Raw genomic sequence first — 201,567 nt, 5'->3', positions numbered from 1 at the left:
CGGCAAGGTCCGAGCCAGCATGGGGCTCCGAATAACCCTGGCACCAGAAGTCTTCTCCCGAAAGGATGCGCGGCAGGTAAAAATCCTTCTGCGCCTTCGAGCCATGGCCGATCAGGGCGGGGCCACACATGCCGATGCCCATGGGGGAAAGCGGCGGGGCGCCCGCGCGGGCCATTTCCACGTCAAAGATGTAGCGCTGGGCGGGCGTCCAGTCCGTGCCGCCATATTCCACCGGCCAGGAGGGTGCCGCCCAGCCCTGCTTGACCAGGATTGCCTGCCATTCCAGCGCCACTTCCTTCGTCGCATACACACTCGTCATGCGCCGCGCATAGGCGCGCAGCGACGGGGTGAGATGATCGGCAAGGAAATCCCGCACCTGCTCGCGGAAGGCTTCTTCTTCTTGGGTGAAGGACAGGTTCATGGCCTCTGCTCCTGTGCGGGTTTTTGTCAGGATCCCCTCGCCGGAGAACTGCTTCCCGCCGCATATAAGGGGATTGCCTGAGCCGCCGCAATCATTAAACTATTGCCAATAGGTTTTGACGGGCGCCCCCAAACGCCTGCCGGGAGGATAAAGTGCAGACAATCAATGACGCCATTCACTGGTGGGCCCGGGTCATGCCCGATGCGGTGGCGCTGGATTTCGGCGACGACCGCGTGACCTATCTGGAATATCGGGACTGGTCGGAGCGCATCGCCGCCGACCTTATCAAGCGCGGCCTCCAGCCAGGCGACCGGGTCGGTATCTGCGCCGCCAACAGCCTTGAATACTGTGTGCTGATCCTGGGAATTCTGCGGGCAGGCGGCATCGTCCTGCCCATGAACATGCGCTACACCCCACATGAACTTGCCGAGATTGCAGAAGACACGGGCCCCCGTTTCATCTTTGCCGACGCAGACCGCCTCGCCAAAATCGAGGGGCTCTCATCAGCTTCCCTCGAGATCAGTCATATCGGCCAATTGAGACACGGCCAGCGCCCGATCATAGCTCATCAGCCGAAGCCCGATGACAGGGTGGTGATCATTTCCACAAGTGGCTCAACCGCCAAACCCAAAGGGGTCGTATTCTCCCATCGCAGCATGACCGGCTATGTGGCCACCCATGCCATCGAAGAACAGAGCCTTGGCCGGGGCTCGCGCGTGATCATTCCCGCACCTCTCAATACATCGGCGGGGTTTGTTCAGCTTACACACTACACGATCCTCGGATGTACCCTCCACTTCCTCAGCGCCTTTGAACCGGCGCTATTCCTCAAGACGCTGGTAGAGAAGAAGATCAATGGCTTCGGCGCCGTGCCAGTCTTCTTCGAGGCCGTCTCGAAACTCCCCGAATTCGAAAATGCGGACCTCTCAAGCATCACCATGGCGACCTGCGGCGGCGCGCCGGTGACGCAGGCCCTGCAGGACACGTGGATGAAGAAAGGCATCGTGCTGCGCCAGATCTACGGTCAGACCGAATGCGGCGGCAATGGCACTATCATGCCCGAGCATCTTGCCCGCGTGCAGCCGCAGAAATGCGGAATGGGCGGGCTCTTCAACGAGATCGGCATCATTGACGAAAACGGTAACCGGGTTCCTCCCGGCACGGTCGGTCAGATTATCCTGCGCGGCCCCGGCAACATGCTCGAGTACTGGAACAATCCGGAGGAAACTGCCAAGGTCCTGAAAGGCGAATGGCTCCATACCGGCGATCTGGGTGTCCTGGATGAAGACGGCCTCCTGACCTTCATCGACCGGATGAAGGATCTCATCATCTCCGGGGGTCTCAACATCTCCGCAGCCGAAGTTGAACGCGCGGTCCTGACATTCCCAGGTATCGAAGAATGCATGGTCATTGCGGCAAAGGATGCCAAATTCGGGGAAACGCCGCTGGCCGTGGTCTACACGCGGCAGGACATTGATGTCCCTGCCCTGATCTCGCATTGCAACAGCCGGCTCGCCGATTACAAGGTTCCGAGATATGTGGCACTTGAACACGAGCCGCTGCCCCGAACGCCGACAGGAAAATTATCGAAGCCGGCCATGAGGGAGAAATATCGCAACGCGGCCGAGGCACTGCCGCGCGTGCGATAGACCTGAAGTGATCCTGCTTCATCTGCTTACGGAATGATCGATCGGGGTTGCCGGGAGTCAATACGGAGCCCCCGCGTGTTGCGGTCAGCTGGCTGTTTCACTCTTGAAGTCCGCAATGGGTGCACCAGCGGGCTGAGAGGATGGAATGCCTTTTCTGTCCCATGGATCTGGTGTCCTGGCACCCCGTATCGCGAGGGGCACCCTACCAACAGGTGGGGCGTGCGCAAACCTGACCATCTCTTTCTGGACATCGGCGCAGATTTTGGCACCAAAGGCGATGATGAAGGCACTTGGGCGACTTTCCCTCACTCGCGCAAAAAATGGCGAACCGGGCGTCATCGGCTCTAGGCCAACACCACTCCCCATTGGTCACGCACTCTCGGCGGGCGCCAATACTCCGCCACACACCGCCCGGCTTCAGATGAAGTGGATGTGCAGCAAAATGTGTAGCGAAATGACACCAGCGCAAGAAGTAAGCATCAAAATATCAAAAAATATTTAATTATTTCAAGGAGTTACAAGAAAAATCTGGCGGAGAGGAAGGGATTCGAACCCTCGATACGCGTTAACGTATACGCCCTTAGCAGGGGCGCGCCTTCAGCCACTCGGCCACCTCTCCAGCGCTCGGAATTCCCTATAGATGAGGGGGAATTGGGGCAAGTCTGAATTGCGGTGATTGGGCGCCATCGGGCCGGAAAAGTCGCCAGACGCCCCAATAAGGCAGCAGAAAACGGCATGTCCCCTCCGGAGCCCCGGCCGCCAGCCTGGAATTCCACAGGCCTGCCCGGCGCCTCAAAAGGCCCGCCAACCCCCCATTCGCTGATTACCGGCACGTGCCCGGCCAGATTTCAACCGGTTCATGACGATCCCGATCACATTCCCCCCCGCCGCTTCAACGGCGGCGCGCAGGTCCTCCACCTCGTCTGCGCCCACCGTTTCGGCCTGCACCACCAGCACCACCCCATCGGTCAAAGGCGCATAGATCAGCCCCGCCGCAGAACGCGAAAGCGATGGCGCATCGATGATGGCCCAGTCCGCACTGCGCCGCAGCGCCTCCCACCAGCCGGGCGCCGCCAGCATGCGCACACTGTGCCCCGGCGACAGCCGCTCATTCCGAAAGCGCGTCACCAGAAGGCGCAGACCATCAATCTGATGTGCTGTCAGCAGCTTTGTCAGGGCTGGCACCTTTTCTGATCCGGAGACAGAGTAAATCTGCTCCACTCCAAGGGAGGCATCCAGCGGATGCCCCGGCCGGCCCACGCCACTCAGAACTCCTTTTGAAAAGGCCGTATAAAGAGGGTTCTCGCGCAGATCGAGATCAATCAGCCACGTCATGCGGGCAGCCCGGGCGGCGGCCATCAGGGCAAAGGAAGCCGCAACACTGCTCGTGCCTTCCCCTTCCCGGGCCGACATGAACATCAGCACGCGGCCACCCGCGCGCGGGGTGATCCGCGTTGCGGCCTGCCAGAGGCCGGAAAGATCCTGCCGCAGATCGCGCATGACTTGCCTTCGCTTCTTCTCGCAGGAGCGCTAGCATGCGATGGTTAATGCGTCTTTAGGAAAATCGCTCGCCGGCGCTCAGCGCGGACGGACGGTGGCAAGCACGGGCAGTCCCACTGTCCGCTCCAGGGCGGCAGCCGTGGCAAAGCCCCGGCGGCTGAACGCATGCGCCAGGCCGGCGCCAAGCGCGGCCAGCGCCGCCAGGAGAAACGCAGCGAAAGAAGCGGGAATCCGCAGACTTTCCCCCTGCATTGGCACCGCCGCGCTCTCTACAAGGCGGACATCTCCAGCGCCCTCCCGGGCAAGATCACTGCGCGCCCGCGCTTCGGCGGCCCGGGCGCCAAACTGGCGCGCCGCATCGGCCGCCACATCCCGCCGGCGAACCAATTCTGCCAACCTTGGTGCCAGTTCCCGCAAGTGTTGATCCCGCGCCTCAAGGCTGGCGATCTGCGCATGCAGCTCCGCCTGCTGACGGGCTGCCGCCTGGACTTCTGCCTCAAGCCGCGCAATGGCCAACCGAACCTCCTGATACAGCGGATCGGGCCCGCGGCGCGCAGCACTCGCCGTATCCCCCTGCGCCGCCACCAGTCCCTCGATCCTCTCGATACGGTTGTCCAGATCGCGCAGCGCCAGGGCATTGGGCGCCAGCCGGGCCCGCAACTCTTCGCGCTGAACGTAAAGTTCCTGCAGGCGCTGTTGGGCGGTGTCTTCCGTATACATCACCTGGTCGGCCGGCAGCCCGGCAAGTTTCCGCCGATAGCTTGCCAGCTCTGCCTCAAGCTGCGCTTTCTGGGCCCCCGCCATCATCAACTCGAGGCTCGCAGCCTCATACAGGCGCTGCTGTGTGCTCCGTTCGGTTTCGAGCCCGGTCAGACCGTTCTGCGCAAGATAGGTCCGGATCGCCGTTTCGGCGTCGGCTACCTCGCGTTCAAACCGTTCACGTTGGGCGCCAAAACTGAGGGCAGGCTCTTCCCCCAGCACCGCCGGGCGATAATCGAGATAAGCGCGCGTCAGGGCGTTGAGCAGGACCGCGGCCATTTCAGGATCAGCATGGCCAAATTGCAGCCTGACGGCCCTTCCCCCCGGTAAAACTTCCGTCTGAAGATTATCCGCCAGAAGGTCCGCGCCGATACGGGCGCAGTCCTTCCGGCCGCATTGGGCGGCAAGTGCCGGATAAGCCCGCGCCAGGGTCACCTTCTCAAGTGCCCCGCGCGCCACCACCGGGCTGCGCATCAGCTCGATTTCGGACCGGGCGGCGCTCTCCGCGTCCGCGCGCTCGGTTGGCGGAAAAACCAATACCCGCGCCTGCGCCACATAGCGTTCGGGCAGCATCAGCGCCGCAAACAGGCCAAGCGCGAACAGCGGCAGAAACACCAGCAGCATCAGCCATTTCGCCCTCCACAGATGCACCAACACATCCCCTGCGCCCAGGCGTGGCCGCAAGCGCGGCTGCGCTGCCCGCGCTTCAGGTTGGCCGGCATCGGCTGGGGACATGGGTTCGCGCCGCTCCCTGCGGGTACTCAACCTGTCACAGATGCCATGGCGCGTTTGAGATTTCGTTAAGCATCAAGGAGCTGTAGAGGGAGGCTGGAATCCCCCGCGTCAGGCCGCCATCTATCGGCGCGGCGCTACTTCTGGCAGACTTTCTCCATGACCCAATATTTCGAACCCATCCCCTACCCCCTGTGGCACACCGACAAGGCCGCCTTCGCGGACAAGCTCGGAAAATCCTTCCGGGAAACAGGCTTTGCCGTCATCACCGGCCACCCCGTGGCCCAGCCCGTGATTGATGCAAACCTTGCCGCCACCAAGGCGTTTTTCGCCCTCTCCGAGGATGTGAAGGAAAAATATCACGATGCTCCCGGCGGGCGCCAGCGCGGCTACACCCCCTTCGGCACGGAAAACGCCAAAGGCCAGGCACAGGCCGACCTGAAAGAGTTCTGGCATACCGGCCGCGACCTTCCCCCCGGCTCGCCCTACCGGACCACCATGAAGGATACCCCCAGCGTCGCCGAAGTGGCAGACTTCGACCGGGCGACCCGCGCCCTTTATGCCGCCCTGGATGATTTTGGCGCTGATCTCCTCAAAGGTGTCGCGCTGCATCTGAACCTTCCGGAAACCTGGTTTGACGACAAGGTTAACTTCGGTAACTCCATTTTGCGTCTGCTGCATTATCCCCCGCAGATGAACCCGCCGCCGGAAGGTTCGGTCCGCGCTGGCGCACATGAAGACATCAACGTCATCACCCTGCTCCTCGGCGCTGAGGAAGCCGGTCTCGAAGTGAAACACCGCTCTGGTGCCTGGCTGGCGGTCAACCCGCCCCCCGGCGCGCTCGTGATCAATTGCGGCGACATGCTTCAGCGCTACACTGGCGGCATCCTGCCATCCACCACACACCGGGTGGTCAATCCGGCCCCCGAACGCTCCCGGTTCCCGCGTTACTCCACGCCCTTCTTCCTTCATTTCAATCAGGATTTTCTGATTGAAGCCCTCCCCGGCTGTCTCGCCGAAGGGGGCAAGGCACAACCTCCCATCACCGCTCAGGACTTCCTGATGGAGCGCCTGCGCGAGATCGGCCTGGTCAAGGAACGCAGCTGAAGACCGGGCCTCCCCGGGGGGCCCAATCCACCCGACGTTCCCAGACTTGCCCTCTGGCACATAAATTGAGTGTCCCCTGGATGGCCTGAGCCAATCTGGGAGGCGCCGAAATGCCAGCTATGGGTATCTGCGAATGGATCGCCGCCGGCCGCGCGATCGCGGAGGGGCAACTCACGCGCTATTCCGAGAAGGCTCACTTCACCGACGAGTTCGAGCAGGACCTCTGCCGGCTGACAGGCGCCCGCCACAGCCTGGCCGTCACGTCCGGCACCGGCGCGCTGATCGCTGCCCTCGCTGCTGCCGGCATCGGCCCAGGCGATGAAGTCCTGGTGCCGGCCTATACTTGGATGGCAACGGCGGCTGCGCCCGTCATGGTCGGCGCGGTTCCGATCCTGGTGGACATCGACGAGTCCCTCACCATCGATCCGGAAGACATCGAGCGGAAGATCACCCCCTACACCCGCGCCATCATCCCCGTGCATATGGGCAACGCCCCCTGCGACATGGACGCGATTATGGCGATTGCGAAGAAGCACGGCCTGATCGTCATCGAAGACGCCTGCCAGTCCGTCGGCATCACCTATAAAGGCCGCGCCCTGGGCACCATCGGTCATCTCGGCGCCTTCAGCTTCAACAAGATGAAGAACGTCAACATTGGCGAGGGCGGCGCCGTCCTCACCAATGACGACCAATATTACGCCCGCGCCCGTTCCTATCACGATCTCGGCGCGATGATCCGCGGCCATGAGGAGCGCTACAACGAGCCTGCCTTCGTGGGCGTCAACATGAAGGTCAACGAGATCCAGAGCGCGATGGCGCGTGTGCAGCTGCGCAAGGTGGTCCCCATGCTGGAGCGCAAGCGCAAACGCCGCGCCGCCATGGCGGAAATCCTCGCCACAGGCACGGATTATCAGCTCACGCCCCACAACGACGCAGACAGCGCCGTCAGCCTCACCCTGGTTGCGCCCACCGTCGAGGCCGCTGTCGCGCTGCAGGAACGCAAAGGCATCTGGAACCGCCTGCGCGACAGCTCCAAGCACATCTATACCAACTGGGAACCCATTCTCTCCAAACGCACCTTCCATCCGAAGATGAGCCCCTGGGCCTGGGCCAAGCGTGAAATCATCTATACCCCGGATATGTGCGCCCGCACGCTGGATATTCTGGACCGCACCTGCGTCGTCAATATGGGGCTGGAGTATCCCACCTTCCTGATGCGCCGCATCGCCAAAGGCATCGCCGCCTGAACCCTGCCCCCCCCTAAAGCGAAGCCCCGGCCGGATATTCGTCCAGCCGGGGCTCACCATTTTATTCCGCCAGTGGATTACTTGGTTTCGTAGGTGCGCGACAGCTCGTCGAACAGGCGCACGCCATAGCCAACCGCGCCCTTCGGGTCGACAGCATTGCCCGAGTTCTGCCAGGCCATCGACGCAATATCGAGGTGAACGAAGGGCGTCTCTTCCTTCACCCACTCCATGATGAACGCCGCGCCCACCGAGGCGCCCGGCGCGCCCTCGCCGCCATTCTTCACGTCTGCCACATCGCTGCGGATCGCCTTGAACGTATTGGGATGCACCGGCAGGCGCCAAAGCCCCTCACCCGACGCATCCGCCGCCGCCAGGAACCTCTGGGCAAGCGCATCGTCGTTCGTGAACAGGCCCGCATAATCAGACCCCAGAGCACCGCCGACAGCGCCGGTCAGCGTCGCAATCGTCACGGCCAGCTTCGGCTTGTACTGCTCCTGCGTCCACCAGAGGCCATCGGCCAGCACCAGGCGGCCCTCGGCATCTGTGCTCATGATCTCGATGGTCTTGCCGCTCATCGAGGTCAGCACATCACCGGGCCGAATCGCATTACCATCCGGCATGTTCTCCGCCAGCGGAAGAACCGCCACCACGTTCACCTTTGCCTCGCGCTTGGCCAGCGTCAGGACCGCGCCAGCCGATGCCGCCGCCCCGGCCATGTCCATCCGCATACGCCACATATTGGCGCTCGGCTTGATCGAGATCCCGCCCGTATCAAAGGTGATGCCCTTGCCGACGAACGCAATCGGCGCCTCGCCTGCCGTGCCGCCCTTGTATTCCACGGCCACCAGGCGCGGCGGGCGCACAGAGCCCTGCCCCGTGCCGTAAAGCGCGCCCATGCCGAGGGCCTCGATCTGCGCCTCGTCCAGCATTGTCACCGTCACATTCGGCAAGCCCTGGAACTTTTCCACCACCTGATCGGCAAACCAGGCCGGCGTCTTGATGTTCGACGGCGTGGAGACGAGATCGCGCGCAAAGAACACGCCTTCCGCCACAGCGCGGGCATCGGTTTCCCAGGCGCGCCGCGCGGCATTGGCGTCGGGCGCCAGAAAGGTGAGTGTCACTTTGGGCTCGCTGGCCGGCGCAGCCTTGCCCCATTTGCCGAAATCATAGGCGCCCAGCATCGCGCCCTGCGCAGCAATGGCCGCGTCATTGGCCACATCCTTTGCGTCCGGAACGGCCACATTCACTGTCGCCGTCCAGCCTGCGGTCCCCTTGGCCACTGTGGCGCCATAGGTCTGCAGGTCGGTGGCGGATTTCAGTCCCTCACCTGTGCCCACCAGCAGCACCGCCCCGTAGGGGCCAACGCCGTACAGTGTGAGCGTCTGCCCGGCAGCGCCCTTGAAACCGGCCGTCTTGATGGCCTCGGCAATCGCCCCCTTCGCAGCCCGGTCGGCGTCGCGGGAAATCCCCTCCAGCGCGCCATCCTTGCCCACAGGGAGCGCCACAGCGCCTCTGGCGGGACGTTCCGCCTTGGCAAAATCGATGCCCGGCACTTCGGCAAGCGCCGGCATCGCCAGCGCCATCGCGGAAACAGCGGCGGTGATCCATATTTTCATGGGCGGTGTCCTTCTCTGTTCTAATATTACATTTGCCTCGGAAAAATCTGGCCGCCTGTCCAGCCCTTTTGGGGCATGGACGCAACAGATTCCGCACGCGGGCAACTAAGCGCTGCCTCAGCCGGCCAGAAAAGCCTTGAGGTCTTCCCCGCAGTCAAAGGCATGGTCTGGCCGCGCGGCCGTCAGCGCCTCGCGCGGCGCAAATCCCCAGCTCACGGCCACGCAGCGGATGCCCACTTCCCGCGCCGCATCAATATCGCGGATCTCGTCGCCCACTGCCAGCGTCCGCGCCGGGTCTGCCTTCAGGCGCTTCATCACATCGCGGAAATGCTTGGCCTTGCCGAACATGCCCGCCCCGCAGCTCCAGGCAGAAATCCGTGAACTGATTTCCGGCCCCAGTGCCCGGCGCACAACGGCTTCGGAATTGGATGATACCACCGCCACAGGAATGCCCCGCGCCATCAGTGTATCCAAGAGGTCCCGCGTGCCCTCAAACAGCGGAAACGTCTCCGCCGCCTTTGCCCGCTTGCGCGCATGCACGGCGATCAGCGGCAACTTCCATCCCGGAATGCCCAGAGACTGCATTACCTCCCGTGGCGGATGCCCCCGCATCGCCTCCTGCTCCTCAAAGCTCGGCAACCGGAACCGGAACTTCTGCGACAGCTCCGGCAAAAGCTCACGGAAAAACCCCACGCTATCGGCCAGCGTGCCATCAAAATCAAAGATGATGAGGTCAGGTTTTGTGGCCATGTGCTCCCCCCTCACACTCCCCTCAGATCAGCCCCGCCAGCGGCGAACTCGGATCAGCATACCGCTTCTTCGGCATCCGGCCAGCCAGATAGGCTTCGCGTCCCGCAATCACGGCATGCTTCATCGCCCGCGCCATGCGGATCGGGTCTTTGGCCTGCGCGATGGCTGTATTCATCAGCACACCGTCACATCCCAGCTCCATCGCAATCGCGGCGTCAGATGCCGTCCCCACGCCCGCGTCGACAATCACCGGCACGCGCGCGGCCTCAATGATCAGGCGGATGTTCACCGGGTTCATGATGCCGAGGCCCGAGCCGATCAGGCTGCCCAGCGGCATGATCGCCACACAGCCCGCCTCTTCCAGCAGCCGCGCATAAACCGGATCGTCCGAACAATAGACCATCACCTCGAAGCCATCCTTGATGAGGGCCTCAGCCGCCTTCAGCGTCTCCGGCATGTTCGGATAAAGCGTCTTCTGATCAGCCAGCACTTCCAGCTTCACGAGGCTCCAGCCCCCCGCCTCGCGCGCCAGGCGCAGCGTGCGCACCGCCTCGTCGGCCGTGTAACAGCCCGCGGTGTTGGGCAGATAGGTGAACTCGTCGGGCTTCACATGATCGGTCAGGCGCGGCTCATTCGGGTTCGACAGGTTCACCCGGCGCAGCGCCACGGTGACGATCTCGGCCCCCGCCGCGCGCGCGGCGTCGGCATTCTGCTCATAGGAGGCATATTTGCCCGTGCCGACGATCAGGCGCGAGGCATAGGTCTTGCCGGCGATCACCAGCGGGTCGTTGATGGGGCTCTGGGCCGCGGTGTCGGGCACGGGGCGTGTCTCCTGACTGAACTTCAAAATGGGGCGCGTAGGGGCGCTGCGGTTGGCGTTTTGTTGGAGGAATCCGGGCGTTCGTTGGAGGAACCGTTGGAGTTTTTTTCGCCCCTTATCCACCCCCTACGAACTGCACGATCTCCAGCCTGTCCCCCTCGGTGAGGACGGTCATGGCATGTTCGGACTTGGGCACAATCTCGCGATTGCGCTCCACGGCAACCCCGCGCGGATCACGGCCGGTCTCGCCGGATATCCGGTGGACAAGCTGCGCAACCGTCGTGCCGGGGGCGATCTCGAGCGCCTCACCGTTCAGCGTGATCTGCATCCGTAAAATTCCCTGACTGTTGCCCTCTTGCCACGCTGGCCGTTACAGCGCAAACGAAGGCGCATGTCGAAACCGGTATATGTCCTCGGCGGGCCGAACCTCAACCTTTTGGGTACGCGCGAGCCGGAAATCTACGGGCGGGATACGCTCGAAGATATCCACGCCCGACTCAGGGCGCTTGCAGGCGACGTGGCAATTGTCGCGCGTCAGACGAATTCTGAAGGTGAGCTCGTGTCCTGGGTGCAGGAGGCCGCCCGTGAGGGCCGGGCTCTGATCCTTAATGCAGCCGCTTACACGCACACGTCGATCGCTCTGCATGACGCCTTGAAAACGCTGAAGATTCCGCTGATCGAAGTACACCTGTCGAACCCCGCCGCGCGCGAGGCTTTCCGGCATGTCAACTACGTGGCGCCTGTTGCAGTTGGTACAATTGCCGGGCTAGGTGCCTATGGATATGAACTCGCGCTGAGCGCGGCCCTGAGGCTATCGGGAGAGGCGAGGAGCTAAAAAACATGAGTACTGCCAAGAACAAGCTGGACACCGGCCTGATCCGGGAACTGGCTGCAATCCTGCGCGAAGCCGACCTGGGCGAGCTGGAAGTCGAGCATGAAGGCCTGCGTGTGCGGGTCTCCAAACCGGCTGCACCAACCGTGGTTCAGGCCGTGGCTCCGGCTGCGCCGGCGGCCATGCAGGCCCCCGCGGCGCTTGCCGCGCCAGCCCCCGCCGCCGCTCCAGCGGCGGCTGCGGCTTCAGACAATGCCGTAAAATCTCCAATGGTCGGAACGGTTTACCTGTCTCCCGACCCGAACTCCAAGGCTTATATCGCCATTGGCGACAAGGTGAAAAAGGGCGACACGCTCATGCTCATCGAAGCCATGAAGACGTTCAACCCCGTCGAGGCAGACCGCGCAGGCACCGTGAAGGCAATCTATGTCGAGAACGCCCAGCCGGTCGAATTTGGCGAAGCCCTGGTCCTGATCGAGTAGCATGTCGGCTCCCCGTCCCATCCAGAAGGTCCTGATCGCCAATCGCGGTGAAATCGCCCTGCGAATCCACCGCGCCTGCAAGGAAATGGGCCTTTCCACCGTCGTCGTTCACTCCGAGGCAGACCGCGATGCCATGGCCGTGCGCCTGGCTGACGAAAGCGTCTGCATCGGGCCTGCCCCGTCTTCGGAAAGCTATCTGAAGAAGTCGCGCATTCTCGCCGCTGCCGAAATCACCGGCGCTGACGCGATCCATCCCGGCTATGGCTTCCTGTCGGAAAACGCCCAGTTTGCCGAAATGGTCGAAGCCCACGGCATCGCTTTCATCGGCCCGACGGCAGAACATATCCGCGTCATGGGCGACAAGATCGCCGCCAAACAGGCCATGATCGAGGCTGGCGTGCCCTGCGTGCCGGGCTCCGATGGCGCGGTGGAAACCATCGCCGAAGCCAAAAAGGCTGCCAAGAAAATCGGTTTCCCGGTGCTCGTGAAGGCGTCTGCCGGCGGCGGTGGCCGCGGCATGAAGCTGGCGATGACCGAGGCGGACCTCGAAAACGCTGTGAAAACAGCGAAGACCGAGGCCAAGGCCGCCTTCGGTGACGACGCTGTCTATCTGGAAAAATACCTCCAGGGCCCGCGCCACATCGAAATCCAGGTGATTGCCGACACGCACGGAAACGTAGCTCATCTCTGGGAACGCGACTGTTCCCTCCAGCGCCGCAACCAGAAAGTCTTCGAAGAAGCCCCCTCGCCAGCACTCAATCAGGTGCAGCGCGAGGAAATCGGCGGCATCGTAGCCCGCGCCATGCAGAAGCTCGGTTATCGCGGCGCCGGCACCATCGAATTCCTCTACGAAGATGGCCGGTTCTATTTCATCGAAATGAACACCCGCCTTCAGGTCGAACACCCTGTCACCGAGATGATCACGGGCATCGACCTTGTGCGCGAGCAGATCCGCATTGCCGACGGCAAGGCGCTTTCTTTCCGCCAGGAAGATGTGATGCTCGTCGGCCACGCCATCGAGTGCCGCATCAACGCCGAACATCCGGAAACCTTCGTGCCATCGCCGGGCCTCATCACCGAGTTCCATGCGCCGGGAGGCCCGGATGTGCGCCTCGATAGCGCCGCCTATGCCGGATACCGCATCCCGCCGCATTACGACTCGCTGATCGGCAAGCTGATCGTCCACGGCCGCACCCGCCGCGAATGCCTGATGCGTCTCAAGCGCGCCCTGCAGGAAATGGTGGTGGGCGGTGTCCACACCACGCTCGACCTGCACCGCCGCCTTGTGGAAAACGACGATGTTCAGGCCGGGGATTACAACATCCACTGGCTCGAGAAATTCCTGGCCGAGAACAAGATCCAACCGGGCGAATAAGGGCCCGTCATTGCGCCGCGTTTACAGTCAACGCGGCGCAACCCATATCTTGATCTGATGTCCGCCCGCTTCGGCCCTGAAGACCTGCATGCCTGCTACCGCCGGGGCGTTTTTCCCATGGCCGACTCGCGGGATGACCCGCGGCTGTTCCTTGTCGACCCGGACTTCAGGGGCATCCTGCCCCTGGACGCGTTCCACATTCCCAAACGCCTGAAGCGCCGGGTCTGCCAGGACCCGTTCCGGGTCAGCTTTGACACTGCCTTCACGCGCGTCGTCGAAGCCTGCGGGGAGCCGCATGACAATCGCCCGAACACCTGGATCAACTCGCCCATCGTGAACCTCTACAGCACGCTGCACCGGCAGGGCTTTGCCCATTCGGTGGAATGCTGGGACGGCGACGAGCTTGTGGGCGGTCTCTATGGTGTGGCCCTTGGCGGCGCTTTCTTTGGCGAGAGCATGTTCTCCCGCGCGACGGACGCGTCAAAGATTGCGCTGGTGCATCTGGTCGCCCGGCTCATTGACCGGGGTTATGTGCTGCTGGACGCGCAATTCCACAACCCGCACCTCGTGCAGTTCGGCCTGATCGAGATCAGCCGCGACGCGTTCAAGGCGCGCCTGAAGGCTGCGCTGAAGGTCGATGCAGATTTTCATGGAAGCCTGCCGGAGGCGCCCTCCGATCAGTCGATCGGGATGTCCTCGTCCGGCGGGGTTTCAGTTTCGGTCACGCCGGCCGGCATGTCATCATACAGCGGCTCAACACTTTCCGGGATGGTTACTCGTTCCGGCAGTTTTACCGGCTCCGGCGCCGTGCAACGGATCACCCAGATATCATAAACCGGATGTTCCAGCGCGTTGAGACCCGGCGAAGAGGCATACATCCAGCCTGAAAACAGGGTGGGGTTCTGAGCGGCCGCAGCGGGCGCGTCCTTGGCGGCGACAGCCTCCATGGTTTCCACTGCCACAGGCTGGGTCGAAGCGATCCGCAGGAAGGCAGCGCTTTCGGGAACTTCTTCAGGCGGCGCCTGATAACAGGTTTTCAGCTCCACCCGCAGCGACCCGAAGGTCACCGGCTCGCCCACCTTTACGACGATGTCCGTCGAGCGCCCGGTAATCTTGTCCAGAGCGCGCAGCGTCGCCTGGTTCTTCTGCGCCATCGTACTCGCCGAAGCGGTCAGAGCCACCACTACGGCAAAGCCGGTAGCTGCCAGAAGGCGCGAAGCAATTTTCATTCACCAGCTCCATCAGAGGGAACTTCCGGGGGATCCACAGGGCCGAAATCATCTGCGGCCGAAGAAGAAGACGTGCCGCTATTGCTGCTGCCACCACCGCCGCCTGATGCGAAGGATGCAAACAGGGTCAGCAGATCAACGCTGCCGCGCGTGAACTGGATTTCGCCCGTGCCGTCCTGCGCAATGTTGTCGAAACCGGCGCCGGGCTCGAGCGCGATATAGGCGCCGCCGAGCAGACCATCCGTGGAAATCCGCGCGTCGGTATCGTCGGGCAGCTCCCACTTCGAATCGAGCGCGAGCTTGAGCACCGCTTCAAAGGTCTGCGGGTCGCCATCAATGGATTTCACAACCCCGGCCTTCACGCCCGCAATGCGCACGTCTGATCCGCGCGAGATGCCCGATACGCTGTTGAAGCGTGCGGTCACTTCGTACTGGTTGGCGCCCATGCCGCTCGAATCGCCGCCTCGTGCCAGGGCAAACCAGAGGAAGAAGCCAGCGACACCAACGACCACGGCCCCGATCAGGGTTTCAAAAAACGATTCACGCATCCGGGGTCCACGCCTCGTAATCGGAGTCGGAGCGCTGACGCTCACGCTGGTTGGACAGAGAGCCCTTGGGCTTCACCGCATAGGGCGTGCCGGTCATATTCGGCATGTGGTCGGTCTCCCACTCGCGGCGCTCCAGTGGCATCTTGGTCGGCGGCGCGTCCAGCGTGTGGTGCAGCCAGCCATGCCAGTCAGCGGGCACCTTGGAGGGTTCTGCCAACCCGTTATACATCACATACCGGCGGCGGCGGCCTTCGATCGAGGGTTTCTTCTCCTCGAAATAGCGGTTGCCGTATTCATCGGTGCCGACAAAGGCCGAACGCCGCTTGATGTCGAAGGCGGCTCCGACGGTGTTTCCGCTCCACCAGGTGAATATCTGCTTCAGCATCTGAGGCTTTCCTGACCGTGTTTGATGGCCGCAATATGGCGATGCCCCGGCGATTAATCCATCCATGGCAGGCAGGCAATGCGCCCTGGGCGCGCGGGGCGCGTCATTACAGGCAATCCACTGCTTTGAGCGCCTGAAAAGCGGTTGCCGCAAAGAGGGCGAGCAGGCACCCTGACCAGGACTGATTCGGCAGGAGCACGGGACAGATGGCGGCAAAATCGCATTCGGAAATCCTCGAAGCAGCAGAAGCCGATGGGCTGATCTCCCGAGAGGTAAGGATGCGGGACATTTCCCGCTCGGCCGGACGCGCCCTTCAGCCGCTGACGCCCGCCGCTCTGGAACAGGTGCGGGCCGCCTGGTCGGCTGCCAATCTCCTCGGGGTCTCCCAATTGGCCACCGCCGAAATGCTTGAGCGCCTCGGGGATGCGCCGCGTAATGCCGAGCTTGCCGAAGCCATTGCCGCCGGCCTGCCGCAGGATGTCCTGGAAGAGGCCCTCCGCCAGCCGGGCGGTATCCAGAAAACCGCGGCTGCCCTGCGTGCGGCAGCCGTCAGCACGCCCTCGCCCCGCCCCGGCATGTTCGAAACCGGCCATCTCGACGCGCCCGTCCGCGCCGCCCTCGATGCGGTGCTGGACGAAGGCGCCGAGATCCATCTTGCCCGCGCGCCCCTGCCCGACGCGGCCACCCGCTGCCGCGTGATTGATGTGGCCGCTGCCATCGGCCCTGGCGGGCTTGAGGCGGACTATCTCGTGAGCGCTGCCGACGCAGCTGCCCGCTCGCTGCCAGATGGCGTGCTGGTCATCGCCGGGCTTGGCGCGGCGGTCATGTCCCTCGGGCTCGACTATGCTTCCGAAGCCGGCATCGCTGCTGGCGCCGCCCTCACTGCGCTCGTCCGCACCGCCGCGACCGGCGCTGCCCTGCCGGCCGCCCATGCCCGGGTGCTGGGCCTTGAAGCCATCAAGGCTGCCGGACGGCGGGGCTGCCAGGTGGCTATCCTGCCGCTGAGCGATCTTGGCGGCGTCCTGCCAGATTGTGAAAGCGAAGGCGCCGCTCCGGTCCGCACCGTGCTCGCCTATGGCGAGGAATCTCCCTCCCTCGGCCGGGCCGCCCGCCTCGGCCTTGCCCGCCGCGCGCCCGAACAACTCCCGGTCCTGCTGGGCCGGCTAGCCAGTGCCGGTGAGCAGGATCTGGACGCCGCCCTTGGCCGCTCAAAGCTGCGGGATCGCGGCTTCAGTGACGATGCCCTTGAGCGCGTCACCCGCGCCATTGGCGATGGCCTGCCGTTGAATGCGGCCTTCTCCCGCTGGGTGCTGGGCGACGAGATCATCACCAATGACCTGCGCCTGTCGCCGGAGCGTTTCGACTCCGATGGCCGCGCGCTGCTGTCCGCCGTCGGCTTCTCCAAAAAAGACATTGCCTCGGCAGAAGCCGCCATCGACGGCGCGGTGGAAGACATTGCCGGCAAAGGCCTCGCCACTGCCGGCTTCTCGTTGAACGTTTCGATGGATGCCGAGCTGCGCTTCACCTCCGCAGCCGCCCGGGCCCTCAATGGCATGGCCATGCTCCGCGTGCCTGCCCAGGAAGGGCTGGCCATGGCCGAGGCGGCGATGGCGGCTGGCCTCGCCGTATTGCTTACCGGCCACCGCACCCCGCCCTCGGAAGACGTGCGGGAGCGCATGGAACAGATCCTCTCGCTCGCCGAAGAGCTTGCCGAGGACGCTGAAGCCCTGCCCGCCTTGCCGGTGCTCACAGAGCAGGGCCCACCCGTGCGCCGCACACGCCTGCCGGATCGCCGCAAAGGCTATATCCAGAAAGCCACCGTCGGCGGCCACAAGGTCTATCTCCACACCGGCGAATTCGATGATGGCAGCCTGGGCGAAATCTTCATCGACATGCACAAGGAAGGCGCCGCCTTCCGCAGCCTGATGAACAATTTCGCCATCTCCGTCTCGCTGGGCCTGCAATACGGCGTGCCGCTGGAAGAGTATGCAGACGCCTTCGTATTCACCCGGTTTGAACCGGCCGGGGAAGTGACCGGCAATGACCGGATCACCAAGGCCACCTCGATTCTCGACTATATCTTCCGCGAGCTTGCCCTCTCCTATCTGGGCCGCGATGATCTTGCCGAAGCCGATGTCACCCATGATGGCCTCGGCCGGGGCGCGGGCGACGCCACACGCGGCGCGCAGACTGCCGCGTTCACCACAGAAGCAGCCCAGATTATCTCCCGCGGTTTTTCCCGTGGCCAGCTGCCGGACAACATCGTGATTCTGAACAAGCGGCGGGCCGAGAAGGCTGCGGAGGAGCCAGATGCAGATGATGACGGCACGATTGACCTGACGCCGGCCTATCTCGCCCAGGCCTGCCCGGCCTGCGGAAGCTTTACCCTTTTTGAAGCAGGCCCGGACGGACACCACGCCTGCGACACCTGCGGTGAAGAAAGCAGAGCCACCCAATAATCCCCACACGCGAGTGACCAGCCGTAAATTGCCCCTCGGGGCAGGCAATTAACCATGCGGCAAGTGCAAGAGTTATTGCACGCATGCAACAGTTACGCGGCTTTTACACTTCTTACTGTTTGTTCAGTTTAGAGTTTTCAGAATTGCCATTATCCAAGTCATATGTTCGCGCCACAAATGCGTCTCATCTCACTGGCCGGTCTCATGACGGCTGCGTTTGCCAACACGGCTCTGGCTCAAAGCCAGCCCGTTGCATGGTCTCCCAGCTATATTGGTGCATGTGCTGATTGTGATCTCTCCGGGCGCAACCTCGCCGGATGGACACTGAACGGCGCCAATTATTCCGGTGCTCGCTTCGATTACGCCTTCATGCGCGGCGTGCGAGCCACTGCGGTCAATATGCAGAACGCCAATGTTACCGGCGCCGACCTGCGCGGGGCAGATCTGACCAGCGGGCGCCTGGCCGATGCCGTGTTCAACAACGCCCGTATGCAGGACGTACTCGCCTCAGGCGCTGATTTCCGCCGCGCGCGCATGCAGGGCGCAAACCTTGAAAAAGCCCGCCTGATCGGCGTGAATTTCGAAGGCGCCACGCTCCTCTTTGCACGGCTTGAAACCGCAGATCTCTCCGGCGCCAACTGCACCGACACTGTGATGGACCGGGCCAATCTGCGCGGCACCATTTTCAATGGCGCCAACCTGACAGATGCCAGCTTTGCCGGGGCAGACGTGTCCAACGCCTCCTTCCGGGACGCCCGCCTGCCGGGCGCAGACCTGACCGGTATCACCGGCGCATCCACGGCAGACTTTGCCGGCGCCTGCGGTTCACTCACCACCCGCCTGCCGGCAAATATGAGCCTGCCCATGTGCGATGTGTCTCTCATAAAAACTGAGGACTGATCCCGCCCGATCACAGCCACGAATCAAAACCGCCGGGCTCGTCGCCCGGCGGTTCGTTTTCAGGCCCAAGGCTCAGGGGTGAGGCTTACGCCTTCACCACCGGCGCGAGGCGGATGTTGAGTTCCTTCAGCTGGCGCTCGTCTACCGGGCTCGGCGCGCCCATCAGCAGGTCGCGGGCCTGCTGGTTCATCGGGAACAGGATCACATCGCGCAGTGAGTCGGTTTCGGCCAGCAACATGACAATCCGGTCAACGCCGGGCGCAATGCCGCCATGGGGCGGGGCGCCATAGCGGAACGCGTTCAGCATGCCGCCGAACTTCGCCTCGACCACTTCAGGGCCATAGCCGGCCAACTCGAACGCTTTCAGCATCACATCCGGGCGGTGGTTCCGGATCGCGCCCGAAGACAGCTCCACACCGTTACACACGATGTCGTACTGGAACGCCTTGAGGTCCAGCTGCTTCTCGACCGTATCGGCCGCCAGCAGGGCCTCCATGCCGCCCTGGGGCATCGAGAACGGGTTGTGGCTGAAGTCCACCTTCTTGTTGTCTTCATCCCATTCATACATCGGGAAATCGACAATCCAGCAGAAGCGGAACACGCCGGGTTCAATGATGCCGAGTTCCTCGCCGATGCGAATACGGGCCTGTCCCTGCAGCTTCACGGCGGCGGTCTTGTCGCCGGCAGAGAAGAACAGCGCGTCGCCTGCCTTGATGCCGGCGCGCTCAGCCAGCGCCGCCAGGGCAGCCGGCTCGAAGAACTTGGCAATCGGGCCGGTCGCGGCCAGCTGGCCGTTCTCTTCCACGAATCGCATGTAGCCGAGGCCCGGCGCCTGCATTTCCTTCTTCGCCCAGGCGTCCATCTTGTCGAAGAAGCTGCGGGGCTGCTCAGCGGAATTCGGTGCCGGAATGGCGCGCACGATGCCGCCACCCGCCACAATCTTCTTGAACACGGCGAGGGTCACGTCATCGCGCGTTACGATGTCGGAAACATCCGAGCAAATGATCGGGTTACGCAGGTCCGGCTTGTCGACGCCGTATTTCAGCATCGCTTCAGCGTAGGGAATGTGCGGGAACGGGCCGGCGGGCACAGTGCGCCCCTTGCCTTCCCAGTCCGCAAACTCCTCGAACACGCCGCGCATGACCGGCTCAATCGCGCCGAACACGTCCTCCTGCGTCACGAAGCTCATCTCGATATCGAGCTGGTAGAACTCACCGGGCGAGCGGTCGGCGCGCGCGTCTTCATCGCGGAAGCAGGGCGCAATCTGGAAGTAACGGTCGAAACCCGACACCATCAGCAGCTGCTTGAACTGCTGGGGCGCCTGCGGCAGGGCGTAGAATTCACCCGGATGCAGGCGGCTCGGCACGAGGAAGTCGCGGGCGCCTTCAGGGCTGGAGGCCGTCAGGATCGGCGTCTGGTATTCGGTGAAGCCTTCGGCCACCATGCGGCGGCGAAGGCTGGCGATCACCTGGCTGCGCAGGATCATGTTCTTGTGCAGCTGCTCGCGGCGCAGGTCCAGATAGCGGTGCTTGAGGCGGATTTCTTCCGGATAGGAGTGGTCGCCAAACACGGGCATCGGCAGCTCGGCGGCTTCGGACTGGACGGAGACTTCCCCGCCCACCACTTCGATCTCGCCGGTGGCAAGGTTTGCGTTCACCAGTTCAGCGTCGCGGGCAACCACCTTGCCCTCAACCGTGATGACGCTTTCCGCGCGCAGGCGCTCAACCGTGGCGAAGCCCGGCGAGCCCGGATTGAAGACAATCTGGGTGAGACCGTAATGATCGCGCAGGTCGATGAACATGACCCCGCCATGATCCCGGCGGCGGTGCAGCCAGCCTGAAATCTTTACGGTTTCTCCCACATGGGATTTGCGCAGCTCGCCGCAGGTATGGGTGCGATAGGCATGCATCGGGCGAAATCTCCGGAAAATCGCTGAATCAGAAAGAAGCGGCGTAGGGCACAGACCCCCTCGCCTTTGTCAAGTTGGTGCGATAAGCGCTCAAGGGATGACTGACAACACCCTGACCCCCATCACAGAGCAGTCCGCACTGGAAGATCTGTGCGGCGCGCTCGCCGAATCCGACTTTGTCTGCGTGGACACCGAGTTCCACCGGGAGACGACATATTGGCCGGAACTCTGCCTGATCCAGGCCTCCGCCCCCGGCGTTGAGGGCCTGATCGACCCCAGGGCAGAAGACCTTGATATCCGGCCCTTCCTGGATCTGATCGCCTCAGACCGCCAGACTAAGGTATTCCACGCGGCCCGTCAGGACATTGAAATCTTCAACCGGCTGATCGGCCATCCCCCCGGCCCGGTGTTCGATACCCAGGTTGCCGCCATGGCGCTCGGCTTTGGCGATTCGATTTCCTACGACAACCTGATCCAGCGCGTCCTGCGCAAGCATATCGACAAGTCCAGCCAGTTTACCGACTGGATGCGCCGCCCGCTCAGCCAGAAACAGCTGGTCTACGCGCTGGGCGACGTGACCCACCTGCGCGACGCCTATCAGAAGATGCGCGACGAGCTGGAGAAGACTGACCGCCTCAACTGGGTGCGCGAAGAGATGGCCGAGCTTGAAGACCCGGCCACCTATGACACCGACCCGATGAATGCCTGGCAGCGCCTGAAACTGCGCATGCCCAAGAAAGACTATGCCGCCATCGTCGTCGCCGTCGCCGCTTGGCGCGAACGCACGGCGCAGGAGCTGGACAAACCCCGCCGCCGTATCCTGAAGGATGACGCCATCCAGGAGATCGCCGCCCAGAAGCCGCGCACCGAAGAAGACTTCAACCAGCTGCGCGCGGTGCCCAACGGCTTCATCCGCTCCAAACATGGCCAGGGCCTGATCGAGGCCATCAAGGAAGCGCTCGCCAACCCGGACGCCTTTGCGCCCGAGCTGACACGCCCGGTGCAGAACCCGCAGATCCCGGCAGGTGCGCCGGAGCTGCTGAAAGTGCTGCTCAAGCACATCTCCGACGAACACGATGTCGTGCCGCGCCTGATTGCCAACTCCAGCGACATCGACCGGATCGCCCGCGGCGAGACCAGCGAAGACATCCCGGCCATGACCGGCTGGCGCTATGACATGTTCGGCAAGAAGGCCATCGCCCTCCTGTCAGGCAAGCTCGCTGTGTCCTTCGCCGGCGGCCAGGTTCGTCTGTTCGACGTCTAACGCTTTATCGTTGATTTAAGGCGCAGGACGCTGGCCGCCTGCGCAAGGCGCCGCTCGACCGTTTCTGAAATGAGATTCGCGTCCTTGCGGTGAACCTCCAGCGCCAGAACATCCCCCTCGCGGCGCAGCGAAGCGCGCTGCAGAATGGGGCCAGAGCGGCCGGAGAAAACCGCGCCCAGGCGCATCAGCAGGCCGATCTGCTTTGCCCGTTCCGCCTGCTGCTCCGTGGTCAGGGCCACATGTTCGACCGGGCGTTTGAAATCCTTCTCATAGCGGCAGCCGATGGCATGGGCGATCATCGCGCGCTCAGGATGCGTCACACCCAGATAGGGCGCGCGCAGCGCCTGATCATAGGCCATCTCGGCGCGGTGATCAGGATGGAACCGTCCCGCGCTGTCCGCCATCATGCACGCAGCCATCTCTATACGGATGTCTGCGGCGGGCGACCCGAACAGGTCAGGCTGCGGGATGAGCGCAGGCGAAATGAAATCGTGCAGCGCGCGCCCGAAGGCAATCTGGTTATGATCCAACCGCGCATAGGCGATGATTCCATCCGCCAGCGGATCATCCAGGCTCATGCTCAGAAGGTCGTGCAGGACACCCTCACGAACACCCGCCGCAGAAATAGTCACCCCTTCCAGCGCGCTGACAGAAAGGATCTCTTCGATCAGCACCGCCGCCATCGGGAAATGTTTCGCGCGCTTCTTGTCGATCGTCTCGATCTGCTGGCGGGCCGCTGGGTTGGTCAATGAATCGAGGCAGAGTTTTGCCGCCCGCGCCACCTGCCCTTCATTGATCTGAAAACCCTGCAGCACATGCAGCGGATACTTGTCCATTTCCATCACGAGCCGGCCGAACGCGCGCCATGCGCCGCCCACGGCATAAAATCGTCCCTTGGCTCCCTTGATCACTTCGCTGGCCTTGAGTGCCTCGCGCACCCGTTTGCGCAGCTCCTTGGGATCGTTGACGATATCGCCCAGCGCCAAGGGTCCCAGCATCAGGCTCTCGCCCGCGTCCAGCCCCTTCTCCAGACCGATGCGCTTCAGCTCCAGGCTGGAGCCCCCCAGATCCCCGATCAGTCCCATGGGGTTGTGGATGCTGAGATCAACACCGCGCGCAGAAAGCCGCGCCTCGTCCTCCCCGCTCAGCAGGCGGACAGGCCGGCCAAGCACCTTGGCGGCCTGTTTGAGAAATACCTCGCCATCGCCCGCCATCCGAACGGCAGCCGTCGCGACAGCCTGATACGTCTCCACATTCAGCGCGCGCAGGATCGCGCGGTAACGGCTCAAGGCCTGTAGCGCCGCTTCAACGCCCTTGGGGGAGAGATGGCCCGTCTTCGGCATCCCTTCACCTAGGCCCGCCATGACCTTTTCATTGAAGGTCTGCAGGATCGAGGCCCCCATGACCTCGCAAATCACCAGGCGCACCGAGTTCGACCCGATATCGATAACGCCCGCCAGCCTGGACTTGGGAAAACTCATTTAGGCTGGATCTCGCGATAGGAGAGGCGCGGCGGAAGGCTGACTTCCAGCGCGCTGCCGCGTCCAGATAGGCTGGGATTGTCCATGAAGTATCCGTGCGCTGTGAAGGCTGTTTCAGGCGAAGACACAGGAAACCGCTCATAGGTGCCGTCCGAGTGCATCAGCCACGTCTGGCGCTCATCGTTGAGATTGGCAACCATGATCTGATTGAGCACCTGCCGATGAACGGTAGGATTCGTCAGAGGCACCAGCACTTCCACGCGGCGCATCAGGTTGCGCGGCATCCAGTCCGCCGAGGACATGAACACCTTCGCATTCGCCGAGGGGAGCGCTTCGCCATTGGCAAAGCAGAGGATGCGCGAATGCTCCAGGAAACGGCCAACGATGCTCTTGACCGTGATATTCTCCGACACGCCGGGAATGCCCGGCCGCAGACAGCAGATGCCCCGCACCACCAGAACAATCGGAACGCCCGCCTGGCTGGCCTTGTAAAGCGCGTCGATCACATCTGGATCAACCAGGCTGTTCATCTTGGCCCAGACGCCGCTCGGCTTGCCCTTCCGGGCGGCCATGGCTTCCACCTCGATCATTTCGATCAACTGCTTCTTGAGCGTAACGGGTGACATGCCGATCACCTCAAAGGGCGGCGCCACTTCGGGCGGCTCTCGATACGCCGTCACATAGTTGAAGAGGCGGTTGGCATCCCGCCCTAGCCCCTGATCCGCCGTGAACAGGGAAAGATCAGTATAGATCCGCGCATTGATCGGGTGGTAGTTCCCGGTTCCATAGTGCGTGTACGTGCGAAGTTCATTGCCCTCGCGGCGCACCACGAGCGACACCTTCGCATGCGTCTTGTACTCGATGAAGCCGTAAACCACCTGCACACCGGCGCGTTCCAGGTCGCGCGCCAGCCGCAGGTTCGCCTCCTCATCAAAGCGCGCCTTGATCTCCACCAGCGCCGTCACCGTCTTGCCGGATTCCGCCGCCTCGATCAGCGCGCCCACAATGGGGGAATTCACGGTCGTGCGATAAAGCGTTTGCTTGATCGCGACCACCAGCGGGTCTGCCGCCGCCTGGCGCACAAATTCCACCACCACGTCAAAGCTCTCGAAGGGGTGGTGAACCAGAATGTCCTTCGCCCGGACGGCCGCAAATATATCCCCGCCCATCTCACGGATGCGCTCGGGATACCGCGGCTCATAGGCCGGGAACAACAATTCAGGCCGGTCATCCACGATCAGCTCAGACAGGCGCGCCATGCCGAGAATGCCATCATAAAGCACGATATCTGAGGGCTCCGCCCCCATCTCGCGCATGATGAACTCGCGCAGCTTCTCCGGCGCGCTCGCCTGCATCCGCAGACGGACAATCCGGCCCCGGCGGCGCTGCTTCAGCAACACCTCGAATTCGCGGATAAGGTCTTCAGACTCTTCCTCGATCTCGATATCACTGTCGCGTACGATACGGAAAAGACAGCGCCCCACCTCTTTGAATCCTGGAAATAGGTTTCCCAGGAACATCCCGATCACATCCTCCAGCGGAATAAACCGGATGCCCGGCTTGGTACCCGTCTGTAGGCGGATGAACCGGCGCACGAAAGTCGGCATCGGCACAATGCCGACCTGCCCCTCCCCGCCGGTCTCGGACTCGAGGTCGAAGGCAATGGTGAAGCCGAGATTGGGAATGAACGGGAAGGGATGTGCCGGGTCCACTGCCAGCGGCGTCAGGATCGGGAAGATATTGGTATTGAAATATTCCTGCAGCTCCGCCCGCTCCTTGCGGGTCAGCTCACTCGGCTCCAGCACGAAAATGCCCTGCTCGGCCATCTCGGCCTTGAGCTTTCGCCACTGGTCAAGCTGCGCCGCGATCAGGCGCAGCGACGCGGTCTCGATTTCGGCTACCTGCTGGGCCGGGGTCAGGCCGTCCTGGCTGGGCCTGGTCACGCCGGCGCGCACCTGCTCGCGCAGGCCCGCATAGCGCACCATATCGAATTCATCGAGGTTGCTGGCCGAGATCGACAGGAACCGCAGCCGTTCCAGTAGTGGATGGGCGGGGTTATCCGCCTCGTCCAGCACACGCTGGTTGAACTGAAGCCAGGAAAGCTCCCGGTTCAGGAATCTCTGCGGCGACGCCATGAGCTGTCTGATTGCGCGCTGCTGTTGCCCGTCCGGCATCGGTCACCCCTGCTCCGGCGCCCGGCATTCAGCCTGCGCCCTCGTCTTCTTCGCCGTCTTCATCCAAACCTTCAAGCACCGCGCGGGCAAGTGCCAGCCCCGGCGCCTTCCCGGCCATGCTCACTGCCCCGCTGAGCCTGTCCATCAGGGTCTCAATCGCCTCATAGGAAAGGTCAATACGGGGCACGAGGTAATTGACCGTCTCCGGCGACAGTTTCATGAAACGCTGCGCCGCTGCGGCTCGAAGCCGCGCCCGGAGGTGATCCTCGTCCGGCTGGCTGATTTCAGCCAGCGGCATGGCGTTGAGCCGCGAGCGCAGATCGGCAATGCCCGTGCGCCAGGCCGCCGGCCCGGAATGGGCCACCAACAGCAACCGCCCGCCCTTGGCGCCGACCATGTTGTAGAAGGACAGAAACTGCTCATCCCGCTTGGCCACGATCAGATCAGCATCATCAAGCGACACGTGCCCGGCCGCCAGCGCATCGAGCGCGCCGAGTTTCAGCGTATTGAACTCTGCCGCGGTCAAATACTGCCCGCCAAACCGGTCTGCCCACGCCCGCGCCAGATAGCTGAGCCCGCAGAAGGCCGGGCCCGTCACGCAGAGGGCATGGGTCGCCCACGCCTCCGGCCGGCTTGCCAGCCCGGCGGCCACATCATTGGCCGCGCCGCGCACCAGCCCATCCCAGTGCGCCTCGGGTGCCGGGAAGGAAAGCAGGGGCTGCGCCGGACTGTCCTGCGGTCCGTTAGGATCAGATGTCACTGGATACCGGTCGTTGAAACGGCCGAACGAAGCGTCAGCCTGCCGTCTTCGCGGCCGATACTCACACCGCGCTGAACCAGATCGCTGCGCAGGCGGTTCTCATCACCGGCATAGGCAAACGATACCAGCGCGCCTTCGCGGGCCACAGCCTTGGTACGGAAATCCGACACCAGCGGCGAGCGTGCCAGCGCCCCGCGCAGCGTGTTCCACTCGGCCAGCGAGGTGTAGCGCACCGAGGCTTCCACGCTGGTGCGGCTGCCATCGCGCACGATGGAGGCTTCTTTCCAGCTTTCGCCCAGCAGGGTCGAGACGGCCTTCGCGGCGTCTGCCAGCGTTGCCACCGGCGGCGTTGCGCCGACCGGCTCGTTGCCCACAGCCGTTACCGAGGAGACCACAACCCGCCAGGCGCCTTCGCGGCCCTGAAGATCAGCGATCAAGGCGCGGCGGGCATTCACCGGCACAGCCTCAGCCGAGATTTCCGGCCAGGCACTGTAGGCCGTGTAGAAATTGCCCACGGCGGTCACATAGGGGACCAGCGCGCCATTGTTGCGTTCCCCGAAGGCCTGGCGCCAGAGATCTGCCGAAGCCGCGTTGGAGGTGACCGGCACCATCAGCGCCAGCGGAGCTTGGGCATCCAGATAGGGCACTTTCAGGGAGTCCAGATGCGCCCGCACGATCTGCGGGTTCAGCACAACGGCCAGCTTGCCGCGATACCGGCCTGCGCCTGCGGTCTCTTCCTGAACATCGACAGCCGCCGTCATGCGGGCCGCCAGCGCGCCATCAATCGGGATGCCACCGGCGGCATTCCGGTCGGACGCCAGCGTGATCTTGTTGATGAGGGCGCGCGCCGCAGCAGAACGGGCCGAGGCCATCGCCGCTTCGCGCGCTTCAATCACCGTGGCGGCCTGCTGATCCACCTCAATATCGCGGATCGTGTAAACATCGCGGATGTCAGCGAAAGCCAGCGGCGTTGCGGCAAAAATCAGGAACGCGGCGGCAAGTACCCATCGAATCATCGTGGTTAAACTCCTTGTCGGTGCCCCTTCTAACAAGCCATCCGGGCTGCGGGAACCTGCTGCTTCACTTCCGAAGCTTCACTGGAACTTGGCCCCTGCTCATGCTAACGCGCCGATTCAGGCAAACCGAGGGGCTAGAATCCGATGAACACTCCATCCAAGACGCCTCTCTCTTACCGTGACGCTGGTGTTGATATTGAGGCGGGCGAACGCCTCGTCGATGCAATCTCACCGATGGCGAAAGCGACCGCCCGCGCCGGTGTTATGGGCGGCCTCGGCGGCTTTGGCGCCCTCTTCGATCTGAAGGCTGCCGGCTATGACGATCCCATCCTCGTCTCGGGCACAGACGGCGTCGGCACCAAGCTGATGCTGGCCTTCGAGACCGGCATCCACAACACCGTCGGCATCGACCTTGTGGCCATGTGCGCCAATGATGTGCTCGCCCAAGGCGCTGAGCCGCTGTTTTTCCTCGACTATTTCGCCACCGGAAAGCTCGAAGGCGGCATCGCTGAAGCCGTCATCTCCGGCATCGCTGAAGGCTGCCGCCGCTCTGGCTGCGCCCTCGTGGGCGGGGAAACCGCCGAAATGCCCGGTATGTATCCCCCCGGCCATTACGACCTCGCCGGTTTCGTCGTCGGCGCTGTGGACCGCGCCAAAGTGCTGCCCCGCATGGGCGACATGAAACCGGGCGATGTGCTGATCGGGATCGCTTCCTCCGGCCCGCATTCCAACGGCTATTCGCTGGTCCGCCGCATCGTGGAGCGCGAAGGCCTGTTCTATGGCGGCCCTTCGCCCTTCTCCAATTCGGAAACCCTTGGCGAAGCGCTGCTGACACCGACACGCCTCTACGCGCCCATCGTCATGCCGCTGATCCGCGCCGGAAAGCTGAAAGGCCTCGCCCATATCACAGGCGGCGGCCTCACCGAGAACACCCCCCGCATGTGCCCGGACGAGTTGGTCCCGCGCATCGACCGCGCCGCCTGGACGCCGCCTCCGGTGTTCCAGTGGCTGCAGGATGCCGGTCAGGTCGACCTGGAGGAGATGCACCGCACCTTCAACATGGGCATCGGCCTCGTGCTGGCCGTTGCGCCTGAAGAGGCAGACGCCGTTATGGCCGAGCTGACAGCCGCCGGTGAAGACCCCCGCGTGGTCGGCGAGCTCGCCAGCGCATGAACCACCTGAAACTGGCGATCCTGATTTCAGGGCGCGGCTCCAATATGGAAGCCCTGCTGAAGGCTGCCGAAGATCCGGCCTTTCCGGCAAAGCCCGCGCTGGTCCTCTCCAACCGCCCGGATGCCAAAGGTCTCGAAACCGCCGCCCGCGCCGGCGTCCCCACCCTCGCCATCGACCACAAACTCTACGGCAAAGACCGCGAAGCCTTCGAACGCGAACTGGACAAGGCACTGAGCGATGCTGGCATCGAGATCATCGCGCTGGCAGGCTTCATGCGCGTGCTGACGCCCTGGTTCGTCACCCGCTGGGAAGGCCGGATGATCAACATCCACCCCTCGCTGCTGCCCAAATACAAAGGCCTCGATACCCATCAGCGCGCGATTGATGCGGGCGACCGCGAAGCCGGTTGCACCGTGCATTGGGTCAGCGCGGGCGTGGATGAGGGCGAGATCATCGCGCAGGCCGCCATCCCCATCCTGCCGGGCGATACCGCCGACAGCCTCGCCGCGCGCCTGCTGCCGGAAGAGCACCGCCTCTACCCCCGCGCCCTGGCGATTGCGTGCGCGCGCCTGCGGGGCTGAACCCAAGGCCACCGAAGGGAACGCTCATCCTGAGCGAAGTCGAAGGATGGGCCAAGCCGAGCTGCCCTGCGCCCCGGCTCGTCCTTCGACTTCGCTCAGGATGAGCCGTTCGGGAGCTGAGCGCGCTGAGCCAAGGCGCGCGGTGGACACTTCCCTGCCGAGCCGATACCCCTGACATGAAAGATCAGGGAGAAACCGTTGAGCGACATCGTGATCACACGCGAGGACGGCGAGCGCAAAGGCCGCTATGCCGCCCGCATCGACGGCATCGACGCCGTCGGCGAAATCGAGTTCACCTATCCCGGCCCCGGCGTCATCAGCGCCAATCATACCCGCGTTCCGGAAACCATGGGCGGGCGCGGCGTTGCCCGTGCGCTGCTGGATTTCATGCTGGAAGATGCCCGCACCAAGGGATTCAAGATCGTGCCGGTTTGCCCCTATGTGCGCGGGCAATATGCCAAGCATCCTGAATGGTCCGATCTGTTCACAACCAAGCCGGGTGAAGATCCTTGAGGAGCGACCAATCCATGCAGCAGATCGTGCTGGCCCAGTATTGCGAGGGCGCGCCCAAACCATCTGATTTCCGCCTCGAAACCCTGCCCCTGCCAGAGCCGAAGGACGGCCAGTTTCGCGTCGCCCATGCCTGGTGCTCGGTCGATCCCGGCACCCGTTCGCGCCTTTCTGGCGGAGACAGCTACGCCGCCGCACTGCCGCTCGGCAAACCCATTGATGGCTTCAGCGTGGGTGTGGTTGATGCCTCCAACCATTCCGATTGGCCGGTGGGCACGAAAGTGTTCTGCGCTGGCGGCTGGAAAACCCATTCGCTCCAATCCGGCAAAGGTTTCATTGGCAAGGTGGCCGATGTGCCGGGCGTTCCGCTTTCGGCCTGGATCGGCGTCCTGGGTGTGCCGGGGCTGACGGCCTGGTTCGGCATGAAGGATGTGGCCCGCTTCAAGGAAGGCGACGCGGTGCTTATCACTTCCGCCGCTGGTCCGGTGGGCGCCACGGCGGGCCAGCTCGCCAAAGGCTGGGGCGCCTCGAAAGTCGTCGGCGTGGCGGGATCGGATGAGAAATGCCGCTGGCTGACGGAGGTCGCCGGCTTCGACGCGGCGATCAATTACAAGTCCGCCGACGACCTCACCGCCGCCATCGCCGCCGAATTTCCCAAAGGCGTCGACATCCTGTTCGACAATGTCGGCAATGCGATGGTCAACCGTGTGCTGCCGCTGATGGCGCTGAACGGACGCATCTGCATCTCCGGGCAGGTCGCCGACTATAACCTGACACCCGAGGAGACCCCCGGCATCGTCAATACCAAGCCCTTCATCACCCACCGGGTAAACATGCAGGGCCTCGTCGTGTTCGACTTTGCGCGCGGCTTCCCCGAAGCACTCGGCAGCATGGCGAAGATGATCGCGGGCGACACGCTGAAGACGCAGGAAGAACGCTTCGAGGGCATCGCCGCGATGCCGGAAGCCTTCTGCGGGCTTTTCAGAGGCGAGAATACCGGCCGCCGCGTGGTCAGGGTCGGCGCGGATTAGTCGTCGTCGCCATCGCCCTTGCCGAGCAGGCTGGAAAGCACGATGCCGGCAATCGCGGCGATCACCATCGCCTGCTTGCCGCCGCCTTCTCCGCCCGTGAGGGCCGAAAGCATCTGTTGCTGCGCGTCCTGACGGGCTTTGGCAGCGGCCTCTTCGGCGCGGTTCTCCGCGTTATTCTTCATCGACATGACCAGCAGGATCGCCCCTGCCATCAGGGAAAAGCCGAGCGCGATGAAGGCAGCGGCGGCCCAGGGGCTCATCCGTTCCGCCAGGAACAATGCCAGCGCCGCCACAGCCGCGATGTAAGCCGTGAGCAGCATGACACCGACGACGGCAAGCGTGCCAAGGCCCTTGATGCCCCGGTTCACCTGCTCGCCTACCTGGCCCTGCAGCAACGACGACAAGAAAGACAACATCAGCGGCGCGTCATCAGCAGCGAAACAACGAAGCCGGCGCCAAAGGCGATCAGCAGTGTCTGCAGCGGGTTGGCGCGGGTCTGCACGCCCAGCGTCTTCTCCAGCGAATTGGCCTGCTTGTGGATCTGTTTCAGGGCACGGCGGGCTTCCTTGAGAACTTCCTCGCCAATGTCTTCTGCAGTATCTGCAGCAGATTGCGTTGCTTCTTCAGCCTCAGCCTGTGCCTTTTCCGCGAGAGCCGCCATGATCTCATCAATCTCCGCACGCAGCGATACCAGCCGGGCTTCCAGGTCTTCTGAGCCTTGTTTTGCTTCGGTATTTTTGGGCGCTTTGGACATGGGACATACTACCTGAAAATTTACTTCCAGCATTTGCAATATCAGATTTTTATTGTTTTTGGATGAAGGTTAACCGGCCAATTTTACTCTGAATGGGAAAAGCTGATGGCTGCGGATACTGGCGACGTTACCTGCGCGGTATGTCACAAGACCTTCTCTCTCGCGGAAGTCCGGCGAGTGTGCGACTCAACGCCGGGCACGCAGGCGGCCCTGCGCGCGCAATTGCCTGACATCCAGCCGGACCAGCATGTCTGCCTGCCTGATATTGCGAGGATGCGGCGGCTGTATCTTGAGCAGTTGCTGGAAAAGGAGCGCGGCGAGCTGACAGCGCTCGACGAACAGGTTCTGCAGAGCCTGGAGACGGGCACCCTGGTGGCCGATGAGCCAGATGCCGGCTGGGACGATGCGCGCAGCTTTGGCGAGCGGGCCGCTGACGCTGTGGCGCGGTTTGGCGGTTCCTGGACGTTCATCCTGCTGTTCTGCTTCATCCTGATAGTCTGGATGCTGGTAAACGCCACGGGATTCATCCTGGGCAGGTTTGACCCTTACCCCTTCATTTTATTGAATTTGGTCCTCTCCTGTATTGCGGCCTTGCAGGCGCCTATCATCATGATGAGCCAGCGCCGCCAGGAGGCAAAGGACAGGCTACGTTCGGAGAACGACTATAAGGTGAACCTCAAGGCGGAGCTGGAAATTCGGCACCTGCACGAGAAACTGGACCTTCACCTGCACCGCCAGTGGGAAAGGCTTGCCTCGATCCAGAGGCTTCAGATCGAGCTTCTCGAAGAAGCCGCGCGGGGCGACGGCGCCCGCAATTAGGCCTCAAAACCGGGTCAGCGGGCGTCATTCCCGTGACAACGCCAGCCCTCTCATGGACAAATCCGGACAGTTTCGGACAGCGATGGGACAATTCCGGACACAAAAAACCGGAGGCGGGCGGGCCCAGCCTCCGGCTTGATGTTTCGCCCTGGGGCGCGCCGCTTAGGCGGTGATGTCAGCTTCGGAGAAGAACTGAGCGATCTCGATGGCGGCGTTTTCAGCCGAGTCCGAACCGTGGACCGAGTTCTCGCCGATCGACTTGGCAAACAGCTTGCGGATGGTGCCTTCAGCGGCGTCGGCCGGATTGGTGGCGCCCATCACTTCGCGGTATTTCGCGATGGCGTCTTCAGCTTCCAGAACCTGGACGACGACCGGGCCGGAGATCATGAAATCCACCAGCTCGCCGAAGAAGGGGCGGGCCGAGTGAACCGAATAGAAACGCTCAGCCTGGGCGCGCGTCATCTGGATGCGGCGCTGGCCGACGATGCGCAGGCCGGCTTTCTCGATCACGGCGTTGATGGCGCCGGTGAGGTTACGCTCGGTGGCGTCGGGCTTGATGATGGAAAAGGTGCGCTGCACGGCCATGAGGGGCTTCCTGTAGTTCTGGTTGTTTCCGGGGATTTGCCGGGCCTATAGCGGCGCCTGCCCGCCGGGGCAAGCGGGGACATACCGGGGGTTGCAGTGGTGCCCGCCGGGGATTAGGGGCGTTGAGGCCCCGCCATTCGAAAGACCCCTGCCCATGTCCGACCTTCCCTCCTGCCCCAAATGCGGCTCCACCCTCACCTATGAAGACGGCGCCCTGCTGGTGTGCCCCGAATGCGCGCATGAATGGGCGCCGGGCGAGGCCGCCGCTGAAGACGGGCCGAAGGTGGTGAAGGACTCGGTCGGCAATGTGCTGGCCGATGGCGACACGGTGACGGTGATCAAGGACCTGAAGGTGAAGGGTTCGTCCCTGGTCGTGAAACGCGGCACCAAGGTGAAGAACATCCGCCTCGTGGACGGCGACCATGACATCGACTGCAAGATCGACGGCGTGGGCGCGATGGGGCTGAAATCGGAGTTTGTGAAGAAGGGGTGAGTCTAGGACAAGTTGGACCAAATCTGTTCGTCTGACTGAATTGCCTTCACAACCGCCTCCGCCCTCTCTCGAGCGTCCGGCGATAGAGAAAGACCCATATTCTCTATCTCCGCCCAGATTAAGTAATCTACGACAACGCTTGCAGCTTCACCATCTCGAACCATCGTTGCAGCACGCATCAGATAGCCATCGTACTCGTCTTCAAATCCGCAAGTTTCCCAGCTCGCGGCATTTGCCAACAAGCCGATTGGGTCCCAGAGCCTCCAGCCGATGTCTCTAAGACGCGACAGACGCACTTTGGGACGTTTCATGTTGATTAAACCCCCGCCTCTTTCCAGCCGCCACGATCCGTCTGCTGAAAATAGCGTGTGACCAATCCCGCATCCTTCGCCGCCTTGAACTGGGCGCGGGCCTTGTTGCGGGTGCCGGTGTCGGCGTCCTCGAACATCACCATGCAGCGCTTGAAGGCGGCGTCCACCGGCGCTTCCACGCCGTCCATCAGCATCAGGGCTTCGGCGTTGTTGGCGTTGGCGAGCTTGGCTGAGAGCAGCACCGGCTGGCGGGCGACATCCAGCCCCGGCGCATCGGCCTGGCCATGCGGCAGGAAGGAGGCGTCATCAAACGTCCAGAGCACGGCGTCGAGCTTGGCGAGGCGCTCCGCCCGCGGAGAAACAGCCAGCACGCGCCAGCCAACCTCGAGGCATTTCTGCAGAAGCGGCGCGGCCGCCTCTTCCAGCGCGCTGCGCGAGAGATGGTAGAACCACCATTCGGGGGCTGCTGGCTGCATGCTCAATTCCGTCTCCGCTTAGTTGTGCAGTCAAACCACTTCAAACTGCTCCGGCGACAAGGTTAATTGCGCCACCGTGGCGCCGTTCCTATCGCAGAACTCCACCTCGTAGGCTTCTGGAGGACGATCAAATACCTCCACTATTACACCCGTCGCGCCCGCCGTTAATCCGTGATCGAGCGCAGCATCGAGCAGGCGAACCGTATCCAGCAGTTTTGGCTTATTGGGCGTCATAGCTGAAGAGTGGCAACTTTATTCCGGAGTGCGCGACTTTGCTCAGGATGAGCGGGGGTTGCAAGCGGCGCGCGACGGATAAAGAAACCCATCCATTCGTCACGCCCGACGGCTGAAAGCCATCTGAGCGCCCATCTCCTGCCCCTTCCGCTTTCGCAGACGGTGAGGTTTGGAGATGGGCCCTCAGACGGGCGTTGCCCGTCGAGGGTGACGAGCGATGAGAGCGGGGCAATTACGCCTCGTAGTTATCCACAATCCAGCGGCTGAGCAGGCGCGGGCCGTAGCCGGAGGCCCAGCTCGGATCGGTTGGCGACTTCTCGCCTTCGACCCAGGCAACGCCAGCGATGTCGATATGCGCCCAGCGCACGCCGTCTTTGACGAAACGCTTGAGGAACTGCGCTGCCGTGATCGAGCCGGCTGCGCGCCCGCCGATGTTACGCATGTCTGCGAACTTCGACTTGAGCAGCGAGTCGTATTCCGAGCCCATCGGCAGGCGCCACACGCGCTCACCTTCGGCGAGACCCGCCTTGGTCAGCTCGTCGGCCAGGTCATCACTGTTGGTGAAGAGGCCGGCATGATGGTGGCCGAGGGAGATGACGATGGCACCGGTCAGCGTGGCAAGGTCCACAATGGCTTTCGGCTTGAAATGCTCCTGCGCGTACCAGAGCACGTCACACAGAACGAGACGGCCTTCGGCGTCGGTGTTCTGCACTTCGATGGTCTGGCCGGAGGCCGAGCGGAGAATATCGCCGGGGCGGATGGCGTTGCCATCGGGCATGTTTTCCACAAGGCCGATGAGGCCGACGACGCTCACCTTGGCTTTGGCCTGGGCGAGCGCGCGCATCGTGCCGGTGACTGCCGCCGCGCCGCCCATGTCGCCGCGCATCTCTTCCATGCCGGGGCCAGGCTTCAGCGAGACGCCGCCCGTATCAAAGCAGACGCCCTTGCCGACGAGGATGACCGGATCCTCACCCGGCTTGCCGCCATTCCATTTCATGATGCCAAGCTGGCTTTCCTTCACCGAACCCTGGCCGACGCCGAGCAGCGCGCCCATGCCGAGCTTGGCCATCTGCTTCTCGCCGAGGACTTCCACTTCCACGCCCAGATCGGCGAGTTCCTTGATCTTCTCGGCAAAGCTTTCCGGGTGAAGGTCGTTGGGCGGCATGTTGACGAGGTCGCGCGCCAGATAGGTACCGTCCGTGGCAGCATCCAGCAGGACGAAAGCAGCCTTGGCGGCCTTGGGATCGTCACACACGATGGTCAGGCCCGAAAGGCTGGGCTTCTGGTCGGATTTGAGTTTGGTGAAATAGGTGTCGAAGCGGTAGGCGGCGAGCTTGGCGCCGGCGGCGATACGCGCAGCTTCCTCGGCGGTGTGAACGGTAATCGAGGCCGACTTGAAGCCGGAGGAAGCAAACGCCTTGATGAAATGGGCGCCGATATTCTCCAGGGCGCGAGCGTCGCGCTTCTTCGGCTTGCCACCGCCCAGAACGACAGCGCGGCGCGCGTCCGAACCCTTGGGCAGCACAACCGCCACCTGCTGGCCAACCTTGCCGTCGAATCGCCCCCCCTCGATGGCTTCAGCGATCAGACCGCCCGCGGCCTTGTCGAGCGCTTCTGCGCTGCCCGGCAGACCAGCCCCTTCATCGGCGATGAAAGCGGCGATGTCGGCCTTTGCGGCTTCTGCAAATGTAATCTTCATGTGTGGAAACTCCGTTTGAAGCGGAAACTAAGCATCGACGCGCCAAGCGCAACTCGTTAGCTAGAGAAATGCTGCCAATTCCGGTTCGATTTCTGGACGCTAGAGTGCCCGCGCCCCGCTTATGACCAAGATCCAGCTGCACCTATTCCGGCAGGTCCTGCAGGCCGTGCTGATCATCGTGGGCAGCCTCGTGATGGTCGCACTGTTGGCGCAGGGATTGTCCCGCACGGATGTAATCCTGGAAAACCGGCAGTCGGCGCTCACATATTTCTATATCGTCATGCTCGGCTCGCCACAGGTGATTGCCCTGCTGTTGCCGCTGGCGCTGTTCGTCGCCGGGGTCTGGTCGCTGAACCGTATCCACAAGGATTCGGAAATCGTGGTGGCGCAGGCTGCCGGGATGACGCGTTGGCAGGTTGCCTCGCCCGTCATGCGGTTGGCGGTGGTGTGCATGCTGGCGCATATGTCGGTGAACCTGTGGGTTCAGCCGATGTCCCAGCGGGCGATGCGCGAGGCGGTGGCCGACGCGCGGGCAGACCTTGCCGCAGCCCTTTTCCGGGCCGGTCAGTTCACCTCCAATGGCGAACGGCTCACATTCTATGCGCGCGACCAGGTGGGTGGGGAACTGCGCGGCGTGTTGATTTCGGACATGACCGATCCGGACTATCCGACCGATATTCTCGCCCGGTCGGCGGCGCTGGTGACGGTCGACGGGCACCCCACCCTTCTCTTGCGCGACGCGCTCAGCCAGCAGCTGGATGCCAACCAGCAGCTGTCGGTCCTGGAATTTGACCAGTACATGTTCGACCTGACGGACTTCATGAAGGAAGATTCCGAACTGGTACTCAAGGCGTCCGACAAATTCCTGTTTGAGCTGCTGTTCGTGGACCGGAGGAACTATTTCGAGAACAAGGAGGCCGACAGCTTCCTGGCCGAAGCGAATGCGCGCCTCACCTCGCCTCTGCTCAACATCGTCATGGCGTTGCTGGCAATCTTTGCCGTTCTGGGCGGGGATTTCAGCCGGCAGGGCTACAGCAAGCGGATCGGCATCGCGACAGGCGGAGCGATCTTCGTGCTGGTGGTGCATCTGGCGCTGCAATCGGCAGCGGCAGATGACCCGCAGCTCAATATCGCCCTCTGGGCCGTGCCTGTGCTGACCAGCCTGATGCTGGGCTGGATCTATTTCGGACGCGGCGCCCGGATCGGGCGGAAACAAAGGATTGCCCCGCCCCCACCGGGATACATACCCGGAGCGCGCGCCTGATGCCCCTGTTTTCCCGCATCCAGCGCTATATCCTGCGCGAGTGTCTTTCGGGCCTCGCGCTGGTGCTGGCTATCCTGCTGCTGGCGATCATGATGATCGACGTGGTGGAGCAGATGCGCACCGTTGGCAGCGACGTGGAGATCACGCTGCTGGACGCGTTGCGCCTGTCGGCCATGAAACTGCCGATGATTGTCGAACAGACCCTGCCTTTCGCCCTTCTGGCAGCGACGATGATGGCGTTTACCCGGCTGAACCGGCGTTCCGAACTCTCGATCATCCGCGCAAGCGGCCTGTCGGCCTGGCGGTTCCTCACGCCGGTGATCGTGCTGGGCATCATGTTGGGCCTGTTCTCATCCATGGTGCTGAACCCGTTTACCGCCAGCCTTGCCCAGTCTTACGAGGCCGAACGCGCCCGGTTGCTGAACATTGGCCGGGGCACGGTTGCGGTGGGCGAAACCGGCATCTGGCTGCGCCAGGGCGACGATACCAGCCAGTATGTGATCCATGCGCGCCGGGTTGAAGATGGCGGCCGGACGCTGACCGGCGTGAAGATCATCGAGGAGCAACGTCTTTATAATGGGCGTCAGCCGACCAATGACTTTGCCTTTGTGCGCCGGATCGACGCTCAGCGAGCCGTTTTGAACGATGGTTTCTGGCAGCTCGAGAACCTGGTCGAGAACCTGCCCAATCAGGTGCCGGAACGGCGTGCCACGCTGGCGATCCCAACCTCGCTGGACGCAGTCCGCCTGCTGGACGAGTTTGCCACGCCCAACACCATCGGTTTCTGGGATTTGCCGCGCTTCATTTTTGAAACGCGCGCCGCAGGACTGGACACTTCGCGTTATACGATGCGTTGGTTCACCCTTACGGCGACACCCGTGCTATTTACCGCAATGGCCCTTATCGGGGCGCTGGCCTGCCTGCGCCTGCAGCGTCTGGGGGGTACTTCCAGACTGCTGGCCACCGGCGTCATGGCGGCCATTGGGCTTTATTTTTTCACGCAATTTTCCTCCAGCCTGGGGGCAACCGGGGCGGCGCCCGCGGCGGTGGCCGCATGGTCTCCGCCGCTGTTCTTCCTGTTCGTCAGCCTGGCCTTCATTGCCTACCGCGAAGACGGCTGACGCTGTCCCGGCCTTGACAGCCCCTGCCGTGGCAGACCATCTCTGCCGCCCTTGAAGAGGTGGACCCCCCGCATGAAACTTGTCGTCGTCGAGTCTCCGGCAAAGGCCAAAACGATCAACAAGTACCTGGGCAAGGACTATAAAGTCCTCGCGTCCTACGGGCATATCCGGGATCTGCCGTCGAAAAACGGCTCGGTTGACCCCGAAAACGACTTCGAAATGGTCTGGGAGGCCGATGCCAAATCCGCCAAGCGGATCTCCGACATCGCCAATGCCCTGAAGGATGCAGATACGCTCATCCTCGCGACTGACCCTGATCGCGAGGGCGAAGCCATCTCCTGGCACCTGATCGAGGCGTTGAAAAAGCGCCGGGCGCTGAAAAAGGACATGGCGGTCGAGCGGGTGGTGTTCAACGCCATCACCAAGAGTGCCGTAACCCAGGCCATGGAACAGCCGCGCAAGATCGACGAGGAACTGGTCGACGCCTACCTCGCCCGCCGGGCGCTGGACTATCTCGTCGGCTTCAACCTCTCTCCCGTCCTCTGGCGCAAGCTGCCGGGCTCCCGCTCGGCCGGCCGGGTGCAATCGGTCGCGCTTCGCATCGTGTGCGACCGCGAGAACGAGATCGAGATGTTCCGGCCTCAGGAATACTGGAACATCGCCGCCGAGCTGCGCGCGCCCGATGGGTCGCATTTCGAGGCCCGGCTCCATTCGCTGGATGGCGAGACGCTGAAGAAGTTCACCCTTGGCAACAAGGGCGACGCAGACCGGGCGCTGGAAATCGTCAAGGCCGGCGGCTATTCGGTCAGCACGGTTGAGGCAAAGCCGGTCAAGCGCAACCCGCCCCCGCCCTTCATCACCTCCACGCTGCAGCAGGAAGCCAGCCGCAAACTCGGCTTCTCGGCCAAGCGCACCATGCAGGCCGCCCAGAAACTCTACGAAGAAGGCCGCATCACCTATATGCGGACAGATGGCGTCAACATGGCCGAGGAGGCCTATGCCGCCGCCCGCGCCATGATCCAGTCAAACTATGGCGCGCGCTACCTGCCGGAAAACACCCGCCGCTATTCCTCCAAGGCGAAGAACGCGCAGGAGGCCCACGAGGCCGTCCGCCCGACCGACTTCAATCTGCGCCCCGAAGACTATCACGGCGACGGAGACCTGAAGAAACTCTACACGCTGGTCTGGCGCCGCGCTGTGGCGTCCCAGATGGAAGCGGCCGTGTTCGAGCGCACCACCATCGACCTGATCTCGAAGGACAAGCGCGCAGGCCTGCGCGCCACCGGCCAGGTCGTCGTGTTTGACGGCTACATCAAGCTCTACACCGAAGGCCATGACGCCGGCGATGATGATGACGATGCCGAAGGGCGCCTGCCGAAGATGGCGGAAGGTCAGCATGCAGACCTTCTGAAGGCAGAAGCCAACCAGTCCTTCACCCAGCCGCCCCCGCGCTATACCGAAGCCTCCTTGGTCAAGCGCCTGGAAGAACTCGGCATCGGCCGCCCGTCGACCTATGCCTCCACCCTCTCGACGCTGGAAGACCGCGGCTATGTCCGCATCGAAGGCAAGGCGCTCGTGCCCGAAGACAAGGGCCGCCTTGTCACCGCCTTCCTCGAAAACTTCTTCAGCCGTTATGTGGAGTATGACTTCACCGCCGGGCTGGAAGAAAAGCTCGACGTGATTTCTGACGGCAAGCTCGACTGGAAAGCCTTCCTGCGCGAATTCTGGCAGCAATTTGCCGCTGATATTGACGGCACCAAGGAACTGCGCGTCTCCGCCGTGCTGGACGCGCTGAACGAGGCGCTGGGCGCCTATGTGTTCCCGCGCCAGGACGCCGAAGGCAACCCGATTGAAAATCCGCGTCAGTGCCCCCTCTGCAAGGAGGGCGAACTGTCGATGAAGCTCGGCAAATTCGGCGCCTTTGTCGGCTGCTCGCGCCATCCCGAATGCAAATACACGCGCCAGTTTTCCTCCGAAGGCGGAGAGAGCGCAGCCATCAGCCCGGACGGCAATGAGCTTGGCGTTCATCCGGATACGGGCGAAACCATCTTCCTCAAATCCGGCCGCTTCGGCCCCTATGTTGAGATGGCGAATGGCGAAAAACCCAAGCGCGCCTCGCTGACCAAGGCGGACAAGGACAATCTGGACGGCTTCACCTTGGCGCGCGCCGTCGAGCTTCTGATGCTGCCGCGCGAAGTTGGTCCCCACCCGGAAGATGGCGAGATGATCCTCGCCAATTTCGGCCGGTTCGGGCCGTATGTTCAGCATGGCAAGACCTATGCGAACCTGAAAGATCCGCGCGATGTGTTCACCATCGGCGTCAACCACGCCGTCGCGCTGATCGAGGACAAGAAAGCCCGCGGCTCTGCCCGCGCCGGCGCAGCCGCGCTCAAAACCCTCGGCGACCATCCCGATGGCGGCGCCATCGAAGTGTTCGAAGGCCGCTATGGCCCTTACGTGAAATGGGGCAAGGTCAACGCCACGCTTCCCAAGGACGTCACGCCGGATGTGGTGACGCTCGAGCAAGCCATCGAACTGGTAAACGCCAAAGGCGGCAGCGCGAAGAAAAAAGCGCCCGCCAAGAAAGCCGCCGCGAAGAAACCAGCTGCGAAGAAAGCCGCTCCGAAGAAGAAGGCGGCGGCGAAGAAGGACGAGGCGTAATCTCCCATTCACCCTCCCTTCAGATTCCGTCTGTCCCTATGCGGAGGAAGCTGACCGGAGGCCCCCGACCATGCCTTTGCCTGCCCTTTTCTCCGCCCTTGCCCTGATGGCTTCGCCCGCCAGCGGGGCGAGTGCCTATGAGATGGAAATCTACGTCCGTGACAAGACGAGCGAGACCGTCTTCCTCGCTCCGCCGGAAATGGCCGCAGCGGGCACCCTGCCCGTCTTCCGCATCTGCTATCGCAGCGCCGCCTCCACCCCGGCCCCGGAAACCCTCAGCGTACATATCGGCGCGCGGGTCCAGCTGCTCTCCCCCGGCAAGTGCAGCTTCTTTGCGGGCGACCAGATCGACCTCGCCGTCTGGAAGGGCGAGGGCACCCTGCGCGCCACAGTCACCCTGCTGCGCTGAGATTGACACCGCCGCTGCTGCAAGCAACCTCCCGTCAGAATGAGTCGTGGGGACATCAATCATCATGATCCGGAAAATCCTGCTGGCAACATTTGCCGCCATCCTGGCCCTGCCGCTGGCCGCCCGCGCCGATGTGCCCCCGCCCATCCGGGTCACCGCCAAAGGCAAGGAGGTGGTGCCCGTGCTGGTGAGCCAGCCGCTGCCCCAGGGCGCGCAGGTGCTGTCCACGCCGGTGCTGCAGGTTTGCCATGGCGGCGGCGGGGCGGCCAATGCGGTCATCCTCTCGGGCGATCCGGATTTTGACGAGGACGACACGATCGAGACAGTGATCGTGCCCGGCCAGTGCGTGTTCATCTCCGCCCGGCTGGTCCGGCTGACGACAAACACAGCAGGCGGCAGCACCGCGATCCTGGTGCAACTGGTGCGCTGAAAAGGCGTTCCGCATAAATTCCCGCGCAATTGCGCCCGAATTACACTATATGCGGCCTCATGAGTTTTCCAGATAGACAGACTGTCCTTGATTTCCTGAGGGAAAATCCAGGCGCAACCAGCAAAGCCGATATTGCCCGTGGCCTGAAAGTGAAGGGCCGCGAGCGCGCCGTGTTGCGCGACGTGCTCAAGGAGCTTGAAGAAGAAGGCAAGCTGGAGCGTACCGGCAAGCGCAGCTTCGCCCAGGCAGACCGGCCCCCGCCCTCCGGCCTCGTCGAATTCACCCGCCTCACCAAGGACGGCGACCTCCTCGGCCAGTGCGTCGGCGATAGCGGCCTCTTCGGCCCCGAACTCGTCTATGGCGGCCCCTCCGGCAAAAGCCGTGGCCGCGCTCCGGCGAAGGGCGACCGGGCCGTGTGCAAGATTGCCCAGCGCGACAATGGCGAATGGCGCGCTTACGTCATCACGCTGCTGGAGAAACGCCTCAGCGACCGCATCGTCGGCCTCTATGAGCACGCCCCGCGTGGCGGCCGCGTCATCCCCGCCAGCCGGAAGGAACGCCGTGAACTGCTGATTCAGGAAGGCGACCGCAAGGGCGCCAAGGATGGCGATCTCGTCGTGGCCGAGCCAAAGCCGCAAGGCCGCCGCCAGATGGGTCCGCCGCTGGGCGTGATCAAAGAGGTCATCGGCCACATTACCGATGCCCGATCAGCCAGCCTCATCGCCATCTATGCGCATGACATTCCGGTGGACTTCCCCGAAGCCGCCCTGAAGGAAGCGCGCGAGAAAGAACCCGCCGACGTTCCGAGAACGGACCTTCGTAATACGCCGCTGATCACCATCGACCCGCATGACGCGCGCGACCATGACGACGCCGTCTGGGCCGAAGAGATGGAAGATGGCGGCTGGAAGGTGATCGTCGCGATTGCCGATGTCGCCGCCTACGTCACCGAAGGCTCGGCGCTGGACCGGGAAGCGGAGAAGCGCGGCAACTCGACCTACTTCCCGGACCGGGTCGTCCCCATGCTGCCATTCGAGCTTTCGGCAGATGCCTGCTCGCTGCGCGAGGGCGAAGACCGGCCGTGCCTCGCCGTGGAGATGATCTTCTCCAGGGATGGCCACAAGAAGCGCCACCGCTTCCTGCGCGCCACCATGCGTTCTGCCGCCAAGCTCTCCTATGAGGAGGCGCAGACCGCCATTGATGGTAATCCGTCAGGCAAGGCGGGCGAGCTTCTGGAAACGGTGCTGAAGCCGCTCTGGGGCGCCTATGCGGCCGTCTCCAAGGCGCGCGACATCCGCAGCCCGCTCGACCTCGACATGCCCGAGCGGCGCATCATGTTCACGCCCGAAGGCCAGGTTGACGGCATCACCACCAAGGTGCGCCTCGATGCCCACCGGCTGATCGAAGAGTTCATGATCCAGGCAAACGTGGCCGCTGCCGAAACACTGGAGCAGAAGAACAGCCCCGTCATGTACCGCGTGCATGATACGCCATCTGACGCGAAAGTGGCGGCGTTCGCAGAGTTCCTGCAAACGCTGGACATGAAATGGAACATTGGCGAACGTCCGCAGACGCACAAGTTCAATCGCCTGCTCGCAGAGATACGCGGCGGGGATTGTGAAGGCATGATCTCCCAGATGGTGCTGCGCACGCAGGCCCAGGCGATCTATTCGGAAGAAAACCTGGGCCACTTTGGCCTGAACCTTCCCAAATATGCCCACTTCACCTCGCCCATCCGCCGGTATGCCGACCTTGTCGTCCACCGCGCGCTGATCCGGGCGCATGATTTCGGCCCCGATGGCCTCTCCGAGCGCGCGGCCGTGCGCCTTGAGGAAATCGCCGAGCACATCTCGATGACAGAGCGACGCTCGATGGCCGCCGAGCGCGACGCGACCGACCGGTATCTGGCAATCTTCCTGTCAGACCGCGTGGGCGCAGAGTTTGAAGGCCGCATCACCGGCGTCACACCGGCGGGCCTCTTTGTGTCGCTCGCCGGGTCTGGCGCCGATGGCTTCGTGCCGATCTCGTCGCTCTCGGATGAATACTGGATCCATGACGAAGCCGCTGTCGCCGTCTATGCGCGCGGCTCGGGAAAAACTTTCTCCATTGGCCAGATCGTCCGGGTACGGCTTCTGGAAGTCACGCCTCTGCAGGGCGGCCTGCTGCTGGAAATGATCTCCGATCCCCTGCCCGCGCCGGCCGGCCGCAAGGCCGCCCGTCAGGCCATCACCCGCGAACGCGGCGCCCCCCGCGGGCGCACCGGCGGGGGTGGCGGCGCCGGCCGCAGCAGCGGCGGTGGTCCCCCGCGCCGCGGCAAACCAAAGTTCGACAAGCGCACCCTGCCCAAAGGCAGCAAGGGCAAAGGCAAGCGCCGGTAGGAATATTGGTTTCTCACCCTTCCCTGCAAAGCGGGGGTGAGGCGGAACAGGCATCGCACTGCGATGACCCGCCGAACGACGCGCCACAGCAGCGAGACGGAGGGGCGCTGGAGGCTAACCCAGCGTCACTGTTTTCAAAGGCTGCGGTCCGCCTGTAGGATTGCCATATGTCAGGCATGCTCAAAACCGCGTTCGACAAGGAAGAAGACGGCGACGTCGTCATCAAGGGTAAACCGAGCCCACGCCCCAAGGATGCGGCCACGCTGATCCTCGTGCGCCGCGATCAAACCCAGCCCCGCGTGCTGATGGGCAAACGGGCGGGCACCAACGCCTTCATGCCGGACAAATACGTGTTCCCCGGTGGCCGCGTTGACCCGCATGACGGCAAGGCCCTTGCCTGGGAGGAGCTGCACCCCGAGGTCGAGGCAAAGCTGCGCCTGCAATCGCGCCGCCTGCCCCGGTCCATGGCGCTGACGGCCATCCGTGAGCTGTTTGAGGAAACCGGCCTGATCATGGGCCGCTCCGCCGAGATGCCGGATGCCTGCCCCATCGGCTGGGAGGATTTCCACAGGCTGGATGTGGTGCCCAATCTGGCCCCGCTGACCTTCATCGGCCGCGCCGTCACCCCGCCCTACCGGCCCCGGCGCTTCGATGCCCGCTTCTTCATGGCCGAGGCCGAAGAGGCCCTGATCGACGAGCGCCCCCCGGTCGACGGGGCAGAACTCTCCGACCTTCAATGGGTGACGCTGGCTGATGCCATGAAGCTCGACCTGCCCTCGGTCACCCGCTTCATGCTGGGAGAGATTGCCGAGCGTCTGGCCAAGCCCCAGGATGCGCATCGCCCGCCCTTCCTGCGATGGACCCGTACCGGTCACCAGACTGACCGCCTGTGACGCCGGAAGTGCCCGGATTTGTCACGAATTGTCCGGATTTGTCCGAAACTGTCCGCGAATTGGCACAGGACTGACCGTGTCTGCCGCTTGACTTCACCTGGAACCCTCGCCATTAAGCGCGTTTTCCGGATTCAACCCTGACTCAGAAGGGCCGCGACATGGCCAAACCCGCAACCATCAAGATCCGCCTCAACTCGACGGCTGATACCGGCTTTTTCTATGTGACGAAGAAGAACCCGCGCACGATGACCGAGAAAATGGTCCAGCGGAAGTATGACCCGATCGCGAAGAAGCACGTCGAGTTCAAAGAAGGCAAGATCAAGTAAGGTCTTGTTCCTTTTGGAGCTTTTCAAAGAACCCGCGCTTTCCGGCGCGGGTTTTTTCTTTTGGGCTCAGGTGTCTGGTCGCCCGTCATGCAGCTTGCGCGCGTCCCGCAGCTTCGGGAACAGGAAGGCTGAAAGCCAAGCAATCCCCGCCGCCGCAATGCCGCCTGCCACCACGGTAAACACCGGCCCCAGAAAGAACGCCATGAACCCCGCCCGCGTCTCCCCAAGCTCATTGGAAGCCCCGACAAAGATCGAGTTCACCGCATTCACCCGCCCCCGAACCTGGTCAGGGGTCCATATCTGCACCAGGATGTCGCGGATATAGACCGACACCATGTCGAAAGCGCCCACCAGCACCAGCGCCAGGATCGACAGCCATGCGAGCGTGGAGGCCCCGAAAACCGCTGTGGCAAGCCCGAACAGCGCCACAGCAACCAGCAGGATCCAGCCGGCATAGTCGCGGATGGGAAACGCCGTGATCAGCACAATCGCGATGATCGCCCCCACCCCCGGCGCCGCCCGTAACAGGCCCAGACCGGCTTCCCCCACATCCAGAATATCCCGCGCATAAACCGGCAGCAGCGCCACAGCCCCGCCCAGCAACACCGCGAACAGGTCCAGCGTGATCGCGCCCAGCACGATCTTCTCCTTCCAGATATAGCTGAAGCCGCCCAGCAGGTTTGAAAGTGTCGTAGGTGTCCGCTCGATCCTCTGATCAGGCTTGGGAAGCGTCAGGATGAGCAGCGCGCCAACGGTCAGCAGGCTCATGGCCGTTCCGTAAGCAAAAGGTGGGGAGATGCCCGCCAACAGGCCGCCCGCGACCGGCCCGGCAATGGACGCCAGCTGCCAGGAGGACGACATCCACCCCACCGCGTTCGGGAACGCCTCTCTCGTCACCAGATTGGCCACGAGGCTGGACGAGGCGGGCCCATAGAAGGCGCGCGCAACACCAAACACCGTCAGCACACTCAGCACAGGCACCGGCTGGAACTGGCCAGTCAGGGCGAGGTAAAGGATGGCGCCCGCGCACGCCATCATCAGCAGCATCGAACTCGCCATCACAAGGCGCCGGCCCACCCGGTCGGCCACGTTGCCGGTCACCACCACAAGGCCCAGCGCCGGCAGGAACTGCACCAGACCGATCCAGCCAAGCCAGATGGGATTACGCGTCTCGTCATAGATCTGCCAGCCGATGGCAACCGAGAGAACCTGCGTGGAAAAGGACGTGAAGAAGCGCGAAATGAAGTACCGGGTGTAGGACGGGTACCGGAACGCTTCGAAACGATCTGACATGAGCGCGAATAGGCTCCCTCACGGCTGGTCAGCCGCTGTGGGCCTCCGGTGCCGCAAAGTCAATCAGGCGGCGATACTCTCGACCCGGTTCCGCCCGCCGGTCTTGGCCTGGTAGAGCGCGGTGTCGGCCCGGTGCATCAGGTCGTCGATGGTATCCCCAGCGCCCTGGAGCGTGGAGACGCCCGCGCTGACGGTGATGCGAAGCTCCTTCGTGCCGCCCAGCACCGGAAACTCCGCCGCGGCCACCGCCTTGCGGATACGCTCGGCTGCCGCGCAGGCCAGATCGCCCGGTGTGTTGGGCATCAGCACAACAAACTCTTCCCCGCCTGTGCGGCAGACAACATCGGTGGGCCGGACATTCGCGCGCAGGCGTTTGCCGATCTCGCGCAACACATCATCGCCGGCCTGGTGGCCGTGCGTATCGTTGACGGCCTTGAAATGGTCGATGTCAGTCATCATCAGCGACAAGGGCTGGTTGCCACGCACAGCCCGCTGCATGAACTGCTCAAGCTGGCCGTTCATGTAGCGCCGGTTATGCAGGCCGGTGAGCTGATCGATGACTGACAGCTCGAGGCCCCGGTCCACACGCTGGCGCAGGATATCGATATAGCGTGTGCGGCGCGTCTGGGTGCGGATGCGCGCAGCCAGTTCCTGACGGTCAATCGGGATGGTGATCATGTCACTGGCGCCGATCTCAAGCCCGCGCAGGGCCTTCGCCTTGTCATGCGGATCACAGATCAAAATGACCGAAATGGACCGCGTCACCGGGTTCATCTTGAAATGGGCGATCAGTTTCAGCGGATCGAAGCTGCGGGCAAACAGGGACAGGATCAGCACATCGACGCGCTCGGTCGCCAGCTCGCCCATGTCGCCGGCTTCCATGAGGGTCGTGGCTTTGTGCCCCTGCGCGCGCAGGGTGTTGGCAAGGCGGCCGGAGGAGCGGGCATCGTCATCCACGATAAAGATGCGGGAGGGCCGGTCTATCTCTTCGCGGCTGAGTTCTTCCATCGCGCCGGAGCGCAAGCCGCTCGCCTCCCGCTGGCGCAGCTCGGACGCCACGGTGTTGTAACGCATCAGCGCAGTGATGCGGGAGTTCAGCAGGAAATCATCGACAGGCTTGGTCAGGAAATCTTCCGCCCCGGCATCCAGCCCCTTCACCCGGTCTTCCAGCTCGCTGAGCGCGGTGACCATGACGACCGGAATATAGGACGTTGCCGGGTCAGCCTTGAGCCGGCGGCAGACTTCATAGCCATCCATGCCGGGCATCATCACGTCCAGCAGGATGATCTCGGGATGCTCCAGGCGGGCGACTTCCAGCGCCTGTGGGCCGTTCTCGGCGAGAAGTACGGTATGGTACTGCGCCTCCAGCTTTGCCTGCAGCAGACGCCGGTTCGCCTCGATATCATCGACAACGAGGATGCGGGCTGTCATGCCGCCGGTTCTTTCGGCATCAGCGCCTCAACGGCGCGAATGAAAGAAGCGATCTGGATCGGCTTGGAGAGATAGCCCTCGCACCCGGCTTCGCGCACCCGCTGCTCATCAGCGCGCATGGCAAAGGCAGTGACGGCGAGAACGGGGATGTGGGCGACCTTCTTGTCGTCCTTCAGCCAGCGCGTGATGTCGAGACCCGACACTTCCGGCAGCTGGATATCCATGATGATGAGGTCTGGAAGCTCTTTGCGCGCGATCTCAACGGCCTTGGCGCCGTCACGGCATTGGAAGGTCGTGAAACCGTATGCGCCCAACAGGTCGCAAAAGAGGCGCATGTTGAGTTCATTGTCCTCAACAACAAGCACCTTTCCGGATCGCTTCTTGACCATCGGTTTCCGATTAGTTGACGATTCGCACGGGCGCGGGTGCGCCAGCTTCAGCTATACTGCAAATTATTAACGTGCCTTTACGCCTGCGGCAGGGCGTGTTTGCGGCAGGCCCCGGAACATGGCAGGAACACAACTGTCATGTCGAGTCTTTGCCGCGATTGCCAGCACCGGAGCGAGGTCGAACTCGCCGCCTGCCCCGCCTGTGGCAGCCGCAGGATCGTGACCCATCCGGCCCTTTTCAGCCTCTCGATTGCGCATGTGGACTGTGATGCCTTCTACGCCACGGTGGAAAAGCGAGACAATCCAACGCTCAAGGACAAGCCGCTGATTGTTGGCGGTGGCCAGCGGGGCGTGGTGACCACCTGCTGCTATATCGCGCGCCTCTACGGCGTGCGCTCGGCCATGCCGATGTTCAAGGCGCTGAAACTCTGCCCGGACGCGGTCGTCCTGCCGCCGGACTTCCGGAAATACCGGGAAGCGGCCAAAGCGATTCGGGCCGAGATGGACCATCTGACACCTCTGGTGCAGCAGGTTTCCATTGATGAGGCCTATCTGGATCTCTCCGGAACCGAGCGCCTGCACGGCGCCCCGCCCGCCGCCAGCCTTGCCCGGCTGGCGAAGACTGTGGAGCGGGAAGTGGGCGTGACGATCTCCGTCGGCCTGTCAGCCAACAAGTTTCTCGCCAAGACGGCCAGCGAGCTCGACAAGCCGCGCGGCTTTGCCATCATCGCGCCGGAGGAGGCCGAGGCATTTCTGGCGCCCCACCCCGTCAACTTCCTGCATGGCGTCGGCCCGAAATTCGCCGAGTCGCTGAACAAGGACGGATTCTACACCATCGAAGACATTCAGCATGCAGACCTCAAGAGCCTGATCCGGCGCTATGGCGAGACGGGCGACTGGCTGAAACGCTGCGCCCATGGGCGGGACAACCGGAAAGTAAATCCGCATGAGGACCGCAAGTCGGTCTCCAGCGAGACGACCTTCTTCGAGGACACTGCCGACTTGAATATCCTGGAGGACCATCTCTGGCGCCTCAGCGTAAAGACCGCGGACAGGGCCAAGGCCGAAGGCGTCTCCGGCCGCGTGGTGACGCTGAAACTCAAGACCTCTGACTTCCACCCGCTGACCCGGCGCCTCTCGCTGGCCGAGCCGACCCAACTGGCTCAGGAAGTGTTCCGGGCCTCCCGGCCGCTGCTGATCAAGGAGGCGACCGGCCGGGTGAAATACCGGTTGATCGGCGTCGGCCTTTCCGAGCTTTCCGACTACCGGGCAGATGCCGTGGACCTGATCGACCCCAGGATTGCCAAGCGCGCCGCCGCCGAGCGCGCCTCAGACAAGGCCCGCGCCAAATTCGGATCCGGCGCGGTCGTGACCGGACGGGCGGCGAAACATGGGAAGAAACCTGAGGGCTGACTCTGCCGCCACGGCAGGTTAGGACGGGCGCGAACGCTTACAGGAGTAACCCCATGTCCACACCCGAAGCCCGCCTTGATGCCCTTGGCATTGCCCTGCCGACGCCGATGAAGCCGGTCGCCACCTACGTGCCCTTCGTGATCACCGGCAACATGCTGTTCGTTTCGGGGCAGGTTTCGGCAACGGCCGAGGGCCGCATCATGGGCCGCCTGGGCGAGAATATGGAACTCTCCGCCGGCCAGCAGGCCGCGCGCATCTGCGGCATCAATCTGATCGCGCAGGCCAAGGCGGCCGTGGGCGACCTTTCGCGCATCAAGCGCGTTGTGAAGCTGGGCGGCTTCGTCAATGCGGCGCCATCCTTTGTGGACATTCCGCAGGTGGTGAACGGCTGCTCGGACCTGATGGTCGACGTGTTCGGCCCGGAAGTAGGCGCCCATGCCCGCTCGGCCGTGGCGTGCCCCACCCTGCCGCTTGGCGTGGCCGTTGAGGTCGACGCCATCTTCGAGATCGCCTGATCCCGATGGCCCGCCGCTTTGCCCTGAAGGATTTTGCCTATGCCCATCGCGGGCTGTGGACGAAGGACGGCCTGCCGGAGAATTCCCTCGGCAGCTTCAGGGCAGCGGCGGAAGCCGGCCTTGGCATCGAGTTTGACCTGCGCCCCTCGGCCGATGGCGAGGTGATGGTGTTCCATGATCCGGATCTGCAGCGGATGACCGGCGCAGCAGGCGCGTTTGAAACCCTGCCGGCCAGCACCCTCAAGACCCGCAGCCTGAATGGCGGGGATGAGCCTCTGCCTTCCTTCCAGGATCTGCTCTCCCTCTGGCCGCATCGCCTGCCGATGCTGGCGGAGATGAAGATCGACGGCAGCACAGACCCCGCCGCCTTTGCCCGCAGGGTGGGCGAGCGGTTGATGGACTGGCCCGGCCTTGCTGCGGCCATGAGCTTTTCCGACATCGCCGTGCGCGCGTTGCCAGAAGGCCTGATGCGCGGCCAGCTGATCGCGCCCAGCGCGCAGTACGGCGAGGCCTATTTCGATGCCTTCGCGGAAGCGGCCATCGCCGATGGGATCGACTATCTGGCCGTCCATTACACTGACGCTGCCCGCGCCGCCGCTGCGCTGGAGGGGCGGGATATCCCGTTTGTGGTGTGGACCGTGCGCACGGAGGCAGACCTTGCCGCCCTCAAGCCGCATCAACCTGCCGTGATCTTCGAACACTTCAGTCCGGCGCTGGCGCTTGGCGTGATCGCGCCCTAGATTTGAGGGCCATGGACGCCGCCCTCCCCCAGATCAGCTCTGTTTCCTCCCTCGCCGGTATTGATCCGGCCGAATGGAACGCCGTCGCCAATCCGCCCGGCGTTCCCTATGACCCGTTCCTGACCTGGGAATTCCTGGAAGCGATGGAAAGCTCCGGCGCGGCCTCGCCCCGCACCGGCTGGCGCGGCGCGCATATCCTGGTTCGCGATGCTAATGGGCGCCTGCGGGCAGCCATGCCGACGTGGTTCAAATACCATTCGCGCGGCGAGTTCGTGTTCGACCAGAGCTGGGCCGAAGCCTGGGAGCGGGCCGGCGGGGCATATTACCCCAAACTGTTGTGCGCGGTACCGTTCACGCCGGTGACCGGGCGCCGCCTGCTGGTGGGGCCGGGGCCGGACGCCAACGCCTATCATGCCGCGCTGCTGGACGGCGCGCTGCAACTGGCCGAGCAGACGGGCGTTTCCTCGATGCACATCAACTTTATCGATGAGGCCGAGGCGCCCTTCCTTGAGGCGGCCGGCCTTCTGATCCGCACCGACCAGCAGTTTCACTGGCAGAATGACGGATACGGATCATTTGACGATTTCCTCGCCACCCTTTCCTCCGCGAAGCGCAAGAACCTGCGCAAGGAGCGGGCGAAGGCGCAAGCCGGGCTTTCCTTCCAGCATGTGCGCGGGGCGGAGATCACCGAGGAACACCTCGACATCTTCTTCGAGTTCTACATGGACACCGGCAGCCGCAAATGGGGCTCGCCCTACCTCACGCGAAAATCCTTCTCGATGCTCCGCGAACGGATGGCTGACGATCTTCTCTTCATCTTTGCCTGCGAGGAAGACCGCATCATTGCCGGCGCGATGAACCTAGTCGGCTCCGACACGCTCTATGGCCGCTATTGGGGCACGCTGGACGGACGGCCGATGCTGCATTTCGAGACCTGCTATTATCAGGCGATTGACTACGCTATCGCGCACGGCCTCAAAACGGTGGAAGCGGGCGCGCAGGGCGGCCACAAGCTTGCCCGCGGCTATGGCCCCGTCCTCACCCGCTCCGCCCACTGGATCGCCCATCCCGGCTTCCGCGACGCAGTGGCAGATTATCTGAAGCGCGAGCGCGCGGCGGTTGACGAGGATTTCGGCTACCTGAAGGAGAGAACTCCGTTTAAGAAAGGGGAATGAGCGGGGCAGTCACTATCAGGAGATGCGCAAGCGCAGAGGAAGCGGCGATTGTCTGCGCCCTCCTGAATGATGCGGGCATTCCAGCGAGTCTTGAAAACTGGCATCATGCAATGATCGACTGGGGCGCCCTTCAGGCATTGGGCGGTGTCGGCGTTCTGGTGCCCTCCGGTCAGGTCGATGCTGCCAGGCGGGCGATCATCGAATACGCCGAGAGTGCCGACGATCGCCTGTCTGCCGAGTTTCCAACACTGGAAGACTACCCGTTGAAACCAAAACGGCTTCGCTACTACATCCTTCTCAGCTACTATACCGGTCTGGCCGCTCTGCCGCTGATCGTCATCCCTGCGTTGATCATAGGGGTCCTCAAAGCCCTCGCCGACGCAAGAATCTACGGTTTTGACTGGTCGCTCATACCCTTGCACTTTGACTGGAGAAATTGGCTGGTGCTGGCCCTCGCGCAAATAGCCACCGCAGCTTACTTCCTTGTCCCTCTATCGGTTTTCGTGTTTCTTGCACGCCGGTTCCTGAATCAGAGAGCAAGGCAGAAGCAGAGCGCATGACCCTTCACGCAGCCTACGATCCCGACAATATCTTTGCCAAAATCCTGCGCGGCGACATGCCGAGCTTGAAAGTGTTCGAGGATGATGTCGCCCTCGCTTTCATGGATGTGTTCCCGCAGAGCGAAGGGCATACGCTGGTCATCCCCAAGGGCATCCAGGCCCGCAATTTTCTCGATATGCCGCCAGATTATCTTGGCAGCTACATGCTCCGCGTGCAGCGGGTCACAAAGGCGGTCGAGTGGGGCCTGAAGCCGGACGGGCTGCGCGTGATGCAGTTCAACGGCGCGCCCGCAGGGCAAACCGTGTTCCATCTGCACTTTCACATCATCCCGATCTGGGAAGGCCGCGAGCTAGGCCGCCATGGCGGCGGCACGATGGCCACACCGGAGGAACTGGAGCCAGTGGCAGCGAAGATCCGCGCGGCGATTTGATAGCCCCTCACCTCCCATCGCTTTGCGATGGGCCTCTCCTCTCCCGCAACGCGGGAGGGATCAATCACATCCAGATTATTTGTTGCGTGAGACGGCGCGGTGAAAACCCCTCTCCCATGAAGTGGGAGAGGAGGGGCCCACGCCCGAAGGGCGTGGGAGGTGAGGGTCTGCTTTGAAGTTCAGGTTGAGCTGATTGTGCTCAGAGACGGGGATCAAATCCCCAGCTTCGCCTTCAGGATGTCGTTCACAGCCTTGGGGTTGGCCTTGCCACCCGAAGCTTTCATCACCTGGCCAACGAACCAGCCGAGCGTCTGCGGCTTATCTTTCACCTTGGCGACCTGATCAGGGTTTGCGGCGATGATCTCGTCAACAACCTTTTCAATCGCGCCCGTATCGGTGACCTGTTTCAGACCATGCTTCTCGACGATGGCGGCCGCTTCGCCCTCACCCGCAATCATCCGGGCAAAGACATCCTTGGCAATCTTCCCACTGATCGTGTCGTTCGAGATCAGCTCGATCAGCCCACCAAGCGAACCGGCAGAAACCGGGCTCTGCGACAGCTCCAGCCCTTCCTTGTTGAGATAGCCGAACAGTTCCTGCGTTACCCAGTTAGCGGTGAGCTTCGCATCCCGTCCCTTGGCGGCTTCCTCGAAGAAGGCGGCCTTGTCGGCATCAGAGGTCAACACGCCCGCATCATAGCGGGAGAGGCCGTAGTCCTTTTCGAAGCGCGCGCGCTTCTGGTCGGGCAGCTCCGGCAGAGACGCGCGGATTTCCTCGATCCAGGCCTGTTCGACTTCCAGCGGCAGAAGGTCCGGGTCCGGAAAATAGCGATAGTCATGCGCATCTTCCTTGGAGCGCATGGAGCGGGTTTCGCCTTTCACCGGATCGAACAGGCGGGTTTCCTGATCGACCTTGCCACCGCTTTCGATGATCTCGATCTGGCGGCGGGCTTCATATTCGATGGCCTGCTGGATGAAGCGGTAGGAGTTCATGTTCTTGAGCTCGCAGCGCGTGCCCAGATGGCTGAAATCGCCCGTCTCGCGGAACTTCTCATACTGGCCGGGGCGGCAGACGGAGACGTTCACGTCCGCCCGCAGGTTGCCCTTCTCCATGTCGCCGTCGCAGGTGCCCAGCGCGATGACAATGGCGCGCAGCTTTTTCACATAGGCAGCGGCCTCGGCGGGTGAGCGTACGTCCGGCTTGGAGACGATCTCCATCAGCGCGACGCCCGAGCGGTTGAGGTCCACATAGGTCGAGTTCGGGTCCATGTCATGGATCGACTTGCCGGCGTCCTGCTCCAGGTGCAGGCGCTCGATGCGGCAGGGGAAGGAATAGTCCTCCTTGCCCGGCACTTCGACATCCACCTCTATCTCGCCCTCGCCCACGATGGGGTGTGCGAACTGGCTGATCTGATAGCCTTGCGGCAGATCGGGGTAGAAATAGTTCTTCCGGTCAAAGCGGCTGTAGGTGTTGATCTGCGCCTTCAGGCCGAGGCCGGTGCGGATCGCCTGCTCAACGCAGAAACGGTTGATCACCGGCAGCATGCCCGGCATCGCCGCGTCCACCAGGGAGACGTTGCAGTTGGGGGCAGCGCCAAAGGTGGTGGAGGCGCCGGAGAAGAGCTTGGCGTTAGAGGCCACCTGCGCATGGATTTCGAGCCCCATGACGACTTCCCAGTCGCCGGTTTCGCCTTTGATGCGGTAGGGGGTGCGCTCGGTCATCGCTTCTCTCAATCAATACCTGCAATTAGGGCGCCCTTCTAACCCCCGCTGGCGGGCCCTGTCGAGACACGCTGACACCGCACCGCGCCCGCCTTTCCAACGCGGCCAAAAAAGGGCTTCAAATTATCCCCGGATGGCGCAAAATCAGCCCGGCCGCACAAGGAGCCGGCCCGGCCATGCTGTTCAAGATGATTCTCGATGGCGCGAAGGCAGAGGAACGGTCGATCGCGCGCGGTTTCCTCAAACATATTGTGGCGGGGTTTGCCTGCGGCCTTGCGCTTGGCACGGCGCTGGTGGCGGGCATTTTCCTGAGTTTCAGCCACCTGGAACTCCACGTGCCGTTCGTTTTCGTGGCCGCCATGCTGCTGCAGTTCGGGCCGATTGGCGGGCTGATCGGGGCGGGTGTCTATCTCTCGCGGATCACGGATCGCAGCCGGGACGCGGCAGAAGCCTCGCAAGGTGATGACGATGATGAAGACCGCCCCGGCGGCGGCACGAAGGCTCCGGTCACGCCAGCGAAGGCCGCGCCCTCGCCCCGCGCGCCTAGATCTTCCCCTCTTCCCGCGCCCGCCTGACACGCTCGGCGCGCGCGGCCATCTTTTCTTTCATGGTGGCGGTAGAAGCCGCCCGTGTGGGCGCTTCCGCCTGAGGGGCCGGTTCGGAGACAAGCTGGGGCTCCGGGGCGGCGGGTTCTTCTTCCTGCAGCTTGCCTTCCTGGATGAGGCGGCGCCGTCTGGCCGCCACGCGGGCTTCCCGCTCACGCAGCGCGCGGCTCTTTCCGCCGGTCAGCGAGCCCAGACCGAAAGCAACGGGCTTTTTGCTGCCGCCCTCGCTGGGGATCGCGTCCTCCTGGCGGCGGCGCAGGACATTGGAAATCCGCCACGCGACATACAGCGCCACGGCGATACAGACGGCGATCATCGTCTGCATTTCAGGGGCAAACATGCTGTAGCCGTTCTGGGTAAGCACGCTGGCCATCAAGGTGAACGCAATGCCCAGCGTGATGGCGAAAATGATAAGAAATCGGGTCATAAGCCCAATATTACCACCAGCGCTCCGGCTTGGCCACAAAGCCCGCTGCATCTTCCAGGGCGCCACCCACGCGGAAGCAGGCGCTTTCGTCCAGCGCCTTGCCGATTACCTGCAGACCAAGCGGCAGGCCATTGGCCGAAAGGCCAGCAGGCACCGCAATGCCCGGCAGGCCGGCAAGGTTTGCCGTCACCGTGAACACATCCATGAGATACATCTCGATCGGATCGCCGGACTTCTCGCCAAAGGCAAAGGCGGTCGACGGACAGGCAGGGGTCAGGATCGCGTCGCACGTTTCGAAAGCGTCCACGAAATCCTGCAAAATCTTTGCACGAACCTTCTGTGCCCGGAGATAATAGGCATCATAATAGCCCGAAGAGAGCACATAGGTGCCGATCATCAGGCGGCGCTGCACTTCCTTGCCGAAGCCGCTGGCGCGAGACGCTTCATACGTCTGCGTCAGGTTGTTGCCTTCAACGCGCGCGCCATAGCGCATGCCATCATAGCGGGCGAGGTTTGACGAAGCCTCGGCAGGCGCCACGATATAATACGCCGGCAGGGCGTATTTCGTGTGCGGCAGGGAGATGTCGACGATCTCCGCGCCCGCCGCTTTCAGCCAGGCGATCCCCTGCTGCCAGAGGGCGTCGATCTCTTCGGAGAGGCCCTCAATGCGGTATTCCTTCGGAATGCCGATCTTCATGCCCTTGACGCCCTTGCGCACATCGCTGCGCCAGTCGGGCGTTTCGATGTTCAGAGAGGTGGAATCCTTTGGATCATGGCTGCACATGATCTCGAGCAGCAGCGCGCTGTCTTCCACGGTCTTGGCGATCGGGCCGGCCTGATCCAGCGAGGAGGCGAATGCCACCATGCCATAGCGGCTGGCCCGGCCATAGGTCGGCTTGATGCCGACCGTGCCGGTGAAGGAAGCAGGCTGGCGGATGGAGCCGCCCGTATCAGACGCGGTGGCGGCAAGGCAGAGATTGCCCGAAACGGCCGCCGCCGAACCACCCGATGAGCCGCCCGGCGTCAGCCCGGCATTGTCGCCCTTGCGGCGCCAGGGGTTGATCGGCGGGCCAAAGCGCGAGGTCTCGTTGGACGAGCCCATGGCGAACTCGTCCATGTTGAGCTTGCCCAGCATGACGGCGCCTTCGTCCCAGAGGTTCTGGGTGACGGTCGACTCATAGGTGGGGGTAAACTCGCCCAGGATGTTGGAGCAGGCAGTCGTGCGCACGCCCTTGGTGCAGTAAAGATCCTTGATGCCCAGCGGCGCGCCTTCCAGCTTGCCACCCTCGCCTTTGGCAATCCGGGCATCAGAGGCTTTCGCCATTTCCAGCGCCTTTTCCGGCGTCTCGACCACATAGGCGTTGAGGATGCGGGCCTTTTCCATGGCCGACAGGAATGCCTGCGTGATCTCCACCGAGGAAAACTGCTTGGATTTCAGCCCATCCAGCGCGGCGGCGAGGGTCAGGTCGGTCAGGTCGGTCATCGGGAAATCCCATGGATAATAACCCCCGCCTGCTAGGCCCCAATGCCCAAAAGTTCAAGTGTCCGTGAGGCCGCTTGCTGCGGTTCCGGGCCAGGTGCAGAGTAGGGCTTGAGCCTGCCCTGCCCCTGGAGTTCCCCATGCTGAGATCTGCGGCCCTTATTTTCACCACGGCCCTTCTGGCTGCCTGCCAATCGGCGCCCGGCACAGGAACGCCCCAGGGAATTGCCGCCTACGCCGATGACCCGCGCCTCGGCGCGCCGGTAGACCGCATCTGTTTTGCCTCCAGCATCGACGGTTTCAGCGATAACAAGCGCAACACGGTCATTCTGCGCGAAGGGCGCGATGAGTATATGGTCGAGGTGTTCGGCGCCTGCCCGGATCTGGAATATGCCCAGAGCATAGGCATCGATTCCACCACGGGATGCCTGACCCGGAGCGATGCCCTTATTGTCGGCCACACCCCTGGCGGCACCGGCATGGGTCCGCAGCGCTGCCTTATCAAAGAAATCCGCAAATGGGACCGGAAAGCCGAAAAGCCCGCTGAAGCTGCCCCCGAAACCCCGGCCGAATAATTTTCCTTGGCCCCCGGATGGCGACAGCCTCCGGGCGTGCTAGACACCCCGCTCATGACCACATCATCTGGGGGCGCGCGCGTCGAGGTCAAAACCTCGCCCCTTCACGGACGCGGATTGTTTGCTTCAACCGACATACCGGCCGGCGCGCTGCTTGGCGTCTATCCGCTGCTCATCCTGTCGCATGAAGACACAGAGCGGCTGAAGACCACGCGGGTCTATCATTACGTCTTCTATGTTGACGAGCGTGAGGAAGACGGCGCCGTGCGGGCCGCTGTCGCCTTCGGCAAGATCTCGATGTGCAATCACAGCCCCGATGCAAACGCAGACTTCTACGTTGACGGCGAAGCAGAAACCGTCACCCTGACATCGCGTGTCGCCCTGAAAGCGGGCGATGAAATTCTTATTGATTACGAAGACTTTGCTGACGAGGCGATCTGAAATTTAGCTGCACTTCAGGTCAGCCTGCCCGAGCGCCAGTCATCGTAAAAACGCAGCAGATCTTCTGGAATTCCGCTCTCAAAAACCTCATTTAACGGGTAATGGGGCATCATCGCCTGAACAGCGTTTAACAAAGCAATACCTTGCCGCCTGTCTTTTGGGCGCTTTAACGGGTTGCGCTTTGCCTGCTCCGACATCCAAAGCTTCTGAAGTGCAAACCATCGGGGATCAGGAGCAACAATCCTGACCGGTGTGCCGTCGCGGCAGACAGCAACCTGATCTACCGGACTTCCCAGCAGCAACCATTCCTGCTCCGGCAGGGGCACTGGCTTTGGCTGGTCATTGCGTCCCATGGTGGCATGTCTTGAGGGCGCGACGAGAATCTCGACCTCATAAGCCTTTGCGTTGCGCGCCTGAAACGTACGCTCCGTATTCACCGTAAATGTAGGGTCAACAGCTTTCAGCATTGTCCAGACAGGAAGCTCTCCTTCCTGAACTTCCGTCGCAGACCAGGCGAGATCAAAGTCATCCGTCTCATCCGGCGCGCCTGTTAGAAAGCCTGCCGCTTCGATCGAATACGCCGCAAGCGCATTTGTACCCACAACAAGCAAATGGCTGCCAAGAAGCGCTCTTCGGTCGCACTCCTGAAGGATCGGGCCAGCGCCACTGGAAAGCATTGGCAAACGCAGCGCCCGGTACAGGCGCGCGCTTTCATTCAACATCGACCGAGCAGCATCCCGCTGGGTCTGCGCGCCCTGCTTTGCTTCCCGATATGCACTGAAACGCTCCTCGAGCGCATCATTCATGCGGCCAAGGCTACGCCCATTGCCTCTATGATCAAAGATTTCATAGAGATAGGTCTTGCCATCGACCGTCTTGCGCCTCAGGTCATACGACATATCCGCCAACCGGCGTTCAGCTTCCATCCACACATCATAGCGCTGGCGCAGATTAATGAGGGTTCGAAGCTGCTCATCAGAAAAGGGTTTGACTGCCACCGATTTATCCCATGATTTTGATTTTTTTATTATTATGGGATAAATTTATAAAAATCAATATATTGGATTGACCGGCATCATCGTTTCCCGATGGTACAGCCCTACACCAAAATGGAGGAAAGAATGTCCCACACTGTGCCCGCAACCGGCCTGCAACTGCGCAGCCTTGTCACCAAAGACGGCAAGCTGGAGCTGTCACTGGCTGAAGTGGCCGTGCCGGAGCCCGGCCCGGATGATGTGGTGATCCAGATCGAGGCGACCCCGATCAACCCATCAGACCTTGGCCTTCTGGTCGGCGGCGCCGACATGCGCACGGCCAAAGCCTCCGGCACGAAAGAGCGCCCCGTCATCACTGCCGATGTCCCCCAGGCTGCCCTGCGCGCCATGGCTGCCCGGCTCGACCAGTCGATGCCGGTCGGCAATGAAGGCGCCGGTGTCGTCGTCAAAGCTGGTTCATCCCCCGCGGCCCAGGCCCTGCTCGGCAAACGCGTCACCGGTCTTGGCGGCGAGATGTACGCTCAGTACCGGATGCTGAACGTCGCCCAGGTGATGGAGTTGCCTGCCGGGGCCACCTCGCGCGATGGCGCCTCCTGCTTCGTCAATCCGCTGACGGCGCTCTCCTTCGTGGAAACGATGCGCATGGAAGGCCGCAAGGGCATCGTTCACACGGCCGCCGCCTCAAACCTCGGCCAGATGCTGGTGAAGATCTGCCAGAAGGACAATGTCCCGCTGGTCAACATCGTCCGCAAGAAGGAGCAGGCCGACCTCCTGAAAGGCCTCGGCGCGAAATACATCGTCGATTCGACCTCTCCCAACTTCATGGAAGAGCTGATCACCGCCCTTGCTGAAACCGACACCACGCTCGGTTTTGACGCGATCGGCGGAGGCCCGCTCGCCGGCCAGCTGCTGATCGCCATGGAAGCGGCTGCCAGCCGCAAGATGAAAGAGTTCAGCCGCTATGGCTCTGGCCAGGAAACGCAGGTCTACATCTACGGCCGGCTCGACATGTCGCCGACCACCGTGCCGCCGGGCGTGGGCTTTGCGTGGAACCTCTCCGGCTACCTGCTGACCCCGTTCCTGCAGAAGGCGGGCGCCGAAGTGCGCGCCAAGATGCGCCAGCGCGTGATGGACGAGCTGACAACCACCTTCGCCAGCCACTACACCGCCGAAATCTCGCTCGCCGAAGCGCTCGATCTCGACACGCTCCACGCCTACAACGCCAAAGCGACGGGCACGAAGTATCTGATCAATCCGGCGAAATAATGAATAGTCAGCGGGAGGCGGTGGTTATTCCACCGCCTTCGGCACAACAAAAAACCCGTGCTCGCTGCGCGGCGCATTCGCCAGCACCTGGTCCTGGATGTTGCCATCCGTTACCACGTCTTCGCGCATCGGCAGCTTCGTCTCGACCACGGAGGTCAGCGGCTCCACGCCCTCGACATCCACCTCATTGAGCTGGTCGATCCAGCCAAGGATGCCGTTGAGTTCCCCGGCAAGCTCGTCCAGCCGCTCTTCCGGCACCGCAATGCGGGACAGGCGGGCAACTTTGCGGACATCGTCGCGGGTAACGCTCATGGGTGCAGGCTCCTGAAACTCCCTGCCCCATACGCCATAGGCAGAGGCCCATCAAGGCTGTAAGGGACGCGGGAATATGGCTGTGGTGGATCTCTTCGACCTGCCCCGCGAGGGCGTCCTGCTGGGCATAGACCCCGGCACCGCAACCATTGGCGTCGCCGCGACAGACCGTATCCGCATGATGGCCTCGCCCGTAGAGACGATCCTCAAGAAGAAGCTCGCCCCGGCGCTCGAGCGCCTGTTCCAGGTCTACGATCAGCGCGAGGCCGTGGGCCTGATCGTCGGCCTTCCGCTGAATGTTGATGGCAGCATGGGCCCGCGCGCCCAGTCCGTCCGCACGCTGGTGTCCAGCCTCCTGAAGGTGCGCGACCTGCCGGTCGCCTTCCAGGATGAGCGCTATTCCTCCGCCGAGGCGGGCGATGTGCTGCGTGCCGCCGGGGCCTCCCGCCGCCACCGCGAGGCAGGAATCGACGCCGCCGCCGCCGCCATCATCCTGCAGGACGCCCTCTCTCGGCTGGAGCAGCGCCCGTGAACGCCTTTCTCATCGCGCTGCTGCCGGTCATTCTCATCGTTGCCCTCGGCCAGCTGCTATCGACGCGCCGCTGGATACAGCCCGAAGCCTTCCGGGCCATCGACCGGCTCTCTTTCCTGGTCCTTCTGCCCGCCCTTATCGTCCGGGCGCTGGCGAATGCAGAGTTTGACACCGCCCCCTGGCAGATGGTGGCCACGCTGGTGGCTGCCCAATGCGCAATGGGCGTGGTCGGCCTGGCCGCCTATGGCTGGCCCGGCATCGACCGGCCCGCGATTGGCACGATCATCCAGTCAAACGTACGCTGGAATACGATTATCGCCCTCTCCCTCGGCGCGGCGCTGTTTGGCGACGAGGGCGTCGCCCTAGTGGGTTTGGCCGCAGCTGTCATGATCCCGGCAGCGAACGTCATCTCCGTCTACGCCCTCACTGCGCATGCAGACCGCCCACCGGGCGTCAAACCCCGGCCCTTCCTGGCTATGACGCGCAACCCGCTGGTTATCGCCTGCGTCATCGGTATTGGCCTGGCTGCGGCCCACATCGAAATTCCTGCCGCAATAGATGAAACCCTGCGCATCCTCGCCAACGCCGCCATTGCCACCGGCCTGCTCAGCGCCGGGGCGGGGGTTGACCTCAAGGCGCTCACCCGCGCGGGCCTGCGCACGTTCACCTGGTCTTTCATCCGCCTGTTCGGGATGCCGGCGCTGGTTCTAGCGATCGGCTTGCCGCTCGGGCTCTCCGGATTGCCGCTGGCCATTGCCCTCCTCTGCGCAGCCACCTCCACCGCCCCGAACTCCTACGTCCTCGCCCGCGAACTCGGCGGTGACACAACGCTCGCCGCAAACCTCATCGCGGTTCAAACCGTGCTGGCCAGCCTCACCCTGCCGCTGACCTGGGCCCTGATCCTGTGGCTGGAGGCGGTTTGAACCCGCCCCCAATCGTCATCATCAGCGAAGTCGAGGAATCGGGCGGCTCAACCCCGCAGCTCAAAATCTACCACCACCCCGAAGTGATCCGAGCGCACCAGCCCCTGCGGGCTGACCGCAGATCGCCCTGCCACACCGGTCACCCGCACCGCGCCCACCACTGCCACATGATCCACGGTCTGCGCTTCAATGCCAGGAAGCTTTCCGCGCGTTGCGATCTCGTATCCTTCAAAGGCCTGCTCCAGCATCTCGTATGACCGAAGAGAGCCATAAGTGCGCGGCATCCGGCGATTGAAATCGCCCATCACGATCACCGGCCCATCCTGCCGCCATCGGTGAAGATAAGGCATCAATACTTCCAGAAACCGCTCATGCTGTTCCCATACGCGCGCTTTCGGCACCTGCCCCAGCGGACTCGCCATATGGTAGGGAATGCAGATGCCGACGATCCGCACATTGCGCCCGCCAATCTGTGTGCAGGCCGAAACAGAGCCTCCGAATGCGGCTGCTTGCTCCATCGGGTCAATATCCGCCCAGGGGTGGGGCGACCAAAGTACAACCTTGCGCTCCCCCGTTGCTTGGCGGCTCCACGCCACGCCCTGTGCCGCCAGCACATACCCCCCAAACGCTTCGAGCGATCCTTCCCAAGCCTCTGTCAGGCAGATGATATCCGGCGAGAGCGCGCCAATCTCCGCGATCAATGACGCAGCTTTGGGCGAGGCCGGGTCATTGCGCTCGATATTCCAGTTAACCAGCCGCATTGTACGCCACTCCCTACCAACACTTGCCCCGCCGGAGAATCCCGCCTACACCGCCGCAAATCTGAGGTATTCCGATGGCGCCGCGTAGGCCAGACTACACCTTCACGCACGAGCATCTGCTCGGAATCGAAGGCCTTCATCCCCTCGATATCGCCCATATTCTCGACCTTGCAGACAGCTATGCCGAGAAGACCCGCGGGGGCATCCGGCCTGATCCGGTGCTGACCGGCAAGACGGTGGTGAACCTCTTCTTCGAGAATTCCACCCGCACGATGTCGAGCTTCGAGATCGCCGCCCGCCGCCTTGGCGCCGATGTGGTGTCGATGCCGGTGGCCAATTCCTCGGTGAAGAAGGGCGAAACGCTGATCGACACGGCGATGACGCTCAACGCCATGAAGCCGGACGCGCTCGTTGTTCGCCACTCGGCCTCGGGCGGGGCAAAGCTGCTCTCCCGGAAGGTCGACTGCGCCGTGATCAATGCCGGCGACGGCACGCATGAACACCCCACCCAGGCGCTGCTGGACCTGCTGACCATACGCCGTGTCAAGGGCCGCATTGAGGGGCTCAAAGTGGTCATCTGCGGAGACATCGCCCATAGCCGCGTTGCCCGCTCCACCACGATGGCGCTCCACCTGATGGGCGCGCGCGTGCATCTCTGCGGACCCAGAACGCTGATCCCTCCGGGTACGGACACATGGGGCGCCGAAAGCGCCGGCACAGATTTCGACGCTGTGCTGAAGGGCGCTGATGTCGTGATGATGCTGCGCCTGCAGCTGGAGCGGATGAACGGCTCCTTCCTGCCCAGCCGCCGGGAATATTTCCGCTATTTCGGCCTCACCGCCGAGCGCCTCGCCCTTGCCAAGCCCAATGCCACCGTGATGCATCCCGGCCCGATGAACCGCGGCGTCGAGATCGAAAGCAAGATCGCCGATGGGCCGAGCTCGGTCATCACCCAGCAGGTCGAAATGGGGGTCGCCGTGCGCGAGGCCGTCCTCCACCTTCTTGCCGGAGGAAAATCATGAGCCTGCAGATCGTCAACGCCCGCCTGCTTGATCCGGCCACGGAGCTTGATGCCCCCGGCGCAATCCTGATCGAAGAAGGCAGGATCAAGGACATCCGCGAAGGCGCTGAAGCGACGTTCACCGGCGTAAAAACAACCCTCGATGCCGGCGGCCTCTGCCTGGCGCCGGGTTTGATCGACATGCGGGTCAAAACCGGCGAACCTGGCGACGAGCAGAAGGAAACCTTGGAAACGGCTTCGCGCGCGGCCCTGTCCGGCGGCATCACCAGCTTCGTCGTGATGCCGGATACGCGCCCCGTCATCGACGATGTCGCCCTCGTCCAGTTCATCGCCGAGCGCGCGCGTGAAACTTCCAAAGCCCGCATCTATCCTGCTGGCGGCCTCACCGTAGGGCTGACCGGCGAAGCGATGGCGGAGCTTGGCCTGATGGCAGACGCCGGCGCAATCCTCTTCACCAATGGCGATATTCCTATCGCCAATGCGCAGGTTATGAAGCGCGCGATGGCATATGCTGCCAGCCGCGGCGCCATCGTCATGTCCCGCCCCGACGAGCGCGCTCTGACCGGCAGCGGCGTGATGAATGCCGGCGCCTTTGCCGCGCGCGCAGGCCTCTCCGGCATTCCGGCAGACGCCGAATGGATCGGCGCCATGCGCGATGTGACGCTGGCCGAGCAGACCGGCTGCACGCTGATCCTCGATCAGGTGTCCACCGCCCGCACGCTGGAAATCGCCACCGCCGCCCGCAAGCGCGGCGCGAAGGTTTACACCACGGCGGCCGCCCATTCCCTCTTCTTCAACGAACGCGATGTCGGCGACTACCTGACTTATTGCAAGGTGAACCCGCCCTTCCGGGATGAGACCACCCGCCAAGGCCTGATCGCCGCACTGAAAGCCGGCGAAATCGACGCTGTCGTCTCCGCCCATGATCCTCAGCCCCCGGAAGAAAAGCGCCTGCCCTTCGGCGAGGCGGCCTTCGGCGCGGCCGGCCTTGAAACCGTGCTCTCGGCCCTGCTGAACCTGCACCATGATGGCCCGCTCACACTGCTTGAAGCCATCGCCCCGGTCACCCTCGGCCCGGCCACCATACTCGGCCTCCCGCAAGGCCGCCTCGCCAAGGATGCCCCGGCAGATATGATCCTCTTCAATCCCGGCAAGCCCTGGCTTTGTGAGCGCGAAGACCTTCTCTCCCGCTCAACCAACTCCCCCTTCGATGGCCGCCGCCTTCAGGGCCGCGTGATGCAGACCTTCGTGGGCGGAGAACGGGTGTTCAAGCGGTAAGGGAATGCAGAAGGGCAACAACCTTACTACGGGCCCCATCGGCCCGGCGCTGATCTCCTTCACGCTGCCCACACTCGCCTCCTCCATTCTGCAATCGGCCAATGGCTCGATTGACACGATCTGGGTCGGCCGCCTCCTCGGCGAAGATGCCGTCGCCGCGACGACCAACGGAAACCTGGTCGTCTTCCTGCTGACGGCATTTGTCTTCGGCTTCGGCATGGCTTCCACCATTCTGATCGGTCAGTCGATGGGACGCAGCGATGTCACGGCTGCCCGCCGCGTGGTCGGCACGGTGATCGGCACATTCCTGCCTGTCTCCGCCGCGCTCGCCATTGCCAGCTGGTTCCTGGCGCCCGCGCTGCTCGGTGTTCTGGAGACGCCGGCTGAGGTCGTGCCCCTGGCCATTCAGTTTCTCCAGATCATCTTCCTCGCCCTGCCGGCCATCCTTATCATGACGATGTTGATGATGGCCCTGCGCGGGGCGGGCGACGCGATGACACCGCTGATTTTCATGGCGGTGGCGGTTGTTATCTGTGCAACGCTGAACCCGTTTCTTATTCTCGGCATAGGCCCTTTTCCGCGCCTCGGCATCGGCGGCTCGGCCCTGGCGCTGACACTGGCGAACTATATCAGCCTCATCGCCATGCTGGTCTACATCTACCGCCGCGACCTGCCACTGCGTCTGCGCGGGCTGGAGCTGTCATACCTGAAGCCGGACCTTTCCATCCTGCGTCTGATGGTCGTGAAGGGCTTGCCCATGGGCCTGCAGATGATCGTTATCTCCGGCTCGCTGCTGGCCATGATGTCCCTCGTCAACCGGCAGGGCGTCGACACCACCGCCGCCTTCGGCGCCACCCAGCAGCTCTGGACCTATGTGCAGATGCCGGCGATGGCCATCGGCGCCGCCGTCAGCGCCATGGCCGCTCAGAATATCGGCGCAGGCAGGTGGGACCGGGTGGACCAGATCACCCGCACCGGCATCCTGTTCAACCTTGCCCTCACCGGCGCGCTGGTCGTTCTGCTCCTGCTGACCGACCGGGCAGCGATGACGATCTTCCTTGGCGGCGCCAGTGACGCGGTGGCCATCGGCCAGAACATCGCGCGTCTCGCCACCTGGGGCTTCATACCCTTTGCCGTCACCATGGTGCTGTTCGCCACGGTGCGCGCCAATGGGCAGGTCATCTGGCCGCTGATCATCCTCTTCATCTCCATGTTCCCGGTACGCCTCGGCTTTGCGTATGGCCTGCAAGACTGGCTTGGTTCGGATGCCATCTGGTACAGCTTCCCGGCGGGCATGGTGGTCACCATGCTGCTCGCCATCGTACTCTACCGGTTCGGCAACTGGCGCAGCGAGCGCGACATGCGCGTGCCGGATGCCGATACCGCCGAAGCGTCTGCCTTGGCGGCCACCGTTTCAGGCGAAACCACCTCTTCCATCGGCGCCGCGGCCAATCCGCCGCGTCCGCCGCGCCGGAAGAGTGAAGACTAGGCTGCGCATAGTGTTGGCGCGCCGGATTCGCGGGATATAATCGGCTCAAATTCTTTTACGCCGCTAAGCAGGAATGCCCGAATGACCCCCACGCCCGAGCTCATCAGCCGCTATTACGCCGCCTTCAACGCCAAGGACTGGAACGCCATGGCGGGCTGTGTTTCGGAAAACATCAATCACTTCGTCAATGAGGGCGACAAGCGTGGCGGGCGCGCAGCCTTTGCAGACTTCATCGCGCATATGGATGACTGCTATGACGAGACCCTGACCGACATCGTGGTGATGGCCTCCCCGGATGGCACCCGCGCCTCGGCGGAGTTCATCGTCAACGGTGTCTACAAGAAGACAGATGCCGGCCTGCCCGAAGCCAACGGCCAGACATACCGCCTGCCCGCCGGCGCCTTCTTTGATGTGAAGGATGGTGAAATTCAGCGCGTCACCACCTATTACAATCTCAAGGAATGGATCCGGCAGGTCTCATGATCGTCCGCCCTCTGACGGGAGAAGATCTGGAGCGCGCCCTCCCCGCGCTGGCGCGCCTGCGCATCGAAGTGTTTGCGACCTTCCCCTATCTCTATGCAGGCACGGAAGAATACGAGCAGAAATACCTGCGCACCTTTGCAAAAGCGCGCGATGCCTTCATCTTTGCCGCCGAAGAAGAGGGCGAGATTATTGGCTGCGCCACCGGATCGGCCATCGATGATCATCACGGCGAGTTTGCAGCGCCGTTGAGAGACGCCGGCTTTGATCTTGCCTCCACCTTCTATTTCGGGGAGTCGGTTTTGAAATCCGGCTATCGCGGGCGGGGCCTCGGCCATGCTTTCTTCGATGCCCGTGAAACACACGCGCAGGAACGGGGCTATGCCCGCGCCTGTTTCTGCGCTGTAGACCGCCCGGCAGACCATCCCCAGAGACCGGCGGACTACAGCCCGCTCGACAGTTTCTGGCAGAAGCGCGGCTATCGCAAACTGCCAGGCCTTGTTACGGAATTTGCCTGGCCCACAATGCCCGGCGGACCAGACTTCACCCACCCCATGAATTACTGGCTACGCGAGTTCTGATCCCGCCGCCTATCCCGAAGAAAGACTGCTGAATGTCCCGATCCCTGCCCAGCCTTGTGCTCGCCGCCGCTCTGATGCTCGGCGCCTGCGTGCCCGCGGCACCTCCGCCACCGCCCGCCCCGGCAGAGCTGCCCGAGGCCAACGCGGAAAACATCCGCGCCGATATGGAATTCCTGGCCTCTGACGATCTGGAAGGCCGTGAAGCGGGCACGCCAGGCTTTGACCTGGCCGCAGACTATGTTGCCGCCGAGTTTTCCGAGATCGGCCTCAAGCCTGCCGGAGACGCTGGCAGCTATATGCAGACGATCACCTTCCTGCGCTCTGTCCGCGCGCCCGAAGGCCGGCTGATGGAAGTTACCAACACTGCTACCGGCGCGCCCGTTCCGTTTACGGAGAATGTGGACTATGCCATGGGCAATTCCCTCTCCGCACCCTCAACCGATGTGACCGGTGAAGCCGTATTCGTCGGCTTCGGTATCGTCGCGCCTGATCTTGGCCGGGACGATTATGCAGGACTCGACCTCAACGGCAAGATTGCCGTCATGCTCTCGGGCACGCCGAAAGGCATCCAGAGCGAAGAGCGCGCCTTTTACGGTAGCCGCAAGTTCGTGAACGCCTCCGAGCGCGGGGCAATCGGTATCGTCACGCTGGAAACGGCGACCTCACGCGGTGTTTATCCTTTCGAGCGCCTGATCCGTGAAGGCCGCCTCGATGGCGCCAGCCTCACCTGGATCAGCGCAGACGGCGCGCCATTCGACAGGGCGCCCAACATCAAGGCCGGCGCTTCGGTCTCGCTCGACAGCGCCGCGAAGCTGTTCGAAGGCACCGGCGAAAGCTGGCCAGCCATCTTGGAAACCGCCGAGGCTGAAGGCGGCACTGTAAAGAGCTTCGCGCTTCCCTACACCATCCACCTCACCCAGACGTCCACGCACGATCAGGTTCAATCCGCCAACGTCATCGGCATGATCGAAGGCACGGACCCGGTGCTCAAGAATGAGGTCATCGTGCTGACCGCGCACCTCGATCATATCGGCATCACACGCGGCATCGAAGGCGACCAGATCAACAATGGCGCGCTCGACAATGCCAGCGGCATCGCCACCCTGCTGGAGGCCGCCCGCATGCTGAAGGCCGGCCCCGCGATGAAACGCTCCGTCATGTTCATCGCCCTGACCGCTGAAGAGAAAGGCCTCCTGGGCGCGCAATATTTCGCGCTGAACCCGACCGTGCCGAAAGGCAACATTGTCGCCAATGTCAATCTCGACATGCCGATCCTGACCTACCCCTTCACCGATCTGGTGGTGTTCGGTGGCGCCCGCTCCACCATCATCGAGGAAGTCGAGAAGGCGGCCGCCGAGATGGACATCACCCTCAGCCCGGACCCGGTGCCCGATCAGGGCCTCTTCACCCGGTCAGACCATTTCCGCTTCGTCGAAGCGGGCATTCCGTCGGTCTATCTCATCCCCGGCTGGGAGAATGGCGGCGCTGAAGAGTTCGCCCGCCACATGACGACGAACTACCACCGCCCGTCCGACGACATGGCCAACTCCATCGACTTTGACGCTGCCGCCCGCTTTGCCGCCATCAAGGCGCGCATCGCGCTTGCCCTCGCCAATGCGGACCAGCGCCCCCTCTGGCGGAAGGACGACTTCTTCGCCCGCCAGTTCAACGGCCCGATGGAGCCCTGACCCCTCTGCTGCCCGGCCTCGCAAGGGGCCGGGCACGCCCCTCCGACCCTAAGACACTGGAATCGCAGGCCCTCTCGTTAGGTCAGTCGTGGACAGTCCCTTAAGGGTCGTTAAAGTCCGCCGCGAGACTGAAGCTGGCCCCCTGGCGCCGAGGCTTCACACCCGGAGGAGATACGTCATGCACCCCTGTCATCACGCGCGGACCCACCCCGACAAACCCGCCATCATCATGGCCGGATCGGGCGAAACGATCACGTTCCGCCAACTGGACGAGCGCTCCAACCAGATCGCCCACGCCCTGCGCGCGGCTGGCTGCCAGCCGGGCGACACCATCGCCATTTTTGCGGAAAACTCCCCGCGCTATTTTGAAATCTGCTGGGGCGCCCAGCGGGCCGGTCTTTACTATGTCTGTATCTCCTCGCGCCTGACCGCGCCGGAAGTTCAGTACATCATCGAAGACTCTGGCTCGAAACTGCTCATTGCGGGCGCCAACAAGGCAGGCGTTGCCTTGGAAGCGGCCAAGGCCGCCGGCCTGACAGACCTCTGGTCCATCGATGGCGAGGTTGCCGGCTTCACCGCTCTGGAGGCGCACGCCGCTCCCTTCCCCAAGACACCGGTTGCTGACGAGATGGCGGGCACCGACATGCTCTACTCCTCCGGCACCACGGGCCGCCCGAAAGGCATCCGTCCGCCGCTGGAACGGAACCTGCCCATCGACGCTGACAACATCCTCGTCCAGATTGCCCGCGCCATGTCCGGCGCCAACCCGGACTCGGTCTATCTCTCGCCCGCCCCGCTTTACCACGCCGCGCCGCTGCGCTGGTGCATGACCTTCACGCGCATCGGCTCGACCGTCATCGTGATGGAGAAATTCGATCCGGAAGACTTCCTGAAGGCGGTCGAGAAATACAAGGTCACGCACACGCAGGTCGTGCCGACCATGTTTGTGAAGATGCTGAAACTGCCCGAAGACGTCCGCAAGAAGTATGACGTTTCCAGCATGACCTTCGCCATCCACGCCGCCGCGCCCTGCCCGGTCCCGGTCAAGGAACAGATGATTGCCTGGTGGGGCCCGGTCATCGACGAGTACTATGCCGGCTCTGAGGGCAACGGCATGACTTATGTGAAAAGCCCTGACTGGCTGACCCACAAAGGCACGGTCGGCCGCGCCATCCACGGCAAGGTCCACATCTGCGACGAGGAAGGCAACGAGCTTCCGATCGGCGAGGAAGGCCAAGTCTACTTCTCCGGCACCACGCCGCCGAACTATCACAACGACCCGGAAAAGAACAAAGCCGCCCTCAACCCCAAACATCCCGACTGGTCGTCCCTTGGCGATGTCGGCAAGCTGGATGAAGAGGGTTTCCTCTATCTGACAGACCGCAAGGCTTTCATGATCATCTCCGGCGGCGTGAACATCTATCCGCAGGAAACCGAAAACGTTCTGATCACCCACCCGAAAGTGGCCGATGTCGCCGTGATCGGCGTGCCGGATGAAGACTTCGGCGAGGCCGTGAAAGCCGTCGTCCAGCCAATGCCCGGCATTGCGCCGTCCGAGGAACTGGCCGCCGAGCTGATGGCCTTCGCGCAGGCAAACCTCTCGAAGCTCAAATGCCCCAAGAGCATCGACTTCGACCCCGAACTGCCCCGCCACCCGACCGGCAAGCTCTACAAGCGCCTCATCCGCGACCGCTACTGGGGCAACAAGAACAGCCGCATCGTCTGATCGCGCGGCGGATTCATCAGAAACCAGAATTCAAGGGCCGCAGCCATGCGGCCCTTTTTTTACGTCACAGCAGCCAGCTATCCGGATTTTCCACCATCTCGCCGGCGGCCAGCGCCTGCATGCCCTTCACGATCCGCACGATGTACCAGACCAGCGCCGCCAGGAAGAGCAGGAGCCCGATCAGCAGGAAAGTCAGCAGGCCCGAGATCACGCAATACAGCAGCATCTTCCAGAAGATGTTGATCTGGTTGCGGTAGTGGTTCTCGATCATGGCATCTCCCTTGCCCTTGCCGAGATAGGCCATCACCCCGCCAACCAGCGCCAGTATCTGAAAGAAGACGGGTGCCACAATGTAGAGAAAATAGATAAGGTTGGCATTGCCCCGGCTACCGGGTTCAATCGAAATCGTTGGCGACTCGGCCATTTCTGCCTCCCTCGTCAGCCCTGCTACGCCCATGGCGGCAGCCCGCATTAGGCTGTTTGGGGTTGACGCTCAGTTAACCTTGCAGATTGGCCCGCGCCGCGCCACAAGAAGTCTTATACATTCAAGGAGGAATCCCATGGCCAATCCGCGCAAAATTGCCTACGCCGATCTCGAATCCCTGGCTGGACAGGAAGTCGGCGTGTCCGACTGGCACCTCATCGACCAGGCCCGAATCAACCTTTTCGCTGACGCGACCGGCGACCATCAATGGATCCACGTCGACGAGGAAAAAGCCAAGCAGATGATGGGCTCCACCATCGCCCACGGCTTCCTCACCCTGTCGCTGCTCCCCATGCTCGGCGCCGAAGTGCTCCGCGTGGAAGGCGTCACCCGCGGCATCAACTATGGCTCCGATAAAGTGCGCTTCACCAATATGGTGCCTGTAAACTCCAAGGTTCGCCTGCGTCAGAAATGCCTGTCGGTCGAAGCCAAATCGGGCGGCAAGCAGATGAAGATGGAAGCCACCGTCGAGATCGAAGGCCAGGACCGCCCGGCCCTCGTCGCTGAGTCGATCACGGTGCTCTACGGCTGATTTGCCCCACAGGCTCCATGGCCAGATAAACAAAGGGAGGCGTTTCGCCTCCCTTTTTCTTTGCTCTCAGATTTCGCCGCGATTGAGCGTGAGCGCCCGCCGCAAAGCGCGCGCATCCCACAGGGCATTATGCTGGATCGCGCCCTCCAGGTCGCTCGGCCAGGAAGACACCTGCATCAGCTTCAGCGTCAGATCCGGTATCCGCACCATCTGTCCCGGTGACAGGATCAGGCATTGCATCAGATGCGTCAGATCTTCGGGCCAGTCCGCAATCACGCAAGGGGCAGTGTCATTCTTAAGGAAGGCCTGTATGGCGCGCCCGAACGCCTCCTGGGGCAAAACCACGGGCCGTGCCCCGTTCACATCCAGAAGCGGCAGAACATTCTCCTCCACCCACGGATGCAGGTCCAGCGCGTCAAGCTCAGCATGCGGACGGCAAAGGTAGAGCTCACCGGCCTCACCCGAAAGGGCTAAGCTGATGAGCTCTCCGCCGAAACCGTTGAACTCACAGTCGAGGCTGTAGAGCAACCGGCTCTACTCCCCGCGCTGAATCTTCAGGTTCTCTACCTTGCCGACTGCCGCCAGTGCGAAGGCATACTCTGTGGCCACTTCCTTGAGCCCCTCAAACCGGCCCGAAGCGCCGCCATGCCCGGAATCCATATTGATGCGCAGGAAATAGGGGCCAGCTTCCGGCGCCTCGTGACGCAGCTTGGCAGCCCATTTCGCCGGTTCCCAATAGGTCACCCGCGGATCGGTCACGCCGCCCGTGATCAGCATGGCCGGATAGGGCTTGTTGCTCACCTGGTCATAGGGGCTGTAGGCGAGGATAGTGTCATAGGCAGATTCATCCGTCAGCGGATTGCCCCATTCCGGCCACTCCGGCGGCGTCAGCGGCAGGCTTTCGTCCGACATCGTGTTCAGCACGTCCACGAACGGAACAGCCGCAATGATGCCACCGAACAGCTCCGGATCCATGTTCGCCGCAGCGCCCATCAGCAGACCTCCGGCCGACCCGCCATGCGCCACCACGCGACCCTTGGCGCTATAGCCCTGGGCAACGAGATATTCCCCGGCAGCCACGAAGTCCTTGAAGGTATTGGTCTTCTTCTCCAGCTTACCGTCCAGATACCATTGATAGCCCTTCTCCATGCCGCCCCGGATATGGGCGATGGCATAGATGAAGCCGCGGTCGACAAGGCTGAGACGCCCCGTGCGGAAATCCGCCGGCATCGACATGCCATAAGAGCCGTAGCCGTAAAGCAGCAGCGGCGCCGTGCCATCCACAGGCGTATCCTTGTGGCGCAGGATAGTGACCGGCACCTCCGCCCCATCCCAAGACGGCGCCATGATCCGCTCAACCACATAGTCGGCGGGGTTATGGCCCGAGGGCACTTCCCGCGTCTTGCGCAGGGTCTTTTCCCGCGTGTTCAGATCATAGTCGTACACCTGATCCGGCGTTGTGGGCGAGGCATAATCAAAACGCAGGATTGGCGTCTTGTAGTCATACCCTCCATCCAGCTGCAATTCATAAGCGGCTTCGTCAAAGCTGATCGAATGGGTCGAGCCATCGGCGCGCGCCTGGATCACGATGCGCGGAAGGCCATTCTCGCGCTCCATGATCGTCAGATAATCCTGCTGCGCCGTGATACCCATAAGCAGCGTACCCGGACGATGCGGGATAACCTCTTCCCACTCTGCCGGCGACGTGGCGCTGAGCGGCGCCTTCATCAGCTTGTAGTCCACCGCCCCATCCATATTGGTGATGATGTAGAACTCACCATCCCATTGGGTCACGGAATATTCGTGGTCCGTCACGCGCGGCGCAACCGTGCGCAGCTTCGGGTTCAGTTCATCAGAGGGGAACCAGTGGATTTCCGACGTCGTATGGCCGGACGCATTGATAAGGATCAGCTCCTCGCTCTCGGTTGTGGAGATACTGACGAAGAAAGCCGGATCCTGCTCCTCATAGATCAGCATATCCTCTCCGCTTTCCAGGCTGCGCTGGTAAACCGCGTTCGGGCGGCCATTGGAATCGCGCGCTACCCAGAAGATGGCCTTGCCGGTCTTGCTCCACTCCATCGGCCCGTAAGCATTATCGATCAGGACGCCGGTATCTTCGCCCGTCTCGATATTCTTTACACGGATCTGGTAGAATTCGCTGCCTTTCAGGTCCGTGCCATACGCAATGAAGTTATGGTCCGGGGAAACCTCGATGTCGCCAAAGGCAAAATAGTCCTGCCCATCGCCCAGCGCATCACCGTCCAGCAGCAACGTCTCTGGCGCTGCCGCATTGAATGCATCCGCCGCCGGCCGGCGTGCAAACACGGCATACTCGCCCCCTTCACGGAAGCGCGTATAATACGCCCACGGACCATCAATATCCGGAACCGAGCTGTCATCTTCCTTGATGCGCCCACGCATCTCGGCAAACAGCTCCTCGCGCAGCGCCGCCGTCGGATCTTCCAGAACAGTCTTGGTGAAGGCATTCTCTGCCAGCAGGTAATCGCGGATGTCGGCGCGCAGCAGCGACGGCTCGCGCATCACTTCCTGCCAGTTCTCGTCCTTCAGCCAGTTATAGGGGTCGTTCCGCGTGCGGCCGACCTGCGTGATCTCGTGATCAATGCGCTGGGCCACCGGCGGGGCCGGCCATGATGCCGCCGGCGTGTCTGCCACCAGCGCCGCAGACGTGTCCGTCTCTTCGTTCACTGTCATACATCCAGTCAAAAGGGTTGTGGCGGCCATCAGGCCGGCGAGATTTGCAGCAAGGCGCATGGGGGGCTCCGCTTATCGATATTCGAAATATCTGAAGCGAGCCGCCCCCAATTGTCCAGCCCTTCCTTACTCGGCAGGCCGGAAATCCAGCACGATCCCGTTGATGCACCAGCGCATACCCGTCGGCGGCGGCCCGTCATTGAAGACGTGGCCCATATGCATGCCGCAGGTGGCGCAATGGCATTCGGTGCGCGCCACGCCGATCTTGTAGTCGGTCTTGGTGCCCATCAGGCCCTCGCCAATCGGCCGCCAGAAGCTGGGCCAGCCCGTACCGGAGTCAAACTTGTGCTCGGAAGACCAGAGCGGCGTATCGCAACCCTTGCAGTGATAGATACCCTTGCGCTTCTCGCTCTCAAAGTTGCCAGGCGTGAAGGCGCGCTCTGTGCCTTCGCCAAAGCCCACGGCAAATTCCTGCTCTGTCAGCAGTTCACGCCATTCGCGCTCGGTGCGGGTCACCCGCCGGGGCATGTTGTCGGGCATCGCAGGCTCCTCATGTGAAGTTTCGCCCCCCGATATAAGGCACCCCGGCCCCGGTAAAAAGGCGCTAGGCCCTATTGTGTGCAGGCAGACGCCCGCCCGAGCGAACACGCCTTGGCCAGCGCCGCCGCTGCGCCCGCCGCATCCGACGCCCCGCCTTCCCCATCGCGCAGCGCCCAGCCATAGCGTTCACAACCACCGGCTTCGCCCAGCTCGCAGGCCTGCCGGTAATAGTCCCGCCCCTTGGCCTTATCGATGGCCCCCGCCTGCCCGAAATAGGCCATCAGACCCAGATTGTAGCAGGACGCTCCCACTTTCAGGTCGCAGCCTTTGCCATAAGCCACCAGCGCCGCCTGCGGATCGCTGACCACGCCCGCGCCGGTATAGAGGCTGAAGCCCTGCTTGTGACATCCATTCGGGCTGCCGAGGGTGCAGGCCTTCTGGAAGGCCTGATACGCTTTCACAGGATCGGGCGTCTGCCCCATGCCATTCTCATGGGCGAGCCCCAGGCTGCGGCAGCCCTCGGCATAATTCAGGTCGCAGGATTTGGTGTAGTAGGACAGCGCTGCCGGATAATTCACCGGATTGCCTTCCAGCCCGGAATAGTTGACGGCGCCCAGGTTGGAGCAGGCAATGCCTTCATTCTTCCCGCACGCAAACTCGTAATTCACAAGCGCCGAAGCGACATCCTTGGGGCCACCCTCGCCATTGAGCTGCATGACCCCGGCAAGATTGCACGCCGCCACATGCTCCGTCCGGCAAGCCTTCTCTGCTGCCTGGCGCGCGGCGGGAAGGTCTGTCTTGCTGTTCCAGCTCATCAGCGCCTGATTGTAGCAGCCTTCGGCATAGTCCAGCTCACAGCTCTTGCGATAGTTGGCTTCAGCCTTCGCAAGGTCTACCGGCCCGCCCTTGCCGTAGTGCGCAAAGATGCCGGCATTGTTGCAGGCGTTTTTGTTTCCGCCCTCGCAGGCCTTGGCATAGCTGGCGAGCGCGCCTGCCAGATCTGCAGGCCGGCTGACACCATGTTCCTGCATCACGCCGAGATTGTTGCAGGCCGATGCGTTGCCCAGGTCACAGCCCTTCACATAGTCCTGCCACGCGCCCGCATTGTCCTCCGGGCCGCCCCTGCCCAGGCGCTTGTAAAAGCCCGAATAGAAGCAAGCCTCCGCCGCATCGAGACGGCAGCCTTTCTCATAAACGCCGCGCGCCGCCGTAAAGTCCTGCGCGGCGCCGCTGCCTTCGCGATACGACCAGCCCGCATGCTGGCAGGCCGGGCCGTTGTTGAGCTCACACCCCTTCAGAAACCCCGCCAGCGCCTTCTGCGGCTGGGGCGCGTTCCCGGCATATCCGTCAAGTTCCAGGATCGCCCGCTCGCTGCACCCCTCGCCCTCGCCCAGGCCGCAAGCCTTGTCGAAATAGTTATAAGCAGAGGCATCGTAAGCCTCTCCCAGGCTGATGAAACTATGCCCCACCTGCAGGCAGGACGGCCCATACTGGTCGTCGTTGCACAGGCCCACCAGCGCAAATCCCGCCGCGCGTTGCTCCTCCGCCGTTCCCAGCTGGCCACTGGCATATTGCATTACCTTCGCATGGCGCTCCTTCAGAGGAAGCGTCGAAGGAAAAAGCTGCGCCGCGCGGGCAATGTCTGCCTCGTTTGCCTGTGCCATCGCGGGCGCGCCGGCCAGCACCCCAAACACCAGACCAGCCACCAGGGCACGAAACATGACTGAAACCTCCACATGCGTCTCCGCCATGCAGGCTTAGTCAAATGGCGAACCGCGCCTATCCCCTGACCAGGGGGGCGCGCGCCTCCAAACTCCATGTGGCATTGACCGCAATAAGGCGTTGCGGCGCAGGAACGCTTTGCATATACAGCGCCTCTCGGTCGGAGCGTGGCGCAGCCCGGTTAGCGCACTAGTCTGGGGGACTAGGGGTCGGAGGTTCGAATCCTCTCGCTCCGACCATGAAATTTTCCGGGAAAACCAAACCTGACGGACCTGCCGGTGTCATCCCGGCCAAGGCCGCCCTGCGGCCGCTGGGCCGGGACCTTCATTCAGCAAGTCAGTCACCCTGCCGCCTCAGCGGCACCCCTCCCAGAGGTGCTTGTAGATCGCCGCTTGTACTGCATAGCTCACAGGGCGGTTGCCCTTCTCCCAAGTGCTGATCTCGCTGGGGGCATAGGGGCGGTCCTGCCCCAAACGCGCAGCCAGCCAGGCGCCGAAGTCCGCCTGCTTCAGGCCAAGCGATTTGCGAAAATCTCTCAGAAATTCCGGTGTCATCATAATGGTCAGACCAAGGAAGTGGGATAACGGGGGCACCGGGAAGCCGACACCCCCAACGTCCGGGAGTATGGAGAGGATAGCTCAGATGCAAGCCCCGGCCCATTGCTCGGCCATTCTCGGCGTCATCAGTGGAATCGTGGCGCCTGCCAGGACGTTGAAAGTCTTGGCTATCCCAAACACAAAAAAGCTGGCTACGCGCGCCGCGCCCGCAGCGCGTCGAGTTTCGCCTTCAGCTCCGACAGCTCATTCAGCGTATCGTTCAGCCGCTCGCGGCGGGCCTCCGGGGTTGCCGGCACATCGCCATAGGCACGCGCCAGCGTTTCCTGCAAGGCGCGGGCATGGCCGGCGGCGGGGGCGGCGTCCGGCGTGATCGCGGCAGTGCCTTCCAGAACAGCGCCAACGCCCTGCTGGGTCAGCACGGCCTTGGCGCCCTTCAGCGTCATGCCTCGCTCATGAACCAGAATGCGGATGGCCCGCAGCGCGTCGAGATCCTGCGGACGGAAGAGGCGGCGGCCATCGGGCCGCTTCACGGGGCTTACCTGTTTCGGAAAGCGCGTTTCCCAGTACCGCAGCACATGGGTTTCCAGGCCGAGTTCAGCTGCGGCTTCACCGATGGACCTGTAGGCATCTGCTGATTTTTCGATCCGGGCCTTGAGTGCCGGCATGCAGGTGCCTCCTTGGTTGCCTAGTCTCCGCCGACTTGCGATTTCAGCATCGGCGAGGGACGGAACGTCACGACCCGGCGGGCGGCAATGGGTGCCTCTTCGCCGGTTTTCGGGTTGCGTCCTTCACGGGCCGCCTTGGAGCGAACCACGAAGTTCCCGAACCGTGCCAGCTTCACTTCCTGTTCCTGCTCCAGCGCCGCCCCGATCAGGTCCAGCGTTCTGTCCAGCAGGTCAGCGGATTCCTGACGCGTCACGCCCACTTCTCGGACAATGGCATCAGTCACTTCAGCGCGGGTAAGTGTACGGTCGCTCATTCTGTCAGCCCGTTTCTCTCAATGAAGCCTAAGCCCGCAATCTTAACGAATTCCTAGCAGAGGCGTTAGCTAAATTTGTGTCAGATTTCTTCCGAATCAAAGCCGGAAGAGGCTGGCGCCCCAGGAGAACCCGCCGCCCATCGCTTCTGACAGAACCAGATCGCCCGGTTTTGCACGGCCCGAACGCACAACATGGTCCAGCGCCAGCGGGATAGACGCCGCCGACGTATTGGCGTGTTCGGTGACCGTAACGACCACCTTCTCCTCCGGAATGCTCATCTTTTTGGCAACCCCGTCGAGGATACGCTTGTTGGCCTGGTGGGGCACGAACCAGTCGATGTCATCAGAGGTCAGCCCGGTCTCCGACAGAACGGCCTCAATGGCAGCGGAGATGTTGGTCACCGCATGCTTGAACACCTTGTTCCCCTCCATCCGCACATGGCCGATGGTGCCCGTGGAGCTGACGCCCCCGTCAACATAGAGCAGGTCCGATTTCGTCCCGTCGGTGCGGATATGGTGGGTGATGATGCCGGCATCATCTGCCCCGTCCCACTCCACTGCTTCCAGCACCACGGCGCCGCCGCCATCGCCAAACAGCACGCAGGTGCCCCGGTCAGACCAGTCGAGGATGCGGGTAAATGTTTCCGCGCCGATCACCAGCGCCTTGTTGAACAGGCCCTGCTTCATCAGCGAGTCTGCCGTTGCCAGCGCGAACAGGAAGCCCGAGCACACCGCCTGCACGTCAAACGCCGCGCCGGGGCCGGTGCCCAGCTTCGCCTGCACGGCCGTCGCCGTCGCCGGGAAGGTCTGGTCCGGCGTTGTCGTCGCCAGCACGATCAGGTCGATCTCTTCAGGCTTCATGCCCGCGGCGTCCAGCGCCCGGCGCGCGGCCTGCACGGCAATGTCGGAGGTCAGCTCGCCATCAGCCGCAATATGCCGCTTCTTGATGCCGGTACGCTCCTGGATCCACGAATCGGTGGTCTCGACCATCGTGGAGAGTTCGTCATTCGTCAGAACACGTTCAGGCAGATAGCTGCCGGTTCCACGGATAAAGCTGCGCTTTCCCATTCTACGTATCCTCGTCTGGCGCGCTGCGCCGTTACTCTGCTGCCAGACCGCCGGTGCCGACACGCGCCATATTGGCCGCAATCTCGGTCCGGTAATCACTCAATGCCAGGTCAGCGGCCAGCACGCAGGCGCGCGCAAACCCACGGGCATCTGCCCCGCCATGGCTCTTCACCGAAACCCCGCCAAGCCCGATCAGCACGCCGCCGTTCACATTACTGGGGTCCATGAAATCCTTCAGGCGCTTCAGGCCATCCATGGCCAGTGCCGCGCCCATCTTTGATGCGAGGTTTGCCGTGAACGCTTCCCGCATCCGGCTCGCCAGCATCCGCGCCACGCCTTCGCCTGTCTTCAGCGCCACATTGCCCGTGAAGCCATCGGTCACCACGACATCCACCGCCCCTGCGGAGATGTCATCGCCCTCGACAAAGCCGCGATAATCCATCTTCAGCGGCGAGTTGCGCAGCAGCTCATGGGCCTCGCGCACCTCGTCATGGCCCTTCATTTCTTCAGAGCCGATATTCAGCAGACCCACGGATGGCCGCTCGATGCCCAGCGTTGCGCGGGCAAACGCCTCGCCCATGATCGCGAAGATCACCAGCTGCTCGGCATCGGCCTCAACATTGGCGCCCACATCCAGCACCACCGTGCGCCCGCGCAGCGTCGGCCACAGCGCTGTCATCGCCGGGCGGTGAACGCCCTCCATCTTGCGCAGCTGCAGCATCGAGATCGCCATCAGCGCGCCGGTATTTCCGGCGGAGACAGACGCATCGGCCCGCCCCTCCTTCACCGCTTCCACGGCATTCCACATCGACGTGCCCTTGCCCCGGCGCAGCGCCTGGCTGGGTTTCATGTCGCTGGTGATCTTTTCGGCCGCGTGAACAATGGTCACCTTCGCCGCCAGGCCCGGCTTTGCCGCCACCAGCGGCGCCAGCAGCGCCTCATCGCCGTGCAGCAGCACATGCGCGTCCGGCCGATCCGCGAGAAACTCGGCGGTACCGTCAATGGTGACACCCGGCGCGGCATCACCGCCCATGGCATCAATCGAGAGCGTCAGTTTGCGCTGCATGGAGAAAAGACCGCGGTTACGGCGTTGTGCGTATTTTTGCGTGGTTTAAGTGGCGCCGCCCCTCAAAGCAACGGGAGAGATGCGGTGGCCCACACCCGATTGTGGTTCAGACCGCCGGCGCGCTCCCGCCACAGGCGAACCCGCCCGACAGGATTTCGGTGTCATTCTGCCCCGCAAACAGCGCCTGATACGCGCGCATCGCTGTTGCAAGCGCCCCTGCCGTGTCGGCCCGCGTCACCCCGTTGCGCTGCAACACCTCGGCCAGCGCCTCGCGCGAATCATCTGCTTTCAGCGCCTCCACCAGCGCCCGGCCCAACCCCGAATGGGCTTCCGCCAATGTGCGCACCTTGCGGGCGATGGAGTGGTCGCCCACGCCTTTCTCCCGGAAGGCCGCATCGAATCCATCCAGCACCCGGGCGTTCAGCCGCTCCGTCAGCTCCGCCGCTAGCGGTCCGCCGACCTCGGCAAAACGTGCGCAGGCCAGCGCCGTCATCACCGTCACCATCTGCGCGCGACCCTCGAAAGTATCAGGCACACCGCGGGTCTCGTAGTGGACCGGCATCAGGGCTTCGCGCACAAGCCGGCCATGGGCTTCTGCCACAGCCTTTTTGAGCGCCCCGCGCCTGCGGAACCAGCTGCCTGAAAAAGCGATCAACCCTGTACTCCAATGCTTGCCAAGCCCGGTTACCTGTCGCTAGGTCTGCGGTCAAAGCCTATAGGAGCCATAAATGGCGCGTCTTTCCCTTGTAGCCGCTGGCCTTCTTGCCGCACTGCCGCTGACAGCCTGCCTCAGCCCGGCGCGGGATTTCCACGGCTATATCGCAGATGAAGTCCAGCCCATCGATATCAAGCCGGGCGAAGACACCCGTTCGACCGTCCTGGCCCAGCTCGGCTCCCCCTCCACAGAGGGCCTCTTCGATACGAACGTCTGGTTCTACTACTCCGACATTCAGGAGCGTTTCGCCTTCTATCGCCCGAAAGTCGTTGAGCGCAGCATCGTCGCCATCCGCTTCACCGAAGACGACGCCGTGGACGAAGTCGTGCGTTACAGCGTCAATGACGGCCAGATCGTCTCCTACGCCTCGCGTGAAACCCCAACCCGTGGCCGCGAACTCGGCTTCTGGGAACAGATCTTCGGCACCGTGGGCGCCATGCGCCTGCCAAATTCAGATGAGCGCACGCCCGACAACCCGACCGGGCGCCGCTGAGGCTGATGCCCCTGCAGAAATCCGAAGGCCGCAACCGGGAACCCGGCTGCGGCCTTCTTCGTTCAGAAAGGGCAAGCGGCGGCCGCCAGTGGCCACCGGGGCATCCTTTGACGCTTGGCGTGTCAACGGTGCCCCTACCGGGGCCTCGTTTGTCCTGCTGAACCTCCCTGCACCGCATTCTGACGTGCGGCGCTTCTGCGTCGGAAAAGAATAGTCGCCTAGGGGTCCACGCCCAATCGAAAGCGTCACACCCCGTCATAGAATTTGCCGATATGTGCGCCGCACAAAGAAAAACTCCCGGAGTTGCCCCCGGGAGTTTCCGTTGATTTTGCCACTGACAATCAGTGTCCGGCCAGAACCGCCAGCATCAGAAGCGCCACGATGTTCGTAATCTTGATCATCGGGTTCACGGCGGGGCCGGCCGTATCCTTGTAGGGATCACCGACCGTATCGCCCGTCACAGCAGCCTTGTGGGCTTCAGAGCCCTTGCCGCCATGATGGCCGTCTTCGATGTACTTCTTGGCATTGTCCCATGCGCCGCCGCCCGATGTCATCGAGATGGCAACGAATAGGCCCGTCACGATCACGCCCAGCAGCATGGCTCCCACAGAAGCCAGCGCCGCGCCCGATCCGCCAATCAGCAGGATCACGCCGAACAGTACGATCGGCGAGAGGACCGGCAACAGAGACGGCACGATCATTTCCTTGATCGCCGCCTGGGTCAGCATATCCACGGCGCGGCCATAATCGGGCTTCACTTCGCCCTTCATGATGCCCGGCATTTCGCGGAACTGGCGGCGCACTTCTTCCACCACGGCCTGGGCCGCGCGGCCCACAGCCATCATCGACATACCGCCGAAGAGGAATGGCAGAAGACCGCCGAACAGAAGGCCAACCACGACATAGGGATTGGCAATCGAGAAATCGACATTGATCCCGTAGAAGAAAGATCCCTCTGTCGCGCGGGCGGCAAAGTAATTCAGATCTTCTGCATACGCCGCAAACAGCACCAGTGCGCCAAGACCGGCAGAGCCGATCGCATAGCCCTTGGTGACAGCCTTGGTCGTGTTGCCCACTGCGTCCAGCGCATCCGTCGTTGTACGGACATCCGAAGGCAGCTCCGACATTTCGGCGATGCCGCCCGCATTGTCCGTCACCGGACCAAATGCGTCGAGCGCCACGATCATGCCGGCCAGCGCCAACATCGTCGTGGTGGCAATGGCAATGCCGTAAAGACCCGCCAGGTTGTAGGTCAGCAGGATGCCGCCAATGATGATCATGGCCGGCAGGGCGGTCGCTTCAAGCGAAACGGCAAGCCCCTGGATGACGTTGGTACCGTGGCCCGACTCCGACGCTTTCGCGATGGAGCGCACCGGGCGGTACTTCGTCTCGGTATAGTAAGCCGTGACAACCACGATCAGCAGCGTCACGAAGAGACCGGCCACACCGCAGGCAAACAGCTTCCAGCCCGTGATCTGGGCTGCTTCGCCGGTGACCGGGTCAACAAGGCCGAGCAGCGCGCCAGCGCCCTCCAGCGTGCCGCCAAGACCGCCCGGAAGAACGGTATGGATCGCAAGCGCCAGGCCGCCGATGGACAGCACGCCCGTCACGTTAAGCGCCTTGTAGAGCGCGCCCATGACATTGGTGGACCCCTTCGACAGGTTGGCAAAGAAGGTGCCGATGATGGACGTGACAATGCAGACCGCGCCGATGGCGAGAGGCAGCATCATGATTTCGGCGATGTAGGGCGTGGCCGCAAAATAGATCCCGCCCAGAACCATCGTGGCAACCAGGGTCACTGCATAGGTCTCGAACAGGTCAGCCGCCATGCCGGCGCAGTCGCCCACATTGTCGCCCACGTTGTCGGCAATGGTTGCCGGGTTGCGCGGATCGTCTTCGGGGATGCCGGCTTCCACCTTGCCCACCATGTCACCGCCGACATCTGCACCCTTGGTGAAGATGCCGCCGCCGAGACGGGCGAAGATCGAAATAAGCGAAGCGCCGAAGCCGAGCGCCACCAGCGAGTCGATGATCTCCCGCTTCTGGCCTTCATCGCTCAGGCTCAGCCCCATCGGGCCGGTCAGCAGGCCGTAATAGCCAACGATGCCGATCAGCGCGAGGCCAACCACAAGCATCCCGGTCACCGCGCCGGATTTGAACGCCATCTGCAGGCCCGCATTCAGGCCCTGACGCGAAGCTTCCGTCGTGCGCACGTTGGCGCGCACCGAAACCAGCATGCCGATATAACCGGCCGCGCCCGAAAGCACCGCGCCGATCACGAAACCAACCGCCGCCTTCCAGCTCAGCAGGATCACCAGCGCAATCGCGACGACCACGCCGACGATGCCGATGGTGCGGTATTGGCGCTTCAGATAGGCGTTGGCGCCTTCCTGAATGGCGGCCGCAATTTCCAGCATCCGGGCATTGCCCGCTGGGGCTTTCATGATCGACTGGATCTGAACCCAGCCGTACAGAACCGATAATATACCCGCACCAAGCGCGAGCGCGTACCATGTCATTAGGGTTTCCTCCTTGCGTTCCCCGAGAGTGAAACTCAGCCGGGTTATACCCCGGTCCGGTTTCCTTTTTCTTCTTAGACTGTCTTGCCTGCCAGCCGCGCCGGACGCGCGCAAGATGCATCGCGTCAGGAGCGAGCGGGAGGCTGTCCGACTCGGCCATGCTCGAAGGCGAGGGTTTCCGGTAAGTTAACAGGTTTTCCACAGACCGTGGCGCTCAGCCCCGCCCCTTCGGTCAATCGCCCGACCCGGGTCACCTTGAAACCGGAATTTCCAATAAATCCAGAGGATTGCGGGCTTGCCGCGAACAGCAGCTGATAGTCATCGCCCCAGGAGGCAAGGTCCAACATTTCCACAAGGCTTGTTGCCCTGCCGGCAAACGGAACCCGCTCAAGCTCGATTTGCGCCGCCAGCCCGCTCGCCGCCGCCAGGCTCGCCAGATCCCCCAGCAGCCCGTCAGAAACGTCCATCGCCGCGCTGGCATGGCTGGCGATGAGATTTCCTGCCTCCAGGGGTGGCAGGTCAGGTGCCTGCAGCGCGCTCAGCCAGCGCGCCTCGTCCCGGCCTTCCGTCTTCCAGAGATACCCGCGCCGCGCCGCGCCGATCTCGCCGGTCACCCAGACCTCATCCCCCGGCCTGCCCCCACCCCGGCGCACGGGCGCAGGGCCGAGGCACTCGCCCGTCAGGGTCAGCGACAGGAACAGGCCGCCCGGCGTGATAACGGTGTCGCCCCCGGCCAGAAGGATGCCCCATCTGTCCAGCTCTGTTCCCAAACTGTCCGAAAATGTCCGGATCTGTCCGGGATCGCGCCCCGCCTGGGGCCATCCCAGGGTCAGCAGCGCCTCCCGTGGCCGCGCGCCAGAGCCCAGAATATCCGACACATTCACGCGCACCAGCTTGCGCGCAACGGTCTCGATCGGGTCATCGGAAAAAAAGTGTACCCCCTCCACCATCGCATCGACAGTGGCGATCAGGGGGCCATAACCCTTTGAAAGTTCGGCGGTATCGTCAGTCAGTCCCGCCGCGCCCGGCGCCTTTGCCAGCGGCGCGAAATAACGGCGGATCCAGTCCTTCTCGGCCATCAGCGGCCCTTACAGGCCCTCGCGGCCGATGGCGTAAAACCGCTCCCGCCGCTGCGCCCTCAGCTCCGCCGGCGTCATGCCCTCCAGCTCCTGAAGCGCGGCATCAATCGCCTTTGCTGCAGCCGCCATGGCACGTTGCGGGTCACGGTGGGCCCCGCCGACCGGCTCCTTGACGATGCCATCGACAATCTTGTGCTTCAGCAGCTCCGGCGCCGTGATGCCCATGGCCTCAGCCGCATCCTTCGCCTTGGTCGCATCGCGGTAGAGGATTGAGGCGCAGCCTTCCGGCGAGATCACTGAATAGATGGCATATTCCATCATCAGAACGCGGTTTGCCGCCGCGATGCCGATGGCCCCGCCCGACATGCCCTCGCCGATAATCAGCGTCACAAATGGCACGCCCAGCGACAGGCCGCGCTGGGTGCCCCGCGCGATTGCCTCGGCCTGGCCGCGCTCTTCCCCGCCCTTGCCGGGATAAGCTCCGGCCGTATCCGGGAAGGACAGCACGGGCAGATTGAACTTCTCCGCCAGATCCATGAGGCGCACCGCCTTCCGGTAGCCTTCAGGATGCGCCATGCCGAAATTGTGCTTCAGGCGCTTCTCGGTGGTGCGGCCCTTTTCATGGCCCATCAGCACGACGGAGCGGCCCTTGAAGCGGGCGATGCCACCGATGATGGCTTCGTCGTTACCATACACCCGGTCACCCGCCAGCTCCTCGAAATCCTCGAAGACGGTGGTGATGAAATCGGAAAGGTGCGGCCGGTCCGGATGCCGCGCCACCTGCGTGATGCGCCAGGCGTTCAGCTCCGAATATATTTGTTTCAGCTGCCGGACCGACTTGGTCTTCAGCTTCGCCAGCTCATCGCTGATGGAAGGGCCATCCTTGCGGGCGGCCAGCGCCTCCAGCTCCGCGATTTTCGCGTCAAGCTCCGCAATCGGTTTTTCGAATTCAAGATAGGTTGCCATGGCCGCCTAACTAGCAACCCCATTCCGCTTCGCCTAGCGGCTTTTCAGCCAAGCGTCTTGGTCAGCATCACCACCGCCGGCAGGATAAGCACCCCCAGAAGAACCGGAAAAACAAATAAAATCAAAGGCAACGTCATCTTGGCGGGCAGCGCCATGGCTTTTTCTTCGGCCATCAAAATCCGCCGCTGGCGCATATCTGCCGAGAAAACCCGCAGGGTTTGCCCCAGGGACGTGCCCATTTCCTCCGCCTGGCGCAGCATTGTGGCCAGCGATCCGGCCTCTTCGATTCCCATCCGGTCGGCAAAGGCGCGCCATGCCATCTTGCGCGATTTGCCCGCCCGCAGCTCCAGAGACAGAGTCCGCATATGCCCCGCAATGATGGGATGGCGCAGCTCCAGCTCCTCCCCCACCCGCTGCACGGCAGCGTCCAGGCTGAGCCCCGCCTCCACACAGGCCACCATCAGGTCCATCATGTCCGGAAAGCCGCCCGAGCAAGCCTGCTTGCGCTGGGAAATGCGCGTGTCGAGAAACTTTCCCGGCGCCGCCAGCCCCGCCAGCACCAGCGTGATAGAGGCAAGGATCGGGGCGTATTTCGGAAAATCCTGCAGATAAGGCAGGGCGAAGAACAGGCCCACCTGGGGGATCACCACACACACGAAACGCGCAAAGAAATAGCGTGGCACGGCCTTCGGCCCGGTAAAGCCTGCCAGGTTCAACTTCGCGCGCGCTGCGCTGACTTCCGCCCCGTCCGTAGGCGCCGCATTGTCCGCCATGCCCATCACCGCCTTGCCCAGCCGGTTCTCGCCCCGCTTGGCTTCAACGGGAGCGGCTCCCGGCCGCTGGGTCAGCCGCCGCTCGATATCCCCGGCATCCTGACGGCTGCGCACGAAGGAGATCAGCCCCGGCAGAGCTAACACCAATGCCAGCAATCCAAGAACCACGGGAACCACCGGACCAGACGTGAGCAGCGCAGACATCATCCGTCTCCCTACATCTTGAAATTGATCATGCGGTTCATCACCAGATTGCCAATGCCCATCCACACCAGCAGCCCCGCAAAGCTGTACTGGATCATCGGTTCGTGGATGACGCTGCCATAGAATTCCGGGCGCAGCATATGGATCGCTGCCATCACGATGAACGGCGCAGATGTAAGTATCATTGCCGAAACCCGCCCTTCGGAAGAAGCCGCGCGCACTTTGAGACGCATGGTCTGCCGCTCACGGATGGTATTGGTGTTCGATTTCAGCAACTCTGTCAGATTGCCACCGGTCTTCTCCTGCAGGCGAACCGTTGCGGCAAACAGCTCCACATCCGGATCCCCCGCCCGCTCGGCCATGCGCTGCACGGCATTGGTCAGCGACATACCGTAAGACACCTCATCGGCTGTCATGCCGAATTCGGTACCGATCGGGTCTGGCATCTCCCGCGCCACCAGGCTCACGGCGGTGGCGACCGGGTGGCCTGCCTCCAGACTGCGGCAAACAATCTGCAGCGCATCCGGCAATTGCGTCGCCAGCTTCTTCGCCCGCGCGCCGGCAATGTGCCGTATCACCACAATCGGCGCGCCGATCAGAACAACCAGGAAAACGGGAATGGCCGCCACCAGGCCGCCAAGATAGATGAACGCCGCCACACCGGACGCCACCGCGCCCGCCAGCGACATGCCCGCCCAGCGCGCCGGCTGGAATTTCAGGCCAGAGCGCACGATCAGCCGGTTCAACCAATGCAGCGACATGGTGAGATTGCCGTCGCGGTCCAGACCCCGGCTCTTTCGCAGCTCCACCATCGCTTCATTGTGCGTAGCGAAACGCTCCTTGAACTGCAGGCGGCGGTTCACAATCTGCTGTGTACGCACATCCGAAATGAGGCTCAGCACGGATTGCGCCGCCAGCACCAGCGCGCCCACTGCCATGATCGCCGGGATCACCAGCCGCGTGTCGAGATTTGCAATATCCGGCAGGGAAAACACGGGCGGGGCCCCTTCAGAACTTGCTTGAGGGATCAAACAGGCCCGCAGGCATGAACACGCCCTTGCGCTCCATCTCATCCATGAATTTGGGACGCAGGCCCGTGGCAGCGAAATGACCGAGCACCTTGCCTTCTGGCGAGGTGCCGGTGCGCTCGAATTTGAAGATTTCCTGTAACTGCACAACAGAACCTTCCATACCGGTAATCTCGGCAATCGAGATCACCTTGCGCGAACCATCCGACAGCCGTGTTGCCTGAACAATGAAGTTCACCGCAGAGGCTATCTGCCCACGGATGGCCTCTTCGGAAATCTTCATGCCGCCCATCATCACCATCTGCTCCAGGCGGGTGATCGCGTCGCGCGGATTGTTGGCGTGGATCGTTGCCATCGAGCCTTCATGGCCGGTGTTCATCGCCTGCAGCATGTCGAACGCTTCTTCCGAGCGCACCTCGCCGAGGATCACCCGGTCCGGCCGCATCCGCAGGGCATTCTTCACCAGCTCCCGCTGGCGTATCTCGCCCTTGCCTTCGATATTCGGCGGGCGTGTTTCCATCCGCGCCACATGCGGCTGCTGCAGCTGCAGTTCGGCGGCGTCCTCAATGGTAATCAGGCGCTCGTCGGGGCTTATGGCAGAAGACAGCGCATTGAGCAGCGTTGTCTTGCCAGAGCCCGTGCCGCCGGAGATGACCGTGGACGCCCGGCATTTCACAGCGCCCAGAATGAACTCCGCCACCGGCTTTGGAATTGCGCCAAAATCCACCAGCTTGTCCATCGTCAGGGGAGACTTTGAAAACTTCCGGATAGAGACGAGCGGTCCATCAATGGCAATCGGCGCCACAGCGGCGTTCACCCGGCTTCCATCCAGTAGGCGCGCATCCACCAGCGGCTGGCTCTCATCCACGCGCCGCCCCACGGCGGCCACGATCCGCTGAACGATCCGCAGCAGGTGATCATTGTCCGCAAACCGCACCGGCGCCAGCTGCAGCTTGCCGCGCCGCTCGACATATACCTGATTGCAGCCATTGATCAGGATGTCCGCAATGGAATCGTCCTTGAGCAGAGGTTCAATCGGGCCAAGCCCTGTCATCTCGTCCATCACGGCATCGGCGAAAGACGCCTCCTCGGCCGCAGACAGCGCCATCTCTTCCTTGCGGATGATCTCGCTGATGATGCCACGCACGCGGCGGCGCATCGTTTCGTCGTCCAGCTTGTCGAGCGCGGAAAGATCAAGCTCGTCGATCAGCTTCGCATGCACGCGCAGCTTTGCGTCCAGAAGGTCAAACGCAGCCTGCTCCGGCTTACCGCGCTGCGCGGGCGATACCGGGGCAACGGCCACGGGCGCTGATTCCGGCAGCTTGGGCGCCGCGCTGGTAAATCCAAACCGGCTCATCGCTTCGCCCTCTTGGCTTTATGGTTTGCCGCCAGCGTGGCGAGCGCCTCCTCCGGCGCCAGCTTGCGCACCAGCCCCGCCACATCGGCCACCAGCGGACTTTTCGGCTTCACGTCGGCAATCGGCTTGCCGAGGTTCACGGCGGTGCGCGCTGCGTCCCAATCAGAGGTAATGGTCACATCAATCATCCGCTCGATGGACTTCTCGGCCTTCTCCACCGGAAATCCTGCCCGGAAATTCTTCTTCGGGAACATGCGGTTCAGCACAAGCCGCGCCTTGCTGCCATCCTTGCGCAACGCGTCAATATCCCGGCACATATCCGCCGCCGCATGCAGGCTCGGCACTGTCAGCTCACTGACCACAATAGCCTGATCCACTGCCGCCAGAACGGGCTTCGTCCAGGGCATCATGTGGCGCGGCATATCAAGCAGCACATATTCAAAGCTGCTGCACGCCACATCCAGAAGGCGCAGGATGGCGGCTTCGGTTGCCAGCGCGTCAGCATCGGGATCACGCGGCGAAGCAATGATCGACACGCCATCCTCATGCTGCCAGCACCAGGCGGCCATCAGCCGCGCGTCCAGCCGCTCGGGCGCAGCAGACAGCGCCTTGAGGTCCAGCTTCGGCACTGCTTCGAGGAAGGATGCCGTCATCCCGTCCGCGAGATTAAGATCAACCAGGCATACCTTGCCGGGCCCCACAATCCGCGCCAGCGCAAAGGCGCTTTCAATCGCCAGAGTGGAAACGCCCGCCCCGCCCACGGCGCCGCGAAATGCCCAGCAGACAGAGGCCTGAGGCGGCGCCTTTTCCCGCTCGGCCACCCGCGTCTCACAAAGACGCTCGAAAGCGCCCACTATATCGCCAGCGCCGGCAGAAGAGGGCAGAATGTCGGAGGCCTCGATCTTCATCAGGGCCCGCACCATATGCGCCGGCAGCTGATCAGACACCACGATCACGGCGCTGCCCGGCCGCTCCACCGCCAACAACAGCAATAGCTGGTCCCATCCCGGCATACCCTGCTCAATCAGGATCAGCCCGCCGCCATGCCGCAACACCGTCTCCGGCGGCGTCAGCGCGGAAACATCAAACAGCTCCGTACATATCGGCGCCAGCGACGCGGCGACGTCTCCCCGCGCCAGAACTGCCAGCGGCGGTAGGGGCGCTCGCCCGCCCTCTGCGCCCGGCATCTGCGCTGCTATCGCTCCGTGGGTCACTCCCCGCCCCCCGTTCCGCCGGCATCGGCGAGCTTTTTCGTCTTGCCCTCATTCAGCGCCTGGACGGCCTTGGCCGCGCGCACGCCGGAACTCGTCTCCACAGGGCGAGAATTGGGCAGGTTCACATCCCGCACAGCCTGCGCCGCAATGTTCGCCCGCGTCGCCTCGCCCAGCACATACTGATCCTGCCGGTCATAGGAGGCACAGGCTGCAACAGTGAACACAGCCCCAAGAATTGAAAGTCGCACGATTTTGATCATGGTCAGTTCCCTGAAAATACGGTGGGACTTGCGGTAGTCTGCCCCAGCAGGAAGAACTCCGCCTCTGTCGGCTCGGCCACAGCGTCCAGCGGCGAGGATACAGCCTCGGGATGCGAGAAAGGCTGAACGAGGCGCGGCGTCACGATGATGACAAGCTCGGTTTCGTTGCGCTGATACCGTTTGGAAGAAAACAGCGCCCCCAGCACCGGCACATTGCCCACCCATGGCGTCTGGCGCACGTCATTGCTGTAATTGTTCTGAAGCAGGCCCGCGATGGCAAAGGCCTGCCCGTCATGCAGTTCCACCGTCGTATCGGCCCGGCGCACGGAGACGCCTGGAATATCGATGTTGGACGCGCGAATGCCATTGCCCCGGTCCAGCGCCGACACTTCCGGCCGCACACGGAGGTTCACCAGACCATCGCCCAGAACAGTCGGCGTGAAATCAAGGCTCACGCCGAACTTCTTGAACTCAACGGTCACTTCATTGTCGCGGCTCGCCACCGGGATTGGAAACTCGCCCCCCGCCAGAAAGCTCGCCGTATCGCCAGACAGCGCCACCAGGTTCGGCTCCGCCAGTGTGCGGATAATGCCTTTTTCCTCCAGTGCCCGCAGGCGGATATCGATATTCTCGCCGCCCACATTGGTGAACACCGCCAGCGTCTTCTCCAGCAGGCCGGAAACCGTTCCGCTCTCCGTGCCGACCACCACATCATTGGCGTTGATCGTGTTGCCAAAGCCGATTTCACGCACCGCATTGCGGCTCGCTTCCAGGAAGCGCACCTCCAGCATCACCTGCTGGCTCTGCCCCACAGACAGCCCATTCGCCACCCCGCCGGGCACATGCCGCTCGGCCAGTTGCAGCGCCATTTCCGCGGCCGCTGCCGTCGTCACCTTGCCGTCGAGATACACGCCGTCATGCACCGCATACACATCAATGATCTCCCCCGGCAGAAGGCGGCGCAGATCCCCGCGCAGCTCGTCCAGGCCAAGCTTCACCTCAACTTCGATCAGCTCGGCAATCGCGCCCGCTTCATCATAGATCAGTACCGTCGTCCCGCCCGGCCGCTTGCCGCGCACGAAGAAAGAGCGGTTGGAAGTCGGCATCGCCTCGGCGATTTCCGGATCGGCCACCACGATGGTCGCAAAGGACGCATCCGCCTCCACCACTGCCGATTTCCCCCGGCGCAGTTCCAGCCGGTCAGCCCCCGCCGCAGCGGACCGCTGCGTCCAGGCCAGCACGGGCTGCGCGCAGAGCGCCGCCAACACTCCAGCCATCAGTATACGTTTCATGCTGCGCATCAGCCTGCCCCTCCCGTTGCCGCAGCAGGAACTGCCGGCGGCGCCACAGGTGTCGTCACCTGCGTATCCTCCGATCCATTGATCACGCGCACAGTGGCCGTCGTGGGCGCACGCGCCGTCCGCGCCGGGCGTGTCTGCGGTTTCTTCGCCGCCTTCGGCGCCTCGATCACCTCGGCGAGTTCTTCCTCCCGCCCGATCAGCGCAAGGCCCAGCGCCGCGCGCCGGCTCGCCGCGCCCAGCAGAAGCGCGTCCTGCGGCGTCACTTCCAGCGTCACGGTATTGGAAGGCCGCGCGCCCTCAAGGCCGGATTCAAACGTCTGGTCCACAGCCAGAACCTTCACGCCCCTGAGCACAGGTTGCGCCAGCACATTGGCCGAGCGCCGCGCATCTTCCGGCGCCGCACGCGCGTCCTTCTCCTCGACAAACTCGTTCACATCCACACGGTCGCCCGGCAGCACAAACCCTGCCACGCCGGTATCGTTGGAAACCACCACCGAAACGGCCCGCATCCCCGGCTGGATATTCGCCGCCAATGTCAGCACACTGCCGGTCATGTCGATCTTCTCCGCCAGCAGCGGCTCACCCGCCACCATCAACCCGCGGGAATAAGCTTTCTCGCCCAGATCGGAAACGGCGCGCAGCGCGCCCGCCGGAACGGCGTTCTCTGGCCAGTCCCGCAGCTCCACCATTGTAGGATCAATCAGCTTGCCGGGCTCGATCGCTGTCTTCGCCACGGCAATCTGCGTCATCTGGATTGCAGGCGCCGCCACCACGGTGGCATTCGCCTCCGGCCCACCGCCGCCCATGAACTCGCGCCCGAAAAAAATAGCGCCCGCGCCCAGCGCCAGAGACAAGCCAAGGCTTATCAGGGGTATCGCTTTCATTCTGAAGCCCTCTATCAACACAGCTTCTGCTGCGTTCCCGGCTACAGGTTTAAGCAATGCGTTATAAGGTCTCCTGAAAGAGACGCGGTTAATCTCATCCGGGGGCGGAAGGTGAATTTAACCATACTGGCAGCGCGCTTACGAATTATTATCCGTAAGCAGACAGGGTTAATTCACGTCAACCATGTTTCAGGCTGCCCCGCCAATGATCCCGGCATAAAGGGCGGCGTCCACATTCCCGCCTGAAAGGATGATGCCGATGCGTTTGCCCTTCATCCCTTCAGGCACCCCCTTCAGCGCCGCCGCCAGCGCAGCACATCCGCCCGGCTCGCCCACAACGCGCAGGTAACGGAAAGCCATCCGCATGGCCTCGCGCACCTCTGCGTCGGAAACCCGCAAACCGCCCGCCAGCTGGCGCTGGCCCAGCGCAAACGTCAGATAGCCCGGCTTTGGCGTAAGGATGGCGTCACAGATCGAGCGTGTGCCCGGCGCATTGGCGAGGATCTCGCCCGCTTCCAGAGACCGCGCCCAATCGTCATGCGCTTCCGGCTCCGCCGCCCAAATTTTTGTGGCTGGCGACAGCTGCCCGAAGGCCAGCGCCACGCCATTGATCAGTCCGCCGCCGCCAGCAGGGGAAATCAGATGGTCCAGCGGCTTGCCCATCGCCTCTGCCTGGCGCGCAAACTCAAGCCCCGCCGTGCCCTGCCCGGCGATGATGTCAAAATCATCATAGCTCGGAACAATCACGGCGCCGCGTTCAGCCGCCAGCCGCGCGCAGATTTCCTCGCGGTCTTCGGTGTTGCGATCATAAAGGTAAACCTCGCCGCCATCGGCGATCACGCCGTCTACCTTCACCTGCGGCGCATCGGCCGGCATTACGATCAGCGCCGGCATCCCCAGAAGGCGCGCGGCCCGCGCTACGCCCTGCGCATGGTTGCCGGAAGAAAACGCCACCACGCCGGCCGCCTTTCCTTCAGGGGGCACCTGCGCCAGCCGGTTCATCGCCCCGCGGATCTTGAAACTCCCGGTCACCTGCAGGCACTCAGCCTTGATCAGCAGTTCCGCCCCGGCCAGTTCATCCAGCGCCGGATGCGAAAGTACCGGCGTCTCGCGCACCACGCCGCGCTGGCGCTCGGCAGCAGCAAGAACATCTTCGAAAGCGGGGAGTTTCAGCGGTTTTGTCATGGCGCCGTGATAATCAGAAGAGCGACGCCGGGTAAAGCGGGTAAAAGACCCGCCTCTCCCACTTCATGTGACAGGATATTTCACCCCGTCAGCCTGAGTGCCCCTTATCCCCTGGAGGGAAGGCCCGCGCTGGCATAAGCCCGCGCCCCGGCAAAAATCAGATCAAAGCCCCTGCGCGGTCTTCTTCACCAGCGCCTTGGCAAATTCCGCCGTATCCGGATTATCCAGCGCATGGGCCAGAACGGCGTCGAAATAGCCGGTCTTGTTCCCGCAATCATGCACACTGCCTTCAAACTCATAGGCGTAGAAATCCTGGATCTCCATCAGCTTCGCCATGGAATCGGTCAGCTGGATTTCCCCGCCTGCGCCTGCGCCCTGCTTTTCCAGAAGGCCGAAGATTTCCGGCTGGAGAATGTAACGGCCGGTGATGGCGAGGTTTGACGGCGCGCTCTCGCGCGGCGGCTTCTCCACCATGCCGGACATCTTGATGAGGCGCCCGTCGCGCGACACCGGCGCGATCACGCCATAGGAAGACACCCGCTCCTCCGGAACCGGGTCTACCGCGATCACATTGCCGCCCACCTTGTCATAGGCGTCGATCATCTGTTTCAGGCTCGAAGGTTTGCCCTTCACGATCACGTCGGGCAGCAGCACGGCAAAGGGCTCGTTGCCGATCACATCGCGCGCGCACCACACCGCATGGCCAAGGCCGAGCGGCTGTTGCTGGCGCACGAAACTGGAGGACCCCGCCGGCAGGCGCGAAGCCTCCACCTGTTTCAGGATGTCGGTCTTGCTCTTGGCGGCCAGCTGGGTTTCCAGCTCATAGGCATGGTCGAAATAGTCCTCGATGGCGCCCTTGCTGCGGCCGGTCACAAACACGATGTGCTCAATGCCCGCTTCCAGCGCCTCGTCCACCACATACTGGATCACCGGCCGGTCAACGACCGGCAGCAGCTCCTTCGGGATGGCCTTGGTGGCCGGCAGCACACGCGTGCCGAGCCCGGCAACGGGAAGAACAGCTTTTCTGACGCGCATGCGCGTAAAACTCCTTGAAACCCGGCAGTGACCTAGCGTCCCATCCTGCCTGTGTCCAGCAAATCGCCCGTCAGGCGAGTGTCAGGTGAAAATCGCTCAGGCCCCGCCCAGCAGAACCTGCGCTGCCAGCCAGGTCGAAAGTGCAACCACAAGCAGCATGGTGAGAATGCGCATCAGCCGGCTTTCATTCTGCGGCGTAAAGGCGGCCTCGAGACGGGAATGCAGAATATGAACGGGGGAATGGTGGCCCGTGCGCGCCGGCGCCTCTGCCATTTCGTCGGCCGGCTTGGCGGCGGGCGTTTCCGGTTCCCGGTCATGGGGTTTCTTGACGGCGTTCATGGGGTCACCCTTGGGATCTGTTTGTCCCGAATTGTCCGGATTTGTCCCAAAACTGGCCTAACATCGCCCTAACGCGGCAGTGAAAATTCCAGATAACGCTCTGAAATGGCCGGCAATATCAGCGATTTGCACGCTCCAGCCGCCCGCTGTCGTTTTTCCGGACGCCAAAAACATCCGCCAGCGTCTGCGCCGAAAGCGCCGCCTCCGGCGCGCCATCGGCGACCAGCGCGCCCGCGTGCATCACAAGAATGCGCGGGCAAAACCGCGCCGCCAGTTCCAGATCGTGCAGCACGATCAGCAGCGTTCGCCCCGCCTTCGCCTCCGTCGTCAATGCCTGCATCAGGTCCAGCTGATGCGCCACATCCAGCGCTGCGCACGGCTCGTCCAGCAACAGCACCGGCGCCGGCGACGCCAGCAGCCGCGCCAGATGCACCCGCGCCTGCTCCCCGCCGGAAAGCGCCTGAAACGACCGTCCGGAAAGATGGGTCGCGTCGGCCTTGTCCAACGCCTCGCGCACCGCGGCCTGATCGGCCGGCCCCATGCGGTCGAACGGTGCCGGCGCCTGCGCAAACCGCCCCAGCGCCACTACATCCTCCACCCTCAGGTTCCAGGCCACTGGCCGGGTCTGAGGCAGCCAGGCCAGATGCTTTGCCCGCTCCCGCACGCTCAGCTTGTCCGCCGGGGCGCTGCTTATGCGAACCTCTCCCTGGCAAGGCACCACGCCCGCCAGCGCCTTCAGCACCGAACTCTTGCCCGCGCCGTTGGGGCCAACCAGCGTAGCCATCTCGCCATTGGTCAGCCAGAAGGAAACGTCCCGCGCCACATCCCGGCCATTCAGCGTCACGCTCAGATGCTCCGCCGAAATCATGACGACGCCCTCCCCAGCCGCGCCGCGATCCAGATGAAAACCGGCCCGCCCACCAGCGCCGCCGCCACGCCCAGCTTCAGCTCCTGCTGGAAGGGCAGCACGCGGATCGCAATATCCGCCGCCATCAGGATGATGCCCGCCAGCAGCGCCGACGGGATCAGCAGCCGTTGCGGGTCATACCGCACGAACGGCCGGATCACATGCGGCGCCACGATACCGACAAAGCCGATGGTGCCCGCTGTCGCCACGCTGGCGCCCGCCAGCAGCGACGTGCCGCCAATCACCAGCAGGCGAATGCGCCGGGGGTCTGCGCCCAGGCTGGTTGCCGTCTCGTCGCCAAAGCTCAGCGCCCGCAGCCCCGGCCCCGCCAGAAACACCAGCGCCGCCCCGATCACCCATCCCGGCGCGCCCAGCAGAATGTCGTGCCAGGACCGGTTGGCGACCGAGCCCATCATCCAGTTCACGAGGTCTGCCAGGCTGTAAGGGTTCGGCGCCATGTTGAGGGCCAGAGACATCAGCGCCCCGGCAAAACTGGAAAGCCCGATGCCGATCAACAGCAGCGTCACGCTGCCTGCCCCGCGCATCGCCGCAAACACCAGCAGCAGCGTGGCCACGCCCGCGCCCAGGATGGCCGCCACCGGCACAGCAAAACTGTTCACCGCCGCAAAGCCGAAGAATATCGCCACCACCGCGCCCAAAGCAGAGAAGGCAGACACACCCAGCACGCCCGGCTCGGCCAGCGGGTTCTGCAACAACCCCTGCAACCCCGCCCCCGCAAGCCCCAACGCTGCGCCTACCGCAAACGCCGCGACCGCGCGCGGCAGGCGCAGCTCCCAGACAATCGCCTGCACACGCGCGTCGCCCTGCCCGGCAAGCGCCGCCAGCGCGTCCCCCACCGGCACTGCGGCCGTGCCCAACAGCCCGGAGATCGCAAACAGAACCGCCGCCACCAGCGCCAGCCCGAGCGTCAGGCGGCTCATCGCGCCGCCTCCAGTGCGGCGGCAATATCGGCCGCCTCATCCGCCACGAACCAGGCGCCGCAGGACACGCGGGACTCGTCCATATCGATCACCTGCGCCTTCGCCATCAGCCGCCGCATCACCGGATGGCGCGAGACAGACCAGCTGTCGGTCGCATCATCATCAAACCCGAAAAACGCCGCCAGCATCAGCCCCGGCGGCTCCATCACCAGACTTTCCAGCGGCAGACTTGTCCAGCCCGTTCCGGCATTGGCGTTCTCAAGACCCGCATGCGTCATGATCGAGGCGATCATCGTATCCTTGCCCGCGCTCACCCCGCCCGGTGTCACATACAGCGCCGCCCGCCCGCTCGGCGCAGCCGGCTTGGGCGCTGCCGCCAGAATAGCCTCCGCCCGCGGCCCCTGCCCGATGGCGGAGGCTACCTCGCGCAGCAGGTCGCCCGTGCCGTCTACGTCATTTGCATAGCCGATCTGCACCGTGCGAATGCCGAAACGCTGGTAAAGCGCCAGCGCCCGCGCGTCCCCGCCCCAGCTGCGCACGACAACCTCCGGGGCGAGCGCGACGACATCCTCCGCCGCCGCGCGCACCTTGGGAATGCCTGCCGCCTTGTCTCTCAGATGGCTGAACTGTCGTTCGCTATCCTTTGAGAGCGCAAGGATCTGCTCCCGGTCTGCCAGCGCCAGCACGAACTGATCGGCGCAATAGTCCAACGACACGATTGTAGGGCGGGCCGGCTCTGCCGAAGCAAAGCCGGTCAGCCCCATCAGGAGCAAGGCGGCAAGCCTCAGTCTCACTTCAGTTTCAGCCCGATGAATACACCGGCACCGGGGCCATTATAGCCGTAGATGTCAGTGGCGGTTTCATCGAAGATGTTCTCGCCGCGCAAGGTCACCGCAATGCGATCCGTGAGCGGATATTCCGCCGTGACGGACGCCAGCGTGTAGGCACCCAGCGTCACCGGGCGGGCCGGAAACGGTCCGAAATCCGTGTCGCCCTGTTCGCCCACATAATCGAGCGCCGCGCCCAGCCGCAGGCCATCCGGCCTCACCGTCCAGTCAATCGCCAGCGAAGCGGTGGCATCCGGAATGCGGATTTCATCCACGCCGTTATTGTCCTGTGAGTCAAAGAAGGTCGCCTGGCCGGAGACCGCCAGATTTGCCAGCGCCTGCCAGCGCGCCGCCAGTTCAACGCCGCTGCGCTCGCTGTCTGTGGCGCGGTTCGCCGCCGTGGAGGTAAAATCCGGATTGAAGGCGGTGTAGATCTCGTTATCCAGATCGGCACTGAAATAGGCCGCCGAATAGCTGAACGTGCCGACCGTCTGTTCCCAACCGATTTCCCAGCTGGTGGACTCTTCCGGCTTCAGGTCCGGATTGCCGACGAAGCTGCCGGGGAAGAAGCCGAACAGTTCCGTGAACGTTGGATTTTTCACGCCCGTGCCAACAGAGCCGCGAATGCGCCCGTTCACCTGATCGAACGCATACCCCGCGCCCAGACGCCAGGTGGTGGCATCGTCAAACCGGCCCTTGTTGTCGTCATGACGCGCCGATGCGGAGAAGTCGAAAGCGCCGGCCGCAAGGCGGTATTCACCGGCAAACCCGACAGATTCAAACGCTTCGGACGCATCGGTCCCGCCACCATACTGAACGTCGCGGCGATCATAAGTTTCACGCTCATAGTCCACCAGACCGGTCAGCGTGTGGATACCGCTGGTATAGCTCGGCGACCAGGCAAGTTTCGTGCGCTTGCCCTTGGCGTCATCCGTCTTTGCCCCGCCACTGAAATTGTCCCGCTCCACTTGGTTGAAGCTGGCGCGGATCACGTGATCCAGTGGCCCGTAAGCGCCCGTCAGCGCGCCGCCGATCAACCACTGATCCGCCTCGGTGCGATTGTCAGTGTCGTTGAGAAGCCCGTCATAATCCGTATCCGAATCGAATTCAGACTCCGTCTGCCGCGCCAGGCCAACCAGAGACAGCGCCCAGTCCGCCCCCAGATCAAGCTTGCTGGTCAGCAGGCCGGAGAACGCTTCAGATCCATCCTTGCTGCCGCCCGTGCCAGAGGAGTCCACGCCATCTGTCGTAAAGCCGGTAACCGCTGCACCAAAATTTGGCCCACCAAACCCCGCAGCGCCGCGCACGGTGCCAAAGCTGCCCGCCTCCGCAGAAGCGTTGAACCCTGCTTCCCGCGCCGCCGAAAGCGACACCACGCCGCCAATCGCGTCTGATCCGTGGATAGAGGACGCCGCCCCGCGCAACACTTCGATCCGCCCAACCGGCAGCGCCGTCAGCAGGCCGAAATCTGTCTCACCATTCACCGGATCGGAAATCTCGATGCCTTCAAAGAGGACCAGCGTATGGTTGGCCTCAGCCCCGCGCATCCGCACCTGGGTCAAACCACCAACGCTTCCCGCACGGGAAACGGCCACCCCCGGAACAGCGCGCAACTGGTCTACGGGGTTGGGTGACAGGCGAACGGCCAGATCGTCCGCCGTCAGTACGGATACGGAAGATGTCACGCTGTCGAGTTCGACCGGGCGCAGGCCGGAAACTTCGATGGGATCGAGCACGCGGGCTTCTTCAGCCTGCGCGAGAGAAGCATTGAGAACAAGCGCAGACGCGCCCATGAGGGTAAGTCTGAGGAACATGGGTCCACAGGTCCTTCTTTGGCCGGAGGATGTGCGTTACCTCCCCGCGGCGGGTTCATGACATGTCGCATGAACGGAAGGGTGCCTTCCGCGGCCCTACGCCTGTTCCCGGACGGCGAGCCAACGACGGCAACAGGCAGGTCTCCTGACTTTGCGGATCATCGCCGGAGAGAGCTGCCTTCCCGGTTTCCCAGTGGCGTATGGCTCTCACGGCTCCCCGCTCACAGTTACGGGCATAGCGCCGGATTCCCACCGGCTTCCCTTTTCACCCGGACTTTACCGGGCACCTGTCGCGTGAAGGCGCTGTAATGCGGATTTTGCGGGGCGGCAAGCGGGGGCATCGATATGGCCGTTCTCCACTCCCTCACCTTTCGTCACGCTCGATGGCCTTCAGGCCATCTGAGCGCCCATCTCCAAACCTCGCCGATAAAGCCAATGGCAAGTTCAGGTGATGGGCACTCAGATGCGCTGCGCGCATCGAGTGTGACGAAGATCGGGATCTGGCTGGAAGCCGTCCTGTTAAAGACTGTTGAGCAGATGCCCGCCATCAACCACGAGCGTCGAGCCGGTCATGAAGCTGCCTGCGTCTGACGCCAGCAGCAGCAGCGGTCCGGCCAGTTCGTTGATGTCGCCAATGCGGCGCATGGCGATGCGGCGGATCATCTGCATGCCCTGCTCGCTGTCGAGGAAATCGTCATTGATCTCGGTCTTGAAATAGCCCGGCGCAATCGCGTTCACCCGCACGCCATAGCGGGCCATTTCCAGCGCCATCTGGCGGGTCATGTGGTCAACCCCGGCCTTGGAGACGCAATAGGCCGTCGTCATCGCCTGCGGATGGAGGCCGGTGATCGAGGCGATGTTGATGATCGAACCCTTGGCCTTGGCCGCAACCATGGCGTTTGCGCCATGCTTGGCCACCCGCCACACGCCGGTGAGGTTGGTGTCGATCACCGCGTTCCAGTCTTCCTCGCTCATGTCGCGGAACCAGCCCTCGCGGGACATGCCGGAATTGTTGACGATGATGTCGGCGGGCCGGCCGAGTGCTTCCTTGATCGAGTCGAAAGCGGCCACGATGCTGCCATCATCGGTCACGTCCATCGCCACCGAAAGCGCATTGCCGCCTTTGCGGTTGATCGCGGCGGCAACCTCTTCAAGACGGTCCATCCGGCGTGCCGCAAGGACAACGGTTGCCCCGGCATCGGACAGAACATGCGCAAAATGGCGCCCCAGACCGCTTGACGCTCCGGTAACCAAAGCCACGCGATTAGCCAGACTAAACATACTCATGCCCTAAACCCTCAAAATAACTATTGCACGGCGCAAAGTTTAACCTAATCCAGAGCGCCATGAAGATATCAGTGCTCAAAGAACGGCGACCCGGCGAGACCCGCGTGGCGGCAACTCCGGAGACAGTCAAGAAGCTAATTGGCCTGGGCCACACGGTCACGGTCGAGGGAGGAGCGGGAACCGTTGCCGGTTTCCTGGACGCAGCCTTTACCGAAGCAGGCGCCAGCATTGCTGGCTCGGCGGCTGAGGCGGCGAAGGGCGCAGACATTGTATTCAAGGTCCGCCGCCCGGAGCCTGGCGAGATCGGCGCCCTGCCCGATGGCGCCGCGCTGATCGCGCTGATGGAGCCCTTCGCCTACCCGGCCGAGGAGCTTGCGGCGCTGAACGCGAAGAAGATCGCGGCGCTCTCGATGGAGTTCACGCCCCGAATCACGCGCGCCCAGTCGATGGATGCGCTCTCGTCCCAGTCAAACCTGGCTGGCTACCGCGCCGTCATCGAAGGGGCGCAGATCTATGGCCGCGCCATGCCGATGATGATGACGGCGGCCGGCACGGTTGCCCCGGCGAAAGTCTTCATCATGGGCGCCGGTGTGGCCGGCCTCCAGGCCATCGCCACCGCCCGCCGCCTCGGCGCGGTCGTCACGGCAAACGATGTCCGCCCCGCCGCCAAGGAACAGGTCGCCTCGCTCGGCGCCAAGTTCATCGCGGTAGAGGATGACGAGTTCAAGGCGGCCGAAACCTCCGGCGGCTACGCCAAGGAAATGTCGCCGGAATACCAGGCGAAGCAGGCCGCACTGACCGCCAGCCACATCGCCAAGCAGGATATCGTCGTCACCACGGCGCTGATCCCCGGCCGCCCCGCGCCGGTGCTGATCACCGAAGAAATGGTGCGCTCGATGAAGCCCGGCTCGGTCATCGTCGACATGGCCGTCTCCCAGGGTGGCAACTGCCCGCTCTCGAAGGCCGATGAGATCGTCGATGTCGGCGGCGTGAAAGTGGCCGGTTTCTCAAACCTGCCCGCCCGCCTGCCGGCCGACGCCTCGTCTCTCTACGCCAAAAACCTGCTCGCCTTCCTTCCGCTGATCACAGCCGAAGGCGGCGCCCTCACCCTCGACACCGAGGATGAAGTCGTCGTCGCCATGCTGCTCACCCGGAACGGCGCAACCGTTAGCGAAAGGCTGAAGTGATGAAACGCGCTCTTGCCAGCTCCCTCGCCCTCGCCGCCTTCGCGCTCCCGGCCTTTGCCGATGCTGGCGGCATCAACTCCACCGTGTTCCTGGCGGCGATCTTCGCGCTCGCCTGTTTCGTCGGCTATTACGTCGTCTGGTCGGTTACCCCCGCGCTGCACACGCCGCTGATGGCCGTGACGAACGCGATTTCGTCCGTGATCGTCGTCGGCGCGCTCGTCGCTGCGGCCGCCCATGGCCTCTCCTCGGAAGGCTGGGTCGCCAAGATCCTCGGCGCCATCGCCGTCGCCCTTGCCAGCGTCAACATCTTCGGCGGCTTCCTGGTCACCCAGCGCATGCTCGCCATGTACAAGAAGAAGGGGAGCTGACCTATGGACCAGTTCCATTCCACCTGGGCGCCCCTGCTCTATCTCGTCTCGGGCATCCTTTTCATCCTCGCCCTGCGCGGCCTCTCCAGCCCGGCCACCAGCCAGAAGGGCAACCGCAACGGCATGATCGGCATGACCATTGCCGTTGCCACCACCATCATCCTGCTCTGGGATTCGCTGGATCCGGCCACCTGGGCCCTGATGATCGGCGCGGTCGCCATCGGCGGCACCATCGGCGCCATCATCGCGCGTAAAATTCCGATGACGGACATGCCCCAGCTCGTCGCGGCCTTCCACTCGCTCGTCGGCCTCGCCGCCGTGCTCGTGGCGTCCGCTGCGCTGTACGCCCCCGGCAGCTTCGGCATCCTCGGCGTTACCGGCATCAATCCCGTCTCGCTGATCGAACTCGGCCTCGGCTCGGCCATCGGCGCGCTGACCTTCACCGGCTCGGTCATCGCCTTCGCCAAACTCAACGGCAATATGAGCGGCGCGCCGATCCTGCTGCCCGCCCGCCACGTGCTGAACATCGCGCTCGCCGTCGGCATCATCGCCCTGACGGTGATACTCATCCAGTCCGGCGGCGCCGCCCATTGGGCCTTCTGGGGGCTGACGGCTCTGGCGCTGATCCTCGGCATCACGCTGATCATCCCGATTGGCGGGGCAGACATGCCCGTCGTCGTCTCGATGCTGAACTCCTATTCCGGCTGGGCCGCCGCCGCGCTGGGCTTCACGCTCGGCAACTTCGCGCTCATCATCACCGGCGCCCTCGTCGGCTCCTCCGGCGCGATCCTCTCTTACATCATGTGTAAGGGCATGAACCGCTCCTTCATCTCGGTCATCCTCGGCGGCTTCGGCGGCGAGGATGCGGCCGCTGCCGCAGGCGGCGCCCGTGTGGACCGTCCGTACAAGAAGGGCTCGGCAGACGACGCCGCCTTCATCATGAAGAACGCCTCCAAGGTCATCATCGTGCCGGGCTATGGCATGGCGGTCGCCCAGGCCCAGCACGCGCTGAAGGAAATGGCCGAAAAGCTGAAAGCCGAAGGCGTCGAAGTGAAATACGCCATCCACCCCGTCGCGGGCCGGATGCCGGGTCACATGAACGTGCTGCTGGCCGAAGCTCAGGTTCCGTATGATGAGGTTTTCGAACTCGAAGACATCAACTCGGAATTCTCCGCCTCGGACGTGGCCTTCGTCATCGGCGCGAACGACGTGACCAACCCGGCGGCAAAGACCGACAAGACCTCGCCGATCTATGGCATGCCCATCCTCGACGTGGAAAACGCCCGCACGGTGCTGTTCATCAAGCGCTCGATGGGCTCGGGCTATGCCGGCATCGAGAACGAGCTGTTCTTCCACGACAACACGATGATGCTCCTGGCCGACGCCAAGAAGATGGTCGAGGATATCGTCAAGGCGCTGTGATCCGGTTAATGCCGGTTGTTGCTTTCGTCACCCTCGATGCGCGCAAGCGCATCTGAGGGCCCATTTCCTGACCCGTCGAACCCGGCGATATCAGTGTGTCGTCATCCCGGAATTTGCGCAGCAAATGTCCGGGACCCAGCGCAAAGAAAGACTGGGTCCCGGTCTTCGCCTTTGGCGAAACCGGGATGACGACCCATAAATGTTACGCATGCGGAAAGTTGAGGAGATGGGCCCTCAGACCGGCTGCGCCGGTCGAGGGTGACGAAACGCAGAGAATTTCAAACGCTCGCCGAGCGTGCCCCAAACACCACGATCTTGTTCTCCACATCATGGCCAATATCCGCCCGGCCAAGATACGCAATGCCACTGCGCGCACACCAATGCCGCGCAATCTCTTCCTCGTCCTGCCCGAAATCGACATCGTTCACCGGAATAGGCCCGCACCGGCCCAGCCGGATGCCCGCCGCCGCGCGCACCGTCTCGCTGGAGGTCAGCGTGAACATCAGCCGGTCCAGCCGGTAATGATACTCGCCCACATCCTCGATCAGCAGCGTCACGCCCGAAAGGTCGGGCGCATGCACCGTCCCGATCAAACTTGCCAGCACACTGATATTATAGGCGGCATATTTCCCCGGCGCGCGCGTGCCCGGCTCCACGCCCGCCTCGCCGTCCGCCCCGCTCAGAAACCCGATCGCCCGGCGCACGGCCGCCTCGCCGCCCTCGCGCAGAATATCCGCCAGCATCGGCCCATGCGCCACCCGGCCAATCCCCTCCCGCGCCAGCCGCGCCAGCAGGAACCCAGTATCGCTATACCCCATATACGTCTTGCGCCGCGCCGCCTCCCCCAGCCGCTCAAATGCGGTCTCCAAGAGCCGGCAAGCCCCATACCCCCCCCGCGCAAACCAGATCGCATCAAGGCTGGGGTCGTTCGCAAACTCCACGAAGGCATCGGCGCGCGCGCTATCCGGCCCGGCGAAATGGCCGCCGCGGAGGAAACATTGGGGATGGAAGATGAGCTCCGCCGCGTCTCCCGCAAGAGCGGTCACGCGATCCGCAATGGACTGATCGAGAGCCCTCCCGGGGGCGACTATGCCGATGCGTATTTCTTTGCTTGTCATCTAATTCTCTTGGGTCAATCAGAACGCTCATATCGCAGGAATGCTATATCAGCATTTTCATGTGGCATGTGATTTCTGTGATAGGTGCGCACCTCAAGTGATAAGGCGAATTCGGAGACCTGCTTTCCAAGAGCCTCAGCAACTATCTCTAGCTTTTGACCTTCAATTTCATCTTGATCCGCCCACCCCCAATCAGCCATTCTTTTGAGGTAGATTTTGCAGTCGGGGACCACATCAACACGCCTCAATACTTCCAACATACACACGCCGGAAACAATTAAAGAGTCACTCGCTTTGTCTATCGCGGGCTGAAGCTGTTCGTACCGGATTGCTTCAACAAATACCCGCTGATCCGGAATCAAAAACGAGTCGAGGTCTAAGTGTTTAGCCCCAATTCTATTGGCCAAATTACTTGCCAATGTGGACTTACCAGAGCCATGCCATCCATCGATGGTGACAATGCACGTCCGTGCCACAACAGCTCGAAGGGTGCTTAAAAGCTCATCTATGTCTCGCACTTCAATCATATCGGACGTTCCCAATAGGCGCGCAACTCCCACAGTTCTGATGAATATACAAAGCTGCACAATCCACTACATTGAGTTTCAGATTTCATAGTTATGACTGAGCCTGCATGACTCACCCCACCTCCTACTTCTTCTGCGGCATTGGCGGCTCCGGCATGTTGCCTTTGGCCCTGATCCTGCTCGATCAGGGCCATATCATCGAGGGCTCTGACCGCTCGCTGGATCAGGGACGCACACCTGCGAAGTTTGACTATCTGCGGTCTCGCGGCATCCGCCTCTATCCGCAGGATGGCAGCGGGGTGACGCGGGCCGAGCAGGTCGTCGTCGCCTCGGCCGCCGTGGAAGACACCGTGCCCGATATTGCCGCCGCCCTGCGTGTCGGCGCGAAGCGGATGAGCCGGGCGCAGATGCTCTCGGCCCTCTTCAACGCCGCGCCCACAGCCATTGGCGTGGCGGGCACGAGCGGCAAATCCACCACCACCGGCATGATCGCCTGGATACTCCACACGCTGCGCAAAAGCCCCACCGTGATGAACGGCGCCGTGATGAAGAATTTCCAGACACCGGACGCCCTCTTCGCCAGCTCCCTCGTCGGCAACAGTGGCATCTTCGTTTCCGAGGTCGATGAAAGCGATGGCTCCATCGCCGGCTATAATCCGCGCGTCGCCGTCATCTCGAACATCTCGCTCGACCATAAATCGATGGACGAGCTGCGCGCGCTCTTTGGCGGCTTTGCATCCCGCGCCGAAACGGTCGTGCTGAACCTCGACAATGACGAAACCGCCCGCATGGCAGCGGATTTCCCCGAAGCGATCACCTACAGCCTCGAGAACCCCGCCGCCCGCCTCACGGCGCGCGACATTGCGCCCGCGCCCACCCATATCACTTTCTCCGTACACGACCAACAAAGCGGCGAGACCGCTTCCATCCGCCTCGCCACGCCGGGGCGCCACAACGCCTCCAATGCCCTCGCCGCCATTGCCGCCACCCTGGCCTGCGGCGTCACGCTGGCAGAGGCTGCCGAAGCGCTCGGCAGCTTCGCCGGCATCTCCCGCCGCTTCGATGTGATCGGCACGACAAGCGGCGTCACCGTGATTGATGATTTCGGCCACAACCCGGACAAGATCACCGCCACCCTGCGCACCGTGAACCAGTTCCCAGGCCGCGTCCTCGTGATGTTCCAGCCCCACGGCTTTGGCCCCCTGCGCAACATGCGCCGCGAATTTGCCGAATGCTTTGCGGAGAATCTGGACGCTGAAGACATCCTCCTGATGCCGGAGCCGGCTTACTTTGGCGGCACGGTAGACCGCTCGGTCGGCAGTCAGGATCTCGCCGCAGACATCCGCGCCCTTGGCCGCCAGGCCGAAGCACTGGGCGACCGCGCCGCCTGCGGCGCCCGCCTTCTGGAGCTGGCTGAACCCGGCGACCGTATCCTCGTCATGGGCGCGCGCGATGACACCCTCACCCTCTTCGCGCAGGAGCTTCTGGCCAGCCTCAAGGCGCGGCCGAAGGGGTGAAAAACTCCAACGCCGTTGGAGCTTTTGCCCCTCCGTTGGAGGAATGGTTGGAGTTTTTTTGGGGAGCTTTCGAGGGCGTTTTCAGCCCCCGCCGCCCTGCCCGATATAGCCGAGCGTCGTTGCCAGGCGGATGGTCTGCGAGCGCCCTGAAACGCCCAGCTTGCGGCTGGCATTGGTCATGTGGAAGCGCACCGTGGGGGCCGAAACGCCCATGATGGTGGCGATTTCAGCGTCCGTTTTCCCCGCCGCCGCCCATTTCAGGCACTGGGCTTCCCGGCGGGTAAACTCCACCAGTTCCGTCGCCGCCGCGGGCAACGCCGCGTCGCGATAAGCGGACAGGAAGCGCAGCGCCAGCAGGTAAAGCCTTGGCCCATGTGCCTTGAAAATACTGGGAATATCGGCTGATGCGTCATCCGTCGCCCAGACGACGGCGCCAATCACCCCCATCGGCGAATGGATCGGCGCAATGATCGCCCCCTGCACCCCGTAAGAGCCATAGGCCTCCGGATCGATGCGCTGGTTCACCCCCTCCAGCGCACGCACCTGCCGCCAGCTGTGCATCTTGCCCTGATGATAATAAAAGGGTTCTCCGCAGACGCGCACCACACGGATGATGCCCGCGCGCAGGGCAAAGGCCCGGTCTTTCCAATAGGCGAGGTTCGGGTCCACCCAGCGGAACACCGTCTCGGCCAGCGGCCGGCCATCATCGCCCACCACCGGCGAGGGGTCTGAAAGGTCGGCGCTGACAGCAATATAGGGCAGGCCGATGTCCCGCCCGGCCTGGTCGATCTCCCGCGCCAGGCGCATGACCTCGCCGAATGCCGGTTCGCGGCCGTCGCTGTCCATCAAAAGGGGCCCTATCAATTCCGTCAGCTTGCCTCGCGCTGACCCGCTTGCTCCAACTTCAGAAAGCCAGAGAAAAAGCCGGGAGGCGACGCAATGAACCTAGATCTGTCACCGCAGGATATCGAATTTCAGCAAGAAGTGCGAGCCTTCCTCAAGGACAAGCTGACCCCGGAACTGGCCGCTGCCGGGCGCTTGGCCACCAGCGTTTTCATCGAGCCGGAATTCACCCTGCCCTGGCAGCGCATTCTGCATGAACGCGGCTGGGTGGCGCCGCATTGGCCGAAGGAATATGGCGGCCCCGGCTGGAGCGAGATGCAGCGCTATATCTTCGCCAGCGAGTGCGCCCGCGCGGGCGCGCCGGGGCTGGCGCCGATGGGGCTGGGCATGGTGGGGCCGTGCATCATCGGTTACGGCACGCCGGAACAGAAAGCCCATTACCTGCCGCGGATTCTCTCGGGCGAGGACTATTGGTGCCAGGGCTATTCGGAGCCGGGCTCGGGCTCTGATCTGGCGTCGTTGCAGCTGCGGGCGGTGAGTGATGGCGACGATTACGTGCTGAATGGCACCAAGATCTGGACCACCCATGCCCATCACGCCAACAAGATGTTCTGTCTGGTGCGGACTGATCCTGAGGCCAAGCAACAGAAGGGCATCACCTTCCTGCTGCTGGACATGAACACGCCGGGAATCAAGGTCGCTCCGATCATCACGCTGGCGGGGGAGCATGAGCTGAACCAGGTGTTCTTCGATGATGTGCGGGTGCCCAAATCCGGCCGTCTGGGCGAGGAGAATGATGGCTGGTCGGTCGCAAAATATCTTTTGGAATTCGAGCGTTCGGGCGGCTCCTCCGCAGGGCTGGAGGCCGGGATCGCGCGGCTGCAACGCTATGTGACGGGGCTGGGCGAGGCAGACCTGATGCGGCGGGTGGCGGAGCTGTCCACCGGGCTGGAGGCGATCAAGGGCACAGAGCAGCGCATTCTCTCCGCCGTTTCCAGTGGCAAGCCGCCGGGGCCGGCCGCATCAATGCTTAAGATTCAACGCACTGAGCTGATGCAGGCAGTGGATGAGGTGGCCGTGATGGCCAATGGCCTCTATGCGGGCGTTCACCAGCTGGAGGCGGTCCACCCCCTTTCCAACACGCCGCCGGTTGGGCCTGCGGAGCTGGTGACGGCCATGCCCCGCTATCTCAATAACCGGGCCGGCTCGATCTATGGCGGGTCCAATGAGGTGCAGCGGGGGATCATCGCCAAGGGGGTGCTCGGACTTTAGGAGGGTGGCGTAATTTTTTTGCTGGAAGGCTACGAAGGGGCTGGTACGCCACAAAACCTTGTAAAAACAAGGAGTTTTTGCGACAATTCCGGTTATCCAGCGGACAGGACGCGGACACGGGCGGACACTTCCGGACATTTTCGGACAAATCCGGACAGCTTCGGCCACCCCCGTGACAGACAGGGCGCCTATTGATCGACGCGATACCCCCCGCGCCAGACTTCGGCGAGGGAGCGGGTGGCGCGGATGTCTACCGTTGGATCGGCCTCCAGCACCAGGAAGTCTGCCACGAAGCCAGGCGCAAGCTGGCCGCGATCAGAAAGCCCCATCAGGGCCGCGCCGTTTGCGGTGGCCGCCGCCAGCGCTTCTGTTGGTGTCATGCCGGCCAGTACGAGCAGCTCAAGCTCCCGGTGTTCGGCAAAGCCCGGGATGCGCAGCGCCGTAGCGCCGGAATCAGTGCCAAGGGCGACCTTCACCCCTGCAGCATGCAGACGCTGCAGATTGCGCAGATTGTTCATCACCGCCATCCGGGCGCTTCCGGCGCCGTCCAGCGCGCGCTGGCGCCAGGCCTCATCGCGCAGCTGGGCCTCCAGCTCTGGGCTGAGCGCGGCGAGGAAGAACGGATCTTCCAGCCATTCGGGGTGTTCGGCATAGATATAGTTGGCTTCGTCTATGTTGATCGTGGGGACGTACCAGACATCCTGTTCCAGCATCAGCGCGATGAGTTCCTGATCAACCGGTGCATCCCGCACACCATGGCCGACAATGTCCACACCGGCGCGGATGACGCCCTTGGCATCTTCCAGATCATGGATGTGGGCGGCGGCGCGCAGACCCTGGGCATGGGCCTCTGAAATGGCGGCGGCGTAGATCGCCTCCGGCATTTTCGGCACCTGGCCCCCCATCGGGTCTACCCAGATCTTGATGATGTCGACCCCGGCTTCCGCCGTTTCCCTGACGGCCGCGCGGGCCTCTTCCGGGGTGGCGGGCCGCATCGCCTGATCGGGCATCACGCCCATCCGGTCCATCGGCGGGGCGCCGTCCACCGCGCCGACACCGGCGCCGGCGCCGAAAAGGTCTGCGCCGTCATGACCCGGCCCGCGCAACTCCTTGCGCAGCTCATGGAACAGCGGGCGATTGAGCCCCAGGGCATTCACAGCCACCACGCCATAGCGCTGGAATTGCGCAAGATCGCGCTCCACGGTTTCGCGGCTATAGAAGCGCCCGCCATGTTCGGTGCCAGAAACGGTGCCAACATGGGAATGGGACGCAATCATGCCGGGCATGAGGAAGCGGTCACCATAGTCCAGTATCTCAGCCCCGGCCGGTGCCGCGATCTCCGACTGCGGACCAACCGCCTCGACGCGCCCTTCCCGCACCACGAGGCGGGCATCACGGATCACATCGCGACCATCAAATATGGCGCTGGCATCCACCACCAGCACATCGGTCTGCTGAGGCGCAACACAGGCGGCCAGCGCCGCCAGGGGCGCCATGACGGCAAGGACGGATTTCAGAACAAGCGAGCGGAGCATGTCGGGGCGATCCTTTCTCTGGGGCGACGCGACGGGCAAGGCCAGTTGAGACCGCGTCATCAGGGCGCCGGTTGGCGGCGGCGGGTGCGGTAAGGGAACAGGGATTCCCCTGGCTGACAACCGGCAGACCGGGATTAACCTCACTGCTCAACCCATTGTGAGGCGATCACGCGCAAGCTTGCTCACCGCAAGGGGAGATTTCCGGCGCGCGTCTTTGCGCCGATCAAAGCCTTGAATTTCTGGAGAAGATGGTGTGCCCAACAGGGTTCGAACCTGTGACCTACTGATTAAAAGTCAGTTGCTCTACCAGCTGAGCTATGGGCACGACCGACGGCCTCGAAAGACCGAAGCGGCCATTTAGGCCGGGAGTCGGGGCCGGTCAACACTTCCCTGCACGCAGAGGCTTGATGTGGCCATATTTTTCACATCTGATTGCCGGATGCGACACATTGCACTGCCTTTTCTGGCCGCCCTGATGCTCTCCGCCTGCGCGAGCGGGGCGCAAAATACCTCCGAAAGCGGCTCGATGAGCCGCACCCTCAGCACCGCCGCCGGGGATGCTGCCAGCCAGACCCGCGATGGTCTTGCGGGAGCCGCCTCCGCCCCGCTGGATGACTTCAACCTGCGCCGCCGCGAAATTCCACAGCTTCTGGCGGGCATGGCCTCACCCTATGGCCCGGAAGAAGAAATGACCTGCGCCGGAATCGCCATGGACATCATCGAACTGGACGCCGTGCTGGGCCGGGATTGGGACAGCGGCGCGCCGGACGCGCGGCTGAACAGCGAGATCCTGGCCGATGAGGCGGCCGATGCCGCACTGGATACGGTGCGCAATGTATCGACCGGGTGGATCCCCTTCCGGGGCCTGCTGCGCCAGGCAACCGGGGCGCAGAGCCATGAGAAGAAATACAATCAGGCCTTCAAGATCGGCGCGCAGCGGCGGGCCTATCTGAAGGGCTATGGCCAGGCGCTGGGCTGCCCGCCGCCAGCGCAGCCGGATTTCGGCGCGCTGCAGCTGCTCGAGAAAGACAGCAAGATTCAGTACAAGTAGGGGGCGCCAATGGGCTTCCCCTAACCCTCCGCTTTCGGTTTTGACTTTGTGCTTTCCCAGCGGGCGCTGAGCTCTGCGCGCAAGGCTTCGAAGCGGCCCTCGGCGATGGCCGCGCGCATCTCTGCCATCAGCGCCTGGAAGAAGGCGGTGTTGTGCCAGGAGAGCAGCATGGGGCCGAGATATTCGCCGGCCTTGAAGAGGTGGTGGAGATAGGCGCGGGTGTAATCGCGGCTCGCCGGGCAATCGACGGCTTCGTCGAGGGGCCCCATGTCTTCGGCGAATTTGGCGTTGTTGAGGTTGAGCGGGCCATCCCAGGTCCAGGCTTGGCCGTGGCGGCCGGAGCGGGTGGGCAGTACGCAGTCGAACATGTCGATGCCACGGGCAACGCTTTCCACGAGGTCGATGGGTTTGCCGACGCCCATGACATAGCGGGGCATGTGATCGGGAAGATGCGGCACGGTCATGTCGATGGTGGCGCACATCTGGGCGTGGCCTTCGCCGACGGCGAGGCCGCCCAGCGCGATGCCGCCGAAGCCCTGAGCCGCAACGCCTTTGGCAGAGCGTTCGCGCAGGTCCGGGAAGTTTGAGCCCTGGATGATGCCGAAGAGGGTTTGGCTGTCGCGGGCACCGAAGGCGTCGAGGCTGCGCTCGCCCCAGCGGAGGGAAAGCTCAAGGCTGCGAGCGGCTTCTTCATGCGTACACGGAAAATTCGTGCACTCATCAAGCTGCATGGAGATATCAGCGCCGAGGAGGTCTGCCTGGATCTCGATGGAGCGGGCGGGGGTGAGCCGGTGGGTGGAGCCGTCGATATGGCTCTGGAAGGTGACGCCGTCGCCGTCCATCTTGCGCAGCTGGGCGAGCGACCAGACCTGGAAGCCGCCAGAGTCGGTCAGCATCGGACCGCGCCAGCCGGAGAATTTGTGCAGGCCGCCGAGTTTCTTCACGCGCTCTGCGCCGGGGCGGAGCATCAGATGGTAAGTGTTGCCGAGGATGATGTCGGCCCCTGCGCCTTTGACCTGATCCATATAGAGCGCCTTGACCGTGCCAGCGGTGCCGACGGGCATGAAGGCGGGCGTGCGGATGTCGCCGCGCGGGGTTTTCAGGCGCCCGGTGCGCGCCTTGCCCTCGCGGACGCTGATTTCAAAGGGGAACGTGGTCATGGGCGGGCGTATAGGCGCGCGGGGGCGGGAAGCCAAGTGGGGAGGCTGCGCGGCAGGTTTGGGGGAGAGGGAGCAAGCCCGCTCTATCTTTCGACTTCGCTCAAGATGAGCTTCTGGAGGGTGCTGCCCTCACCTCCTATCGCTTTGCGATGGGCCCCTCCTCTCCCACTTCGCGGGAGAGGGGTTTGGCGTTGCGCTCCCCTTAACCCCTCTCCCTCTGGGAGAGGAGGGGCCCGCGCCCGAAGGGCGTGGGAGGTGAGGGCTGCGCGTTGGCGTTTGTTCCGGAAGTTCCAACCGCGCACCTCACCCCGTCATGAACACCTGCCAGGCGGCCATCAGCATGCCGAAGGCGCGCAGGTCGCCGGTGGTGGTGGGGGCCATCTTGTTCATCACGTAGGCGTAGGTGGCGTGTTGGTCCATGTCGATGACGGCGAGGGAGCCGCCATAGCCGCCCCAGAAGATGGTGTTGGGGTTGGGGAAATTCGCGACCCCGCCGGGCAGGCCAAAGCCGAGGCCGTAACGCACCGGGATGCCGAGGATCTTGTCATTGCCTTCGATCTGGAGTTCCAGCGCCTTGCGGCATCCGGCTTCGGACATGATCTGCTTGCCTCCCGCAAAGCCGCCATTGGCGAGGATGGTGTGGACGAGGGCGACCGAGCGGGCGTTGCCCGTGCCGCCGGCGGCGGGGATTTCGGCGGCGCGCCAGGCGCGGGTGCGCGTGTCCAGCGGGTTGATCGGCGGGTTGCTGGCCATGTTGGCGATGAGCGGATCTGCCGTGCCTTGCCCCAACGTGCCGGAGGCTGGCGGAGGCGTGAGATCGGCGACGCGGTGATCCTCCGTAGCCGGAAGGCCGATATGGAAGTCCGCGCCGAGAGGTTCGGCGATTTCCTTGCGGAAAACGGTGCCGACCGTTTCGCCCGCCACGCGGCGGATGACTTCGCCGACGAGATAGCCCTGCGTCATGGCGTGATAGCCGGGCGCGGTGCCGGGCGTCCAGTAAGGGGCCTGCGCAGCCAGGAGGCTGGTGGCCTTTTCCCAGTCGTAGAGGTCTTCGCGCACCAGCGGCTCTTTCCAGCCCGAGAGGCCGGCCGAGTGGCTCATCAGATGGGCGACGGTGACATCTGCCTTTCCGGCGGCGGCAAATTCGGGCCAGTATTTCGCGACGGGGTCTTCAAACTTCAGCGCGCCCTTGTCCGCCAGGTAAAGCGCGGTGAGCGCGGTCATCGTCTTGGTGGTCGAGTAGACGTTGACGATCGTGTCCTTCTGCCAGGGCCTGGTTTGGGCTTCGTCCGCATAGCCGCCGCAGATGTCTACCACAGGCTTGCCTTCCAGCGTCATGCAGAAGGCGGCGCCATTCTCGGCGCCATTTGCAAAGTTCTGCGCGAAAGCATCCCGGACGGCGGCGAAGCGCGGCTCCACATGCCCGTGGATTTCGGTCTGGCTCATTGGTTTCCCCCAAAAGGATTTGGCCCGGCCTTCTGGCGGGTCCGATTATTCCGGTTTGGGTAGGCCAGCTGTGGATAAGTGGCAAGCCTGACGCGGGGGCGATCAGAAGTCGATGCTGGCGCCGGCGAGTTCGGGCAGCTGCAGCACGATGACGAGATCGCGCAATTCCTGGCGGGCGGCCTTGTGGCTCATCGTGAAGGCGACGTTGGAGCCGGCTTCTGTGAGGTCCAAAAGCGTGAGACCGGCCGGGAAAAGCTCACGGTAGATCACGCGCTCGGAGAGGCCCGGCGCGAGACGGAAGCCGATGCGCTTGGAGAGGTTTTCCAGCGCGCCGCCGACGCGCTCCTTGTTCCGGGCCGCCAGCGGCGACATCCGGTTACGCATCACTACCCAATCAATCGGGCGGCGGCTGGTCTGGGCTTTGCGCTTGCGGCAGTCCCACACCATTTCGGAATAGAAGCTGGGGCGCAGGACCTCAAGCGTCTGCGGGTTCACGTCGCCCAGCAGGTCAAAATCGACGAAGCTGTCGTTGAGGGGCGTGATCAGCGTATCGGCGCTGCGATGGGCGATGCGGGAGAGGAAGGTGTCGCCGCCCGGCGCGTCGATCAGGATGAAGTCGCAGGTCTGTTTCAGGCGGGCGAGGCCGAATTCGAAGCGTTCGCGCTCCTCGGCCTCGGCGCGGTCAAGGTCGCGCTCCTGGCTGGCCTCGACGCGGACGATTTCCGGCATGACGAGTGTGGCGCCGGTGTTCTGGGCCCAGCGGACGCGGTTTTCGAGATAGCGGGTGAGCGAGCGCTGGCGGACATCAAGATCGATGACGCCGACCTTCTTGCCGGTGCGCAGCAGGGAGATGGACAGGTGGATGGAGACGGTGGACTTGCCCGCCCCGCCCTTTTCATTGCCGATCACAATGACACGCGCGTCCCGCGCAGGAGCCTCAAGACCCATACCCGGAACGCGACTGATATGAGCGACGCCGTCGGCGGGCATCCGGGGAACTCCACAATTCCTCCGGCGGATATCCGCCGGTCAAACGTACGTCAGGCGTGCTTAGGCTACGCGCTGCAGGACTTCGACGGGCAGCCCATGGCTGGCACCGGTCCGCGGCAGAGCGAATGTATGTTCGACAAAGAGGTCGTCGTCCTCGAAAGGAGCAACGTTGGTGAGCACCGGGATCGCCGCACGCTCTTCGTCGAAGAGCATTGGATCGATGGCGAGCGGAGCATCGGCCGGGGCGCTGTAAGCCATTTCGGCAGCTTCGGGAACGCGAGCGAGGCTGGACAGCACACCGCGAAGCGCCGAAAGAGCACCGGAGACGCGGGAATACTCCTGCTCCAGCATGTAGGCACCGGAGGCAAGGTTGGTCTCAGACCTCTCGAACATCCAGGCATCGTTCTCATCATCCGGGCGCAGGCTGCCCAGAATGGGTTCGGGGTGCCTTTCTGCGATGTTTCCCTTGCGAAGGCCAAGCGAAACAGCACCGAGAAGTGCGAGCGAGCGGAGAGTGGTTACGATGCGCTGGGTCATGTCTGTAAAATTCCCGCGTATGGGTTAACAACGCATTAACTTCATCTTGAAGCAGGGCATCTGGAAAGTGAATTCCACGAAAGAAAACTCGGTAGAGATCATCCGCACACGCAGCGAGCTGCAGGCGCGCGTCAGGGCATGGAAACAGGCGGGCGAAACCGTTGGTTTCGTGCCCACCATGGGCGCCCTGCATGAGGGGCATCTGTCGCTCATTGAAAAGGCTAAGGAAAAGGTGACGCGCACGGTAGCGAGCATTTTCGTCAACCCGGCGCAGTTCGCCCCAGGCGAGGATTTCGACACCTATCCGCGCCGCGAGGCCGAGGATATTGCCAAGCTGGCGAGCGTTAACTGCACGGCCGTTTATCTGCCTACTGTTGCAGAAATGTATCCCGAAGGATCGGTGACGAATGTGCGCGTCGAATCGATGTCGGACCTTCTGGACGGAATTTACCGGCCGCATTTCTTCTATGGCGTGGCCACGGTGGTGGCGCGCCTTTTCCTGCACGCGCAGCCGGATGTGGCCGTGTTCGGGGAGAAAGATTACCAGCAGCTGCAGGTGATCCGCCGGATGGTGCGCGATCTTGGCTTCCCCATCGAGATCATCGGCGGCGAGACGAAACGCGATGCCGATGGCCTCGCCCAGTCTTCCCGCAATCTGTACCTTTCCCCTGAGGAACGGCGCGCCGCTGGCGCGATCTTCGCCGCTATGCACCGGGCCTCCGTCCGCCTGGCGCTCGGCGCCCTGCCCTCAGAAGCCTTGAAGGAAGCCGAAGGCCATATTGTCACCGCCGGCTTCCGGAAGATCGACTATGTGACGCTGGTAGACCCGGCGACGCTTCAGGCGCTTCCTACCGATGAGCCGATGAAGGAAGGCGCGGCTGCACGCCTGCTGGCAGCGGCTTGGCTGGGCAAGACCCGCCTGATCGACAATATCAGCGTGACGCGGTGAAGGCGTTCATTGCGTCCAGGAAGCGCTGATTGTCCTCTGCGCTGCCGACGGAGATACGCAGCTTTGTCGGCAGGCCGTAGCCGCTGATGGCGCGAACGAGGATGTCGTTATCCTTGAGGTGCTGGTTGGCGGCGGCGGCACGCTCGGCAGAGCCAAACTCCGTAACGATGAAGTTGGCGTGCGAGGGCGGCGTGGGCAGGCCCATGGCATTGAGCGCATCGGTCATGATGGCACGCCATTTCGTGTTGTGGTCGCGGGACATCTTGAGGAAATCCTCGTCCCCCACGGAGGCGATGCCAGCCGCCGCCGCCATGGCGTTGACGTTGAACGGCCCCCGGATGCGCTGGTAGATCGCGGCGATGGCGGCGGGCATGTAGGCCCAGCCAAGACGCATGGCGGCCAGGCCATAGATCTTGGAGAAGGTGCGCATCATCACCGTGGTGTCGCGCCGGTCCACGAGGTCTCGCAGCTGCGCTTCATACTCGGGGCCGAGATATTCCGAATAGGCCCCGTCAATCACGAAGAGGACATGCGGGGGCAGCGCGTCCTGCAACGCTTTCAACTCGTCCACCGAGAGCATCGTGCCGGTCGGGTTATTTGGATTGGCGAGGAACAGGATTTTCGTGCGGGGGCTGACGGCGCCGAGGATGGCGTTGACGCCGGCGGTCATGTCCGTTTCCGGCACCGTGACGGAGGTGGCCCCGTGGGCGCCGGCAGAGACGCGGTACATCGAGAAAGCATGCTCGGTGAACAGAACTTCGTCCCCCGGCCCGGCATAGCACTGGGTCAGCAGGTGGATGATCTCGTCTGATCCGGCCGCCGTGACGACACGGGAGACATCGCCAATGCCCTTGGCCGCGGCGATCGCAGCACGCAGCGCGCCATAGTCAGGATCGGGGTAAACATGCGACCCGCCGACAACGGCCTTGGCCGCCTCGATGGCTTTCGGGCTTGGCCCGAAGGGATTTTCATTAGAGGCGAGCATCGCCACCGGCCCCTTGGCGCCATGCAGCTTGCCGCCCGGAACATAGGGTTTGGTGGCAGCAATGTGCGGGAGGGGCGCGATCTGGCTGATGGGCTTGTTCATGGGCACGGCGCTTACACGAAAGCCGGGGCCCGGGGAATGGGGGGCTCAGGCCCCGGGCGCTGCGGTGGTTTCGCGCACCACCAGCCGGTAAGGCAGGCACGCCCTTTGCGGCGCGTCGGACGCCCGTTTCTCCAGCAGCATCCCCACGGCGACCGAGGCCATTTCCCGGCTCGGCTGATAGATTGTGGTCAGCGCCGGATAGACGATGGAGGCGAGCGGGGTGTCGTCAAAGCCGACGACCGACAGCTGCTCGGGCACACGCAGGCCAGAGCGAAACGCCACCGCCAGCACGGCAGCGGCCATATCGTCGTTGCTGGCGAAGACGGCCGTAGGCCGGGGCGTGCGCGCGAGAATTTCTGCGGCGGCCCACAGGCCGGATTCGTAATCAAAGGTGCCGCGCGCGATGAGGGACTCGTCAACCGGAATGCCGGCTGTAGCAAGGCTGGCGCGGTAACCGGCTTCGCGTAGCTGGGCCTGGGGATGGCTCTGCGTGCCGGCAATGAAGCCAATGCGCCGGTGACCCAGCGCAAACAGATGCTCCATCACTTCGCGCGCGGCGGCCTCGTCATCCATGGTGATGTGGCCAACCTCCCCTTCCGCTTCGGTATGGGAGAGGCGCACAAAAGGTGTGTCAGAGGCAATCAGGCTGTCGATGAGCGCGCGGTCTTCGGTGAGGGGCGGCGTAAGGACCACACCGGCCAGCGCCGCACCGCCTCTTGGCGGGATGGTGCCATCCGGGCCTTCCTCCAGATGCTCGAAAGCAATGCTGAAGCCTTCGGCATTGCCGCGCTCCAGCGCGCCTATCTGGATTTCACCGATATAGTTCCGCGACGGGTTTGAATAGAACACGCCGATCAGGCGGCTCTGACCGGCGCGCAGGCTGCGGGCGTGCTGGTTGGTGCGATAGCCAAGCCTTGCCACCGCCTCCATGACCCGCGCGCGCGTTTCCCCGCGCACGTTCGGCTCACCATTCAGAACGCGGCTCACCGTCTTGAAGGAAACACCTGCTTCGCGGGCGACATCAACGATGGTCGCAGGGCGCCGGTCACTTGTGTCTATGGTATCCCCCTCGGCCCGATGCCGTTGCCAGATCAATGCTGCCGGGGATCATAGGACGCGAGCTGACCCTCGCGCAATGGCAGCAACGGCAGGCGCGACAATCACGGTTCGCGGCGGGCAGCCGCAGCCGGGAAAATATGCACATTCGAGAACACATCGCGCGGATGGACGAACTGTTCGCGGAACCACATCGCATCATCCTGCTCGAACCGTTTGCGGATCCAGTCGACGAACAGCTGGCCCTCCGGACGCCGGCGGAAGCGCTCAGTATAAGCTACCCAGAACTGGATGGGCGCGATCTCCGGCAGGTCGAGCGGAATGATCCGGTTGTCGATGGCGGCAACGAAGGACGGCAGGATGGCCACCCCGCCCCCGGCCGCGCAGGACTGGATCAGCGCGGTGCCGGAATTGGAGACGAAGGCATAATCGATCATCCGCCGCAGTTCGGACACCTTAGGCGCCCAGCGCTCCACCTGGTTCACATAGGAAGAGTGCATCAGGCAGCGATACTTGTAATATTCAAACAGGCTTTCTGGCGGTTTGCGCTCTCGGAAGTAATCGCGGGAGGCAAAGCCGATATAATGCTGCACGCCCAGCTTATGGTGGAGCAGTTCATGGCTTTTCGGCTCGGCAAAGTGCAGGGCGATGTCCGCCTCACCATTGGTGACGTCTGCCGGCTCGTCATTGACCAGCATCCGGATCTGGACCCGCGGGTTGTCGTTCTGGAACTCGTGGAGGCGCGGGGCCAGCCAGTAGGGCCCGATGCCGTCACCCGTTGACAGGACGATCCGCCCCTCGACCGGCGCGCGCTGGGCACCCGCCTGATCCTTGAGCGTGTTGGCCGCTTCGGCCATCTGGTGGGCGTAGCGCAGCACCACCTTCCCGGCCTCGGTCAGCTCCACCCCCCGCGTGGAGCGGATGAAAAGCTGCGTGCCGAGGGTGGTTTCCAGATCATCGATCTTGCGGCTGATGGTGGGCGGGGACTCCCCGAGCCGCGCCGCAGCACCGCTCATGCTGCAGAGTTCCGCCACGACGCGAAATACCCGCAAAGTATCCCAATCCAGCCGTTCAGTATTCATACGCAGCCACCTAGCCAATCGCAGAGCCCGAGAATAATCATAGCCGATAGCCTGCCTGTAATCTCCCTGCAATTGATTGAAGCAGCGCGCCCACATGACCTCTGGTTGATTAACGAGTACCGGAACTCGCCTCTTCCGAGGGCGTTGCAGGGCGGCCTCCCCAAAAAGATACTCTGCCCCTGGCGCAGGATAAGGCCTCTGGGCGCCGGCTTAGCCGAAGGCGTCATAGGGATGGTTGAGGGACAAGCTGATGCGATGAAGTAGCTGATCGATCCGGTCCAACGGTGCAATGATGCTGGCATGGATGTGATCATAGCCATACTGCGCCGATCCGGCCTCCGCCCCGCCCGCTTCAGTGACGGACGACAGGCGTGTCAGCTGGTCCTGCGAGGGGGGAAAGATACGCCCCAGCAGATCGACGCATTCGCCAATCCGCAGGCTGGTGACGAGGCGGATGATGTCGCGCAGGCTGGTGTCGTGACGCTCCGAGATACGCGGCAGGCGCCCGACGAGAGAAAACGCATGCATCATCAGCGCCTGACGGATGCCATGGACGACATGCAGATTGATACGGTCTTCATGGCGCGTGACCGTTGAGGGGGCTTCATCGAGGCGGGCGAGCAGACGATCAAACCGGTCAAGATCGATGGCGAGGAGGTTTGCGGTCCGGTTGACCGACAGGGCGGTCTCCCCGTCGCGCAGGGCATAATAGACGCCGCGATAGGCCGATGTGGTTTCCGGCGTGGAGGCGCGGGCATGGGCAATCCAGACATCGGGATTATAGACCGACGCATAGCCGCGCAGCACGGGCAGGCTGCTGAGCAGCCGGGCGCGCCATGCCAGCTGGACAAGGCTGCGCATCCGGGGGCTGGTATTGACGAGATCGACCAGCCGGTCTGTTTCCCGCTGCAGGGAGGAGCCGATACCGGAGGCTGTATTCACAGGGATGCCAAGCTGCTGGAGCTCTGCATTGTGAGAGATCGCACGCAGGGCGCGCGGCCCGGCAGCCCCTGAGGGACGCCGCGTCTGGCGCGAGCCTGCGGTGACGACAAAGCCGGGCGCAAAATCAGTCAGCAGACGGCCATAATCGGGATTGGCAAAGAAACGCTCATGCCAGGCACGCAGGGCGCGGTAAAAATCCCAGACCAGATCTGTCCGGGTATAGAACGGATCGGCTGCAGCACTTTCCGGCGGCGGCGCGAGCAGATGGGCGCACCAGTGCGCGAGCGTCGTTTCGGCAAGTTCGGGGGTTGCGAAATGGAGATATCCATCGCCGCCCTGGAAACTTGACTCGTGAATGATCCGCACACCCAGCATGTGCGCTCTGGTGCGTGTCCAGGGGGTGAGCAGGTGATCGAAGCGCTGCTCGAAGCTGCCCGGCCAGGCCCCGCGGCCCATGGACTCCCCATGCGTGTTGAAGATGAGAAGACCCGCGCCGGGCACACGCGGCGCCAGGGCGCGCAGGATCAGATTGTGGATACGCTCAATTGCCATATTGCCGGCAATCTGGCCGATGAAGCGCCCGGAATCGGAAAAGCCAAGCTGGATCGCAAGATGCCCCCGGCGGCGGACATAGGCGGCAAATTCAGGCTCATCGAGCAGCCGCTCAATGAAACGACCGCCGGTTTCCAGCGCTTCGGGCGTCTCAAACAGAGGTGAAATGTCGAGTTTTCCGTTCACGCCGTAATGACGGGCGAGATAGAGGGCCGCCATGACGGTGGCAGGGTTCTCGCTCTCCGCAATGAGGAAGCGGATCGGCGAACCCGCATCAATATGCTTGAGGATCTGCGCGCACATCATGAACTGGCGGCGCGCGGTGGACTGTTCAAGGAACAGATCTGCGAAGTTGACGTCCACCGGCCTGGGCGCAGCGGCGCGGCGCGAAAGCTCTGCCAGCGCCAGCCGGCCGAGGCTGCGTTCGTCCGCATCAAGATTGAGTTCGCGGCTGATGACCGTGGCAATCTGGGCAGCATTGACCCGCAGATGGATGCGGCCCGTCCCAAGCTGCTGGCTCTCGACCTGGGCTCGCAGGATCAGAAGGTCCCGGGCCAGATCGCCTGCCCCGTCCGATGCCGCCAGGGCGTCATCCAGCGCCGCGACGATCTCGGCCGCATCCGTGAGCCGGCCAGGGCCTTCGGCAGTCAGACGATTAGCCGCGGCAACCAGATGTTCCGGGTTCTGAAGGTCTCCGCTGAACATGGCCGCCTGAAGCGCGGTTTCACTTGCGGCAAGATCAAGCCGCTCCAGCAAGGCGGCGAGACCAGTGGCGGCGGGATGGGCCTCCAGGATCGCCTGCACGCGGGCGTGGTAGCGCCGGATCTGATCGGCCTTTTCGTTCAGACGAAAAGTAATCGAATGCGACCAATGGATATCGGTCCGGCCATCAAGATCATACCCGACCCAGCTTGCGATGGTTGGCAGGACCGGCCGGAGCTGTTTCCAGCTTTCGGGGAAATGCGCCCGCGCGACATCGTAGACGAGCGCGGCAAACCGCTGCTGAGCGTCCGCCGCGTTGAGAAGAGCCATCTGCGCCTCGTCATGCTCGCTGGCCAGGGTGATTGACCGGTTCCAGCCGCGCGCATCGGCCTGCAACGCCTTCTCCAGCGCCGCGCGCGCCCGCTTGCCAGGCTTGACCGCTTCTCCGGCAATCGCAGCGCGAAGCTCGGGCGAGAGCACGAAAGTCGGATGGGCGGTGAAGACAATGCCCCCGCGCGCCTGTTCGATCTCCGCCCGAAAAGCTTCAAAGCCCTGACCCGCAAGAGCGTCCAGTCTCGACCTGACCGGCGCCCAGGCTTTCTCGGGCCGGGCGCCCGCGTGACGTTCCCGCAGACGCTCGGCACGTTGGCTGACCAGGAGAAGATGCGTTTCATCAATCAGGCCGCCAACCTCGTCCAGGCTGGTTTCGCCCTGCTCGATGTTTTGAAACAGGGTCTGCGCAAGGGCGAAGACCGAATTGGTCATCGGATCTTCGGCAATCCGCTCTGCCTGCAGGCGCAGGTATTCTCCGGCGGCCGAGAGGGTCGGCTCGATACGTGTCGTCTTCATGTCTCTGGTCCAGCCTTCAGGGATTGACCTTGGGGAATATGCCCTTGTTAACGCCCCAGTCGCGCAGAAGCGAGGGCCAAGACCGCAGCGGCGTATCCTCGATGCCGCGCAGGCCGAAGCCGTGGCCACCTGCCTCGAAGATATGCAGGGCGACCGGCACGCCCGCCCGGCGGAGAGCGGCATGGAGGATCAGTGCGTTTTCCACAGGCACGGCGGCGTCATCGGCAGCATGCATCAGGAAGACCGGGGGCATGTCTGGCCGCGCCATCGTCTCGAGTGACCAGGCGGCGGCCGCGTCTTCGGGGGGATGCGGGCCCAACAGGTTCTGCCGCGACCCGGCATGAGCGAAAGGGTCTGCCATCGTCGCGACCGGATAGATCAGCGCGGCCGCATCCGGCCGCGCCGAGAGAGCGTCTGCGGCGTCCAGCGGGACGTAAACCGGGTCGAACTTCATCGCCAGCGTGCCGGCGAGATGTCCGCCCGCGGAGAATCCCATGACCATCTCGCGAGCCGGGGCGATACCGTCTGTGGCGGCGCGGGCGCGGATGAGGCGGATGGCGCGCTGGGCATCCTGAAGCGGCGCCTGCGGCCCGGCCTGCCAGCCCTGATGCGGGAGGCGGTATCGCAGAACATAGACGGTGGCGCCCTGCCCGGCGAAATGGCGTGCGCCCTCAAAGCCTTCCTTGTCGATCACCACCCATTTGTAGCCGCCTCCGGGGATGATGAGGATGGCCGAGCCATCCGCGCGAACCGGGCGGAACACAGAGAGGCTGGGCGCGGTGACATCATGGGCCGCGCGGTCTGTGAGGCCGAAGGGGTTGTCGCGGTGGACGATCTGCTCCTGCAGGCCTTCCGGCAGACCGCCCGGGGGACCTTCCGGCCACAGAAGGATGGTTTCGTCAGCTTCAATCGTGGCAGGGCGCGCGGCGGGCGCTGCAGAGACGCCGGCCGCGACAGCAAGCGCCGCAAAGGCCGCCAGCAGGATGCGCCGGGAAAGCATGGCTAGCCTCCCGGAGGATAGGCGATGATCAGAACGAGAGGCTCTGGCCCGGTCTGGCGGATGCCAACCTGCGCGCCGGTATAGAGATAAGCGGCCATGCCTGCCGTGAGTGTTTGTTCCTCGCCGTCGGAATGGACAACGCCCTCGCCGGAGAGGACGTAATAGATCTCGTCATGATTGATCGGGTGGATGCCGATCGCGCTGCCAGGGTGGAGCGCCCGTTTGCGGAACTCGAAGGCGCGGACGGGCACGGCGTCGGATATACGCCAGGCGGTGCTCATGCCGATGCGGCCATGCGGCGGGGGTTCGTCCACCTTCACATCTTCTTCCGAGATGATGACCATGGCCGGCGCTGGGGCGGGCTGCGGTGCCGGCGCGGGCGTTGCACAGGCAGACAGAAAGGCAAGGAGAGGCAATCCTGTCAGTAGCCGGATCATGCGCCTGACCTCCTATTTGAACATCTGTGGCAGGGAGAGCGACAGCGCCGGGATATAGGTGATGAGCACCAGCGACACGATGAGCGCCAGATAGAACGGCCATATCGTTTTGACCGCATCTTCCACCTTGATGCCGCCCACCGCAGCACCGACGAACAGCACCGAGCCGACCGGGGGCGTGACGAGCCCGATGCCGAGGTTCAGCATCATGATGATGCCGAAATGGACCGGATCGACCCCCACCTCCATCACCACAGGCAAGAGGATCGGCGTGGTGATGACGATCAGCGGTGACATATCCATGAACGTGCCCAGAACCAGCAGCGTTATGTTGATGATGAGCAGGATGGCGAGGGGATTGCGCGTGATCGAGGTGATGAGTTCTGCGAGCTGGGCAGGCGCCTCCAGCACGGCGAGCGCATAGCCGAAGGCGGTGGCCGCCCCGATGATGAGCAGCACCATGGCGGTGACCTTCACCGATTGCTGGGCCGCGTCCACGAAGCGGGACCAGCCCAGCGAGCGATAGACAAAAGCGCCGACGAGCACCGTGTAGATGACCGCAATGGCGGAAGATTCAGTGGCGGTGAAAATGCCCGAGAGGATGCCGCCCATGATGATGACAGCCGCCATCAGGCCCGGCACCGCAATCAGGATGGCGCGCACGAAGCTGGCCCAGCCGGGGAATTGCCCGCTGGGATAGCCCCGGCGGACAGCCACGAGCCAGGTGACCGCCATCAGGATTGCCGCTGTGACGATGCCCGGCACGACGCCGGCCAGGAACAGATCTCCGATCGGCACGCCGATACCGGAAGCGGCCGAGTAGATGATCATATTGTGCGACGGCGGAATAAGCAGGCCAACGATGGCGGCTGAAACGGTGACGTTGACGGCGTAGTCTGCGCCATAGCCCTTCTGCTTCATCAGCGGCATGAGCGTTGATCCCATCGCCGAGGCGCTGGCGATGGCCGAGCCGGATACCGCGCCGAACATGGTGGAGGCGCCGACATTGACGAGACCAAGGCCCCCGCGCGTGCGCCCGAGCATGGCCTCGGCGACTTCAACGAGGCGCTGGGCTATGCCGGAGCGATACATCAGATCCCCCGCAAAGATGAAAAAGGGAATGGCCATCAGGGAAAAGACGCTGACGCCGCCCGCCAGGCGCTGGAACACGACCACGAGCGGAATATCCATCACCAGGAATGTCGCGATCGACGCGCCCAGCAGCGAAAAGGCCACCGGCACGCCAAGGGCAAGCAGGAGGACGAGCACACCCATGAGAATGAGCAGTTCCATCAGGGGGCGTCCTTGTCCGAAATTGTTTCTGGCGCGCGAAATCCGAGGCGCTCGAGCACTTGCTCGAAAGCGAACAGGGCCATCAGCGCGCCGGAGATCGGGAGGGCGAGATAGGTGAGGCCGCGCGGGATACCGAGGGAGGGGACGACATGGCTCCAGGTGCGCAGGACAAGCTCTCCGCCCCAGACGAACATGGCCACGCCGCAGAGGCCGATAAGCGAGTTGGAGACGACCTGCATCCCCCTGCGCAGGCCGGGCGAGACGGCATCTTCGAGCGCCACGATGCGGATGTGAAAGCCCTGGCGGACGCCGGCTGCCGCAGCGAGGGAGACATACCAGATCATCAGGGTGAGCGCGGCCTGCTCTGACCAGGAAGGCGTGGAGTTGAGCACATAGCGGCCGAAAACCTGCCAGCCGACGATGACCGTCATCAGCACGAGGCCGAATGCGGCGGCCTTGAGGAGCATGTCTGCGGCGATGCGTGTGACGGTTGACAGTATGCGGATCATTCGCCCTCCCCCATCGCTTCGATCTGGGAGACGAGGCGCTGGGCCTGATCCGACACGATGTAGCGATCCCAGACCGGGCGCATGACCGCAGCAAAGGCGTCCTTGTCCTCGACCTCGTTGACCTCGATGCCCGAGGCCATCAGGCGCGCGCGGGACTCCTCCACGCGCTGATCCCACAGCGTGCGCATATAGGGCACGGACGCCTTGGCGGCTTGGCGCACAAGTGCGCGGTCTGCCTCGTCCAGCTTGTCCCAGCGGGATTTCGACATGACGAGAACTTCCGGCGCAATGACATGCTGGGTAAGGCTGTAATATCTGGCGGCCTCGAAATGGCGGCCGCTTTCATAGGAGGGCCAGTTGTTCTCCGCGCCATCGATGACGCCCTGCACGAGCGCCTGATAGACTTCGGCGATGCTCATCGGTGTCGCGTCAGCGCCGAGCGCGCGGATCATCGAGACGTAGAGGTCTGATCCTGGCACACGTATCTTCAGGCCGCGCATGTCTGCCGGTGTGCGAATGGGGCGGCGGGTGTTGTAGAAGTTGCGGTCGCCGCTGTCATAGAAGCAGAGGCCGATGAGGCCATGGGGCTCCAGCGAGGCAAGGATTTCGTCGCCGATGGCACTGTCGAGCGCGCGGCGCATATGGGCGTTGGACTTGAACAGGAAGGGCAGCGCAGGCAGCGTCGTCAGCGGCTCTATGGAGTTGAGCGGGGCAAGGTTCACGCGGTTAAGATCGAGGCCGCCGAAGACGGTGATCTCGAGCGTATCCTGCTCCGAACCAAGCTGGCCGCCGGCATAGATCTTGATGCCGAGCCGCCCGTCTGTGCCCACATTGAGAAGACGGCCCATTTCCTTGACCGCCTGAACAGTGGGATATTCTTCCGGGTGCGTATCAGTTGAAAGGAAATCCCGGCCCGACCGGACGCCGCAAGCGCTGAGACCGGCCCCAGCCGCGCCAGCCACCAGCACAAGCCGGCGGCTGATGCCTTTTGCAGCCGCCGAAGCTGGCACATCCGCTGAAGCTGGCTTCCTCATGCCTGTTTCCATGCCCCCGTTGGGCGCCGGGCTTTTGCAGCCGGCCTGTTTTGTTTGTGGCTCCATACTGGCGTTATGGTAACCGGTGTCAACACTGTTTCGACGCTGCTTCTCAGCGTTTTACATCAAGGTTTTCGCCCGCCATCGCGGCTTCGACTTCGGCGACCGTCATGCGGCCGAAATCGCCGGGGATAGAATGTTTCAGCGCCCCCGCCGCCACGGCAAAATCGATTGTGTACTGCCCGTCCCTGCCCTCGATCAGGCCGTGCAGTGCGCCAGCAGCAAAGGCGTCGCCGCCCCCGATCCGGTCAATGACGCCCGGCAGTTCATGCACAGGAGACGTCCAGCGGCCCGCCCGCGTGACGAGTTCACCGGCAATCGACTGATCGTCTACGGAGGATTGCTGGCGGGTGGTGGCCGCAATCGCCTGAAGGCGCGGGAATGCCTCGAAGGCCGCCTCAAATGCCGATTGGCGATCTTCGAAGCGTGATTTCAGGATCAGCGCGATGTCCCTCTCGTTGATGAAGGCGTAGGTGGCGCAGGAGAGAATCTCCCTGAGAATCGCTGGGCCGTCCCCATCCCACGCCTCCCAGAGCAGCGCGCGATAGTTGCCATCAAAGGAAACGGGCACCCCCGCAGCGGCGGCGGCCTTTACAGCGCGGACTGCCGCAGCGGCGCCATTCGCACCGATGGCCGGCGTGACGCCGGAGATATGTAACAGCGCCGCCCCCGGAAGAATGCCAGACCAATCCAGGCTTTCCGGCGCGGCGGCCGCAAAGGCTGACCCGGCCCGGTCATAGGTGATGCGGGAGGGGCGGCGCACGGCGCCCGGCTCCAGGAAATAAAGCCCCATCCGGCCCGGCGCGGAAAGAACAGTATCGGTGTGAACGCCGTGCCGGCGCAGTTCGCCCAGGGCCGCCGCGCCAAGCGGATTGTCCGCCACGACGCTGGCAAAGCGCACAACATGCCCGAACGCCGCGAGGGAGACGCCGACATTGGCCTCGGCTCCGCCGACACACACATCCAACGACCAGGACTGAAGCAGGCGCTCCGCCCCCGGCGCTGTCAGGCGCAGCAAAAGCTCACCGAAACAGACGATGCGCGCAGCCATGGCTGTTTTCCTCCCCGGCCCGGCCTAGCGCGCGAGCCAGCCGCCGTCCACGGCGACGATTGTTCCGTGCACATAATCAGATGCGCGCGAGGAAAGGAATACGGCCGCGCCGGCAAGATCCGATGGCTGACCCCAGCGGCCGGCCGGAATACGCCCGAGAATCTCGCTGTTGCGCTTTTCATCGGCGCGCAGGGCATCAGTGTTATTGGTGGCAAAATAGCCCGGCGCAATGCCATTCACGTTGATGCCGCGGCCTGCCCATTCATTCGCCAGAAGGCGCGTGAGCCCCAGCACACCGCTCTTGGAGGCGGTGTAGGAGGGCACGCGGACGCCGCCCTGATAAGACAGCATGGAGGCAATATTGATGATCTTGCCGCCCGTGCCCGCATCGATCATCGCGCGGGCGGCCTTCTGGCTGAGGAAGAAGAGGCTGCGCAGGTTGACGTTCATCACGCTGTCCCACTCCTCGACGGTAAAATCGAGGGCGTCATTGCGTTTGATGATGCCGGCATTGTTGACGAGAATATCAACGCCGCCAAACGTCTCTACGGTCTCGCGGACGATGGTATCGACCGGGTCGATGCTACCAAGGTCAGCCATGATGACATGCGTTTTGCCACCGGCCTTCTGCACCTGCTCGACCGTTTCATCCGGCGAGGAGCGGCCGACCAGGGCGAGGTTGGCACCCGCCTCCGCCAGCGCCACGGCAATGCCCTGACCGAGACCGGTATTGGCGCCGGTGACGATGGCGGTCTTGCCTTCAAGGCTGAACATGCTGAGGTTCACGAAAGCCTCCCCTAAAAGTTTCTTTGTTTATGTGCGCCGGAAGCCTGCGATCAGGACGCGAGCACACCCTTCAGATAGTCGGACATTGCCGCGTCCTGCGAGTTGGCGAAGAAGTATTCCTGGAATTTTTCGCCCGAGATGGCGGTTTTCAGGAGGTCCTGATCAATCGTCTTCAGCACGGTGAGCATATCGTGGCAGGAAGCCTTCTTCAGATCACTGAGGATGCCGCGATTCTTCGCCATTACGGCAGCGCGCTCCTTCGGATAGCCTTCGCCGCGCTTGACCTCGAACAGCTTGCGGTAACAATCCTGCAGGTTGAGTTCGGCGGCCCAGCCGAAGCCCTTGGCGTAGGGCATGGAGATGGCGTTGCCATCATTGATCTGGCCGAACAGGAAGGCGTCGGTCGGGTCAACGATCAGGCCACAGAAGATCCCCGGCATGGAATTGCAGGCGAGGTTGGAGCCCATACCCGTGCCGCAGCCGGTGACAATGAAGTCAGCCGCTTTCGAGTTGATCAGGATGCCGGCGAGGATGCCGATCATCGGATAGGTCAGGTGGGCTTTGTCTTCCGGCGTATACATGCCGTAGTGGAACACTTCATTGCCCAGCGGCTCTGCGACCGTTTTCAGAGCGTCGTGAACGATGCTGCTTTTTGCTGCCTGGCTGTTTTCAATGATGAGCGCGATTTTCATGAGGTGTTTCCTTAGCGGCGTATCATTTGGTAACCGGTGTCATAACCGGTGACACCCTTGGCTGCAAGCCGTTATCGTCTCGAAATTCCCGAAACGCCCTGTCAGCCCGCCCGGCGCGGCGGGGCCGCAGTGGAGTCGCGCACCACAATTTCCGGCGTGAAGCTGATCACCTCTTTCGGCTCGATCCCGGCTGCCTGGTTGAGCAGCAACCGCGCGGCGGCCTGCCCCATTTCGCGGATTGGCAGACGCACGGTCGTGAGCGCTGGCCAGAGGCGGCCGGCGATGGGGGTGTCATCGAAGCCGACGATGGAGACATCCTCGGGAATGCGAAGCCCGGCCTTGCGAACGGCCACATAGGCGCCGGTCGCCATTTCGTCATTGCCAGCGAACACAGCCGTGGGGCGGCGCTTTCCATAGAGCAGGCGCTCCATGGCCTGCAGGCCGGAGTCGAAGGTGTAGCCCGCCTCAATGGTGAGCTCCGGGTTGAGCGTGATGCCGGCTTCCGCCAGGCCGCGCTGAAAGCCGCCGCGACGTTCGTGGGCAGAACGGAAAGATTCCGGGCCATGGATATGCGCAATATCCGTATGCCCCAGCGCGCAGAGATGGCGCGCGGCCTGCGCGGCGCCCTCGCTGTCATGGGTCAGGATCATCCGTGATGGCTCATCCAGCATGCCCGATGCGATGCGCACATAGTCCACATCATTGTCTCGGAACATCTGCGCCAGATCTTCATCCTCTGACACCGACGGCGGCAGGATCAGACCGAAGGGCTTGTGCTGCTGGATGAACTGCTGAAGGCGGCCAGGATAATGCGCGTCTGCCCGGCTGACCGGGCGCAGGACCAGCTGGAAATCGGTTTCCTCCAGCGCATCGAGAATCCCGCGCTGCATGTTCACGACATATTGCGGGCTCGGATTGTCATAGACCAGACCGACCAGGAAAGACCGGCGCAGGGCCAGCGCGCGGGCCTGCGGGTCCGGCGTGTAGCCGAGCTCCGCAATGATGGCCTTGACCACCTCGCGGGTACGCGGCTTGACGAGCGGGCTGTCATTGATGACGCGCGACACGGTCTTCTTCGACACCTTCGCGATGCGCGCGATGTCGTTGATCGTCGCCCGTCCCTGCTGCTTGAATTCAGCGGCCTCCTGAACTGCGGCCGCAATTTCAGCATCGAGGTCAGGTCTTGATTTATCGCTCACCGGAAACCCTTGTTGGAGGATGGAATGTCCTCTTTTGCCCGGCAGGGGACATTTTGCAAGCGGCGCGCACCTCCGGCCGCTCAGGTGCCCCGGCTGCGGGCGCCCGAATCGAGGGTCTCCGGAGACTTGGGGAGCATGGTATCGAGATCCCAGAGGGCCGGATCGAAGGCCCGATAGCTCGGCTCAACAGATGGATAGCCGCCAACTTCCGACTGGCTGTCGATGATCTCGCCGCGCCCTTCGGCTGCGTTTGCAAACACGCGCACATCATGACCGTCGCGGTCCCAGGGACGCGCGCCCGCATTGGCCAGCACGAACCGCTCGACGGCCGCAGCGGGCATCACCGGCAATCCCGCTGGCAGGGGCATGGCCTCGGGCGCATCCACGAACTTTGCCGCACCTGTTGTGTAGCGTCCCCGCTCCGGCAACGGATTGCCCCAGCGGTCGACGGCAATGTTGTCGCGCGCGTGAAGCGCCAGATCGCCATCTCCGCCGATCATCACCAGCGGCAGCCCCTCTGCGGTAGACTGTCCTGCCCGCATCACATTGCCGATCAGATCCATCTTGCCGGTTTCGAAGGGCACCTTGCCCCATTCCAGCGCCTGCAGATTGTAATGCACGGCGCGCTGGCCGGGATCGTAGATGAAGTTGTTGACGATCTGTCCGTGTACGCCTCCTTTGAATAGCGGGCTTCGCTCATAATTGTGCGCATACAGATTTCCATAGATCAAGATGCCGTTGACATTGTCATGGATCAGAGACCCTTTCGAATGTTCGAACTTGGGATGGGTGGAATCGGCAAGGCCTTCGGCGATCAGGTTGTGGCTGTAGAGGATATTGCGGGAAGTTCCCGCCCGCCATTCATCTGGAGTTTCACCGGTGAAACGGGGCCCGGATGCGGAAAGGTTTTCATCGACTGCCCAGGTCAGCGAGCAATGGTCGACAATAAGATTATGCGCGCTGAGCGTGGAGATTGAGTCTTCGGCAAATCCTGAGCCGCGCGGCTCACCATTGTCGCCCGGCCGTATACGGAGGTGCTGAATAATGACATCATGCGTCTTAACATCAAACCCGCCCCGGATGAGGGTGATCCCCGGCGAGGGAGCTGTCTGGCCGGCAATGGTGATGTCCGGATTCGTGATGGCGATCGTTTCCTTTTCAAGGTCGATGACGCCGCCCACCTCAAACACAATGATACGTGCCCCTTGCCTTTCGATGGCCTCACGAAGACTGCCGGGGCCATCGCTGGCCAGCGTGGTGACTCGCACGATCTCCCCGCCGCGCCCGCCATCGGTATAAGCCGACCAGTCGATCTCAGGGAGGAACCAGGCCTGCGCCGGCGCGGTGGCGGCTGCCGTCTGCGTGGGGGCCGCGCTTACCGGCGACACGATGCCCAATCCGGCGCAGCCGCCCAGAACGACCGCGAAAAGCACTGCGCCGCGGCGCACAGACTTGCGAGAATGAAATGCCATGAAATCCTCCTCCAGACGGCGCTCTGAACCGGCGCCTTCCCAATATTGCCCACCAACCCGATTGAGAAACCAGTTGACAGAACGAACTTTAAAGCAAGTATGACACCGGTTTCCTTATCTGTCCAGCAAGCTGGGCGAGCAAGGATGAATAAACAAACCCGCAAGCGCGGAATGCGCCGCCGGAAATAATATGGGTCAAGGGAATGGCGCACGGAGATACAACCGAGGTGAGCAATCTAGCTGCGGCAGACACCCGCGCCATTTCCTTTGTGCGCGCCCGCCTGCAGGCGCAGCCGCTCGCTGACTATCCAGGCAACATGCCTGAAACATTGGCCGAGGCCTACGCAATTCAAAGCCGCGCCATCAGCCTCTGGCCCGACATTCTGGCTGGCTGGAAAGTGGGGCGTATCAATCCCCCTTGGGACAAAACCTATGGCATGGACCGGCTCGCCGGCCCGATCTTCAGCTCGCAGATTTCCCATGCCCAGGGCGCCCCGGTGGACTGCTATGTCTTTGAGGGCGGATTCGGCGCCGTGGAAAGCGAGATCATTATCACCATGGGGCACGACGCCCCGGCTGAAAAGCTCGACTGGACGCTCGAAGAAGCCTTTGAAATTGCGGGCCCTCTTCATCTGGGCGCCGAAATCGCCTCAAGCTGCTATGCCGGCATAAACGATCACGGCCCCCTGGTGACGATATCCGATTTCGGCAACAATAATGGCCTGGTGGTGGGTCAGGAAATCCCAGGATGGAAGAGCGCATCGCCTGCCGATTGGAAGATGCGGACACTGATCGATGGCAGGGAAGCTGGCAGGGCTGACGCCTCCTCTATCCCTGGAGGGCCGATCGAATCGCTCCGCCAGCTGCTGGAAATCTCCGCGGCCAGAGGACTTCCCCTTCGCAAGGGAATGTTTATTTCCACGGGGGCCGTGACCGGCGTTCACGCCGCAACCCCCGGGCAGGGCGCCTCTATAGAGGCCGACGGCATGGAAACAATCCATCTTAGATTGCTACCCTCCCGGCCCATGGCCACACTGCCGACGTCGCAACCAGTCAAGCGTTGAGTTTCCCGAAATCTCAGGAAAGCAGGCAAAAACATGGACTAAAGACCAATTTTTAAATTGCCACCGGTAGCAAAACATATAATGATACCGGTGGCATTATTTGTGAACCTCCCTCGAAGAAGGGAGAGCCAATCGAAACGACGATATCCTGGGGAGGAGACCAGACATGCGTTTCAAACAGAACAGTTTTAATTTCCGGCTGCTCATGGGGGCGGCGGCTGTCGGCTTTCTGGCAGGCAACGCCCCTGCCCTTGCGCAGGAACAGGACGCCGATGAGAGCGAGAGCCGGCAGGCAACCGTTGTCGTCACGGGTTTCCGCGACAGCCTTCAGAAGTCGCTTGCGGTCAAGAAGAATGAGACGAACATCGTCGACATCATTGCCGCTGAGGACATCGCCGACTTTCCGGATCTGAACCTTGCAGAATCCCTGCAACGCATTCCGGGCGTCTCGATCGACCGCGTGGGGGGCGAGGGCCGGCAGATCACGGTTCGTGGTCTCGGCGCCGATTTCACACGGATACGGATCAATGGAATGGAAGCGCTCGCGACCAGCGGCGCGTCCGACTCCTCGGGCGGCTCAAACCGTGGCCGGGGCTTTGACTTCAACACCTTCGCATCAGACCTGTTCAATGAGCTGCGGGTTACCAAGACGACCTCCGCCTCTATCGAAGAAGGCTCCCTGGGTGCCACAGTTGATCTGCGGACGGCACGCCCATTTGACTATGATGCAGGCCTGACTGCTGCTGCCTCCGCCCAGCTGGGCTTCAATGATCTGTCAGAAGAAACCAGCCCGCGCTATGCCGGCCTGCTTTCCTGGCAGAATGAAAGCGGCACGTTCGGCGCGCTTGTCTCTATGGCCTATTCGGATCGCACAATTCTGGAAGAAGGCTTCTCGACCGTTCGCTGGCAGGATGGCAACTTTGCCTCTGTCGGGGGCGCGGCCTGCCCGGCTGGGCCGGAATGCTCCCTGATCGACACAAACTCCGGCGTCTACTATCCCCGCATTCCGCGCTATGGACGCCTCACTCACGAACAGGAACGCCTCGGCCTTACTGGATCGGTTCAGTTCCGCCCCACGGATGCCACGACGGTATCTCTGGATGTGCTGCACTCAGACTTCGAGGGCACACGGGAGGAATCCTACCTCGAAACCTTCATGCGCAGCCAGGAGAAAAGGTTCCAGGTGATCGACTACTCGATCAACCCGGATAACAACACCATTGAATATGGCCTGTTCAATGTCAGCCCCCTGCCGAATGGAACACATCCGATCCGGTCGGAAAACCGTTTCGACGAACTGCAGACGACGCTTACGCAGTATACGGTTGATGTGGATCATGAATTCACAGACCGCCTGCGCGGCAATCTTTTGGCAGGCCGCGTGGTGTCGGAGTTCGACAACCCGGTGCAGACGACCATTTTGCTGGACGCGGTTGGGCCGGTGACGGGCTTCACCTATGACTTCAGGGGCAATGGAAACACACCCTTCATCGATTACGGATCTCTGGACGTTACCGACCCATCGCAATTTGCGTTCACGGAGTTCCGGGACCGGCCTCAATATGTCGACAACACTTTCCAGACGGTTGCCGGATCGCTCGCCTATGATCTCAACGACTCGCTGACGGTCAGCGGCGGTGCCAGCCTCAAGCAGTTTGAATTCCGGACTACGGAATACAGACGGGAGTCCACGTTCGGATCCCTCGTCTGCACCCTTCCAGGCGTTAGCTGCCCGGCTGGGGCAACAGGCCTTCCGGTCACGGCAGACATTCTCAAATATGTCAGCGGATTCGGCAGCGGACTTGGTGCACCCGGCGGAATCGATACCCGCTGGATTACCGCAGACGTACATGCCGCCGCTGCCCTGATCAACGCCTATGGTATTCCGGGCGTTCTGCAGGCTGGCAACGACCGCCGGGTTGAGGAAGAAGATCTTGGCGGCTTCCTTCAGCTGGATTTCAATACGCAGCTTGGCCGCATCCCGGTTCGCGGAAATGTTGGTGTGCGGTATGTTGAAACCACCACGACATCCACGGGTCAGGTCAGCGGCACAAGCGTGACCGTCGAGCGCAGCTATGAAGACACGCTGCCTTCGGCAAACGTCACATTTGAAATGCGGGACGACTTCTTCATTCGTCTTGCGGCCGCAAAGGTGATGGCGCGCCCGTCCCTGGGCAACCTGACACCCGGCGGCGCACTGGACAGCTTCAATGGGCCTTCGTTCCGTTACAACTCCGGGAACCCTGCCCTCGACCCGTTCCGGGCGACGACCTATGACGCCTCCTTCGAATGGTATTTCCGGGAAGAATCGCTGATAGCGCTGAGCTTGTTCTACAAGGACGTTGACAGCTTCTTCACGCGCGCATCGACGGTCGAAGTGCCCTACAGCCAGTCCGGTCTTCCGACCAGCTTGCCGCCGGCCTCCAGCCCGCTGCGCAACCTGCTTGATGCGGGGCAGGATCCCCTTGTGGAAATCCGTGCTGTGGAAAATGGCGGCTCGGCAAGCGTCAAGGGATTTGAGCTGACCTATCAGCAGCCCTTCTCCTTCCTGCCCGCGCCCTTCGACGGGTTCGGCTTCCAGGGCAACTACACCTATGTCGACTCCGATGAAATCCGGGGCTTCTCACCCAACGCCTACAACGCCACTATTTACTACGAAAAGGACCGGTTGTCGGCGCGTATCTCCGCCGCCTATCGGGATGCGTATCAAACCGTGGCGCCCACGGCAGCGGGCCGTGACGAGCAAGGGTACAGTTCGACCACGAACATCGATTTCTCGTCTTCCTACAAGCTGAACGACAATTTCGATATCACGTTCGAAGCCATCAACCTTACGGACGAATTCGAGCAGCAGGTCTTCGATGCCGGTGATCTCGTCAACGTCTACCATCATACGGGTACGGAATACCTCATCGGGTTCCGCTACCGGTACTGATCGGCAGGCTCTGGATGATGTGATGTTTCCTCCCTTTCGTCACATCATCCGGGCCTGAAAAAGAAACGCCGGCAGCTCTCAGGGCTGCCGGCGTTTTCCATTTTTGAAGACGTCAGGGAAGATGTGCCGCGCGCCCGTGCTGGGTGGTTGGGCTCAGGTGCCCCACTGGATAAAGGGCACCTTGGCAAAAAGAGCTCTTTCCTGCCCCCGAGGATCCTCCTCAACGCGAACAGTGTCGCTGAAGATCAGTGTGGCGCGGTCTGGCAGGGCATGTGCCGGCCAGTGCGGCAGGCCCGAGTGATTGGGGTTTCCATGGCGGGCGAGAGAGATGAACGCGCCGGCCAGCTGCCGGGAAATCGCTTGAGCGGACGGCGCTTTTCCGGGCATGGCGCCTTGCCGGTCCAGATTGAGGAAAGCATAGCCGATATCCACGGCATGCGGCGCGCCCCATCTTTCGTCATCCGCCGTCCAGGGCAGGTCAAACCGGTAAACCCAGGTTGGGCTGCCTTCACGCGCCCTGGCATCTGCCTCCTCTACCTGCCCGCGCCAGGAACGCGCAGCGGTCGTCGCAGCAAAGAAAATATCCGTAGGCGTATGCTCCGGATAAAACCCCCGATACGCTTGCACCACCTCATCAGCATCGATATCGCATCGCATGTGACGGGTGAGGGCGGCGGGCAGATCTTCCCAGCCCAGCTCAAAATATTCCGGCTGGCTCCGTCCGATCAGGTTGCGTGTTTCGTCATGAGTGTTACCAAGGATTATGGGAATGGCGGCCGATTGGGCTGGCGCATCCGGCCAGAAGGGATGGCGTGTCAGCAGACGCCCATCCAGAACGGGACCAAAATACACCGAGAACTCTCTGTTGACCGGATCTTCCGTGTCGAGCGCTTCCACAAGCTTTTCCGGAGCCATCGCGCGCAATGCGGCCACATCACCCGGAGCAATGCCCAGCCGCGCAAGAAAGGCTTCGGCGCGCTTCCTGGCATTGATCGGGCCGGAAGCGGTGACCTGTTGCCCGCTCATTGTGGCAGCGGAATGGAATAATTCCTTGGCGGCCGGCGCGGCCATGAGGGTAGCAATTTTTGCTCCGCCTCCGGATTGACCGAACACCATGATCTGGGCTGGATCGCCTCCAAACGCCTCGGCATTGTCACGCACCCATTCCAGCGCCGCAATTATATCCCACTGCCCGGCATTCCCGGAATCCGGAAAGGCCTCGGGCATCAGCTTTCCGAGAGAAAGATAGCCGAAAGCGTTCAGGCGATGATTGATCGTGATAACCACGACATCCCCGTGGGCCGCCAACCGGGCGCCATCATAAAGCGCATCGGAGCCCGAACCGGCGTTATACGCGCCCCCATGAATGTAGACCATCACCGGCCGCTGCGCCCCTCTGCGGGCTTCCGGTGTCCACACATTCAGGAAAAGACAGTCCTCAGACTGATTTGGTTCATTGCCGCGTTGAGGCGAAGCGGCGCCATAGGCAACGGTACGCAGGACCTCTTTCCAGGGCTCAGGCCGCCGGGGCTTTGCAAACCGTGTGAGGGCCGTATCGGCGCCATACCGGATCCCGCGAAACACGGCCACGCCGCCTTCATGAGTACCTGAAACGGGGCCATTGGAAGTCAGTACGACCGGATCTTCCCCGCCGCCGGCCCGCGCCGCCAGCGCCAGCCCGGTACTGCCCATGGCCGCGAGTACGCTGCGGCGGTTCAAATATATGTTCCGGTCCGCCATGCGCCGTCTCCCTCAGCGCGGTCTGAAGTGCCGCGTCGAGCGCAAAAATGACACCGGTATCAAATGAGGTCAAGCTTAGAAGCGATTGCGGAAAAACTGCCCCTCGCCCCGGCCTGCGCCCTATTCGGCGGCGACCATCGCGCCCGCGTCATCCTTGCGAACGGCGCGGCGGATCACGTCGAAATAGTCCCGCGAGAGGCAATCGACGCCCTCATAATAGCCGCGCGCGGCCAGCAGCGTGTGCAGCTTGCGCAGATTATAGGGCGGGATGTGCGCGAAGAGGTGATGCTCCAGATGGAAGTTCACATTGTTGGGCGCCACGAAAACACGCTGCCAGAAGGGGGCGAGCGTGGTTCCGGTATTCAAGCGCGCGTCGCGGCTGGTGCGGTCCAGCGCGGTGCCATGCTCGCCAATCTGGCGCAGGCGCACGATGGCCGGATAAACGAAAATCTCCGCCGCCCACCACATCAGATACGCCCAGGGCGCCCCTGCCAGTGTCAGCGTGCCGAGCAGCAGCACATGAAACGCAAGCCACGGCCAGTTCCGCGACAGCTTGAAACTGCGGATCTTGCGCAGCGTATCGCGGTATCCCGTCTGACCGGTGAGATCGCGCACGAATTTGCGGCGCAGGCTTTCGGCCGGCACAGGATAGTTCTTTACAAAGATGATGTCGGGATCTTCCGGCGTGCCCGCATGCTGGTGATGCTTCAGATGGTAGGCGCGGTAAGCGGCCAGCGAAATGTTCATCGGCGCGCCAACGATCCAGTGGCCGACAAACTCGTCCACGGCCTTGCTCTTGAAGAAGGCGTGGTGGGCACAGTCATGATTGATGATGCCGAGGCCCAGCTGGCGCCCGCCCAGGATGAGGATGCCCAGGAGGATCGTGAAGGGGTTTGGCCAGACGATGGCGATGGCAAATGCCGCCACGATCAGCCCCCAGTTCCACACCAGCGTGGCCGCTGCCTTCAGGTCAGATTTCTGGCGCAGCGCATTCAGGTCGTCTTTTGACAGGACGTCGGAAATCTTGGCTAAAGACTGCATGCACTGCCTCCCATTATGTGTTCTGAAACACTTATTACCTAAAATGACGCAATGAGTCAATTCTCGTATCATTTCGCGCCCCTGCCCCCGGAGGCCCTGTCGGCCCGCGCGCTGATCCTGTCGCTGATCGCCAGCATTGGCACCGACCGGCAGATGATTGCCGGGCTGATCCATGCTGGCGCGTTGTTCGGCATTGAACCGGCCACCATACGGGTCGCGGCCACGCGGCTGTTGAAAGAGGGCCTGCTGGAAAGCCCCGAGCGCGGCCTCTACGTGCCCGGCCCCAGGGCGCAGGCGCTGACCCGTCGGGTGCAGCAATGGCGGGACGTGGCGGGCAAGATGGTGCCCTGGAATGGCGACTGGCTGGTGGCGATGACCCATCCGCTGGGCCGCCGGGACCGCAAGCAGCTGCGCAACCGCGAACGGGCGCTTGCGCTGTTCGGGTATCAGGCGGCGGAGGCGGGCCTCTGGGTGCGCCCGGCAAACCTCGCCCGCGCCCTGCCCGATCACCAGCAGGATCTGACCGGCATCGGCGCCGACGAAACCATGCCGATTCTGCGGGTTACCGAAATGACGGCGCCGGGCCTGCAGGACTGGGCCGGGCTCTGGTCTGCGGCAGATCTGGAACAATCCTATCAGGCTGCCCTCCGTGCCATGACGGAAAGCCTTGAGCGCCTCCCCCGCCTCAGCCTGGCGGATGCGGCGCGGGAGACCTTGCTGACAGGCCAGGCGGTGATCCGGGCGATCAACTTCGATCCGCTGCTACCTCCCGAACTCGGCAATCAGAAACTGTTCCTGGAGATGGTGGACGCGATGGGCGTCTATAATGAGCGTGGGCAGAAATGCTGGCGGGCCTACAATGCCGCGGTGCCGTCGGAGGCCTGAACACCTGGGGCGCCGGCTGTGCCAGCATGAGACATTCCAAGGCAGGCACCGACCAGGCGCTGGGAACTTCGTTTGACTTCCGGGCACAAGAGGCGCATAGGGCCGCTTGTTAAGGCGGCAAAGCTGCCTGGTCGGGTCTGCGTGAGCGAGCAAGTCAGAGCAATCTGAAACGTTCCAGACCCTTCCTTAGAGACAATTCACCCCACGTCCTGAATCACGCCGGGCCGTTAATTGCCCCCCACGCTGGCTGCCGCATGTGCAGTTCCGGCGGCTTTCTGACGAAAGACTTCATGTCCGATTTCCAATCTCTCGGCCTCACCGGCCGAATCCTCACGGCGCTGACCAAAGCTGGCTATACTGCGCCGACCCCCATTCAAGCCCAATCCATCCCGCTCGTCATTCAGGGCCGCGACATTGTCGGCCTTGCCCAGACCGGCACCGGCAAGACACTGGCCTTCGCCGCGCCGATCCTTGACCGCCTCAGCCGCAATGCCGGCCCGGCGCCCGTGCGCGGTGCCCGCGTTCTGGTGCTGGCGCCCACCCGCGAACTGGCTGGCCAGATCGCCAAATCCTTCGAGACCTATGGTGCGGGGCTGAACCTCCGTATCGTGATGGTCTGCGGCGGCGCCAAGATCGGCGGCCAGATCCGCCAGTTGGAGCGCGGCGCGCATGTGCTGGTGGCCACCCCCGGCCGCCTGATCGACCTGATGGAACAGCGCGCTGTATCGCTCGACAAGGTGGACACCCTGATTCTCGACGAAGCCGACCAGATGCTGGACCTCGGCTTCATCCACGCTCTGCGCGCCATTGCCAAGAACGTGCCTTCCAAACGTCAGACGCTATTCTTCTCGGCCACCATGCCGAAAGCCGTCGAATCGCTGGCCGCGACCTTCCTGCGCAATCCGGCAGAGGTTTCTGTCACCCCGCCGGCTACGACCGCTGGCCGTATCGAGCAGCAGATCTGCTTCGTCGAGCAGGCTGAAAAGCTCTCCCTGCTGGTCGAAAAGATCCGTGACCCGGCCCTGCGCTCGGCGATCGTCTTTACCCGCACCAAGCATGGCGCAGACGGCGTGGTGAAACGCCTGGCCAAGGCAGATATCGATTCCGTCGCCATTCACGGCAACAAGAGCCAGGCGCAGCGCCAGAAAGCGCTGGACGCATTCAAGGCCGGTCGCGTGCCGATCCTGATTGCAACCGACATTGCGGCCCGCGGCATTCACGTCGACGGGCTCACCCATGTGATCAACTATGACCTCCCGGATGTACCCGAACAGTTCGTACACCGCATCGGCCGCACGGCCCGCGCCGGCAATTCCGGTGTGGCCATTTCTTTCTGTTCGAAGGATGAGCGCCCGACGCTGCGGGCCATCGAGAAGCTGACCGGCCTGAAGCTTGCCCCCGGCGGCATGAGCCTGCCGGACGAGCCGCTTCGCAAGCCGGGCAAGCCGCAGGGCAATCGTTCCGGCAATGGTGGGGGCCGTGGTGGCGCCCGCAGCGGCGGACATCAGGGCGGCCAGTCGTCTGGTTCGCAATCAGGTGGCGGCCGGCCTCATCGCAAAGGCCCGCCCGGCGGCGGCGCCAACGCTTCCGGCCAGCAATCCCAGCGCTCCTCCAAGGGCGCGGCCCGTCCCCGCCGTTTCAAGGAACGCGCAGACGCCTGATCGCCTTCGCCGATCAGAATTGATCCGGCAGAAATAAAAAACAGCCCCGGCAGCGATGCCGGGGCTGTTTGTTTTCCGGGAAACCGGATTATCGAACTTAGAACTTCCAGCCGAGATCGATGCCATAGGTAAGCGGCTCGGACGCATAGGCCGAGAAAGAACCTGCGGTGGTGGCACGGTAGTATTTCTCGTCGCCCAGGTTCTTGCCCCAGAGCGCAACAGACCAACCTTGAGCCGACTCATACTTCACGCGGGCGTTCATCAGGGTCGGGATTTCACTCAGGGCATGCGCCGGATGGTTCGCCACGAGGCTCCAGGAATCATCCTCGAAGGCGACATCGCCCGAGAAGATGAGTTCGCCGTTGTAGAACGGCATCGTGTAGAGCGCGCCAATCGTTGCCTTGTATTCCGGCGCGTTCTTCAGCTGGAGGCCGAGAGCGCAGGCAATGATCTGGGCGTTGTCGGATGCCACCGTGCCAGCCGGGCAACCTGCCCCGTTGTTTGTGAGGCCGCGTGCCTGATCACCGGTCATGTCGGTGTATTCCGCGCTGAGCAGGCCGAGGTTGCCGTTCAGCTGGAAGCTGTCGGTAACCTGCCACACGCCTTCAACCTCAAGACCCATGATCTCGGTTTCGTCGACATTGAAGCGGGTGAAGCCAAGGCCCGGAACGGTCGCGCCGATCTGGAGGCCTTCATACTTGTTGAAGAAGGCAGCCGTGTTGAGGCGAACCTTGTTGTCGAAGAGGTCGGTCTTCAGACCTGCCTCGAAGGAGTCGAGGGTTTCTTCGTCAACGCGCAGGAAGATCGCCGTTGCACTGAACGCATCCGGAGACCAGCCGCCGGATTTGAAGCCGGTGGAGTATTTGGCGTAGCCGAGCACCGAGTCATTGAAGCGATAGTCAGCGCCGATGGTGTAGCTGACATTGTCGAAGTCCGCGCTGTCAGTCCGGTTGAAGCCCAGCGTCCGGTTGATGCCGTAGAAGTCTTTCGATTCCGACGTTACACGCACGCCGCCCGTCAGGCTGAGCGCGTCGGTAAGCGCGTAAGTGCCCTGGCCGAACACGGCGTAGGAGGTGGTTTCCGCAGTGACCGAGTGCGGGAACACGAAGATCGATTCAAGGTTCAGATCTTCATTGAAGTAGAAGGCGCCGAGCAACCAATCGAGCGTATCGCCAGACTTGCCCAGGGTGAATTCCTGGCTGGTCTGAGACTGGCTCGTCTGCTGGCTGTAGGGAGAGCCGATGCGGGTGACGAGATTATCATCCAGCTCGCGATAGGCGGAGATCGAGGTGAAATCGAGACCGGCGAGATCGCCCTTCACCGTTGCCGAAATGCCTGACGATTTGGAGCGCTGATCGTAGCCGACGAAACAGCCGATGGCCGTTGAGGTCGGCGTACAGGTGACACCTGGCAGCGGCTCGATGGTGAACAGGTCGCCATCAGCGTCAAAGCCAGGCGCAGCAGAATCCGGGATCGGGTCCGAACGGTCAAGCGTCTGGTCAGCCGCCACGAGCAGCGACCATTCGGGCGAAAACTCCGTGTAGAAGCTGCCGCGCATCGCCATGATATGCGTGCGGCCGACGCCGTCGCGGCGCTGATCGGCGAGCGGGCCGTTCGGAATCACGTCATGGAAACCGTCACGCTCCCGCAGAAGACCCGTCAGGCGGAAAGCGGAATTTTCACCCACCTGAAGGTTCGCGGTGCCGCGCACATCAAAGCGGCCATTGTTGCCAACGGTCGTGCGGACATCGCCGGAATTGTTGAACTGCGGTTTTACCGAAGTCAGTTTGACAGCGCCGCCAATGGTGTTGCGACCATAGAGCGTGCCCTGGGGACCGCGCAGCACCTCAATGCTGGAAAGATCAACCACGTCGAACAGCGAGCCAACCGAGCGGCCGACATATACGCCGTCGACATACACACCGACTGCCTGGTCAACCGCGCCGCGGCTCTCGTCTTCGCCCACGCCGCGCAGGAAGATGCGCGCGGCATTGGCGGTGCCGGTGTTTGTGGCCATGTTGATGTTGGGCACAACGGATTGCAGGTCGAGGAGATCGCCGATCTGCTTGTCCTCAAGCATTGCCGAATCGAGCGCCGTGACGGCGACAGGCACATCCTGCAGGTTTTCCTCGACCCGCTGCGCGGTGACGGTGATAGCGCCGAGACGGCGCGTGTCGGCATCGGCCGAGTCTGCTTCCTGTGCCACTGCCGGCAGCAGGCTGGCCCCCGAGAGCAGAACCGCAAGGCTCGCGCTCACCGAAAGTGAAGATCTGAAACGCATAGGGGTCCTCCCGAGCTACAGGCAGAGCCAACCTCCGCCTCCACAAATGATATATCTTTTGCGGCACTCTGATTACAATATGTCCGGTCAAAGTCAATTTCCTTCATGACAGAAATTGCACGGTCTTGAGGCGCGTGTGCCCATTCCTGAAGCGCTTTAGGTCTGGCAGTTGTCAGGGCAGGTTTAAAAATCTCCGCGCGCATGCCAGCCTCCCACAGGAAAATCCGGTCTGGCGCTCGACGCAAAGAAAAGGATATATCATTTGAAGATCACCCATTTTCCCAGCGAGGATCCTTGTCCATGAGCGGCTATCCCACCGAACCCACCATGATCCGGTCGGACAAGACCGCCCGAGAGATCTTCGAGGAAACGCTGGCAAATCCGGCGCGCGCAAAATTCGGCTTCGGCGAAAAGATCGCCATCGTGAACGTTGATCCGCAGAAGGCCTATACGCGGCCGGACCTTTTCCCGAAAACGGCCTACATCACCGATCCCAACCAGGTGACTTATATAAATGACATCTCCAGCGCCGCGCGGGCCAAGGGTCTGCCGGTCGTGTGGACACATGTTGCCTATATGGAAAATGCCGCCGATGCCGGCGTCTGGGGCACACGGACGAACACGCCCGATTCGCTGCAGAACATTAAATATGGATCCGACCGCCATGCGTTTGACGACCGGCTGACCATCGATGAGAAGGTCGATGCCGTTTACACCAAGCGCATGCCGAGCGCCTTCTTCGAAACGCCGCTTCAGAGCTTCCTTACCTGGCACAAGGTGGATACGGTCATCGTGACGGGCGGCTCCACATCCGGCTGCATCCGCGCCACAGCCGTAGACGCGCTCAGCCGGGGCTACCGCGCCATTGTTCCCATCGAATGCGTGGCCGACAAGCATGAAAGCTACCACTTCGCAAACCTCACCGACCTGCTCATCAAATATGCCGATGTGGTTCCCGTCGCCGAAGTGAAAGCCTGGATTGAAGGATACAAGGGATGACGCATTCCGATCCCAATCTCTATGATTTCTGGCCCTATGAGGGCAGGCCGCAGATCCGGTGGCCGGGCGGAAAGAAACTCGCCTTCTGGATTGCGCCGAACATAGAGTATTACGAGTTCGATCCACCCGCGAATCCTTCACGGGCACCCTGGCCACGTCCGAACCCGGACATTATCGGGTACTCTCAACGCGATTGGGGAAACCGGATCGGCCATTGGCGCCTGATGGACCTGTTGGACAAATATGGCATGCGCGGCTCGATCTCGCTGTCGATCGGGCTCATCGACCATCACCCGGAAATCATTGAAGCCTGTGTTGCGCGGAACTGGGAGTTCTTCAGCCACGGCATCTATAATACCCGCTATTCCTACGGCATGGACGAAGCCCAGGAGCGCGCGGTGCTGGAAGATTCAATCCGCTCTGTGGAGAAGGCCACCGGCCAGCGCATCCGCGGCTATCTCGCCCCGGCCCTCACCCATACCGAACGCACGCTGGACCTGATCGCCGAGCATGATTTCTGGTATTCCTGTGATCTCTTCCAGGATGACCAGCCCCAGCCGCTGAAGACGAAAACCGGCAAGCTCGTCTCGATGCCCTATTCTCTGGAAGTGAATGACGTAATCACCTATTCCGTACAGGGATGGAGCCCGCAACGTTACACTGACCTGCTGAAACGGCATTTTGATCAATTGCTGAAAGAGGGGGAACAATCCGGCACGGTGATGTGCATTCCGCTGCATGCCTATCTGGTCGGCCAGCCCCACCGCATCCGCATCTTCGAGGAAGCCCTGAAACACATCGCCGCTCACTCCGATGATGTGTGGATCACCACCGGCGCCGAAATCGCCGACCATTTCCGCACACATTACTGGGACCAGAGTATTGCCGACATCGCCGCCCGCGGCGCCGCTACAGGAGGAACCGGCTTTGCCCCTGCCCGCTGAATTTCTTGAATATCCCCGTCGTGCCTATGGCATGGATCAGGACCGGTATGACTGGCAGCCCGCCGACCGGCGCGCGCCGCTGCATCTCAAGTCCGGCGCAAAGGCGATGGCTTTCATCACCATTCCGCTGGAATTCTTTCCGCTGGACCCGCCGGCCAAGCCCTTCAAGCATCCAGGCGCCATGGTTACGCCCTACCCGGACCTGCGCCATTATACGACGCGCGACTATGGCAACCGTGTCGGCGTCTACCGTCTGCTGAGAGAACTCGGCGCAGCCGGTGTGAAGGCCACCTTCGCGGTCAACGCCTCCGTGGCGGAGCGCTATGCACCGCTGATCGAGACCATCCGCACTGCGGGCCACGAGATTGCCGCACACGGCATATCAACCGCGCACATCCATCATGCGGGCCTCAGCGAAGATGAAGAGCGTGCGCTGGTGACGCAGACACGCGCCGTCCTGCCCGAAGCCATCACCTGGTTGAGCCCCGCGCGCAATCAGTCATTCCGCACGCCGGACCTTGTTCGCGAAGCCGGCTTCACCATTTGCCTTGACTGGGAAAGCGACCAGCGCCCGCTCGACATGCGCACTGCTCACGGCCCGCTGACCTGCCTGCCCAACCATTATGAGCTGTCGGATTTCCTGATGCTGTCCACCCGCTCCCAGAGCGAGGAAGAATGGGCCGATCAGATCCTCGAAGCGGCCGCCCAAACCGTGGCAGAGCATGGCGCGCGCGGGGCGCAATGTTTCGGCTTCACGCTGACGCCCTATATCACCGGCCTGCCCTTCCGGATTGAAGCGGTTGCCCGTGCACTGACGGGACTGGCGGCTATGGAAGGGCTGGAGGTCGCAACGGCTTCCGAGGTTTCTGCCGCATTTGCCGAGACCAGCTCATGACGCGCCGCGGCCTGCTGATGGGCGCTGCTGCCACGTCGCTCCTGCCGTTCGCCGGCGGATCAAATGCCAATGCCGGGGAGGCTAAATCCATGCGCTATACCGCGCTCGCGCTGCAAACCGTCTGCGAGGCCGTCAATCAGGACAAGACGCCCGAAGCCTCTCACGCCCGGATGAAGGGCGCCATTGCCCGCGTCACCGGCCAGATCATGGCCTCGAAAAACTTCCTCAAGGGCTTCAATGGCTATGATCTGAAACTCGTCGTGCTGCCGGAATACTGGATGACCGGTTTTCCGATGGGCGAAACGCGCGAAAGCTGGCAGGCGAAGGCGGCCATCCCCATGGACGGCGCCTTTCCCGATGCGCTCGCAAAAATGGCGCAGACAGCCGGCGTCTATCTGTGCTCAAACCATTATGAGACAGACCCAAACTTTCCCGAGCTCTATTTCCAGTCCAACGTCATCTATGGACCAACCGGCGAAACGCTCCTGCGCTATCGCCGCATGATCTCGCTTTACTCGCCTTCTCCCTATGATGTCTGGGAGAAGTATCTGGATATCTACGGCGCCGACGCTGTGTTCCCTGTGGTCGAAACCGAGATCGGCGCGCTGGCCACCATTGCCAGCGAGGAAATCCTCTACCCCGAAATCGCCCGTATGAGCGCGTTCAAGGGCGCCGAAATCCTGCTGCACCCGACCTCCGAAGTCGGCAGCCCCGGCCTCACGCCCAAGCATATCGCCAAAAAGGCGCGCGCCATCGAGAACATCGCCTATGTCGTCTCGGCAAACTCCGCCGGCATCACGGGCACGCCTGTCCCCGCCGCCTCCACCGATGGCATGTCCATCGTGCTCGACTGGTATGGCCGCACCCTGGCCGAAGCCGGCACGGGCGAGACGATGAACGCCAACGCCGTGCTTGATCTCACCGCCCTGCGCGAAACGCGCCGCAAGACGGGGATGACCAACACGCTCTCCCGCCTGCCGCTGGCCGCCTTCGCCCCGGCCTATGCCGGAAACGAGATGGCCCCGGCCAATCGCACGCCGGATGGCAAGATGGTCCAGCGCGCCGACGCGCTTGCCCAGCAGCAGGCCGTGATTGACCGTCTCGTCTCCGCCGGTGTCCTGAAATGACCGGAACAGCGCCCCCTTTCGTCAAGAAACCCGAAGGCACCTGCTATCTCGTCATCTGCCGCGATGGCCCCGGCGCCGCCACGCTGCGCGCGCAGCATCTCGACGGTCACCTCGAACATGTAGAGCGCCACTGGACCCGCTACATCACCGCAGGCCCGTTCCGCGAACCGGGCGGCGACGCCCTTATCGGCTCCCTCTTCCTCGTGATGGGCACCGCGCTGGAGGAAGTGAAATCGCTGATGCAGGCTGATCCCTACATCACCTGCGGCATGTATGCCTCAGTCGAGTACAAGGAGTTCACCAACTCCATCGGCCAGTTCATCGGCGGCAAGATATGGGAAAGCCGCGAAGCCATCCGCCACCGCGCCGCCGGCGGCCCTCCGGATGATGTCTCGAAGGGCCTCAGCTGACGTTACTGGCCCCAGCCCGGCCCGCCTTCGCCCTTCTGCAGCCTGCGGACTTCCTCAAGGCTTTCCGGCGGCGCCAGCCACAGGGGCTTCTCCGCTTTCGCCCATTCCAGAAGTTCCGGCGGAAACTCATCTGTGGAATCCACGCGCCAGCTCAGCAGATGGTAGATGCCTTTGCCGCCCCCGGCCCAGGGCGGCAGATCACCCAGGCGCTGCCAGCTCATCTGGTGGGGCTCGCTGACGCTGCCTTCGGGATGGATGAAGAAGTCGTAGTTCTCCCAGGCTTCATACTGCCCGCCGCTGGGCAGCGGAAAATTCAGGAACAGCGGCGCCGTGAATGCCCAACTATCGCCGACCTTGCGCGCGATGATCCCGTCCTTCGACTCGATCTTCTGTACGCGCGGCTCCACGCCCTGCTCCACATCGGCAAAGATCAGCCCGTCTTTCATCCGGTAACGGATCACCTGATAGGGATAGGCAATCGGCACCACCTTCTGCCCGTTGAACTCTGTCAGGAACTCTCCCGTCACCGGGTCTGTATAGGTGAAGGTCTTGCGCGTCAGGTGGATCACCTCGCCCTCGCCTCCCTCCGGCCAGATCACGCGCGAGCTGTCAAAGCCCGTCATGCCGAGGATCTTCTCGCCCGAGGGATAGGCATAGACCGCTCCCTGCGACACCCAGTGGACCGGCGCGCCATCGCCTGCCCGCGCCGCGATCCAGAGGCGGAAGATGTCGTCCTCTGCCGAGGCCTCGGCTACGCTCACCGCTTCCGGCGGTTCACCCGCCGAAGCACAGGCCACCAGGAAAAGCATGGCGCCGGAAACCAGATATCGAAGCATGAGTACTCCCAAATGATATATCTTTTGTGAGGCTAGCGGAAATGTACCGCCATGCAACTCAAACCTTTTGATTCCCCCGAAAACCCTATGGTGCATTGCAAACACGGAACGCTCAGCCGATAAGTGGAGCAAATCATTCAACTTGTAACGGATACTCGCTCCATGGCGGCCGACTCGACCCTCAGCCTGACTGCCGATCTCATCGACGAGACGGCCGGCCCCCCGCTCTACCAACAGATTTATGACCTTCTGCGCGCCAAGATCGTCAGCGGCGAGTTGGGCCTCAACACCCGCCTGCCCGCCGAGCAGGAGCTTACCGAGATGCTCGGCGTCTCCCGCATCACGGTGAAGCGCGCGCTCAACGAACTGGCGGTCGCTGGTTTTGTCCGCCGCCAGCGCGGCATCGGCACGGTCATCACCTTCGACGCCGCCGCCCCCACCGTGAAGGGCAGCTTCGAAAACCTCATCGACGGCCTGACGCGCATGGGCGTTGAAACGCAGGTCCAGCTGCTGGACTGCACCATGGCATCGGCCAGCCCCGCGATCTGTGACGCGCTGGAATTACCCCACGGCTCATCCGTGCAGCGCATCGTGCGCCTGCGCCGCCTGGGCGGAGAGCCCTTCTCGTACCTCATCACCTACATACCCGAAGATGTGGCCGAGGGTTATTCGGAGGACGAGCTGGCCACCGAATCCCTGATCAAGCTGCTGGAAAAGGCCGGCCATGCCCCGGTCGAGGCCGAGCAGACAATCATGGCCGAGGCTGCCGAAGCGGCAGTTGCGGCAAATCTGGGCGTAGCGCCCGGCTCGCCGCTGCTGCGCATCCACCGCGTCATGCGCGACAAGAGCGGCCGCCCGGTTCAGGACATCACGGCCCACTACCGCGCTGACCGTTTCCAGTATCATATGCGCCTCACACGTAACACCGCGCGCCAGAAAGACTGGAAAACAGACAGCTGAGCTTGCGTCCGGCGAAACTTCGCGCGATTAAAAGATATATCTTTTGATCTCCGGATACGCCGATGACCGAAATTGCGATCTTCACGCTGCTGCACCTTTTGGTGTTCGTTTACTGGCTGGGCGGCGATCTCGGCGCCTTCTACACAAGCCGCTTCCTTATCAAGCCGGGCATCAGCGCCGACCGGCGCATGCTTGCCGCCAAAGTGGTCAATGATGTCGATATGGCGCCGCGCACGGCGCTCATTCTCGCTTTTCCCACCGGGCTGACGCTTGCCCATGTCAAAGGCTGGATCAGCCTGCCCCTGCCGCTGCTGGTCATTGTCTGGCTCGCCGCGCTCGGCTGGCTGGCCCTTGCCTGGACCATCCATATGAAACATGGCGCCGGCCCGGCGCTCTGGCGCAAGACAGACCTTGCCATCCGCTGGGCACTGATCACCGGTCTTGTCGCCGCCGCGCTGTGGAACATGGCCGGCGAGGGCAGCCTGCCTCTCTTCCTGTCGCTGAAGCTGCTGGCGCTGGCGGGCTGCACCGGCTTCGGCCTCTTCATCCGCTCGGTGCTGAAGCCGCTCGGTCCGGCCCTGATGGGGCTTTCCGGCCCGGACGCGCCAGCTGCGGAAGCCAGCCTCGCCGCAACCCTGAACCGCGCCCGCCCACTCGTCACCGGCATCTGGGCGCTGCTTGTCATCGCTGCCCTGCTCGCCCTCTTCAAACCCGTCTGATCCTCCCGGAGAACCGCCATGGATACCGCCACCGTCCCGCAGACCATCGCCGCCGTCCTGAAACAGATCCTGGGCGCGTCCGGCTACAGCGAGGATCTCGCCGCCCGCGAACTGTTCAGCCAGGACATCTGGGCCAAGGGCGTCACCGCCGATTTCATCGCCACCCCGGACACCGTTGAACAGCTTCAGCAGACGGTTGCTGCCTGCCACCAGCACAATATTGCGCTCAACCCGCGCGGCGGCGGCATGTCCTACACCAGCAGCACAACACCGGATCGTCAGGGCGTCGGCATTCTGGATCTCTCCCGTCTCGACAAGATCGTGGAGATCAACAAGGACGACATGTATGTCACCGCGCAGGCAGGCGCTACCTGGAAACAGCTCTATGACGCGCTGAAGCCACTGGGCCTGCGCACGCCTTTCTGGGGGCCGCTCTCGGGCCTGAATTCCACCATTGGCGGCGGCCTTTCCCAGGGCAATGCAATCTTCGGCGCCGGCATCTATGGCACCACCGCTGACAGCGTAACCGGCCTGCTGGTCGTTCTGGCGGATGGAACACCCGTGCGCACGGGCACTGGTGCCACGAAGGTCGGCAAGCCCTTCTGGCGCTATTACGGCCCGGACCTGACCGGGCTTTTCTGCGGCGATTCCGGCGCGCTCGGCTTCAAGGCCGAAATCACTTTCCGCCTCATTCCGTGGCCGGAGCATGAAGAGTGGGCAACCTTCGAATTTGCCACCCGCGATGCCTGCGCTGAGGCGATGGCCGCTGTCGCGCGGCAGAACCTCGCCTGCGAAGTTTTCGGCTTTGACCCCGCCCTCACCCGCGTGCGCCTGAAACGCGCCTCGCTCGCCGCAGACACGAAGACGCTCGCCAATGTGGTGAAGGCGCAAGGCAATCTGCTTAAGGGCCTTCAGGAAGGCGCCAAGATTGCCATGGCCGGACGCAACTTCATGGAGGCCGATAGCTGGAGCCTGCATTTCGTCGTTGAGGGCCGCTCGAAAGCTGGCGTCACCGAAGATATGAAACGCCTGAAGGCGGCTTGCGCAGCTGTGGGCGGAAAGGAGTCTGAAAACTCCATTCCGAAAATCGTCCGTGCAAACCCCTTCACGCCGCCAAACACCATCCTCGGCGCCGAAGGCGAACGCTGGGTGCCGGTGCACGGGATTGTGTCTCTTTCTGACGGGCCGAAAGTCTGGAAAGCTCTGGAAGACTATTTCGCCTCGCTTTCCGCCGAGTTTGAAAAATTCGAAATCCAGACCGGCTTCCTCATCAGCTCCCTGGGCACAACAGCCTATCTGATCGAGCCGGTTTTCATGTGGCCCGAAGAACTGCTCGCCATTCATGAAGACACTGTCGACCCCGCCCACCTCAAGAAGCTGAAACGCTTCCCGGCAAACCCGGCGGCAACCGCCGCCGTCGCAAAAGCGCGCCGCGGCGTGGTGGACCTTTTCGATTCCTATGGCGCCGCCCACTTCCAGATTGGCCGCTGCTATCCGTATTCGGAAGTTCTCAGCGACGCCTCACTGAACCTGCTCAAAGCTGTTAAGGCGGTTGTTGATCCCAAAGGCAATGTGAACCCTGGAGCCCTTGGCCTGTGACCTCTCTTACACTCCCCGTCCGCAACCCCAGAACCGGCGCGCAAGATTATGAGATCTCCGCTGCCGGCACGGCGGAAATCGCCGCCACGGCCGCGCGCCTGCGGACGGCGCAGAAGGCATGGGCCGCCCTCCCGCTCGCCGATCGGGGCGCCGCGCTGCTGCGTCTTGCCGACACGCTGGTAAAGCACCGCGCCGCCATCACAGCCGCCCTTGAGATCGACACCGGCCGCCGCCGGATCGCGGGCATGGAGCTTGACGGCGCCGTCGCCGCGCTGCGCGGCTGGGTTGCCCAGGCGCCCTACCTACTGCCAGACGGCTGGACGCAGGGCCGCGCCATGACCCACATTCGCCACGCGCCGCAATTCGTTCCGTATGCGCTGACGGGCGTCATCTCGCCCTGGAACTTCCCCCTTACCCTCTCGATGATCGACACCATACCAGCTCTGCTTGCAGGCTCGGCTGTCATCATCAAGCCCTCGGAAGTCACCCCCCGCTTTGAAGCCCCGATGATGGCCGCCATCGTGGATGCAGGCCTGGAAGATGTCCTCACCTTCGTCACCGGCGATGGCGCGACCGGCGCAGCGCTGATCGAGGCCGTCGATGTGATCTGCTTCACCGGCTCGGTTGCCACTGGCCGCAAGGTTGCCGCTGCGGCGGCCGCAAAGATGATCCCCGCCTTCCTGGAACTTGGCGGCAAGGACCCCCTCATCGTCACCGCCAGCGCGGATATTGAAAAGGCAACAGACGCGGCCCTGCGCGGCTCCGTTCTTTCCACTGGCCAGGCCTGCCAGTCCATCGAACGCATATACGTTGCCACAGAGATCCACGACGTGTTCCTGAAACGCCTCACCGAAAAAGCCGCCGCCGTCCGCCTCAACTGGCCGGACATCACCAGCGGCGACCTCGGCCCCATCATCTTCGACAAACAGGCCGCCATCCTCGCAGACCAGATTGAGGACGCAAAATCCAAAGGCGCCCGCATCCTCACCGGCGGCGAGATCGAAACCCATGGCGGCGGACTGTGGCTGCGCCCCACCGTCCTCACGAATGTCAGCCAGCAGATGAAGGTGATGACCGAGGAAACCTTCGGCCCTCTCCTGCCGGTCACCCCCTATGCGGCAACAGAAGACGCCATCGAGGCGGCCAATAACAGCGAATACGGCCTCTCCGCCGCCGTGTTTGCCGGCACCCTGGAGGAAGCCGAAGCCATCGCCGTGCAAATCGAGGCGGGCGCCATCAGCCTCAACGATGCTGCCCTGACCGGCCTATTCCACGAAGCGGAGAAGCATTCCTTCAAGCTCTCCGGCCTCGGCGGCAGCCGCATGGGCCCTGCCGGTTTTCAGCGCTTCTTGCGGCGCAAGGCGCTGATCGCTAACACCGGCGCGCCTGCCCCGCTTTCCGCCTTCGCTGAGGATGCCCAATGACCCTTCCGATCCGCCTCGACATTGCCGTCCCGCTTGCCGAAATCGTGCTCAACAAGCCTGAGCGCCGCAATGCCCTGTCGGTCGATATGTGGGCCGCCATCCCCGCGCTGATGGCAGAGGCGAATGCGACCCCGGATGTGAAGCTGATCCTCCTGCACGGCGGCACAGCCGGCGCTTTCGCCGCCGGCGCAGACATCTCCGAATTCGAAACCATCTACGCAACCACTGACTCCGCCAAAGCGTCCGGACAGCGCATCGCCGATGCGCTCGACGCCATCGAGAACAGCGAAAAGCCGGTGATCGCCGCGATTGAAGGCGCCTGTGTCGGCGGGGGCGTCAGCCTCGCCATGGCCGCAGACCTGCGCGTGGCGGGCGCGGGCGTGAAGTTCGGCGTCACACCCGGCAAACTCGGCCTGGTCTATCCCGCCGGCGATACGCGCCGCCTTCTCTCCGCCGTTGGCCCCGGCGCCACGAAAGACATTCTCTTTACCGGCCGCATCTTCGCTGCCGAGGAAGCAAAATCCCTTGGCCTGATTGATCGCCTCGTGGAAACCGGCACTGCCCTTGAAGCCGCCCGCACCTGGGCCGGCGAGATCGCCGCCATCTCGCAATGGTCGGTCCGCGCCACCAAGCGCATGATCCGTGGTCTGCAGAATGGCTGGACGGAGGAAACTCCGGAAGCGGAAAGCCTGTTCTTGAACGGCTTCTCGAACGAGGACTTCAAGGAAGGCTACAAAGCCTTCCTCGAGAAACGTCCCGCCAAATTCACCTATCGTTGAAGCGCCAGCGGCACGGGCGGGGTCCCAAACAAACGCTCCAACGTCTCGGCCACGTCCAGCACGCGGGCCTCGGCGCCCTTCGGCCCGATCACCTGCAATGACAGCGGCAGCCCCTGCGCGCTGAGCCCTGTGAACACGGCCGCTGCGGGCAAGCCGGCAAAGTTTGCCCAAGCGGTAAAGTCCGCCTGACTCTCCGGCACGGGCGCGCCGAAGGGAAACGCCGTCTGCGCCGCCACCGGCGCGATTACCAGATCCTGCGCGGCAAACACCGCGCCCGCGGCTGCCTCAACGCTGCGGATATGCTCATACGCCGCTTCAATCTCCGCCTCGGGCCGCGCTGCGCCCCATGCCATCAGTTTACGGAAAAGTTTTGAAAACCCTTCCGGATTATCCGCGAGCTTCGCTGCATGAATTTCGCTCGCTTCCACTTCGGAGATAAGCAGCCCCGCGCGGCGGGACTTGCCATATTCATAACCGGGCGGCTCGATCCGGCCCAGCACGGCGCCGGCCGCCGCGATCCTGCCGGCCGCCGCCGCGAATGCCTCCGCTACAACCGGGTCCATGCCGTCGCGGCCCTCCCCGTCCCAGATGGCGACGCGCAGGCCATTCAGCGCGCCCCGCCCGGCGGGATATTTCTGCCCCGTCATCACGCTCAGCGCGGCCCGGAGGCTCGCCACCTCCCGCGCATGCGGGCCAACGGTGTCGAGCGTGTGCGAGAGCGCCAGCACGCCCTCGTTCGGGACGAGCCCGGCGCCGGGCTTGATGCCTTGCGCCCCGCAATAAGCCGAAGGAATGCGCACAGACCCCATCGTATCGGAGCCCAGCGCCACATCGCACAGCGCTGCGGATACCGCCGCGCCTGATCCGCCAGACGATCCACCCGGCGTGTAGCCTTCCTTCCACGGATTTTGTGTCCGCCCGAAGGCTTCATTGTCTGTGGTCGCCCCAAGAGCGCCCTCATGCATGTTCACGATGCCGAGGATAACCGCCCCGCAGGCCCGCAGGCGGCGGATGACTTCGGCATCTTCCGGCGCGATCACATCCCGGTAAGCCCCAATGCCGGCATGGTGGGGCAAGCCCTTCACGGCGATGTTTGCCTTCACCGCGAAACACCAGCCATCAATCGGCGACAGGGGCTTTCCGGCCTCATGGCGGGCCTGCGCCGCGCGCGCTTCTGTCTCCGCCTCGTCAAGACGGAGGTGAAGATAGGCATGGATCGCGCCGTCATGCCGGGCAATCCGCCCGGCATAATACTCGAACCGCTCGATCGGCGTCATTTGAAACGCTCGTCGATCAGGCGGATCGGCTTCTGGCGAACTTCCGTCTGCGTCAGCGACGCCAGTGTTCCCGGCGCGCTGAGTTCCACGCCGACATCAATGCCGATCTTCTGTTTCAGAAGTGCCCGGAAACGCTCGGCAACCGCTTCGCCCGCATCCCCGCTGACTTCCGCCGCCACGATGAACTCGTCCCGGCCGCTGTCGTCGCGCTTTGCCTTGCAGATGAACTCGCCGGCAAATGCCTTGTCCTCTTCGAGGATAGGCCCCATCGCCTGCGGGAAGATGTTGATGCCGCGGATCTTCACCATATTGTCGGAGCGGCCGAGGAAGCCCTCAATCCGCTGGAAGTTGATCCCCAGGCTCGACTGGCCCATGCGCAGGCGCGTCACGTCATGCGTATTGAAGCGGATGATCGGATAGATATCATCCTTGAACAGACAGGTGCAGATCATGTCGCCTTCAGCGCCCTCGGCCACAGGTTTTCCCGTATCGATATCGCCGATCTCCAGGAACTGCGCGTCCTCCATCACATAGAGACCGTCCCGGTCCGGACCTTCCCCGGCAATACAGCCGGTGTCGCCCACACCATACCAGTCAAAACACGCCGCGCCGCCCCATGCCTGCGACAGCGTATCCTTGTCCTCGCGGCCAAGGTGGCCGGAAATCATGCGGATCTTGAGATCCTTCACCGGATCAATGCCTTGCTCTGCGGCCACGCGCGCAAGCTTCTTGATATAGTCGGCGAAGCCCACGATCACGGTCGCGCCGAAATCCTTCATTAGCTGCACCTGCTTGATCGAAGGCGTCTCAACGCCCGTGCCGGCAGACATGAACAGCGCGCTCGTCCAGTGCGTCACCGCCTCGCGGACATAGTGACCGCCATTGATCATGCCATGCCCGTAAACGGAGTGAACCACATCATCCGGACGCAGGCCCTGAAAGCGATAGAGGCGGCCCAGCAGGAGGTTCTGCACTTCGCGCGACTTAGCACCGAACAGCAGCACCTGCGGCGTGCCGGTCGTGCCAGAGGTTGTGTGCATGATGGTCGGCGGGCGCTCGCCCAGCCCATAGGCTTCAAACCCGGCAAAATCACCCAGCGGAGGATTGCGCGCAATCGACTCCATGATGTCGCTCTTGTCGAAGCTTGGAATCAACGGAAGCGATTCCAGCCCCTTGATATCACCCGGTTGGATGCCGGCTTTGCCCCAGTGATGCTGATAGAATTTCGTCTTCCAGGCCCGGTCCACCAGACGCTTGAACAGTTTTTCCTGATGCGCGCGGATTTCGTCGCGGCTTTTCTTGGCAAAGGCGATGAAGGCGTCGCCGGTGGGATGCTCTTCCTGCATCTTCGTCCAGTCGACCGCATTGAAGTAAGTATTGTGTCCATCCGTCATCGGATCACTCCATTATACCAGATGCGAGGCGGGAAAGCCGTCCGGCATCATCCAGATTTTCAAGACCGTTCACGGCGGCGATGATCGCCGCCTCTATATCCTCACGGGCCGTTCCGAAGCCAAAGGCACAGCATTCGCGGAACTTCGCCTCATTCTGCGCAGGGGTCAGGGGATCGGCGGGCGCTCCGAAAAGGGAATTGATCGTGAACTCGCGCGCTTCGCCCGTCATCAGCCGTATGCGGAGAACCTGCGGGGTGAAGGCCGCCGGGTTGATCTGGCCATCATCGATAACCTCGATCTTCGCGCCAAGCGCTGCCACATCTGCCCGCGCCAGCGCCTCTGAGGAAAAATCCTTCAGGCCCACATGCCCGTCGATCAGGGTCAGCGCGCCGGAATACTGATAGCAGAGGCGGGCATAGCTGGCCGTCATGCCCGCCTGCGCCGGGCGGCCCACCAGGCGCTTGATCAGCGGCGGCGCGGTCAGGACAATTGATGCAATCTCCTCAGGCCGGATGCCTGCGGCCTTCGCCTGCTTGGCCAGCACGATCCCGCCCTGCGCGGCGCGTCCCGTTGGAAAGGGCTTGTGGCTGACTTCCGCGACCCGAAACACGCTGCCGAGCGCGGCTACCACCGGCGCTGCGTCAAATCCGTCTTCGAACAAAGTCAGGTATCCGAACGGCCCCTCAATACTGTCCTGCGCCGCTTCCATGCCGGCGGCGGCCAGGTCGCATGCCATCACCGCGCTACGGGCTGCATTGGCAATCTGCACCGGCAGGGCTGGCTTGCCCTCCGTATGCGCCTGCATCGTGCCTGACGCGAAAGAGAGCGCGTAGCCGAGCGCGTTGCGCGCCTCGCCTTCCGAAAGCCCCCGCAACCGGGCAACTCCCAGCGTCGCGCCAAAGACCCCCGCCGTGGCGGGGCGGAAGAATTTCAGCGGCGTCTTCGCGGCCATGCCCAGCCCCGTGGCCACATCAACCGCCGCAGCAATCGCCGCGCCCAGTTCGGCGCCCGTCACATCGCCTTCCCGGTCGCAAGTGGCCATCAGCGCGGCAAGGATCGTCGCCATCGGGTGAACCACGGCGGGTTCGTGCACGCAGTCAAATTCCTGGCAGTGGATCTGGAACCCGTTGATGAAGGCCGCATTCGCCGCGCTCGTCCGGTAGCTGCCCTGGCCCCACACATTCGCGTCGCCGGCCCCCGCCCAGGCCAGCGCAGCCTGGCGCACCTGCGCCGTCAGCGGCGCTCCAGCGCCGGCGATACCCACGCCCAGGCTGTCGAGCAGAAAGGTCTTCACCGCCTCTTGCGCCTCTCCCGGGATGGCATCCCAGCGCAGCCCAAGGGCATGGCTCACAAAGGCATCTGCTGCGCCGCTCATGACAGCACCTTGCCAATCAGGCCCGCAAGCCCGGGCGAGGCCGTCTCCGCTGCCACCCTTAGCGCCTCGGCCTCATCCTCGCCAAGGCCACCGGCCACGAACAGCGCCCGAGCCTTGTCCCGCAACTGATCCAATCCGACCGGGTTCTCCGGGTCGCCCAGGGCGTCCGGAACTTTCTCGGTCTGTCCGGCAAAGGTCACCGAGGCGCCGAACCGTGACGGGTAATTGTCCTGAAATGTCCGATTTTGTCCAACTTTGACACGTTTGCGCAGCGCCGCGAGCACCGGGTCAGCCACCGCCTCCAGGCTGAAATCCTCCAGCTTCGGGCGTCCACGCGCCATCACGACCGCCACCGAATGCTGCAGCGAAAATTTCGCCTCGATCACCGTTCCCGGTTCCGGCTTGTCGCAGAATGTCAGCGCATCGCGATAGGTTTCAACGAGGATATCGCCGTCCTTGTCCAGCACATCCATACGCTCACGCAGCGCCAGTGCCGCATCAATGGTGGCATGGGCATGGCGGCAGGCCGGCCAGGGCTTGAAGCTCACATCATGAATGCGCCAGCCAGCGTCTCCTGCAATAACAGCGGCTGGATCAGCGCCGGGGCACATCGCCGCAAAGAAGCCCTGCGGCCCTTCCAGGATTGTCAGCGGCCCCTTGAATCCCGCCGCCGCCAGCCGCGCCGCATCCAGCCCGGCCCGCGCCGAAACCGCTGTGTGCAATTGCTTGCCCATACTGGCTGGCTCATGCCGTGTCTGCCAAAGCCCCGCCGATTGACTGACCGCCAGCGCGAGCGCGTGGGCTGTGGTTGCCCGGTCAAGGCCCAGCAGGCTTGCGCACGCTGCGGCCGCCCCGATAGCTCCGCAGGTGCCCGTATTATGCCACAGCGCATAATGCCCAGGCCCCACCGCCCGGCCGAGCCGGATCGTCGCCTCATAGCCCCGCACGATGGCATCCAGCAGCGCGCCGCCGGAAAGGTTTTTTTCGATGGCAAGCGACAACGCCGCCGGAATGATGCTCGGACCGGGATGGAGAAGCGCGCGTTTGTCGACATCATCCATCTCGAGAATGTTGCCAAGCCCGCCCCAGGCAAAAGCCCGTGCGCCTGCGCCGGCCTCCATCTGCGACAGGAGTATCCTGCCCGCCACTTCAGCGCGCCCGGCAACCGCACACCCCACCCAATCGAGCAGGTGCAGGCATGTGCGCGCCCGATCTTCCTCTCCGACAGGCGCATCAAGCAGGCCGGCAAGCGCCTCCACGAGGGTCAGGGAAGCCTGAAAATCGGGAAAAGTTTGTCCGGACATATGGATTGTCTACATGAGCCTTTCGCAAACGAAAACTGCTTTTGGTATCCTCGCGGAATTTATTTGATATATCTATTGCATTCTCGCCTGTTGTGCACAGATCGGATGCGGTCAGCCACTGATTTTCGCGGCTTGCGGTCTCGCATTGGGCGCGTTCTGTCCAAATTTACTGATTGTTACGGGATTGCCGTCCTGCAGTGGACTAGCCATTACTGGTTGACGTTGAAGACAAGGAGAGGGCCTTGAACACGATACAGCCCCGTTACAGACAGATCGCCGATGAACTTCGCCTGCTCATTGCATCGGGCAAGCTGAAACCTGGCGATGCCCTGCCAACGGAAATGGAGTTGTGCGAGGTCAAGGACATCTCCCGGCATACGGCACGCGAAGCGCTGCGCATCCTGACCGAAGACGGCCTGATCGCCCGCCGCCGCGGCGCCGGTACGGTCGTCACCACGCCGCCTGCCCCGGCCTTTGCTCAACCGATCGGCGATTTCGAGTCGATCCTCCAATATGCCCGCGACGCCGTTTTCATTCCCGAGCGCACCCGCCCGGCGAGCGCTGCCGATCTCAAGCGCATGGGCGTTGAGGGAGACTATATCGCGTATACGGGCCTGCGCAGGGCCACCGGCGAAGCCCCGCTGGCCATCACCACGATCCTCGTGCTCCGTCAGCTTGCCCCGCCGCTGGAAGAAGTGAACCAGTTACAGGGCTCCATCTCCGAATGGATCGAGGGCGCGCATGGCGCCTCGGTATCAAACGTCATTCAACGGATGGAAGCGGTCGCCCTCGGCAAGGGCGATGCCGCCCGCCTCGGTGTCGCCGCTGGCTCTCCGGCCCTGCGCACCCTGCGGCGCTATGCCGATACGGCCGGCCGCACGATCCTCGTCTCCGAAAGTCTGCACCCGGCAGGCCGCTTCGCCTATGAAATGAAGCTGACTCGGCAGAGAAAATAGGCGTCAGACCACACGCGATTCTTCGCAGAGCGTGCGGCGATAGATCTGGCCGTCCTTGAACCAGTGCCATGTGCGGGCCCGGTGCTTGCCCCCTTCGCCCATGATGATGAGTTCGACAAAATAGGCGCCCGGTTCATCCTTGCGGATCAGGTTCAGCATCAGGTGACCGCCCTCAGTCTCCCAGCTGCGGCCATGGAATGTCGGGGAGTCATAATAAAGATGGTCGCCCCGGTCGAGGCCATCGAAACCCGCTTTGCTGTAAACCCCATCCGGCGTCCAGAGCTCCGTGGTCTGCCGGTAGATGACCCCATCCTTCTGCGGGAACTCGCAGGTGACGCGGGAGCGGAAGCGGCCCTCTTCCGTGCCGTCCACGGCCAGATGCCGATACTTCCCCTCCCAGATACCTTCATGCGCGAAATGGGCTGGAAAGCGTGTCATCAGATGGTTCCTTTCGCCCTCAGGGCCTCGGCCTCTTCCGCGCTCAGCCCGGCCTCGTGTGCAATCTCCACCGAATGCTCGCCAAAGCCCGCCAGCTTCGGATTGGGACGGGGCGGCTCCTTCGCAAAGCGGATAGGGGGGCCAACATGCCGGTTGCCATCGGCGTCGGTGAACACCATGCCCCGTTCCGCCGTGAACGGATCGTCAAACGCTTCCTTCAGATTGCGGACCGCCGCCCAGCAGCAATCGACCGGCGCCAGGAACGCCTCCCAATGGGCCTGCGTATTGCCGGCAAAGGTCTCGCGGAAGAAGGCCTTCAGCGGCTCCTGCTCATCGCCGGGCGGGATCTTCGCATAGGGGAGCAGGTCCACCCGCCCCAGGGCGGTGAGCAGGTTCTCGGCAAACTTCACTTCCGATCCGCCGATCACGATGAACCCGCCATCCGAGGTCGGATAGATCGAATTCATCGCCGCCCCGCCAAAGCTGCGCATCTTCTTCGGTTCGGGCGCCGCGCCCTTGCCAAAGGTCGGCCCCAGCACGTTGGGCGTCCAGGCAATCGCGGCGTCATACATCGACATGTCGATATAATCGCCCTCGCCTGTCTTCTCGCGCCGGTAGAGCGCCATCAGGATCGCCGACAGCGCCATCAGAGAGGCGGAGGCATCTGCAAACGGCACAGGCGGGGGCGCGGGCTGCCCATCGCTGAGGCCGCGCCCCAAATCCATCAGCCCCGTCATCGCCTGCACCACCAGGTCATGCGCGGGCTTCTGCACATGCTGCCCCTCCTGCCCGAAGGCAGAGATGGAGCAGTAAACGATCTTGGGGTTGCGCGCCGACACCGCTTCGTATCCCACGCCGAGGCGCTTCACCACGCCGGGCCGGAACGCCTCGACAAACACGTCGGCTTCCTCGGCGAGCTTCAAGAGCAGCTCAACGCCCGCCGGATCTTTGAGGTTCAGCTTCAGGCTCCGCTTGCCGCGCGCCACATTGCGAAACCACACAGTCGTCCCGTCCGGCGCCCGCTCGCCAATCTCGCGCACCGGCTCGCCCACGCCATTGGCCGGCTCCACCATGATCACGTCCGCGCCATGGTCGGCCATCATCATCGTCATGTGCGGCCCAGGCAGGAAAGCCGACAGATCCAGAACTTTAAGACCGGCGAGTTTCATGGCTTTGCCGGCGCGCCCTGGCTGAACTCGCCATTATGCTCGCCAAGCTCGGGCGCCCGCGAGGTGACGGGGCGTTTCCCGTTCACGCGGAAAGGGGACGCCAGGGTACGCAGACCTTCCGGTTTGGAAGGGTGAGCAACAACCTCAAGCATCTCGGTTTCAGCGAGGTAGGGATTGTCGAGCGCGCGCGGGATATCGAGCACGGGCGCAAACGGAACCTGCCCGGCAAAATGGTCCACCCATTCCTGGCTCGTCCGATGACTGAGAATTTCGTCAACCACTTCCGTGAGCTGTGCAAGGTTCTTGTGGCGTGCCGGATTGGTGGCAAAACGCGGATCTGTCTTGAGATGCTGAGCGCCTGCAAGTTCGCAGAAAAGATCCCAGAATTTCGGCGTCTGGCACATCAACAGGCCCCAGCCATCCTTTGTCTTCACCAGCTGGCTCGGCGCGATGGAGGGGTGCGCGCCGCGCGGCAGGCGCTCGGTCGCGTGGCCGCGGTTGAGATACCAGGTCGCCGGATAGGACAGCTGATGCAGCGCAGTATCAAACAGCGTTACATCGACATCACAGCCCGTCCCTGAACGCTGCGCGCCGAGGATACCGGCAAGAATCGCTGTGGCGAGATGGCTGCCGGTGTGGAAGTCGATGATCGAAAGACCGCAGCGGATCGGCGGGCCATCAGGCTCCCCCGTCGCCAACATGAAGCCGGCTTCCGCCTGCATCAGGTAGTCATAGCCCGGCCAACCTGCACGCGAATTGTTCCGGCCATAGGCCGAAAGGTGGGCGCAAACGATCTTCGGATTGACGGCGCCGAGCCGCGCAAAGTCGAGGCCGAGCTTTGCCGGTTGATCGCCGCGAAGATTGTTCACAACCGCATCGGAAGAAACCACAAGCGTGTCGAAAAGCTCGCGCCCCTCCTTGCTCTTGAGGTCGATATCAATGGATTTCTTGCCCTTCGAAAAGGTCTGGAAGAAATCAGAATCCCCTTCGCCGAGAAGGTAAGGCCCGACTGCGCGGGAGACATCCCCGCCACGCTGGCCATCCTCGATCTTGATGACTTCAGCCCCCAGATCGGCGAGCAGCTGCGTGCCATAGGGCCCTGCGCCATACTGCTCGACCGAGAGAATGCGGATGCCTTCGAGAAGCCGTGTCATCTTGTTCTTACCCTCCTTACACCGACTGCCATGGATCAGGATCAGGCCGGGTTACGCTTCACGAGCTGTTTGGAAATGATGATCCGCTGCATCTCGTTTGTGCCTTCCCCGATACACATCAGAGGGGCATCACGGTAGAGCCGTTCGATGACATATTCCTTGGAATAGCCATAGCCGCCATGGATGCGCATAGCTTCGGTGGCCACTTCGACCGCCGTTTCCGACGCGAAATATTTCGCCATACCTGCTTCCATATCCACGCGCTCGCCACGGTCATAGGCCGCCGCAGCGTCCTGGACGAGAAGTTCGGAGGCGCGCGTCTTGGCGGCCATCTCGCCGAGTTTCAGCTGGATGGCCTGATGCTCGCAGATGGGCTTGCCCATCGTCTTCCGGAGCTGGGCATAACGGACACTCTCCTTCAGCGCGCGGCGGGCAATCCCGACCGAACGCGCCGCCACGTTGATCCGGCCAATTTCGAGACCGCCGGTCGCCATGAAGAACCCTTCGCCTTCCTTGCCGCCCACAAGGGAAAGCTCAGCGTCGCACTCATAATCCTCGAAAATGAACTCGCCCGAATCGATGCCCTTGTAACCGAGCTTTTCCAGCTTGCGGCCATTCTTGACACCCGGTAGCGGCTCGCGCGTTTCCGGATTGATCTTCGGAACGATCAGGATCGACATGCCCTTATAGCGCGGCTGCGCATCGGGATCGGTCTTGACAAGCAGCGCCACGCAATGCCCCTCGATCGCGTTGGATATCCAGGTCTTCGTTCCGTTCACGATGTATTTGTCGCCCTTACGGCGCGCTACCGTGCGGATGCCCTGAAGATCGGTGCCTGCGTCCGGCTCAGTCAGACCGAGGCTGCCGCGCAGCTCACCGGCGGCAAACTTCGGCAGCCAGTATTCCTTCTGCCGGTCGGTGCCGAATTTCTGCACAACGATCGACATCATCAGGTGAGAGTTGAAGATGCCCGACAGGCTCATCCATTCTTCCGAGATCATGGTGACGATCTTGGAATAGGTCGTCGCCGACAGGCCAAGCCCGCCATAATCAGGGTGGATCAGCGCGCCGAACAGGCCAAGCTCGGTCATGTCGGCCACGAGATCGGCGGGCCAGATATTGTCGTGCTCGAGCTGCATCGCCACGGGGGCGACCTTCTTCTCGAGCCATTTCTGGATCGAGTCGAGGATCTGACGCTCGTCTTCTTCGCTGAGATATGTCGTGTCAGCCATATGCATTCTCCTGAACCGACCGGGCAACCCGATCAGTAATTGCCGACCTTGTCTTCCACGGCATTGCCGCGCGAGGGGATGAGCATGTTGCGCTTGAACGTGCAGATCATCGTGCCGTCCTGATTGTAACCCCGCGTGACGATGGTCACGATGCCTTGGCCGGGACGGCTCTGGCTTTCCCGTTTGCTGAGCACTTCACTCTCGCCATAGATCGTGTCGCCAGCGAAAACGGGCGCCGTAAACTTCACCTCATCCATGCCGAGATTGGCGATGGCTTTCTGGCTGGTGTCGGTGACGCTCATGCCAATCAGCAAGGCGAGCGTATACGGACTGACGACGAGATTGCGCTTGAACTCGGACGCCTTGGCAAACTCCGCATCAAAATGCATCGGATGCGTATTCAGCGTCAGCAGCGTGAACAGGTGGTTGTCGTATTCGGTGACGGTCTTGCCGGGACGATGCTCGTAGATGTCGCCGGCGTTAAAGTCTTCAAAATAGCGGCCGAAGGTTTCGCGGTAGCGGTTCGGACCAACCTGTTTCCAATTCTGGACCATGATGGATACTTTCTTCCTTAGACTGATTTTGCTTTGCTGAGTACGCGCTCGGCCGCGAGAATGACGGGGCGGTCAACCAGCTTGCCCTTGTGCAACACGGCGCCGCCCTGCGCCGCGTTCAGCGCATCAATGATAGCTTGCGCTTCGGCGAGTTCGGCCTGGCTTGGCGTGAAAGCGGCGTTGACGAGCGCGACCTGGTCGGGGTGGATGCAGGCGCGGCCCGAGAAGCCCATAAGGCGGGCTTTGTGGGTTGTCTCGGTAAGGCCGGCAGGATCCTTCACATCAAGATAGGGCACATCGTAGGCCGGAATTCCGGTCGCCCCGCAGGCGGCAGCCACCAGTGCGCGCGCGGTGAGCATCGCGTCCCAGTTGGCAAGATCGGCGCCAAGGCTCGCGGAAAAATCGGCGCCCCCGAACAGCATGCCGCCTGTCGCTTTCGCCGCCACTGACTGAACATTGGCGAGCGCGCGGCCACTTTCCATGACGGCAATCAGGGGAATGTCCACCCCCAGGGCTTCTGCGACGATCTCCAGATCAACCGCCGTTTCCGCCTTGGGCACCATGATGAAATCAAGTTTCGCCAGAAGGCCGGAGGCCGCAAAGGCGGCAATATCAGCGCACCCATGGGCGGTGCGCGGAGAGTTGATGCGGACAGCCAGCCCCTTGCCGTCCCACGCGCTCACCCAGGCCAGAACATCAGCGCGCGCCTTGTCCTTTTCACCGGGAAGCACAGCGTCTTCCAGGTCGATGATGGCGGCATCTGCCCCTGCGGCAACGGCTTTTGCAAACCGGTCCTGCCGCGCGCCAGGAACGAAAAGAAAGGAGCGATAAACTGATGGCATAAGGAAATCCAAACCGAAACTTTGTCCGGACAAATTAAACCGATACCGTAAGGTGTCAATGTCTCAGCCAGTGGAAATCGACAGGCCGCCCTAGCGGGCGGCGCGGGGGTCGGAAATCATCTGGTTGAGTTCGATCGTGTAGCCATCCGGGTCCACAAGCATCGAAACCATAACGATGATATCGCCGGCCGGGGATGGATAATGCCGCTCTGCCGGCGCACTGATTACCAGAACGCCCGGCACAGCAGACGCCGCTGCGAAACGCGATTCCAGATCGGTGGTGTTGAACAGCAAAACCACATTTCCCGGCGTAAAGTCTGCCACGCTCGGCGGGGCCGTATCCTTCTCCGTCTGGTCCAGAAACTGCCAGAGACCGATCATGCCCATGGCCGCGCTGTTGGTCTGCGTCAGCACCAGACGCGAGCGATTGATGCCATCGGCGCCGTGGCGGGTCACCAGTCCGGGCGAGGTCAGTTCCTGATCATAAACAACCTCAAATCCCAACGCATCCCGATAGAGGCGCAAGGACGCCTCGACGTCCCGTACAACAAGCGTGGTCCGGCGCAGGTTGATCGGATGAACCGGATACGGATTTTCCGACCCCAGGAGCGCCGGCGCTCCTTCCGCCGCTGCCGGAGCCTGCTCCGGCGCCAAGGCGCAGCCAGCACAGCCCCAGACAGCAATCAAAACACCCGCAGTCGTTATCTTCATGGCGCAAGCCCCCTCTGGCTAAAGATCACCGGGCGGTGTCCGCAGAGACCTGGCTGGCAAAATGCGCGGCAATCTGCTCGCGCGGCGCCACCCAGACATCCGGATGCCCTTTCACATGGTCGAGAAAATCTGCAAACGCCCTGATCCGTCCGGGCCGTCCGATAATGCGCAGATGCAGGCCGAGGCTCATCATCCGGGCGCCTTCCCGTTGGCTTTCCTCATACAGCCAGTCAAAAGACCGGCGGGCATAATCAAGCCACATATCCGGGGTGAAGCTGGGCGAAAGCCAGAACTTCATATCATTGGAATCAATGGCATAGGGCAACACCACCATGGGCTTTTCCGTGCCGTCGGCCATCGCGACCTTCGCCCAATAGGGAAAGTCGTCCGAATAGTCGTCCATATGATAGGTATAGCCCTGCTCGAGAATCAGGCGGCGCGTGATGTCCGTATGCAGATATCGCGACAGCCAGCCCGAAGGACGGCGCCCGCAGGTTTTCTCGATGCTCTCGGTGCCCTTGGCGATGAAGGCGCGCTCAGCCTCTTCCTCCATGAAAGCGGTGAAGGCCCATTTGTAGCCGTGGTTACAGGGCTCATCGCCCCGATCCACAATCGCTTTCGCCAGCCAGGGCGCCTTCTCGAGCGCCAAACCGCACACCGTCCAGGTGGCGTTAATGCCCGCCTTGTCGAGAATCTGGATCACACGCAGCGCGCCGCGATTGATGCCATACTGATAGTTTGTCTCGTTCCCATGCACGCGGATCGGCTTGCCGGGCACGGCGCCCAGCTCGTCAACGGGCTCAGGCCGTTTATCGCCTTCATCAATCCGGCGCTCGGCGCCTTCCTCGACATTCACAACAACCGACAGGGCGAGCTTCGCCCCGCCCGGCCAGGTAAACCCTTCAGGCGCAGGATCAGGTGGCAGCTTGGTCAATGGGGTTCCTCCCCTCCGGAAACGTTCATACTTTCAGCCGTGATGTAGGCCGCCTGATCCGTACACAGCCAGGCAACAGCGTTCGCCGTATCTTCCGGCAGGCCGGGGCGGCGCATCGGAATGCGATTGGCCATACTGGTCATGTAATCCTCGACAGAGGCATGCCCGGTCACCTTGGAGAAATACTCGTTCTGCCAGGCGCCAAGACCCGTGGTCACATGGTTCGGGCACACATTGTTGACGGTGATCCCGTTGGGCCCAAGCTCAATCGCCGCAGACCGCACCAGGCCGACAAGGCCGTGTTTGGACGAGGTGTAGGCCTGTGCATGCGGGAAGCCAGACTTGGCCGCTTGGCTGGCGATGTTGATGATCCGCCCGCCTTTGCCTTGCGCGATCATGACTTCGGCAGCGGCCTTCAGGCCGAAGAAAGCTCCGGTCAGGTTCACATCAATCACGGCCCGCCAGTCAGCCTCCGAAACCTCCAGAAGCGGCTTCATGATGTAGCCGATGCCCGCATTGTTCACCCAGATGTCGAGCGATCCATGCGTTTGCGCGCCATGCCTGGCCAGCGCGCGGACTTCCTCAAGGCTGCGCACATCGCAAACGCAGGTGGACACCTGCACGCCCAGCCCGCGAAGCTCCTCGGCGATCGATTCCATTTCTTCCGTCGTGCCGATATGGGCTTCTCCCGTAGCGGCGTCGCGCGTCTTGCCGATGTCGGAGATGACGATATTCGCACCTTCTGAAGCCAGCTTGCGGGCGATGGCTTCACCAAGGCCCTTGCGGCGGCCAGAGCCGGTAATAACGGCCGTCTTGCCGGTAAGCGTTCCCATCCGCCGCCCTCAGCCGATCTTGTCGGTAAGAATGAAGACCAGGTCGTCGGTCATCGGCTGGAACTCGGCAGCAATCTTCTGCATCGCTTCGGTGCTGACCTCGGCGCCAAAGCCTTCCATGTCGTTCACATCGATGATCTCGATATAGGCAAAAGGCGGCTTGGCATCGGAGCCGAGCACACCCGTGGACCGGAAAACTTCAAAGGCATCGACGGATTTCAGGCCATTAACGGTGGGAATGTCCTTTGTTTTCGCCCAATTTTCATAGTCTGAAGCGGAAACGCTGGGTTTAAGATTGAAAAGTGCGACAATCCGGGTGCTCATATGGGTAATCTCCCCTACTTGGTCATTTCGCCTAAATGATATATCTTTTGGTTGTAGGTCAATTGTGAATTGACCCTAGCGCAGGAGGAATAGGATGGCTGACACGGTGCGCCCGCCCAAAACAGCGCCGAAAGGCAAAGCGGCCAAAAAGGAGGCAGCGCCCGCGCCGCGCGCCTATGACGGCCCCCCGGACTACCGCGTTGTCGGCCGCCATGGCGTTTTTCCGGAAACCACGCATGATGAGGTCGCCCGGTTCAATTTCCTCGCCCATATGAACCGCCATCTGGCGGCCAATATCATGCCGGGTGTCGGCGAAGCCTTCGAGGCCAGAATCAAGCCCGCCTTCGAGAAGAAGGAAAAGCGCAGCTTCAAGGATCGCCATGAAGTGCGCAAAGCCCTGACCCAGGATCCCATGTGGCAATGGTGGTCAGCGCTGCGCCGCGGCACGATGGAATCGCGCCAGCAGGCCGGACGCTGGGTAACCCTCCGCCAGGCCGATGATCTCAACAGCAAGGTCCGGGAAATGACCGAAAGCGACAGCCGCCTGGTGCTCGCACCCGGCTTCAGGCAGCCTCGCTCGACCGAGGCTATCGACCATCACTGCATGCCCGGCAGCTATCACACCGAACTCGTGCCCGGCGATGTAACTGGCCCCGCCAATTATGACATCGGCATCTTCGCCACCACGGGCGGCATGCTGGGCCGCTTCAATGATGGCGGCGGCGTCGCTGTCGCCGAATGGGTCAAGCAGAACATGCCGGACTTCAAACCGAAGCGGATCCTCGATATCGGCTGCGGCCTCGGCCACAATGTCGTGCCGCTCGCCCAGGCTTATCCGGATGCGGAGATTGTGGCCGTAGACGCCGGCGCACCGATGCTGCGCTACGGTCTGGCGCGCGCCAAGTCGCTCGGGGTCAACAATATCACCTTCATCCAGGGCGATGTTTCAGACCTCTCGCAGTTTGAAGACAACAGCTTCGACTGGGTGCAGTCGACGATGTTCCTGCACGAGACCAGCTACAAATCCATGCCGAAAATCTTCGCGGAAACCCAACGTCTCCTGAAGCCGGGCGGTATCGTGCTGCACGTCGAGCAGCCTCAATACACCGCCGACATGCCGCTGTTCGAACAGGCCATGCGCGACTGGGACGCCTTCTACAATAACGAGCCCTTCTGGACGAAAATGCACGAGATTGATCTCGACGCATGGATGGAAAAGGCGGGCTTTGCGAAAGACGCCCTCATTCATGGCGGCGTGGCCGCTGTGGTTGATCCGGAAGTCTTCCCCGAGGCCGCGAAGGATACCAAGCAGGAAGACTATGGCCGCAAAGCCGCATGGCACGTCATCGGCGCGCGGAAGGTAGCCTGAACCATGACCACGAAACTTGATCCCCTCGCCCTCTCCGGCGCCAAAGCCAAGGGCAAACGCCCCTGGTTCCTGAAAGACCCTGATGTCGAGCGCGTGATGAACATAACCCTCGCCCTCATGCAGGAAGTCGCAGTCCTCCGGGAGCGGATGGATACGATAGAACGCCTGATGGAGCGGGACGGCAAGGTGACAAAGGCGTCGATCGAAGCCTTCACGCCGACCAAGAAGGAAGCCGAAGAACGCGGCGCCTGGACGCAGGAATACATCGCCCGCGTTCTGCGCATCGTCCAGCAGGACCGGGAAGCCATCGAACGGGGCGAGGAAGCCTCCTCCGAAGAGGTGGCCGAGGAATTCGCCACCACGACGCCCTGAGCCACCCGGCCCATTCATGACAAGGAAAGCGCCTGCTCTGCGGGCGCTTTTTTGTGCGCGCGGCCCACCCCAATGCAACGCATACGGAAAGACCCGCAGAAACATCGCGCCTAAGTATTTTCCACTATGGAATTTTACGCACCATCCAGCTTAAAAGATATATCTTTTGATCATTTCGCTGGGAGGCACCATGCTAGAATTTCTTGCGGCCTACGAGCTGCCAATCCTCCGATGGCTGCATATCGTTGCCATGGTCTATTGGCTTGGCGGCGAATGGGGCGTGTTCCAGACCTCCTACAAGGTCGTGAACCCCGCCCTGTCTCTGGAGGAACGCTCGCGCCACATGGATACGGCTTACCGTATCGACATCATGGCGCGTACGGGCATCATATCGCTGCTGCCCCTTGGCCTGCATATGGGCTATCTCTGGGGCGTGCAGCCTTTCGGCGGCGGCTGGCTGGTCGCGATGTGGAGCCTCTGGGTTCTCTGGATGGCCATTACCTGGGGCGCGTTCTCCAATCGCGGCAAACCGCTGGGAAAACTGCTGTCAGACATTGAAGACTGGACGCGCTATATTGTCATCCCCCTGCTGATCATCTGCTCGATTTCCTCGCTTCTAGGTTATGGTCCGTTCCTGGCAGGCGAAGGCCAGAAATGGTTCTCAGCGAAGATGCTCACCTATGGCTTGCTGCTAATCCTCGGCTTCGGCTTGCGGCTGGTGATGCATGAATGGCGTGCCCTGTTCCCCATCCTGGCGGCAGGCCCCAATCCGGAAGTGGAAGCCAGGCTCGACCGCTCCATCAAGGTCGCCCGGTTGATCGCCTACACCTACTGGGCCGGCATTCTTACCACGGCATTCTTCGGCGCCGTAAAACCCTTCTGAAACAGGGCAATAAAAGTGGCGCCCATCTGGCGAGGGGCGCCACAGTGTTTTCTGGCCCGCGCCCGGCCTTGTCAGAAGGTCGGCCGCTCCGGTTCTTCTGAAATAACGAACACGGACTGATCAATCGGTGCGCCGATCTCCACCCTGGTCCAGACCGCCTCGTTCGCTTTCATGCCATCATAGAAAAGCCGCACGCGGCCAGGCTGCACCCAGCGCGAGCCCGGCGCGGTGAAGAAATTCGAATAGCGCCGCTCATGCCAACCGCGCGGCGTGCTGAAACCTGCATACACGGTGGCAAAGTCTGACTGGCGGATACCGAACTTCGTCTTGCCGCCCGCAGGATCCGTCAGCTCCACCATATAGGCAGGCAGGCCATCGATCAGATCGTCGGGCAGACGCGCCTGTGTCCAGCCTTCATCCAGCGCGTTGCGGATGGCGCCGAAGCCGAAATTCGACGCCCAAGCCTTCGCTGCCACCTCTTCCGGCATCGGACCATTCTGATCATAGGTCGTCTCGCCATCGAAGCTGATCAGCATCGCCAGCTTCTCGCCGCTCCACGCCTCGATCCGCACCTTGCCTTCTGCGGCATGGGCGTTCGCCTTGCTGTCGGAAAACTCCCGCCACATGGCATACCTGTCCCACAGCACTTCGGAGCCGTCCGCCCGGCGGATGATGTTGTAGCCTTCAAGATAAAGGCTTTTCACATCGCGCCAGTCTTCCCCGCCGGCAGCCTCATGCGCCGCCGCAATGATGTCGCGCGCGGAGAGCCCGGGATTGGCCTGCACGGCGGCGGGCAGCAGCGCACGCCTTGAAACATCCGGAGGCAGACCATCTGGATATGTATTCCCGCTCCCTGCCGGCGCGGTGGCGCAGGCGGTAAGCAGAGCGAGACACAGAAGCGGCAAATGTTTCATGCCGGGTCTTCCACAATCATTACATGTGCCTCGGCCAGCGGCTGGCGCGCGGCTTTCAGCGCCTGATATTCCGGGCTGTCCCAGAAGCGGCGGATCGCCGCCTTGTCCGGCCACTTCGAGATTACCGTGCTCGCCCCGTCAAACAGGCCGCCTTCAAGCGACTCGACACCCGGGCCGCGCACGACATATTCCCCGCCAAAGCGTGAGATCAGCGCCGCAGTCGGTGCTGCATATTCAGCCACGAAGCGCTGGCGATCCTTCACCCGCGCAAAAACGATCATGTACGCCGCCATCTGCATCCTTTCAGCTTGGCCCAATCGATTCAAATGATATATCTTTTATTGGACGGCCTCCAGAGGCCATAACAAAAGAAAAGGCCCATTCATGAAGCTGCTCAGAGCCGCCACGCTGACTGTCTCCGATCTGGAACGTTCAATCGCCAATTATGCCAAATATTTCGACTATTCGGTCGTGAAGCGCGGCGATGTGCCTGCAGATCTCGCCGCCAGCTGGCAGGCTCCGGCGTCTGCCGGCCTGCCCTATGCCGTGATGCAGCCCTCCTCCGGCGCCGAGGTCTATCTCCGTCTCATCCAGCAGCCCCCGGTGGCTGGTTACCAGGCCCTGCGCTCCTATGGCTGGAACGCCATCGAGATCTGCGTTCAGGATGTTCTGACCGCCAATGCGCGTATGGAAAACTCCCCCTTCGAGATCATCGGCCCCCCACGCGAGATCGAGGGCCTCGACGCGATCTACCCGATGCAGGTCAAAGGCCCGGACGAGGAAATCGTCTATCTCACCCAGATCCGCGACGACCTGCCCGCCTTCGACCTTCCGCGCGCTGCCTCAACCATCGATAAGCTGTTCATCCTTGTCCTCGGTTGCAGCGACATGAAGGCCTCGCTCGACTGGATGGTGCGCCATTGCGGCCTGGCTGTCGGGCGCGAGGAAATGGAAATCGTCTATACGATGATCGCCAAGGCGTATGATCTGCCGATGGAACAGCTCCACAAGATCTCCACCATGATCCATGGCCGTGATGTCTTCCTCGAACTCGACCAGTATCCCCCCGCCGCCATCCCGCGCCCCCACCATGAGGGCATGCTGGTGCCCGGCTGCGCAATCGGTACGCTCTGGCATCCGGAATTCGATAGCCTGCCCGGCCCCTGGATCACCCCGCCAACCCGCCGCGATGGTCCGATCTATCAGGGCAAGCGTGCTGCCACGATCAAAGACCTTGATGGCGCCCTGATCGAGATTGTCGAAGCATGAAACGCTATACGCTGAAAGCTGCGCTCTCCGCCACGCCCGTGGCGGAAGACTTCGTCGCGATTGATGTGCCGTATCCGGACTGTCCGCCCGGCGGCATCGTGGTGCGTACAATCTATCTCTCGCTCGACCCCTATATCGGCTCGCGCCTGAGGGGCCGCCATATGGGGGAAACGCCCCCGGCGCCGATGGCCGATGCCATCCCGGGCGCCATCGTCGGCCAGGTCGTGGAGAGCCGCGCCCCCGGTATTGCCGAGGGCGATTATGTCCATGCAATGGAAGGCGGCTGGCAGGAATATGCCGCGCTGCCTCCGGGCCATTTCCGCAAGCTCGATCCGGCCGCCGCGCCCCTGCGCGCGCATATCGGTGTGCTCGGCATGCCCGGCCTGACGGCTTGGGCGGGCATCACCCAGCTGGCAAAGGTGACTGCCGGTGATGTTGTGCTGGTCGACGCAGCGGCCGGCGCCGTCGGCGGCACGGCTGGCCAGATCGCCCGCATCAAGGGCGCCGCCAAAGTCGTCGGCATCGCCGGTGGCCCCGAAAAATGCCGCCTCGTGACAGACACTTACGGCTTCGATGCCTGCATCGATTACAAGGCCGAAGGCTGGCAGGCCGCTCTGAAGGAAGCGCTTCCGGAAGGCGCCAGCGTGTTCTTCGAGAACGTCTCCGCTGAAATGGCAATGACCGCACTGTCCGTTTCCAGGACGTATGTGCGCGGCGTGCTCTGCGGCCTGGCGGATGCTTACCAATCGGCCGGCCCTGCGCCCCATGCCCTCAATGCCGGCGCCGTCATCGGCAAGCGGGCCCAGATGCTCGGCCTCGTCGTCTACGATTTCTATCCCCGCTGGGATGAATACGTCACCGAAGCCAGCGGTTGGATTCGCGACGGCAAGCTCGCCTTCGCGGAAGATCATGCCGACGGCCTGGACAGTGCACCCGCGCTGTTCGGCAAGCTCATGCGCGGCGCAAATGTCGGCAAACCCATCATCACCGTTTCAGAGGAACAGGCATAATGGCCCGCGTCAGAAAATCATATGCAGACGGAACATACGGCCAGCTTCACTACCGCATAGCGGTTCCCGAAGCGGCCTCCTCCCTGCCGCCGCTCTACTGCCTTCACCAGAGCCCGAAATGCGGCATGGAATTCGAAACCCTAATGGGCGTGATCGGTGATGAACGCATCGTCGTTGCGCCGGACTATCCCGGCTATGGCCAATCCGACAAGCCGCCGGAAGAGCACCTCGCTACGGTGCCCGCCTATGCTGAGGCCTGCTGGCAGGTGGCCGATGCCCTTGGCCACGACACTATCGCGCTGTTCGGCAATCATACCGGATCAAAAGTTGCAACAGAAATGGCGGTGATGCGCCCCGGCCATGTTGGCAACATCGCCATGGTGTCCGCTGCTGTGCTGACGGATGAAGAGCGCGCCTTCTTTGCCGACTATTTCACCCCGATCCCGCTGGATGACGCCGGCACACGCTTCTCCACCATGTGGCAGCGGATCATCGAGCGCCGTGGCCCTGGCGCAACGCTGGAAATGCTGGCCCAATCCCTGATGATGAACCTGCTTGGGGGGGAAGAATATGAGTGGGGCCATGCGGCCGCCTTCTCTTTTGCAGAGCCTTTCGAGCAGGCGCTGAAAACCCTGCCAAACCGGATCACCATTCTCAACCCGGCAGACGACCTCACAGAATGCACGCGCCGCGCAACAGAACTGCTGCGCAATGGCGAAGTCATCGAATGCCCCCAATGGGGCTACAACTTCATGGACGTGTGGCCCGAAGAAGTTGCAGCCCTTCTGAGATCACACCTCTGAGGAGGCGACAGCGCCCGCCGGCGCAATCGCCGGCGGCGCCTCTGCCTCATGCTCCCGTCCGTACCGGTACTTTCCGAGTGCCAGGATCGGCAGCGTGGAGATGAACAGGATTATGGCCGCACTCGTCAGCGTCCACTGCCAGTCATGGCCCGGCAGGATGCCAGTATTGGCCCCCAGGAAGTGAATACCCCGGCCGTCGGCAATATCGGTCATGATCGACGGCCCGAGACCGGCGCCCACCGCAAAGAAGGCATACAGCGCGCCATAGATCGCGGTGTAGGATTTCATCCCGAAATACTTCGATACGATGTAGGCCATGAAATCATATTCCACGCCCGCGCCGAAGCCGATCATCAGGATGGCAATCGTCGCCATGCCCGGCGTGAGTCCCGGCTGGCCGAGAAGCCAGAGCGCAATCGCCGGCGAGGCGAGGAAGGCAAACGCCACCGCAGGCGCCCAGAAGCGGTCAATCAGATAGCCCCCCACTGCCCGGCCCAGCAGCACGGCAAGCCCGGTCAGCGTGGCAAGACCGACTGCCTCATTAATATCGAACGACTGATGCACAAGAATGCGCTCAATGTTCGGAATGACGGCGCCCACTGCGTAGGAGATCGGCATGAAGCAAATGCCGAGCAGCCAGAAGCGCCAATCTTTCGCCGCCGCTGCCAGGCTCATGCCCGTCATCACCACCGCCTTGCCCTCAACCGGCACCGGAGGTGACTTGCGAATGTCGAATACGATCATTGCCAGCACGGGCAGAAGCATCATGATCGAGAAAGCAATCGCCATCAGGTATTCAAGACGGGGACCATGCATATTGATCAAGGGCAGAACCTGCATCCAAACAATCGCGCTCAGCCCCAGCGTCCCGAGCAGTGAGATACCCAGAATTGGCAGCTTCAGGCGAACCAGCGGCGACGTGCTCGCCGGCTTGTCATCAATGTCCCGTAGGCTGAGGATACTCATCGGCAGCGAAATCGTCAGGGGCAGCAAGGCCAGCAGAACATAGGCACTGCGCCAGCCAGACCCGTTGAAGAAATGCCATTCCGGATTGGAAACGATATACTGCGCGAAAAATTTCGCCAGCGCCCCGCTTACGCCGGTGGCGATAAGAGCAATGCCCAGGACAATACCCCGGTTCTTCTCGAACCATGCGGCAACCGGGCGTGTGAAGGTGATCGGAAGCGTCCCCGCGCCAGCAAATGCCAGCAGAAGCCACAAGAATATGTAGAGAGGTTTTGAGCCATTGTTGAAGGCCAGCGCCATCATCGCAAGGCTGAACGTTACCGTCGAGATCAAGGCCACCCGGCGTGCACCAAACCGCTGTGCCATGATGCCGACCATTGGCGCAGCCACGAACACACCGAAGGTATAGATCGCCAGCGCGTTGAGAATGTCGCCCGGCGCCCAGCCCATCGGGCCAAACTCTGCCAGCATCGGCGGGATCATCACCCCGATCGTATAGAAAGGCAGCGGCGACAGTCCGAGTCCGACACCTATGGCCGCCGCGCTGACTACCGGCCAGCCGCGACTGAACTCACCTGTTTCCGCCATTCTACAAACTCCTCGCTTGTTCGGAGCTTGCGCGAACGCAACTCCGCGTCTTATCGTGTTTTAATTGGTATATCATTTGAGCGTCCCGTCGAGAGGAAATCACAATATGCCTATGTCACGCCGGAAATTTGCACTCCTGTCAGGCGCAGCTTTGCTGTCAGCCTGTGCACCTGTGCCCGCGAAAGGGCGCCGGGACGCTGCCGATGTCATCATTCTGGGCGCCGGGCTCTCCGGACTTTATGCGGCGCGAATGCTGGAGGCGGCCGGCATGAAGGTGCTGATCCTGGAGGCGGATACGCGGCCCGGTGGACGCATCCTGACGCTCGATGATGTGCCGGGAATGCCGGAAGGTGGCGGCCAGCAGGTCGGCCAGACCTATGCCAGGATGCGCAAGACCGCGCTGGACCTGGGCGTGCCGGTCGTTCCCTATCCGCCCCGTCCGCGCGACGCCGCAGTCGCTGCAGCTGGCCGCGTCATGGCGGCGAGCGATTGGGCCACAGCGCCGGAAAACCCTTTCCCCGGCCCCTTTCGCCCGCTCACGCCATCAGCTGCCTTGCTGGTCGCCGCCGGACGGAGCAATCCGTTTGCAGACAATTACGCCTGGCGGGAAATTGCCCCCGCCAGCGATATTCCCGCCGGCGATTTCCTCGCCGGGCTCGGCTTTGACGAGGCCTCGCGCGCGCTGATCGACAGTTCCCTGAACGGCAACAGCCTTGCCACCTATTCCATCGCCAATGTCTGGCGCACCCTGACACTCTATGCCGAAGATGCCGCCCTTGGCCCGTCAGACCGCATTGCCGGCGGTTCCTCCCGCTTTACAGGGGCGCTGGCGGCCAGTCTGGCCGAAGGTACGCTGCGCCTGGTAACACCCGCCGAAGCAATTGCCGAGCGTGGCACCCATGTCGAAGTGACTGCCGGTGGCACGATCTACACGGCCCCCTTCGCAATCTGCTCCCTGCCTTTCCCCGCCCTGCGCCGGCTGGATCTGACGCTTTCGGAAACAGATACCTTTTCCGCCGAGCGCCGCGCGGCGATCAGTGCCCTGCCCTATACCCGTATCCATCAGATCCATGTCGAGCCCGAGGCGCGCTACTGGGAGGCCGACGGCCTGCCCATCGAAATGTGGACTGATGGTCCCATCGAACGTGTCTTCGCAAACTTCGACGAGGCAGGCGAAGTGGCAAGCCTCACCTGCTGGATCAACGGCCAGGGCGCTGATCCCGGCCGCACGGATGAAGACTGGTTCGCCATTGCCGATGCCGAATTCGCCCGCCTGCGCGGCACCGGCACGCGCGGCATCAAGGTTGTGCGCTGGGATGAGACCCAACCTCGCTCGGGCGGGGCCTACATGCACTGGGCGCCGGGCCAGATTGGCGCCTGGGCCACCGGCATCACCGAGCCTTCCGGGCGGCTGCACTTTGCCGGGGAGCATCTCTCCTTCCTGCACACGGGCATGGAAGGCGCACTGGAAACAGGCGAACGCGCCGCCTATGCAATCCTGGAAGCTGCGCAGCTCTAGTCCTCATGGTAACATCTGCACACAGAAAAAAGCGGCGCCGGGACGGGAGTCCGGCGCCGCCAGAGTTGGCTGTATGTCCGATCAGAAGCGGACACGCAGCTCCGCGCCAAACTGCGGCCCGCGGCGAAGCGAGCCGAAGAATGCACGCGGCGCGCCACGAGAAGCGGTCGTGGGCGCAGTATTCGAGCTGAAGCCCGTGGAGAAATAAGGCCCTTGCAGCCAGCGCGTTGCCACCACGATGGAGTCCTCATCGGTGATGTTCTGGCCATAAGCCGCGAGCGTCCACTTGTCGGTCTCAAATCCGAAACGCGCTCCCAGCAGAGTGGCGTCGCCTGTCTCGGCCGTGTTGTGGATCTGCACGAATTTAGAGCTTTCGTAGGTCAGGTCACTGGAGATGAAGAAGTCAGAGCCGAACGGACCCGCATCGCGGAAATCAAGACGCACGAACACGCTTGCCTGATGCTCCGATGTCAGAGGGAATGTGCGGCCCGCGATCGAGCAGGAAGCAGGCCCCGACCCAGGGAAGAGAGACGTGAAGTCAACGCCGCTCTGGGTCGATGGGCTCGTGAAGTTGCCACCACCCGACGACATGATCCACTCATCAGCATCACAGCCCTCGGTGAACTTCGCATCGGTCCAGGCATAAGTGAAACCGCCGCTGACAATGTCATTCACATAGCCATTGAGATCAACTTCGATACCCTTGATTTCACCTGCACCCTGGTTGGTGGCGATGGAGTTGATCGCCCCGGAGGTCGCCGCCACAGCGGAGGTCAGCTGTACGTTGGTGGCTTCGGTATAATACCCGGCCAGAGACAGGTTCCAGTTGCCCACGCCCATATCCGGGAGCGGCGTCTTGATGCCGAGTTCGATATTGTCGGACTCTTCCTGCTTGTAGGTCGGCATGCCGACCGCTTCGCCGATTGCGCCGTTGATACCACCCGGCTTCACGCCCTGTGCTAGTACGGCATAGACCGTACCGCCATTGGTCAGATCATAATCGACCGTCAGGCGCGGCGTGAATTTGCTGTAGGAAACCTCCGGTGTCACCGTGGAGGTGCGATCCGTTTTGGTTTCCTCCGCATACCGCCCTTCGAGCGTCGCTGTCAGACGATCGGTGAAGTCGAACTCGACAAGACCGAAGACGGCTTCGTTGCGCACGGTACGCTTGCCGGTATCAGCCGCCCGGCCGGAAGGATCGGCGAAGGTGATATCGCCCTCATAGAGGATCTGGTCATACATATAGACCCCCAGCATGCCGCGCAGGCGCTGGTCCTGCGGCGTGGCGAGCTGCGCCTCGATGCTGTAATCCTCAATGTCCTTGCGTGTGGTGTTTGCAAAGAACGGCTCCAGCGTCGGACCGGACAGGAAGAAGTTCACCGGCGAGTGATCCGAGTCATAGCCCTGCTTGTTGTGCTCTTTCGAATAGCCAGCCAGCAGGCTGAGTTCCCAGCCAGTGTCGCCAAAGCGATAGTTCGACACCGAGTTGGCTACCCACATGTCGCGCAAGATGCCATCGAATGCTGTCCCGTCACCCAGGCCGTAAGTAGCGGCCATGAAGGGAAAGGTTGCCGTCAGCGGCGCGCCGGGAATAACATTCGGTATCCCGTCCGCATCTGAACTTGAGTTCACCGCCACCTGTCCGGGCTTGATGACGCCGCAATAATACTGGTTGTTGTTGGTGCTGCCCGAACGCGACCAGTAGGCCAGCGATCTGTAGCCCGGCATGCAGTTGTTTTCAGCAGCCGACTGCAGGAACAGCGGCAGCACGCCGTCACGGTCCTCCGTGAAGCTGACCCGCAGGCGCGTGTCGAAATTGGAAATCGGTTCCCAGTCGAGCACACCGGCAATGCTGGTCGTCGATTCCTGGCCAACGGTCTCGTTGGTCACCGCGTTGGTGTATTCGCCGCCATACTCATAGTCACGGAAGCTCAGCCGTCCGGTCAGCCCCTTGAACAGCGGCCCGGAGATGGATGCGGAAAACTCCTTCGTATTGTTGCTGCCGATACGGGCCTTGCCCGTGCCTTCGAAAGTTTCCGTGCCGCCCTTGGTGATGAAGTTGATCGCGCCGGCATAGGTGTTGCGGCCGTAAAGCGCCGATTGCGGTCCCTTGATCACCTCCACTCGCTGCAGGTCATTGGGATCAAGGTTCTGGATCGAGCCGGAATAATAGATGCCATCAATGAAGTAGGCCGTGCCCGATTCCACGCCGAATTGCACGCCGGCCAGAACGTTGGACTGACCCCGGATGACAGGGCGCTCGGTGGACCGGCCAAACGCCTTGCTGAACGAAAGACCGGGCGTGAACCGGGCGATATCATCGACCGATTCCAGCTGCAGGTTTTCGATGGCTTGTTCGCTGAAGGCGCTGACGGCCACCGGCGCTTCGAGAAGGCCCTCATCCTTCTTGCGCGCACTGACGACAATGACGTCCTGCTTCAGCTCGGTCTCCTCCGAGGCCTCCTGGGCATAACCCGGAAAGGCTTGAACTGACATCGCCAAAGCGGCGGCACCAGCCAACAATACTGTCTTCTTCATGTCAGGTACTCCCCGCTGCGTCATTCTGCGCGCGACACCACGTCTCGACAGTGACGCCAAATGATATACCATTCATGATCAGTCGCGTTTATATGCTTGGCAAGCTCTTTTCCGTGGGCAGACGAGATTATTTTGACACACGCGTGACATTCGAGGCACAGTCAGAGCAGAAATGAGGCAGCCATGACCGACTCCATCACCTCCACAGAACTGAAAAAGATCATGCCCCTGCTCGCGCGCCATGAAGGCGTGTGGGAAGGTGTCTATCGTTACTATGACGCCGAGGGTAACAAGACCGATGAGCACGCCTCCCGCCTGCTCTGCCGTTTCCCGGAAACCGGCCCGGCCTATCACCAGACAAATTTCTATCGGTGGGCGGACGGCCGCAGTGAAATCAGGGACTTCCCTGCAAACATCGTCAACGGGCGTATCGCCTGGGACAATGAACTGATCAATGGCTGGGCCAGCGATGTTCCCCTTGATGATTTCAAGCGCACCACCATGCTCAACTGGACCCGCACAGGCGAACCAGACCTTTATCTCTACGAGATGATCCAGCTTTCCGATGATGGCCAGTCTCGCTCGCGCACCTGGCAGTGGTTCAAGAAAGACCGCCTTTTCCAGCGTACACTGATCGACGAAAAGTTCATCAGCGCCGACTGGAAATCCTATGATGGAAAAACCTTCTGATCTGATTAGAGATCAAAAGAAAACAGACCAGGCCGGAGCATCGCTCCGGCCTTTTTCGTTATGATTTTCTCATTTAAATCAGAGAGTTACCGATCTGGCTTCTTGATCGATCCATCCCTGATCCCTTTGAAGTAAGTCCAGCTCGTCATGTTCGCACGCGGATCACCTTCAGGCGGCGGGCTTGCATACTCGGGATAGTGCGCCGCGATCTCCGCTTTCATCGTGTCGGAAATCTCGTCATAGCTGGCGACCTTGCGGCCAGAGGTGTGAATATACATCACGCCTTCCCGGCCATTCATCATCATCCAGGGCAACCAGTCGGCCACGCGCGTCCAGGCAACGGTCGCCGAAGCTGTTTTCGTCTTCGGGTCGAGCAATTCCCCGGCATTTCCGAAGAAATTGAAAAGCTCCGTAGCGTGATAAGTTCCGCCAATCTCTTTCTGGTAGTCCCCGGCCAGCGGATTGGGATACCAGAGCGGAATGGTCGAGCGCAGCCACCAGAACGGTCCGCTCACCTCGCCGCCCCAGTTTACAGGCTGCCCATCACGTCCGGTCTCGTAGACTTTCCAGTTCACCGGGTCGTTGGCGACATGAAGCACTTCCACATCTTCGCCTGTCCAGGGGTTGGCCCAGGTCTTGAGAACTTCCCCCGTATCCTTATCCTTGTACAGAAGGATTTCACGCGACACGAGCTGGTAGCCCTTCAGGCCCGCCTCGTTGGTAATCGCCGCACAGGCGCGGATATTATAGCCCTCAACGTCGAAGAGGTGGATGTCCTTCTCTCCCTGCCGGCGCGAGAAGGTCTCCCCCTCCCACCAGAAGATGGCCGGCTCATTGTCCACTGTCGAGCAATGCACCTTGCGCATCAGCGTCAGGGCGTCTGCCGGGTTCGACGGATTGAGCTTAGGCCCCTGCGCCTCGCTCAGAGACGCGCAGGCGGAAACCATCACTGCGGCAACAGCCAGCGCGATGTGACGAGCAAACAGCATTCTGGGCCCCCATAAGGATATATCTTTTATAGTTATATCTTTTGCATCTCACAACTTGGCAGAGGCGCCAAGCGTCTCTTTGTGCTGCCCTGCAACAATTCTGACCAGCATCAGCGCCGCGACTGCCGCAAGCCAGGGCACTGTGCGTGCCCAGACGGCGCCCGGTCCGGAATCCAGGAAGAACTCGTAAGCGAGCGAGGTCGCAAATCCTGCCAGGATCGAAGCCAGTACCTCTGGCCCGCCCGGCCGCCTGCCAAAGGCGCGCAAGACCACCACCGGCCCGAAACTCGCGCCGAGGGCCGACCATGCAAAAAGGGTCCGGTCAAAGATCGTTGCGGGCAGCGCCAGCGTCAGCCCCACCGCGACCACGCTCACGGCCAGCATGGCAAGGCGCGTCGCCAGAACTGTTCGCCCGCCCATGAGGCGGGCCGCCCCCAGATCATGGCTGATTGCCCCGCTCGCCACCAGAAGCTGGCTGTCCACGGTCGACATGATCGCCGAAAGGATCGCCGCCGCGACAATCCCGGAAAGGATGCCGGGCAGCAGGTCTCCGGCCAGTTTGAAGAAGATGCCTTCAGCCGGTGTGTCGGCGCCAAACAGGGCTCGCCCCGAAAGCCCGAGAATCGCCATGCCGGCATAGACCACCGCGCCCCAACCAATGGCGACGCCCGCGCCCATCACCCGCGCCCTGGAATCGCGCGCCGCCATGATCCAGCTGATCAGATGCGGCTGGCCCAGCGCGCCAAACCCCGTCGCCGTCATGCCCAGAACAAATCCTGCCGCAACCCAGCCCGCCCGTCCGCCGAAAGGGGAGAGGTAACCGGCCGGCGCATCGTCCAGCGCGCTCGCAATACCGCCCGCCCCACCCGCCGCACTGAAAGCCAGCACCGGCAGCAGAATCGCCACCAGCATCATGACCACGCCCTGCACGGTATTGATCACCGACACCGCAAGGAAGCCGCCCGCAAAGGTGTAGGCCAGAATGATCACAGCGCCCAGAAGGATGCCCCCGGTCATACCGATGCCGAAGAGGTCATCAAAGGCCACGCCCGCGCCCTGAAACTGCGAGGCGATATAGTAGGAAAAGCAGAAGGCGATCATCAGCGTCGCCGAAATCTGGATCACCCGCGTCACCCGCGGCCCGGCTGTCTCCGTCAGGAAGGCGGTCAGCGTCAGCTGGTCCTTGTCCCGGCTCGCAGCCTGCAGCACAGGCCCGGCAAACAGCCACACCGCGCCGTAGCCCAGCAGAATGCCTGGGATCATCCACAGCGCAGAGGGGCCCGTGCTGTACACAAACCCCGAATAGCCCAGCAGCACCCAGGCGCTCGAACTCGACGCCGCATAGGCCAGCCCGGAAACCAGCGGCCCCAGCGACCGCCCGCCCAGAAGGAAAGAGCTCGCCTCCGAGCGTACCTGCCGCGCCGCCCAAAAGCTCACGCCCACAAGCAGCAACGCATACCCGATCAGCGTGATTAACGCCGGAAGATTTGCCCGCACCCCGCCCTGCTCCCCTTAGCTCACCGTTGCAGGCGCAGGCACCGGCTCGCCCATGAAGCCCAGTGGCAGGCCCGCCTTCGGGGTGAAGCCGTAAAGCTCCTCCCCCGGCAGCGCCGCTGCCACAATCTCGCGCGTCGCCATCAGCTTGCGCAGGTCAATGCCGGTCGAAATGCCCATCGCCTCGAACATGAACACCATGTCTTCGGTTACAACATTGCCGCTGGCGCCGGGCGCCGTCGGGCACCCGCCCAGCCCGCCCAGCGAGCCGTCAAACGTCGTGATGCCTTCCTCATAGGCAGCCAGCGCATTGGCCAGCCCCAGCCCGCGCGTGTTGTGCAGGTGGACGCCCGTGAGGTTCTCCGCCCCCACCAGCCCGCGCACCGCCCGGATCAGCCGTTTCACAGACGCCGGGTCGCCATAGCCCGTGGTGTCCGACAGGCCTACCTCATCGCACCCCGCCGCCATCAGCTGCTCGGCGCAGCGCAGGATCGTCGCCTCCGGCACCGGCCCTTCCAGCGTGCAGCCGAATGCCGTGGAGAGCGATCCTTCAAAATGCGGCCGCGTCCCCTCCGGCAGCGATTTCACCAGGTCGGCAATCGCCTGTGCCTCCTCGATCACCTGCGCATGCGTGCGCCGGATATTGCGCAGCGAATGGGTTTCCGAGACAGACATCGGCAGCGTGATCTTGTGCGCGCCGCCCTTAATCGCCGCCTGCGCGCCTTTGAGATTGGGCACCAGCACGGCCACCGTCAGCCCCGGAATTGTCACGGCGAAATCCAGCACCTCCGCCGTATCGGCCATCTGCGGCAGCAGCTTGGGCGACACGAAAGATCCAATCTCGATCTCCATCACGCCCGCCTCAGCCAGCGCCGCAATCCAGCGCTTTTTCTCTGCTGTGGGCATGATCGCCTTGCAGTTCTGCAGGCCGTCACGCGGCCCAACTTCGCTGATCAATACGCTGCTCATCGAATTCCACCTGATTGTTATATCAAAGAATGTATGCCCTCGCTTGAAAAGATATATCATTTGAGCAAGTAATGGCAATCATCGCGGGCAGGAAGTTCAGGGAGTATCAGGTATGAGCAAGACCGGCGGGCCGCTGCATGGACTGCGCGTACTTGAATTCACTCATATGGTGATGGGCCCGGCGGCCGGTCTCGTATTGGCGGATCTTGGCGCCGAAGTGATCAAGGTCGAGCCGATCGGCGGCGACAAGACGCGTAAGCTCAAGGGCTCCGGCGCTGGCTATTTCCCGATGTATAACCGGAACAAGAAAAGCCTCGCGATCGATCTGAAATCGGAGGAAGGCAAGGCCATTGCCCTCGCCCTGGCCGATCAGGCAGATGTCTTCATCGAGAATTTCCGCCCCGGCGCCCTCGAAGCGCTCGGCTTTGGCTATAGCGCCCTCTCCGCGCGCAATCCGCGCCTTATCTACTGTTCGGAAAAAGGCTTCCTCGACGGTCCGTATGCGCACAGGACAGCGCTGGATGAAGTGGCCCAGATGATGGGCGGCCTTGCCTATATGACAGGCCCTCCCGGCCAGCCGCTGCGCGCGGGCGCCTCCGTCATTGATGTCACTGGCGGCATGTTCGGCGCCATTGGCGTCCTCGCCGCCCTCAACGAGCGCCAGACAACCGGCAAGGGCCGGCACGTCACAGCCTCCCTTTTTGAAACCACCGTCTTCCTCGTCGGCCAGCATATCGCCCAATACGCCGTCACCGGTTCGCCCGCCGCGCCCATGCCGGCGCGTGTCTCGGCCTGGGCCGTGTATGATGTGTTCGATGCAAAGGACGACGAGAAAGTCTTTGTCGGCGTTGTCTCCGATGGTCAGTGGACATCTTTCTGCAAGGCCTTCGGTCTGGATGACTGGGCCACCGATCCCAGCCTCGCCGGAAACAATGACCGCGTTGCCCACCGCGGCCTTATCCTGCCCCGCCTGCGCGCCCTGTTCGCCGGCTATTCCAAGCAGGATTTGATGGACAAGCTGGAAAAGATCGGCCTGCCTTTCGCGCCCATCCAGCGCCCGGAAGACCTGCTGGAAGACCCTCACCTCCTCGCCAACGGCAGTCTGCTGAATATGCAGCTTCCCGAAGGTGGCGAAGTATCGCTCCCCGCCTTGCCGCTGACGCTGGATGATGACCGCCCCGGCCTGATGCTCGATCCGCCCCGCATCGGCGCGCATTCGGTCGAGGTGCTGGGCTCTCTCGGTCACACGACTGAAGAAATTGAAAATCTCGTCAGCCGCGGCCTCATCCAGGTCAGCTGAAGTCAGCCCGCAGTATAAACCCAGGGGCGCCTTCCGGCATCTGCCTGCTGATAGGCCCGGATCGCCGGCGCCTGCAGCAGCGTCAGCCCGATAGGATCAAGCCCCTCCAGCAGCAGCCGCTTGGCATACGCCCCGATCTCAAACCGCCCCGTCCAGCCTGGCAATGCCGCTGCCGTTACCGTCTGCGCCTCCAGATCAATCGCGATCTCGGCGCCGCCGTCCAGTTTCAGCAGCCGGTCAACCTCCCCCTCGGGCAGCGCCACCGGCAGAATCCCGTTGCGCAGACAGTTGCCGTGAAAAATCTCGCCGAAGGATTTGGCGATCACCGCGCGCACGCCATAATCCATCAGTGCCCAGACGGCGTGTTCCCGCGAGGATCCGCAGCCGAAATTGGTGCCGGAAACCAGGATGGATGTGCCCGCCTGTTCCGGCCGGTTGAGCACGAAATCGCCCACCGGTTCGCGCCCGCCCGGAACGGTATAGCGCCAGCCCGCAAACAAGCCCTCGCCAAGACCGTCGCGGCTGACTGTCTTCATCTCCCGCGAGGGAATGATCTGGTCAGTGTCCACATTATCGACGGGCAACGGAGCGGCCACGCCGCGATGATGGCGGAATGGTGTCGGCATCAGGCAACGCCTCCAGCTACAAGAATGTCAGAGGGCGCGCAGATCATGCCTGCAACCGCCGAGGCAGCCACCACGGCTGGGCTGGCCAGATGCGTGCGCACGCCCGGCCCCTGCCGCCCTTCGAAATTGCGATTGGTGGACGACATCACCCGCGTTCCCGGTGGGAAGGTTTCCCCGCCCGCATAGAAGCACATCGCGCATCCCGGCGCGCCCCACTCAAATCCCGCCTCGATGAAAATCCGGTCGATGCCCAGCGCTTCAGCCTCCCGGCTCACCGCCTGAGACCCCGGCACGCACACCGCGCGCACACCCGGCGCTATTCGCCGGCCTTTGAGAATTTCGGCCGCCGCCTTCAGGTCGCTGAGACGCCCATTGGTGCAGGATCCGATAAACGCCCCGCCGATTGGCAATCCGTAGACAGATTGCCCAGGCTTCAGCCCCATATAGGAAAGCGCCCGCGGGCTTGCGTCGGCCGGAATGGCCTCCCGCAGCGCCGTTGTATCTTCCGGGCTGGTGCCCCAGCTCACCTGCGGCTGGACCTTGCCGGCGTCCACCTCCAGCACTTCGTCAAACACTGCGCCGGGGTCCGTGCACAGCTCTTCCCAATGCGCCAACGCCGCCTCTTCCTGTGCCGCAGACGGCGCGAACACCCGCCCGCGAATATAATCCAGCGTCTTTGCATCCGGCGCGACCAGCGCCGTGAACGCGGCAAACTCCACCGCCATGTTGCAGAGGGTCAGGCGCCCCTCGATACTCAGATCACGGATCGCGTCCCCCGAATATTCGATGGCGCAGCGTTTGCCGCCATCGGCGCCAAAGCGGGCGATGATGTAAAGCGCCAGGTCCTTCGCCGAAACGCCAGGGGCGAGGTTGCCTGAAACGCGGATATGCATCTGCCGGGGCTTTGCGGCGCGCAGCGTGCCGGTTGCCATCGCATGTTCGGCATCGCTTGATCCGATGCCCCAGGCCAGCGCGCCCAGCGCGCCGAGGCTGCAGGTATGGCTGTCGGGGCAAACCAGCGTCAGGCCAGGCAGCGCAATGCCCAGCTCGGGCGCCACCACATGCACGATGCCCTGCGCCGGACTGTCAGTGTCGATCAGGTGGATGCCCGCTTTCTGCGCCATCTCGCGTGTTTCAAGAATGAAGGCCTCCCCGCCGGGGCTGCGCGCTTCATTCCGCCCACGGCCATGCCGGAACGACACGATATGATCCATGATCGAAAAGACGCGTGCCGGGTCGAGTACCGGATGGCCATTGGCGGCCAGAGATTTCAGCGCGACGCCGCCCGTGCGCTCATGCAGCAGCAACCGGTCGATGGCGATCAGGTCTTCCCCATCACCCGCATCGCCCACCCGGTGCAGATCCCACAGCTTGTCGAATAAGGTCGCCACAAAATCCTCAAAACCAATAGATATATCTTTTGAGATAATGCGGCAAATGCAATCTGGCGAGCGCTATTGTCAAAGCCGATTGTCGCGGCCCGAAATTGCCGGAAACCGGTCAATTTCTCCAACGCCCCTGCGGCAGTAGGCGGGGTTTCCATCTGCCTCGAATTGAGACATTTTGAAGTCGACTCGCTTTTTCTGAGGAGGTCAGATCGCGCTCGTGGTGTTCGGCAAAAAACCTGGTACGCCGATCTCGGCGGAGCGCCTGTCGGCCGCTCTGCGAACCAACGCGCCTGCCGATCAGGCCAAATTCATCCGGCGCGCCCCAAGGGCTGACCGCCAGTCCACCTGGGCGCCCTGCGTTCTGGTGTGGGAGCCGAAAGGCCGCGAAGAAGGTGTCTGCATAGACATCTCAGAGACCGGCGCGCGCATCCGGTTCCGCAACAAGGTCATGATCCCGGGCAAGTTCTTCTTCGTCTCGGCCAAACTCGGCATCAACACCCCCGCCGAATTCATCCGCCAGGACGGCCACGACATCGCCATCCGCTTCACGAGCTGAGCGTTCCCCATCGGCACAAACGCCATGACAGCGCCGCCGCAAGGCACGCTGTTTCAATAACAATGTCTGACTGTTTTCTGTCTGGAGCGGGCGAAGCGCTCCATCGAAAATTTAAAACCTATATTTTACAAGGCTTTAAATGCAAGCTATTCTTGATTTGTAGGGATATTTGTAGGGAATTTCGTAGGATGATTTTCGTCTCTTTTTTTCCTAGCGTGAATCCAGATTCGAAGCATCGACCCAATCGCGGCCCCCTGAGATTTTTCAACCGGCTTTCCAATCGAACATCCTCCCGCCAGGCTGAGCCGCAAAGACGCTCAGCACCGGAGCGGCGCAGTAGGTGTCCGCTCCTAAACAGGATGATCCTGCCGTAACCGGTGAGCTGCCAGGGCCGAGAGCTGTGCACCTGCGGGTGTATACGCAAAAGCCTTCACCCAGAGAGGCGTGGTGACATATCGCCTGTCTTCAAAATGCGCGTGCTCACTGGTCGCGGTCTCCTCTAGGAGGCCGACCCAGCAGAGCGGCCGCAGGACCTGGTTCCAGATCATGCCAGGAACCCGGTCATACGCTGCTGCCGGATCTGGCAGGTCAAAGAGTGTTTCGCGCAGAGCGCCACCAGTCACGCCGCGCGCCGCTTCGACGTGCAGCAGGTTGAGGTAAAGGCTCCAGTTATCGAGCCGTGGTTCAGGTATCCGCGACCAAGCGGCGTGATCAACCTTGAACAGGTAGAAGGGCGCGATCTCATTAAAGAGATCGCCGGGCGAACCCGCCATCGCCCTCCCCGCTTTTGTAAGCCTGCAGGTCAGCTTTTCGTGCCGGATCAGTTTCAGCTTTAGAAGCACGAAGTGCAGCGCCTCGAGCGGCGGGAAGTCGTATTCGTTCAGCACCTTGTTGACGAGAAAGAGCTTTTCTTTTTCCCAGCCCGGCCAGGCGAACTCTGCCGCGGCCCAGTGGACGAACCTGCGCTGGAACGCCTTGCCTTGGGTTAGCCCGATGGTGCCGTGCTCAAGCAGAAACGCCAGCAGCTTCTGAGCGGCGCAGATCATCGGCGCGCCTGCAAGCGCTGGCTCATCATTGGCAAGGGGCATGGAGTGGAGCATGACAGCAGATCCCGGTCAGGCGCTTACTTTCCAATGACCGCTATATCGGGGGCAAGCAGAAACTGCCTGAGGGGACTAGATCAGGTTCGAGCCCCGAATGTCGCGTCGAACCCGCCGATGCGGCGAGGACGCAGAAATTACGATAGAAATTTCAACAGGTTACACCACTAGGGTCGACGCAAGTGACGCGCGTCACTATCATATAATAAATCGATATATTACAGGGAACCAACCATCTAAAACTCTTATGGTGTATCCCGCTTTGTATTCAGATTGTATACCAGCGCGCTCTCGGAGCTTCGAATTCTTGATAACAATTTAAGCGACTGGGGCGTCAGGACGACGAGCTGGGCTGGATTGCAGTTATCTGCTTCCCTGTAGCGATTGCCGAAAAATCGCTACGAGTGATTCAGGCCTCTTACCCGGGCCGCCAGGTTAGACGATTGCTCGCAACGATCATTCTGAAAATTTATCTCACGGCGGGTTTGTCGGAAACCTAAGAATGGACTCGGGAAGCTTCACCCATGGCTGGGCACTCGAGTGACCCAGCCCCCTGAATTCCGGCCATGAATTCGCAGACTCTCTTCATTATTCAAGAAGCATTCTGCGTATGGCATTTATATGCGGTTCTTTTAAACCGTACACTGTGTTTACGAATTTCTCAATGGTGCCATGCTGCGCCTTGAGCTCGGACAATGTAGCTTCAATATAGTCAGGATGGGATGCCAGGAGCGGCGCTACGACCTCATCGGCCAATTCGCGCAGAATATCCTGACCTTTCCCCGTTGATGGTTTATCATCGTCAAGTCCAAATTCCTTGCGGTAGTCTACGATCCGAGCAGACAGAGAGTAGTCGTTGATAATGAGATGATCAGGGACGCCCAGAATGGATAGAATGATTGCAGCCAACACACCCGTGCTGTCTTTACCGGCGGAGCAATGAAAAAGTAGCGGAAGCTCTCCTTCAGAAATGCATTCCAATACCGAGGAATAGGTCTCAGCCTGTTCGTAGGGCAACTTCCTGTAAAGATTCAACATAACCGCGGTTACGGCTTCCGCTTGCAGGCCGGAATCGGTAAATGCAGCGGCCATCGCGACGAGATTGCCGCTTTCGGCCGAGGAAACACGTGTCTGTCTGACTGGTGTCCCCGCCCAGTTTATAGGGAAAGCTCGACGTTCCTCCGGGGTCCGCAGATCGAAAATGGTCTTCAGATCAAGCCGATCGATTCTGCCATAATCAGAGAACGTCAGTTTGTGGAGCCCGGCGGAACGGAAAATCCGATACCGCCTGACTGATTTTCCACAGACGGTAGGATATCCACCAATATCACGAAAATTCTGTCCCCCCTGCAGTTTCAAAACGCGGCTGGGAACACCCCCCACATAAGGTTTAAATGTCCTTATCCACATAGCGGCTTTGTACCCGTTCGATCAAAGTTGGACGTTCACGGAAACGATAAGTGACGCTCTAAACGTTCCCGAGATCTCAGCTGAACAGCCCGGAATTTCTGGAGGCCTTTTTCCTCAGCTGGGTGCCTGCGCGGTCCTGTTGGGCAGCAGTGGTCGCAATGAACGGTTCAAGCGCAGGTACACAGGGAATGAACTCACCAATGGAGCGCAGCCACTGGCATGAACCGAAAACCGGGGAACTGGAATATGCCGCGCATTTCAAGATGTATCATTGCGATCAGTCTTCAGTCGTTGATTTCCACCACGGTATCCGCATTTCCGCAGGAGCAGACCATAGAAGACACAACCCCCATGACACCCGTCCTGAGACCTGACAAAGGTTCGAACCGGTTCAACCGGCTGGAAAGCACCAATTCACCCTGCTCAGATCGCACGTCCCATTCCCAGCGGTCGAGGTGAACCTGTCCCTGCGAGCATCCGAAACCAAGCGCCGGACCAATCAGGATACAGCGGCGTGCTGTCACGCCTTTCATCCTGCTTACGGCCTTCCACGCGTCAGGGCGCGCCCAGATCACCCGACCGCGAAAAACGGTCTCAGGATCATGCCCAATCATTTGTAGTCCTTCCAGTGTCTGGGCGCTTACGCCCATCATTCCGGCAGGATCAAACTGCCGGCTGATGGACTCAACCCGGCCGGCGTCGAACGGGCTGTCGTCAGCATTGATCCCGAAGAGACCAAGCTGCTGAACGGCCGCTTCAAACGGTGCGAACTGAATGACTTCTGGGGTCGAGGAGATGGTCAGAACAAAGCTCTGAGGCGCAAACCCAAACGTCTGCAGTGTACGGACCATTCGTGTTCCGGACCTATCGAGTTCAGTACGCATGGCAGAATAGAATTCGCGCTTTGTGCCAACGACATAGGAGCCAACGATGTCAGGATTTAAGGTCATGGCGATTACTTCTTCGTCACTCTTGGGATTTTATGAGGCGGTCCAAGCTTCAGGAGCTCTGCCTCTTCAACAAGCTCAATCACGGTCCGTACGCCAATCTGCTCGGAGATGTCGTCATGCAGCCGTGCTTTCAATGCATTCGCGCTGCCCGTCAGGCGTTCGGGATCATACCCGATACGGATCGAGAGCTCTGGCATCTCTCGCTCCCGTCGAATGATCTGAAACAGTCCGTGGCGCGTCTCTGAGTGGTTTTCCACAATCCCCATGATCTCGCGGGGCAGGATGGACCGGCCTTCGACAAGGATCTGATCGGTTGCGCGCCCCAGTATCTTAAAGCGCGAATGAACACGCCCGCAGCCGCAGGGTCTCCGGTCAATGACGACCAGGTCACCCGTGCGGTACCGGATGAGCGGGCAGAGGCGGTCTACGAGCGTCGTCACCACAAGCTCGCCAATCTCACCGTCCGCAACCGGAGCTGTTGTGATGGGATCTATGGCTTCGATATAGGCAAGATCTTCATAGGCGTGGAAGCCGTTATGCATCCGGCAATCAGTTGTCGAAGCAACATCCCCAAGGCTCGTTGTCTCATAAAGCTCAAGGCCCCATGACTTGACGACCGCCTTCATGCGGTCACTCAGGGGCTCGCCGCCGAAGATTGCACCTTTGTACGAGCTGAAGACATCCACCGGGTCGATACCGGTCTTTTCGATGTATTGCTCCATCGCGTGAAGAAACGGACTGGCAAAATTGTTCATGACGGTCGGGCGGAACCGGAGAGAAGCCTCGACGAGGCGTGGAAGTTCAGCCGGATGCATCGACAGATAAATGTCTGAGACCCCAAGTTCATTATAGAGACGACGGCGATGGCCGCCGCGATACGTGAACATCATGTGGACATGATAGTCTCCGGGGCGCATACCGATTGCCCAGAGGTCCCGGCAATACCCGATTTCCGGAGCGCCCAGGCGGCTGTTGGGAATCGGGGTCGGATCACCTGTCGTTCCCGAGGTCGTTCCCATCGAGACCGTCAGCCCCGGGATTGTAACACTTGTCCCGCCTCCGACATCATTGTGAGTGTCCCGGAAAACACGGATGTCGTCCTTATCGATGAAAGGCCAGATCTCTCTGAATGCCTTAATCGAACTGATGTCCCGCGCGTCCACTCCGGCTTCTGCACACTTCTGGCGGATGAGGGGCGCGTAGTCCTGCGCATGACGGCATATCGCGCCAATGGCGTTATCCTGAAGATCGTTCAGAAATTCGCGGGACGCAGTCTCAAGCGGGTCGAGAAATTCAGGGTAACTCATGTTTCCTCCTGTTGCGGCACGCGTTCGAACGCGCATTCGATTTATTTATCCGGCACTTGGATAGCCGCCCCCGCCAAACGCTGCGTCTACGGCCTCCCGGTCGATGGCCCCGGCCGCATTTCTCGGGATCTGATCGGTAAACACGACGGTCTTGGGCTTTTTGTAGGATGCAAGGTGACGCCGGCAATGTTCTATGAACGCTTCTGGCGCATGGTCTCCGCCCGGCTTGCGGACAATAACAGCCTTGATGTTCTGGTCCCAGGTCGGATCCGGCACACCGATCACGCATACATCGGCAACCCCCTCATGCTGGCGGAGACATGCCTCCACCTCGGCGGGGTAAACGTTTTCGATGCCGGTCTTGATCATGGTGGTCTTCGGGCCCACAAAAATCAGGGATCCATCCGGCAGGCGTTTTCCGAGGTCGTTGGTCCGGTGCCAGCCATTGACCACACGCCGCGCATTCTCCTCGGGCCGGTTCCAATAACCGCACATCACGAGAGGACCGCGCGCCAGAATTTCTCCGGTTTCCCCAACCGGTTTCTCCTGCCCGGCTTCATCACCGACCATGATCTGGATGAAAGGTGAGGCGCGGCCTGCGCCCGATCCTCCAAACCAGAGCAGATTGACCAGCCCGCCGATCTCGGTCTGGCCATATCCGCCCATATGCTTCATTTGGGGCGCATCAGCGGGCATGACCAGCGGCATACGATAGTCAGACATCTGAGGATCGGAAAAAATTGATGAAACATCGTACTTCCCGTCCTTGTTGAGCGTCCGCATCTGGGCGATGGTCGGCGCCGCGATGAAGGCATGGGTCAGCTTGTAGCGGTCAATCATGCCGAGCATTTCTTCTGCATCCACACGGGACACGAAGGCGCAGCGGCCACCGCAAAGGAATGTCGCCATGGCGCCCATCAGGACGCCGAGATGGAACATAGGCCCCGATACAAGATAGCCACTTCCCTCATCCACCTTCTGCCCCATGGTCGAAAGCCAGGAAACCAGCAGGATGGATTCATGGCTCAGCAGCGCCGCGCCGGGCCGGCCACTGAAACCGGCAGTGTAGATGGCCAGCAGAGGTGTCGACGGCTCGACCGGATCGAATGTCGATTCGGGGTTGGCTGCGGCCAGGAGTTCCTCATAAGCAGCTTCCCCGTCGCAACCGTCATGGCATATCCAGTTAGAGTCAGGCCGCCACGCGCTTCTGGCTTCCCGATTGATGGCGCCGATTTCCTTTTCCTGCCAGAAGATGATGGCCGGATCGAAGTCATCGAGTGCAAAGGCTATCTCGCTCGCCGACCATCGCCAGTTTGCCGGACAGACAATCGCGCCGAGACGGGCACTTGCCAGCAGCGTCTCAAGCACGCGGAAAGAGTTCTGCCCCAGCCAGAGGATGCGGTCGCCCTTGCGTACACCTTTGGCGCGAAGGACTGCGGCCAGCCGGTTTACCCTTTCATCGAGCTGGCGAAAGCTGAAGGAGACATCGCCTTCGATGATGGCCGTCATATCCGGGCGGTCACGTGCATGCTGATGAAGCAGGTCGCCGAGCCCATATGCGTGAATTCCAAGATAAGGATTAAGCGCAGTATGCTGTTTCATGGATCAGGCTTTCCGGAAAATAGGCAATTTCCAGCCATCGCGGATGTCGTTCCAGTCAACCTGTACTTTCATCCCGATGACTATGTCCTCAGCGGGCATGCCGACCAGGTTCGAGACCAGCCGGGCACCGGGCGCGCCATCAAGATCAACCACGACCGGGACATAGACAAAGTCGGGAACATCCGGAAACGGAGATTTGTTGCAGATGGCAAAACTGAATACGGTGCCGGTTCCCGGCAGGGTTGGCCAGTTGACCTTCTGGCTCTGGCAACTTGGACAAAACGCCGTTGGTGGCATCCTGAACTGTCCGCAGGCGCCGCATTGGCACGCGGTAAGCCGCTCCGCCTTTGCCGCCTGCCAGAAGGGTTCGGTCCAGGTATCCGTTGTGATCTGGATGTGGTCCCCGGGAATGATCTTCGCGTCGCCATAAGTGATGCCACTCATCAGGAATCCCTCCTCAGGATGCAACCGGATACAGGCAAGGAAGCCGGCCCGCCGGTTACCAATGCAAACTCGGCATCCTTCACCTGGTTGATAGCGCTTCCGCGCAACTGCTCGACCGCCTCACGCGTATGTGTTGCGCCTATGATGTAGGCTTCCGAGAGCTGCCCGCCATGCGGGTTGACGGGAAGTGAGCCCCCCTTGAAGCGGATCGCGCCACTTTCGACAAACGGACCGCCTTCGCCCTTGGCACAGAAGCCATAATCCTCCAGCTGCATGACGACCATCGGACTGAAATGATCGTAGATAAGCGCAACGTCTATATCAGCAGGCTGCAAGCCGGAGAGCTGCCAGAGCCGGTCGCCTATTGGCTTGTGCCCGGAGGATCCGAAATCAGGATCCGGCATGCCCATCCAGGCGAAGGCTCGCCCCCAGTTGCGTGATCCTCCGTGTGCGGCCGCATGAATGAGGACCGGCTTCTGCCTGAGATCACGCGCGCGCTCTGTGGATGTGGTGATCCAGGCTACGGCGCCATCTGTCTCCAGGCAGAAGTCGAGCCGGCAAAGCGGGTCTGCAAGCATGGGGCTTGCAAAATATTCGTCGAGCGTCAGCTCGGTTTTGCGCACGGCCTGCGGCCGGTTCATCGCGTTAAGTCGCTGGCTGATGACAACTTCCGCGAAGGCTTCCCGCCGGGTTCCGTAGAGGTGCATGTGCCTGCGCGCGAGCACGCTCATCAGATGGCCGGGGCCGACCAGGCCGGATGGCTGCAGAAAGGAGTTTTCCGGGCTGGGGGCAGAGGCGCCAAAGACGGTACCGAGGCGCTGGCGGTATTGCTGGAGCGCCATGACCGTCACGACGTATTTAGCGTCCTCATTCTGAATGGCCGCTGTCGCAAGCCCAACGGCGCCAGCGGCGCCGCCGCCCCCACTGGTCAGCGCCGCAGTGAAGCCGACCTCCTCAATCCCCAGCATTTCCATAAGAGACGCGGTATCGGCCTTGTCACCATAACCCATCTGAGCGCCGGAATAGTAGGCAAAACCATCAATCTGCTTAACGCTGATCCCGGCATCGTCACAGGCTTTTAGGATCGCTTCGCCTACCATCTCGTTGATTGTACGCGGAAAGCTCTGGCCGCGGATATAATAGTCCGTCGCCCCGATGCCTGCGATCGCGCATTTGTCCTGATTGATCCAGACCAAAACTGTCCTCCCAAGCCCGGCGGTTTTCCGCCAGATATATAACTAGGTGTATAAGGCTTTGTGTGTGGGCGTGTCTATACCCAGTTGCCCGCCGCCACTCTTATTTCGCAGGTCAGGCAAAATGGAGACGCCTGTATCTGCCCTTGAAATAGAGGAGCGGGTCACGTCTTGGCTCGTACCGCGCGCGCTCGACCCTGCCGACGAGGATCACATGGTCTCCCCCGTCATACTCTGCGTGGCGCACGCATTCAAAATTGACCAGCGCCCCGGACAGGAGCGGCACATCATGCTGTCCCCGCTGCCAGGGTGTTTCAGAAAAGCGGTCCGTACCGGGTCTGGCAAACCGGTTGGAGATAGGTTGCTGACCTATGTGGAGAACATTCACTCCAAAATGCTTGGCCCCTTCCATCGCCTTGAGACTACCGGATGTCTTGGCGATGCAGACCAGCAGCAGCGGCGGATCAAGGGAGACCGAGGTAAACGAATTCGCTGTCAGACCGACGGGCTGCCCCTCTTTGTCCATCGCAGTCACCACCGTCACCCCTGTGGCAAAACAACCGAGGGCATCCCTCAGTGTCCTTGCATCTGACCCGGCGCGATAATCCGGCAGATACCTTGGAACGCGGCGTTCCAGAAAATCCAGAAGAGTTGCATTGAAGAGGTCCGACCTGTCAAAGGCCGCCATGTGTCCGGCATCCCTTATTTCCGCAAATTCGGCGCCTTCAATCTGCTTCACATATCGTCCTGCCGCTTCTGCCTCGGTAAGCTCGCTCAGGGCACCGCGCACGAACAGTACGGGGATTTTCAGGTTCGGCGCTGCGGCCGCCACACGGCGGATGGCCGCTTCGAGGTTCATGGCGTCCAAGAACCGGGGATCCCAGAGCTGTCCAGGCTCGCATCTGGTGCTGCGTTTGCGCAGGGCATCGCTGACCTTCCTGGCAGCCTGCGCATTGATCTCCGGCGGTACATCGGCGAGAACCAGACCGGCGGCGAGATGGCCGCCGTCTTCGCCGAGAGTAGCGGCCGCGATCCAGCCCCCAAGCGACGCGGCGACAATCACGGGCCGGACAGGCATCTGCGAAAGAACACATCTGAGGTCTTCGACATAGGCATCGAAATCATATCGCCCGTCTTGCGGCCAGTCGCTGTCGCCGTGGCCGCGCAGATCAAGATTGATGACTTGCCGGCCTGCCTTCACAAGCGCTCTGGCGGCGTCCTGCCAGACGCTCCGGGTCTGGCCACCCCCATGCAACAGCAGCACCGCCGGATCCTCAGGCGATCCGCTGATTTCCGCGCGAAGTATGGTAGCGGCAAACCCGCGGAATTCCGTCACAGACATGCGCGTCTGCCCTCCCCTTAATTTACTGTTTGCCGCGCGATTGCTCCGAAAGCCATTCGACGATCATCGCTGTCCGGCGCGCTGTGAGAAGGCGCGCAATCTCGGCGTCTCCCTCGAGAATTGCATTGCAGAGCTGGATCTGAAGGCTGCGCGCCCGTGCGCGGTCATCTGCCTGCTGATAAAATCTGATATTCTGTTCTTCCCGGCCGAATGTGTAGCCGATTTCCATGAACAGACCGATCGCCGGATTGCCGCTCATGGATGAAATAATCCGCGCAAGCCTTGTTTCCGTCTGAATGAGCTCTTCAGGCGTATCGTCTGCCGGCTGCAGGCCGGCAACCAGGTCCCGATGCTCGCTCAGGGCGGTCCTTTTATCCTCATCCTTGCATTGCGCGGCAAGTGCGGCTGCTTCTGCGGCGATCAGGCGCGTAACTGCATGAACATGATCCAGGGTTGCGCCATTCAGGCGAAGAAAGCGTGCGGGCGCACGGATGACATCGGCCGCCGATGGCCGGGTGGCAAAGAAGCCGCCGCCCTGCCCCTTTCTGACGGCAATCAACCTGTCCGACTCGACGATCTTCGCCGCCTGCCGGAGTGTCGGCCGGCTCACACCAAGCTGTGTGAGCAGCTCTGTCTCAGACCCGATGTGATCGCCTTCGGCAACCGAAAGGGACAGTTCCGCCAGCCGCCTCGCCGTTTCCGAGACCCGGCTTCTGGCAGATCCAATTTGCAGATCGGTTTCATAGGGCATGGCCGCCTCCAGCTTTTTAGATACCTATTGAGACGAATTGGGTCAACAACATAGTTGTATAACTCGGAATACTGTTTTATTAGTTACCTATTAGAGGCAATCGAT

At 62.5% G+C, this 201,567-nt stretch carries 192 protein-coding genes, 3 tRNA genes, 2 pseudogenes and 1 riboswitch; of the genes and pseudogenes, 78 read left to right on the top strand and 119 right to left on the bottom strand.

Annotated elements, in window-relative coordinates:
- The coding region (locus BBF93_RS06040; protein WP_199288437.1) for an acyl-CoA dehydrogenase family protein at window positions 1–421 on the bottom strand (421 nt) is incomplete at its 3' end.
- A gap of 152 nt (window positions 422–573) precedes the next feature.
- Here BBF93_RS06040 and BBF93_RS06035 point away from each other — a divergent pair.
- Entirely contained in the window at window positions 574–2,070 is a 1,497-nt protein-coding gene (locus tag BBF93_RS06035; protein ID WP_233349289.1) for a class I adenylate-forming enzyme family protein, read from the top strand.
- A gap of 529 nt (window positions 2,071–2,599) precedes the next feature.
- Here BBF93_RS06035 and BBF93_RS06030 read toward each other — a convergent pair.
- From BBF93_RS06030 to BBF93_RS06020, 3 genes are all read right to left on the bottom strand, one after another.
- Window positions 2,600–2,689, bottom strand: a tRNA-Ser gene (locus tag BBF93_RS06030).
- 173 nt (window positions 2,690–2,862) lie between these two features.
- Complete coding sequence (locus tag BBF93_RS06025; RefSeq protein ID WP_114105309.1) at window positions 2,863–3,570, bottom strand: hypothetical protein; 708 nt, start codon at window positions 3,568–3,570, stop codon at window positions 2,863–2,865.
- Window positions 3,571–3,648: 78 nt separating this feature from the next.
- Window positions 3,649–5,064, bottom strand: a complete 1,416-nt coding sequence (locus BBF93_RS06020; RefSeq protein WP_114105308.1) for a hypothetical protein — start codon at window positions 5,062–5,064, stop codon at window positions 3,649–3,651.
- Between the two features lie 156 nt (window positions 5,065–5,220).
- On the opposite strand from BBF93_RS06020, the gene BBF93_RS06015 reads away from it, so the two are divergent.
- Together BBF93_RS06015 and BBF93_RS06010 are read left to right on the top strand one after the other, a co-directional pair.
- Complete coding sequence (locus BBF93_RS06015; protein ID WP_035594613.1) at window positions 5,221–6,168, top strand: isopenicillin N synthase family oxygenase; 948 nt, start codon at window positions 5,221–5,223, stop codon at window positions 6,166–6,168.
- A 110-nt stretch (window positions 6,169–6,278) separates the two neighbouring features.
- On the top strand, window positions 6,279–7,415 hold the full coding sequence (locus tag BBF93_RS06010) for a DegT/DnrJ/EryC1/StrS aminotransferase family protein (RefSeq protein ID WP_114105307.1): 1,137 nt from the start codon (window positions 6,279–6,281) through the stop codon (window positions 7,413–7,415).
- Window positions 7,416–7,492: 77 nt separating this feature from the next.
- Here BBF93_RS06010 and BBF93_RS06005 read toward each other — a convergent pair whose 3' ends face one another.
- The 4 genes from BBF93_RS06005 to thiS all read right to left on the bottom strand — a co-directional run bounded on the left by BBF93_RS06005 (window position 7,493) and on the right by thiS (window position 10,929).
- On the bottom strand, window positions 7,493–9,031 hold the full coding sequence (locus tag BBF93_RS06005; protein ID WP_114105306.1) for a leucyl aminopeptidase: 1,539 nt from the start codon (window positions 9,029–9,031) through the stop codon (window positions 7,493–7,495).
- 117 nt (window positions 9,032–9,148) lie between these two features.
- Window positions 9,149–9,781, bottom strand: a complete 633-nt coding sequence (locus tag BBF93_RS06000) for an HAD hydrolase-like protein (protein WP_114105305.1) — start codon at window positions 9,779–9,781, stop codon at window positions 9,149–9,151.
- 22 nt (window positions 9,782–9,803) lie between these two features.
- Window positions 9,804–10,601 (bottom strand): thiazole synthase, encoded by a 798-nt coding sequence (locus BBF93_RS05995; RefSeq protein WP_114105304.1) that lies wholly within the window; start codon window positions 10,599–10,601, stop codon window positions 9,804–9,806.
- Window positions 10,602–10,716: 115 nt separating this feature from the next.
- Window positions 10,717–10,929 carry a sulfur carrier protein ThiS gene (gene thiS / locus BBF93_RS05990; protein WP_114105303.1) on the bottom strand — a complete coding sequence of 71 codons (213 nt, stop codon included), beginning with the start codon at window positions 10,927–10,929 and terminating at the stop codon, window positions 10,717–10,719.
- A gap of 63 nt (window positions 10,930–10,992) precedes the next feature.
- On the opposite strand from thiS, the gene aroQ reads away from it, so the two are divergent.
- The 4 genes and pseudogenes from aroQ to aat all read left to right on the top strand — a co-directional run.
- Window positions 10,993–11,436: a type II 3-dehydroquinate dehydratase gene (gene aroQ / locus BBF93_RS05985; protein ID WP_035594597.1), complete on the top strand. Its 444-nt coding sequence runs from the start codon at window positions 10,993–10,995 to the stop codon at window positions 11,434–11,436.
- Between the two features lie 5 nt (window positions 11,437–11,441).
- Window positions 11,442–11,915, top strand: a complete 474-nt coding sequence (gene accB / locus BBF93_RS05980; RefSeq protein ID WP_114105302.1) for an acetyl-CoA carboxylase biotin carboxyl carrier protein — start codon at window positions 11,442–11,444, stop codon at window positions 11,913–11,915.
- 1 nt (window position 11,916) lies between these two features.
- On the top strand, window positions 11,917–13,290 hold the full coding sequence (accC, locus tag BBF93_RS05975; protein WP_035594592.1) for an acetyl-CoA carboxylase biotin carboxylase subunit: 1,374 nt from the start codon (window positions 11,917–11,919) through the stop codon (window positions 13,288–13,290).
- Window positions 13,291–13,347: 57 nt separating this feature from the next.
- Window positions 13,348–13,944 (top strand): annotated as a pseudogene (gene aat, locus BBF93_RS05970) (leucyl/phenylalanyl-tRNA--protein transferase); the annotation flags it as partial.
- Window positions 13,945–13,967: 23 nt separating this feature from the next.
- Here aat and BBF93_RS20020 read toward each other — a convergent pair.
- Genes BBF93_RS20020 through BBF93_RS05955 form a run of 3 tightly spaced genes read right to left on the bottom strand, consistent with a single transcriptional unit; the run spans window position 13,968 to window position 15,452 of the window.
- Entirely contained in the window at window positions 13,968–14,519 is a 552-nt protein-coding gene (locus tag BBF93_RS20020) for a DUF2155 domain-containing protein (protein WP_051612231.1), read from the bottom strand.
- Window positions 14,516–15,067, bottom strand: coding sequence for an outer membrane lipid asymmetry maintenance protein MlaD (gene mlaD / locus BBF93_RS05960; protein ID WP_051612230.1), 552 nt, complete (start codon window positions 15,065–15,067; stop codon window positions 14,516–14,518). The genes BBF93_RS20020 and mlaD overlap by 4 nt, the downstream gene beginning before the upstream one ends.
- The gene (locus tag BBF93_RS05955) at window positions 15,060–15,452 is read right to left on the bottom strand and encodes an NADH:ubiquinone oxidoreductase subunit NDUFA12 (RefSeq protein WP_035594587.1); all 393 of its coding nucleotides are present in this window, start codon (window positions 15,450–15,452) and stop codon (window positions 15,060–15,062) included. Before BBF93_RS05955 ends, mlaD begins: the two co-directional genes overlap by 8 nt.
- Before the next feature lie 206 nt (window positions 15,453–15,658).
- On the opposite strand from BBF93_RS05955, the gene BBF93_RS19670 reads away from it, so the two are divergent.
- Both BBF93_RS19670 and BBF93_RS05945 read left to right on the top strand, forming a co-directional pair.
- Entirely contained in the window at window positions 15,659–17,911 is a 2,253-nt protein-coding gene (locus BBF93_RS19670) for a hypothetical protein (RefSeq protein ID WP_199288436.1), read from the top strand.
- 177 nt (window positions 17,912–18,088) lie between these two features.
- On the top strand, window positions 18,089–18,811 hold the full coding sequence (locus tag BBF93_RS05945) for a pentapeptide repeat-containing protein (protein WP_162173997.1): 723 nt from the start codon (window positions 18,089–18,091) through the stop codon (window positions 18,809–18,811).
- Window positions 18,812–18,896: 85 nt separating this feature from the next.
- Here BBF93_RS05945 and aspS read toward each other — a convergent pair whose 3' ends face one another.
- Window positions 18,897–20,720 carry an aspartate--tRNA ligase gene (aspS, locus tag BBF93_RS05940; protein ID WP_035594584.1) on the bottom strand — a complete coding sequence of 608 codons (1,824 nt, stop codon included), beginning with the start codon at window positions 20,718–20,720 and terminating at the stop codon, window positions 18,897–18,899.
- A 97-nt stretch (window positions 20,721–20,817) separates the two neighbouring features.
- Between aspS and rnd the strand changes: the two genes are divergently transcribed.
- Entirely contained in the window at window positions 20,818–21,984 is a 1,167-nt protein-coding gene (rnd, locus tag BBF93_RS05935; protein ID WP_035594581.1) for a ribonuclease D, read from the top strand.
- On the opposite strand, the gene BBF93_RS05930 is transcribed toward rnd, so the two are convergent.
- The 4 genes from BBF93_RS05930 to BBF93_RS05915 all read right to left on the bottom strand — a co-directional run bounded on the left by BBF93_RS05930 (window position 21,981) and on the right by BBF93_RS05915 (window position 27,415).
- Entirely contained in the window at window positions 21,981–23,465 is a 1,485-nt protein-coding gene (locus BBF93_RS05930) for a Ppx/GppA family phosphatase (RefSeq protein ID WP_114105300.1), read from the bottom strand. The genes rnd and BBF93_RS05930 overlap by 4 nt on opposite strands.
- Window positions 23,462–25,600, bottom strand: coding sequence for an RNA degradosome polyphosphate kinase (locus tag BBF93_RS05925; RefSeq protein ID WP_035594819.1), 2,139 nt, complete (start codon window positions 25,598–25,600; stop codon window positions 23,462–23,464). Before BBF93_RS05925 ends, BBF93_RS05930 begins: the two co-directional genes overlap by 4 nt.
- 67 nt (window positions 25,601–25,667) lie before the next feature.
- Window positions 25,668–26,399 carry a DnaA/Hda family protein gene (locus BBF93_RS05920; RefSeq protein WP_114105299.1) on the bottom strand — a complete coding sequence of 244 codons (732 nt, stop codon included), beginning with the start codon at window positions 26,397–26,399 and terminating at the stop codon, window positions 25,668–25,670.
- Window positions 26,396–27,415, bottom strand: coding sequence for a hypothetical protein (locus BBF93_RS05915; RefSeq protein ID WP_035594576.1), 1,020 nt, complete (start codon window positions 27,413–27,415; stop codon window positions 26,396–26,398). Before BBF93_RS05915 ends, BBF93_RS05920 begins: the two co-directional genes overlap by 4 nt.
- Window positions 27,416–27,559: 144 nt before the next feature.
- Here BBF93_RS05915 and purM point away from each other — a divergent pair, with 144 nt between their 5' ends.
- The 4 genes from purM to BBF93_RS05895 all read left to right on the top strand — a co-directional run bounded on the left by purM (window position 27,560) and on the right by BBF93_RS05895 (window position 30,710).
- A complete protein-coding gene (purM, locus tag BBF93_RS05910) occupies window positions 27,560–28,588 on the top strand; it encodes a phosphoribosylformylglycinamidine cyclo-ligase (protein ID WP_114105298.1) in 1,029 nt (342 codons plus the stop codon).
- The gene (gene purN / locus BBF93_RS05905) at window positions 28,585–29,169 is read left to right on the top strand and encodes a phosphoribosylglycinamide formyltransferase (protein ID WP_114105297.1); all 585 of its coding nucleotides are present in this window, start codon (window positions 28,585–28,587) and stop codon (window positions 29,167–29,169) included. Before purM ends, purN begins: the two co-directional genes overlap by 4 nt.
- A gap of 198 nt (window positions 29,170–29,367) precedes the next feature.
- Complete coding sequence (locus BBF93_RS05900) at window positions 29,368–29,682, top strand: GNAT family N-acetyltransferase (protein WP_114105296.1); 315 nt, start codon at window positions 29,368–29,370, stop codon at window positions 29,680–29,682.
- A 14-nt stretch (window positions 29,683–29,696) separates the two neighbouring features.
- A complete protein-coding gene (locus BBF93_RS05895) occupies window positions 29,697–30,710 on the top strand; it encodes an NADP-dependent oxidoreductase (RefSeq protein WP_035594566.1) in 1,014 nt (337 codons plus the stop codon).
- Here BBF93_RS05895 and BBF93_RS05890 read toward each other — a convergent pair.
- Window positions 30,707–31,126 carry a phage holin family protein gene (locus BBF93_RS05890; RefSeq protein ID WP_035594563.1) on the bottom strand — a complete coding sequence of 140 codons (420 nt, stop codon included), beginning with the start codon at window positions 31,124–31,126 and terminating at the stop codon, window positions 30,707–30,709. The genes BBF93_RS05895 and BBF93_RS05890 overlap by 4 nt on opposite strands.
- Entirely contained in the window at window positions 31,126–31,464 is a 339-nt protein-coding gene (locus BBF93_RS05885) for a hypothetical protein (protein WP_051612226.1), read from the bottom strand. The genes BBF93_RS05890 and BBF93_RS05885 overlap by 1 nt, the downstream gene beginning before the upstream one ends.
- 105 nt (window positions 31,465–31,569) lie before the next feature.
- Between BBF93_RS05885 and BBF93_RS05880 the strand changes: the two genes are divergently transcribed.
- Window positions 31,570–32,283 (top strand): DUF1003 domain-containing protein, encoded by a 714-nt coding sequence (locus BBF93_RS05880; RefSeq protein ID WP_035594559.1) that lies wholly within the window; start codon window positions 31,570–31,572, stop codon window positions 32,281–32,283.
- A gap of 162 nt (window positions 32,284–32,445) precedes the next feature.
- Here the strand turns inward: BBF93_RS05880 and ndk are convergent, their stop codons facing one another.
- Window positions 32,446–32,868 (bottom strand): nucleoside-diphosphate kinase, encoded by a 423-nt coding sequence (gene ndk / locus BBF93_RS05875; RefSeq protein WP_035594557.1) that lies wholly within the window; start codon window positions 32,866–32,868, stop codon window positions 32,446–32,448.
- Window positions 32,869–33,022: 154 nt separating this feature from the next.
- Between ndk and BBF93_RS05870 the strand changes: the two genes are divergently transcribed.
- Window positions 33,023–33,361, top strand: a complete 339-nt coding sequence (locus BBF93_RS05870; protein WP_035594554.1) for a zinc ribbon domain-containing protein YjdM — start codon at window positions 33,023–33,025, stop codon at window positions 33,359–33,361.
- Between the two features lie 2 nt (window positions 33,362–33,363).
- On the opposite strand, the gene BBF93_RS05865 is transcribed toward BBF93_RS05870, so the two are convergent.
- From BBF93_RS05865 to BBF93_RS05850, 4 genes and pseudogenes are all read right to left on the bottom strand, one after another.
- Window positions 33,364–33,672: a hypothetical protein gene (locus BBF93_RS05865; protein ID WP_035594551.1), complete on the bottom strand. Its 309-nt coding sequence runs from the start codon at window positions 33,670–33,672 to the stop codon at window positions 33,364–33,366.
- A 5-nt stretch (window positions 33,673–33,677) separates the two neighbouring features.
- Window positions 33,678–34,148, bottom strand: a complete 471-nt coding sequence (locus BBF93_RS05860) for a DNA polymerase III subunit chi (RefSeq protein WP_114105294.1) — start codon at window positions 34,146–34,148, stop codon at window positions 33,678–33,680.
- Between the two features lie 30 nt (window positions 34,149–34,178).
- Window positions 34,179–34,382, bottom strand: a complete 204-nt coding sequence (locus BBF93_RS05855) for a DUF4926 domain-containing protein (RefSeq protein WP_114105293.1) — start codon at window positions 34,380–34,382, stop codon at window positions 34,179–34,181.
- A 232-nt stretch (window positions 34,383–34,614) separates the two neighbouring features.
- Window positions 34,615–36,087, bottom strand: a pseudogene (locus tag BBF93_RS05850) (leucyl aminopeptidase); the annotation flags it as partial.
- Window positions 36,088–36,202: 115 nt separating this feature from the next.
- Here BBF93_RS05850 and BBF93_RS05845 point away from each other — a divergent pair.
- From BBF93_RS05845 to rpmG, 8 genes are all read left to right on the top strand, one after another.
- Window positions 36,203–37,345, top strand: a complete 1,143-nt coding sequence (locus BBF93_RS05845; protein ID WP_114105291.1) for an LptF/LptG family permease — start codon at window positions 36,203–36,205, stop codon at window positions 37,343–37,345.
- Window positions 37,345–38,466 carry an LPS export ABC transporter permease LptG gene (gene lptG / locus BBF93_RS05840; protein WP_035594537.1) on the top strand — a complete coding sequence of 374 codons (1,122 nt, stop codon included), beginning with the start codon at window positions 37,345–37,347 and terminating at the stop codon, window positions 38,464–38,466. The genes BBF93_RS05845 and lptG overlap by 1 nt, the downstream gene beginning before the upstream one ends.
- Before the next feature lie 72 nt (window positions 38,467–38,538).
- A complete protein-coding gene (topA, locus tag BBF93_RS05835) occupies window positions 38,539–41,127 on the top strand; it encodes a type I DNA topoisomerase (protein ID WP_035594534.1) in 2,589 nt (862 codons plus the stop codon).
- A gap of 70 nt (window positions 41,128–41,197) precedes the next feature.
- Window positions 41,198–41,536, top strand: coding sequence for a hypothetical protein (locus BBF93_RS05830; RefSeq protein ID WP_035594531.1), 339 nt, complete (start codon window positions 41,198–41,200; stop codon window positions 41,534–41,536).
- Between the two features lie 64 nt (window positions 41,537–41,600).
- A complete protein-coding gene (locus BBF93_RS05825; RefSeq protein ID WP_035594528.1) occupies window positions 41,601–41,966 on the top strand; it encodes a hypothetical protein in 366 nt (121 codons plus the stop codon).
- Window positions 41,967–42,025: 59 nt separating this feature from the next.
- Complete coding sequence (rnr, locus tag BBF93_RS05820) at window positions 42,026–44,344, top strand: ribonuclease R (protein ID WP_051612225.1); 2,319 nt, start codon at window positions 42,026–42,028, stop codon at window positions 44,342–44,344.
- 167 nt (window positions 44,345–44,511) lie between these two features.
- Window positions 44,512–45,237 (top strand): NUDIX hydrolase, encoded by a 726-nt coding sequence (locus BBF93_RS05815; RefSeq protein WP_035594526.1) that lies wholly within the window; start codon window positions 44,512–44,514, stop codon window positions 45,235–45,237.
- Window positions 45,238–45,395: 158 nt separating this feature from the next.
- Entirely contained in the window at window positions 45,396–45,563 is a 168-nt protein-coding gene (rpmG, locus tag BBF93_RS05810) for a 50S ribosomal protein L33 (RefSeq protein WP_035594522.1), read from the top strand.
- Window positions 45,564–45,629: 66 nt separating this feature from the next.
- On the opposite strand, the gene BBF93_RS05805 is transcribed toward rpmG, so the two are convergent.
- The 3 genes from BBF93_RS05805 to BBF93_RS05795 all read right to left on the bottom strand — a co-directional run bounded on the left by BBF93_RS05805 (window position 45,630) and on the right by BBF93_RS05795 (window position 48,676).
- Window positions 45,630–46,856, bottom strand: coding sequence for an MFS transporter (locus BBF93_RS05805; RefSeq protein ID WP_035594519.1), 1,227 nt, complete (start codon window positions 46,854–46,856; stop codon window positions 45,630–45,632).
- A gap of 63 nt (window positions 46,857–46,919) precedes the next feature.
- Window positions 46,920–48,287: a PleD family two-component system response regulator gene (locus BBF93_RS05800; RefSeq protein ID WP_035594516.1), complete on the bottom strand. Its 1,368-nt coding sequence runs from the start codon at window positions 48,285–48,287 to the stop codon at window positions 46,920–46,922.
- Window positions 48,284–48,676: a response regulator gene (locus BBF93_RS05795; RefSeq protein WP_035592468.1), complete on the bottom strand. Its 393-nt coding sequence runs from the start codon at window positions 48,674–48,676 to the stop codon at window positions 48,284–48,286. Before BBF93_RS05795 ends, BBF93_RS05800 begins: the two co-directional genes overlap by 4 nt.
- Before the next feature lie 138 nt (window positions 48,677–48,814).
- Here BBF93_RS05795 and BBF93_RS05790 point away from each other — a divergent pair, with 138 nt between their 5' ends.
- From BBF93_RS05790 to BBF93_RS05765, 6 genes are read left to right on the top strand one after another with little or no spacing between them, the layout of a single operon-like run.
- Entirely contained in the window at window positions 48,815–50,089 is a 1,275-nt protein-coding gene (locus BBF93_RS05790; protein WP_035594514.1) for a DNA polymerase IV, read from the top strand.
- Between the two features lie 53 nt (window positions 50,090–50,142).
- Complete coding sequence (locus BBF93_RS05785; RefSeq protein WP_035594512.1) at window positions 50,143–50,604, top strand: RidA family protein; 462 nt, start codon at window positions 50,143–50,145, stop codon at window positions 50,602–50,604.
- 5 nt (window positions 50,605–50,609) lie between these two features.
- Window positions 50,610–51,344 carry a glycerophosphodiester phosphodiesterase family protein gene (locus BBF93_RS05780; protein ID WP_114105290.1) on the top strand — a complete coding sequence of 245 codons (735 nt, stop codon included), beginning with the start codon at window positions 50,610–50,612 and terminating at the stop codon, window positions 51,342–51,344.
- A gap of 11 nt (window positions 51,345–51,355) precedes the next feature.
- Window positions 51,356–52,519, top strand: coding sequence for a GNAT family N-acetyltransferase (locus BBF93_RS05775; protein WP_114105289.1), 1,164 nt, complete (start codon window positions 51,356–51,358; stop codon window positions 52,517–52,519).
- On the top strand, window positions 52,516–53,079 hold the full coding sequence (locus tag BBF93_RS05770; protein ID WP_114105288.1) for a DUF2007 domain-containing protein: 564 nt from the start codon (window positions 52,516–52,518) through the stop codon (window positions 53,077–53,079). Before BBF93_RS05775 ends, BBF93_RS05770 begins: the two co-directional genes overlap by 4 nt.
- On the top strand, window positions 53,076–53,510 hold the full coding sequence (locus BBF93_RS05765; protein ID WP_035594506.1) for an HIT family protein: 435 nt from the start codon (window positions 53,076–53,078) through the stop codon (window positions 53,508–53,510). The genes BBF93_RS05770 and BBF93_RS05765 overlap by 4 nt, the downstream gene beginning before the upstream one ends.
- Window positions 53,511–53,722: 212 nt before the next feature.
- Here the strand turns inward: BBF93_RS05765 and gatB are convergent, their stop codons facing one another.
- A complete protein-coding gene (gene gatB, locus BBF93_RS05760; RefSeq protein WP_114105287.1) occupies window positions 53,723–55,231 on the bottom strand; it encodes an Asp-tRNA(Asn)/Glu-tRNA(Gln) amidotransferase subunit GatB in 1,509 nt (502 codons plus the stop codon).
- A gap of 176 nt (window positions 55,232–55,407) precedes the next feature.
- Between gatB and BBF93_RS05755 the strand changes: the two genes are divergently transcribed.
- The gene (locus tag BBF93_RS05755) at window positions 55,408–55,806 is read left to right on the top strand and encodes a hypothetical protein (protein ID WP_114105286.1); all 399 of its coding nucleotides are present in this window, start codon (window positions 55,408–55,410) and stop codon (window positions 55,804–55,806) included.
- Here the strand turns inward: BBF93_RS05755 and BBF93_RS05750 are convergent.
- Complete coding sequence (locus BBF93_RS05750) at window positions 55,775–56,263, bottom strand: hypothetical protein (RefSeq protein ID WP_035594499.1); 489 nt, start codon at window positions 56,261–56,263, stop codon at window positions 55,775–55,777. The genes BBF93_RS05755 and BBF93_RS05750 overlap by 32 nt on opposite strands.
- A 10-nt stretch (window positions 56,264–56,273) precedes the next feature.
- Window positions 56,274–57,746 (bottom strand): Asp-tRNA(Asn)/Glu-tRNA(Gln) amidotransferase subunit GatA, encoded by a 1,473-nt coding sequence (gatA, locus tag BBF93_RS05745; RefSeq protein WP_035594497.1) that lies wholly within the window; start codon window positions 57,744–57,746, stop codon window positions 56,274–56,276.
- 137 nt (window positions 57,747–57,883) lie between these two features.
- Between gatA and BBF93_RS05740 the strand changes: the two genes are divergently transcribed.
- Together BBF93_RS05740 and BBF93_RS05735 are read left to right on the top strand one after the other, a co-directional pair.
- On the top strand, window positions 57,884–58,318 hold the full coding sequence (locus BBF93_RS05740; protein WP_114105285.1) for a DUF6491 family protein: 435 nt from the start codon (window positions 57,884–57,886) through the stop codon (window positions 58,316–58,318).
- Window positions 58,319–58,372: 54 nt separating this feature from the next.
- On the top strand, window positions 58,373–58,759 hold the full coding sequence (locus tag BBF93_RS05735; protein WP_035594490.1) for an SET domain-containing protein: 387 nt from the start codon (window positions 58,373–58,375) through the stop codon (window positions 58,757–58,759).
- A 14-nt stretch (window positions 58,760–58,773) separates the two neighbouring features.
- On the opposite strand, the gene BBF93_RS05730 is transcribed toward BBF93_RS05735, so the two are convergent.
- Window positions 58,774–59,757 carry a GSU2403 family nucleotidyltransferase fold protein gene (locus BBF93_RS05730; protein WP_114105284.1) on the bottom strand — a complete coding sequence of 328 codons (984 nt, stop codon included), beginning with the start codon at window positions 59,755–59,757 and terminating at the stop codon, window positions 58,774–58,776.
- A 123-nt stretch (window positions 59,758–59,880) separates the two neighbouring features.
- Between BBF93_RS05730 and BBF93_RS05725 the strand changes: the two genes are divergently transcribed.
- Window positions 59,881–61,020 (top strand): zinc-binding dehydrogenase, encoded by a 1,140-nt coding sequence (locus BBF93_RS05725; RefSeq protein ID WP_114105283.1) that lies wholly within the window; start codon window positions 59,881–59,883, stop codon window positions 61,018–61,020.
- 24 nt (window positions 61,021–61,044) lie between these two features.
- Here BBF93_RS05725 and gatC read toward each other — a convergent pair whose 3' ends face one another.
- The gene (gene gatC / locus BBF93_RS05720; protein ID WP_035594483.1) at window positions 61,045–61,332 is read right to left on the bottom strand and encodes an Asp-tRNA(Asn)/Glu-tRNA(Gln) amidotransferase subunit GatC; all 288 of its coding nucleotides are present in this window, start codon (window positions 61,330–61,332) and stop codon (window positions 61,045–61,047) included.
- 76 nt (window positions 61,333–61,408) lie between these two features.
- On the opposite strand from gatC, the gene ruvX reads away from it, so the two are divergent.
- Entirely contained in the window at window positions 61,409–61,864 is a 456-nt protein-coding gene (gene ruvX, locus BBF93_RS05715; protein ID WP_114105282.1) for a Holliday junction resolvase RuvX, read from the top strand.
- Window positions 61,861–62,787, top strand: coding sequence for an AEC family transporter (locus BBF93_RS05710; RefSeq protein ID WP_114105281.1), 927 nt, complete (start codon window positions 61,861–61,863; stop codon window positions 62,785–62,787). Before ruvX ends, BBF93_RS05710 begins: the two co-directional genes overlap by 4 nt.
- Window positions 62,788–62,834: 47 nt before the next feature.
- On the opposite strand, the gene BBF93_RS05705 is transcribed toward BBF93_RS05710, so the two are convergent.
- A complete protein-coding gene (locus tag BBF93_RS05705; RefSeq protein ID WP_114105280.1) occupies window positions 62,835–63,548 on the bottom strand; it encodes an endonuclease/exonuclease/phosphatase family protein in 714 nt (237 codons plus the stop codon).
- A gap of 74 nt (window positions 63,549–63,622) precedes the next feature.
- Between BBF93_RS05705 and BBF93_RS05700 the strand changes: the two genes are divergently transcribed.
- The 7 genes from BBF93_RS05700 to BBF93_RS05670 all read left to right on the top strand — a co-directional run bounded on the left by BBF93_RS05700 (window position 63,623) and on the right by BBF93_RS05670 (window position 71,811).
- Complete coding sequence (locus tag BBF93_RS05700) at window positions 63,623–64,570, top strand: aspartate carbamoyltransferase catalytic subunit (RefSeq protein ID WP_035594472.1); 948 nt, start codon at window positions 63,623–63,625, stop codon at window positions 64,568–64,570.
- The gene (gene pyrC, locus BBF93_RS05695) at window positions 64,567–65,847 is read left to right on the top strand and encodes a dihydroorotase (RefSeq protein ID WP_035594470.1); all 1,281 of its coding nucleotides are present in this window, start codon (window positions 64,567–64,569) and stop codon (window positions 65,845–65,847) included. The genes BBF93_RS05700 and pyrC overlap by 4 nt, the downstream gene beginning before the upstream one ends.
- Before the next feature lie 4 nt (window positions 65,848–65,851).
- Complete coding sequence (locus BBF93_RS05690; RefSeq protein WP_114105279.1) at window positions 65,852–67,336, top strand: MATE family efflux transporter; 1,485 nt, start codon at window positions 65,852–65,854, stop codon at window positions 67,334–67,336.
- Window positions 67,337–67,417: 81 nt separating this feature from the next.
- A complete protein-coding gene (locus BBF93_RS05685) occupies window positions 67,418–67,819 on the top strand; it encodes a ketosteroid isomerase-related protein (RefSeq protein ID WP_035594465.1) in 402 nt (133 codons plus the stop codon).
- Window positions 67,816–68,397 (top strand): GNAT family N-acetyltransferase, encoded by a 582-nt coding sequence (locus BBF93_RS05680; protein WP_035594805.1) that lies wholly within the window; start codon window positions 67,816–67,818, stop codon window positions 68,395–68,397. Before BBF93_RS05685 ends, BBF93_RS05680 begins: the two co-directional genes overlap by 4 nt.
- A gap of 32 nt (window positions 68,398–68,429) precedes the next feature.
- The gene (locus tag BBF93_RS05675) at window positions 68,430–70,085 is read left to right on the top strand and encodes a M28 family metallopeptidase (RefSeq protein WP_114105278.1); all 1,656 of its coding nucleotides are present in this window, start codon (window positions 68,430–68,432) and stop codon (window positions 70,083–70,085) included.
- Window positions 70,086–70,263: 178 nt separating this feature from the next.
- A complete protein-coding gene (locus BBF93_RS05670; RefSeq protein WP_114105277.1) occupies window positions 70,264–71,811 on the top strand; it encodes an acyl-CoA synthetase in 1,548 nt (515 codons plus the stop codon).
- 64 nt (window positions 71,812–71,875) lie between these two features.
- Here BBF93_RS05670 and BBF93_RS05665 read toward each other — a convergent pair whose 3' ends face one another.
- Window positions 71,876–72,235, bottom strand: coding sequence for a DUF4870 domain-containing protein (locus BBF93_RS05665; protein WP_114107007.1), 360 nt, complete (start codon window positions 72,233–72,235; stop codon window positions 71,876–71,878).
- A gap of 136 nt (window positions 72,236–72,371) precedes the next feature.
- Between BBF93_RS05665 and BBF93_RS05660 the strand changes: the two genes are divergently transcribed.
- Window positions 72,372–72,827, top strand: coding sequence for a MaoC family dehydratase (locus BBF93_RS05660; protein ID WP_035594458.1), 456 nt, complete (start codon window positions 72,372–72,374; stop codon window positions 72,825–72,827).
- Between the two features lie 66 nt (window positions 72,828–72,893).
- Here the strand turns inward: BBF93_RS05660 and BBF93_RS05655 are convergent, their stop codons facing one another.
- The 4 genes from BBF93_RS05655 to BBF93_RS05640 all read right to left on the bottom strand — a co-directional run bounded on the left by BBF93_RS05655 (window position 72,894) and on the right by BBF93_RS05640 (window position 77,800).
- Window positions 72,894–73,355 (bottom strand): hypothetical protein, encoded by a 462-nt coding sequence (locus BBF93_RS05655; protein WP_035594455.1) that lies wholly within the window; start codon window positions 73,353–73,355, stop codon window positions 72,894–72,896.
- Window positions 73,356–73,361: 6 nt separating this feature from the next.
- Window positions 73,362–75,599, bottom strand: a complete 2,238-nt coding sequence (locus BBF93_RS05650; protein WP_114105276.1) for a S9 family peptidase — start codon at window positions 75,597–75,599, stop codon at window positions 73,362–73,364.
- Window positions 75,600–75,665: 66 nt separating this feature from the next.
- Entirely contained in the window at window positions 75,666–76,079 is a 414-nt protein-coding gene (gene msrB, locus BBF93_RS05645; RefSeq protein ID WP_233349287.1) for a peptide-methionine (R)-S-oxide reductase MsrB, read from the bottom strand.
- Window positions 76,080–76,150: 71 nt separating this feature from the next.
- The gene (locus tag BBF93_RS05640) at window positions 76,151–77,800 is read right to left on the bottom strand and encodes a tetratricopeptide repeat protein (protein WP_162786426.1); all 1,650 of its coding nucleotides are present in this window, start codon (window positions 77,798–77,800) and stop codon (window positions 76,151–76,153) included.
- 162 nt (window positions 77,801–77,962) lie between these two features.
- On the opposite strand from BBF93_RS05640, the gene BBF93_RS05635 reads away from it, so the two are divergent.
- Window positions 77,963–78,040: transfer RNA gene (locus BBF93_RS05635), tRNA-Pro, on the top strand.
- Window positions 78,041–78,549: 509 nt separating this feature from the next.
- Here the strand turns inward: BBF93_RS05635 and BBF93_RS05625 are convergent.
- The 5 genes from BBF93_RS05625 to BBF93_RS05605 form a co-directional block, all read right to left on the bottom strand.
- Window positions 78,550–79,023 (bottom strand): MerR family transcriptional regulator, encoded by a 474-nt coding sequence (locus tag BBF93_RS05625; protein ID WP_035594447.1) that lies wholly within the window; start codon window positions 79,021–79,023, stop codon window positions 78,550–78,552.
- A 20-nt stretch (window positions 79,024–79,043) separates the two neighbouring features.
- Window positions 79,044–79,337: an integration host factor subunit alpha gene (locus BBF93_RS05620; RefSeq protein WP_035594445.1), complete on the bottom strand. Its 294-nt coding sequence runs from the start codon at window positions 79,335–79,337 to the stop codon at window positions 79,044–79,046.
- Between the two features lie 96 nt (window positions 79,338–79,433).
- The gene (locus BBF93_RS05615) at window positions 79,434–80,405 is read right to left on the bottom strand and encodes a beta-ketoacyl-ACP synthase III (RefSeq protein WP_035594443.1); all 972 of its coding nucleotides are present in this window, start codon (window positions 80,403–80,405) and stop codon (window positions 79,434–79,436) included.
- A 31-nt stretch (window positions 80,406–80,436) separates the two neighbouring features.
- Window positions 80,437–81,471 (bottom strand): phosphate acyltransferase PlsX, encoded by a 1,035-nt coding sequence (plsX, locus tag BBF93_RS05610; protein WP_051612221.1) that lies wholly within the window; start codon window positions 81,469–81,471, stop codon window positions 80,437–80,439.
- A gap of 106 nt (window positions 81,472–81,577) precedes the next feature.
- Window positions 81,578–82,126: a ubiquinol-cytochrome C chaperone family protein gene (locus tag BBF93_RS05605; protein ID WP_114105273.1), complete on the bottom strand. Its 549-nt coding sequence runs from the start codon at window positions 82,124–82,126 to the stop codon at window positions 81,578–81,580.
- A 73-nt stretch (window positions 82,127–82,199) separates the two neighbouring features.
- Here BBF93_RS05605 and BBF93_RS05600 point away from each other — a divergent pair, with 73 nt between their 5' ends.
- The gene (locus tag BBF93_RS05600) at window positions 82,200–82,679 is read left to right on the top strand and encodes an outer membrane protein assembly factor BamE (RefSeq protein ID WP_035594437.1); all 480 of its coding nucleotides are present in this window, start codon (window positions 82,200–82,202) and stop codon (window positions 82,677–82,679) included.
- Between the two features lie 341 nt (window positions 82,680–83,020).
- On the opposite strand, the gene BBF93_RS05595 is transcribed toward BBF93_RS05600, so the two are convergent.
- From BBF93_RS05595 to BBF93_RS05510, 18 genes are all read right to left on the bottom strand, one after another.
- The gene (locus BBF93_RS05595) at window positions 83,021–85,198 is read right to left on the bottom strand and encodes a sodium-translocating pyrophosphatase (protein WP_035594435.1); all 2,178 of its coding nucleotides are present in this window, start codon (window positions 85,196–85,198) and stop codon (window positions 83,021–83,023) included.
- A 125-nt stretch (window positions 85,199–85,323) separates the two neighbouring features.
- Window positions 85,324–86,277, bottom strand: a complete 954-nt coding sequence (gene thiL / locus BBF93_RS05590) for a thiamine-phosphate kinase (protein ID WP_114105272.1) — start codon at window positions 86,275–86,277, stop codon at window positions 85,324–85,326.
- Between the two features lie 9 nt (window positions 86,278–86,286).
- Window positions 86,287–87,243, bottom strand: a complete 957-nt coding sequence (locus BBF93_RS05585; protein WP_114105271.1) for an acetyl-CoA carboxylase carboxyltransferase subunit alpha — start codon at window positions 87,241–87,243, stop codon at window positions 86,287–86,289.
- A gap of 44 nt (window positions 87,244–87,287) precedes the next feature.
- Window positions 87,288–88,220 (bottom strand): type II secretion system F family protein, encoded by a 933-nt coding sequence (locus BBF93_RS05580; protein ID WP_162786425.1) that lies wholly within the window; start codon window positions 88,218–88,220, stop codon window positions 87,288–87,290.
- Window positions 88,221–88,231: 11 nt separating this feature from the next.
- On the bottom strand, window positions 88,232–89,215 hold the full coding sequence (locus BBF93_RS05575; RefSeq protein ID WP_233349286.1) for a type II secretion system F family protein: 984 nt from the start codon (window positions 89,213–89,215) through the stop codon (window positions 88,232–88,234).
- A gap of 13 nt (window positions 89,216–89,228) precedes the next feature.
- Window positions 89,229–90,605: a CpaF family protein gene (locus BBF93_RS05570; RefSeq protein WP_035594425.1), complete on the bottom strand. Its 1,377-nt coding sequence runs from the start codon at window positions 90,603–90,605 to the stop codon at window positions 89,229–89,231.
- A complete protein-coding gene (locus BBF93_RS05565; RefSeq protein ID WP_162786424.1) occupies window positions 90,602–91,819 on the bottom strand; it encodes a hypothetical protein in 1,218 nt (405 codons plus the stop codon). The genes BBF93_RS05570 and BBF93_RS05565 overlap by 4 nt, the downstream gene beginning before the upstream one ends.
- Window positions 91,816–92,079 (bottom strand): hypothetical protein, encoded by a 264-nt coding sequence (locus BBF93_RS05560; protein ID WP_114105268.1) that lies wholly within the window; start codon window positions 92,077–92,079, stop codon window positions 91,816–91,818. Before BBF93_RS05560 ends, BBF93_RS05565 begins: the two co-directional genes overlap by 4 nt.
- Window positions 92,080–92,081: 2 nt before the next feature.
- A complete protein-coding gene (locus tag BBF93_RS05555; protein ID WP_114105267.1) occupies window positions 92,082–93,380 on the bottom strand; it encodes a type II and III secretion system protein family protein in 1,299 nt (432 codons plus the stop codon).
- Window positions 93,380–94,264, bottom strand: coding sequence for a Flp pilus assembly protein CpaB (cpaB, locus tag BBF93_RS05550; RefSeq protein WP_114105266.1), 885 nt, complete (start codon window positions 94,262–94,264; stop codon window positions 93,380–93,382). Before cpaB ends, BBF93_RS05555 begins: the two co-directional genes overlap by 1 nt.
- A gap of 189 nt (window positions 94,265–94,453) precedes the next feature.
- Window positions 94,454–95,449, bottom strand: coding sequence for a threonine/serine dehydratase (locus BBF93_RS05545; protein WP_114105265.1), 996 nt, complete (start codon window positions 95,447–95,449; stop codon window positions 94,454–94,456).
- Window positions 95,450–95,611: 162 nt separating this feature from the next.
- The gene (gene galU, locus BBF93_RS05540) at window positions 95,612–96,484 is read right to left on the bottom strand and encodes a UTP--glucose-1-phosphate uridylyltransferase GalU (protein WP_114105264.1); all 873 of its coding nucleotides are present in this window, start codon (window positions 96,482–96,484) and stop codon (window positions 95,612–95,614) included.
- A 96-nt stretch (window positions 96,485–96,580) separates the two neighbouring features.
- The gene (locus BBF93_RS05535) at window positions 96,581–96,823 is read right to left on the bottom strand and encodes a hypothetical protein (protein WP_114105263.1); all 243 of its coding nucleotides are present in this window, start codon (window positions 96,821–96,823) and stop codon (window positions 96,581–96,583) included.
- Window positions 96,824–96,941: 118 nt separating this feature from the next.
- Window positions 96,942–97,691, bottom strand: a complete 750-nt coding sequence (locus BBF93_RS05530) for an ABC transporter ATP-binding protein (protein WP_114105262.1) — start codon at window positions 97,689–97,691, stop codon at window positions 96,942–96,944.
- On the bottom strand, window positions 97,688–98,671 hold the full coding sequence (locus BBF93_RS05525; protein ID WP_114105261.1) for an iron ABC transporter permease: 984 nt from the start codon (window positions 98,669–98,671) through the stop codon (window positions 97,688–97,690). The genes BBF93_RS05530 and BBF93_RS05525 overlap by 4 nt, the downstream gene beginning before the upstream one ends.
- On the bottom strand, window positions 98,668–99,465 hold the full coding sequence (locus BBF93_RS05520; RefSeq protein WP_162786423.1) for an ABC transporter substrate-binding protein: 798 nt from the start codon (window positions 99,463–99,465) through the stop codon (window positions 98,668–98,670). The genes BBF93_RS05525 and BBF93_RS05520 overlap by 4 nt, the downstream gene beginning before the upstream one ends.
- Window positions 99,462–101,312 (bottom strand): TonB-dependent siderophore receptor, encoded by a 1,851-nt coding sequence (locus BBF93_RS05515; protein ID WP_233349285.1) that lies wholly within the window; start codon window positions 101,310–101,312, stop codon window positions 99,462–99,464. Before BBF93_RS05515 ends, BBF93_RS05520 begins: the two co-directional genes overlap by 4 nt.
- Window positions 101,313–101,429: 117 nt before the next feature.
- Window positions 101,430–101,618: riboswitch (cobalamin riboswitch) on the bottom strand.
- Between the two features lie 213 nt (window positions 101,619–101,831).
- Window positions 101,832–102,599, bottom strand: a complete 768-nt coding sequence (locus tag BBF93_RS05510; protein WP_114105258.1) for an SDR family NAD(P)-dependent oxidoreductase — start codon at window positions 102,597–102,599, stop codon at window positions 101,832–101,834.
- 59 nt (window positions 102,600–102,658) lie between these two features.
- Between BBF93_RS05510 and BBF93_RS05505 the strand changes: the two genes are divergently transcribed.
- The 3 genes from BBF93_RS05505 to BBF93_RS05495 are packed head-to-tail and all read left to right on the top strand — an operon-like array spanning window position 102,659 to window position 105,576.
- The gene (locus BBF93_RS05505) at window positions 102,659–103,786 is read left to right on the top strand and encodes a Re/Si-specific NAD(P)(+) transhydrogenase subunit alpha (protein WP_114105257.1); all 1,128 of its coding nucleotides are present in this window, start codon (window positions 102,659–102,661) and stop codon (window positions 103,784–103,786) included.
- On the top strand, window positions 103,783–104,154 hold the full coding sequence (locus BBF93_RS05500) for a proton-translocating transhydrogenase family protein (RefSeq protein WP_370454411.1): 372 nt from the start codon (window positions 103,783–103,785) through the stop codon (window positions 104,152–104,154). The genes BBF93_RS05505 and BBF93_RS05500 overlap by 4 nt, the downstream gene beginning before the upstream one ends.
- 3 nt (window positions 104,155–104,157) lie before the next feature.
- Window positions 104,158–105,576: an NAD(P)(+) transhydrogenase (Re/Si-specific) subunit beta gene (locus BBF93_RS05495; RefSeq protein ID WP_114105256.1), complete on the top strand. Its 1,419-nt coding sequence runs from the start codon at window positions 104,158–104,160 to the stop codon at window positions 105,574–105,576.
- Between the two features lie 278 nt (window positions 105,577–105,854).
- On the opposite strand, the gene BBF93_RS05490 is transcribed toward BBF93_RS05495, so the two are convergent.
- Together BBF93_RS05490 and BBF93_RS05485 are read right to left on the bottom strand one after the other, a co-directional pair.
- Window positions 105,855–106,694 (bottom strand): LD-carboxypeptidase, encoded by an 840-nt coding sequence (locus tag BBF93_RS05490; protein ID WP_114105255.1) that lies wholly within the window; start codon window positions 106,692–106,694, stop codon window positions 105,855–105,857.
- A gap of 14 nt (window positions 106,695–106,708) precedes the next feature.
- A complete protein-coding gene (locus BBF93_RS05485; RefSeq protein ID WP_035594392.1) occupies window positions 106,709–107,221 on the bottom strand; it encodes a (d)CMP kinase in 513 nt (170 codons plus the stop codon).
- A gap of 107 nt (window positions 107,222–107,328) precedes the next feature.
- Between BBF93_RS05485 and murC the strand changes: the two genes are divergently transcribed.
- Complete coding sequence (murC, locus tag BBF93_RS05480; protein ID WP_035594390.1) at window positions 107,329–108,738, top strand: UDP-N-acetylmuramate--L-alanine ligase; 1,410 nt, start codon at window positions 107,329–107,331, stop codon at window positions 108,736–108,738.
- 81 nt (window positions 108,739–108,819) lie between these two features.
- Here the strand turns inward: murC and BBF93_RS05475 are convergent, their stop codons facing one another.
- Window positions 108,820–109,584, bottom strand: a complete 765-nt coding sequence (locus tag BBF93_RS05475; RefSeq protein ID WP_035594388.1) for a LuxR C-terminal-related transcriptional regulator — start codon at window positions 109,582–109,584, stop codon at window positions 108,820–108,822.
- Between the two features lie 93 nt (window positions 109,585–109,677).
- Here BBF93_RS05475 and BBF93_RS05470 point away from each other — a divergent pair, with 93 nt between their 5' ends.
- On the top strand, window positions 109,678–110,853 hold the full coding sequence (locus tag BBF93_RS05470; RefSeq protein WP_035594386.1) for an acyl-CoA dehydrogenase family protein: 1,176 nt from the start codon (window positions 109,678–109,680) through the stop codon (window positions 110,851–110,853).
- 188 nt (window positions 110,854–111,041) lie between these two features.
- On the opposite strand, the gene BBF93_RS05465 is transcribed toward BBF93_RS05470, so the two are convergent.
- Window positions 111,042–112,388, bottom strand: a complete 1,347-nt coding sequence (locus tag BBF93_RS05465) for an amidohydrolase family protein (RefSeq protein WP_035594384.1) — start codon at window positions 112,386–112,388, stop codon at window positions 111,042–111,044.
- A 249-nt stretch (window positions 112,389–112,637) separates the two neighbouring features.
- Window positions 112,638–112,713, bottom strand: a tRNA-Lys gene (locus BBF93_RS05460).
- 114 nt (window positions 112,714–112,827) lie between these two features.
- On the opposite strand from BBF93_RS05460, the gene BBF93_RS05455 reads away from it, so the two are divergent.
- Window positions 112,828–113,439, top strand: a complete 612-nt coding sequence (locus tag BBF93_RS05455; protein WP_035594777.1) for a hypothetical protein — start codon at window positions 112,828–112,830, stop codon at window positions 113,437–113,439.
- 20 nt (window positions 113,440–113,459) lie between these two features.
- Here BBF93_RS05455 and tgt read toward each other — a convergent pair whose 3' ends face one another.
- The 4 genes from tgt to BBF93_RS05435 all read right to left on the bottom strand — a co-directional run bounded on the left by tgt (window position 113,460) and on the right by BBF93_RS05435 (window position 117,572).
- On the bottom strand, window positions 113,460–114,599 hold the full coding sequence (gene tgt, locus BBF93_RS05450; RefSeq protein WP_114105253.1) for a tRNA guanosine(34) transglycosylase Tgt: 1,140 nt from the start codon (window positions 114,597–114,599) through the stop codon (window positions 113,460–113,462).
- Window positions 114,600–114,902: 303 nt separating this feature from the next.
- A complete protein-coding gene (locus BBF93_RS05445) occupies window positions 114,903–116,045 on the bottom strand; it encodes a serine hydrolase (RefSeq protein ID WP_114105252.1) in 1,143 nt (380 codons plus the stop codon).
- 102 nt (window positions 116,046–116,147) lie between these two features.
- The gene (locus BBF93_RS05440) at window positions 116,148–117,035 is read right to left on the bottom strand and encodes a division plane positioning ATPase MipZ (protein WP_084324125.1); all 888 of its coding nucleotides are present in this window, start codon (window positions 117,033–117,035) and stop codon (window positions 116,148–116,150) included.
- 60 nt (window positions 117,036–117,095) lie between these two features.
- Window positions 117,096–117,572, bottom strand: coding sequence for a hypothetical protein (locus BBF93_RS05435; protein ID WP_114105251.1), 477 nt, complete (start codon window positions 117,570–117,572; stop codon window positions 117,096–117,098).
- Between the two features lie 67 nt (window positions 117,573–117,639).
- Here BBF93_RS05435 and panC point away from each other — a divergent pair, with 67 nt between their 5' ends.
- Window positions 117,640–118,521 carry a pantoate--beta-alanine ligase gene (gene panC / locus BBF93_RS05430; protein ID WP_114107006.1) on the top strand — a complete coding sequence of 294 codons (882 nt, stop codon included), beginning with the start codon at window positions 117,640–117,642 and terminating at the stop codon, window positions 118,519–118,521.
- Here panC and hisC read toward each other — a convergent pair.
- The 14 genes from hisC to BBF93_RS05360 all read right to left on the bottom strand — a co-directional run bounded on the left by hisC (window position 118,505) and on the right by BBF93_RS05360 (window position 134,324).
- Window positions 118,505–119,608: a histidinol-phosphate transaminase gene (gene hisC / locus BBF93_RS05425; RefSeq protein WP_114105250.1), complete on the bottom strand. Its 1,104-nt coding sequence runs from the start codon at window positions 119,606–119,608 to the stop codon at window positions 118,505–118,507. The two genes, panC and hisC, sit on opposite strands and share 17 nt — an antisense overlap.
- A 45-nt stretch (window positions 119,609–119,653) precedes the next feature.
- The gene (locus BBF93_RS05420; protein WP_084324124.1) at window positions 119,654–120,703 is read right to left on the bottom strand and encodes a LacI family DNA-binding transcriptional regulator; all 1,050 of its coding nucleotides are present in this window, start codon (window positions 120,701–120,703) and stop codon (window positions 119,654–119,656) included.
- 65 nt (window positions 120,704–120,768) lie between these two features.
- Window positions 120,769–121,746 carry a LysR family transcriptional regulator gene (locus BBF93_RS05415; protein WP_162173996.1) on the bottom strand — a complete coding sequence of 326 codons (978 nt, stop codon included), beginning with the start codon at window positions 121,744–121,746 and terminating at the stop codon, window positions 120,769–120,771.
- A gap of 210 nt (window positions 121,747–121,956) precedes the next feature.
- Entirely contained in the window at window positions 121,957–124,791 is a 2,835-nt protein-coding gene (locus tag BBF93_RS05410) for a phosphoenolpyruvate carboxylase (protein WP_114105249.1), read from the bottom strand.
- A gap of 16 nt (window positions 124,792–124,807) precedes the next feature.
- Window positions 124,808–125,791, bottom strand: coding sequence for an alpha/beta hydrolase (locus BBF93_RS05405; RefSeq protein ID WP_114105248.1), 984 nt, complete (start codon window positions 125,789–125,791; stop codon window positions 124,808–124,810).
- A gap of 2 nt (window positions 125,792–125,793) precedes the next feature.
- The gene (locus BBF93_RS05400) at window positions 125,794–126,135 is read right to left on the bottom strand and encodes a cupin domain-containing protein (RefSeq protein WP_114107005.1); all 342 of its coding nucleotides are present in this window, start codon (window positions 126,133–126,135) and stop codon (window positions 125,794–125,796) included.
- A 105-nt stretch (window positions 126,136–126,240) separates the two neighbouring features.
- Entirely contained in the window at window positions 126,241–127,521 is a 1,281-nt protein-coding gene (locus BBF93_RS05395; RefSeq protein ID WP_114105247.1) for a TRAP transporter large permease, read from the bottom strand.
- The gene (locus tag BBF93_RS05390; protein WP_035594362.1) at window positions 127,521–128,030 is read right to left on the bottom strand and encodes a TRAP transporter small permease; all 510 of its coding nucleotides are present in this window, start codon (window positions 128,028–128,030) and stop codon (window positions 127,521–127,523) included. Before BBF93_RS05390 ends, BBF93_RS05395 begins: the two co-directional genes overlap by 1 nt.
- On the bottom strand, window positions 128,027–129,064 hold the full coding sequence (locus tag BBF93_RS05385) for a TRAP transporter substrate-binding protein (RefSeq protein ID WP_051612216.1): 1,038 nt from the start codon (window positions 129,062–129,064) through the stop codon (window positions 128,027–128,029). The genes BBF93_RS05390 and BBF93_RS05385 overlap by 4 nt, the downstream gene beginning before the upstream one ends.
- A gap of 112 nt (window positions 129,065–129,176) precedes the next feature.
- Entirely contained in the window at window positions 129,177–130,175 is a 999-nt protein-coding gene (locus tag BBF93_RS05380) for a sugar kinase (protein WP_114105246.1), read from the bottom strand.
- A 24-nt stretch (window positions 130,176–130,199) separates the two neighbouring features.
- Window positions 130,200–130,949, bottom strand: coding sequence for a 2-dehydro-3-deoxy-D-gluconate 5-dehydrogenase KduD (gene kduD / locus BBF93_RS05375; RefSeq protein ID WP_114105245.1), 750 nt, complete (start codon window positions 130,947–130,949; stop codon window positions 130,200–130,202).
- 62 nt (window positions 130,950–131,011) lie between these two features.
- On the bottom strand, window positions 131,012–131,653 hold the full coding sequence (locus tag BBF93_RS05370; protein ID WP_035594356.1) for an RpiB/LacA/LacB family sugar-phosphate isomerase: 642 nt from the start codon (window positions 131,651–131,653) through the stop codon (window positions 131,012–131,014).
- A 101-nt stretch (window positions 131,654–131,754) separates the two neighbouring features.
- On the bottom strand, window positions 131,755–132,852 hold the full coding sequence (locus BBF93_RS05365) for a LacI family DNA-binding transcriptional regulator (RefSeq protein WP_035594354.1): 1,098 nt from the start codon (window positions 132,850–132,852) through the stop codon (window positions 131,755–131,757).
- A gap of 80 nt (window positions 132,853–132,932) precedes the next feature.
- The gene (locus tag BBF93_RS05360) at window positions 132,933–134,324 is read right to left on the bottom strand and encodes a polysaccharide lyase family 1 protein (RefSeq protein ID WP_233349281.1); all 1,392 of its coding nucleotides are present in this window, start codon (window positions 134,322–134,324) and stop codon (window positions 132,933–132,935) included.
- Window positions 134,325–134,551: 227 nt separating this feature from the next.
- Between BBF93_RS05360 and BBF93_RS05355 the strand changes: the two genes are divergently transcribed.
- Both BBF93_RS05355 and BBF93_RS05350 read left to right on the top strand, forming a co-directional pair.
- Entirely contained in the window at window positions 134,552–135,388 is an 837-nt protein-coding gene (locus BBF93_RS05355) for a 2-keto-4-pentenoate hydratase (RefSeq protein WP_162786422.1), read from the top strand.
- Between the two features lie 166 nt (window positions 135,389–135,554).
- A complete protein-coding gene (locus BBF93_RS05350; RefSeq protein WP_233349280.1) occupies window positions 135,555–138,323 on the top strand; it encodes a TonB-dependent receptor in 2,769 nt (922 codons plus the stop codon).
- Window positions 138,324–138,476: 153 nt separating this feature from the next.
- Here BBF93_RS05350 and BBF93_RS05345 read toward each other — a convergent pair whose 3' ends face one another.
- Entirely contained in the window at window positions 138,477–140,063 is a 1,587-nt protein-coding gene (locus BBF93_RS05345; protein ID WP_114105243.1) for a carboxylesterase/lipase family protein, read from the bottom strand.
- Window positions 140,064–140,183: 120 nt separating this feature from the next.
- On the bottom strand, window positions 140,184–141,104 hold the full coding sequence (locus BBF93_RS05340) for a fatty acid desaturase family protein (RefSeq protein ID WP_035594348.1): 921 nt from the start codon (window positions 141,102–141,104) through the stop codon (window positions 140,184–140,186).
- A 51-nt stretch (window positions 141,105–141,155) separates the two neighbouring features.
- On the opposite strand from BBF93_RS05340, the gene BBF93_RS05335 reads away from it, so the two are divergent.
- Window positions 141,156–141,989 (top strand): hypothetical protein, encoded by an 834-nt coding sequence (locus BBF93_RS05335; RefSeq protein ID WP_233349279.1) that lies wholly within the window; start codon window positions 141,156–141,158, stop codon window positions 141,987–141,989.
- A gap of 290 nt (window positions 141,990–142,279) precedes the next feature.
- Complete coding sequence (locus BBF93_RS05330) at window positions 142,280–143,650, top strand: DEAD/DEAH box helicase (RefSeq protein WP_035594752.1); 1,371 nt, start codon at window positions 142,280–142,282, stop codon at window positions 143,648–143,650.
- A gap of 97 nt (window positions 143,651–143,747) precedes the next feature.
- Here BBF93_RS05330 and BBF93_RS05325 read toward each other — a convergent pair whose 3' ends face one another.
- Complete coding sequence (locus tag BBF93_RS05325) at window positions 143,748–145,931, bottom strand: TonB-dependent receptor (RefSeq protein WP_035594345.1); 2,184 nt, start codon at window positions 145,929–145,931, stop codon at window positions 143,748–143,750.
- Between the two features lie 327 nt (window positions 145,932–146,258).
- Between BBF93_RS05325 and BBF93_RS05320 the strand changes: the two genes are divergently transcribed.
- Genes BBF93_RS05320 through BBF93_RS05300 form a run of 5 tightly spaced genes read left to right on the top strand, consistent with a single transcriptional unit; the run spans window position 146,259 to window position 150,306 of the window.
- Entirely contained in the window at window positions 146,259–146,930 is a 672-nt protein-coding gene (locus BBF93_RS05320) for an isochorismatase family protein (RefSeq protein WP_035594749.1), read from the top strand.
- Window positions 146,927–147,874, top strand: a complete 948-nt coding sequence (locus BBF93_RS05315; protein WP_035594344.1) for a polysaccharide deacetylase family protein — start codon at window positions 146,927–146,929, stop codon at window positions 147,872–147,874. Before BBF93_RS05320 ends, BBF93_RS05315 begins: the two co-directional genes overlap by 4 nt.
- Window positions 147,858–148,769, top strand: coding sequence for a polysaccharide deacetylase family protein (locus tag BBF93_RS05310; protein ID WP_114105242.1), 912 nt, complete (start codon window positions 147,858–147,860; stop codon window positions 148,767–148,769). Before BBF93_RS05315 ends, BBF93_RS05310 begins: the two co-directional genes overlap by 17 nt.
- Window positions 148,766–149,896 carry a nitrilase-related carbon-nitrogen hydrolase gene (locus BBF93_RS05305; RefSeq protein WP_114105241.1) on the top strand — a complete coding sequence of 377 codons (1,131 nt, stop codon included), beginning with the start codon at window positions 148,766–148,768 and terminating at the stop codon, window positions 149,894–149,896. Before BBF93_RS05310 ends, BBF93_RS05305 begins: the two co-directional genes overlap by 4 nt.
- Complete coding sequence (locus tag BBF93_RS05300) at window positions 149,893–150,306, top strand: YciI family protein (protein ID WP_114105240.1); 414 nt, start codon at window positions 149,893–149,895, stop codon at window positions 150,304–150,306. The genes BBF93_RS05305 and BBF93_RS05300 overlap by 4 nt, the downstream gene beginning before the upstream one ends.
- Window positions 150,307–150,308: 2 nt before the next feature.
- Here the strand turns inward: BBF93_RS05300 and BBF93_RS05295 are convergent, their stop codons facing one another.
- Window positions 150,309–151,142, bottom strand: a complete 834-nt coding sequence (locus tag BBF93_RS05295; RefSeq protein ID WP_114105239.1) for a DUF1838 family protein — start codon at window positions 151,140–151,142, stop codon at window positions 150,309–150,311.
- Between the two features lie 162 nt (window positions 151,143–151,304).
- On the opposite strand from BBF93_RS05295, the gene BBF93_RS05290 reads away from it, so the two are divergent.
- The 5 genes from BBF93_RS05290 (at window position 151,305) to BBF93_RS05270 (ending at window position 156,623) form a co-directional block, all read left to right on the top strand.
- Window positions 151,305–152,102, top strand: a complete 798-nt coding sequence (locus BBF93_RS05290) for a GntR family transcriptional regulator (protein ID WP_035594334.1) — start codon at window positions 151,305–151,307, stop codon at window positions 152,100–152,102.
- A gap of 62 nt (window positions 152,103–152,164) precedes the next feature.
- A complete protein-coding gene (locus BBF93_RS05285) occupies window positions 152,165–152,821 on the top strand; it encodes a hypothetical protein (RefSeq protein ID WP_114105238.1) in 657 nt (218 codons plus the stop codon).
- Between the two features lie 18 nt (window positions 152,822–152,839).
- Window positions 152,840–154,420: an FAD-binding oxidoreductase gene (locus BBF93_RS05280; protein WP_114105237.1), complete on the top strand. Its 1,581-nt coding sequence runs from the start codon at window positions 152,840–152,842 to the stop codon at window positions 154,418–154,420.
- Window positions 154,417–155,844 carry an aldehyde dehydrogenase family protein gene (locus tag BBF93_RS05275; RefSeq protein WP_114105236.1) on the top strand — a complete coding sequence of 476 codons (1,428 nt, stop codon included), beginning with the start codon at window positions 154,417–154,419 and terminating at the stop codon, window positions 155,842–155,844. Before BBF93_RS05280 ends, BBF93_RS05275 begins: the two co-directional genes overlap by 4 nt.
- Window positions 155,841–156,623, top strand: coding sequence for an enoyl-CoA hydratase/isomerase family protein (locus tag BBF93_RS05270; protein WP_114105235.1), 783 nt, complete (start codon window positions 155,841–155,843; stop codon window positions 156,621–156,623). The genes BBF93_RS05275 and BBF93_RS05270 overlap by 4 nt, the downstream gene beginning before the upstream one ends.
- Here BBF93_RS05270 and BBF93_RS05265 read toward each other — a convergent pair.
- From BBF93_RS05265 to BBF93_RS05250, 4 genes are read right to left on the bottom strand one after another with little or no spacing between them, the layout of a single operon-like run.
- A complete protein-coding gene (locus tag BBF93_RS05265; protein WP_114105234.1) occupies window positions 156,614–157,900 on the bottom strand; it encodes an amidase in 1,287 nt (428 codons plus the stop codon). The genes BBF93_RS05270 and BBF93_RS05265 overlap by 10 nt on opposite strands.
- On the bottom strand, window positions 157,897–159,294 hold the full coding sequence (locus BBF93_RS05260) for a phenylacetate--CoA ligase family protein (protein ID WP_035594320.1): 1,398 nt from the start codon (window positions 159,292–159,294) through the stop codon (window positions 157,897–157,899). The genes BBF93_RS05265 and BBF93_RS05260 overlap by 4 nt, the downstream gene beginning before the upstream one ends.
- Window positions 159,295–159,298: 4 nt before the next feature.
- The gene (locus BBF93_RS05255; RefSeq protein ID WP_114105233.1) at window positions 159,299–160,669 is read right to left on the bottom strand and encodes an MmgE/PrpD family protein; all 1,371 of its coding nucleotides are present in this window, start codon (window positions 160,667–160,669) and stop codon (window positions 159,299–159,301) included.
- The gene (locus tag BBF93_RS05250) at window positions 160,666–161,973 is read right to left on the bottom strand and encodes an MmgE/PrpD family protein (protein ID WP_114105232.1); all 1,308 of its coding nucleotides are present in this window, start codon (window positions 161,971–161,973) and stop codon (window positions 160,666–160,668) included. The genes BBF93_RS05255 and BBF93_RS05250 overlap by 4 nt, the downstream gene beginning before the upstream one ends.
- 242 nt (window positions 161,974–162,215) lie before the next feature.
- Between BBF93_RS05250 and BBF93_RS05245 the strand changes: the two genes are divergently transcribed.
- Window positions 162,216–162,929 carry a GntR family transcriptional regulator gene (locus BBF93_RS05245; protein WP_114105231.1) on the top strand — a complete coding sequence of 238 codons (714 nt, stop codon included), beginning with the start codon at window positions 162,216–162,218 and terminating at the stop codon, window positions 162,927–162,929.
- Window positions 162,930–162,932: 3 nt separating this feature from the next.
- Here BBF93_RS05245 and BBF93_RS05240 read toward each other — a convergent pair whose 3' ends face one another.
- The 10 genes from BBF93_RS05240 to BBF93_RS05195 all read right to left on the bottom strand — a co-directional run bounded on the left by BBF93_RS05240 (window position 162,933) and on the right by BBF93_RS05195 (window position 171,120).
- Window positions 162,933–163,367 (bottom strand): hypothetical protein, encoded by a 435-nt coding sequence (locus BBF93_RS05240; RefSeq protein WP_114105230.1) that lies wholly within the window; start codon window positions 163,365–163,367, stop codon window positions 162,933–162,935.
- On the bottom strand, window positions 163,367–164,536 hold the full coding sequence (locus BBF93_RS05235) for a CaiB/BaiF CoA-transferase family protein (protein WP_114105229.1): 1,170 nt from the start codon (window positions 164,534–164,536) through the stop codon (window positions 163,367–163,369). Before BBF93_RS05235 ends, BBF93_RS05240 begins: the two co-directional genes overlap by 1 nt.
- Window positions 164,533–165,690: a CaiB/BaiF CoA-transferase family protein gene (locus BBF93_RS05230; RefSeq protein WP_114105228.1), complete on the bottom strand. Its 1,158-nt coding sequence runs from the start codon at window positions 165,688–165,690 to the stop codon at window positions 164,533–164,535. The genes BBF93_RS05235 and BBF93_RS05230 overlap by 4 nt, the downstream gene beginning before the upstream one ends.
- A gap of 41 nt (window positions 165,691–165,731) precedes the next feature.
- Window positions 165,732–166,922 (bottom strand): acyl-CoA dehydrogenase family protein, encoded by a 1,191-nt coding sequence (locus BBF93_RS05225; RefSeq protein WP_035598509.1) that lies wholly within the window; start codon window positions 166,920–166,922, stop codon window positions 165,732–165,734.
- A gap of 32 nt (window positions 166,923–166,954) precedes the next feature.
- On the bottom strand, window positions 166,955–167,476 hold the full coding sequence (locus tag BBF93_RS05220) for a MaoC family dehydratase (protein WP_035598512.1): 522 nt from the start codon (window positions 167,474–167,476) through the stop codon (window positions 166,955–166,957).
- A 17-nt stretch (window positions 167,477–167,493) separates the two neighbouring features.
- A complete protein-coding gene (locus BBF93_RS05215; RefSeq protein ID WP_035598515.1) occupies window positions 167,494–168,318 on the bottom strand; it encodes a CoA ester lyase in 825 nt (274 codons plus the stop codon).
- Window positions 168,319–168,408: 90 nt separating this feature from the next.
- The gene (locus BBF93_RS05210; protein WP_114105227.1) at window positions 168,409–169,029 is read right to left on the bottom strand and encodes a VOC family protein; all 621 of its coding nucleotides are present in this window, start codon (window positions 169,027–169,029) and stop codon (window positions 168,409–168,411) included.
- A 25-nt stretch (window positions 169,030–169,054) separates the two neighbouring features.
- The gene (locus BBF93_RS05205; protein ID WP_114105226.1) at window positions 169,055–169,963 is read right to left on the bottom strand and encodes a polysaccharide deacetylase family protein; all 909 of its coding nucleotides are present in this window, start codon (window positions 169,961–169,963) and stop codon (window positions 169,055–169,057) included.
- The gene (locus BBF93_RS05200) at window positions 169,960–170,796 is read right to left on the bottom strand and encodes an SDR family NAD(P)-dependent oxidoreductase (protein ID WP_035598521.1); all 837 of its coding nucleotides are present in this window, start codon (window positions 170,794–170,796) and stop codon (window positions 169,960–169,962) included. Before BBF93_RS05200 ends, BBF93_RS05205 begins: the two co-directional genes overlap by 4 nt.
- Window positions 170,797–170,805: 9 nt before the next feature.
- Complete coding sequence (locus BBF93_RS05195) at window positions 170,806–171,120, bottom strand: REDY-like protein HapK (RefSeq protein WP_114105225.1); 315 nt, start codon at window positions 171,118–171,120, stop codon at window positions 170,806–170,808.
- 94 nt (window positions 171,121–171,214) lie between these two features.
- Here BBF93_RS05195 and BBF93_RS05190 point away from each other — a divergent pair, with 94 nt between their 5' ends.
- From BBF93_RS05190 to BBF93_RS05180, 3 genes are all read left to right on the top strand, one after another.
- Complete coding sequence (locus tag BBF93_RS05190; RefSeq protein ID WP_114105224.1) at window positions 171,215–172,489, top strand: class I SAM-dependent methyltransferase; 1,275 nt, start codon at window positions 171,215–171,217, stop codon at window positions 172,487–172,489.
- A gap of 3 nt (window positions 172,490–172,492) precedes the next feature.
- The gene (locus tag BBF93_RS05185; protein ID WP_035598530.1) at window positions 172,493–172,861 is read left to right on the top strand and encodes a hypothetical protein; all 369 of its coding nucleotides are present in this window, start codon (window positions 172,493–172,495) and stop codon (window positions 172,859–172,861) included.
- Between the two features lie 190 nt (window positions 172,862–173,051).
- Window positions 173,052–173,744, top strand: coding sequence for a hypothetical protein (locus BBF93_RS05180; protein ID WP_035598533.1), 693 nt, complete (start codon window positions 173,052–173,054; stop codon window positions 173,742–173,744).
- Window positions 173,745–173,815: 71 nt separating this feature from the next.
- Here BBF93_RS05180 and BBF93_RS05175 read toward each other — a convergent pair whose 3' ends face one another.
- Both BBF93_RS05175 and BBF93_RS05170 read right to left on the bottom strand, forming a co-directional pair.
- Complete coding sequence (locus tag BBF93_RS05175; RefSeq protein ID WP_114105223.1) at window positions 173,816–174,658, bottom strand: hypothetical protein; 843 nt, start codon at window positions 174,656–174,658, stop codon at window positions 173,816–173,818.
- Complete coding sequence (locus BBF93_RS05170) at window positions 174,655–174,951, bottom strand: DUF1330 domain-containing protein (RefSeq protein WP_035598832.1); 297 nt, start codon at window positions 174,949–174,951, stop codon at window positions 174,655–174,657. Before BBF93_RS05170 ends, BBF93_RS05175 begins: the two co-directional genes overlap by 4 nt.
- Window positions 174,952–175,042: 91 nt before the next feature.
- Here BBF93_RS05170 and BBF93_RS05165 point away from each other — a divergent pair, with 91 nt between their 5' ends.
- Genes BBF93_RS05165 through BBF93_RS05155 form a run of 3 tightly spaced genes read left to right on the top strand, consistent with a single transcriptional unit; the run spans window position 175,043 to window position 177,740 of the window.
- Window positions 175,043–175,927, top strand: a complete 885-nt coding sequence (locus tag BBF93_RS05165; RefSeq protein WP_114105222.1) for a VOC family protein — start codon at window positions 175,043–175,045, stop codon at window positions 175,925–175,927.
- On the top strand, window positions 175,924–176,937 hold the full coding sequence (locus BBF93_RS05160; protein ID WP_114105221.1) for an NADP-dependent oxidoreductase: 1,014 nt from the start codon (window positions 175,924–175,926) through the stop codon (window positions 176,935–176,937). Before BBF93_RS05165 ends, BBF93_RS05160 begins: the two co-directional genes overlap by 4 nt.
- Entirely contained in the window at window positions 176,937–177,740 is an 804-nt protein-coding gene (locus BBF93_RS05155; RefSeq protein ID WP_114105220.1) for an alpha/beta fold hydrolase, read from the top strand. The genes BBF93_RS05160 and BBF93_RS05155 overlap by 1 nt, the downstream gene beginning before the upstream one ends.
- Here the strand turns inward: BBF93_RS05155 and BBF93_RS05150 are convergent.
- The gene (locus BBF93_RS05150) at window positions 177,729–179,294 is read right to left on the bottom strand and encodes an MFS transporter (protein ID WP_035598546.1); all 1,566 of its coding nucleotides are present in this window, start codon (window positions 179,292–179,294) and stop codon (window positions 177,729–177,731) included. The two genes, BBF93_RS05155 and BBF93_RS05150, sit on opposite strands and share 12 nt — an antisense overlap.
- A 106-nt stretch (window positions 179,295–179,400) precedes the next feature.
- Here BBF93_RS05150 and BBF93_RS05145 point away from each other — a divergent pair, with 106 nt between their 5' ends.
- Window positions 179,401–180,813, top strand: a complete 1,413-nt coding sequence (locus BBF93_RS05145; RefSeq protein ID WP_114105219.1) for an FAD-dependent oxidoreductase — start codon at window positions 179,401–179,403, stop codon at window positions 180,811–180,813.
- 81 nt (window positions 180,814–180,894) lie between these two features.
- On the opposite strand, the gene BBF93_RS05140 is transcribed toward BBF93_RS05145, so the two are convergent.
- Window positions 180,895–183,351 (bottom strand): TonB-dependent receptor, encoded by a 2,457-nt coding sequence (locus BBF93_RS05140; protein ID WP_162786421.1) that lies wholly within the window; start codon window positions 183,349–183,351, stop codon window positions 180,895–180,897.
- 183 nt (window positions 183,352–183,534) lie between these two features.
- Between BBF93_RS05140 and BBF93_RS05135 the strand changes: the two genes are divergently transcribed.
- Window positions 183,535–184,041 (top strand): hypothetical protein, encoded by a 507-nt coding sequence (locus BBF93_RS05135; protein ID WP_035598552.1) that lies wholly within the window; start codon window positions 183,535–183,537, stop codon window positions 184,039–184,041.
- Window positions 184,042–184,127: 86 nt separating this feature from the next.
- Here the strand turns inward: BBF93_RS05135 and BBF93_RS05130 are convergent, their stop codons facing one another.
- Genes BBF93_RS05130 through BBF93_RS05120 form a run of 3 tightly spaced genes read right to left on the bottom strand, consistent with a single transcriptional unit; the run spans window position 184,128 to window position 187,493 of the window.
- Window positions 184,128–185,030 carry a DUF1838 family protein gene (locus BBF93_RS05130; RefSeq protein ID WP_035598555.1) on the bottom strand — a complete coding sequence of 301 codons (903 nt, stop codon included), beginning with the start codon at window positions 185,028–185,030 and terminating at the stop codon, window positions 184,128–184,130.
- Window positions 185,031–185,078: 48 nt separating this feature from the next.
- Window positions 185,079–186,527 (bottom strand): sodium/proline symporter, encoded by a 1,449-nt coding sequence (locus BBF93_RS05125; RefSeq protein WP_114105217.1) that lies wholly within the window; start codon window positions 186,525–186,527, stop codon window positions 185,079–185,081.
- A gap of 15 nt (window positions 186,528–186,542) precedes the next feature.
- Window positions 186,543–187,493 carry a hydroxymethylglutaryl-CoA lyase gene (locus tag BBF93_RS05120; RefSeq protein WP_114105216.1) on the bottom strand — a complete coding sequence of 317 codons (951 nt, stop codon included), beginning with the start codon at window positions 187,491–187,493 and terminating at the stop codon, window positions 186,543–186,545.
- A gap of 112 nt (window positions 187,494–187,605) precedes the next feature.
- On the opposite strand from BBF93_RS05120, the gene BBF93_RS05115 reads away from it, so the two are divergent.
- The gene (locus BBF93_RS05115) at window positions 187,606–188,793 is read left to right on the top strand and encodes a CaiB/BaiF CoA-transferase family protein (RefSeq protein ID WP_114105215.1); all 1,188 of its coding nucleotides are present in this window, start codon (window positions 187,606–187,608) and stop codon (window positions 188,791–188,793) included.
- 2 nt (window positions 188,794–188,795) lie between these two features.
- Here BBF93_RS05115 and leuD read toward each other — a convergent pair whose 3' ends face one another.
- Together leuD and BBF93_RS05105 are read right to left on the bottom strand one after the other, a co-directional pair.
- Entirely contained in the window at window positions 188,796–189,419 is a 624-nt protein-coding gene (gene leuD / locus BBF93_RS05110) for a 3-isopropylmalate dehydratase small subunit (RefSeq protein WP_035598564.1), read from the bottom strand.
- Window positions 189,419–190,810, bottom strand: coding sequence for a 3-isopropylmalate dehydratase large subunit (locus BBF93_RS05105; RefSeq protein WP_114105214.1), 1,392 nt, complete (start codon window positions 190,808–190,810; stop codon window positions 189,419–189,421). Before BBF93_RS05105 ends, leuD begins: the two co-directional genes overlap by 1 nt.
- A 214-nt stretch (window positions 190,811–191,024) precedes the next feature.
- On the opposite strand from BBF93_RS05105, the gene BBF93_RS05100 reads away from it, so the two are divergent.
- Complete coding sequence (locus BBF93_RS05100; protein ID WP_035598571.1) at window positions 191,025–191,363, top strand: PilZ domain-containing protein; 339 nt, start codon at window positions 191,025–191,027, stop codon at window positions 191,361–191,363.
- A 350-nt stretch (window positions 191,364–191,713) separates the two neighbouring features.
- On the opposite strand, the gene BBF93_RS05095 is transcribed toward BBF93_RS05100, so the two are convergent.
- From BBF93_RS05095 to BBF93_RS05055, 9 genes are all read right to left on the bottom strand, one after another.
- Entirely contained in the window at window positions 191,714–192,463 is a 750-nt protein-coding gene (locus BBF93_RS05095) for a hypothetical protein (protein ID WP_114105213.1), read from the bottom strand.
- 588 nt (window positions 192,464–193,051) lie between these two features.
- Entirely contained in the window at window positions 193,052–193,873 is an 822-nt protein-coding gene (locus tag BBF93_RS05090; RefSeq protein ID WP_114105212.1) for a tyrosine-protein phosphatase, read from the bottom strand.
- Window positions 193,874–194,157: 284 nt separating this feature from the next.
- Window positions 194,158–194,724, bottom strand: coding sequence for a hypothetical protein (locus BBF93_RS05085; protein ID WP_233349278.1), 567 nt, complete (start codon window positions 194,722–194,724; stop codon window positions 194,158–194,160).
- 104 nt (window positions 194,725–194,828) lie between these two features.
- Entirely contained in the window at window positions 194,829–196,130 is a 1,302-nt protein-coding gene (locus BBF93_RS05080) for a phenylacetate--CoA ligase family protein (RefSeq protein ID WP_114105210.1), read from the bottom strand.
- A 45-nt stretch (window positions 196,131–196,175) separates the two neighbouring features.
- A complete protein-coding gene (locus BBF93_RS05075; RefSeq protein ID WP_114105209.1) occupies window positions 196,176–197,732 on the bottom strand; it encodes an AMP-binding protein in 1,557 nt (518 codons plus the stop codon).
- 3 nt (window positions 197,733–197,735) lie between these two features.
- Window positions 197,736–198,176 (bottom strand): Zn-ribbon domain-containing OB-fold protein, encoded by a 441-nt coding sequence (locus tag BBF93_RS05070; RefSeq protein WP_114105208.1) that lies wholly within the window; start codon window positions 198,174–198,176, stop codon window positions 197,736–197,738.
- A complete protein-coding gene (locus tag BBF93_RS05065; protein WP_114105207.1) occupies window positions 198,176–199,372 on the bottom strand; it encodes a thiolase in 1,197 nt (398 codons plus the stop codon). The genes BBF93_RS05070 and BBF93_RS05065 overlap by 1 nt, the downstream gene beginning before the upstream one ends.
- A gap of 112 nt (window positions 199,373–199,484) precedes the next feature.
- The gene (locus tag BBF93_RS05060) at window positions 199,485–200,711 is read right to left on the bottom strand and encodes an alpha/beta fold hydrolase (RefSeq protein ID WP_114105206.1); all 1,227 of its coding nucleotides are present in this window, start codon (window positions 200,709–200,711) and stop codon (window positions 199,485–199,487) included.
- Between the two features lie 22 nt (window positions 200,712–200,733).
- On the bottom strand, window positions 200,734–201,462 hold the full coding sequence (locus BBF93_RS05055) for a FadR/GntR family transcriptional regulator (RefSeq protein ID WP_114105205.1): 729 nt from the start codon (window positions 201,460–201,462) through the stop codon (window positions 200,734–200,736).
- Window positions 201,463–201,567 lie beyond the last annotated feature (105 nt).

It is taken from the genome of Hyphomonas sp. CACIAM 19H1 (genome assembly GCF_003325995.1).
Taxonomy (GTDB): domain Bacteria; phylum Pseudomonadota; class Alphaproteobacteria; order Caulobacterales; family Hyphomonadaceae; genus Hyphomonas; species Hyphomonas polymorpha.
This window is presented reverse-complemented; position numbering and strand designations above follow the sequence as displayed.

Bases quoted from the DNA above. Each gene is read 5' to 3' on its own strand.
- BBF93_RS05330 (WP_035594752.1), top strand. From the start codon at position 142,280: ATGTCCGATTTCCAATCTCTCGGCCTCACCGGCCGAATCCTCACGGCG.
- BBF93_RS05240 (WP_114105230.1), bottom strand. From the start codon at position 163,367: ATGACACGCTTTCCAGCCCATTTCGCGCATGAAGGTATCTGGGAGGGG.
- BBF93_RS05705 (WP_114105280.1), bottom strand. From the start codon at position 63,548: ATGCGGCTGGTTAACTGGAATATCGAGCGCAATGACCCGGCCTCGCCC.
- BBF93_RS05890 (WP_035594563.1), bottom strand. From the start codon at position 31,126: ATGTTGTCTTTCTTGTCGTCGTTGCTGCAGGGCCAGGTAGGCGAGCAG.
- BBF93_RS05955 (WP_035594587.1), bottom strand. From the start codon at position 15,452: ATGCTGAAGCAGATATTCACCTGGTGGAGCGGAAACACCGTCGGAGCC.
- BBF93_RS05350 (WP_233349280.1), top strand. From the start codon at position 135,555: ATGCGTTTCAAACAGAACAGTTTTAATTTCCGGCTGCTCATGGGGGCG.
- aroQ (WP_035594597.1), top strand. From the start codon at position 10,993: ATGTCGAAACCGGTATATGTCCTCGGCGGGCCGAACCTCAACCTTTTG.
- BBF93_RS05615 (WP_035594443.1), bottom strand. From the start codon at position 80,405: ATGGGAAAGCGCAGCTTTATCCGTGGAACCGGCAGCTATCTGCCTGAA.
- BBF93_RS05295 (WP_114105239.1), bottom strand. From the start codon at position 151,142: ATGCTTCGATATCTGGTTTCCGGCGCCATGCTTTTCCTGGTGGCCTGT.
- cpaB (WP_114105266.1), bottom strand. From the start codon at position 94,264: ATGAAAGCGATACCCCTGATAAGCCTTGGCTTGTCTCTGGCGCTGGGC.
- BBF93_RS05085 (WP_233349278.1), bottom strand. From the start codon at position 194,724: ATGGTCCGTACACTGCAGACGTTTGGGTTTGCGCCTCAGAGCTTTGTT.
- BBF93_RS05160 (WP_114105221.1), top strand. From the start codon at position 175,924: ATGAAACGCTATACGCTGAAAGCTGCGCTCTCCGCCACGCCCGTGGCG.
- BBF93_RS05435 (WP_114105251.1), bottom strand. From the start codon at position 117,572: ATGACCCAGCGCATCGTAACCACTCTCCGCTCGCTCGCACTTCTCGGT.
- gatA (WP_035594497.1), bottom strand. From the start codon at position 57,746: ATGACCGACCTGACCGACCTGACCCTCGCCGCCGCGCTGGATGGGCTG.
- BBF93_RS05260 (WP_035594320.1), bottom strand. From the start codon at position 159,294: ATGACGGATGGACACAATACTTACTTCAATGCGGTCGACTGGACGAAG.
- BBF93_RS05485 (WP_035594392.1), bottom strand. From the start codon at position 107,221: ATGATTGAAGTGCGAGACATAGATGAGCTTTTAAGCACCCTTCGAGCT.
- BBF93_RS05170 (WP_035598832.1), bottom strand. From the start codon at position 174,951: ATGGCGGCGTACATGATCGTTTTTGCGCGGGTGAAGGATCGCCAGCGC.
- BBF93_RS05390 (WP_035594362.1), bottom strand. From the start codon at position 128,030: ATGATCCGCATACTGTCAACCGTCACACGCATCGCCGCAGACATGCTC.
- BBF93_RS05140 (WP_162786421.1), bottom strand. From the start codon at position 183,351: ATGAAGAAGACAGTATTGTTGGCTGGTGCCGCCGCTTTGGCGATGTCA.
- BBF93_RS05090 (WP_114105212.1), bottom strand. From the start codon at position 193,873: ATGTGGATAAGGACATTTAAACCTTATGTGGGGGGTGTTCCCAGCCGC.
- BBF93_RS05305 (WP_114105241.1), top strand. From the start codon at position 148,766: ATGACGCGCCGCGGCCTGCTGATGGGCGCTGCTGCCACGTCGCTCCTG.
- BBF93_RS05675 (WP_114105278.1), top strand. From the start codon at position 68,430: ATGTCCCGATCCCTGCCCAGCCTTGTGCTCGCCGCCGCTCTGATGCTC.
- BBF93_RS05230 (WP_114105228.1), bottom strand. From the start codon at position 165,690: ATGACACGGCTTCTCGAAGGCATCCGCATTCTCTCGGTCGAGCAGTAT.
- BBF93_RS05650 (WP_114105276.1), bottom strand. From the start codon at position 75,599: ATGCGCCTTGCTGCAAATCTCGCCGGCCTGATGGCCGCCACAACCCTT.
- BBF93_RS05930 (WP_114105300.1), bottom strand. From the start codon at position 23,465: ATGAGTTTTCCCAAGTCCAGGCTGGCGGGCGTTATCGATATCGGGTCG.
- BBF93_RS05495 (WP_114105256.1), top strand. From the start codon at position 104,158: ATGGACCAGTTCCATTCCACCTGGGCGCCCCTGCTCTATCTCGTCTCG.
- BBF93_RS05665 (WP_114107007.1), bottom strand. From the start codon at position 72,235: ATGGCCGAGTCGCCAACGATTTCGATTGAACCCGGTAGCCGGGGCAAT.
- hisC (WP_114105250.1), bottom strand. From the start codon at position 119,608: ATGAACAAGCCCATCAGCCAGATCGCGCCCCTCCCGCACATTGCTGCC.
- BBF93_RS05405 (WP_114105248.1), bottom strand. From the start codon at position 125,791: ATGCTTTCCCGGCGCATCCTGCTGGCGGCCTTTGCGGCGCTTGCTGTC.
- BBF93_RS05400 (WP_114107005.1), bottom strand. From the start codon at position 126,135: ATGGTCATCATCTCGGAAGAAGATGTGAAGGTGGACGAACCCCCGCCG.
- BBF93_RS05725 (WP_114105283.1), top strand. From the start codon at position 59,881: ATGTCCCACACTGTGCCCGCAACCGGCCTGCAACTGCGCAGCCTTGTC.
- purM (WP_114105298.1), top strand. From the start codon at position 27,560: ATGAACACTCCATCCAAGACGCCTCTCTCTTACCGTGACGCTGGTGTT.
- BBF93_RS05885 (WP_051612226.1), bottom strand. From the start codon at position 31,464: ATGTCCAAAGCGCCCAAAAATACCGAAGCAAAACAAGGCTCAGAAGAC.
- BBF93_RS05785 (WP_035594512.1), top strand. From the start codon at position 50,143: ATGTCCACACCCGAAGCCCGCCTTGATGCCCTTGGCATTGCCCTGCCG.
- BBF93_RS05220 (WP_035598512.1), bottom strand. From the start codon at position 167,476: ATGGTCCAGAATTGGAAACAGGTTGGTCCGAACCGCTACCGCGAAACC.
- BBF93_RS05200 (WP_035598521.1), bottom strand. From the start codon at position 170,796: ATGGGAACGCTTACCGGCAAGACGGCCGTTATTACCGGCTCTGGCCGC.
- BBF93_RS05250 (WP_114105232.1), bottom strand. From the start codon at position 161,973: ATGTCCGGACAAACTTTTCCCGATTTTCAGGCTTCCCTGACCCTCGTG.
- BBF93_RS05855 (WP_114105293.1), bottom strand. From the start codon at position 34,382: ATGACGCCCAATAAGCCAAAACTGCTGGATACGGTTCGCCTGCTCGAT.
- BBF93_RS05525 (WP_114105261.1), bottom strand. From the start codon at position 98,671: ATGAGCCGCCTGACGCTCGGGCTGGCGCTGGTGGCGGCGGTTCTGTTT.
- accB (WP_114105302.1), top strand. From the start codon at position 11,442: ATGAGTACTGCCAAGAACAAGCTGGACACCGGCCTGATCCGGGAACTG.
- BBF93_RS05830 (WP_035594531.1), top strand. From the start codon at position 41,198: ATGCCTTTGCCTGCCCTTTTCTCCGCCCTTGCCCTGATGGCTTCGCCC.
- plsX (WP_051612221.1), bottom strand. From the start codon at position 81,471: ATGCAGCGCAAACTGACGCTCTCGATTGATGCCATGGGCGGTGATGCC.
- gatC (WP_035594483.1), bottom strand. From the start codon at position 61,332: ATGAGCGTTACCCGCGACGATGTCCGCAAAGTTGCCCGCCTGTCCCGC.
- BBF93_RS06005 (WP_114105306.1), bottom strand. From the start codon at position 9,031: ATGAAAATATGGATCACCGCCGCTGTTTCCGCGATGGCGCTGGCGATG.
- BBF93_RS05345 (WP_114105243.1), bottom strand. From the start codon at position 140,063: ATGGCGGACCGGAACATATATTTGAACCGCCGCAGCGTACTCGCGGCC.
- BBF93_RS05165 (WP_114105222.1), top strand. From the start codon at position 175,043: ATGAAGCTGCTCAGAGCCGCCACGCTGACTGTCTCCGATCTGGAACGT.
- BBF93_RS05380 (WP_114105246.1), bottom strand. From the start codon at position 130,175: ATGGCTGCGCGCATCGTCTGTTTCGGTGAGCTTTTGCTGCGCCTGACA.
- BBF93_RS05845 (WP_114105291.1), top strand. From the start codon at position 36,203: ATGACCAAGATCCAGCTGCACCTATTCCGGCAGGTCCTGCAGGCCGTG.
- BBF93_RS05670 (WP_114105277.1), top strand. From the start codon at position 70,264: ATGCACCCCTGTCATCACGCGCGGACCCACCCCGACAAACCCGCCATC.
- BBF93_RS05455 (WP_035594777.1), top strand. From the start codon at position 112,828: ATGCGACACATTGCACTGCCTTTTCTGGCCGCCCTGATGCTCTCCGCC.
- BBF93_RS05570 (WP_035594425.1), bottom strand. From the start codon at position 90,605: ATGAGCCGGTTTGGATTTACCAGCGCGGCGCCCAAGCTGCCGGAATCA.
- msrB (WP_233349287.1), bottom strand. From the start codon at position 76,079: ATGCCCGACAACATGCCCCGGCGGGTGACCCGCACCGAGCGCGAATGG.
- BBF93_RS05080 (WP_114105210.1), bottom strand. From the start codon at position 196,130: ATGAGTTACCCTGAATTTCTCGACCCGCTTGAGACTGCGTCCCGCGAA.
- BBF93_RS05700 (WP_035594472.1), top strand. From the start codon at position 63,623: ATGGCGCCGCGTAGGCCAGACTACACCTTCACGCACGAGCATCTGCTC.
- BBF93_RS05770 (WP_114105288.1), top strand. From the start codon at position 52,516: ATGAGCGGGGCAGTCACTATCAGGAGATGCGCAAGCGCAGAGGAAGCG.
- BBF93_RS05075 (WP_114105209.1), bottom strand. From the start codon at position 197,732: ATGAAACAGCATACTGCGCTTAATCCTTATCTTGGAATTCACGCATAT.
- BBF93_RS05545 (WP_114105265.1), bottom strand. From the start codon at position 95,449: ATGACAAAACCGCTGAAACTCCCCGCTTTCGAAGATGTTCTTGCTGCT.
- leuD (WP_035598564.1), bottom strand. From the start codon at position 189,419: ATGCCGACACCATTCCGCCATCATCGCGGCGTGGCCGCTCCGTTGCCC.
- BBF93_RS05680 (WP_035594805.1), top strand. From the start codon at position 67,816: ATGATCGTCCGCCCTCTGACGGGAGAAGATCTGGAGCGCGCCCTCCCC.
- BBF93_RS05530 (WP_114105262.1), bottom strand. From the start codon at position 97,691: ATGATTTCGGCGGAGCATCTGAGCGTGACGCTGAATGGCCGGGATGTG.
- BBF93_RS06010 (WP_114105307.1), top strand. From the start codon at position 6,279: ATGCCAGCTATGGGTATCTGCGAATGGATCGCCGCCGGCCGCGCGATC.
- rnd (WP_035594581.1), top strand. From the start codon at position 20,818: ATGACTGACAACACCCTGACCCCCATCACAGAGCAGTCCGCACTGGAA.
- BBF93_RS05225 (WP_035598509.1), bottom strand. From the start codon at position 166,922: ATGGCTGACACGACATATCTCAGCGAAGAAGACGAGCGTCAGATCCTC.
- BBF93_RS05505 (WP_114105257.1), top strand. From the start codon at position 102,659: ATGAAGATATCAGTGCTCAAAGAACGGCGACCCGGCGAGACCCGCGTG.
- BBF93_RS05395 (WP_114105247.1), bottom strand. From the start codon at position 127,521: ATGGAACTGCTCATTCTCATGGGTGTGCTCGTCCTCCTGCTTGCCCTT.
- BBF93_RS05865 (WP_035594551.1), bottom strand. From the start codon at position 33,672: ATGAAACGTCCCAAAGTGCGTCTGTCGCGTCTTAGAGACATCGGCTGG.
- BBF93_RS05915 (WP_035594576.1), bottom strand. From the start codon at position 27,415: ATGATTCGATGGGTACTTGCCGCCGCGTTCCTGATTTTTGCCGCAACG.
- BBF93_RS05465 (WP_035594384.1), bottom strand. From the start codon at position 112,388: ATGCTCCGCTCGCTTGTTCTGAAATCCGTCCTTGCCGTCATGGCGCCC.
- BBF93_RS05660 (WP_035594458.1), top strand. From the start codon at position 72,372: ATGGCCAATCCGCGCAAAATTGCCTACGCCGATCTCGAATCCCTGGCT.
- BBF93_RS05510 (WP_114105258.1), bottom strand. From the start codon at position 102,599: ATGAGTATGTTTAGTCTGGCTAATCGCGTGGCTTTGGTTACCGGAGCG.
- BBF93_RS05880 (WP_035594559.1), top strand. From the start codon at position 31,570: ATGGCTGCGGATACTGGCGACGTTACCTGCGCGGTATGTCACAAGACC.
- pyrC (WP_035594470.1), top strand. From the start codon at position 64,567: ATGAGCCTGCAGATCGTCAACGCCCGCCTGCTTGATCCGGCCACGGAG.
- BBF93_RS05560 (WP_114105268.1), bottom strand. From the start codon at position 92,079: ATGATCAAAATCGTGCGACTTTCAATTCTTGGGGCTGTGTTCACTGTT.
- BBF93_RS05255 (WP_114105233.1), bottom strand. From the start codon at position 160,669: ATGAGCGGCGCAGCAGATGCCTTTGTGAGCCATGCCCTTGGGCTGCGC.
- BBF93_RS05755 (WP_114105286.1), top strand. From the start codon at position 55,408: ATGCTGTTCAAGATGATTCTCGATGGCGCGAAGGCAGAGGAACGGTCG.
- BBF93_RS05290 (WP_035594334.1), top strand. From the start codon at position 151,305: ATGGCGGCCGACTCGACCCTCAGCCTGACTGCCGATCTCATCGACGAG.
- BBF93_RS05780 (WP_114105290.1), top strand. From the start codon at position 50,610: ATGGCCCGCCGCTTTGCCCTGAAGGATTTTGCCTATGCCCATCGCGGG.
- BBF93_RS05180 (WP_035598533.1), top strand. From the start codon at position 173,052: ATGCTAGAATTTCTTGCGGCCTACGAGCTGCCAATCCTCCGATGGCTG.
- BBF93_RS05535 (WP_114105263.1), bottom strand. From the start codon at position 96,823: ATGAACGCCGTCAAGAAACCCCATGACCGGGAACCGGAAACGCCCGCC.
- BBF93_RS05190 (WP_114105224.1), top strand. From the start codon at position 171,215: ATGGCTGACACGGTGCGCCCGCCCAAAACAGCGCCGAAAGGCAAAGCG.
- BBF93_RS05285 (WP_114105238.1), top strand. From the start codon at position 152,165: ATGACCGAAATTGCGATCTTCACGCTGCTGCACCTTTTGGTGTTCGTT.
- BBF93_RS05600 (WP_035594437.1), top strand. From the start codon at position 82,200: ATGGCGCGTCTTTCCCTTGTAGCCGCTGGCCTTCTTGCCGCACTGCCG.
- gatB (WP_114105287.1), bottom strand. From the start codon at position 55,231: ATGACCGAGCGCACCCCCTACCGCATCAAAGGCGAAACCGGCGACTGG.
- BBF93_RS05640 (WP_162786426.1), bottom strand. From the start codon at position 77,800: ATGTTTCGTGCCCTGGTGGCTGGTCTGGTGTTTGGGGTGCTGGCCGGC.
- BBF93_RS05620 (WP_035594445.1), bottom strand. From the start codon at position 79,337: ATGAGCGACCGTACACTTACCCGCGCTGAAGTGACTGATGCCATTGTC.
- aspS (WP_035594584.1), bottom strand. From the start codon at position 20,720: ATGCATGCCTATCGCACCCATACCTGCGGCGAGCTGCGCAAATCCCAT.
- BBF93_RS05585 (WP_114105271.1), bottom strand. From the start codon at position 87,243: ATGGCAACCTATCTTGAATTCGAAAAACCGATTGCGGAGCTTGACGCG.
- BBF93_RS05860 (WP_114105294.1), bottom strand. From the start codon at position 34,148: ATGCAGCCAGCAGCCCCCGAATGGTGGTTCTACCATCTCTCGCGCAGC.
- mlaD (WP_051612230.1), bottom strand. From the start codon at position 15,067: ATGCGTGAATCGTTTTTTGAAACCCTGATCGGGGCCGTGGTCGTTGGT.
- BBF93_RS05135 (WP_035598552.1), top strand. From the start codon at position 183,535: ATGACCGACTCCATCACCTCCACAGAACTGAAAAAGATCATGCCCCTG.
- rnr (WP_051612225.1), top strand. From the start codon at position 42,026: ATGAGTTTTCCAGATAGACAGACTGTCCTTGATTTCCTGAGGGAAAAT.
- BBF93_RS05475 (WP_035594388.1), bottom strand. From the start codon at position 109,584: ATGGACAGCGACGGCCGCGAACCGGCATTCGGCGAGGTCATGCGCCTG.
- BBF93_RS05280 (WP_114105237.1), top strand. From the start codon at position 152,840: ATGGATACCGCCACCGTCCCGCAGACCATCGCCGCCGTCCTGAAACAG.
- ndk (WP_035594557.1), bottom strand. From the start codon at position 32,868: ATGGCCGTGCAGCGCACCTTTTCCATCATCAAGCCCGACGCCACCGAG.
- murC (WP_035594390.1), top strand. From the start codon at position 107,329: ATGACTCACCCCACCTCCTACTTCTTCTGCGGCATTGGCGGCTCCGGC.
- BBF93_RS05410 (WP_114105249.1), bottom strand. From the start codon at position 124,791: ATGAAGACGACACGTATCGAGCCGACCCTCTCGGCCGCCGGAGAATAC.
- BBF93_RS20020 (WP_051612231.1), bottom strand. From the start codon at position 14,519: ATGAAAATTGCTTCGCGCCTTCTGGCAGCTACCGGCTTTGCCGTAGTG.
- topA (WP_035594534.1), top strand. From the start codon at position 38,539: ATGAAACTTGTCGTCGTCGAGTCTCCGGCAAAGGCCAAAACGATCAAC.
- BBF93_RS05415 (WP_162173996.1), bottom strand. From the start codon at position 121,746: ATGAATACTGAACGGCTGGATTGGGATACTTTGCGGGTATTTCGCGTC.
- thiS (WP_114105303.1), bottom strand. From the start codon at position 10,929: ATGCAGATCACGCTGAACGGTGAGGCGCTCGAGATCGCCCCCGGCACG.
- BBF93_RS05595 (WP_035594435.1), bottom strand. From the start codon at position 85,198: ATGACATGGTACGCGCTCGCGCTTGGTGCGGGTATATTATCGGTTCTG.
- BBF93_RS05235 (WP_114105229.1), bottom strand. From the start codon at position 164,536: ATGAAACTCGCCGGTCTTAAAGTTCTGGATCTGTCGGCTTTCCTGCCT.
- BBF93_RS05685 (WP_035594465.1), top strand. From the start codon at position 67,418: ATGACCCCCACGCCCGAGCTCATCAGCCGCTATTACGCCGCCTTCAAC.
- BBF93_RS05265 (WP_114105234.1), bottom strand. From the start codon at position 157,900: ATGACGCCGATCGAGCGGTTCGAGTATTATGCCGGGCGGATTGCCCGG.
- purN (WP_114105297.1), top strand. From the start codon at position 28,585: ATGAACCACCTGAAACTGGCGATCCTGATTTCAGGGCGCGGCTCCAAT.
- BBF93_RS05445 (WP_114105252.1), bottom strand. From the start codon at position 116,045: ATGAGCCAGACCGAAATCCACGGGCATGTGGAGCCGCGCTTCGCCGCC.
- BBF93_RS05130 (WP_035598555.1), bottom strand. From the start codon at position 185,030: ATGCTGTTTGCTCGTCACATCGCGCTGGCTGTTGCCGCAGTGATGGTT.
- BBF93_RS05145 (WP_114105219.1), top strand. From the start codon at position 179,401: ATGCCTATGTCACGCCGGAAATTTGCACTCCTGTCAGGCGCAGCTTTG.
- BBF93_RS05870 (WP_035594554.1), top strand. From the start codon at position 33,023: ATGTCCGACCTTCCCTCCTGCCCCAAATGCGGCTCCACCCTCACCTAT.
- BBF93_RS05150 (WP_035598546.1), bottom strand. From the start codon at position 179,294: ATGGCGGAAACAGGTGAGTTCAGTCGCGGCTGGCCGGTAGTCAGCGCG.
- BBF93_RS05690 (WP_114105279.1), top strand. From the start codon at position 65,852: ATGCAGAAGGGCAACAACCTTACTACGGGCCCCATCGGCCCGGCGCTG.
- BBF93_RS05805 (WP_035594519.1), bottom strand. From the start codon at position 46,856: ATGTCAGATCGTTTCGAAGCGTTCCGGTACCCGTCCTACACCCGGTAC.
- BBF93_RS05115 (WP_114105215.1), top strand. From the start codon at position 187,606: ATGAGCAAGACCGGCGGGCCGCTGCATGGACTGCGCGTACTTGAATTC.
- BBF93_RS05795 (WP_035592468.1), bottom strand. From the start codon at position 48,676: ATGGTCAAGAAGCGATCCGGAAAGGTGCTTGTTGTTGAGGACAATGAA.
- BBF93_RS05765 (WP_035594506.1), top strand. From the start codon at position 53,076: ATGACCCTTCACGCAGCCTACGATCCCGACAATATCTTTGCCAAAATC.
- BBF93_RS05360 (WP_233349281.1), bottom strand. From the start codon at position 134,324: ATGGCATTTCATTCTCGCAAGTCTGTGCGCCGCGGCGCAGTGCTTTTC.
- BBF93_RS05300 (WP_114105240.1), top strand. From the start codon at position 149,893: ATGACCGGAACAGCGCCCCCTTTCGTCAAGAAACCCGAAGGCACCTGC.
- BBF93_RS05895 (WP_035594566.1), top strand. From the start codon at position 29,697: ATGCAGCAGATCGTGCTGGCCCAGTATTGCGAGGGCGCGCCCAAACCA.
- BBF93_RS05750 (WP_035594499.1), bottom strand. From the start codon at position 56,263: ATGACCCGATTTCTTATCATTTTCGCCATCACGCTGGGCATTGCGTTC.
- BBF93_RS05055 (WP_114105205.1), bottom strand. From the start codon at position 201,462: ATGCCCTATGAAACCGATCTGCAAATTGGATCTGCCAGAAGCCGGGTC.
- BBF93_RS05490 (WP_114105255.1), bottom strand. From the start codon at position 106,694: ATGACAAGCAAAGAAATACGCATCGGCATAGTCGCCCCCGGGAGGGCT.
- BBF93_RS05060 (WP_114105206.1), bottom strand. From the start codon at position 200,711: ATGTCTGTGACGGAATTCCGCGGGTTTGCCGCTACCATACTTCGCGCG.
- BBF93_RS05740 (WP_114105285.1), top strand. From the start codon at position 57,884: ATGCTGAGATCTGCGGCCCTTATTTTCACCACGGCCCTTCTGGCTGCC.
- BBF93_RS05320 (WP_035594749.1), top strand. From the start codon at position 146,259: ATGATCCGGTCGGACAAGACCGCCCGAGAGATCTTCGAGGAAACGCTG.
- BBF93_RS05095 (WP_114105213.1), bottom strand. From the start codon at position 192,463: ATGCTCCACTCCATGCCCCTTGCCAATGATGAGCCAGCGCTTGCAGGC.
- kduD (WP_114105245.1), bottom strand. From the start codon at position 130,949: ATGTTCAGCCTTGAAGGCAAGACCGCCATCGTCACCGGCGCCAATACC.
- BBF93_RS05185 (WP_035598530.1), top strand. From the start codon at position 172,493: ATGACCACGAAACTTGATCCCCTCGCCCTCTCCGGCGCCAAAGCCAAG.
- BBF93_RS05625 (WP_035594447.1), bottom strand. From the start codon at position 79,023: ATGCCGGCACTCAAGGCCCGGATCGAAAAATCAGCAGATGCCTACAGG.
- BBF93_RS05175 (WP_114105223.1), bottom strand. From the start codon at position 174,658: ATGAAACATTTGCCGCTTCTGTGTCTCGCTCTGCTTACCGCCTGCGCC.
- BBF93_RS05945 (WP_162173997.1), top strand. From the start codon at position 18,089: ATGCGTCTCATCTCACTGGCCGGTCTCATGACGGCTGCGTTTGCCAAC.
- BBF93_RS05775 (WP_114105289.1), top strand. From the start codon at position 51,356: ATGGACGCCGCCCTCCCCCAGATCAGCTCTGTTTCCTCCCTCGCCGGT.
- BBF93_RS05735 (WP_035594490.1), top strand. From the start codon at position 58,373: ATGACCACATCATCTGGGGGCGCGCGCGTCGAGGTCAAAACCTCGCCC.
- BBF93_RS06000 (WP_114105305.1), bottom strand. From the start codon at position 9,781: ATGGCCACAAAACCTGACCTCATCATCTTTGATTTTGATGGCACGCTG.
- BBF93_RS05385 (WP_051612216.1), bottom strand. From the start codon at position 129,064: ATGAGGAAGCCAGCTTCAGCGGATGTGCCAGCTTCGGCGGCTGCAAAA.
- BBF93_RS19670 (WP_199288436.1), top strand. From the start codon at position 15,659: ATGGCGGCAAAATCGCATTCGGAAATCCTCGAAGCAGCAGAAGCCGAT.
- BBF93_RS05470 (WP_035594386.1), top strand. From the start codon at position 109,678: ATGAACCTAGATCTGTCACCGCAGGATATCGAATTTCAGCAAGAAGTG.
- BBF93_RS05580 (WP_162786425.1), bottom strand. From the start codon at position 88,220: ATGTCTGCGCTGCTCACGTCTGGTCCGGTGGTTCCCGTGGTTCTTGGA.
- accC (WP_035594592.1), top strand. From the start codon at position 11,917: ATGTCGGCTCCCCGTCCCATCCAGAAGGTCCTGATCGCCAATCGCGGT.
- BBF93_RS05515 (WP_233349285.1), bottom strand. From the start codon at position 101,312: ATGTTCCTCAGACTTACCCTCATGGGCGCGTCTGCGCTTGTTCTCAAT.
- BBF93_RS05120 (WP_114105216.1), bottom strand. From the start codon at position 187,493: ATGAGCAGCGTATTGATCAGCGAAGTTGGGCCGCGTGACGGCCTGCAG.
- BBF93_RS05555 (WP_114105267.1), bottom strand. From the start codon at position 93,380: ATGCGCAGCATGAAACGTATACTGATGGCTGGAGTGTTGGCGGCGCTC.
- BBF93_RS05270 (WP_114105235.1), top strand. From the start codon at position 155,841: ATGACCCTTCCGATCCGCCTCGACATTGCCGTCCCGCTTGCCGAAATC.
- BBF93_RS05335 (WP_233349279.1), top strand. From the start codon at position 141,156: ATGAGTCAATTCTCGTATCATTTCGCGCCCCTGCCCCCGGAGGCCCTG.
- BBF93_RS05070 (WP_114105208.1), bottom strand. From the start codon at position 198,176: ATGAGTGGCATCACTTATGGCGACGCGAAGATCATTCCCGGGGACCAC.
- BBF93_RS05925 (WP_035594819.1), bottom strand. From the start codon at position 25,600: ATGGCGTCGCCGCAGAGATTCCTGAACCGGGAGCTTTCCTGGCTTCAG.
- thiL (WP_114105272.1), bottom strand. From the start codon at position 86,277: ATGGCCGAGAAGGACTGGATCCGCCGTTATTTCGCGCCGCTGGCAAAG.
- lptG (WP_035594537.1), top strand. From the start codon at position 37,345: ATGCCCCTGTTTTCCCGCATCCAGCGCTATATCCTGCGCGAGTGTCTT.
- BBF93_RS05815 (WP_035594526.1), top strand. From the start codon at position 44,512: ATGTCAGGCATGCTCAAAACCGCGTTCGACAAGGAAGAAGACGGCGAC.
- BBF93_RS05215 (WP_035598515.1), bottom strand. From the start codon at position 168,318: ATGCCATCAGTTTATCGCTCCTTTCTTTTCGTTCCTGGCGCGCGGCAG.
- tgt (WP_114105253.1), bottom strand. From the start codon at position 114,599: ATGACCACGTTCCCCTTTGAAATCAGCGTCCGCGAGGGCAAGGCGCGC.
- BBF93_RS05825 (WP_035594528.1), top strand. From the start codon at position 41,601: ATGATCCGGAAAATCCTGCTGGCAACATTTGCCGCCATCCTGGCCCTG.
- BBF93_RS05340 (WP_035594348.1), bottom strand. From the start codon at position 141,104: ATGCAGTCTTTAGCCAAGATTTCCGACGTCCTGTCAAAAGACGACCTG.
- BBF93_RS05440 (WP_084324125.1), bottom strand. From the start codon at position 117,035: ATGCCCGCCGACGGCGTCGCTCATATCAGTCGCGTTCCGGGTATGGGT.
- BBF93_RS05195 (WP_114105225.1), bottom strand. From the start codon at position 171,120: ATGAGCACCCGGATTGTCGCACTTTTCAATCTTAAACCCAGCGTTTCC.
- BBF93_RS06015 (WP_035594613.1), top strand. From the start codon at position 5,221: ATGACCCAATATTTCGAACCCATCCCCTACCCCCTGTGGCACACCGAC.
- BBF93_RS06025 (WP_114105309.1), bottom strand. From the start codon at position 3,570: ATGCGCGATCTGCGGCAGGATCTTTCCGGCCTCTGGCAGGCCGCAACG.
- BBF93_RS05210 (WP_114105227.1), bottom strand. From the start codon at position 169,029: ATGAAGATAACGACTGCGGGTGTTTTGATTGCTGTCTGGGGCTGTGCT.
- BBF93_RS05800 (WP_035594516.1), bottom strand. From the start codon at position 48,287: ATGACAGCCCGCATCCTCGTTGTCGATGATATCGAGGCGAACCGGCGT.
- rpmG (WP_035594522.1), top strand. From the start codon at position 45,396: ATGGCCAAACCCGCAACCATCAAGATCCGCCTCAACTCGACGGCTGAT.
- BBF93_RS05315 (WP_035594344.1), top strand. From the start codon at position 146,927: ATGACGCATTCCGATCCCAATCTCTATGATTTCTGGCCCTATGAGGGC.
- BBF93_RS05325 (WP_035594345.1), bottom strand. From the start codon at position 145,931: ATGCGTTTCAGATCTTCACTTTCGGTGAGCGCGAGCCTTGCGGTTCTG.
- BBF93_RS05155 (WP_114105220.1), top strand. From the start codon at position 176,937: ATGGCCCGCGTCAGAAAATCATATGCAGACGGAACATACGGCCAGCTT.
- BBF93_RS05790 (WP_035594514.1), top strand. From the start codon at position 48,815: ATGTCGAGTCTTTGCCGCGATTGCCAGCACCGGAGCGAGGTCGAACTC.
- ruvX (WP_114105282.1), top strand. From the start codon at position 61,409: ATGGCTGTGGTGGATCTCTTCGACCTGCCCCGCGAGGGCGTCCTGCTG.
- BBF93_RS05370 (WP_035594356.1), bottom strand. From the start codon at position 131,653: ATGAAAATCGCGCTCATCATTGAAAACAGCCAGGCAGCAAAAAGCAGC.
- galU (WP_114105264.1), bottom strand. From the start codon at position 96,484: ATGCGCGTCAGAAAAGCTGTTCTTCCCGTTGCCGGGCTCGGCACGCGT.
- BBF93_RS06020 (WP_114105308.1), bottom strand. From the start codon at position 5,064: ATGTCCCCAGCCGATGCCGGCCAACCTGAAGCGCGGGCAGCGCAGCCG.